The sequence below is a fragment of the Pseudoalteromonas sp. TP27 genome (genome assembly GCF_056470645.1).
On sequence record NZ_JARDAK010000001.1, the window covers coordinates 173,015 to 403,700 of the forward strand.

General features: G+C 39.2%; 196 protein-coding genes, 2 tRNA genes, 4 pseudogenes and 1 riboswitch (2 of these 203 cut by a window edge). Of the genes and pseudogenes, 78 read left to right on the plus strand and 124 right to left on the minus strand.

The window, feature by feature from the left end:
• The 5 genes from crcB to lrp all read right to left on the minus strand — a co-directional run.
• A protein-coding gene (gene crcB / locus PX700_RS00780) for a fluoride efflux transporter CrcB (protein ID WP_021032117.1) crosses the window boundary here: on the minus strand, positions 1-111 show its start. It extends 270 nt beyond the left edge of the window; 111 of the gene's 381 nt are visible here — the first part of the coding sequence; it begins with the start codon at positions 109-111; the stop codon falls past the left edge of the window.
• Positions 104-1,447: a replication-associated recombination protein A gene (locus tag PX700_RS00785; RefSeq protein ID WP_479519560.1), complete on the minus strand. Its 1,344-nt coding sequence runs from the start codon at positions 1,445-1,447 to the stop codon at positions 104-106. Before PX700_RS00785 ends, crcB begins: the two co-directional genes overlap by 8 nt.
• A complete protein-coding gene (gene lolA, locus PX700_RS00790; protein WP_479519561.1) occupies positions 1,440-2,066 on the minus strand; it encodes an outer membrane lipoprotein periplasmic chaperone LolA in 627 nt (208 codons plus the stop codon). Before lolA ends, PX700_RS00785 begins: the two co-directional genes overlap by 8 nt.
• Positions 2,063-4,561 carry a DNA translocase FtsK gene (locus PX700_RS00795; RefSeq protein ID WP_479519562.1) on the minus strand — a complete coding sequence of 833 codons (2,499 nt, stop codon included), beginning with the start codon at positions 4,559-4,561 and terminating at the stop codon, positions 2,063-2,065. Before PX700_RS00795 ends, lolA begins: the two co-directional genes overlap by 4 nt.
• A gap of 213 nt (positions 4,562-4,774) precedes the next feature.
• The gene (lrp, locus tag PX700_RS00800; RefSeq protein ID WP_033014887.1) at positions 4,775-5,254 is read right to left on the minus strand and encodes a leucine-responsive transcriptional regulator Lrp; all 480 of its coding nucleotides are present in this window, start codon (positions 5,252-5,254) and stop codon (positions 4,775-4,777) included.
• Between the two features lie 142 nt (positions 5,255-5,396).
• Between lrp and ald the strand changes: the two genes are divergently transcribed.
• Positions 5,397-6,518, plus strand: coding sequence for an alanine dehydrogenase (gene ald, locus PX700_RS00805; protein WP_165740692.1), 1,122 nt, complete (start codon positions 5,397-5,399; stop codon positions 6,516-6,518).
• 109 nt (positions 6,519-6,627) lie between these two features.
• Here ald and pssA read toward each other — a convergent pair whose 3' ends face one another.
• Positions 6,628-7,953, minus strand: a complete 1,326-nt coding sequence (pssA, locus tag PX700_RS00810; RefSeq protein ID WP_197140312.1) for a CDP-diacylglycerol--serine O-phosphatidyltransferase — start codon at positions 7,951-7,953, stop codon at positions 6,628-6,630.
• Between the two features lie 298 nt (positions 7,954-8,251).
• Between pssA and trxB the strand changes: the two genes are divergently transcribed.
• The 4 genes from trxB to infA all read left to right on the plus strand — a co-directional run bounded on the left by trxB (position 8,252) and on the right by infA (position 11,021).
• Positions 8,252-9,202: a thioredoxin-disulfide reductase gene (gene trxB / locus PX700_RS00815; RefSeq protein ID WP_008168643.1), complete on the plus strand. Its 951-nt coding sequence runs from the start codon at positions 8,252-8,254 to the stop codon at positions 9,200-9,202.
• A gap of 96 nt (positions 9,203-9,298) precedes the next feature.
• Positions 9,299-10,015 (plus strand): leucyl/phenylalanyl-tRNA--protein transferase, encoded by a 717-nt coding sequence (gene aat / locus PX700_RS00820; protein WP_197240275.1) that lies wholly within the window; start codon positions 9,299-9,301, stop codon positions 10,013-10,015.
• Positions 10,008-10,712: an arginyltransferase gene (locus tag PX700_RS00825; protein ID WP_479519734.1), complete on the plus strand. Its 705-nt coding sequence runs from the start codon at positions 10,008-10,010 to the stop codon at positions 10,710-10,712. The genes aat and PX700_RS00825 overlap by 8 nt, the downstream gene beginning before the upstream one ends.
• 90 nt (positions 10,713-10,802) lie before the next feature.
• The gene (gene infA / locus PX700_RS00830) at positions 10,803-11,021 is read left to right on the plus strand and encodes a translation initiation factor IF-1 (protein WP_002962494.1); all 219 of its coding nucleotides are present in this window, start codon (positions 10,803-10,805) and stop codon (positions 11,019-11,021) included.
• A gap of 216 nt (positions 11,022-11,237) precedes the next feature.
• On the opposite strand, the gene clpA is transcribed toward infA, so the two are convergent.
• Both clpA and clpS read right to left on the minus strand, forming a co-directional pair.
• Positions 11,238-13,499, minus strand: coding sequence for an ATP-dependent Clp protease ATP-binding subunit ClpA (gene clpA, locus PX700_RS00835; RefSeq protein WP_479519563.1), 2,262 nt, complete (start codon positions 13,497-13,499; stop codon positions 11,238-11,240).
• Positions 13,500-13,594: 95 nt separating this feature from the next.
• Complete coding sequence (gene clpS, locus PX700_RS00840; protein WP_007585109.1) at positions 13,595-13,903, minus strand: ATP-dependent Clp protease adapter ClpS; 309 nt, start codon at positions 13,901-13,903, stop codon at positions 13,595-13,597.
• 209 nt (positions 13,904-14,112) lie between these two features.
• Between clpS and cspD the strand changes: the two genes are divergently transcribed.
• Positions 14,113-14,331 (plus strand): cold shock domain-containing protein CspD, encoded by a 219-nt coding sequence (gene cspD / locus PX700_RS00845; protein WP_002962500.1) that lies wholly within the window; start codon positions 14,113-14,115, stop codon positions 14,329-14,331.
• A 525-nt stretch (positions 14,332-14,856) separates the two neighbouring features.
• Complete coding sequence (locus PX700_RS00850; RefSeq protein ID WP_479519564.1) at positions 14,857-17,079, plus strand: NADP-dependent isocitrate dehydrogenase; 2,223 nt, start codon at positions 14,857-14,859, stop codon at positions 17,077-17,079.
• Between the two features lie 141 nt (positions 17,080-17,220).
• On the opposite strand, the gene PX700_RS00855 is transcribed toward PX700_RS00850, so the two are convergent.
• From PX700_RS00855 to PX700_RS00870, 4 genes are all read right to left on the minus strand, one after another.
• Positions 17,221-18,462, minus strand: coding sequence for an amidohydrolase family protein (locus tag PX700_RS00855; RefSeq protein WP_479519565.1), 1,242 nt, complete (start codon positions 18,460-18,462; stop codon positions 17,221-17,223).
• A 12-nt stretch (positions 18,463-18,474) separates the two neighbouring features.
• Complete coding sequence (locus PX700_RS00860) at positions 18,475-19,857, minus strand: amidohydrolase (RefSeq protein WP_479519566.1); 1,383 nt, start codon at positions 19,855-19,857, stop codon at positions 18,475-18,477.
• A 100-nt stretch (positions 19,858-19,957) separates the two neighbouring features.
• Positions 19,958-20,743, minus strand: a complete 786-nt coding sequence (locus PX700_RS00865) for a hypothetical protein (RefSeq protein ID WP_024590332.1) — start codon at positions 20,741-20,743, stop codon at positions 19,958-19,960.
• Positions 20,744-20,867: 124 nt separating this feature from the next.
• Positions 20,868-21,560 carry a DUF445 domain-containing protein gene (locus PX700_RS00870; RefSeq protein ID WP_415636248.1) on the minus strand — a complete coding sequence of 231 codons (693 nt, stop codon included), beginning with the start codon at positions 21,558-21,560 and terminating at the stop codon, positions 20,868-20,870.
• Between the two features lie 125 nt (positions 21,561-21,685).
• Here PX700_RS00870 and PX700_RS00875 point away from each other — a divergent pair, with 125 nt between their 5' ends.
• On the plus strand, positions 21,686-22,558 hold the full coding sequence (locus PX700_RS00875; protein WP_479519567.1) for a fructosamine kinase family protein: 873 nt from the start codon (positions 21,686-21,688) through the stop codon (positions 22,556-22,558).
• Positions 22,559-22,661: 103 nt separating this feature from the next.
• Positions 22,662-22,865 carry a CPXCG motif-containing cysteine-rich protein gene (locus PX700_RS00880; RefSeq protein ID WP_008166246.1) on the plus strand — a complete coding sequence of 68 codons (204 nt, stop codon included), beginning with the start codon at positions 22,662-22,664 and terminating at the stop codon, positions 22,863-22,865.
• A 1-nt stretch (position 22,866) separates the two neighbouring features.
• Here PX700_RS00880 and PX700_RS00885 read toward each other — a convergent pair whose 3' ends face one another.
• Complete coding sequence (locus tag PX700_RS00885; RefSeq protein ID WP_415636250.1) at positions 22,867-23,493, minus strand: riboflavin synthase subunit alpha; 627 nt, start codon at positions 23,491-23,493, stop codon at positions 22,867-22,869.
• Between the two features lie 128 nt (positions 23,494-23,621).
• Between PX700_RS00885 and PX700_RS00890 the strand changes: the two genes are divergently transcribed.
• The 5 genes and pseudogenes from PX700_RS00890 to PX700_RS00910 form a co-directional block, all read left to right on the plus strand.
• Positions 23,622-24,992 carry an MATE family efflux transporter gene (locus PX700_RS00890; protein WP_479519568.1) on the plus strand — a complete coding sequence of 457 codons (1,371 nt, stop codon included), beginning with the start codon at positions 23,622-23,624 and terminating at the stop codon, positions 24,990-24,992.
• Positions 24,955-26,019 (plus strand): DUF3080 family protein, encoded by a 1,065-nt coding sequence (locus PX700_RS00895; protein WP_479519569.1) that lies wholly within the window; start codon positions 24,955-24,957, stop codon positions 26,017-26,019. The genes PX700_RS00890 and PX700_RS00895 overlap by 38 nt, the downstream gene beginning before the upstream one ends.
• Positions 26,020-26,132: 113 nt before the next feature.
• A tRNA-Val gene (locus PX700_RS00900) sits at positions 26,133-26,209 on the plus strand.
• A gap of 438 nt (positions 26,210-26,647) precedes the next feature.
• Positions 26,648-26,724: transfer RNA gene (locus PX700_RS00905), tRNA-Val, on the plus strand.
• A gap of 21 nt (positions 26,725-26,745) precedes the next feature.
• Positions 26,746-26,850 (plus strand): annotated as a pseudogene (locus PX700_RS00910) (NUDIX hydrolase); the annotation flags it as partial.
• Positions 26,851-26,947: 97 nt separating this feature from the next.
• On the opposite strand, the gene PX700_RS00915 reads toward PX700_RS00910, so the two are convergent.
• On the minus strand, positions 26,948-27,709 hold the full coding sequence (locus PX700_RS00915; RefSeq protein WP_479519570.1) for a 2-keto-4-pentenoate hydratase: 762 nt from the start codon (positions 27,707-27,709) through the stop codon (positions 26,948-26,950).
• A 123-nt stretch (positions 27,710-27,832) separates the two neighbouring features.
• Between PX700_RS00915 and PX700_RS00920 the strand changes: the two genes are divergently transcribed.
• From PX700_RS00920 to PX700_RS00930, 3 genes are all read left to right on the plus strand, one after another.
• A complete protein-coding gene (locus tag PX700_RS00920) occupies positions 27,833-30,745 on the plus strand; it encodes a TonB-dependent receptor (protein WP_479519571.1) in 2,913 nt (970 codons plus the stop codon).
• Between the two features lie 172 nt (positions 30,746-30,917).
• Complete coding sequence (locus PX700_RS00925; RefSeq protein WP_149605834.1) at positions 30,918-31,655, plus strand: FadR/GntR family transcriptional regulator; 738 nt, start codon at positions 30,918-30,920, stop codon at positions 31,653-31,655.
• Positions 31,656-31,723: 68 nt separating this feature from the next.
• Positions 31,724-32,458, plus strand: coding sequence for a FadR/GntR family transcriptional regulator (locus PX700_RS00930; RefSeq protein ID WP_197175043.1), 735 nt, complete (start codon positions 31,724-31,726; stop codon positions 32,456-32,458).
• A 101-nt stretch (positions 32,459-32,559) separates the two neighbouring features.
• Here the strand turns inward: PX700_RS00930 and PX700_RS00935 are convergent, their stop codons facing one another.
• From PX700_RS00935 to PX700_RS00985, 11 genes and pseudogenes are all read right to left on the minus strand, one after another.
• The gene (locus PX700_RS00935) at positions 32,560-33,180 is read right to left on the minus strand and encodes a 2-dehydro-3-deoxy-6-phosphogalactonate aldolase (protein ID WP_415636255.1); all 621 of its coding nucleotides are present in this window, start codon (positions 33,178-33,180) and stop codon (positions 32,560-32,562) included.
• The gene (locus tag PX700_RS00940; protein ID WP_415636256.1) at positions 33,171-34,178 is read right to left on the minus strand and encodes a 2-dehydro-3-deoxygalactonokinase; all 1,008 of its coding nucleotides are present in this window, start codon (positions 34,176-34,178) and stop codon (positions 33,171-33,173) included. Before PX700_RS00940 ends, PX700_RS00935 begins: the two co-directional genes overlap by 10 nt.
• 18 nt (positions 34,179-34,196) lie before the next feature.
• A complete protein-coding gene (locus PX700_RS00945; RefSeq protein ID WP_479519572.1) occupies positions 34,197-35,360 on the minus strand; it encodes a mandelate racemase/muconate lactonizing enzyme family protein in 1,164 nt (387 codons plus the stop codon).
• A gap of 10 nt (positions 35,361-35,370) precedes the next feature.
• The gene (locus tag PX700_RS00950; protein WP_479519573.1) at positions 35,371-36,798 is read right to left on the minus strand and encodes an NAD-dependent succinate-semialdehyde dehydrogenase; all 1,428 of its coding nucleotides are present in this window, start codon (positions 36,796-36,798) and stop codon (positions 35,371-35,373) included.
• Between the two features lie 115 nt (positions 36,799-36,913).
• Entirely contained in the window at positions 36,914-37,852 is a 939-nt protein-coding gene (locus tag PX700_RS00955; RefSeq protein WP_479519574.1) for an aldose epimerase family protein, read from the minus strand.
• A 46-nt stretch (positions 37,853-37,898) separates the two neighbouring features.
• On the minus strand, positions 37,899-38,678 hold the full coding sequence (locus PX700_RS00960) for an SDR family NAD(P)-dependent oxidoreductase (RefSeq protein ID WP_165739254.1): 780 nt from the start codon (positions 38,676-38,678) through the stop codon (positions 37,899-37,901).
• 11 nt (positions 38,679-38,689) lie between these two features.
• Positions 38,690-38,974 carry an MFS transporter gene (locus PX700_RS00965; RefSeq protein ID WP_479519735.1) on the minus strand — a complete coding sequence of 95 codons (285 nt, stop codon included), beginning with the start codon at positions 38,972-38,974 and terminating at the stop codon, positions 38,690-38,692.
• 318 nt (positions 38,975-39,292) lie between these two features.
• A pseudogene (locus PX700_RS00970) lies at positions 39,293-40,260 on the minus strand (MFS transporter); the annotation flags it as partial.
• Between the two features lie 201 nt (positions 40,261-40,461).
• Positions 40,462-41,337: an SMP-30/gluconolactonase/LRE family protein gene (locus PX700_RS00975; protein WP_479519575.1), complete on the minus strand. Its 876-nt coding sequence runs from the start codon at positions 41,335-41,337 to the stop codon at positions 40,462-40,464.
• A 17-nt stretch (positions 41,338-41,354) separates the two neighbouring features.
• Positions 41,355-42,518 carry a mandelate racemase/muconate lactonizing enzyme family protein gene (locus PX700_RS00980; RefSeq protein ID WP_479519576.1) on the minus strand — a complete coding sequence of 388 codons (1,164 nt, stop codon included), beginning with the start codon at positions 42,516-42,518 and terminating at the stop codon, positions 41,355-41,357.
• A 16-nt stretch (positions 42,519-42,534) separates the two neighbouring features.
• Complete coding sequence (locus PX700_RS00985; RefSeq protein ID WP_479519577.1) at positions 42,535-43,959, minus strand: sulfatase; 1,425 nt, start codon at positions 43,957-43,959, stop codon at positions 42,535-42,537.
• Positions 43,960-44,303: 344 nt separating this feature from the next.
• Here PX700_RS00985 and PX700_RS00990 point away from each other — a divergent pair, with 344 nt between their 5' ends.
• A complete protein-coding gene (locus PX700_RS00990) occupies positions 44,304-46,439 on the plus strand; it encodes a multiheme c-type cytochrome (RefSeq protein WP_479519578.1) in 2,136 nt (711 codons plus the stop codon).
• A gap of 344 nt (positions 46,440-46,783) precedes the next feature.
• Positions 46,784-49,324 carry a TonB-dependent receptor gene (locus PX700_RS00995; protein ID WP_479519579.1) on the plus strand — a complete coding sequence of 847 codons (2,541 nt, stop codon included), beginning with the start codon at positions 46,784-46,786 and terminating at the stop codon, positions 49,322-49,324.
• A gap of 70 nt (positions 49,325-49,394) precedes the next feature.
• Here PX700_RS00995 and PX700_RS01000 read toward each other — a convergent pair whose 3' ends face one another.
• The 10 genes from PX700_RS01000 to PX700_RS01045 form a co-directional block, all read right to left on the minus strand.
• Complete coding sequence (locus tag PX700_RS01000; protein WP_479519580.1) at positions 49,395-51,323, minus strand: CRTAC1 family protein; 1,929 nt, start codon at positions 51,321-51,323, stop codon at positions 49,395-49,397.
• 12 nt (positions 51,324-51,335) lie between these two features.
• The gene (locus tag PX700_RS01005) at positions 51,336-52,379 is read right to left on the minus strand and encodes a family 16 glycosylhydrolase (protein WP_479519581.1); all 1,044 of its coding nucleotides are present in this window, start codon (positions 52,377-52,379) and stop codon (positions 51,336-51,338) included.
• Positions 52,380-52,536: 157 nt separating this feature from the next.
• Complete coding sequence (locus PX700_RS01010) at positions 52,537-54,324, minus strand: Ig-like domain-containing protein (RefSeq protein WP_479519582.1); 1,788 nt, start codon at positions 54,322-54,324, stop codon at positions 52,537-52,539.
• 62 nt (positions 54,325-54,386) lie between these two features.
• Complete coding sequence (locus PX700_RS01015) at positions 54,387-58,097, minus strand: TonB-dependent receptor (RefSeq protein WP_479519583.1); 3,711 nt, start codon at positions 58,095-58,097, stop codon at positions 54,387-54,389.
• Positions 58,098-58,677: 580 nt separating this feature from the next.
• Entirely contained in the window at positions 58,678-59,796 is a 1,119-nt protein-coding gene (locus PX700_RS01020) for a Vgb family protein (protein WP_479519584.1), read from the minus strand.
• Between the two features lie 107 nt (positions 59,797-59,903).
• The gene (locus PX700_RS01025; protein ID WP_479519585.1) at positions 59,904-61,775 is read right to left on the minus strand and encodes a CRTAC1 family protein; all 1,872 of its coding nucleotides are present in this window, start codon (positions 61,773-61,775) and stop codon (positions 59,904-59,906) included.
• 25 nt (positions 61,776-61,800) lie between these two features.
• Positions 61,801-63,243 carry a sulfatase-like hydrolase/transferase gene (locus tag PX700_RS01030; RefSeq protein ID WP_479519586.1) on the minus strand — a complete coding sequence of 481 codons (1,443 nt, stop codon included), beginning with the start codon at positions 63,241-63,243 and terminating at the stop codon, positions 61,801-61,803.
• 69 nt (positions 63,244-63,312) lie between these two features.
• A complete protein-coding gene (locus PX700_RS01035; protein ID WP_024594196.1) occupies positions 63,313-64,836 on the minus strand; it encodes a sulfatase-like hydrolase/transferase in 1,524 nt (507 codons plus the stop codon).
• A gap of 247 nt (positions 64,837-65,083) precedes the next feature.
• Positions 65,084-65,974 (minus strand): family 16 glycosylhydrolase, encoded by an 891-nt coding sequence (locus PX700_RS01040; protein WP_479519587.1) that lies wholly within the window; start codon positions 65,972-65,974, stop codon positions 65,084-65,086.
• Between the two features lie 73 nt (positions 65,975-66,047).
• The gene (locus PX700_RS01045; RefSeq protein ID WP_479519588.1) at positions 66,048-68,474 is read right to left on the minus strand and encodes an alpha-amylase family protein; all 2,427 of its coding nucleotides are present in this window, start codon (positions 68,472-68,474) and stop codon (positions 66,048-66,050) included.
• A gap of 471 nt (positions 68,475-68,945) precedes the next feature.
• On the opposite strand from PX700_RS01045, the gene PX700_RS01050 reads away from it, so the two are divergent.
• Together PX700_RS01050 and PX700_RS01055 are read left to right on the plus strand one after the other, a co-directional pair.
• Complete coding sequence (locus tag PX700_RS01050) at positions 68,946-70,436, plus strand: SulP family inorganic anion transporter (protein ID WP_479519589.1); 1,491 nt, start codon at positions 68,946-68,948, stop codon at positions 70,434-70,436.
• 10 nt (positions 70,437-70,446) lie between these two features.
• Positions 70,447-71,298, plus strand: coding sequence for a universal stress protein (locus PX700_RS01055; protein ID WP_479519590.1), 852 nt, complete (start codon positions 70,447-70,449; stop codon positions 71,296-71,298).
• 202 nt (positions 71,299-71,500) lie between these two features.
• Here PX700_RS01055 and PX700_RS01060 read toward each other — a convergent pair whose 3' ends face one another.
• Positions 71,501-71,734, minus strand: a complete 234-nt coding sequence (locus PX700_RS01060; RefSeq protein WP_479519591.1) for a hypothetical protein — start codon at positions 71,732-71,734, stop codon at positions 71,501-71,503.
• Between the two features lie 394 nt (positions 71,735-72,128).
• Between PX700_RS01060 and nirB the strand changes: the two genes are divergently transcribed.
• The 6 genes from nirB (at position 72,129) to PX700_RS01090 (ending at position 80,682) form a co-directional block, all read left to right on the plus strand.
• Complete coding sequence (nirB, locus tag PX700_RS01065; protein ID WP_479519592.1) at positions 72,129-74,702, plus strand: nitrite reductase large subunit NirB; 2,574 nt, start codon at positions 72,129-72,131, stop codon at positions 74,700-74,702.
• Positions 74,689-75,042 carry a nitrite reductase small subunit NirD gene (nirD, locus tag PX700_RS01070; RefSeq protein ID WP_197118770.1) on the plus strand — a complete coding sequence of 118 codons (354 nt, stop codon included), beginning with the start codon at positions 74,689-74,691 and terminating at the stop codon, positions 75,040-75,042. The genes nirB and nirD overlap by 14 nt, the downstream gene beginning before the upstream one ends.
• A gap of 9 nt (positions 75,043-75,051) precedes the next feature.
• A complete protein-coding gene (gene cobA, locus PX700_RS01075) occupies positions 75,052-75,915 on the plus strand; it encodes a uroporphyrinogen-III C-methyltransferase (RefSeq protein WP_479519593.1) in 864 nt (287 codons plus the stop codon).
• 274 nt (positions 75,916-76,189) lie between these two features.
• Positions 76,190-77,452, plus strand: coding sequence for a nitrate- and nitrite sensing domain-containing protein (locus PX700_RS01080; protein ID WP_479519594.1), 1,263 nt, complete (start codon positions 76,190-76,192; stop codon positions 77,450-77,452).
• Between the two features lie 268 nt (positions 77,453-77,720).
• Entirely contained in the window at positions 77,721-78,911 is a 1,191-nt protein-coding gene (locus tag PX700_RS01085) for a sensor histidine kinase (RefSeq protein WP_479519595.1), read from the plus strand.
• Between the two features lie 55 nt (positions 78,912-78,966).
• Positions 78,967-80,682, plus strand: coding sequence for a two-component system response regulator (locus PX700_RS01090; RefSeq protein ID WP_479519596.1), 1,716 nt, complete (start codon positions 78,967-78,969; stop codon positions 80,680-80,682).
• 76 nt (positions 80,683-80,758) lie between these two features.
• Here PX700_RS01090 and PX700_RS01095 read toward each other — a convergent pair whose 3' ends face one another.
• From PX700_RS01095 to PX700_RS01105, 3 genes are all read right to left on the minus strand, one after another.
• Positions 80,759-81,208: a response regulator gene (locus PX700_RS01095; protein ID WP_166420742.1), complete on the minus strand. Its 450-nt coding sequence runs from the start codon at positions 81,206-81,208 to the stop codon at positions 80,759-80,761.
• Positions 81,205-82,659, minus strand: coding sequence for a sensor histidine kinase (locus PX700_RS01100; RefSeq protein ID WP_415636284.1), 1,455 nt, complete (start codon positions 82,657-82,659; stop codon positions 81,205-81,207). The genes PX700_RS01095 and PX700_RS01100 overlap by 4 nt, the downstream gene beginning before the upstream one ends.
• 291 nt (positions 82,660-82,950) lie before the next feature.
• Positions 82,951-83,388, minus strand: a complete 438-nt coding sequence (locus PX700_RS01105; protein WP_479519597.1) for a PACE efflux transporter — start codon at positions 83,386-83,388, stop codon at positions 82,951-82,953.
• A 126-nt stretch (positions 83,389-83,514) separates the two neighbouring features.
• On the opposite strand from PX700_RS01105, the gene PX700_RS01110 reads away from it, so the two are divergent.
• On the plus strand, positions 83,515-84,420 hold the full coding sequence (locus PX700_RS01110) for a LysR family transcriptional regulator (protein WP_415636286.1): 906 nt from the start codon (positions 83,515-83,517) through the stop codon (positions 84,418-84,420).
• A 16-nt stretch (positions 84,421-84,436) separates the two neighbouring features.
• On the opposite strand, the gene PX700_RS01115 is transcribed toward PX700_RS01110, so the two are convergent.
• From PX700_RS01115 to PX700_RS01170, 12 genes are all read right to left on the minus strand, one after another.
• The gene (locus PX700_RS01115) at positions 84,437-85,081 is read right to left on the minus strand and encodes an MOSC domain-containing protein (RefSeq protein WP_479519598.1); all 645 of its coding nucleotides are present in this window, start codon (positions 85,079-85,081) and stop codon (positions 84,437-84,439) included.
• Entirely contained in the window at positions 85,082-85,540 is a 459-nt protein-coding gene (moaE, locus tag PX700_RS01120; RefSeq protein WP_415636288.1) for a molybdopterin synthase catalytic subunit MoaE, read from the minus strand. It abuts the gene before it with no gap.
• Positions 85,540-85,839 carry a MoaD/ThiS family protein gene (locus PX700_RS01125; RefSeq protein ID WP_479519599.1) on the minus strand — a complete coding sequence of 100 codons (300 nt, stop codon included), beginning with the start codon at positions 85,837-85,839 and terminating at the stop codon, positions 85,540-85,542. The genes moaE and PX700_RS01125 overlap by 1 nt, the downstream gene beginning before the upstream one ends.
• Positions 85,817-86,287: a cyclic pyranopterin monophosphate synthase MoaC gene (moaC, locus tag PX700_RS01130; protein WP_007585237.1), complete on the minus strand. Its 471-nt coding sequence runs from the start codon at positions 86,285-86,287 to the stop codon at positions 85,817-85,819. Before moaC ends, PX700_RS01125 begins: the two co-directional genes overlap by 23 nt.
• Position 86,288: 1 nt before the next feature.
• On the minus strand, positions 86,289-86,828 hold the full coding sequence (gene moaB, locus PX700_RS01135; protein WP_479519600.1) for a molybdenum cofactor biosynthesis protein B: 540 nt from the start codon (positions 86,826-86,828) through the stop codon (positions 86,289-86,291).
• Positions 86,825-87,535, minus strand: a complete 711-nt coding sequence (locus PX700_RS01140; protein WP_479519601.1) for a molybdenum cofactor guanylyltransferase — start codon at positions 87,533-87,535, stop codon at positions 86,825-86,827. Before PX700_RS01140 ends, moaB begins: the two co-directional genes overlap by 4 nt.
• Before the next feature lies 1 nt (position 87,536).
• On the minus strand, positions 87,537-88,508 hold the full coding sequence (gene moaA / locus PX700_RS01145) for a GTP 3',8-cyclase MoaA (protein ID WP_479519602.1): 972 nt from the start codon (positions 88,506-88,508) through the stop codon (positions 87,537-87,539).
• Positions 88,509-88,524: 16 nt separating this feature from the next.
• Entirely contained in the window at positions 88,525-91,221 is a 2,697-nt protein-coding gene (locus tag PX700_RS01150) for a nitrate reductase (protein ID WP_479519603.1), read from the minus strand.
• A 40-nt stretch (positions 91,222-91,261) separates the two neighbouring features.
• Positions 91,262-92,785, minus strand: a complete 1,524-nt coding sequence (locus PX700_RS01155) for an FAD-dependent oxidoreductase (protein ID WP_479519604.1) — start codon at positions 92,783-92,785, stop codon at positions 91,262-91,264.
• Positions 92,786-93,012: 227 nt separating this feature from the next.
• On the minus strand, positions 93,013-94,206 hold the full coding sequence (locus PX700_RS01160; RefSeq protein WP_479519605.1) for an alginate export family protein: 1,194 nt from the start codon (positions 94,204-94,206) through the stop codon (positions 93,013-93,015).
• A gap of 9 nt (positions 94,207-94,215) precedes the next feature.
• Positions 94,216-95,958, minus strand: coding sequence for a bifunctional protein-serine/threonine kinase/phosphatase (locus PX700_RS01165; protein ID WP_479519606.1), 1,743 nt, complete (start codon positions 95,956-95,958; stop codon positions 94,216-94,218).
• Between the two features lie 13 nt (positions 95,959-95,971).
• Entirely contained in the window at positions 95,972-97,441 is a 1,470-nt protein-coding gene (locus PX700_RS01170) for a NarK family nitrate/nitrite MFS transporter (protein ID WP_479519607.1), read from the minus strand.
• Positions 97,442-97,739: 298 nt separating this feature from the next.
• On the opposite strand from PX700_RS01170, the gene moeB reads away from it, so the two are divergent.
• Complete coding sequence (gene moeB / locus PX700_RS01175) at positions 97,740-98,498, plus strand: molybdopterin-synthase adenylyltransferase MoeB (RefSeq protein WP_479519608.1); 759 nt, start codon at positions 97,740-97,742, stop codon at positions 98,496-98,498.
• Positions 98,499-98,536: 38 nt separating this feature from the next.
• On the opposite strand, the gene PX700_RS01180 is transcribed toward moeB, so the two are convergent.
• The 3 genes from PX700_RS01180 to modA are packed head-to-tail and all read right to left on the minus strand — an operon-like array spanning position 98,537 to position 100,983.
• Complete coding sequence (locus PX700_RS01180) at positions 98,537-99,565, minus strand: ATP-binding cassette domain-containing protein (protein ID WP_415636298.1); 1,029 nt, start codon at positions 99,563-99,565, stop codon at positions 98,537-98,539.
• 1 nt (position 99,566) lies between these two features.
• Positions 99,567-100,244 (minus strand): molybdate ABC transporter permease subunit, encoded by a 678-nt coding sequence (gene modB / locus PX700_RS01185; RefSeq protein WP_024609792.1) that lies wholly within the window; start codon positions 100,242-100,244, stop codon positions 99,567-99,569.
• Positions 100,231-100,983: a molybdate ABC transporter substrate-binding protein gene (gene modA / locus PX700_RS01190; protein WP_479519609.1), complete on the minus strand. Its 753-nt coding sequence runs from the start codon at positions 100,981-100,983 to the stop codon at positions 100,231-100,233. Before modA ends, modB begins: the two co-directional genes overlap by 14 nt.
• Before the next feature lie 47 nt (positions 100,984-101,030).
• Between modA and moeA the strand changes: the two genes are divergently transcribed.
• A complete protein-coding gene (gene moeA, locus PX700_RS01195; protein ID WP_479519610.1) occupies positions 101,031-102,248 on the plus strand; it encodes a molybdopterin molybdotransferase MoeA in 1,218 nt (405 codons plus the stop codon).
• 72 nt (positions 102,249-102,320) lie between these two features.
• On the opposite strand, the gene PX700_RS01200 is transcribed toward moeA, so the two are convergent.
• Both PX700_RS01200 and PX700_RS01205 read right to left on the minus strand, forming a co-directional pair.
• Positions 102,321-102,773, minus strand: coding sequence for a lysozyme inhibitor LprI family protein (locus PX700_RS01200; protein WP_479519611.1), 453 nt, complete (start codon positions 102,771-102,773; stop codon positions 102,321-102,323).
• A 109-nt stretch (positions 102,774-102,882) separates the two neighbouring features.
• Positions 102,883-104,307: a sodium-dependent transporter gene (locus tag PX700_RS01205; protein ID WP_479519612.1), complete on the minus strand. Its 1,425-nt coding sequence runs from the start codon at positions 104,305-104,307 to the stop codon at positions 102,883-102,885.
• Positions 104,308-104,496: 189 nt separating this feature from the next.
• Here PX700_RS01205 and PX700_RS01210 point away from each other — a divergent pair, with 189 nt between their 5' ends.
• The 5 genes from PX700_RS01210 (at position 104,497) to PX700_RS01230 (ending at position 107,624) form a co-directional block, all read left to right on the plus strand.
• Positions 104,497-104,799 carry a YciI family protein gene (locus PX700_RS01210; protein WP_479519613.1) on the plus strand — a complete coding sequence of 101 codons (303 nt, stop codon included), beginning with the start codon at positions 104,497-104,499 and terminating at the stop codon, positions 104,797-104,799.
• A 161-nt stretch (positions 104,800-104,960) separates the two neighbouring features.
• Entirely contained in the window at positions 104,961-105,218 is a 258-nt protein-coding gene (locus PX700_RS01215) for a PepSY domain-containing protein (protein ID WP_002959808.1), read from the plus strand.
• A gap of 3 nt (positions 105,219-105,221) precedes the next feature.
• The gene (locus tag PX700_RS01220) at positions 105,222-105,896 is read left to right on the plus strand and encodes a response regulator transcription factor (protein ID WP_007375447.1); all 675 of its coding nucleotides are present in this window, start codon (positions 105,222-105,224) and stop codon (positions 105,894-105,896) included.
• Positions 105,890-107,227 (plus strand): ATP-binding protein, encoded by a 1,338-nt coding sequence (locus PX700_RS01225; RefSeq protein WP_415636304.1) that lies wholly within the window; start codon positions 105,890-105,892, stop codon positions 107,225-107,227. Before PX700_RS01220 ends, PX700_RS01225 begins: the two co-directional genes overlap by 7 nt.
• Entirely contained in the window at positions 107,214-107,624 is a 411-nt protein-coding gene (locus PX700_RS01230; RefSeq protein ID WP_479519614.1) for a hypothetical protein, read from the plus strand. Before PX700_RS01225 ends, PX700_RS01230 begins: the two co-directional genes overlap by 14 nt.
• Before the next feature lie 464 nt (positions 107,625-108,088).
• Here PX700_RS01230 and PX700_RS01235 read toward each other — a convergent pair whose 3' ends face one another.
• Positions 108,089-108,652 (minus strand): cysteine hydrolase family protein, encoded by a 564-nt coding sequence (locus PX700_RS01235; RefSeq protein WP_479519615.1) that lies wholly within the window; start codon positions 108,650-108,652, stop codon positions 108,089-108,091.
• Positions 108,653-108,749: 97 nt separating this feature from the next.
• Here PX700_RS01235 and PX700_RS01240 point away from each other — a divergent pair, with 97 nt between their 5' ends.
• Complete coding sequence (locus tag PX700_RS01240) at positions 108,750-109,673, plus strand: GlxA family transcriptional regulator (RefSeq protein WP_479519616.1); 924 nt, start codon at positions 108,750-108,752, stop codon at positions 109,671-109,673.
• A 139-nt stretch (positions 109,674-109,812) separates the two neighbouring features.
• Positions 109,813-109,902: pseudogene (locus PX700_RS01245) on the plus strand (CLCA_X family protein); the annotation flags it as partial.
• Between the two features lie 17 nt (positions 109,903-109,919).
• Here the strand turns inward: PX700_RS01245 and dcd are convergent.
• Both dcd and apbC read right to left on the minus strand, forming a co-directional pair.
• Positions 109,920-110,504, minus strand: a complete 585-nt coding sequence (dcd, locus tag PX700_RS01250) for a dCTP deaminase (protein WP_479519617.1) — start codon at positions 110,502-110,504, stop codon at positions 109,920-109,922.
• A 6-nt stretch (positions 110,505-110,510) separates the two neighbouring features.
• Positions 110,511-111,587 carry an iron-sulfur cluster carrier protein ApbC gene (gene apbC / locus PX700_RS01255; RefSeq protein WP_479519618.1) on the minus strand — a complete coding sequence of 359 codons (1,077 nt, stop codon included), beginning with the start codon at positions 111,585-111,587 and terminating at the stop codon, positions 110,511-110,513.
• 187 nt (positions 111,588-111,774) lie between these two features.
• On the opposite strand from apbC, the gene metG reads away from it, so the two are divergent.
• Together metG and PX700_RS01265 are read left to right on the plus strand one after the other, a co-directional pair.
• The gene (gene metG, locus PX700_RS01260) at positions 111,775-113,796 is read left to right on the plus strand and encodes a methionine--tRNA ligase (protein WP_479519619.1); all 2,022 of its coding nucleotides are present in this window, start codon (positions 111,775-111,777) and stop codon (positions 113,794-113,796) included.
• A 313-nt stretch (positions 113,797-114,109) separates the two neighbouring features.
• Positions 114,110-114,820: a flagellar brake domain-containing protein gene (locus PX700_RS01265; protein ID WP_479519620.1), complete on the plus strand. Its 711-nt coding sequence runs from the start codon at positions 114,110-114,112 to the stop codon at positions 114,818-114,820.
• A gap of 135 nt (positions 114,821-114,955) precedes the next feature.
• Here the strand turns inward: PX700_RS01265 and PX700_RS01270 are convergent, their stop codons facing one another.
• The 5 genes from PX700_RS01270 to aceK form a co-directional block, all read right to left on the minus strand.
• Positions 114,956-115,744, minus strand: a complete 789-nt coding sequence (locus tag PX700_RS01270; protein WP_415636311.1) for a hypothetical protein — start codon at positions 115,742-115,744, stop codon at positions 114,956-114,958.
• Between the two features lie 36 nt (positions 115,745-115,780).
• Positions 115,781-116,431 carry a signal peptidase I gene (gene lepB, locus PX700_RS01275; RefSeq protein ID WP_479519621.1) on the minus strand — a complete coding sequence of 217 codons (651 nt, stop codon included), beginning with the start codon at positions 116,429-116,431 and terminating at the stop codon, positions 115,781-115,783.
• Between the two features lie 153 nt (positions 116,432-116,584).
• Positions 116,585-116,839 carry a DUF2999 family protein gene (locus PX700_RS01280; RefSeq protein WP_002963210.1) on the minus strand — a complete coding sequence of 85 codons (255 nt, stop codon included), beginning with the start codon at positions 116,837-116,839 and terminating at the stop codon, positions 116,585-116,587.
• 102 nt (positions 116,840-116,941) lie between these two features.
• Positions 116,942-117,904 (minus strand): zinc-binding dehydrogenase, encoded by a 963-nt coding sequence (locus PX700_RS01285; protein ID WP_479519622.1) that lies wholly within the window; start codon positions 117,902-117,904, stop codon positions 116,942-116,944.
• A 64-nt stretch (positions 117,905-117,968) separates the two neighbouring features.
• Positions 117,969-119,741: a bifunctional isocitrate dehydrogenase kinase/phosphatase gene (gene aceK, locus PX700_RS01290; protein ID WP_479519623.1), complete on the minus strand. Its 1,773-nt coding sequence runs from the start codon at positions 119,739-119,741 to the stop codon at positions 117,969-117,971.
• Between the two features lie 428 nt (positions 119,742-120,169).
• Between aceK and PX700_RS01295 the strand changes: the two genes are divergently transcribed.
• From PX700_RS01295 to PX700_RS01315, 5 genes are all read left to right on the plus strand, one after another.
• Positions 120,170-121,117 (plus strand): LysR family transcriptional regulator, encoded by a 948-nt coding sequence (locus PX700_RS01295; RefSeq protein WP_479519624.1) that lies wholly within the window; start codon positions 120,170-120,172, stop codon positions 121,115-121,117.
• A 421-nt stretch (positions 121,118-121,538) separates the two neighbouring features.
• Positions 121,539-121,673: a hypothetical protein gene (locus PX700_RS01300; protein ID WP_479519625.1), complete on the plus strand. Its 135-nt coding sequence runs from the start codon at positions 121,539-121,541 to the stop codon at positions 121,671-121,673.
• Positions 121,657-122,106 carry a GNAT family N-acetyltransferase gene (locus PX700_RS01305; RefSeq protein ID WP_479519626.1) on the plus strand — a complete coding sequence of 150 codons (450 nt, stop codon included), beginning with the start codon at positions 121,657-121,659 and terminating at the stop codon, positions 122,104-122,106. The genes PX700_RS01300 and PX700_RS01305 overlap by 17 nt, the downstream gene beginning before the upstream one ends.
• 28 nt (positions 122,107-122,134) lie before the next feature.
• Entirely contained in the window at positions 122,135-122,341 is a 207-nt protein-coding gene (locus tag PX700_RS01310; protein ID WP_479519627.1) for a hypothetical protein, read from the plus strand.
• Between the two features lie 416 nt (positions 122,342-122,757).
• Positions 122,758-123,189: a hypothetical protein gene (locus tag PX700_RS01315; protein ID WP_010554222.1), complete on the plus strand. Its 432-nt coding sequence runs from the start codon at positions 122,758-122,760 to the stop codon at positions 123,187-123,189.
• Between the two features lie 12 nt (positions 123,190-123,201).
• Here PX700_RS01315 and icd read toward each other — a convergent pair whose 3' ends face one another.
• Entirely contained in the window at positions 123,202-124,470 is a 1,269-nt protein-coding gene (gene icd / locus PX700_RS01320; protein ID WP_479519628.1) for an NADP-dependent isocitrate dehydrogenase, read from the minus strand.
• Between the two features lie 187 nt (positions 124,471-124,657).
• Between icd and PX700_RS01325 the strand changes: the two genes are divergently transcribed.
• Positions 124,658-125,461, plus strand: coding sequence for a M61 family metallopeptidase (locus PX700_RS01325; protein WP_479519629.1), 804 nt, complete (start codon positions 124,658-124,660; stop codon positions 125,459-125,461).
• Here the strand turns inward: PX700_RS01325 and PX700_RS01330 are convergent.
• Complete coding sequence (locus PX700_RS01330) at positions 125,458-126,009, minus strand: alpha/beta hydrolase family protein (protein WP_479519630.1); 552 nt, start codon at positions 126,007-126,009, stop codon at positions 125,458-125,460. The genes PX700_RS01325 and PX700_RS01330 overlap by 4 nt on opposite strands.
• A gap of 370 nt (positions 126,010-126,379) precedes the next feature.
• On the opposite strand from PX700_RS01330, the gene PX700_RS01335 reads away from it, so the two are divergent.
• Entirely contained in the window at positions 126,380-126,547 is a 168-nt protein-coding gene (locus tag PX700_RS01335; RefSeq protein WP_002961566.1) for a hypothetical protein, read from the plus strand.
• Positions 126,548-126,685: 138 nt separating this feature from the next.
• On the plus strand, positions 126,686-127,528 hold the full coding sequence (locus tag PX700_RS01340) for a TIGR02285 family protein (protein ID WP_479519631.1): 843 nt from the start codon (positions 126,686-126,688) through the stop codon (positions 127,526-127,528).
• 84 nt (positions 127,529-127,612) lie between these two features.
• Here PX700_RS01340 and PX700_RS01345 read toward each other — a convergent pair whose 3' ends face one another.
• The 5 genes from PX700_RS01345 to rnm all read right to left on the minus strand — a co-directional run bounded on the left by PX700_RS01345 (position 127,613) and on the right by rnm (position 131,367).
• Entirely contained in the window at positions 127,613-128,194 is a 582-nt protein-coding gene (locus PX700_RS01345; protein ID WP_479519632.1) for a YceI family protein, read from the minus strand.
• Position 128,195: 1 nt separating this feature from the next.
• The gene (locus PX700_RS01350; protein ID WP_415636323.1) at positions 128,196-128,747 is read right to left on the minus strand and encodes a cytochrome b; all 552 of its coding nucleotides are present in this window, start codon (positions 128,745-128,747) and stop codon (positions 128,196-128,198) included.
• 305 nt (positions 128,748-129,052) lie between these two features.
• Positions 129,053-129,889, minus strand: coding sequence for a segregation and condensation protein A (locus tag PX700_RS01355; RefSeq protein ID WP_479519633.1), 837 nt, complete (start codon positions 129,887-129,889; stop codon positions 129,053-129,055).
• A gap of 6 nt (positions 129,890-129,895) precedes the next feature.
• The gene (locus PX700_RS01360) at positions 129,896-130,516 is read right to left on the minus strand and encodes an L-threonylcarbamoyladenylate synthase (RefSeq protein WP_166421539.1); all 621 of its coding nucleotides are present in this window, start codon (positions 130,514-130,516) and stop codon (positions 129,896-129,898) included.
• A complete protein-coding gene (gene rnm / locus PX700_RS01365) occupies positions 130,513-131,367 on the minus strand; it encodes an RNase RNM (protein WP_479519634.1) in 855 nt (284 codons plus the stop codon). Before rnm ends, PX700_RS01360 begins: the two co-directional genes overlap by 4 nt.
• Before the next feature lie 464 nt (positions 131,368-131,831).
• On the opposite strand from rnm, the gene PX700_RS01370 reads away from it, so the two are divergent.
• From PX700_RS01370 to trpA, 6 genes are read left to right on the plus strand one after another with little or no spacing between them, the layout of a single operon-like run.
• On the plus strand, positions 131,832-133,400 hold the full coding sequence (locus PX700_RS01370; RefSeq protein ID WP_479519635.1) for an anthranilate synthase component 1: 1,569 nt from the start codon (positions 131,832-131,834) through the stop codon (positions 133,398-133,400).
• A gap of 1 nt (position 133,401) precedes the next feature.
• On the plus strand, positions 133,402-134,004 hold the full coding sequence (locus PX700_RS01375; RefSeq protein ID WP_479519636.1) for an aminodeoxychorismate/anthranilate synthase component II: 603 nt from the start codon (positions 133,402-133,404) through the stop codon (positions 134,002-134,004).
• 11 nt (positions 134,005-134,015) lie between these two features.
• Positions 134,016-135,053: an anthranilate phosphoribosyltransferase gene (trpD, locus tag PX700_RS01380; protein ID WP_479519637.1), complete on the plus strand. Its 1,038-nt coding sequence runs from the start codon at positions 134,016-134,018 to the stop codon at positions 135,051-135,053.
• The gene (gene trpCF / locus PX700_RS01385; RefSeq protein ID WP_479519638.1) at positions 135,046-136,410 is read left to right on the plus strand and encodes a bifunctional indole-3-glycerol-phosphate synthase TrpC/phosphoribosylanthranilate isomerase TrpF; all 1,365 of its coding nucleotides are present in this window, start codon (positions 135,046-135,048) and stop codon (positions 136,408-136,410) included. The genes trpD and trpCF overlap by 8 nt, the downstream gene beginning before the upstream one ends.
• A 7-nt stretch (positions 136,411-136,417) precedes the next feature.
• On the plus strand, positions 136,418-137,602 hold the full coding sequence (gene trpB / locus PX700_RS01390) for a tryptophan synthase subunit beta (protein ID WP_415636330.1): 1,185 nt from the start codon (positions 136,418-136,420) through the stop codon (positions 137,600-137,602).
• A complete protein-coding gene (gene trpA / locus PX700_RS01395; protein ID WP_024590411.1) occupies positions 137,599-138,420 on the plus strand; it encodes a tryptophan synthase subunit alpha in 822 nt (273 codons plus the stop codon). The genes trpB and trpA overlap by 4 nt, the downstream gene beginning before the upstream one ends.
• A 116-nt stretch (positions 138,421-138,536) precedes the next feature.
• On the opposite strand, the gene PX700_RS01400 is transcribed toward trpA, so the two are convergent.
• Both PX700_RS01400 and PX700_RS01405 read right to left on the minus strand, forming a co-directional pair.
• The gene (locus PX700_RS01400; protein WP_479519639.1) at positions 138,537-139,115 is read right to left on the minus strand and encodes a type 1 glutamine amidotransferase domain-containing protein; all 579 of its coding nucleotides are present in this window, start codon (positions 139,113-139,115) and stop codon (positions 138,537-138,539) included.
• A 696-nt stretch (positions 139,116-139,811) separates the two neighbouring features.
• Positions 139,812-140,300 carry a peptide-methionine (S)-S-oxide reductase gene (locus PX700_RS01405; protein ID WP_479519640.1) on the minus strand — a complete coding sequence of 163 codons (489 nt, stop codon included), beginning with the start codon at positions 140,298-140,300 and terminating at the stop codon, positions 139,812-139,814.
• Between the two features lie 180 nt (positions 140,301-140,480).
• Between PX700_RS01405 and PX700_RS01410 the strand changes: the two genes are divergently transcribed.
• Complete coding sequence (locus tag PX700_RS01410; protein ID WP_479519641.1) at positions 140,481-142,355, plus strand: TonB-dependent receptor plug domain-containing protein; 1,875 nt, start codon at positions 140,481-140,483, stop codon at positions 142,353-142,355.
• 486 nt (positions 142,356-142,841) lie between these two features.
• Here PX700_RS01410 and PX700_RS01415 read toward each other — a convergent pair whose 3' ends face one another.
• Positions 142,842-143,105, minus strand: a complete 264-nt coding sequence (locus PX700_RS01415) for a YkgJ family cysteine cluster protein (RefSeq protein WP_415636334.1) — start codon at positions 143,103-143,105, stop codon at positions 142,842-142,844.
• Between the two features lie 170 nt (positions 143,106-143,275).
• On the opposite strand from PX700_RS01415, the gene PX700_RS01420 reads away from it, so the two are divergent.
• The 3 genes from PX700_RS01420 (at position 143,276) to PX700_RS01430 (ending at position 148,716) form a co-directional block, all read left to right on the plus strand.
• A complete protein-coding gene (locus tag PX700_RS01420; protein ID WP_197118857.1) occupies positions 143,276-144,454 on the plus strand; it encodes an efflux RND transporter periplasmic adaptor subunit in 1,179 nt (392 codons plus the stop codon).
• Between the two features lie 2 nt (positions 144,455-144,456).
• On the plus strand, positions 144,457-147,606 hold the full coding sequence (locus PX700_RS01425; protein ID WP_415636335.1) for an efflux RND transporter permease subunit: 3,150 nt from the start codon (positions 144,457-144,459) through the stop codon (positions 147,604-147,606).
• Positions 147,607-147,825: 219 nt separating this feature from the next.
• A complete protein-coding gene (locus PX700_RS01430; protein ID WP_479519642.1) occupies positions 147,826-148,716 on the plus strand; it encodes a dienelactone hydrolase family protein in 891 nt (296 codons plus the stop codon).
• Between the two features lie 69 nt (positions 148,717-148,785).
• Here the strand turns inward: PX700_RS01430 and rhlP are convergent, their stop codons facing one another.
• Genes rhlP through PX700_RS01445 form a run of 3 tightly spaced genes read right to left on the minus strand, consistent with a single transcriptional unit; the run spans position 148,786 to position 150,922 of the window.
• On the minus strand, positions 148,786-149,580 hold the full coding sequence (rhlP, locus tag PX700_RS01435; RefSeq protein WP_479519736.1) for a rhombotarget lipoprotein: 795 nt from the start codon (positions 149,578-149,580) through the stop codon (positions 148,786-148,788).
• A 48-nt stretch (positions 149,581-149,628) separates the two neighbouring features.
• Positions 149,629-149,973: a VOC family protein gene (locus tag PX700_RS01440; protein WP_479519643.1), complete on the minus strand. Its 345-nt coding sequence runs from the start codon at positions 149,971-149,973 to the stop codon at positions 149,629-149,631.
• 13 nt (positions 149,974-149,986) lie between these two features.
• Positions 149,987-150,922, minus strand: a complete 936-nt coding sequence (locus tag PX700_RS01445; RefSeq protein WP_479519644.1) for a LysR family transcriptional regulator — start codon at positions 150,920-150,922, stop codon at positions 149,987-149,989.
• A gap of 175 nt (positions 150,923-151,097) precedes the next feature.
• On the opposite strand from PX700_RS01445, the gene PX700_RS01450 reads away from it, so the two are divergent.
• Positions 151,098-151,751: a nitroreductase family protein gene (locus tag PX700_RS01450; protein WP_479519645.1), complete on the plus strand. Its 654-nt coding sequence runs from the start codon at positions 151,098-151,100 to the stop codon at positions 151,749-151,751.
• A gap of 107 nt (positions 151,752-151,858) precedes the next feature.
• On the opposite strand, the gene PX700_RS01455 is transcribed toward PX700_RS01450, so the two are convergent.
• The 8 genes from PX700_RS01455 to dapB form a co-directional block, all read right to left on the minus strand.
• A complete protein-coding gene (locus tag PX700_RS01455) occupies positions 151,859-152,260 on the minus strand; it encodes a hypothetical protein (protein WP_479519646.1) in 402 nt (133 codons plus the stop codon).
• A gap of 274 nt (positions 152,261-152,534) precedes the next feature.
• Positions 152,535-152,921 (minus strand): hypothetical protein, encoded by a 387-nt coding sequence (locus PX700_RS01460; RefSeq protein WP_415636340.1) that lies wholly within the window; start codon positions 152,919-152,921, stop codon positions 152,535-152,537.
• A gap of 279 nt (positions 152,922-153,200) precedes the next feature.
• Positions 153,201-153,854, minus strand: coding sequence for a 3,4-dihydroxy-2-butanone-4-phosphate synthase (gene ribB / locus PX700_RS01465; RefSeq protein WP_165728274.1), 654 nt, complete (start codon positions 153,852-153,854; stop codon positions 153,201-153,203).
• A gap of 140 nt (positions 153,855-153,994) precedes the next feature.
• A riboswitch (FMN riboswitch) is annotated at positions 153,995-154,176 on the minus strand.
• Positions 154,177-154,252: 76 nt separating this feature from the next.
• Positions 154,253-155,311 carry a S66 family peptidase gene (locus PX700_RS01470; RefSeq protein WP_479519647.1) on the minus strand — a complete coding sequence of 353 codons (1,059 nt, stop codon included), beginning with the start codon at positions 155,309-155,311 and terminating at the stop codon, positions 154,253-154,255.
• Between the two features lie 336 nt (positions 155,312-155,647).
• Positions 155,648-156,124, minus strand: coding sequence for a transcription elongation factor GreA (gene greA, locus PX700_RS01475; protein ID WP_479519648.1), 477 nt, complete (start codon positions 156,122-156,124; stop codon positions 155,648-155,650).
• A 48-nt stretch (positions 156,125-156,172) separates the two neighbouring features.
• Positions 156,173-159,391, minus strand: a complete 3,219-nt coding sequence (gene carB / locus PX700_RS01480) for a carbamoyl-phosphate synthase large subunit (RefSeq protein WP_479519649.1) — start codon at positions 159,389-159,391, stop codon at positions 156,173-156,175.
• A gap of 16 nt (positions 159,392-159,407) precedes the next feature.
• Positions 159,408-160,544 carry a glutamine-hydrolyzing carbamoyl-phosphate synthase small subunit gene (gene carA / locus PX700_RS01485; RefSeq protein WP_479519650.1) on the minus strand — a complete coding sequence of 379 codons (1,137 nt, stop codon included), beginning with the start codon at positions 160,542-160,544 and terminating at the stop codon, positions 159,408-159,410.
• 362 nt (positions 160,545-160,906) lie between these two features.
• Positions 160,907-161,710, minus strand: a complete 804-nt coding sequence (gene dapB, locus PX700_RS01490; RefSeq protein WP_479519651.1) for a 4-hydroxy-tetrahydrodipicolinate reductase — start codon at positions 161,708-161,710, stop codon at positions 160,907-160,909.
• Positions 161,711-162,073: 363 nt separating this feature from the next.
• Between dapB and PX700_RS01495 the strand changes: the two genes are divergently transcribed.
• The 3 genes from PX700_RS01495 (at position 162,074) to PX700_RS01505 (ending at position 165,501) form a co-directional block, all read left to right on the plus strand.
• Positions 162,074-163,387: a Na+/H+ antiporter NhaC family protein gene (locus tag PX700_RS01495; protein WP_479519652.1), complete on the plus strand. Its 1,314-nt coding sequence runs from the start codon at positions 162,074-162,076 to the stop codon at positions 163,385-163,387.
• 134 nt (positions 163,388-163,521) lie between these two features.
• The gene (locus PX700_RS01500) at positions 163,522-164,310 is read left to right on the plus strand and encodes a nucleoside-binding protein (RefSeq protein WP_415636345.1); all 789 of its coding nucleotides are present in this window, start codon (positions 163,522-163,524) and stop codon (positions 164,308-164,310) included.
• 174 nt (positions 164,311-164,484) lie between these two features.
• Entirely contained in the window at positions 164,485-165,501 is a 1,017-nt protein-coding gene (locus PX700_RS01505; protein WP_415636346.1) for an alpha/beta fold hydrolase, read from the plus strand.
• A 68-nt stretch (positions 165,502-165,569) separates the two neighbouring features.
• On the opposite strand, the gene PX700_RS01510 is transcribed toward PX700_RS01505, so the two are convergent.
• Entirely contained in the window at positions 165,570-166,367 is a 798-nt protein-coding gene (locus PX700_RS01510) for a M48 family metallopeptidase (RefSeq protein ID WP_479519653.1), read from the minus strand.
• A 200-nt stretch (positions 166,368-166,567) separates the two neighbouring features.
• On the opposite strand from PX700_RS01510, the gene PX700_RS01515 reads away from it, so the two are divergent.
• Entirely contained in the window at positions 166,568-167,770 is a 1,203-nt protein-coding gene (locus PX700_RS01515) for a Bcr/CflA family multidrug efflux MFS transporter (protein WP_479519654.1), read from the plus strand.
• Positions 167,771-167,805: 35 nt separating this feature from the next.
• Here the strand turns inward: PX700_RS01515 and grpE are convergent, their stop codons facing one another.
• A complete protein-coding gene (grpE, locus tag PX700_RS01520) occupies positions 167,806-168,417 on the minus strand; it encodes a nucleotide exchange factor GrpE (protein ID WP_197176504.1) in 612 nt (203 codons plus the stop codon).
• A 58-nt stretch (positions 168,418-168,475) separates the two neighbouring features.
• A complete protein-coding gene (locus PX700_RS01525; RefSeq protein WP_479519655.1) occupies positions 168,476-169,441 on the minus strand; it encodes an HrcA family transcriptional regulator in 966 nt (321 codons plus the stop codon).
• A 154-nt stretch (positions 169,442-169,595) separates the two neighbouring features.
• On the opposite strand from PX700_RS01525, the gene nadK reads away from it, so the two are divergent.
• The 3 genes from nadK (at position 169,596) to recN (ending at position 173,057) form a co-directional block, all read left to right on the plus strand.
• Positions 169,596-170,480, plus strand: a complete 885-nt coding sequence (gene nadK / locus PX700_RS01530) for an NAD(+) kinase (protein ID WP_197176502.1) — start codon at positions 169,596-169,598, stop codon at positions 170,478-170,480.
• Positions 170,481-170,754: 274 nt separating this feature from the next.
• On the plus strand, positions 170,755-171,051 hold the full coding sequence (locus tag PX700_RS01535; RefSeq protein ID WP_479519656.1) for a hypothetical protein: 297 nt from the start codon (positions 170,755-170,757) through the stop codon (positions 171,049-171,051).
• 332 nt (positions 171,052-171,383) lie between these two features.
• Positions 171,384-173,057, plus strand: coding sequence for a DNA repair protein RecN (recN, locus tag PX700_RS01540; protein WP_415636351.1), 1,674 nt, complete (start codon positions 171,384-171,386; stop codon positions 173,055-173,057).
• Between the two features lie 370 nt (positions 173,058-173,427).
• On the opposite strand, the gene PX700_RS01545 is transcribed toward recN, so the two are convergent.
• From PX700_RS01545 to PX700_RS01570, 6 genes are all read right to left on the minus strand, one after another.
• Positions 173,428-173,691 (minus strand): GGDEF domain-containing protein, encoded by a 264-nt coding sequence (locus PX700_RS01545; RefSeq protein WP_415636485.1) that lies wholly within the window; start codon positions 173,689-173,691, stop codon positions 173,428-173,430.
• 981 nt (positions 173,692-174,672) lie between these two features.
• Positions 174,673-175,938 (minus strand): IS4 family transposase, encoded by a 1,266-nt coding sequence (locus PX700_RS01550; RefSeq protein WP_479519657.1) that lies wholly within the window; start codon positions 175,936-175,938, stop codon positions 174,673-174,675.
• Between the two features lie 137 nt (positions 175,939-176,075).
• Complete coding sequence (locus PX700_RS01555) at positions 176,076-177,491, minus strand: FAD-dependent oxidoreductase (RefSeq protein WP_479519658.1); 1,416 nt, start codon at positions 177,489-177,491, stop codon at positions 176,076-176,078.
• A gap of 9 nt (positions 177,492-177,500) precedes the next feature.
• Positions 177,501-181,958 (minus strand): glutamate synthase large subunit, encoded by a 4,458-nt coding sequence (gene gltB, locus PX700_RS01560; RefSeq protein ID WP_479519659.1) that lies wholly within the window; start codon positions 181,956-181,958, stop codon positions 177,501-177,503.
• Positions 181,959-182,536: 578 nt separating this feature from the next.
• Positions 182,537-183,331 carry a 2OG-Fe dioxygenase family protein gene (locus tag PX700_RS01565; protein ID WP_415638636.1) on the minus strand — a complete coding sequence of 265 codons (795 nt, stop codon included), beginning with the start codon at positions 183,329-183,331 and terminating at the stop codon, positions 182,537-182,539.
• Between the two features lie 1,162 nt (positions 183,332-184,493).
• Positions 184,494-184,832, minus strand: a complete 339-nt coding sequence (locus PX700_RS01570; protein WP_004335359.1) for a Grx4 family monothiol glutaredoxin — start codon at positions 184,830-184,832, stop codon at positions 184,494-184,496.
• 266 nt (positions 184,833-185,098) lie between these two features.
• Here PX700_RS01570 and PX700_RS01575 point away from each other — a divergent pair, with 266 nt between their 5' ends.
• The 3 genes from PX700_RS01575 (at position 185,099) to PX700_RS01585 (ending at position 186,841) form a co-directional block, all read left to right on the plus strand.
• The gene (locus PX700_RS01575; RefSeq protein ID WP_002960323.1) at positions 185,099-185,680 is read left to right on the plus strand and encodes a superoxide dismutase; all 582 of its coding nucleotides are present in this window, start codon (positions 185,099-185,101) and stop codon (positions 185,678-185,680) included.
• Between the two features lie 655 nt (positions 185,681-186,335).
• Positions 186,336-186,533, plus strand: coding sequence for a hypothetical protein (locus tag PX700_RS01580; RefSeq protein WP_415638635.1), 198 nt, complete (start codon positions 186,336-186,338; stop codon positions 186,531-186,533).
• 35 nt (positions 186,534-186,568) lie between these two features.
• On the plus strand, positions 186,569-186,841 hold the full coding sequence (locus tag PX700_RS01585) for an adenine nucleotide alpha hydrolase family protein (protein ID WP_415638634.1): 273 nt from the start codon (positions 186,569-186,571) through the stop codon (positions 186,839-186,841).
• A gap of 26 nt (positions 186,842-186,867) precedes the next feature.
• Here PX700_RS01585 and PX700_RS01590 read toward each other — a convergent pair whose 3' ends face one another.
• Positions 186,868-187,839, minus strand: coding sequence for a sensor domain-containing diguanylate cyclase (locus tag PX700_RS01590; RefSeq protein WP_415638633.1), 972 nt, complete (start codon positions 187,837-187,839; stop codon positions 186,868-186,870).
• Between the two features lie 3 nt (positions 187,840-187,842).
• Positions 187,843-188,847, minus strand: a complete 1,005-nt coding sequence (locus PX700_RS01595; protein ID WP_415638632.1) for a response regulator — start codon at positions 188,845-188,847, stop codon at positions 187,843-187,845.
• 218 nt (positions 188,848-189,065) lie between these two features.
• Between PX700_RS01595 and tpx the strand changes: the two genes are divergently transcribed.
• On the plus strand, positions 189,066-189,647 hold the full coding sequence (tpx, locus tag PX700_RS01600) for a thiol peroxidase (protein ID WP_479519660.1): 582 nt from the start codon (positions 189,066-189,068) through the stop codon (positions 189,645-189,647).
• A gap of 85 nt (positions 189,648-189,732) precedes the next feature.
• Here the strand turns inward: tpx and adk are convergent, their stop codons facing one another.
• The 12 genes from adk to PX700_RS01660 all read right to left on the minus strand — a co-directional run bounded on the left by adk (position 189,733) and on the right by PX700_RS01660 (position 202,068).
• A complete protein-coding gene (gene adk, locus PX700_RS01605) occupies positions 189,733-190,377 on the minus strand; it encodes an adenylate kinase (protein WP_010553395.1) in 645 nt (214 codons plus the stop codon).
• 202 nt (positions 190,378-190,579) lie between these two features.
• The gene (htpG, locus tag PX700_RS01610) at positions 190,580-192,493 is read right to left on the minus strand and encodes a molecular chaperone HtpG (protein ID WP_479519661.1); all 1,914 of its coding nucleotides are present in this window, start codon (positions 192,491-192,493) and stop codon (positions 190,580-190,582) included.
• A gap of 118 nt (positions 192,494-192,611) precedes the next feature.
• Positions 192,612-193,349: an RluA family pseudouridine synthase gene (locus PX700_RS01615; RefSeq protein ID WP_479519662.1), complete on the minus strand. Its 738-nt coding sequence runs from the start codon at positions 193,347-193,349 to the stop codon at positions 192,612-192,614.
• Positions 193,350-193,353: 4 nt separating this feature from the next.
• Positions 193,354-195,255 (minus strand): MFS transporter, encoded by a 1,902-nt coding sequence (locus PX700_RS01620; RefSeq protein WP_479519663.1) that lies wholly within the window; start codon positions 195,253-195,255, stop codon positions 193,354-193,356.
• Positions 195,256-195,390: 135 nt separating this feature from the next.
• Positions 195,391-195,999: a recombination mediator RecR gene (gene recR, locus PX700_RS01625; RefSeq protein ID WP_008165968.1), complete on the minus strand. Its 609-nt coding sequence runs from the start codon at positions 195,997-195,999 to the stop codon at positions 195,391-195,393.
• Between the two features lie 7 nt (positions 196,000-196,006).
• Entirely contained in the window at positions 196,007-196,333 is a 327-nt protein-coding gene (locus tag PX700_RS01630) for a YbaB/EbfC family nucleoid-associated protein (protein WP_002962306.1), read from the minus strand.
• 60 nt (positions 196,334-196,393) lie between these two features.
• Entirely contained in the window at positions 196,394-198,913 is a 2,520-nt protein-coding gene (gene dnaX / locus PX700_RS01635; protein ID WP_479519664.1) for a DNA polymerase III subunit gamma/tau, read from the minus strand.
• Between the two features lie 3 nt (positions 198,914-198,916).
• A complete protein-coding gene (gene apt / locus PX700_RS01640; RefSeq protein ID WP_007375861.1) occupies positions 198,917-199,462 on the minus strand; it encodes an adenine phosphoribosyltransferase in 546 nt (181 codons plus the stop codon).
• Positions 199,463-199,634: 172 nt separating this feature from the next.
• Entirely contained in the window at positions 199,635-199,757 is a 123-nt protein-coding gene (locus tag PX700_RS01645) for a hypothetical protein (protein WP_002962301.1), read from the minus strand.
• Positions 199,758-199,829: 72 nt separating this feature from the next.
• Positions 199,830-200,582, minus strand: a complete 753-nt coding sequence (locus PX700_RS01650; RefSeq protein WP_479519665.1) for an HvfC family RiPP maturation protein — start codon at positions 200,580-200,582, stop codon at positions 199,830-199,832.
• Between the two features lie 36 nt (positions 200,583-200,618).
• Complete coding sequence (locus tag PX700_RS01655; RefSeq protein WP_479519666.1) at positions 200,619-201,476, minus strand: HvfB family MNIO-type RiPP peptide maturase; 858 nt, start codon at positions 201,474-201,476, stop codon at positions 200,619-200,621.
• Positions 201,477-201,543: 67 nt separating this feature from the next.
• Positions 201,544-202,068 carry an HvfA family oxazolone/thioamide-modified RiPP metallophore gene (locus PX700_RS01660; protein WP_479519667.1) on the minus strand — a complete coding sequence of 175 codons (525 nt, stop codon included), beginning with the start codon at positions 202,066-202,068 and terminating at the stop codon, positions 201,544-201,546.
• Positions 202,069-202,294: 226 nt separating this feature from the next.
• Between PX700_RS01660 and PX700_RS01665 the strand changes: the two genes are divergently transcribed.
• Together PX700_RS01665 and PX700_RS01670 are read left to right on the plus strand one after the other, a co-directional pair.
• Positions 202,295-203,275, plus strand: a complete 981-nt coding sequence (locus PX700_RS01665; protein ID WP_415638626.1) for a tRNA-dihydrouridine synthase — start codon at positions 202,295-202,297, stop codon at positions 203,273-203,275.
• A 61-nt stretch (positions 203,276-203,336) separates the two neighbouring features.
• Complete coding sequence (locus PX700_RS01670) at positions 203,337-203,663, plus strand: TraR/DksA family transcriptional regulator (protein ID WP_479519668.1); 327 nt, start codon at positions 203,337-203,339, stop codon at positions 203,661-203,663.
• Between the two features lie 16 nt (positions 203,664-203,679).
• Here the strand turns inward: PX700_RS01670 and PX700_RS01675 are convergent, their stop codons facing one another.
• From PX700_RS01675 to pyrC, 9 genes are all read right to left on the minus strand, one after another.
• Positions 203,680-204,723 carry a hypothetical protein gene (locus tag PX700_RS01675; RefSeq protein WP_479519669.1) on the minus strand — a complete coding sequence of 348 codons (1,044 nt, stop codon included), beginning with the start codon at positions 204,721-204,723 and terminating at the stop codon, positions 203,680-203,682.
• A gap of 61 nt (positions 204,724-204,784) precedes the next feature.
• A complete protein-coding gene (locus PX700_RS01680) occupies positions 204,785-206,044 on the minus strand; it encodes a tetratricopeptide repeat protein (RefSeq protein WP_415638623.1) in 1,260 nt (419 codons plus the stop codon).
• An 11-nt stretch (positions 206,045-206,055) separates the two neighbouring features.
• Positions 206,056-206,673 carry an energy transducer TonB gene (locus PX700_RS01685; protein ID WP_007583869.1) on the minus strand — a complete coding sequence of 206 codons (618 nt, stop codon included), beginning with the start codon at positions 206,671-206,673 and terminating at the stop codon, positions 206,056-206,058.
• On the minus strand, positions 206,673-207,077 hold the full coding sequence (locus PX700_RS01690) for an ExbD/TolR family protein (protein ID WP_002961710.1): 405 nt from the start codon (positions 207,075-207,077) through the stop codon (positions 206,673-206,675). Before PX700_RS01690 ends, PX700_RS01685 begins: the two co-directional genes overlap by 1 nt.
• A 14-nt stretch (positions 207,078-207,091) precedes the next feature.
• Positions 207,092-207,616: a MotA/TolQ/ExbB proton channel family protein gene (locus PX700_RS01695; protein ID WP_002961709.1), complete on the minus strand. Its 525-nt coding sequence runs from the start codon at positions 207,614-207,616 to the stop codon at positions 207,092-207,094.
• Positions 207,616-208,980 carry a MotA/TolQ/ExbB proton channel family protein gene (locus tag PX700_RS01700; protein WP_415638622.1) on the minus strand — a complete coding sequence of 455 codons (1,365 nt, stop codon included), beginning with the start codon at positions 208,978-208,980 and terminating at the stop codon, positions 207,616-207,618. The genes PX700_RS01695 and PX700_RS01700 overlap by 1 nt, the downstream gene beginning before the upstream one ends.
• Before the next feature lie 6 nt (positions 208,981-208,986).
• The gene (locus tag PX700_RS01705; protein ID WP_024590812.1) at positions 208,987-209,757 is read right to left on the minus strand and encodes a DUF3450 domain-containing protein; all 771 of its coding nucleotides are present in this window, start codon (positions 209,755-209,757) and stop codon (positions 208,987-208,989) included.
• Positions 209,758-210,954: 1,197 nt separating this feature from the next.
• Positions 210,955-211,158: a cold-shock protein gene (locus PX700_RS01710; protein ID WP_002961702.1), complete on the minus strand. Its 204-nt coding sequence runs from the start codon at positions 211,156-211,158 to the stop codon at positions 210,955-210,957.
• 441 nt (positions 211,159-211,599) lie between these two features.
• The gene (gene pyrC, locus PX700_RS01715; protein ID WP_479519670.1) at positions 211,600-212,652 is read right to left on the minus strand and encodes a dihydroorotase; all 1,053 of its coding nucleotides are present in this window, start codon (positions 212,650-212,652) and stop codon (positions 211,600-211,602) included.
• A gap of 292 nt (positions 212,653-212,944) precedes the next feature.
• On the opposite strand from pyrC, the gene PX700_RS01720 reads away from it, so the two are divergent.
• The 3 genes from PX700_RS01720 (at position 212,945) to PX700_RS01730 (ending at position 217,554) form a co-directional block, all read left to right on the plus strand.
• A complete protein-coding gene (locus PX700_RS01720) occupies positions 212,945-215,314 on the plus strand; it encodes a bifunctional diguanylate cyclase/phosphodiesterase (protein WP_479519671.1) in 2,370 nt (789 codons plus the stop codon).
• Between the two features lie 533 nt (positions 215,315-215,847).
• A complete protein-coding gene (locus PX700_RS01725) occupies positions 215,848-216,735 on the plus strand; it encodes a LysR family transcriptional regulator (RefSeq protein ID WP_197179685.1) in 888 nt (295 codons plus the stop codon).
• Between the two features lie 54 nt (positions 216,736-216,789).
• A complete protein-coding gene (locus PX700_RS01730) occupies positions 216,790-217,554 on the plus strand; it encodes a YdcF family protein (RefSeq protein ID WP_479519672.1) in 765 nt (254 codons plus the stop codon).
• Between the two features lie 25 nt (positions 217,555-217,579).
• Here PX700_RS01730 and PX700_RS01735 read toward each other — a convergent pair whose 3' ends face one another.
• Positions 217,580-218,332, minus strand: a complete 753-nt coding sequence (locus PX700_RS01735) for a Nif3-like dinuclear metal center hexameric protein (RefSeq protein ID WP_479519673.1) — start codon at positions 218,330-218,332, stop codon at positions 217,580-217,582.
• Positions 218,333-218,482: 150 nt separating this feature from the next.
• Between PX700_RS01735 and PX700_RS01740 the strand changes: the two genes are divergently transcribed.
• On the plus strand, positions 218,483-218,824 hold the full coding sequence (locus tag PX700_RS01740; protein WP_479519674.1) for a hypothetical protein: 342 nt from the start codon (positions 218,483-218,485) through the stop codon (positions 218,822-218,824).
• Between the two features lie 137 nt (positions 218,825-218,961).
• Here the strand turns inward: PX700_RS01740 and PX700_RS01745 are convergent.
• The 5 genes and pseudogenes from PX700_RS01745 to PX700_RS01765 all read right to left on the minus strand — a co-directional run bounded on the left by PX700_RS01745 (position 218,962) and on the right by PX700_RS01765 (position 227,044).
• Positions 218,962-222,131, minus strand: a pseudogene (locus PX700_RS01745) (amidohydrolase family protein).
• A 104-nt stretch (positions 222,132-222,235) separates the two neighbouring features.
• The gene (locus PX700_RS01750; RefSeq protein WP_479519675.1) at positions 222,236-223,060 is read right to left on the minus strand and encodes a M90 family metallopeptidase; all 825 of its coding nucleotides are present in this window, start codon (positions 223,058-223,060) and stop codon (positions 222,236-222,238) included.
• A gap of 160 nt (positions 223,061-223,220) precedes the next feature.
• Complete coding sequence (locus tag PX700_RS01755; RefSeq protein WP_479519737.1) at positions 223,221-223,865, minus strand: chloramphenicol acetyltransferase; 645 nt, start codon at positions 223,863-223,865, stop codon at positions 223,221-223,223.
• A gap of 185 nt (positions 223,866-224,050) precedes the next feature.
• On the minus strand, positions 224,051-225,091 hold the full coding sequence (locus PX700_RS01760; protein WP_479519676.1) for a Leu/Phe/Val dehydrogenase: 1,041 nt from the start codon (positions 225,089-225,091) through the stop codon (positions 224,051-224,053).
• Positions 225,092-225,517: 426 nt separating this feature from the next.
• Positions 225,518-227,044, minus strand: coding sequence for a fumarate hydratase (locus PX700_RS01765; protein ID WP_479519677.1), 1,527 nt, complete (start codon positions 227,042-227,044; stop codon positions 225,518-225,520).
• Between the two features lie 155 nt (positions 227,045-227,199).
• Between PX700_RS01765 and pabB the strand changes: the two genes are divergently transcribed.
• The 3 genes from pabB to PX700_RS01780 all read left to right on the plus strand — a co-directional run bounded on the left by pabB (position 227,200) and on the right by PX700_RS01780 (position 230,608).
• Complete coding sequence (pabB, locus tag PX700_RS01770) at positions 227,200-228,546, plus strand: aminodeoxychorismate synthase component I (protein WP_479519678.1); 1,347 nt, start codon at positions 227,200-227,202, stop codon at positions 228,544-228,546.
• A 6-nt stretch (positions 228,547-228,552) separates the two neighbouring features.
• The gene (locus tag PX700_RS01775; RefSeq protein WP_479519679.1) at positions 228,553-229,128 is read left to right on the plus strand and encodes an NUDIX hydrolase; all 576 of its coding nucleotides are present in this window, start codon (positions 228,553-228,555) and stop codon (positions 229,126-229,128) included.
• A gap of 103 nt (positions 229,129-229,231) precedes the next feature.
• Positions 229,232-230,608 carry an L-serine ammonia-lyase gene (locus tag PX700_RS01780; RefSeq protein WP_479519738.1) on the plus strand — a complete coding sequence of 459 codons (1,377 nt, stop codon included), beginning with the start codon at positions 229,232-229,234 and terminating at the stop codon, positions 230,606-230,608.
• A 77-nt stretch (positions 230,609-230,685) separates the two neighbouring features.
• Here the strand turns inward: PX700_RS01780 and cysB are convergent, their stop codons facing one another.
• Position 230,686: a 1-nt sliver of an HTH-type transcriptional regulator CysB gene (gene cysB / locus PX700_RS01785; protein ID WP_415638611.1), read on the minus strand. 977 nt of this gene lie beyond the right edge of the window; only 1 of the gene's 978 nt is visible here; its start codon lies beyond the right edge, outside the window; only part of the stop codon is in view: it crosses the right edge, with 1 base visible at position 230,686.

Sequence of the window (230,686 nt, forward strand, 5' to 3'; positions counted from 1 at the left end):
GCCAAAAGGGAATCCCCTACCGAGGAGTTTTAGCATGCTTTCGCTAATAAAAAACCGTAAACACGCACCTGACGCTCCGCCAAGTGCAATCATCATATAAAGTTTAATCATTTTCGTACCGTTTAAGTGGGCTTTGCGCATCGCGCTCTTTTAGGTAATCGAGTTTTTGTTTAATTTTTTGCTCAAGTCCGCGATCGCTCGGTAAGTAATATTCTTTGCCGTCCATTTCTGGCGGTAAGTACTTTTCACCTGCGGCAAATGCGCCTTCTTCATTATGCGCATAGCGATACTCGGCGCCGTAACCTAAGTCTTTCATTAAGTTGGTTGGGGCATTGCGTAAATGCTCTGGCACGGGGTAACTTGGCTCATTTTGAGCATCTGCTTTGGCTTGATTAAATGCCATATACACAGCATTACTTTTAGGTGCACTGGCTAAATACAATGTGGCTTGTGCAATTGCACGCTCACCTTCGCTTGGGCCTACTCGCTGAAATATATCCCATGCGTTTAGGGCGACTTCCATCGCACGCGGATCGGCGTTGCCAATGTCTTCTGTGGCAATAGCAAGTAATCGTCTTGCTACGTATAGAGGGTCACCGCCACCGGCTAAAATTCGACAATACCAATACAATGCACCATCAGGAGAGCTGCCACGTACTGATTTGTGAAAAGCTGAGATTAAATCGTAAAACTCATCGCCGCCTTTGTCATATTTAGCTAAGTGTGTGGGCAATACTTGGCTAAGTACGTGCTCGTCTACGTTGTACTGCCCGTTTTGCTCGGTTGTTAAGTCAACAGCTTGTTCAAGTAAGTTAAGTACTTTGCGGGCATCACCACCACTTGCTTGGCACAGTGCCTTTTTAGCGTTGTCGGCAATAGTTATGTGCTTTTGGCTTAGCTGCTCGTCTTGTTTAAGTGCGCGCTCTATTACGGAGTATAAGTCGGTGTCGGCAAGCGATTTTAAAACATACACACGCGCACGCGATAAAATAGCGTTGTTAAGGGCGAACGAGGGGTTTTCGGTGGTTGCACCTACAAATATAAAGGTGCCGTCTTCTATGTGCGGTAAAAACGCATCTTGCTGAGATTTATTAAAGCGGTGAACTTCGTCAACAAACATAAGCGTTCGCTGTCCACGGCTTTCTAAATTATCGCGTGCTTGCGTTACGCTGTCGCGAATATCTTTTACGCCCGCAGTTACCGCTGACATTTGAATAAGTGAGGCATCAGCATGGTTAGCAATGATTTGCGCAAGTGTTGTTTTACCCACACCTGGCGGTCCCCACAAAATTAAACTGTGGCAGCGCCCCGCCACAATGGCTTGATGCAGTGGTTTATCAGCACTTAATAAGTGCTGCTGACCAATGTATTCATCAAGTGTTGTAGGGCGCATACGCGCGGCAAGTGGGCGTACATCGGGTCCAAAATTAAAACCTAAATTACTCACCGTTACTCTGATCGTCTATTTCAACACCTTCTGGCGGTGTAAATTCAAAGGTGGTTTTATCAAGTAATGTATTTACTTGAGGGTCGCTAAACGTAAATGACGACAGCTGCCCAGAGTTGTCGGTAACCACTAATTCAGCAAGCCCTTGCTCATTACCCGCAAATGTAATATCTAGCTGCTCTACTTGGCTTTCAACCCCTTTATTGGGTGTTACGCTAAAACCCTTACTAGTAGCAAGTACACTGTACTTCTCCCATTGCGCAGGGTCTTTAGATGTAAGCAATACAAACGGTGTTGAGTCGATCAAGCTGCTAGTTTGCATAATGGTTACTTGCTCAGCAAAGCTGTCGAAGTAATATGTTTTGTCACCATTTGATACAAACAAAGTGTCGTCTGGATTAGTTTGCTGCCATCGGATCATCATAGGCTGTTGAAGCGCTATTGTGCCCTCGCCTTGCATGACTGCTTGACCTTCTTTGTCAGTTACTTTTTGTGCGAATTGCGCTTTAAAGCTTTTTAAAGTCGCTAATTGGTCTTGTAATGCTTGGCTGTCGTCAGCAAAGCTTGGTGCAGCAAGTACGCTGCCTAATACTAATAATAAGGCGTTAAATTTTTTCATGAATTTGCTCCATTAGGTACTAATACATCGCGAGCGCCGTTATGGCCTGGTGAACTCACGATACCCGATGTTTCCATTTGTTCTACTAAACGTGCTGCGCGGTTATAGCCAACACGTAATTTACGTTGTACTGACGATACCGATACTTTGCCGGTTTCAATTACAAACGATACGGCTTCGTCATATAGCGGATCGTTTTCTTCATCTGCGTTTTCGCTAGCTTCGCCGGGTAATAAAATATCTTCGCTTGCATCGCCATTAAGTATTTCGTCAATATAATTTGGTTTAGCGCGCGCTTTCCAATCGTTTACAACAGCGTGTACTTCATGGTCGTCTACAAACGCGCCATGCACACGCTCTGGTACGCTAGTGCCTGGCGGTAAATAAAGCATGTCGCCCATACCTAGTAAGTTTTCTGCACCTTGTTGATCAAGTATGGTACGCGAATCTATTTTGCTCGATACCTGAAACGCCATACGCGTTGGTATATTTGCTTTAATTAAGCCGGTAATTACATCTACAGACGGACGCTGAGTAGCAAGCACTAAGTGAATGCCTGCTGCACGTGCTTTTTGGGCAATACGTGCAATTAGCTCTTCTACTTTTTTACCTACAATCATCATCATGTCGGCAAATTCGTCTATTACTACAACAATACTTGGTAGTTTATCGAGCTCGTCTGGGCCTTCTTTCATTCCGTCGGTGTCTTTAAATAATGGATCCAGAATTGGGTAACCCGCTTCTTTGGCTTCAAGCACTTTTTGGTTGTAACCTTTTAAGTTACGTACACCTAATGCCGACATTAACTTATAACGGCGTTCCATTTCGCCTACACACCAACGCAGTGCGTTAGCGGCTTCTTTCATGTCGGTAACTACTTCGCACAATAAGTGCGGAATACCTTCGTATACTGAAAGTTCAAGCATTTTAGGGTCAATCATGATCATACGTACATCGTCAGGACCCGATTTGTAAAGCAAGCTTACTATCATGACGTTAACGCCTACAGATTTACCCGAACCTGTTGTACCTGCTACGAGTAAATGTGGCATTTTACCTAAGTCGGCACATACTGGCTGACCGGCAATGTCTTTACCTAGCACCATGGTAAGTGGTGACGGATTTTGCTCAAATTTTGGCGCGTTTATTACTTCAGACAAACGAACAATTTCACGGTGTTTGTTAGGTAGTTCTATGCCTACATAGGTTTTACCTGGAATAACTTCTACAACACGTACACTGATTGCCGAAAGTGAACGGGCTAAATCTTTAGCCAAACCTGTAATTTTAGACACTTTAATACCGGGCGCTAAATCAAGTTCAAAACGTGTAACAACGGGACCTGGATATACAGCAACAACGGTAGCTTGTACGTTAAAGTCGAGTAGTTTTGTCTCTACTAAGCGCGATACTGTATCGAGCTCTTCTTGCGAAATTGGGTTTTTAGCTTTATCCGGTCTGTCGAGTAAATCAAGCGACGGTAATGGCCCCGGTGGTGGCTCTTGCGTTAGTAATTGCTCAAATTTTTCTTTAGCCGTTGGCGGCGGTTGATACGCAGGTTTTGCTTTAGGCATAGGCCTAGCTGGCGATACCACCGTTGTAACTGGTTTTTCAGGCTCTATAACGGGGCTTTGATCGAGTGCATTTAATGCAGCTTCTGTATCCATTGGCTCGTCGTCTATGGCGCTAAAGCCAATCTCTTGATCGAGTATGTCGTCAAGCTCATCAAACGGCATAAAGTCGTCACTAATTTGTGGCTCGCTAAATGGCGTTTGCGGTTTATTGATTGCTTTTTGTTTATCTGCTTTTTTATCTGATGTAGGTAGCTCTATTTGCTCATGAATATCGTCTTCAAAGTGAGCGTCAGCTTCATCGTTATTATTTACTTTGCCTGCAGCGTGTTCTCGGTGCATCCAGCCTTTTGCGTACGATACAATAAAGCGGTAAAGCCTAACCATTAAATCGCCAAGGTAATCTACAAAATCAACCCACGATACGCCGGTTAGTAATGTTAAGCCTGCAAAAAAGAAACACAGCAATAATATAGATGTACCGGTAAAGTTAAACGCAGGCATCATGGCTGATGCAATAACATCGCCCACTACCCCACCAGATGAGAAGTTATAAATATCGTCAAAGTTTATACTACTAATAGCCGTCGCTGAAGTAATAAATAAAGCAAAACCAATGACACGCAGCGCTAAGGTGGTGTAATCAAGCTGTAAAATACGGTGAGGTTGTTTAAATAACAAATAACCAAATAACTGAATGGCCGCAGGCACTAAGTAGGCCAGCCAACCAAATGTGAGTAATAAAATGTCGGCTATCCATGCACCGGCTGCTCCTGTGATGTTGCTTACTTCGCTAAAACTAGTTTGCGACCATGCAGCATCTGCTGGATCAAAGCTGATTAAGGCACATAAAATAAATATTGCCATAAAGGTGCTGATAATCAGCCCTGTTTCTAATAGTCTTTGCACACCGTTTAGGCGCATAGTTTCCTATCCCTCTTTATTATTCTATTCGCACTTGCTTTGCAGTCAAATACCTTAGCAGGAAATGCAATTTGTTGCACTTTATCTTAACCTTCATGGCCTGATTATGAACAAGTTTTTATAATTTGAGCGCATCATGTTTAGATCTTTGAAGATTGATTTTAGTTAGCCTAAAAATTAACAACTAATATTGTAGCTGTATTATAAATAATATTAAGCAATGTAAGGGCGGATAATGACCCCTTCTTCACCTTTTACTTCTTCCATTACTACATAAGTTCGGCTTTCACTTACGTTAGGCAGTTTTAATAATATGTCGCCTAATACACCACGATATTCTGACATATCATTTACGCGCGTTTTAAGTAAAAAATCAAAATTACCCGATACCAAATGACATTCTATAATTTCTTCGTGCTTTTTAACGGCCGCACTAAACTCATCAAATACGTCGGGAGATGTTTTAGTAATTGTTACTTCTACATACACCGATAAACCTTGTCCAAGCTTAGCTGGATCGACCACTGCTTTGTAGCCAAGGATGTAGCCTTCTCGCTCAAGCTTTTTCACTCGCTCCAGACAGGGCGTGGCGCTTAGGCCAACTCGTCTGGCCAGTTCAACATTTGAAAGGCGTCCATCATGTTGTAATTCCATTAAAATTTTACGGTCAATTCTATCTAATAATTGATGCATAGTACCAACTAGTTTTTTATGCTGTTTATTTTTATTATATAGATGATAACACTAGATTTGACTTTAAAAAAGGTGAGACACACGCCCTTATGATGAATATAATAGTGAAAAATGTTAATCCGTTCTTAATAAGGCAAAAGTTATGATTATTGGTGTTCCTAAAGAAATTAAAAACCATGAATACCGTGTAGGTATGGTTCCTGCGAGTGTTCGTGAATTAGTAAACCACGGTCACCAAGTGATTGTAGAAACTGATGCAGGTATGGGCATTGGTTTTACTAACGAAGATTACACGCTAGCGGGTGCTGAAATTTTAGCAACTGCTGCTGACGTTTTCGCTAAAGCAGACATGATAATAAAAGTAAAAGAGCCACAAGCAGTTGAACGTGCAATGTTACGTGAAGACCAAATTCTTTTCACTTACCTTCACCTTGCACCTGATCTTCCACAAACTGAAGACCTTGTAAAAAGCAAAGCTATTTGTATTGCATACGAAACTGTAACTGACTCTCGCGGTGGTTTACCGCTTCTTGCTCCTATGAGTGAAGTTGCTGGTCGTATGTCTATTCAAGCTGGTGCTCAAGCGCTAGAAAAATCTAACCACGGTCGTGGCATGCTACTAGGTGGCGTACCTGGCGTTGAAGCTGCTAAAGTTGTTGTAATTGGCGGCGGCATGGTTGGTCGTAGTGCTGCACTTATGGCTGTTGGCATGGGTGCTGAAGTTGTAGTACTTGACCGTAACATCGACGTTTTACGTGCACTAGATGCGCAATTTGGTAATAAAGTAAAAGCTATTTACTCAACTGCTGATGCACTAGAAAAACACGTACTAGAAGCTGACTTAGTAATTGGTGGCGTACTAATTCCAGGTGCTGCTGCACCTAAACTAGTAACTGCTGAACACATTAAAGCAATGAAACCTGGTTCTGCAATTGTTGACGTTGCAATCGACCAAGGTGGCTGTATTGCTACTTCTAAAGCAACGACGCATGCAGATCCTACTTTCATCGTTGATGAAGTTGTTCACTACTGTGTTGCTAACATGCCAGGCGCTGTTCCTCGTACATCTACGTTTGCACTTAATAATGCAACATTGCCTTTCATCATTAACCTTGCAAACAAAGGTTATAAAAAGGCATTACTAGATGACGCTCACTTCTTAAAAGGCTTAAACGTAATTAAAGGCCAAGTAACTTACAAAGAAGTAGCTGAAGCGTTCAACATGGAATATGTTGACCCACGCACAGCGGTAGAAAACGCGTAACTACTATTGTTACCGCTTATACCTAAGTAATTATTTAGGTATAAGCATTAAAAAAGCAGCTAATTAGCTGCTTTTTTTGTGTCTAAATTTTAGATTTATACCAATCACACTAGATAAAACGCTTGATAATAAAATCGACTTTTACACGCTTAGCTTGGCCTAGTAATTTTTTAACTGGCTGCGGGTAATCGTCCATCGTTTCTAAATCATCGGGGCCTGTTAAACGTCGGCAGTGTTGTAAAATTTCCTGCTTTTCGTTATCAATAGCATCCATAATTGTTTGCTCTGGATCTTCTATTAAAATACCGTTTTCGATATCAAGACCCCATGCACGCGGATTTAAGTTATGCCCGCTCAGTAAATGTTTTGTTCTATCTGAACAAATACCTTTTAAATGAAACGAATTGCTTTCATCTTTCCACAGATACACGTTTAAATTACCGTTATCGATATGGCGCTTTTGCGTTTTTACAAACTTATGTAAAATGGTTTCGTATAAATAAGGTAATGCACCTATTTTACTAAACGGCTCGCTTGGCGGTAAATAAAAGTCATTTGCTGTTTTATCGCCTACAACAATAGTCACTTGCTTACCCTGCTTTAATAATCGACGCAGTGATCGCATAAGCGGCGCCGGAAAATTAAAGTATGGCGTATACAACACAAGTTCTTGCTCTGTGTTATCAAATAACGCTTTTATTAAACGATTTAATTCGTTATTACGACGCCCGAGTCCTAAAAACAAGCGAATACCTAATGCTTGCGTATTTAGCTGCTCTGCTGCGTTATAACTTGCGACTTTTAAATCACGCATTAATTGCTTTTGATCAAGCTTAAAGTCGTGCAAACGCTTAAGCGGTCGTGTGTCTATGCGCGGCACAGCCACTGAACTAAGCAGCTTTGTTTCAATAAAATCAACTACTGAGTCACACAGTTCGCTCTGCGTTATTAAAAAGTAACGATCGAGTCTGTAGCGCTCGTTGTATTGCAAGTAAACGTTGTTTAAGCTTGCACCGCTGTAAAGTAAGGTGTCGTCAATTACAAAACCTTTTAAATGCAATACACCAAAAAGCTCTTTAGCTTTTACAGGTACGCCATACACTTGTACGTTCGATTTAAACTTTTCTAAATCGTCACAGTATAAGCTTGCGTTGCCGTCTGATTTATCTGCGCCAATTAAACCACGTTGCGCACGATGAAAATCCACCAGCACTTTTACCTCAAGTGCCGGGTTTGCCAATGACACACGATGCAGCGCTTCTAAAATCTCACGGCCCGCTTCGTCGTCTTGTAAATACAACGCCGTAATATAAATTCGTTTTTTTGCGTTCGCTATTAAGCGTAGCAATTGCGTTCGGTAATCTTGCGCATTGGTTAAGACGTTAACGTCTTTTGAAGTCAACCCGAATGCGGGTTTTTCCTGCCAAAATAACATAGTTGCCTATTTGCTTAGGTCACATAATCTATCAGTGACAAATAAAATTAGGTAAAACATAACAAAAAAAATCAAAGGGGTCATGAAATAACGCTGTTTTGTTGCCTGTTAGTCTATTTATTGAGCTACTTAGGCATTTTAACTGTAAAAGCACAGAACTCTAGTACACAATACTGCACAGCTTTTCGATTTAAGAAAAAAAATAATCGCGGATTTTGTTTACATCTGCCTTGTTTTTCTTAGAATCAAGCGCATTAATGAGCATATTGAACACCGTATTAAACGTTTAGGAAAAATAATGACTGAAGCAAAACATTGTAAGCTACTAATTTTAGGCTCTGGCCCAGCTGGTTATACTGCCGCAGTATATGCAGCACGTGCAAATTTAAACCCTGTTTTAATTACAGGCATTCAACAAGGTGGCCAATTAACAACCACGACTGAAGTTGAAAACTGGCCTGGTGATGCACACGGTTTAACAGGCCCTGCGTTAATGGATCGTATGAAAGAGCACGCTGAGCGCTTTGAAACTGAAATCATATTTGATCACATTAATAAAGTAGATGTATCTAAGCGCCCTTTCACACTAACTGGCGACCAAGGTACTTACACATGTGATGCATTAATCATTGCAACCGGTGCATCTGCTAAATACTTAGGCTTAGAGTCAGAAACTAATTTCCAAGGCCGTGGTGTTTCGGCCTGTGCTACGTGTGACGGTTTTTTCTATAAAGGTCAAAAAGTAGCAGTTGTTGGTGGTGGTAATACAGCGGTTGAAGAAGCGCTTTACTTATCTAACATTGCTGATGAAGTACATGTTATTCACCGTCGTGATAGTTTCCGCAGTGAAAAAATACTTGCTGACCGCCTTGCTGAAAAAGCAGCAAACGGTAACGTTGTAATGCATTACAACCGCACGCTTGACGAAGTACTAGGCGATCAAATGGGCGTAACAGGCGTGCGTATTAAAGATGCACACTCTGATGCAACTGAAGAGCTAGATTTAGCCGGCGTATTTATTGCTATTGGTCACAAGCCAAATACCGATATGTTTGTTGGTCAACTAGAAATGAAAGATGGCTACTTAGTTGTAGAGTCTGGTCTTCACGGCAACGCGACTCAAACAAGCGTAGAAGGCGTTTTTGCTGCAGGTGATGTGTCAGACCACATATACCGTCAAGCAATCACATCAGCGGGTACAGGCTGTATGGCTGCACTTGATGCTGAGCGTTTCTTAGATAATCTATAAGCGGTCAAAATAATTTAGAAGGGCTGATTATTCAGCCCTTTTTTTATACCTAAAATATAGTTACACTTTTATGATCAATTATAAAATAAGTACTGTATGAGAAATCAGCTATACCAATTAAGCGAAACCGATATAGCATTCCCCAACCCGGAATACGCATTAGAATCCCCTGATGGCTTGTTAGCAATTGGTGGCGATTTAAGTGTGCCTCGCCTTAGTAATGCCTACAAAAGCGGAATATTCCCTTGGTTTAGCGAAGATGAGCCTATTATGTGGTGGTCGCCAAGTGAGCGAGGCATTTTTGAGCTTAATGATTTTCATATAAGTAAGAGCCTGCGTAAGCATTTAAAAAAGCACCCTGTAAGAGTAACCATTAATAATGCCTTTGAGGAAGTGATAGAAGCCTGTCGCGATCAACGCCTTGATACCGATGGCACCTGGATCACCTCTGACATGCTCGACGCGTACGTTAATGCACACAATGCAGGCATTGCACATAGTTTAGAGGTATGGAGTAACGGAGAGCTTGCTGGAGGCTTATACGGCATAATGCAAAATGGGGTATTTTGTGGCGAGTCAATGTTTCATCATCAAACTAATTGCTCCAAACTTGCTATGTGGGCATTGGTAAATTGGCTTAAACGTCATGATGCACATTTTATTGATTGCCAGCTAGAAAACCCTTATTTAATGACCCTGGGTGCACAAGTAATCCCCCGTTCAACATTTTTGACTAAACTAAAAGCTGCACATAACTATACTGTTAACCCTATTATGTGGGAGCCACAAGAACTTGACGCAATCTATGAATGAGCAACTTCCGGCACGTGTTGGTTTAACCCAAGAGTTTGACTGTAGTTATTTACCCAACAGACGCGAGCAACTTTTAGTTATTCTTGACCCTAGTTGCTATAGCACCGACAAATTTGAGTCTTTATTGGGCTTGGGGTTTCGTCGCAGTGGTAACCAAATATACCGTCCGCACTGCCCAATATGCAGTGCATGTAGTTCTGTACGTGTATTAGCACAAGAGTTTATGCCCTCAAAATCGCAAAAACGTAAACTAAACAAAGCAAAAACACAGTTTGAGGTAAAATATTCAACGCAAGAGCGACCTGAGTACTATCCACTTTATAGCAAGTACATATCTATGCGTCATCAAGACGGAAGTATGTATCCTCCTGAAAAAGAACAGTTTCAAAGTTTTTTACTTTGTAGTTGGCTCAAAATCACATTTATTGAACTATGGCATGAAGATACTTTAGTTGCCGTTGCTGTAACTGATTGTATGAACAGCGCTATTTCAGCAATCTATACTTTTTTTGACCCCGACTTTGAACACTATAGCTTAGGCTCGGTAATGATATTAGAGCAACTTAAGTTTGCTAAAGAGCAAAATAAACAATATGTGTACTTAGGCTATCAAATAGACGAATGCGACAAAATGAAGTACAAAACTCAATTTTTACCTGCCCAAAAACAGCTCAATGATGAGTGGGTGGCTATTTAATTTGCAAATATAGCCCCTGCGCCTTTACTTATTGGTGTATTTTGGGCAAAATCTGCAGCGTTTAACTATTAAAGAGGTGTTACGCTAAACATGGCGAAAGAAGACGTAATCGAAATGCAAGGGACAGTCCTTGATACTTTACCAAATACAATGTTCCGAGTTGAGCTAGAAAATGGTCACGTAGTTGTGGCTCATATTTCAGGCAAAATGCGCAAAAACTATATCCGTATTTTAACCGGCGATAAAGTAACGGTAGAAATGACTCCTTACGATTTATCAAAGGGTCGTATCGTATTCCGTGCTCGCTAAGTAAGTGCGTAAACGAGATTTAGTTTTTGGCTAGTATTTCACTAGCTTTAAGCGTTTATTAAATGTAATTGATAGACATTGACTAGCAATTACATTTAATAAACAAAAAGCCCAGTTTTTACTGGGTTTTTTGTTGCCTATAAATAAAGTCAAATAAAATGGCCCGCTATTATTTAGCGGGCCATTTTATTTAACTAAACTTTTTAACTACAGGCTTTACGCAGGCGTTAGACTGCTCTCGTAATCAAAGTGAATCTTCTTGTCTTTAACCGATACTTTAACCGTACCGCCATCAACAAGTTCACCAAAGAGTATTTCGTTAGCAAGCTGCTTTTTAAGCTCTTCTTGAATAACACGCGCCATTGGACGTGCACCCATCGCTTTATCGTAGCCTTTATCTGCCAACCACTCACGTGCTTTAGACGTAAGCTCAAGGTTAACCGATTTTTTATCAAGCTGCGATTGCAGTTCCACAATAAATTTATCAACCACCATTAAAATAACGTCACGTTCAAGATGATTGAACCAAATTATATTATCCAAACGGTTTCTAAATTCAGGCGAGAACACTTTGTTAATTTCGCCCATTGCATCGTGCGTATGATCTTGCTCAGTGAAGCCAATCGACTTACGTGTTGTTTCTTGCACGCCAGCATTGGTCGTCATTACAACCACTACATTTCTGAAATCGGCTTTACGACCATTATTATCAGTTAACGTACCGTGATCCATTACCTGTAGCAAAATGTTGTAAATGTCTGGATGCGCTTTTTCAATCTCATCTAGTAGTACAACTGCATGTGGGTTTTTAATCACAGCTTCTGTTAATAAACCACCTTGCTCAAAACCAACATACCCTGGTGGTGCACCAATTAATCGGCTTATTGCGTGGCGCTCTACATATTCCGACATATCAAAACGAATAAACTCAACACCCATGCACTTAGCCAGTTGCTTAGTTACTTCTGTTTTACCCACACCGGTTGGGCCTGCAAACAAGAACGAACCCACTGGTTTTTCTTCGCTTGATAAACCAGAGCGAGACAGGCGAATAGCAGATGTAAGCGCATCAATAGATTGATCTTGCCCAAACACAAGCATTTTAAGATTACGGTCTAAGTTTTTAAGTGTTTCTTTATCTGTTGACGAGACGCTTTGCGCAGGAATACGTGCCATTTTAGATATAATTAGTTCTATATCTGCCACGCCAATGGTTTTTTTACGTTTAGAACTCGGTTGCAAGCGCTGGCTTGCACCGGCTTCATCAATTACATCAATTGCTTTATCTGGCAAGTGGCGCTCATTAATATATTTAGCACTAAGCTCAGCGGCTGCTTTTAATGCTTTTTGAGTGTAACGAATACCATGGTGCTCTTCGTAACGCTCTTTTAAGCCGTTTAATATTTTAGTGGTATCGGCAACACTTGGCTCAAGTACATCAATTTTTTGAAAGCGACGTACCAATGCACGGTCTTTCTCAAAAATATTTTTATACTCGTTGTAAGTTGTTGAACCCATACAACGTAACTTACCACTTGAAAGGAGTGGTTTAAGCAAGTTTGATGCGTCCATAACACCACCAGACGCCGCGCCGGCACCAATAATAGTATGTATTTCATCGATAAATAAAATAGAGCCTGGCTCTGCTTGTAGCTCTTTTAATAAGCTTTTAAAACGCTTTTCAAAGTCGCCACGGTATTTAGTGCCCGCAAGCAATGCACCCATATCTAGCGAGTACACAACGGCATCTGCAATTACTTCTGGTACTTGCTTATTAACAATGCGATACGCTAAGCCTTCAGCAATGGCTGTTTTACCAACGCCCGCTTCACCAACAAGGAGTGGGTTATTCTTTTTACGACGACACAATACTTGTACCGTGCGCTCTACTTCGCTGTCGCGCCCGATCAGTGGGTCAATGTTACCTTCACGTGCTTGAACGTTTAAGTTTGTTGTAAAGCTGTCTAGCTTGCTTGCTTCTTCATTTTGAACTTCTTGCACTTCATCATGAATATCATCGCTGTCGTTACCTAATTCATCATCGGCTTTAGAAATACCATGCGAAATAAAGTTAACAATATCTAAGCGCGATACATCGTGCTTTTTAAGTAAGTAAACAGCTTGGCTTTCTTGTTCAGAAAAAATAGCGACTAGTACGTTTACGCCTGTAACTTCATTTTTACCTGACGATTGCACATGGAACACAGCGCGTTGTAGCACACGTTGAAAACCAAGTGTTGGCTGGGTTTCACGTTCTTCTTCTAAATCTGGAATGACGGGTGTTGTTTCGTCAATAAATTCTAATAATTCGGTTTTTAAACCAGAAATATTAACACCACACGCGTTTAGGGCTTCTCCTGCAGAAGGATTATCTAACAGCGCAAGTAAAAGGTGCTCTACGGTCATAAACTCATGACGGCGAGTGCGCGCTTCACGAAACGCGGCATTTAATGTGAGTTCTAAGTCTTTGTTTAGCATTGGCAACCCCTTACTGAGATAATAATTTATACCACAACAATCGGATGTTTGATCACCCTAGATTGGTATTTATACCAATTGTATAAAATTGGTATTTATTCCTGCTCACAACTACAAAGCAGTGGATGCTCGTTATCACGCGCGTAGCGGTTAACTTGTTCAGCTTTAGTGTGGGCTACGTCGGCACTGTAAACACCGCATATGCCCTTACCTTTTTCATGAACCTGAAGCATCACGTCGGTTGCTCTATCGCTATCCATATTAAAAAACGTCGTTAAAACTTCTATTACAAAGTCCATCGGCGTGTAGTCGTCGTTATTTAAAACAACTTTATATTTTCGCGGCGGCTGTAGCTTTTGCTTTTCACTGTCGCGAACTGTGTCGATAACACCTGAATCTTTCATACCACTCATAATTAAATATAGTCTTGTCTTTGTAACTCAAGCAAACTTGAATAAAAAATAAATAAAATGTTAAAAAAATAACTCAAAACACTTGACTGGTTGGCTAAATAAACTACAGTCAAACGTAGATTGATTAAACCTTAGTCAGTCTAGCAAATAATACAATTTAGAATAACTAAATTAGTCAACTTATTGAAGGATGTAGAAGTATGGCTTGCGGTAAAGTTAAATGGTTCAACAACGCTAAAGGTTTTGGTTTCATCGTAGAAGACGGCTGTGAGAATGATATTTTCGCTCATTACTCAACAATTGTAATGGACGGTTATAAAACGCTTAAAGCTGGTCAAGATGTAACATTCGAATTAGAACAAGGACCTAAAGGTCTACACGCTAAAAATATTGCCCCAGATGGTGACATTATTGAGTGACTATTGTTTTGTTCGACTAAAGCGAGTGACCTTTTAAGATCCTCGCTTAATTCCTTAAGCATACTAACTTATCTCTTCTCCTCTATTTATTGCCTCTTTTCATTCAAATTCAACCCTTTTCCTTGAATTTATTTTATATACCCCAATGTTCTAAGAGTTGATTGTTTAACTGCTTATTGGGCATGCTCAAACTCTAGCCCTTTTTATTTAAGCTTGTTACACTCTTGGTGCTAAAAATTGCGTATTAACGCAGCAACTAATCCAACTTGTCGCCTCTTATATATGTACTAGGCTAAAGGCTGATTTATTTTTGTTAATTTTTTAGCTATAAATACAATTCCAGTTCGTCAGGTGTGACTATTCTGCTTTTATAAAAGAGCAACGCTGAGTACCAACACCTAACAAACTATTCATTACGAGCGTACGTGTGCATTAACTCGTTTAATAATATGTACTCACTCATCAGTAATGATTTTCTTTGCATTGTTGAATAAGACCTTATCGGTCGACTATCTAGGAATGATGATGACATCAAAAATTATCTATACAAAAACGGACGAAGCTCCGGCACTAGCAACTTATTCGTTGCTACCGATCATCCAAGCATATACAAATGCGGCCGGTGTTGAAGTTGAAACTCGCGATATCTCATTAGCAGGTCGTGTAATTGCTAGCTTCCCTGATTATTTAACACCAGAACAACGCATTGGTGATGCACTAGCTGAACTTGGCGAGCTTGCTAAAACACCAGAAGCAAACATCATCAAATTACCAAACATCAGTGCATCTGTACCACAGCTTCGCGCTGTAATTAAAGAGCTTCAAGCACAAGGTTACGCACTTCCAGATTACCCTGTTGAACCTAAAAATGATGAAGAAAAAGCAATTCAAGCTGCTTACGACAAAATTAAAGGCAGTGCAGTAAACCCAGTACTACGTGAAGGTAACTCAGATCGTCGCGCGCCAGGTTCTGTAAAAGAATATGCACGTAACAACCCACATTCAATGGGCGCGTGGAGCAAAGATTCAGAGTCTTACGTTGCAAGCATGAGCGAAGGCGACTTCTTTGGTTCAGAAAAATCAGTCACTGTTGATGCAGCCACTGATGTACGTATTGAACATGTTGCAACTAACGGCGACGTTACAGTACTTAAACAAAGCACGCCGCTTTTAGCTGGCGAAGTTATTGATGCATCAAGCATCAGCGCTTCTAAGCTTCAAACTTTCTTAGCTGCAGAAATTGATGCTGCTAAAGAAAAAGGTGTTTTATTCTCGCTTCACATGAAAGCGACAATGATGAAAGTATCAGATCCAATCATCTTTGGTCACGCTGTAAAAGTATTCTACAAAGATGTATTTGCTAAACACGGTGAGCTTTTTGAAGAGCTAGGTGTTGATGTAAATAATGGTTTAGGCGATGTATATTCTAAAATTCAAACATTAGACGATGCTAAGCGCGAAGAAATTGAAGCAGACATTCAAGCTGTTTACGCTAACCGCCCTGCTATTGCTATGGTTGACTCTGATAACGGTGTTACAAACCTGCACGTACCAAGTGACGTGATTATCGATGCGTCTATGCCTGCTGCAATCCGCTCAAGCGGTCAAATGTGGAATAACGATGGTAAATTACAAGACACAAGCTTTGTAATTCCAGATCGTTGTTACTCAGGTATTTACCAAGCAACTATCGACTTTTGTAAAGAAAATGGCGCGTTTGATCCAACTACTATGGGTAGCGTTCCAAACGTTGGCCTTATGGCTCAAAAAGCTGAAGAATATGGTTCACACGATAAAACGTTTGAAGCTAAAGCAGATGGTTCTATCCGTGTTGTTGATGCAAACGGTACTACATTACTTGAGCACAGTGTTGAGCAAGGCGATATTTGGCGCATGTGTCAGGCTAAAGATGCACCAATCCAAGATTGGGTTAAGCTTGCAGTAAGCCGTGCACGCGCAACGGGCGTTCCAGCTATTTTCTGGTTAGACGAAAACCGTGCACACGATGCAGAGCTAATCAAAAAAGTAAATAAATACCTACCAGATCACGATACAGCTGGCCTAGATATTCAAATTTTAGCACCGCTTGAAGCAACATTGTTCTCATTAGCGCGTATTAAAGAAGGTAAAGACACTATTTCTGTAACAGGTAATGTTTTACGTGATTACCTAACAGATTTATTCCCAATTTTAGAGTTGGGTACAAGTGCTAAAATGCTTTCAATTGTTCCACTTATGAACGGTGGTGGCTTATTTGAAACTGGCGCAGGTGGTTCTGCACCTAAGCATGTTCAACAATTCGAAAAAGAAAACCACTTACGTTGGGATTCTTTAGGCGAATTTTTAGCACTTGCTGCTTCTCTTGAGCACCTTAGCGTAACGACGGGTAACAACAAGGCACAAGTACTTGCTGATACACTAGATAAAGCGACAGGCACTTTCTTAGCAGAAAACAAGTCTCCTTCACGTAAAGTGAAAGAAATTGATAACCGTGGTTCTCATTTCTTCCTATCTTTATTCTGGGCACAAGAACTTGCTAAGCAAAATGACGACAGTGAACTTAAAGCACAGTTTACTCAAATCGCTAGCGACCTTGAGTCTAATAAAGATAAAATCGTAAGTGAGCTTAACGATGCGCAAGGCCCTGCTGTTGATTTAAGCGGATACTTCCTACCTAATGACGATGCAGCGTTTAAAGCAATGCGTCCAAGCACTACATTTAACGATATTCTTGCTAAATTAGTATAAATATTAGTTTGAATTAAAAAGCCGCTTACTTGTAAAAGTAAGCGGCTTTTTTGTGTTTGAATTTTGTAAAAAGGCCGCTATTTATAAAATAGCGGCCTTTAAATAATTAAAGTGTATTTAGCCTGAGCTCTAGTTATTTAATTACTTAGTATATGCGCGTGGCATTTTTGAATCAGTCGTATAACGGTCACGCAGTTTATCTTGGCGAGATTGTGTAGACACCTCAACGCCATTAATAAACATTTTGTTCACGTGGCTGCTTAGTTCAAACGGATCATTACTCCACATTACTACGTCAGCTGCTTTACCTACTTCAAGGCTACCTGCATTGATACCAAATACATCAGCAACGTTTGATGTAACCGCTTTTAACGCGCCTTCTTGGCTCATACCGTACGACACAGCATTACCAGCATCAAAACGCAGCTGGTAAATGTTGTGGCTTGCATCGCCACCTACTGTTAATAATACTTTTACGCCTGCTTTTTCAAGCACGCCTGCATTATCTAAACTCGCATGAAGCGAATCAAAACTTGCTGGTAAGCTATCCATTGCACTAATAATTACTGGGATATTTGCTTTAGCAACGCGCTCTTTAACTACAACAGCATCTTGCGCACCGTTAAGTACCAAGTTAATACCAAATTGCTCTTTTACTTTAATAAGCTCAATAATATCTGCCGCACGTGATACGCCAACCACTAATGGCATTTCGCCACTGAGTACTTTTGCCATTACTTTGTCTTCAGTACTTGGCTTGTCGTCATCTTTTTTAGCTTTTTTACCGGCTTTAGTTTTGTGCTCATCAAGCTTATTAATAAGTGTTTGCAAAGTAAAAGCACGAGAACCTTTACTACGCTCACCTAAGTAAACAATTAAAGCCGCTTGTTTTTGCATGTTGCTGTCAAAACTACCACTTAAATCAACAACACTAGCTAGGCCCGAAAAAATACTATCGCCACCATGAGGGGTAATTAAATCGCGTGTTACGCCGCCTTTACGCGCATAAGGAATTAAGCTTGAATGTGCGTTGTAAGCCAAGCTTACATCAAAATCAATACCGGCTTTTTCCTCGCCTGCATCGCGAGAGCCCGCAACTGCACTTACTTCAACTAAACCAAGCTGGTTAATACTTGCAATAAAGCCCGGAGTTACGATTTGACCTTTTGCATCAATAATTTGATCGGCTTTAATTTCAGTTGGGTTAATCGCTGTGATTTTACCATCTGTCATTACAATGCTTGCCGCTTCTAATACACCTTGATCTGATGACGTATGCAATGTTGCATTAATAATTGCTAGCGATTGTGCGCTTACAGCACCAGATGCTAATAATCCTGCAGCAACCAGAGAAAGCGAAAACGAACGTGATAAATTTTTCATTCTGGGTGCTCCTTATTGTTGACCTAACATAAAATCACTTGTTGCTTGATACGCGCTGTCGTTTCTATCGTAAACTTTTGCACCATCAACAAACACTTGTTCAGCTTTAGCATAAACACTAAATGGGCTTTGATTCCAAATAACCACATCGCCCTGCTTACCGGCTTCTAGTGAACCTGTTTTGTCATCAATACCAAGTGATTTAGCCGCGTTAGCCGTGATCCATTTAATAGCGTGCTGCTCAGAAATATCAAAACCATTTTCGTTAGCGCGGTACATAACCTTGCCCGCTTCTTGGTTTAAGCGCTGAATTGTTGTATCTGAATCTGAGTGAACAACTGCACATGAATTTTTAACTGCATCAACAATAGCTACGTTTTCTTGAACCATGTCGTAGGCTTCCATTTTAAAGCCCCACCAGTCTGGCCAAAGTGCAGCACACGAGCCATTCTCAGCAAGTAGGTCAGCAATTTTATACGCTTCTACACCGTGATGGAACGTACCCGCGTCATAATTAAATTCTTTTGACAGGTCAATCATCATTGCCATTTCTTCGGCTTTATAACAATGATTATGAATACGTACTTCACCTTCAAGCACACCACGCAGCGTATCGTGTTTAATATCACGTACTGGTGCTTCTGGGTTTAAACCTGACGCGTAATCGGCATCGTATTTATCCCATGCACGTTTGTACTCAGCGGCTTCAGCCCACGCCATACGATAACCTGCCATATTACCCATACGGGTTGAAGGCAATACACCTTGACGACCATAAACACGTTTAGGGTTTTCACCACACGCCATTTTTAAACCGTATGGCGCATCAGGGAACTTCATGCCTTGCATAGTGTGTGCAGGTACGTTTTTAAGTGTAACACCGCGTCCACCAAATAAGTTAGCTGAGCCTGGTAAAATTTGCAGTGAAGTAATACCGCCTTCGCGAGCACGGTTAAAGCCTGGATCTTGTGGCCAAACAGAATGCTCAACCCACACTTCAGCAGTGTTAGGGCTGGTCATTTCGTTACCATCTTGATGCGACTCAACCGAAGGGCTTGGGTAGGCACCTAAATGCGAATGCACGTCAATAATACCCGGTGTTACCCATTTGCCTTGTGCATCAATTGTAATATCAGCTGTAGCAGTTAAGTCTTTACCTACTTGTTGTACCTTGCCATCAACAAGTAATACGTCAGCATCATCTAAACGCTCACCAGTACCGGTAAGTACTGTTGCATTTGTAATAAGTGTGCTTGATGTAGCTACGGGCTGATAAGTGCTTGGGTAAGGATTTTTGTTGATTGTTATTTTATCGTCTTGCGGGCCGTTTTCTTGGCAACCTACAAGTGCAGCCGCTAAGCCAACTGCTAATAAAGAAGGTGCAAATTTTTGCATGTTGTTTGGATCTCCTGTTTTTTTGCTACTTTAGCGAAAGCTAAGGAATAAAGCCAAAAAAACAGGTGAAAACGCAGTTAATTAAGATGAATATCTGTAATTATTTCTTTATATAATTGTTATACAACTTTTCCAGCGCACCTTCGGTTGTAAGCGATGGATCTTTACTAATAAAGTGCTTAACCGTACGGGTTACAAAATCAGAGTTTTGCTTATGTAACTTTGAAAAATCTTTAATAATTGTATTACCATCTTTAGCCGCAGTTACTTTGTCATGGCGGTGACGATACTGGCTTAATGCTTTATTAAAATCGCCTTGGTAGTCTTCAACCAATATTTTATAAAAGTCACTTTTTTGTACGTTTAAGTCATTAATGCAGTAATTTAACGCCTCTTTAAAGTCGGTAAATATCATGCCTTCTACATCAAATTCTTTCGTTTTTTCGCGTACAGCTACTTTGGCATCTTCTGTGGCATAGCTAAAACCCGTAAACGCTAAACGCTCTGCCGCTTCTTTACCTAATTTCATACCCGCTTGAATACTATGGGCAAACTCATCGCTCATGTCGCCTAGTTCATTTTCTTCCCACATGTTATAAACACGCAGTGGTTTTGCATATTTAGTGGCAAGTTTTTTTTTCATTTTAGTAAAGCGTTCATCTATCGTCATCAACCTTTCGTTATGTAAAAGTGCGTGGCACTCATAACAAGCCGCAATAGATATAAAGTCAGCCTCTTCACCTAAATCAACAATGCTTTGTAGCATATGCAGCGGCGGACAATGGTCGCGCTCTGTCGCTTCACAGCCACAATAAAAACACTGGTTAAAATGCTGCTGATCGCAAGCGTATGCTTGCTGATAATAACTGGCTAACGTTTTGCTCACTGGTGCTCCTAAAAAAACACGACAAAATTATGGGGGCGATAATAACAGCCTGAAAAAATAAGTCAGCCGCAAAAAAGCATTTAATTTAATTATTTTACAGATATCACTTAACACAAAACAGCGCTTAAATAAGCGCCGCTATTAAACCAAATAAACCACCAAACACACCACCCCACACAACAAGCCAGCCTAAGTGCTCGCGGATCATGGTTTGAATAATCTCTTTAACCATTTTAGGAGTAAGCTCATCTAAGCGCTCATCAACTAGTTTAAGTACCGTTTTATGTAGGCTTTCTGCGCTATTACCTTGTGAAAGTGTTTGGCTTACTAATACTTTAAAGTCGTCAGTTTGAGAAATTTCACCAAGTGAGTGTTGCATTTTTTCAATAAATTTTTCGCGCATTGGCTCTATTGCCGCTGTGCCACCAAACATACCCAACATGCTACCAAACTGAGATTCTTCAATAACGACAAGTAAATTGTCGAACGCAGGGTTTAAATCAACATTACTAATTATTGGTTCAAAGTCGATATTGGGCTGCGCTTTATTGAGTAAATTATTAATTTTTTGCTCTGAAAAGAACTCCGTTAATATTAAATTACGAATTGCTACTTTAAAACTTTCAAACTTAAGCGCTATAACGCCTGAGCCATATAAAAACGGGACTTTTTCGAACAACATATGAATCGCTAATAAATTAGTTACCGCACCTGAAAGCGCAAATAAACCAACAGATAACACAATTGCTTGGTTAAACATAAAACCGACAACAACACATAAACCCGCTAGCAAATTGGTTATTAAACTTTTGTTCATTTTTACTCCATTACAGTAAGTATAATTTTTATGCAATATAGTCGTTAATTTTACAACGTTTAGATTGTTAAATTAATACCTTTTTGCCATAGTTTAAGTATCTGTTTAAAAGGCGAGCAATTGTTATGTGGAAAACAGTAAATGAGCACATCAGCCAAGCCATTAATTTTGACTTTAAACACACCTATAAACGCCAATTACAAAGTACAAATACCGATAAACTATTTCATGTTACCAATGGTACGCATAACTACTTGGTTAAAATAGCCCTAAAAAGCGAACTTGAACGTTTAGAAAGTGAATTTATTGGCTTAAAGCTGTTGGCGCAAAATAGTAATTTTAAAGTCCCTGAATGTATTGTAACCGGCGCTAATATTGAATTTTCATTTATTGTTTTACAGTGGCTTGTTTTAGATAAACAACCCCACGACACTTGGGCAACTATGGGAAGCAGCCTCGCTAAAATGCATCAAAAACACGACCAAGCTATGTTTGGTTTTGATGTAGACAATTACCTAGCGACCACAGTGCAACCCAACCGCTGGCATAAAAAGTGGGATGTATTTTATGCCGAGGAACGTATTGGTTGGCAATTACAGTTACTCGCTGAAAAAGGCATTAACTTTGTTGAGCCCGAGCGCTTAATTAATGCCACAAAAGAGCAGCTTCATAGTCACCAAGTAGAACCCTCATTACTGCATGGTGATTTTTGGCGTGGAAATATGGGCTTTTTAAAAGCAGAGCCAACGGTATTTAATCCGGCTTGTTATTATGGTGATCGGGAAGTGGATATTGCTATGAGCGAACTTTTTGCTCCCCTACCTGAAGACTTTTATAGCGCCTATAACCAGCACTATCCGTTATCGCCAAATTACGAAAAACGTAAGTTAATATACCAGCTATACCCCATTTTAAATCACGCCAACATCTTTGCCGGTCACTATCTTACTGAAGCTAAACAACATATAGAAAAGCTGGTATTTGAAGGTATAAAATAAGTGTCATAAGCTGCATTTCAGCACTATATTTAATGAGTAAGTAGGCGTTCATCTGTAAGCGATTAAGTTGAATCTAACTTAATTATTTATAACTGGAGTGATTATGAAAGATTTTTTATCACAACGAATAACGTGCCCACATTGCGGACACCACATACATTTAGACTTAGACGCAAGCATGGGCGATCAAGACTACATAGAAGATTGCACTGCCTGCTGTAACCCAATTCATTTAAATATGCATATAGATCATGCTAACAATAAATTAGAGCTACACGTAGACAGTGACGACGAACAAATATTTTAACTTAAGCCTGATGGCGTAAGTAGTTTTCTACCGTATTTACAATAGTGTAAGTTTGCTGATCAACTTCAATATTAAACTTGTCACCCACTTGCGCTGCACCAATGTTTGTAATGGCGAGTGTTTCTGGGATTAGGTGTAACCAAAAGCCTTGTTCGTCAACCTCGCCCACGGTTAAGCTTGCGCCATTTATCGCAACAAACCCTTTATACAACACATACTTTTGCCACTCTTTTGGCAAGCTGAGTTGTATTTTGCAGTTATTCTCAAGTTTAACTATTTGAGAGATATGTGACGTACAATGAATATGCCCAGACACTATATGCCCGCCAAGCTCAGTACCAAACGTAACAGAGCGCTCATAATTAACTAAACTGCCTAGCTCAAGCAAACCTAAATTAGTTAACTTTAGGGTCTCGTCAATCACATCAAAATGCACTTGCGCCACCACATCGTGATTACTTAGCTCAACTTGCACAACGGTTAAACAACAGCCATTAATAGCAATACTTGCACCTAAATCTAAATGTTTAACGTACTCATCGCTTACCGATACAACTAAGCGTAAAACGCCGTCTGTTTGAGTTTTAGAGACCACCGTAGCTTGCGTTTGCACTATTCCTGTAAACATAAAATCACTTTAAATTATTACAAAGTGCTAGTTTAACGTATCAACTCATAAAATCATTCACTCCTGTGATTTTTATTTGAAACACAATAGATTACAATTGCCGCCTGTTTTATCAAATAGCTGTTTTTATGACCTTTTGTAATTGGGAAGCTAAGCGTTTACTTTCCCTCGCTTTACCTGTTTTTTTAGCGCAAGTAACTCTTATTTTAATGTCGGTCGTCGATACAATCATGGCCGGACAAGTAAGCCCTACCGACTTGGCCGCACTTTCTATTGCTACTGGTATTTGGAATCCTCTTTTACTTGGCCTTCAAGGTATTTTATTAGCGCTTACTGGTATTATTGCGCAGTTTTCAGGTGGCGATGATCGCAAAGGGATTAGTCATTATTTTCAACAAGCTCTCTATTTAACAGCTATTTTATGCTGCGTAGGCTTTTCTATTACCTATTTAGCCGACACCATTATTTTTAAACTAGACACCAGCCCAGCAATTGCAAATCTTGCGTATGATTACATTCACTTTGTTAAATGGGGCATTTTTGGTTTTTTAACTTTTACCGTATACAGAAACGTTACCGAAGGCATGGGTATGACCAAGCCCGCGTTTTATATCAGCCTACTGGGTTTAGCCGTAAATATTCCGGTTAATTACATTTTTATAAATGGCTTATTTGGCTTACCCGCTTATGGCGGCGCAGGTTGTGGTATAGCAACAGCAATTGTTTTAACCGTTATGGCAATAGCGCAAGTTACCTATTGCCACACAAGTAAAAAGGTAGATGCCAAAGGCCTGCTTTCATCATTTAAAAAGCCTAACCTAACAACCATTGGTATAATTACAAAATTAGGGATACCAATCTCATTGGCCACTTTTTTTGAAGTTACTTTATTTGCGTGTATACCGCTGTTTATCGCGCATTTAGGCGCAGTTGCAGTCTCAGGCCATCAAATAGCAGCAAGCGTAACCACTTTGTTATTTATGATGCCGTTAAGCCTATCTATCGCTATAAGTATTCGTATAGGCAACTTATTTGGACAAAATAAAATGACCGAACTTAAAGTTGCGGTATCTACTAGCTATATTTTAGCAATTGCGATTGCATTATTTTTAGCACTCATAACATTTCTCGGTCGTGATTTAATTAGCCAGCTTTATACAGACAGCCCTGCGGTAATGGCATTGGCTTCATCAATTATGATTTTAGCGTGTATTTATCAGTTACCGGATGCACTACAAGTTGCAGCAAATGGCATACTTCGAGGGTTAAAATACACCACGCCTATATCGTATATCACGTTTATATCGTATTGGTTAATCGGCTTTTGTTTAGGTTACGTATTGGCAAGAACAGACATAATTGTGCCAGCAATGGGGCCGCATGGCTTTTGGGTAGGAATAATAGTTGGGCTTAGTGTTGCTGCTATTTTATTAATGCTAACGGTAAAAAAACGTCTAAAATATGAATTTCTTAAAATTGATACACTTAATCAAAACTAATAAACTCAGCCTTAAAACATTACCAGCTACAATGCTGGTAATGTTCGTTTTTGCACTTACCGGCTGTAGTAAAGCACCCAGCAGTGTAAACGCAACTTATGTTGAGCGCTTAAGTAGCACCGTTAATGTAAATACAACACAGCCTGCGCCACTTAAGCAACTCCCTTTACTGCAGCCTACCCCAATAGCACAAAGTGACTTAACACTGAGCATTGTTGAGCTTGCAGGTATTAGCCAATGTAAACTTAACGTGCTTATAAGTGAGCACAACAATCAATTAGGTAAAACCGCCAGTGCTGCGGGGCAATTAAAGTATCAAATAAACTTTATTAAAAGTGCGCAAGTTTGTTTAAATACACTTGATAAAAATAGCCCTAGTTACACAAAAATACTCGCTGCCAAAAACTACAAAGAAACACACTTAATGCACTTTTTTAACGCCATGTTATTTAAAGAGCCAGAGCTTAATAAAACATGGCTGTTAACATCAAACGAGCTAAGTAGCGAACCCGCAGGCTTTAGTGATACCTTGCAGGCGCTCAAACAACTTGTACTTATTAAGCAGCAAATTAACGCTAAAGAATTTAATAAAATTAATAGCGATTCTATTTTTAGTGCACTCGAGCAGCTTAATAAATTTCAATTTAACCAAGCACTCATTCAATCAGTCCGCAAGCAGGTAGTGTTAAATAACAACGCCACACAGCTTGTAAAAACACTAAACTTGAATACGTTGTGCCCAGAGGATAAAAATAATAAAAAAGCAAAAATCATAAGCAACGTATTTCAAAAGTTTTACCTAAAAGAAATTCAGCCCTATCAAGCGCAATTAACTGGTTATTTAGAGACACTACAACCGCTTTATAATGAGCTTTGGTTTAACGAAAGTATCTCAAGTCCTCAAATTAATAACTTAGTAAAAACGGGCTCGACAAGTAACTTACTGAACTTACTAAAAAGCTCTGCTAAAAATCATGTGATTTGGTGGCAAGGTTTTTATAAAACGTGTGAAATAAGCCCAATATGAATAAAAAAACGGCAAATAAACTTAAAAACAACAAACTTGCTTGATTCACCAACCGCCACGCTATATATTAGCCGCCGTTGTTAAGCAATTAACACCTACTTAAATAAAGTAATACGACTGTAGCTCAGTTGGTTAGAGCACTACCTTGACATGGTAGGGGTCGGTGGTTCGAATCCACTCAGTCGTACCAACATTTAAGAAAAGTATAATTGAAGGAAAAAGCACTACCTACTCTTGATCACCCGGTCCAAAGGTCAGTAGTTCGAATCCACTCAGTCGTACCAACATTTAAGTAAAAAGTATCACTGAAGGAAAAAGCACTACCTACTCTTGATCACCCGGTCCAAAGGTCAGTAGTTCGAATCCACTCAGTCGTACCAGCATTTAAGTAAAAAGTATCACTGAAGGAAAAAGCACTACCTACTCTTGATCACCCGGTCCAAGGGTCAGTAGTTCAAATCCACTCAGTCGTACCAAAATTTAAGTAAATAAGTATCATTGAAGGAAAAAGCACTACCTACTCTTGATCACCCGGTCCAAGGGTCAGTAGTTCAAATCCACTCAGTCGTACCAACATTTATTCTTAACTTAAAGAGTAAATCTATTTAAGTAAAACCTCAAAAATTGTACGACTGTAGCTCAGTTGGTTAGAGCACTACCTTGACATGGTAGGGGTCGGTGGTTCGAATCCACTCAGTCGTACCAATTCAAAGTAATAAAAAAACCAAAGAAAAACAAACCAACGTAGCCCATAGAGCTGCTACTTTGTACCGTTTTGACATAAACGTATATGAAAAATTAAGAGAGTTTGGTTTTACATTTGAGTTTTAAATAATTTAATTTTTTTTACCGTAAAATCAAATACCCGTGTAGGTTAGCTGTACAACGTAATTTAAAAGCGTTTGCTAACCTACAGAAGCTCAATGTATCAACATGAAAATTCGACTGTAATCTCTCCTAAACCTTCGTACTTTATTGATGTTTTTTTATTTATATCTAATTGCATTAGACCGTTATAAGAGCCGGTAATAAAAATATGGCCTGCTTTTAATTCAAACCCATTTTCCGTTAAAAAGTTAATAGCCCAATATAAAGGAAGTTGCGGCAAACCTGCAGGATGCGTCCCTGCATAGCTTTGTAAATCTTCGCCCTGTTTAACATCAATATTTATATCACTGCTCTCATATGCTTTTTTAACGTCTACTTTAGAGCCTAAATATACACCTTGATTAGATAACCCATCGGCCAATTTTTCATAGTGTGTTGCTTGATAACCCTCTGGAAATCTGTTTTGAATAAGCTCCAACGCTAAATGGGCACTACCAATGGCATTATCTATTTCCTCATCTTTATATTCTTTATAGCTTGCTAGGTCTTTGTTTAACACAAATGCAATTTCTGGCTCAATGAGCGCTTTATTATTTTTTGTGAAAAGAGCACAACGTCCCATAGATTTAACCGGTGCATGCAAAAGCGGCGCGAGAGTAATCGTGCCATCACCTGATGGAAGCATACATTTCCAACCATACACTTTTTGATTATTTAGCTTAATCATCAACTTCTGAACTGCTAAAACGTCGTCTATAGAATTAAGCGTTATATCTGATGATAAGTCAGGTATCGCAATGCCTTGCTCTCTTTTATTTAGTAAATGCTTAGCGATATGTTCAAGCAAGATTGAGTTATCCACTGTAGTTCCTTTTTTGCTATTGAAAGTTATTTGCATAGTAATAATAACAGTGTTCTTGACAATTAAACATATGACGTTTAGATTTGTCGAACGTTATTCTTTTGCGAATTAACTTCTTGTTAAGTGAGTAAACTCTCAAAGGTTGAACTTTATCTGACGACACGACACACAAATATATGGAGATCACTATGCGTTCAAAGAAAAAATTGCACTCGGTGTTTTAGCCGCTCTCTCAAGCTGTTCATTTGCTCAAGCTGTTCATTTGCTCAAGCTGCTACAAACGATAAAGTAAAAGACGATACTGAAGTCATTGTTGTAACGGGTGTTCGTTCAAGTCTCGAGGCCGCATCATCTCTAAAACGTTACAGCGATAGTGTTCAAGATAGTATTGTTGCTGAGGATATTGGTAAGTTTCCCGATCAAAATGTGGCTGAGTCTTTACAGCGTGTTCCTGGTGTTTCAATTAACCGTGTAAATGGTGAGGGCTCAAAAATAACTGTTCGTGGTTTTGGCCCAGAATTTAACGTTGTTACATTAAACGGGCGGACATTAGCCACTTCTGAAATTGGTCGTTCATTTGATTTTCAAGTATTAGCAGCAGAGCTAATATCGGGTGCTGATGTCGTTAAGTCACCTACGGCTAAAACGCCTGAGGGCAGTATTGGTGCTTATGTTAACGTTAAAACAGCACGCCCTTTAGATAATCCTGGATTACATGTACTTGGCTCTATAAATGCCAAATACAGTGAACTTTCTGGCGAGACTAGTCCTGAATACTCTGCGTTATTTAGCAATACGTTTGCTGATGAAACATTTGGTTTTAATATTGCCCTTTCACAACAAAAAAGTGATAACCGATACGATTCAATGGGTACTACCCGTTGGTTATTACTCAATAATGAGCCAGGTGTGATTGAAGGCGACATTCATAATTTAGATGGCAATGTGGTTTCGCCAACTATGCTTCGCCATGCAGGGCGAATTGAATACGCATTAGGGCAAGAGCATCGCGAACGTACAGGCATTAATACCAGTTTTCAGTGGGCACCTGATTCAAGCTTTACCAATACCTTTGATTACATGTATACGGATCTCTCAGTAGAAACTCAAACTCAAGGTTTGCAAGCCGGTTTACAGTATCCTAATTGGCGAAATGTGGTTGTATCAGACAACGGTACTATTTTATCAGGCACTAAGTTTTCGGGTAAAACACTGGGCGGAACCGGTGAAAATGTTGATTTTAGAATTGATGGCTTATTTCAAGAGCTGGAGTCAAAATCAAAAACACAGGCATTTGGATTTAATTCTGTAAAAGAATTTGATGTATTAACGCTTGAGTTTGATATAAGCCATTCAACATCAAAATCAACGCCGCGTAGCGACTTATTAGTTCCTAATTATATTTCACCGGAGCGAAACGACAGTTTAAATTTTGATTTTAGAAACACTGATACCGTTAATTTAGACACAACCATTGATTATGCTTCGCCGACAAGCGTGAGAGCACATTGGAATCAAGTTTCACATTACGAATTACAAGACACGATTACGGAGCTGCAAACAAAAGGGAAATACTTACTCGATTTAGAGTTTGCTGAAAGCCTAACCTTAGATTCAATCGATTTTGGTATTGCGTATTCAGATCGCGAAAAAGTAAGAGATCGCTTTGAAACATTCCATGAAGATAACTGTGGTTTAGTAGCACCGAATGCCGATATTTGTGGCGAACTTAGAGATATGCCTGATGACATCTTTTCAGCAAGTCCCTATTCAGATTTTTTAAGTAGTGAGCCGGGTAATTTTCCGCGTGACTTTTTGTTTGCTGATATAAATAAATACCATAGCGCTATTCGTGATATGACCAAAAATCCAAATTGGCCAAACGAGCAATATAACGAAATCGCATCATCAAGCGTCACCGAAGAGAAAATAAGTGCTTATTCGCAGTTTAATCTCAGCGGCTTAATTGGTGATTACGATTGGCGCGGTAATGTGGGAGTCCGTTATGTAAAAACGGATACAAGCTCAAGCGGTTACGGTAAAAGGCGCCTAGGTTATACGGGCGAGCTTGATAATGGCCAACCTTTATTAGTTGTTGATTACACAGACTCAGGAAGCCTTAAAGCCAAAAATAGTTACACTAACTGGTTACCTAGCGCTAATTTTAGTATTAATTTAAGTGATAACTTATTGGTAAGAGCCGCAGCGGCTAAAGTTATGTCGCGCCCTGCCATTGACGACATTGGCGTACAAACAACGTATACCGATATGCAAGCAGGTAGCTTTTCTCAAACAGGTGGCAATCCTTATTTAGCACCTTATAAAGCTAATCAATACGATTTATCTTTTGAATATTATAGTGATAGCGGCGATTCTTACGCGGTTAACTTTTTCAAAAAGGATATATCTAGCACAATTGCACAAATAACTTATTTAGATAATACGCCTGATATTTGGGATGGGTCGCAATACGTTGATTCATCAGTAAGTATTGATGGATACGGCAATGTAAACGAAACTATTAATACTAAACAAAACCAATCAGGCGGCTCAATTACTGGAGTAGAACTTGCTGTACAACATAATATGGATTATTTACCGAGCTTTTTAAATGGCTTAGGTGTGCAAGCAAACTATACATGGGCTGATACTACAAATAAAAACACACAAAAAATAGAGCTTCCAGGTGTGACCGACCCAGGTGATAAATTAGAGGGATTTGCCGAAAACTCTTATAACATTGTTGCCTACTACGACAAAAATGCATTTCAAGCGCGTTTAGCCTACAACTGGCGAGATGACTTTTTAAGTAGCCGAGCTGGTATACGTAGTGGTGGATTACCAGAGCATACTGCGGCTTATGGTCAGCTCGACTTTAGTATGTCTTATGCGGTTAACGATAACTTTACGCTAACAGGCGAAGCAATAAATATAACTGATGAACGTACCTATCAATATGCCGATGTAAAAGAACGCGTTATTAATACCCAATATACTGGTCCGCGTTACCGTATAGGTATACGCGCTAAGTTTTAACGCTTTATTGAAATAACCCAAATTGCTATAAAGATCGCTCATCAGCGATCTTTATTATATCCCCACTATGTCAGTTTTAAACATATAAACAACGATTAAAATTAGTTACCACTCCCCCTATTTTGTGCACATTACATTGACCAGTCAAACATAATATGTTTAGATTAAAGATATGAGCGAACTTATATATTACGACCTAAAACAAACATCAGGAATGGCAGCAAGCCTTTCTGTTCAAGTGGCTAAAGAAATTGGCAGACGCATTGTGTCTGGATCATTTGAAGCCGGCAGTTTAATTGATGATGAAGATGCACTCGCTAAACGCTACCAAGTAAGCCGCGTAGTAGTACGCGACGCGGTAAAAATCTTAGTAAGCAAAGGCCTACTTGATGTACGCAGAGGTATTGGTACGCGTGTACTACCTCGTGATAGATGGAATATGCTAGACGATGACGTATTAGCATGGCATTTATCAGCACCACCTAATCGTAAATTTTTAGAGCAATTAATGGACGTGCGCCTAGCCTTTGAGCCAAAAGCAGCACGTTGGGCAGCTGAGCGTGCGCGCCCTGAGGATTTAATTGAAATTGCAGCCGCATGCGAGCGCATGGCTAAAACAGATAACAGCGCAGAAGATTTTATTATTGCTGATTCTTTATTTCATAAGGCCATTATAAAAGCAGCGCAAAATAGCTTTTTAGCTTCTATGGAAGGCGTTATTTATTCTGCACTTTTAGTTAGTATTAAAGTAACAAATAAAGACCCGCGCGATAACGGTGCATCTATTCCGTTTCATCGTGAAGTATACGAAGCCATTGCTGCAAAAGATGGTGATAAAGCCGAATTCCTCACCGAAAAACTCCTAAAAGATGCCAGCTTTCGTCTTTCTGCGACAGTAAATAACAAATAGCCATTGTTTATTGTCGCAAATTCATATAAATAGTACGTATAAATAAATAATACGGACACTAAGATACTATGAGCGAATTAACATACTACGATCTAAGACGCAGCAGCGCCATGTCACCTAGCTTACCGGTACAGGTAGCTAAAGAATTAGGCCGTAGAATTGTTGCTGGCACATATACTCCTGGCACACTGATTGATGATGAAAACCGTTTAGCCGAACGTTTTCAAGTAAGTCGAGTTGTTGTTCGTGATGCAGTAAAAATTCTTGTTGGTAAAGGGCTTTTAGATGTACGCAGAGGCATTGGCACTCGCGTAAAAACCCGTGATAACTGGGCATTGCTTGACGATGATGTTCTTGCGTGGCATTTAAGCGCCCCACTTAATCCTGAGTTTTTAACTCAATTAATGGAATTTCGTTTAGCATTTGAGCCCAAAGCAGCCAGTGTTGCAGCGCTTCGCGCAGAGCCTGAAGATATTAAAGCCATTGAAGATGCATTAAATGAAATGCAAAGCTCGGTAAGCGATTTAGATAAGTTTGTTATTGCTGATGCACATTTTCATGGCGCTATTTTACGCGCTTCTCATAATGAGCTATTTATTTCGATGGAATGCGTTATTTTTTCGGCGTTGCTTGTGAGTATTAAAGTAACAAACCAAAGTGCACAAAGTAATCATGCTTCTATCCCGTTTCACCGAGAAGTATTTGATGCTATTGCCACCGGTAATAGCGAAAAAGCACAAGCCCTTACAGAAAAGCTTTTAGCAGATGCTAAAGCCAATTTAGCTAAGTTAATGGATATTTAATTTATTTTAAATAGCACCGCTAACTCATCATTTATTGTGAGAGGAATGATGAGTAGCGATGCAAGCACAACAACGTTTTATCGCAATCTTATTAAAATTAATTAAAGATAATATTCAGCATAATTTTTAGCATTAGTCGTAAATTCTTCTAAACCCATTCCGGCTTTATACAAGCCACTTCCTAAACCAAAACCCGATGCCCCTGCATTAACAAATTCATCCTGGTTTTGAGGCGATACACCGCCCACAGGGTAAATATCAATACCCGAAAGCACTGTTGTAATTGCTTTTAAGCCTTTTGGACCTGCTGTATCTGCTGGAAAAAACTTAAGCGCGTCGGCACCGGCATGCAATGCAGCAAACCCTTCAGTGGGTGTATAAAATCCAGGTACGCAGTACAGTCCTTTTAATTTACTAAAACGGATCAGCTCTACATCGCTATGCGGAGATATAATAATACGACCGCCCGCTTTAATTACCTGATCAACTTCGTCTTTAGTAACAACCGTGCCCGCACCAATAATGGCTATATCTGCGTATTTATCACTTAATAACTTAATACTTTTTAATGCATCAGGAGAGTTAAGTGGCACCTCTATAACGCGGTAACCAATATCAATAAGTACCTTTGCATAATCAAGCACTTCTCTTGGTGTAATGCCGCGTAAAATAGCAACCAGTGGTAGTTGCTTCATAGCATGAGTTAACGAAATTAATGACATAATTGAGTTTCCTTTTCTGTGACTAAACCGGCCTGTACAGCAAGTGTAAACATGCCTTTAGTAGATGCAGTAGCACTGCTTAAAATAGAAGAAGTAAAACCTAGTTCTTTTAATGCTTCACAATACAAAGCATTTAAACTTGAGTTACCAATTAAATAAACATGCTTAATGTCGTTTAGCTTGCTTTTAATACCCGCAAGCTCAGCGCCAATAAGTAAACCAGATAAGTAACTAGGTACGTTTTGCAGCGTTAATTGTTTATCTAGCTTTAAAGTACGCGCACTAAATAATGCACTTAATAAACTGCTTTGAACTTGACTAACACCAACGCCTTTTAAAAAGCTTGGCATATCTGTTGGTGTTTTACCTAGTGCCTCTAATCCTTCACCTAAAATGCTTTGTTTAGTCAATAAATCAAACATTTCACCGGTCATGAACGTACTAAGGCTCGTAATAACCGTTTTTTGGTCAGTATCTTTCGCAACTTGAACCCACTTAGAGTGAGTACCTGGTAGGCAAAACATAGTCTCACTCAATGTTTGATTACTTAGCTCACCCGCTGTTTGCTCTACATCTAATACGGCACCAAATACTTGTACTTCTTCACCGCGCATTACATCGCATACATTATTTTCCATAACGTATTTAACACCCGGCACAATACTAATTTGTAAGCCTGCTTTATTATTTGCTTTACAAAGGTTTACGCTCATACTACCGAGATTAGCTGGCGCATTTACATAGCCTGTATCTTGCCAACCAATAGCACCGCCTACCATACCCGCCATAATAATCGGCGTTTTATGTTTTGATAACCAGCCTGATATATAACTAAGTAATACGGTTTCTAAACAGTCGTTTTTAATACAAAGTACGCCCTGCTCACCATTAACAGTATCTAAAATGCTGCCTTTGCCATCGACTAAAAAAGCTCTAAAGTTAGAGCTCCCCCAATCAACCACAATTAATGCTGGTAAGTTGCTTTTGTTATCGCTCATAAGCCTTGCCCTTATTTATTAAATTGATACTTCGTAATGTTTAATAAAATCAAGGTCGGGCTCAATACCAAGGCCTGGACCTTTTGGTAGCGCAACTGTTCCGTTGTTATTTTTAACTTGCTCGTTAATATTTAGAGACTCTTGCAATAACTGCTCTCTAAATAAGTTTGGCGTTGTATCGTACTCAAGCATAGGTTGTACTGGGTGTGCAGCACCTGGTAAATCAGGTAACGCAGCTAATAAATGTAGATTAGTACCTACCGCAATAGCCGAACCCCACACATGGTTTATAACAGGCACAAAATGCGCGTGTGCCATAGCTAATACTTTTTGATATTCGGTAATACCACCGAGCGCACACACTTCTGGCTGGAGTAAATCAACGCAGCGGTTTTTAATTAAATCTCTAAAGCCCCAGCGAGTAAATTCTGCTTCGCCACCGGCAATGCTCATATCAAGTGCTTCACATAAATCGCGATAGCCTTGATGATCCTCTGGTGCAACCGGTTCTTCAAACCAGTACACGCCTAAATTTTGTAGCTCTCGACCTAGCGGAATAGCTTCGCGCGCTGTATATGCATGGTTAGCGTCAACCATTAGGCGCATATCGCGGCCAATACCTTTGCGTACAGCTTCAACAAGCTTTATATCGCGGTCTGGCGAAAGACCTATTTTCATTTTCATGGCCGTGAAGCCCATTTCTTTAATACGTTGGCTTTCTTCGGTAAAGCGCTCTTCCAGATTTGGAAATTTTTGTAGCATCATGCCGTAACCATAAGCCGGAATGCGGTCTCTAAAAGCCCCCCCTAGTAACTTATAAACGGGTTGATCTAAAAATTTACCTGCAATGTCCCACAGAGCAATATCTACACCAGATAAAGACTGAATAGGCATACCTTTTTGGCCATGATCGCGCAATAGGTTATAAACTTTATGCCAAATCACTTCTCTGTCGAGTGGGTCCATTCCCAAAATCATAGGCTGAATCACATGCTCAACAATTGTTTTATTGGCAAACGCGACACCGCCACCGCCAAAACATTCGCCCCAACCTGTAATACCTATATCGGTACGTACTTCAACTAAATGTGCGGTACGTTTAGCGTAATACTGCTGCGAATAACCAAGTTCTTCTTCTAGGTCGTACTGTAAAACGTGGCTAATAATTTGTGTGATTTTCATAGTCTGTTCCTTAAACCTTTAACGCGCGAGAAACACGTTTATATGCAAGGTAGTCATCTAAAGCTAACAACGAACAATCAACACCCACGCCCGATTGCTTAATACCAAAATGAGGTAAATTAATGCTGTATTTAATGCCGTTAACCTGTACTTCGCCAAAGCGTAAATGTTTTGCAAAGTAAGAAATAGTCTCTTCGTTACTACTAAAAATAAATGAACTTAAACCAGCGTCCGTGTCATTTGCATCGCTAAGTACCTGTTCGTTATCACTAAACGTAATAATACTAATAACAGGGCCAAATATTTCGTCTTTGTATAGATTCATGCTCGAATCTACATTTGTAAGTACGGTTGGTTCGTAAAAATACCCATTAACGCCTGTAGGTTTTTTACCACCTAATTGTAATTTAGCGCCTTTTTGCTGTGCATCTTTAACTAGCTCATCAATACGTTGCCATGAGTTAGCATCCATAACGGGGCCCATATCAATGGCCTCGTTTTTATCAAAACCAACTTTTACTGCTTTTGCACGAGTAAGTACTTTTTCAATAAATTCGTCTGCAACGCTTTCGTGTACAAATACGCGATTTGGGGTAACACAAATTTGCCCTGCGTTGGCAAACTTAACGCCACAAATCACATCGGCTGCGTTATCTAAATTCGCATCGCTACATACAATGGCAGGTGCATTACCACCAAGCTCCATTGAATAACGCTTGATTGACGTAGCACCTGTTGCAATTACATGCTTACCCACATTAGTAGAACCAATTAAAGTAAGTACAGAGGGAATAGTTGACGCTGAAATTGCATCGCCTACGGTGCTATCAGTGCCCGAAAGTATGTTAACCACACCTGCTGGTAAGCCGATTTGTTCACATAATTCGCCTACAGCATAAGCAGACAAAGGCGTTTTACTTGACGGTTTTACTACAAGCGGACAACCCGCAGCCATTGCAGGCCCTAATTTATAAGCCAAATTTAATAATGGAAAATTCCATGCTAAAAATGCAGCCGCTACACCAACAGGCTCACGCGAAAGAACGTGGCTGTGCGTACCTTCATTATCTTTTAATTCTTCATCGGCGATATTAACAATGGCATCAGCGTAAAAATTAAGGCTATCAACTAACATTTGAAAGTCGTCAGCGGTTGACTGCCATGGTTTAGCCATTTCTAAATGTACGCATTCACGTAAGTGTTGCTCGCTTGCAATTACTGCATCACGCAGTTTAAGCATCCATTGAGCACGCTCTGTTGCAGGCGTTGTTGACCAACTTGAAAATGCTTCTTGCGCAGACTCTAAGGCCATGTTTGCTTCATTAATACCTGCAGCCGAAATTTCGCCTACAACTTCGAGTGTTGCTGGATTGATAATTTCGGTCGTTGCGTCACTCGTTATTAATTTTCCACCGATATACAGTTGTTTAGAAAGCATTCTGTCGCTCCATTATTATCTACAACACCCTAAGGGCTAAAGTAAGACACACAGGTCTCAATACATAATAACTATTTAAACATATGATGTTTGATTGAGCAAACACAAAATACATTTAGTTAACAAAAAAACTCATATGCCAAGATTTATGAGCATTGCCTTTAATTAACCCTTCCTCTTCACTCGCCATGGCTTTGTGTAAAGAATCGCTATTGCCTATACAAGGTTCTATCCCAAGTACAAAAGGGGGTAGCTGCTCATTGGCAGACCAACCGTTGTAATTAAACCAAAGCCCCAAGTGACTTATGTTTGTTGATGAAAATTCAAACCCGCAGCTTTGCTGGGCTTTATCATCAACCAGTTTTACAATTATATTTTGATCTTTATGAGTGCCCGTATTTAAGTGTTTGCTAAAAACCTTACTTGCAAAACCACTGTTATAGGGCATGACTTTATTTAGCGGCGGGACTTTAGTTGAGCACTCACTCCAGTTAATAAACGGTCTATTAACGTTATAAAAACGACTAAGCCCTTCATCAACTTTAAACTCCATATGTTTGTTATTTATTAAAATACGCATCTCTGGTCTTATGGCAAAAATAGGGTGCGCTGACCAAACAAAAGGGAGATTGTGCGTTGTGTTATTTTTTACGTGGTAATCAACAAGCAGCCGCTTACTGTGTTTTTTTAAGGTAAACGTTCTTATAAATGTAAAAGTAGAGTCAAAAACCTCAGCTTGTAAGCTAAGTATTATTTCTTCATCGCTAATATGGGTATTAGTTATTTGCCATGCTTGGCACCACAATTCACCATGATCATGTGAAAAATGCGTTTTATTGGGGATATGTTCGTACAGCTGAGGAGAAATACCCGGAAAACATTCATCCCAACCACCGCTATCATGCTCAGAAAAATCATTATTTTTTGCAGGTTTTAAAGTGATTTGTTTATCGTGAGCAAGCCACTCTCTATTGTGTTTTAAGCTTACAATAGAGATGACTTTTGCACCCAACTGAGGAATGACTGTAATAGCAAGCTCACTATTTTTTAGCAAAATAGCCTCAAAACCATGAGCCTTACAGTGTATTAAGTTAAGCACTTTAATCGTGATAAATTACAGAACGGCCACCATCAATGATTAAGCTTTGCCCTGTCATAAAACTCGAATCTGAACTGGCTAAAAACACGGCTGGGTAAGCAATTTCTTCAGTTGTTCCATTTCGTTTTAGAGGATGTACATCGCCCATTGCTTTGCGTGAAGCTTGCGGATCGTCTGTTTGCTCCCACGACTTAAACGCCATAGGTGTTTCTATCATGCCTGGGCACAATGCGTTTACTCGTATGTTGTGCTTTGCGTATTCAACGGCTAAGTTTTTAGTTAACCCTATAACCGCATGCTTAGTTACCGCATACGGAAAATACCCCGGTACAATTTTATAAGAATGCACAGAACCTACATTTATAATGCTGCCACGGCCTAACTCTTTCATATGCTCAAGTACGGCTACAGCACACTGCCACATACCTTCAACATTAACCGCAAAGCTATCACGCCACATTTGTGGAGTAACGTCATCTACGTTTCGCCCAGGGCTAATTAAAGCCGCGTTATTAACTAAAATACTGGGCTTGCCGAGCTCATTAACTACTTTTTCAACCATGTTTTTTATAGCCGTTTCGTCGCTAATATCGGTATGAGCAAAAATAGCATCAAACCCTTTGCTTTTTAGCTCTGCTACAACATTTTCGCCCATTTCTTTATTTATATCAGCAACACACACTTTAGCGCCTTGCTCACAAAATACGCGTGCAACTGTTTTTCCAATTCCATCGGCTGCGCCAGTGACAATAGCGACTTCGTTTAATAATCGTGATGACATAGTTATATTCCTTATTTATTGAGCCCAGGGACCAAATCGCGTTCAATGGCCTCAATAGACTTGCCCTTAGTTTCGGGAAGTATGAATGCCATAACAATACAGCCTACAATAGCGACGCCTCCGTAATATAAAAACGTATTTGCTGCGCCCATGTTCTCTAATTGCCAAGGGAAAAACTGCTGAATACTCCAGCTAGAAATACTCTGTACTAAGGCGGCAAAGGGTAACGCGACACTGCGTACTCGGCTTGAAAATATCTCCGAGAATATCACCCACATTATTGGCCCTATCGACATATTAAAGGCGGCTAAAAATGCAAATAAGCCAAATAAAACATACGCAGGACTAATATTTATAGAAGCATTAATAATTGCACCGGTAACAACTGGTAGCTCTTTTTTACTGTAAATAGTGGCTAAATCTGCTTTTAGCGCAACATCAGTGCTGTATATTTTATTTTCGAAAACGTGCAGCTTTGTAATATCTACTTTTTGCTCTGCAACTTTGGTTATTGCTTCACTGTTGAGTGAGTACGTGGCATTTTCAAAACCATACCAAATTGATACGTGCGCAACAGCAATAAGCAGCAAACCGGTAATGGTTAATGTTCTTCTGCCGAGTTTTTCAACAAAGAATATGGCGACCAATGTAAATAATACAGATACCGCACCAAGTACTATTGTTTGTAAAAATGAGTTTTCGACGCTCATACCTATTTGTTCAAACACGGTAGGAGCATAAAACAGACGGCGTTCATGCCGGTTGCGCCCTGCACTACTGCGTAACATACAGCAAGTAACACAACAAAACGCATAGGCTTACTAAACAATACTTTAAGTTGCTCTAGTGCACTGTTTTTTGAATCTTCTTGAATGGTTGCTTTAATATCATTAAGTACTATTTCGGTATCGGCGTTATTGATCCCCATACCTTTGAATACAGCGCGTGCTTCTTCATCACGTTTTTTGCTCATTAACCAGCGCGGCGATTCAGGAATCGTCATTAATAACGAAAACCAAATAATATTAGGCACAATTTCAAAGCCAAGCATATAACGCCAAATATTGGCTTCATTTAACCATTCAATTGAGCCCATGTTTTTAACAAAAAAGTAATTAACAACAAACGCAAATAAACTACCTAACGTTATAAGCAACTGATTAACTGATACAAATTGGCCGCGTTTATTAGCGGGTGCAATTTCACCAATATACATAGCTGAGACAGTTATAGAGGCAAATGCGACCCCTCCTATAAAGCGTCCAACAACCAGCATGGGGTAACTTACCGCAAAAGCAGAAATAACCGTAGAGAGTGAATACGTTAAAGCAATGCCAATAAGTACCTTTTTACGACCAAATTTTTGGCATAAAGTACCTGTAAAAAATAGTGCGATGATTACGCCAACAATGGCGCAACCCACTACATTACCTGTTTGTAAACTGGTTAGCTCAAACTGCGAGCTAACATAGCGTAACGCCCCCGATATATTGGCCGCGTCTAGGCCAAATACAAATCCGCCAAATGCTGCAATGAGGGAGTACTTAATTGCTTTTGTTGATTGTGTGTGTGTGTCTTTCAATGTATTACCCTTAGTTTTATTTTTATACTTTTACTGTGTTGGTAATGAGTGCTCTACAACATATAAAAGAATAACATTGATAGAATTAGTAAAAACAATATAAACATATGATGTTTATATGTGCAATGTGTTTTTCCTCTCACATCTAATTAATGTAAGAGGAAAAAACACAAAATTAATATTTAAAGTGAATACGTAAAATTAAAAGCCGTCTATTTTAACGCAAGGCTCAAATACGCCTTTTACCGCATTTTTAAATGCAAGCGTAGCGCCGTGAGGTATAGCATTAAATGGGGTATCTTCTAGGCCACATTGTGCTGACGTTACGTAAAGTGTTGTACCATCGTCGCCAAACGCTGGGCAGGTAGGGCGAGGTGTTTGAGTCGCTAAGCTTTGAATTACCTTAGCTTCGGGCGATATGCAATCTACACGTGCGCCATCCCAAAGTGCAATCCACATGTTGCCTTCGCTATCAATTACAGCGCCATCAGGTGATACAGCTGAGCTCGAATAGTCAAAAAACAACACACTTCCTCCTATTGGCGTACCCGTAAGTGAGTCGACGTCAAATCGGTAAATTTTTTGCGTTTTTGAATCTGCGTAATAAGCTCTAGCACGCGACTTATCAAAACAAATACCATTGGGTATGGTTAAATCACTAACAACTTGAGTAAGTACGCCGTTGTGAAAACGATATATAGCCCCTTCGTTTTCGTGAGCATCGCCGTGCATTGTGCTTATCCAAAACCCACCCCACGGATCGGCACGCCCATCGTTACTGCGGTTGTCAGGTTTATCTGCTTCAACGCTGCACAAAAAAGTTTGCTTATGCGTGCTGGTATTATAGGTATTTAGGCCTTTATCACTTGCTAGTAATAAGGTTTCATTGTTTACCCAAGCCAGAGCGGTAACCATATTATCTAAGCGTTGCTCAACTTTATGGTCGCCTTTTTTACTGTGCAAAATGTGGTTTGGAAAATCAACCCAATAAAGCGTTTGTGTGATCGGGTGCCACAAAGGCCCCTCGCCTACAAAATTTAGTGTGCTGTCAAAAACAGTCGCTGTAAGTGTATTCATTTAATTCTCTAAACAAGTTACCAGTTAGTATGAGAACCATCACGCTTTGATAAATGCGGCGCTTCGGTTTCTACAGGGGTTGCCAATCTAAACGCGGCTTCGTTCACTTCAACACCTAAACCAGGTACTTCAGGAATAGTAAATTTATTGCCTGTTAACACATGCTGCTTAGGAAAAAGAAGTGGATCATGGGCACCAAACTCACTAAACGGGCCTTGGTGCGTTTCCATTAAGCCTAAATTTGGTAGCGCTGCTGCAAAGTGATTTGTGGCTGCTGTACACACAGGGCCAAGCGGGTTATGTGGCATAACATCTATATAATGTGCCTCAGCCCAACCAGCCACTTTCATTGCTTCTGTTAAGCCACCAATGTTACACACATCAACACGTAAATACTGAGTAAGCCCTTGTTCTATATAAGGCTTAGCTGCCCATTTAGAACTAAACTCTTCACCAATAGCAAAAGGAATATGCGTTAAAGTACGCAGCGTTTTATACGCATCAGGAGATTCATGTCGAATCGGTTCTTCAATAAAATCGAGTGTATCGGGCTTTAAACGTTGGCAAAACGAAGCTGCCTCAGCCACGCTTAATCTGTGATGGTAATCAATACCAAGTGTAATATCAGGCCCAAGTACTTTACGTAGCTCATTTAGGCAACGCGCTGTGCGCGTTATAGATTCTTGTGGTTCAAAAAACACAGGGTCGTCAAAACGACTCGGTATCACTCTTATTGTTGTCCAACCTAGCGCTATAAGTGCTTTTGCTTCTTTAACTAAATCGTCAAATTTATCCGGATCGGCCTCTGTATAACAACACGCAAAGCACGCTATGTGCTCGCGTTGTTTGCCCCCTAACAACTGATAAACAGGCACTTGTAGTGACTTACCTAAAATATCATAAAGAGCAATATCAATTGCTGAAATAGCAGCCGTAATTACACGGCCCCCTTCAAAATAATGGCTGCGGTATAGCTCTTGCCAAATACGGCCAATTTTACGCGGATCTTGCCCTTTTAAAAATCCAGCAAAGTGCTGTATTGCGCCAATAACTGCTTGCTCTCGATTTGATAAGCCCGATTCGCCCCAGCCAACTATGCCACATTCGGTTACTACTTTTACTAATAGCTGATTACGTTTTCCTACGCAGCCTAAAAGCGCTTCAACAGATTCTATTTTCATTATTATTACCTATGCGTTATTGAGGTTGAGTTGCTGGTAAACGGTATTTATCCATGCGGTCTATATCGTATTTTTCGTATTTTCTTTTTAATAACCAGCGCGGACGCTCTAACGTTAATTCCCATTCAAACAATGATTTAAACATAGTTTTAACACGTTCAGGATTTTTTGCTGCTAAATCTGTTTGTTCACTAATGTCTGTGCTTAGGTCGTATAGCTCTGCTGGGCGGTCTGGGTAACGAATAAGTTTCCAATCATTATCGCGTATTACAGCTCTGTTTTCTTTTTTCCAGTACATCACTTTATGTGGGCGTGCTGTGTTTTTACCTTGAATATAAGGGAGTAAATCAACGCCATCAATATCATTACCTAACGCCTTACCTTGTGCGGCACTGTAAAAAGTAGGCAGTAAATCTAGTGTGCTTACTGGGTAGTCGTAAGTCGAACCTGGTTTAATATGTTTTGGCCAACTAATTAAAAATGGTACACGAATACCCCCTTCTAACTGGTTTGATTTAGTCCCTGCAAGTGGTGCATTATTTGAGGCGTTTTTATCAGATGGGCCACCGTTGTCGTTTGAAAAAACCACAATAGTATTTTCATCTAAGCCTAACTCTTTAAGTTTATCAAGTACATAACCACTGGCTCTGTCTAACCCTAGGGTCATTGCAGCAAGCTCTTTACGTTTACCCGTTAAGTTTGGAAACTTAGCTAAATCTTTAGGATCTGATTCAAGCGGAGTGTGTACTGCGTTAAAAGCTAGGTAGATAAAAAAGGGTTTATCTTTGTTTTGTTCAATGTATTTAGCGGCTTCTTTACCTAACTCATCGGTTAAGTACTCTTTTGGCTCTTCGTAATTACCAAAGTCGCGTTCTAATTTTTTATCAAAAAAATGTTTGTTTCCATTTTTCATTTCTTGTTCTGAATAGTTAAAGTAGCTTCTGTCGCCACCTCTAAACCCTAAAAAAGTATCAAAACCACGTTTTAAAGGATGAAACCTGTCGGCGTCACCTAAATGCCACTTACCAAATACCGCTGTTTTATAGCCCTGCTCTTTAAGATAATCGCCCATTGTTTTTTGATCTAATGGCAAGCCCATATCTGCACCTTTAAGTGCTGAGTTATCGCTCATAAAACCTGGTACGTTAATTTCTTCGTAACCAAAACGTTGCTGGTACTTACCCGTCATTAAACCTGCACGTGAAGGACCGCAAGTAGAATCACTTACGTAACCTTGAGTAAAACGGACACCGCTTTGGGCAAGTTTATCTAAATTAGGTGTTTTAAGCTGCGTACTACCTTGAAAGCCAAAATCACCAAAACCTGCGTCATCAGCAAAAATTAAAACAATATTAGGTTTTTCTGTTTGTGCTTTTGCCATTGCATTAGCACTAACGCAAAAGCCTAAACATACAGAAAGAAGAACAAGTAGCTTATTCATCACAGTTTCCTATTTAATATAATAGTTAAGCACATAGCTAAAAAATATTAATTACACCATAGCTAACATATTGGTTATATTAGACTATTACGGCTAGTTAATTTAATGGTTGAGTTGTAAATAATGAGTTTATAAATCACAATATCGCTACACTAAACAAAACATAACAATATTGCAAACATATGATGTATGATATTTTGAAATTAATTTTTCAATTTCTCACTATTACTTAAGCCTAATAACAGTGTCAGTTTAAAGGCAAAGCCTATTTACTGTGTGCTTAGCTGCGGCCCGTTATTTAGTTTTAAGTATGCATTAGTGTGCTATTAAAGGTGGATTCTAAAATGATAAATATAAAAAACAGCCTTTTTGTTGTTCTTTTTTTATGCAGTTGTTTTTCAGCGATTGCAAACGAGGAATGCCAGTCTTGTCATCAACAACAAACCCACGATTGGAAACAGTCAGACCATGCAAATTCAATGGCTTTAGCCAATACAGATACCGTGCTTGGTGATTTTAATAATATAACCGCGACCCATTTTTCTCAAAAAGCCGTGTTTTATAAAGAAAAAGAGACCTTTTTAATTGATTTGACCGAGCAAGGTACAAAAAAAACGTACACTGTAAGTTATGTATTTGGCTTTGACCCACTGCAACAGTATTTAATTGAAGTTGAAAAAGGCAAATACCAAGTATTTCCCTTTGCATGGGATAGCCGCGCTAAATCACTAGGCGGTCAGCGTTGGTATGCCAACTACGCTAACGAGGATGTAAAACCTAACGACCGTCTCCATTGGCTGCAACCTCTGCAAAACTGGAACGGCATGTGCGCCGATTGCCATTCAGATAATTTAAAGCGTAATTTCAATAGTGAAAAGGAAAGCTTTGATACGCACTTCTCGAATATAAATGTGGGCTGTAAATCGTGCCACAGCGATATAACGGATGAACATAAAACTAAAAAAATAATAAAGACAGCTCAAACAAGCCCTACAAATATGTCGCAGTGGAAAATAATTGGCGATAACAAAATTGCTACCTGGCAAGGTGAGCCGCGCGATAACAGCTTTATGCAAGGCTGTTATGCATGTCATTCGCTTAGAAGCCCGCTGACTGATGGTTTTGATAACAGCCAAGCGTTTTTAGACCAATTTAGTCCTTCATTTTTAGAACCAAATTTGTATCACGCCGATGGCCAAATTAAAGAAGAAGTGTATGTGTTTGGCTCTTTTGCACAAAGTAAAATGTACAAAGCCGGGGTTAACTGTGTTGACTGCCACGATAAACACACCATGAAAGTTAAAACAAAAACAAATGGGCTGTGCTTACAGTGCCACAGTGCGAGCGAATACAACAAACCCGAGCATCATCGTCATAAAGAACAATCAACCGGGGCTCAATGTGTTAGCTGCCACATGCCTACAAACAGATACATGGGCGTTGATGACAGGCGCGACCACAGCTTTAAAATTCCGCGCCCTGACATATCAATAAAATACGATACACCCAATGCGTGTGTGCAATGCCACGACGGTAAAACAAACGAATGGGCAGCAAACACGCTTGAAAAATGGCATGGTAAAGCACCTGCATTAAGTGCAAGCGAGCACAGTATGCTTGAACTGCGCTCATTAAAAGCGATATCGCAAAATGCACATATGAGCTTAATTAATGACTTTTCGTTAAACGAAATAGACCGCGCCAGTGCGATTGCTTATTTAGGTAATTCGGGCGCTGAGCTAAGCGATGCCACAGTAAAAAGTTGGGTTAACTCGCCGCTTCCGCTTATTCGCTTAGCGATTGCTAAAGTGGGCTTTTTACTCCCCGAAGCAGAGCGCTTAAAAAGCTACAAGCAACTATTAACCGACAAATTAAAGTCGGTGCGTGTTGCTGCAGCGCAAAACCTAAGCCAAACAACAGCGCAGTTAAACGGGCTTAATCAATCAATTATAGAGCTTGCACACGCTAATACTGTCAATACATGGCGCGGTGAAGGTAACATAAATCAAAGTATGCTCGCGCTTAATAAACAAGACATAAACGGTGCTATAAAGTCGTTACAAAAAGGCATTAGCGTTGACCCTTACTTTGATGCAAGTTATGTAAATTTAGCCGACATTTATTATCGCCTTGGTAAAACAGCAAAAATGCAAAGCACGTTAAATAGTGGTTTAAAAGCAGTACCTAACTCTGCGTCGCTGCACTATGCAAACGGTATGGCGCTTATTAGAAGCGGTAACAAACCCGCTGCGGTTGATTCGTTTAAACACGCAATGACACTTGAGAGTAATAACGTGCAATACGCTTATTTGTATTTTTTAGCGCTAGATAGCATTGGCTCAACAGCGCAGGCCGTGGGTGAGTTAAAACTCAAAATTGGTGCTTATAATAATGCACAGCAGCTCAAAAACTTAGGAATGAGCTTTGCTCAAAAGCTTAAAAATGCTGAGGATTACCACTTTTTTACTCGTTTAAAATAATTTTTAAAAATTGAATTATTTTTCATTCTAAATTTTTAATTTAGATTAGAGATTAAAATTCAACCACTTAACTTAATAATCTTGTGTTACTTAAACGGTAATACAAGGTTATAACCTCAATATTACAAGCAACATTTAATAAACAAGTAATCAACACATTGCACTTGCAAACATCATATGTTTAAATTGTTAGAATGAATCATTCGTGATTATTTACACTTCTTGATTGCTTATAGCTTTATCGCAATTAAGAGTCGCTGTTTAATTAGCCTGATTCTAAATAACAGATACTGCCGTTGCATTATCTGCACACACAGTAATTATGAAGAAACGGAGTGGTTAAAATGCTTAAACACAGTAAATTGCATACAGCAATATTACTTGCATGTTGTTCTTTATCAGCTTTCACACACACTGCATATGCACAAGAAGAAACAACCGCAAAGCAAGCTAAAAGCAATTCAGACGATTTTGAAGTTATTTTAGTGAGCGCACAAAAACGCGATCAAGCATTAAAAGAAGTTCCCTCTTCAATCGAAGTGCTAAGCGGTGATTTAATTCAAGAAATTGGTATAGATAATGGGTTTGATTTAGTCACCTACTTACCTGGTTTTGGCATTGATGACAGCAGTGAAATACGAACTACAACATTAAAAACACGTGGTATAGGCACTTTTACAAATTCAATTGGCTTACAGTCTTCAAACCTAGTCGTTATAGATGGCGAAGTATTACCTCGCCAATCAATGCTTAACTTACCTATTTCAGATGTACAGCGTGTAGAAGCAATGCGCGGCCCACAAGGGACTTTATTTGGCCAAAACACATCAACAGGCCTATTGCATTATGTAACTAAAAAGCCGCAACTAGATGACCGAGTTTCAGGCACGGTTAGAGCACAAGTTACTGAGTTTGATGGCACTGATTTTAGCGGCACCGTAAATGTACCACTTAACGAAAACTGGGCAGCTCGATTTAACGCGCAATACAGTGATATTGATGGTTGGATAAAAAACACCATGCCTGGTGAAGAAGATTACACCATAGGCGCAAAAACAACGAAAGCTGGTCGCGGCCAACTTTTGTACGACAACGGTGAAGAGCTAAACGTACTATTTCGCTTAGAATATTCAGAGACAGACACAAATTGTTGTTCTCTTACTCGTTTAGGTGGAATAAACCCAGATTTTGGCCCTCGTCCAATCGTTAATGTAAAAGACGATGGCACTATTGAAGGCACAACCTATAACCGTGTAAATCCTGAGTCTACTTTTGAAGAAGCCGGCGGCCCAGTTACATCACGTAATGCAGAAGGTAACTTTGGTAGAACAGAAAATTTTGGCTTTTCAATATCGGCTGATTACTACCTAAATGATGAAATTACACTTAGCTATAATGGTAGCTACAGAGATTTTGATTTATATAACAGCTCAGCATTTTTTACTATTAATTTTCCTGTAGAGCGAACCGCTTTTGGTGGTAACGAATCGGTTGATGTTCTTCAACAAGAGTTTCGTATTTCGTCATTTAATAATGAAAAATTTGATTGGGTATTAGGCCTTTTTTACCATGATACCGACGGTCAGCGCTCTGAAATACGTGACGGTTGTATTGCAGGTAACCGTGGCTTTATTGAAGGCGGCGAATTAACAGGGTGTTATTCAAAGCAATCTACCGATGCTTTTTTAGCTAAATATGCAACTACTGGCGATGACGACCGCTCATTACTAACGCCTTCTCGCTTACTAAATAGTGGTGATTTTACAACTGGTTTTGAAAACGTCGCTATTTTTGGACAACTTGAATACCAAATAACTGAGCAATTAGATGCTACTTTTGGTTTTAGATTATTACACGAAAAAAGTGATGCAACCTTTGCTCGTACAGATTTGGCAACACCTTCTACAGGTGTTGGAATGGAAACATTCAATGAAGTATTAGAACTTGCTCAAACAGATCCATCGCTTATTTTACGCCAAGACGCGCCAACTAAATTTGATAACTCAGACACCGCCTTTATATACAAAGCGGTTGTAGGGTATGACTTTACTGATGATATTCGCGGTTATGTAAATTATTCTACCGGCTATAAAGGGGCATCTTACTTTGTAACAACAAATACCGACCCTGCCGATGCAGACAACTTCCCTACCGATCCTGAAAACTCTTCAAACTTTGAAGTAGGTCTGCGTTCAGCGTATTTTGATAACGATTTACTGTTTAACTTTACGTACTTTGATATGAGAGTTGACGATTATCAAGTACGTGCCAGCCGTGTAATAGATGAAGAAAATAACATTATTTTTGCAGGCTATGTAAACGCAGCACAAGCACGTTCAACCGGTATTGAAGCCGATGTGGTGGTTAAAATATCAGATAAATTAAAGTGGTCATTTAACTACGCTTATTTTGATGCACGCTACGAGGACTTTGCTGATACGCCTATCAATTGTCCTGCTGGTGATGGTGGTTTACTTGCTTCTCGTTGTACAACTGATTCAACAGGCAATCAGAGCTTTGATCAAACGGGTTTATCTTTCCCTAATAATGCTGAGCAACAATTTTTAAGTACTATTTCATATAATACACAAATTGCTGATACAGGCTGGAATGCTAATACACGTGCAGTTTGGCGTTATAATGGCAGCCACACGCAATCAATTAACGAACTTGCCTTTGGCGAATCAGCTAACCCATCGTCAAGCATTTGGGATGGTTACTTAAGCGTAAGCAAAGATAACTTACAGTTTAGTGTATTCATTAAAAACTTATTTGATAAGTCGTACACTACTCGCCAACGTATAAACTCTGAAGGTTTTGGGGAAGCATTCTATCCTCGTGACTGGAGTCGTTATGTGGGGGCAAGCGTTCAATATAGCTTTTAATACATAACGAAAACTGAATATAAAAAAATAGCGCTAATTAAGCGCTATTTTTCTATCTGCATTTAATTACTTACAATGGCTCTTTTCTACCAACTAACTCCCCGTTAGCATCATTTATTACCGCATTGCTAATATCTACATGTTCATTATTACTCCAACGAACCGATACATTATTTATCTTTGTACACGTACCTAAACCAACGTGTAGCTTGCTGTTTTCGCTTTGTGAAAAGCCAGCACCTGTTGCGCCTACAACGCGTTTATAAGTTTGCCCACACGCTTTTATAGTCGCAGTAGCTCCCAATGCCGACACACCAGCGTTAGGTGAGTAACCAATATTAGTGACTAAAAAATTATGCTGCGCGTTTAAAGCTGTGTTGTTGATAAATAAATGCCAACGGCCGCGCTCGTTTGAATAAATTAAGTCAAGATCGCCGTCATTATCGTAATCAAAGGCCTGTGCGCTGCCCCCTGTTGCTCCAAGCTCAGTTGAAATAACACCATGGTCTTGTAAAGTCTCAAAACCTTTACCTTGCTGATTTAAATACAGTAGCTGCTCGTTAGCTTTTGCCGGATTGCCATAACGTAATACAAATAAGTCACTCCAACCATCGTTGTTAAAATCTCCGGCTACAGCACTGGTTGTAGGTTCGCTAAGATTAATATTTAGCTTGGCTGTTGCATCAACAAATTTTCCTTGCTGGTTTTCTAATAATACCGCTGGTAATGGTTCAAGCCCTTTTACTTTGGGTGAATTAGTCACTCTTTTAATAACACCCGCTGTAGGCGATTTAGTATCCCCCGCTACGCGCCAAGTATCATTACCTAAGTAACCTATATATAAACCTTTTTTATGTAGTTTTTTAGGCCAGCCAGCAGCTTGCTCTTTTGTTACCTGTACCGTACGTTCACTGCCGCCGTGCCCTTGTAATGCTAAAGGCGCACTATTTTTACCAATAAACACATTAAAATGGGGGTAAGCCATTTGCAGGTTTTCTATTTCAAAGTCACCTTCGATTTTAAAATCTTCAAATTTAAATGCTTCGTTACGAGTAAAAAAAGCAAAGTTTTGAGATTGAGCATCGTAAAAGGTGTGTTGCTCAAATTGGTGTTTAGCGCGAGTTAAAAATAAATCAAAGTCACCGTCATTATCAAAATCGATTTCGGTCATGCTGCTTACATGGCTAATATTGCGATTATTTCCTAGTACAGCCTTACTTTTATTTTTATAACCTAAATCAGATTTACTCTGCGCTACAACAATGTCATCTCCGCCGTAAAAAAATAAATCATCGTGCCCGTCATTATCAAAATCACTAACTAAGGCTTTATAACCAAGCCATTTTGCAGTAGGTAAGTAATCGACAAACTTAAAATGATTATGTCCTTCGTTTTTATATATATGGTTGGCTCCCTTTTTTTGCTTTTTAAGCGGAAAAGCAGAGAGCATTAAATCTAAAGTGCCACTGTTATTGCCATCAATTAATTTAACCGCACGTCCGCGTGTACGTTCAAAATTATCAAACGTTTCTCCGCCTTCAACAGTCCGGTCATGATTTATTTGAAACGATACAGGTAAACGCGGTTTTAGGCCTCCACCACCGCCTTGGGCTATTATTAAATCCATACGACCATCTAAGTCGTAATCAGCAACAGCCACGCCGTGTGTGTCGCCTTTAATAATTATCTGTGGTGCTGAAAAGGTATTGTTTTTGTTATTCCAAAAAATTTTTACTGCGTGGGTATGCTCAGTAATTAATACATCTTGATAGCCATCTTTATCAAAGTCTGCAATCAGTGCACTGTCCCATTTACGACGCGATAGTGGCTCAAAAGGTATAATATTGTGCGATTCGCTAAACATTAATTTATTACTGCTGTTGTCGCTTAGCGTTTCATTGCTTGCCCTTTGAGTGGTGTTACATCCATAAAGCAGAATACTTGTAGCGATCAGTGATAAACAAAATAACGTGTTTGCTGGCTTACTATTTTTTTTCATTTAACCCACTCCTTACTTAACTGACTGTAATGGTTTTTGCTGCCAAACACGGATGTATTCAATTTCAAAGTCGACTATACCATCATCTTTTTTGCCCTCAGGGCTATTACGTTCAAGCTCTTCTTTACTTTTTGGTACGCCATGCCAAGGAAAAGTCTCCTGATCAAGCCATAAAAACAGTGGCTTAGTGGCTACGTAACCTTTATCAACCCCGCGATGCTCTTTTGCCCAGGCATCAGCTTGTGCTGCAGATACTTCGCTAAATAATTTACCATCAACATAATATTTAATTCCTTGGGCGCTCCAGTCAATTCCATAAACATGAAAGTCATCTGCCACTCTAAAGCCTAAATCTTTGCGCTCTGTATACGTTGGTTTGCCTTTTACTTTTTTATTCCAATCGCGGATTGACCACCATAACTCACTGTCTATGTGATCTTTTTTAGGGTCGAGCGAGTCGCCAAATAATTCAAAAAAATCAACTTCTAACTTTTCGCCCATCGACCAAAATGCACTGCTCACTTGCGCATCAGCGGCTTTGCTTTTAATTTCTATGTATCCGTACTGAAAAGACTTTCTGCCAATAAAGCATGCCGTTGTCAGGTTTTCGTATTTAAGTGCATCGCCAAACACAGGTTTATGTATTTTTTCTTCAAAAGGAAAGTCGGGCTCCCAACGTGTTTCTAGCTTTAGTTTGCCATTTTCTAGGCGGTAGTTATTACCCGAAAATTGCGAAGGTGCGCGGCCTTTCCATACTTTTTTATTTGGATTATCTGGATGCTTATAAACAGGTTTACCGTTTTCAAGTTTACCCACAATGTACCAACGTTCTTCATCGATAGTGCTGGCTTCAAATTCATCACTTACTTGGGTGTTAAGTACCCATTTACCGGTGTTTTGCGGATCTGTTAAAGGCAATAAGTTATTTTTAGTTTGGGGAAGCTTTTGCGTGTTAGTCGTCGCATCGCTGCTACAACCGCCAATGGTTATTACCGACAATAATGCTGCTGTGAGCGTCAATTTATGTGTTTTTATATTTTTTTGCGTGTTGTTCATGATGTCTCATTATTTTGTATGTAAGTTTGTGTGAAAGTTAAAAATTAATACGTAAATAAATAGATTTTTTAGTGGCTTATAAGCAAACAAAACGACTTTAAACCTATTTAGTTTAAAGCCGCTTTAATTAATATTATGTTATGCGTCTAGTACTCGCTTAAATATCGATACGCGTAACGGCGTAATCGTCAATCAAGATTGAATCACCCGTTGGCAGTCCATACACTTCCCAAAGGGTAAACACATCGGTAATTGAGCTCCATGTTGCTGGAATAGCCCAGTCGCGTTGATTAGTTGAATCCTCTACAAACTCGATGTATTGCCACTGCGTAGTGGCTGCGAGTGCTGCGCTAAATAAGCCCGCTTCTGAGTAACGACCTGTAAATCCATTTGCATCCTCAGGTATGCCGTCATAAACCCACGGTACAACAACATGGCGCAACGTAACGGGTTCAACAGGCACTTGATTTAACTTAACCCACAAGGCATAACGGTATGTTTTACCAACAGACTCGGCACCACGTCCATAGTTGGCGCTATACCAGTTACGTTGTTTATTCCAAACTTGCTGAGTTGCAAAAGAGTACGGTGTATTCGCTTCACCTTGAGTTGCAGTACCCGCTGTAATTTCAAGCGAACGACCATTACCCGACACAGAGGTTGCCGATACACTATAAGTGGCATTACCTTTATAAGGTGCGCCTTCACCATTGAGGTTAAAGTCGGTGTTAAAGCCTGCTTCGTGTTCAGACACACCCGGCTCACACATTTGGTTATTAACAGTATTAACCGTAATACTTTTTTGCGAAATAAGTGATAAAGGTGTACTTGCTGTATCGCCATCAATAAGTTCAACCGTTACCGTATTTGGGCTGTCTATTGTTGTAGGTGCTTTAATGGCAAGTACTTCTCCAAAGCCGCTTTTTGCGGTTAAGCTTTTCGTAAATGAAACTTCATCGTTAAGTGTCCAATCAAAAGTATATTCGCCGCTTAACTCTGCGTTTAGTAAAGCAGGCTGCACTTCTACACCACTGACCACACAGATTGGAACGTCCTTGTTACCTGAAGAAGCGCCTAACTCGTTTTTATCGTCGTTTGTTATTGCAAGACTAAAAGCACCTGTCACTGTAAGTGTGGCGCTTGCTGAAGCTTCGGGGTTATCAACACTTGTGGCTGTAATAGTCGTTTCACCGGTATTTTTAGCGCTAATAAGGCCATTTTCATCAATGGTTGCAATTTCTTCATCTGCAATTGAATAAATAAGTGCGGGGTTACACGCGTAATTTGGTATCGCTGATGCGAATACACTTGCTTGACCACCAGCAGGGATTTCAATCGGCGAGACGCTGACCTCAGTTACAACATCATCAATCGCATTGACAGTTAATTGTAATGTACGTGTAGGCAGTGCGCCGCCCGCAGCAATAGCTGCACCATTATTGATAGAATATGTAATGTTATAAATAACTTGGCTCGGAAAGTCTAAGTTACCATCAGCAATAGGGTTACCATCGCCATCTAAAGCGCCTCTAATATCGGTTTGGTCGCATTGTCTTAATGCCGCCGAAAACGCATCGGTATTTACAACTAATTTAGTGCTATCACTTGATTGCGTGAAAGGTGAAATTCGGTGTGATGCAATAGTATTAGCACTTGTTTGTGGGGTAGTGAAATTATTATTAACCACAAACTCTAATTCACTTACGTTTATGGTTGCACCTGACTCAGAGACTGGTTTACCGTCGATTGTTACGCCTTGCAGTAAATCAATTTCTTGAACTCCGGACTCTTCATTTAATGTGCTCGTGATCACTGCGGTATCGATTACAAGTGCTAAATCAGATTTAAACTGCGGATCATAACCTTCATCCGTTCCGCCGCACCCTGTTAATACTGAAAATATAACACTGCTAATTGCTGTTTTTATTAGTAAGTTATGTTTCATCTTACTCTCCAAATTTTGTAAGACAGCGCGCCAAACGTGGCCCGCTGCTAATAGTTTCTCAATTAAAAGGTACCGCGAAGACCAACACGGAACTGACGACCTGTTTTCCAAACTGATGCTGTACGCGAAGTAGTTACACTGCCATCTTCAATTGCATTACCTTCATCAAGCACAACCTCTTGCGAGTTAGCTTCAAACGCATTACGCGTAAATGAACTGGTGTAATAAATTCGGTTAGTTTCATCAGTTAAGTTAAGTGCCTGAAAAGTTAAGCTAAAGTTTTTATTAATTTTATAACTTGAGCTAAAGTCCAAACGGTGGGTTGCCTCTTGCCATGTAGCGCCGCCAACTAAACCTCGGTTAACTAATTGATCCCCGGTGTAGCGACTCGCTAAACGTAATTGAATCCCTTTTTGTTCCCAATACAGTGTTGTATTTAGAGAATGCTTTGGAGTGTAAGGTTGTGGTAGTGGTTTTAAAAATATATCGGTATTACCTACCTGCTGACGATCAGATTCTGAATCTTGGTAGGTATAGTTCATGTTTAAACCTAAGCCACCCCAATAACTTGGTAAAAAGTCATAGTTTTGGTTGTAACCTAGTTCAACACCTTTAATATCTGCGCCTTTACCATTGGTTACTGTGGTTACGTTTACAACGTCACATTCAATGCGCCATTGGTCAAAAAAGCCTGCAACTTGCCTAAGTGGCATACAATCTTCTTCGCCACCTGGTGCTCTATTCTCATCGTAATCAAGTAATAAATCGGCTGTTTGTAAATCGTATTCGGTCCTAACGTCTTTATAGTGATACGGAACAACAACCGTTTCTTCAAAGTCTTTCATATCTTTGTAAAAAAACGCTACCGACAGCAAGCCTGAATCGCTAAAGTACCACTCATAGGACAAGTCGAGATTGGTTGATTTAAGCGGTTTTAAATTTGCATTACCTGCTGAGCCATTAGCAGAGTCCCATTGTTGCTCAAAAATTTGTGTACGTGGGTTTAATGAATCAAAACGAGGACGCGTCATGGTTCTACTAACAGCAAAACGTGCAATCATTTCGTCATTAACTGCATAATTTAAGTTTAAACTAGGTAAATAAGCGTCATGTCCGCCTTTTTTAGTTACCCATGCAACGCGGTCTTGCACTTCACGTCCGCTACCTTGTGTTCCTGTAAATGAAGTTGTTCTGTCTAAAAATGGCCAAATTTGTCCGTTACTTGCAAAGTGTGCCCATGCATTAGCTGACGTTGGAACTAAATTTCCGTTACTGTCGTAAATTAAAGAAGGTAATGCATTGTTAGCTATAATGTTGCCATTTTCATCTACAAACACTTGCTGATTTACACCCAGTCCGGTGTTGCCATCAGCCCCGGGAATTACAAATTGACCCGTTTGCGGATCAACAGGGAAAGTAGCTGGATTTGAGCGGTTATACGCATGAGTGACTTGCCATGCCCAACAGTTTTGTAGCTCAGCATCGTTTGCTGGTGTGTAACGATGATCAGGCTGACCCGTGTCAGAGATCCCCATAACAGCTGCCGGGCAGGCATCTAAATTTGTATTTGCTAAACCACGCTCAACTAACAAATTATACGCATCAACCATTTGTGGAAAACGCGTATAGTTAATACCGCCTACGCCTGTTGCTGTTGTGTCATCTTTTACATACCTAAGGCCTAAGTTACCTGTTAGCTTGCCATCCATCAGCTCAAAGTTTGCTTTAAAATAAGCGGCTTTTGTTTCGGTTTCAATATTACGACTGCCTGTAATGGTTTCGCGTATACCTACTTCGCCTGCATCTTTACCTGAAACAATTTCAAGCGCTTTTTCGGCATCAAGTAACGGCCAGCCATTAAAAAACTGTGCAGAGCGGTCTGATTGAATATCTTCACCAAAATTATCGTAAGGATAGGCACTATCAGCCACTATATCGGCTAAGCGAATTGTACCAAGCCCACGTACTTCAAACGCTTGATCTGGGTCTTCTAAATCTATTAAGTCACTGCCATTTGTGGTTGCTCTATTTTGAATAGAGACATCTTTTTTACGATTTGACCACTTAACTCCAAATTCAAGCGATCTAATAAAGTCGCCATCAAGCGCATAGTCAAAATCAACAAAAAGCGACTTATTTGTATCCGCTAATTTATTTTTACGAAGCACTAAACTACCTAAGTGATTGTGCTGCATGTCATACGGATTAAAACGGCTGTATACCGCATTAGACGTACCATCAAAGGCATCAAATTCCCCTGGAGTAACGCCAGTTGAGTAACTACATTCTCCATTAGCGCCACAGTCGTAGCCAACCATTTCGTGGCTACCATCGGGCATAGATTCAACTATTTGACGACCTGCCGTGCCCCATGTAGCTGTACTAATAGAGATGTAACGGTCTTTTTCATCATCGTCTGGTGTTTCATCTGTCGTTTTAGAAAAACCAGCTCTTACATTCATATTTAATGAATCGGTAACCTGATAATCAATATCGAGTGACGCTACATTAGTATCAATTTCTCTAAGTCCGTAGGAGCGAACAAAGTTACCACCTGTAGAGCGGCTACTTGATTGCTGCAAGGTATTGGTCGATAAATCAACCCCGTTTAGTGCTGTATTATCGTCACCGGCATAAATTAAAGGTGTTACAGGTCCCATGTTTAAACGCAGTCGTTGACTGTCGGTTAACACATCTTGCTCTGTATGAGTTACATCTAGCTGAATATCGAGTGACTCTGTTGGTTGGTATTGAAAACCTGTAGACACTGACAAGCGATCTCGTTGGTCATTATTTAATGTAAAATCAATAACCTCACGCGCTAAAACAAATAAATCACCTTCATGTAATATTTGCGTTTCAGGGTCGTAATTATTAAGTGAACTCAGTGGATTTAATAATGCTTCTCCATTTTCACCAAAAAGCTTATTTCCATCAGCATCACGTTGATTGCCGAGTACCCTGATTGCTTTGCCTGTAACAGTGTCATGTGCTGTACGGCCAGTCGCATCATCTAAATCAACAATAGGAATTGCGCCGTTAGCCCAATCGGTATTGATACGATCTTGTCGTGTTTTTTGGGTATCTTTAGAGGCCGTTATAATAAAGCCAAAGGTGTCGTCGAAGTATTTATCAGAAAAGCTAAAATTAATGCGTGAGTCACTTTCATCAGAAAACTCGTTGTAACGTCCTTCAACCGTAAAAGAACGACGTGGTTTATTTAAATTTAACGGTTTTACAGTTCTAAGCACAACACTTGCGCCGAGTGAGCCTTCATCGTTATCAGCAGAAGATGTTTTAATTACATCAATAGATGACAATATATCTGACGAAAAAGAGCTTAAATCAACACTGTTATCATTAGTAGCACCCGCACTAGAGCCATCGGTACTTAGCCCGCCGGTAAGTGCGACACCATTCATTGATATTTGATTTAAAGAAGGTCCGGCACCACGAATTGATATACGAGTCCCTTCACCGCCCTCTTCTTGAATACTCACCCCTGTTACTCTAGATAGTGCATCAGCGATGTTTTGATCTGTTGATTTACCTACATCTTCAGCATGAATTGAGTCACTTACGTTGTCGGAAAAGCGCTTTGCGTTTACCGCTTTTCGTAAGCTACTTTTGATTCCTTGGACTTCAATTATTTCGATATCTTTTTGTAGTTTTATTTTCTCTTTTTCTTCATCTTCTTGTGCAAAAGCAGATGATGAAATAAGCGAAGCAATAATAGCTGCAGAGACTGCTGATAACCTAAAGTTATGCTGCATTGTGTGCTCTCCTGTTTATCGGCATCGTTTTTCTCAATGCCAGTGTGTGATGATGTCGTCTGTTTTTATTGTTAGTTAAGCGCCACAGATAAAATGAATGAACGTCCTGGTATCCTAATTTCGTTTCAGAGCGATGCTTAACTTGCGATCAAGTTAAACATATGATGTTTATATTTACAAGTCGTTTACTTTGATTTTTACATTTTTGTTTCTTTTTCAAACGAAGCAATTTAAACCGCTGTTTTTAAACAATTTAAATTCATTAATATTTAAGTAAAAGTAACGTAGATATTTTTATTTTTTATACAAAACAAAAAAAGAGACTCAAAATCCCCATTAATAAATAAAATATGTTGTTGAAAATGATCAAAATTGAGTTGTTCAGAAAGAAATTTACGAGGGTTTATAATATTAACTTATGCTCATTAGAATATTTACAGCTATCAAAAGCTGCCAATCAGCAGTTTTGAAAGCGGTAAACCAAATGTATTGCCCATAAATCTAAAGCTCAAACATACACGGCAATACACACGATTTTAATTTAAGAACCTAATTTAAGCGCTTAACTTAAATTAAAACCTTACTTATTATGTAACTTAATTTCACTTACCGTATAAGGTTTGTCATGCCCAGTATTGGTAATGCCTGCGCCTGTAAGCAAGTCAAAATTCGACATAAGCAAAGAGCCTTTATAATAAATAATATCGGCGGGTTGGTCTAATTCACCATTTTCTGAATTGTTATCGGGGTACGATGCAATAACGGTTACATTTTGGTTTGTATCAATTTTTATAACTTGATTAGTTAAAAAACCTGCAGCGTATAAATTACCTTGAGGGTCTATAGTTAAGCCATCAGGTCCACTTCCTTTTGGAAGTGTTGCATAGGTACTTTGGCTAAGCAGGTTGTTGTTTGTATCAAACGTTAATTTATAAATTAAGTCGTCACCTAGGTTGGTTACAAACAAGTTGCCCTGTGAGTCAAAAACTAAGCCATCAAGTCCAAATTTACGTTGCTTATTAGCTGTTTTAGCCAAAAACAATAAATGCGGATCATCTGTACTGCTAGTCACTAATATATTGGTATCTGTGGCCTTAAAACGATATATCCCACTGAGAGTCTCGGTCTTATTTTTACTTGGCACACGCAGTTGAGTTACGTAAATATAGCCATTTTGATAGCGCACACCATTTGGCGAACTCATACCTTTGGCAACGACTTGAGTGTTAATAACTGCATTATTTTTTAAGGTAAGTTTAAGTAATCGGGCTTTGCCAGCACCTTGGTTATCGGCTACAAATAACGCACCATCAGGAGCATAGGCAAGGCCCATAGGACGACCCTTCCCTTTATTATTTGGCCCCGACAACTGGGCTATTTTAGTAAACGTTTTGTCATTATTAATATTAACCAGCACACCCGCTTGTAGCCCTTTATTGGCATAGTTAACACACGATAAAGTAAGCTCTCCTGTAGGTGAGGCAGCAAAAGCGTCTGGGGTTGGGCAATAGTCAGGGAGTGATGCAAATAAACTCGCACTCTCAAGCAGTGTATTTGACGTTTTAACAGACGCTAAAGATGCACTTACTCCCCCTTTATTATTGCTTTGAGCCGTGTGGGTACTACAGCCAAACACAGTAAATAAGCACACTAAACCCGCTAATTTATTTTTAAGATGAGTGATGTTATTTTTATTCATTATTGCTCTCTTTTACTCTTAATTTTTTGCGAAAAAAAAGCAAGGCTTGTTACCAAACCTTGCTTTTTACCTCTCATAGTTAACTTTGTCGTAATCAAACGTTGTAATTAAAAATTGATTACTTGATCTGTCCCAACCTTAGATTTACTTATTACTTCGCCATTGCTATAACGCACACTTACGTTATCTATTTCGTTGCACTGGCCTAAACCAAAATGAACCACGTTATCAAATGATTGTGTATAAGGTGCGGCATCAGGCGACACACGTCTTGTAAGGGTTTTACCACAGCCTTTAAGTGTCGCTATAGCGCCTATGGGGCTAGCATTATGCTTAAGTGAATTACTTATACGCAGTAATGCATAGTGATTAATGTTATTGGCTTGGTTACTAAACAAGTGCCACTGACCTCTGTCGTTATTCATAATAATATCGACCTGGCCGTCTAAGTTGTAATCAAGTACATTTGCGCCTGAGCCAATGGTACCTAAGGTGTTTGTTATTAATCCCGAGTGAGTAGCTTGGTTAAATGTGTTATCGCCATTATTTAAATACAGTATTTGCGATGTAGGCGTTACCAAGTTGCCTTGTTTAACAACAAACAAATCTTGGTAGCCGTTGTTGTTAAAATCTCCCACACTTACGCCGGTCGTATTTAAGTTTGTTTTAATGCCAGCTTTAGCACTCACATCTACAAATTTTCCACTTTCATTTTTAAGCAGTAAATCCGATGGTGCCACTGGTTTTTTATTTACCGTATAATGTTTAACACCGGTTACAACACCCGTTGTAGGTGAAAAAGTATTACCCGCCATACGCCATTTATCATTGCCTATATAACCAACATACAAACCTTTATTAGGTTGGGTATCGGCCCAGCCTAGGCCATTACTGCTAACAATATTGACGTTTTGACCACTGTGCCTTTCACCTTCAAATTTATATTTATAAGTGCCTTCGCCTACAAATACATCCTGGTTTGGATAAGGTGACTGGTAGTTAACTAAATTAAGCGTATCGCCAATAAGTAAGTCATCATATTTAAATGGTCCACGCTTGGTGTAAAAACCAAATGTGTGGCTTTTAGCATCAAAAAACGTATCGCCTGCTTGTAATGGGTTAGCACGACTTATATATAAATCAAAGTCACCATCATTATCAAAATCGATTTCGCTAACACCCGTCGCATCCATTATTTTATTAGGTAAAACATTGGCGGTTACGTCACTAAAGGTAAAGTCACCATTGCCTTTTAAAACACGTAAAGCACCGTCGCCGTAAATCACTAAATCGTCAATTTTATCGTTATTAAAGTCGGTAATAAGGACTTTTTGACCATCTCGATTAGTTTTTGGTAAATCACTTGCGTGAGTTATATTGCCGCTACCATCGTTTTTATAAATAAAATTACTGGTTTGTTTACCGCTATTAGCCTGCGGGAATCCCATTAGTAATAAATCTAAATGACCGTTGTTATTGGCATCAAAAAACTTACTAGTGCGCCCACGCAACGTTGGCAGTTTGGGTGAAAACTCACCGCCTTCAACAATTTCTCTTTTGTTAAAGTGAAATAACTTAGCATTACGCGCGTTATCGCCAGAGCCACCACCACGTGAAAGCAAAATATCCATTTTGCCATCTTTGTCGTAATCGCCCACGCCAATACCGTGCATATCACCCACAATCAGGTCGCGCCCTTTGTCGTAAACGCCTTTATTGTTCCAATACAAACGAATGGTATAACCATGATCGGTAAGTAATAAATCTGGGTAACCGTCGTGGTCTAAATCGCTTATTAATGCGTTATCCCATTTACGGCGATTTTTGTTTTCTAATTTAATTGCTTGGTGCTGCTCAGTAAATAATGTTTTACCCGGTGTTAGCTGAGCCCCCGCTAGGGCACTCGCTTGTTGACAACCTAGTAAGCTTGCGCCCATGCATAACAAAGAAACATGCCATACAATTGTTTTTACTTTCATAAAGCCTCCTTGAATTTGATAAAACTTACTTAGTTGTTTTAAACGTTTTATCGAATCGTGGCATGGCATCTAATCGCCAGTTAGCACCTTCAGCCGTTTCGTGAAACCATTTTGGCTGTTGATTATCCCAGCTCCATTTTTCCATTTCGCGAACCATGTCCGTTAAAAGTGCTTTATTAGATTTACTTACATCGTGTTTTTCAGAAATATCGTTTTCGATATTAAATAACTGCCATGGTTGCTGGTTAACTTTTAATGCTTTCCATTGGTTCATACGAATTGCAGCATCGCTGTAACCTTTACGATGGCGAAGTGCATAAATAGGCTCATCTTTATGGGGGTTTTCATTTTTAATAAATGCAGGCCACATATTTGTACCATCTAAATGTTGGTTTTCTTCAACTTTAGCGCCCGCTAAAGCTGCAAATGTTGGGTATAAGTCAAGTGCCGATACAGGATGTGAAAAACGCTTGCCCGCAGGTACATGTTTAGGCCAATGAAACAACATAGGAACTCTAAAACCGCCTTCTTGTGTACTGCCCTTACCTGCTTTAAGTGGGAAGTTATTAGCGCCTTTACTTAATTTGCCACCGTTATCGCTCATAAATACGATAAGCGTATTATCATACTGATTATTTTTTTTCAGGGTTTCTACTAGTTTACCCACGCCGCGGTCAACTGCGTAAACCATACCTGCGTATGTTTTACGGTCTTTATTTTTTATATCAGGAAACATCGCCATATCTTCGTCTTTAGCTTGCAATGGCACATGCGGTGCGTTGTAAGCTAAATATAAAAAGAATGGATTTTTTTTGTCTGCTGCTTTGTCTACAAAATTAACGGCTTCGCGCGAAAGTGCATCAGTAATGTACTGCGTTTCTTTTACTTCTTTACCGTTGTGCTCTAGCGGAGTAATGTACTCAAAAATATTTTTTAAGCCTTGTGCCTTTTGCTTTTTATACTGAAGTTGATATTGGTCAGGAAAATAATTGTGCCCACCGCCTAAAAATCCATAGTATTCATCAAAACCACGTTTATTTGGATGATACTGCGGCGCACCACCTAAGTGCCACTTACCGAGAGCGCCAGTAAAGTAGTTATTTTCGTTTAATAGTTTACTAATAAACTTAGCGTCAGTAGGCACGCCTACGTTTGAGCCGCGTGTCGGTAAATTAAATTGTGAGCCAATCTTATGTGGATAACGACCGGTCATTAATGCCGCTCGGCTTGGGCCACAAAACGGGTGCGCTACGTAAGCGTCTGAAAAAGAAGTACCCGATTTAGCAAGATCATCAATATTTGGGGTAATAATATCCTTAGAGCCATTAAAACCAACATCTGCATAACCTAGGTCATCTGCAACAATAAGAATAATATTGGGTTTTTGTTCACTTGCGTGTATGCCCGCAGAGCCAATTAATAAGGCAAGCGATGATAAAGCGCTCAATAATTTTGTGTGTGTTTTCATAGTGCCAATCTCAATTTTGATAATAAAAAATAGCAGGCCAACTAAGGCCCACCAAAGGGCATTACTCGGCTATAAAAAAGCTTTCATGTGGTGATTAAATTTAGTTAATGATGGGTCTTCAATACGCTTAAGCTCTCCCGCCATTTTATGCACTAAATCAGTAAGCTGTTTTTTGTATTTAGGATTATCTATTTGGTTTGTGATTTCGTACGGATCGTTTTTTAAGTCGTATAATTCATCGCGGCTGTCGCCTGGATTCCATACAAATTTCATTTCAGGGGTACGTATAGCTCTAATACCAAACCATCCGCCGTTGTACCATTCGTAGGCATATAACGAAATATCATCTTTACCAGCATCGGCACTATCGCCTTGTTTCATCAATGGTAAAAGTGAACGCCCATCTTCGTCGCCATCAAGGGGTAGTGTCATCCACTGGCGAAGTGTTGGTGCTATGTCGAGCATAGACACTTGGCGGTTAATTATTTTAGGCTCAAGGCTAGGGTCACGAATAATAAGTGGCATACGCATTAATTCGTCATACGCATATGGGCCTTTGTCATAAAGGTTATGCTCGCCTAGCATACTACCTTGGTCGCCTACTAAAATAATGTGTAGGTCGTCGTATAAACCTTCTTCTTTGGCGGTATTAATAAGCTCGCCAACTGCGTGGTCAATCATGGCAATGGCACCATAGTAAAAACTATGCGCTTTGCGCCAATCGGTTTCAGTCATGTGGCTTACATCGTGCCAAGGCCACCAAATATCATCTTGCGCCATTGGTTTATGTTTACGTTCTATACCAAAGTTTTTAGGAAGTTTTATATCTTTGTAGTCGTACATGCTGGCGTAAGGCTCTGGTACGCGGTACGGCGGATGAGGTTGCTCAAAACTAACAATACCAAAAAATGGTTTGTCTGATTTGGCCGCATTTTGCAGCATTAATTTGCCTTCGTTTACTTCTTTAGCTGTTACTGTATCTGCGTATGTACCCGGAAGTGTTTTGTAGTAATCGTGCTTTTCGCCGTTTTTATCGCGTTCACCGGCATTCATACGGGCAACATTTTTTTGTGTACCATAAGGCGTAAAAGGACGGCCATTACGCTCTTCATCTTTATCGTGCCCCCACATAAAGTTTGCACCGCGCAGTGCTGGGCCTTGTGCACCTAAGTGCCATTTACCTACATAACTAACATCGTAACCTACGCTTGTTGCACGTTTAATTACGCTGCCTTCACTAAGTGATAACTCCGAAAGACGTGAATGATAAAGCCCCACGTTATCGTCAAGCCCCGTTTTATGTCCCCAGCGCCCAGTAAACATAGCAGCGCGCGAAGGAGAACATAAGCCAGTAGATGTCATCGCTTGATCAAAACGTGTACCTTCGTTTGCTAATGCGTCAATATTTGGCGTTGAAACTGGGCCATTACGATAAGAAAACGTATCAAAGCGCATATCATCAAACAGTAAAATCAGCACATTTGGCTTTTTGGCTTCAGAGTTTTTCAGCTCTGCATCTTTTGCATATAAATTGGGAGCAAATAATGTGCAGCACCCTAACAGCATCACCATTTTTATTTTAAATAAGTTCATGTGTGTGTCCTTTTAAACAACTAAAAATTGCTACGTCAGTGTTTTAGCAATCTGCCTGTACTTTATTATAAAAGTATAAAATTGATTTTAATAATATAAACATATGATGTTTAGCTTGGCAACAAATAAATTTAACTTTGGCTAATATTCATACTTTAAAATTTGTATAAATGTAGATGATGAAACACGCGTTTCATCATCTACATAAAAGGTATTAAATACTTTATTAGAATGGGCTTTAAGGTTTTTATTGCTTTAACCACGTTCTCACATAATCAATTTCCATTGATGTTGGAAAACCTTGTGCAGACTGATTATCTGAAGGATAAAATTGATTACATTTCCATTGTGTATGCGGTACGCGTAAGCCCTGCGACAATGTTAAGCTCATATCGCGGTGCCAGTACAAATTCTTTTTATAGCCAACCTGAACGTTATCTACATACCATGTAATGTCGTCTTTGGTTACATTAACCCCATAAGTATGAAAGTCTTCACTGGGATCAAATGGTAAGTGATAGCCATTATGGTTTGTTTCTGGCGAACTACCTGGTCGCATCCACTTGGGTGCGCCATCTTTTATAACAATATTATGTAGGTCGTGGTCCGACTCCTGAAACGTCTGTTTTTGAGTTAACTCAACTACGTCTATTTCACTATATTGCACATCACCTTCATTCGTTAAAGTACGATCTATTTTGCTGTACATCCAAAATGCAGGTGACACTCCCGGAAATTTATCCGCCCCCTTTATACGTGCCTCATAATATCCGTAATTCCCTGTTGCCCTAGATTTAGCAACTCCCGAAGTGTAAAACAATCTATAATTAGGCACTTTTGTTTTATTGCAGCCATCCCAGAACGTTCTTAAATGCGTTTCTCGTTTAGTGGTTAGTTTTAATATGCCTTCAGAAACACTGGCATTTTCATCTTTCCAAGACCAAACACCGTAGTTTTCTGTTTGAAAATTCCATTTTTCAGCATCTTTAATATCAAACTCATCTGAGCGTTCAGTTTGTAAAACCCAATTTTCGCCTGGTTGCGCAATATGAGGCATCGGCTGAGCATTAACCCCTGCACTACCAAGGATTAAGCTCAACGATATTGCTATTAGTTTAACCTTATTATTTGTTTTCATTTACTATCCACAACTTAATGTATCGTGTTAATTGAAAAGCGAGCACATAAGCATGTACTCGCTAAAAAACTATTTATTGAGCTGTAACTTCAACAAGCAAGACACCCTCAGAAGGAATATCAAAGCTGGTGTTCATTTTATTACTCGTCATTAAGTTTTTAACATGAATAGATTTACCATTTTTAAGCGACAGATCAACGGTTGCTGTTGTGTGGCCTAAATTTAAAATATTAACCAGGTAACTACCATTGTCTTGCTTAACAGTACGCCATGTTGTGGTTTTAAATGACTCACCATTATCTACTTTTACAACAACATCAGGCGTACTACCCGAAACCTCTGCAAGTGCAGTTTGTTTAATAGCTTCAACGTCTGCGCCTTTTGGCATAACAATAAGCTTACCTTTACTGGCAACTAACTTAGCCTTACGCGGATGCCCGTATTCATCTAAAGACAAGCTTTGCGCTGAGTCTAAAATAACGGTACCGCCTTTGTTTAAATACCCTTGAAGCGCTTTAAACTCTTCATCTGTAACAAAGTTATTGCGATAAACCAGTATTGCATCCCAGTTGCTATTGTCTTGCTTTACGATTACATCTTTAGTTGCAAAACCAAGCGGGAAACCTTCAAAAAATAAATTTTCGTAAAGTTTGTAGCCCTTTGTCATATAGTCGTTTGTATTAATTGCTGTTGTTTCAGAGTAAAACAAACGAAGTGGACGACGCTGCTCTCTAAGCTCAACAATTTCCTCAGAAAAACTATTAAGATCAAACATTACTTGGGTAACTTCGTTAGTTACGTGTGGCTGCATATTGTTAGAACCCGCAAAAGCACCGCCAAGACCTGGGTCAAAAAAGTCCAGATCGCCTTCTAAACGATCCTCTGGTGAACCATCTGGATCACGTGCCCAAAACCAGCCCATATTAGCATCCATTCCAAGTAAAGTTGCAAGCCAATAAACACTACGTACATAGCTTGTACGTGTGTCTAAATCTCGCCATTGACCCGATGATAAAAAATGAGACTCTGAATTTACATTAATTTTATTAGGCGCAACTGACTCCATAAAGTCATGAAACATAGTAACTATGCCCCAGTTATATGCGTACTTTTCAATCCACTTAGATGACTTACCTGGGCGAATATTTTCACTACCAAACGACTTAGCATCGTGCCCTACCATGGTTGTTAACTCAGCTAATGCTTCGGTATCAATACCGCCAGAGCGTGAATCGTCCATAAACATGCGCGGCATAATTTTTATATGGGTATCAGCGTCTTCATTTACAGAATGCAGTTCGTTTTGAACGTAAGTAAACCAGTCGGTGCTTCTGTCCATATTATAACGCGTCCAGTCGTACCACTTAGGCTCGCCTTTAATCGCAGGATCAATAGGTATCTCAATAGCTACATCTGTAAACTGGCTAAAATGCGTTCCCCAGTTTTCATTTAGCTCGTTAATATCACCTTGGTATTTTTTATCTAACCAACTTCTAAACTTATTTAGTGTGTATGAAGAGATGCTGGTCATTTCTTCATATTTTTGTGTCCAGTGGCCTTTTTCGGCGTACCAATGCGGCTCGTTAGCTAACACGAACCCAACTTCAGTAACTTTTTTACCTTTAGTAAGCTCGCCCGTTTTACGGATTATTTTACCCCAAATATCTCGCGCTAATGGGTTATCAATATCGAATCCTGTAAATAACGAGCGGCCTTTTCTAACTTCAGGCTCTTGCTCTTCAACCCACTTTGGAATACCCATTAACCAGTAAACTAAAAAACCAATGTTGGTATCAGGGATACGCGTCAGCTCTTTCATTAACTCTTCGTCAAAAGTGCCATCTTCACGCACTAAAAATGAATTAATGGCACGGTCGTGATCTACTGGGTATAAATCTTCACCGCCATGATAGAGCGCGCCTAAATGATCGTTATAAACATCTTTATTTGTAAGTGGCTGACCAACACTCTTTGAAAAATAGTCATATAAAAAAATAGGCTTGCCATTACTAACAAACATATTGTCTTGTGCTTTAGTCTTTTGCCAATCAACCTTATTTACAGGGCGGCGTTTAATTTCGCCTGCAAGCTCTTTAGACAAGTCATCAATACCTTTATCTAAAATTTGAATTACTTTTTCGCGTTCAAAATTTGGTAACTCTTTTGCTAACCTTTCCTTATCCGCAGCATAGTGGCGCTCGTAACCAAAAAGCTTTACAACCGCGTCGTAATTATTTTCATCCCAGTTAGCAAATTTTAAAAACTGCTCTGCAAACCAAACTACGCTTTCTTCACGAGTCACATCAATCTGTTTAGTTTGAGCTTGTTCCATCAGCTTTTTAAGTTTACTGATTTTTAAAAGAGCAGATTGCTCGTAACTATTTTGAGAAGCGCTTAGTGTTTCTGTGCTATCAACTTTAGCTACGCTTTCTTGCTGCGAGCACGCTGTTGTAAGTAGAAATAAGGGGGCTAGTGTGAAGCCTAATAGATGTTGTCTCATATTTTTCTCCCGTTGAGGTCGTTATGTGTTAACAGGTTTTTGCACTGCTGTTATTATTTAATATCGACAAGATACATCATATGTTTGCATTTGTAAGCTGTTTTAACTCTTTGCAACAAATTTATTTGCTGAATAATAAAATTGTGCTGTACCCGTTTAAGCAGGATTCAATAAATAGTTACAAATAAAAAATTTAACTACTACAACTTATCGTAAATAACACAAAGCATCCTATAAATTGGTTTATCTATAAATTTTATGCTAATTTCGCGGCGTAAAGTATCTATATAATTTATACAAATAATTAAAAAGGATTCTGTTTCTTGAAACTTACGCCGCCCTAAGTTAATGCCCCCCTTTCATTTATTTGCACATTATGTGCAACCTTAATCGCCGTCTGCGCGAGAATCACTGTTATTTAAATAAAATATTCCCCTATACTTTGGGAAACTAACTAATTAGGTTACTTACATGTTTGCTCACGTAAAAAGAGATTGGCTCTCTAATATTCGTGGCGATGTGCTTGCTGGTATTGTTGTGGCGCTTGCCCTAATACCCGAAGCAATTGCTTTTTCTATTATTGCGGGTGTTGATCCAAAGGTGGGGTTATATGCCTCATTTTGTATCGCGGTTATTATTGCCTTTGTAGGCGGACGCCCAGGTATGATTTCGGCGGCTACCGGTGCAATGGCGCTGTTAATGGTCACGCTGGTTAAAGACTACGGTCTTGAATATTTACTTGTTGCCACCTTACTTACCGGCGTAATACAAATATTTGCAGGGTTTTTAAAGCTCGGTGAATTAATGCGCTTTGTATCGCGCTCTGTTGTAACAGGGTTTGTAAACGCGCTGGCGATTTTAATATTTATGGCGCAGTTACCTGAGCTGACTAATGTTACTTGGCATGTTTATGCGATGACCGCAGCGGGCTTAGGTATTATTTACTTATTCCCATATATTCCAACTATTGGCAAAATACTCCCCTCTCCTTTAGTGTGTATTGTTGTTATTACACTGGTTTCACTGTTTTTAGGGCTTGATATAAGAACCGTTGGCGACATGGGCGAATTGCCTGACACTCTGCCTATATTTTTATGGCCTGATGTACCGCTAACACTCGAAACACTGCAAATTGTTTTACCGTATTCGATTGGCCTTGCGGTTGTGGGCTTACTTGAATCGATGATGACCGCCACTATTGTTGATGACTTAACTGATACAACGAGCGATCGTAATAAAGAGTGTAAAGGTCAAGGTATTGCCAATATTGGTGCAGGCTTATTTGGTGGTATGGCGGGTTGCGCCATGATTGGGCAGTCTATCATTAACGTTAAATCGGGCGGTCGTGGTCGGCTCTCAACGTTTATTGCCGGTTTGTTTTTAATCATCATGGTGGTGTTTTTAGATGAATGGCTACGGTTAATTCCTATGGCTGCATTAGTTGCAGTAATGATTATGGTATCGATTGGTACGTTCTCATGGGCATCAGTTAAAGATTTAAAAAAGAACCCGCTTTCGTCAAATGTAGTGATGATTTCCACCGTTATTGTGGTGGTTGCTACACATAACCTAGCCATTGGTGTTTTAGTTGGCGTATTGTTAGCAACGTTGTTTTTTGCCAATAAAATTGGCCGCTTTATGGTGGTTAAAACCAATCATGATGAAATCAATGACCAAATAACTTATGAAGTTGTTGGCCAAGTATTTTTTGCCTCTGCTGAGCAATTTATAGCGTCGTTCGATTTTAAAAATGCGGTTGCTAATGTAGTAATAGATTTAACCCATGCCCACTTTTGGGATATAACAGGTGTATCGTCACTCGACAAGGTGGTTATTAAATTTAGGCGTGAAGGCGCAACAGTTCATGTTATTGGTATGAATAGCGCAACCGAAACCGTTGTTGATAAGTTTGGTGTGCACAATAACCCTGAAGAAGTCGAAAAACTACTTGGCGGACATTAAGGAGAATGTAATGACTAAAATAATTACCTGTGTTGATGGCTCAGCCATCACTAAAAATGTAACCGAAGCCGCTATTTGGGCTTCAAAAAAACTAAATAAACCCATTAGTTTTGTGCATACGCTTGAAAAAGCCCAGCAAACTAATATCGGCAACTACTCTGGCAGCATTGGGATTGGCGCGCATTCTTCGCTGCTTAGTGAAATGGTAGCCCTTGACGAGCAGCGCTGCAAAGTAAGTTTAAAAATGGCTGACGAATTATTAAACTCAGTAAGTGAGCATGCTAAATCGGCAGGCATTACTAATTTTGAGTTAATTAAGCGCCACGGTGATTTGCTCGATACCGTTATCGACTTTAAAGACGACACTCGCCTTATTGTTATTGGGCAGAATGGTACTGGACATAGTAATAGCTTAGCGGTACTTGGCTCACATATAGAAACCCTAATACGCAATGCAACCCAACCTATTTTGCTTGTTCCTGAAACGTTTAAACAACCTACGTCATTTATGATTGCGTACGATGGCCGCGAAACAGCCGACAAAGCGCTACAACAAGTTATTGATGGCGGTTTATTACACGGCTTACATTGTCATTTAGTGAGTATTAAAAACAACGAAGAAGACCTTGAAGAAAAGTTTATTAACGCGCAATACAAACTCACCAGTATGGGTTTTAAAGTATCAGCAAGCTTTTTAGAGGGCAATATTTTTGACTCGTTAATGCAATACAAAGAGCAAAATAATGCAGAACTAATTGTAATGGGTGCGTTTGGGCACTCTAAGCTAAGGCAGTTTTTTGTAGGCAGCAACACCATTAAAATGCTCGAAAACAGCGATGTGCCAGTGGTTATTTTGAAGTAAATGTCACTTTTAAGTAAGTGGTTATTTTAAAATAAATTTAACAGCCTGCGCCAAAAAGCCTAAAATCACTTAACTGATGTTAGGCTTTTTGTTTTTGGCTAAGCTTAGGTTTTAGCTTTAAAGTAAGGTTGAGAGTCGCTTTATTTTTTAACTTCAAACTTTTCGAATAAAAACTGAATAAACGACGTGGGAGTTAGGGCGCTTAAAAAGCCTGACTGCCTGAAATAATAGATACCCACACATCGGCATTTTCATCAACACTACCTGCAACCACAAACGGTAACTGCTCAAAAAATGTTTGATGCTGCTCTGGCATAAATGAGCGCACGGCACGTTTGCCAAATGTTGCCATTATTTCTCGTTTACCGAGTTTGTCTTGTATTGCCAGCTCGCCTTCATGAAAAGGGGAAGCATCTATTGAGTATGTGTTAGCCATTTTGATCGTAATTTGTGTGCGTATTTCATGGGGTAAATTTAACGCAATATACAATGAATGATAATGGGTGTTTTATTGACTGATAATGCACAAAACAATGACAATACTTGCACCCTCTTAGTGCCCAGCGCGCACCAACATATAACAAAATAGGTTTTATCCTCACTCTAAAAATGCATTAAATACTATTTAAACAATAACTTAAAAAACTGGCTGTGTTTTTGCAAACATTCTATTAACAAGCCCGTTTTACTTACGGCAAAAATTTAGGTTGTGAGCACAATAGCTATTAGCAACCATCGGCAAAGAAGCCCGCACACAGTTATGCATAATGCGTATTTGTGGCGGGCTTTTTTGTTAATTGTATTTAAACCGTCACTTTAAGGAATGCCCTATGCAAACCTCGCAAAAAATACTCATTATTGGTAATGGTATGGTCGGACACCACTTTGTTGAGCAAATGCGCCAAAGCGATGCCAACGCAGACATTACTGTACTTTGCGGAGAAGCAAATCTTGCATACGATCGCGTGTACTTATCAAGTGTATTTGATGGTAAAACAGCCGCCGATTTAGCACTTACCACTCACGACAACTATAAACAGCTTAATATTAATGTGCATACCAGCCAGTGGGTTGAAGGCATTGATAGATCAGCAAAAATAGTGACCACGCTAACGGGTGAGCAATACCCGTACGACAAACTTATACTTGCAACAGGTTCCTTCCCGTTTGTGCCGCCTATAAAAGGTAACGACCAACCCCATTGCTTGGTGTATCGCACATTAGAAGATTTAGAACAAATAAAAGCCAGTGCAGCCGTAAGTAAAAGCGGTGTAGTTATTGGCGGTGGTTTATTAGGGCTTGAAGCCGCAAATGCAATTAAACAACTAGGGCTTGATACCCACGTAGTTGAATTTGCGCCGCAGCTTATGGCTGTTCAGCTTGATGGACAAGGCGGTACGCTACTAAAAAATAAAATAGAAAAACTTGGCGTAACAGTGCACACATCAAAAGCGACCAGCGAAATAGTAAAAGGCGAAACGAGCCGCTTTAGATTAAACTTTTCGGACGAAACATTTTTAGAAACAGACCTAATTTTGTTTTCTGCCGGTATTCGCCCGTATGACCAACTTGGTAAGATTGCCGACTTAGAGCTGGGTGAGCGCGGCGGTATTATTATTAATAACCAATGCCAAACGTCAGACCCTGATATTTTAGCCATTGGCGAATGTGCCCTGTGGGACAAAAAACTATTTGGCTTAGTAGCACCGGGTTACAACATGGCGCGCGTTGCAGCGAGCCAATTAAGTGGTGGCGAGCTTGAGTTTTTAGGTGCTGATATGAGCACAAAACTTAAGTTATTAGGCGTAGAAGTAGGCTCAATTGGCGACGCTCATGCAAAAACGCCAGACTGCAAAGAACTTATATACCAAGACGCTATTCGCGGGTGTTATAAAAAAATCATACTAAGTGAAAAAGGCGATAAATTACTGGGCGCTGTACTTGTTGGCGACACCAGCGATTACGATACTTTATTACAGTACATGCTTAACGACATGGACTTACCCGAAAACCCTGAGTGTTTAATTTTACCAGACAGCGGTGGCGCACCGTCGCTATCGGGCAGCGCCCTACCCGACACCGCCACTATTTGTTCGTGTCACAATGTGAGTAAAGGCGACATTGTAGGTGCCATTGATGGCGGCTCATGCGATTTAGCATCGGTAAAATCATGCACTAAAGCAGCAAGCGGCTGTGGTGGTTGCGCAGCGTTATTAAAGTCAGTTGTTGATAACGAATTAGCGAGTCGCGGTGTTGAAGTAAATAACCATGTATGTGAGCACTTTGCGTATTCACGCCAAGAACTACTGCACATGGTGAAAGTAGAAAGCATTAAAAGCTTTGATGATTTACTAACTAAACATGGCAGCGGTCATGGCTGTGAAATATGTAAACCTGCCATTGGTTCTATTTTAGCCTCAACATGGAACGACTTTATTTTAGAGCCCGCCCATGTTGGCTTGCAAGATACTAACGATACGTACTTAGCAAACATGCAAAAAGATGGTTCGTACTCTGTAGTACCGCGTATTGCTGGCGGCGAAATAACACCCGACAAACTAATTGTAATTGGACAAGTAGCCAAAGACTTTAACCTGTACTGCAAAGTAACGGGTGGTCAGCGTATTGATTTATTTGGTGCGCGCTTAGAAGAGCTTCCTGTTATTTGGGAGCGATTGATCGAAGCCGGATTTGAGACCGGTCATGCTTATGGTAAGTCTCTTAGAACCGTTAAATCGTGTGTGGGTAGTACTTGGTGTCGTTATGGTGTGCAAGACAGCGCTGGACACGCAATAGAAATTGAAAACCGCTATAAAGGACTGCGTGCACCGCATAAATTTAAAATGGCGGTATCGGGTTGTACCCGCGAATGCGCCGAAGCACAAAGTAAAGATATTGGCATTATAGCCACCGAAAACGGCTGGAACTTATACGTGTGTGGTAATGGCGGTATGCGCCCTCGCCATGCTGATTTATTTGCTACCGATTTAGACACACCAACACTCATTAAATACATTGACCGCGTAATTATGTTTTACATTAAAACGGCTGACAAATTACAGCGTACGTCGGTATGGATGGAAAACCTTGAAGGCGGTTTAGATTACCTTAAAAGCGTAGTTATTGACGACAGCTTAGGTATTTGTGACGAGCTAGAAGCGCAAATGGAGTTAATTACACAAACCTACGCCTGTGAGTGGAAAAAAGCGATTGAAAGCCCTGATGCAGCCAAACGATTCCGCCAGTTTGTTAATAGCCCCGAAACCGACGACAACATTTTATTTGTGCAAGAGCGTAACCAAATTCGCCCTGCAACAGAAGCCGAAAAACGTGAGCAACGTAATACACAAAACCGTATTCCAGTAATGGAAGTTGAAGAGGAGCAAGCTGATGTCTTGGCATAATATTGGAACAATCGACAACCTAGTGGCTAATAGCGGCGTATGCGCACTAGTTAATAATCAGCAAATTGCTATTTTTTACATTCCACAAAATCCAACGGCTGTGTTTGCCATTAGCAACTACGACCCTATTGGCAAAGCGAATGTATTATCGCGTGGCATTATTGGCTCAATCGACAATAAATTAGTTGTCGCCTCGCCTTTATATAAGCAACACTTTTGCCTAGAAACAGGCGAATGTTTAGAAGCAGAAGCAATACACTTACCGGTTTTTAATGCAAAAATTGAAGACGGCAGTGTATTTATAAGCTCTGAACCAAAAGTTACAACAGCTGTGGCTTAGGGGAATATTATGAGTGTACTGTCTTATTTTTCGGGTATTGAAAACGTGTGGTTAAATAAGCTTGTTACTAAGCTAACAAGCTCAAATAGTCGCAGTGCTAAAAGTGGCAACGTTTATATAATTGGTGCCGGTCCAGGAGACGCAGAGCTAATTACGGTAAAAGCGCAGCGTTTAATTAATACCGCCGATGTTGTTTTATACGATTGGTTAGTAAGCGATGATTTACTAAAAACACTGCCTAAAAAAGCGCAGCGTGTATTTGTAGGTAAACGTGCTGGTAAGCACTCGATGACCCAAGCTAAAATTTGCGAACTACTGGTTAAATACGCGCAACAAGGCTTAAACGTAGTGCGTTTAAAAGGCGGCGATCCAAGTATATTTGCACGTATTAACGAAGAAGCCGATGCGCTTACAAAACATAATATTAATTTTGCGATTGTTCCGGGTGTCACAACGGCTAGCGCTACTTCTGCTTATACAGGTATTCCGCTTACAGCAAGAGACGTAGCGCGCAGTGTTACGTTTTTAACGGCGCAGTTTGCCGATCCTAACAAGCAGCCTCATTGGAAAAATTACGCATTTGAGCAAGGCAATAACAACCCTACTTTAGTGGTTTATATGGGACTTTCGCGCCTACAAGCACTAAGCAACGGTTTACAATCAGTAGGTTGGCCAAGTGAAACGCCCATTGCACTAATCGAAAATGCCACTACCACTAAGCAAAAAGTAATTACTAGCACGCTTGAGGAAATAGTAAATGAGCACGCTAAACACAATCTTCAAGGCCCTACCCTAATTATGATTGGCGAAGTAATAAATCATAAAATGGCAATTAGCCCTGAGTTATTAAACAGTATGAATGTTAACGCATGATACAAAATGAATAATGCACTTTTCGCGCTTACTACCTCCCCAGGAGTAGGCGCTTTTTTTGTTTTTAATTTGGGTTCAAGTTGTGTGCAATAACATGCTTAAATGCACCAAATAAGTTAAAAGTAATGGTAAGTTAAATTATAGAAACACAGTGAAAAACAAAAATAACACTTTAAGCAATTGTATTAGCTTGATTTTAAATTCAATGATGAAATTTATTAATGATTGGAACAGTGGTTGCACTTTAAAAACAAAAAAGTGTGGAATAATACTAATGGCGACAAGTAATCCTCTCACAAAACAGTTTTTATTAGCAGCTAAGTATCAAGAAATACACGCGCTAAAGCAATTACAAAACAGTTGTGCCTCGCTTACTAAGTTAGGCGATTTTGTACATCAGTTACAAAAAGAACGCGCAATGAGTAATATATTTTTGGCCTCAAACCGCGAACGATTTAAAACCCAATTACGAGAACAAATCCCTTTAAGTAACAGTGCACAAACTGCATTTAATGATTCACTTAAACAAACATTCATAAACGATAACGCCGATACGGGCCATACTCGGTTATTTAATTTAATTACCTATAGCCTGCAAACACTTGAAGCATTGCCCGACTTACGCAATCAAATAGCACAACAAAACATTAGTGCAGTGCATGCTACGCAGTCGTTCACGCAGTTAATTGCTAGTTTACTCAATATTATTTTAGAGGCCGCTGATGGCGCAAGCGATCCTAAAATAACGCGTTTGTTAGTCGCATTTTTTAATTTTATGCAAGGTAAAGAATACGCAGGACAAGAGCGTGCCTGTGGTGCACAAGCATTTGCAGCGAGTAAATTTACCACTGAGCAAAAACAACAACTCGCGCATTTTGTACAAGAACAAAACCACAGTTTTGACTTTTTTAATGAATACGCCGATGCGCACCTTTTAAAATGTTTTGCCACACTAACAACGCATCAGGTTAATAATCAGGTAGAGCAATTGAGAAGTTTACTGCAAAAACTTGATGACGAGAACGCTCAACCGCTCTCACAACTGAGCGAAGTATGGTACGAAGTAACCACTACGCGCATAGATATAATGCACAAAATTGAACAAAACATAGCAGATCAGTTAATTGATACCGCAGCAATGCAAATAGCCTGTGCTCAACGTAGCTTAAATACAAATAAGCAGGTACTTAACAATATGGCAGAGCAACACATAGCCCCTACTTTTGGGCAATTAGCTATTAAACAACCAGAGCCAGAAGTAAGCCAAAATATAGCGGCCGATAAGCTCAATAGTAATAAAAGTATGTACGATTTAATTATCGAGCAAAGCCAGCATATAAAACAAATAAACCAAGCGTTACTTGACGCTAAAAAAGTGATTAGTGAGCAAAAGGTCATTCACCAAGCCAAATATATACTTATTGAGCAGTTAAAGCTCACTGAAGAGCAAGCCCATAAACAGCTACAAAAACAAGCAATGGATACACATAAAACCTTATTTAGCGTTGCGCAAACAATTGTACAAATGAGCGATTAAATATGCTGTTCTTATTGGTTTTAATAAGAACAGCACCCCGCTAAGTGCTTATTTACTCAGTTATAAGTTGCTCGCCTAGCTTAAGTCTCTCTGTATTTAAAAATAGATTCATAATCTACTGACTACAATAAGGTAAGGCTCTTATGTGGAGTCAATTTATAATGCAAATTATTCAACGCATTCAAAATAATCAACTACAATAAGTTAATCATTTGTTACATCTCATTTTATTGAGGCGTATTTATTTAATAGTGTTGTAGGATTTTGAATGCCCAATGTAGAGAGTTATATCGCAGATGTATTATTAATTGATGAACAGCAATTAATTACGCCTCTTGATAATGGTATTCAAAAAAACTTAGAAAGTATTGCTCAGCTAATTTTAACTATTTTTGATGCCACCGCATTTTCTATTGTTGCTAACCTCCCTGAACGTTCCGTTGAGCTTTACAAATCAGGTTCAAAAATAACAGTCGCTAAAGAGCAACTATCTGATGACGTTTTTAATGAATCGATTATCGAGCATGATCCTAAAATATTTAGAGTGGTATCACCTATTATTTTGCCCTCAAACCTTAAGTTTGGATGGTTTATATTCGAGCGAGTAAGTGATTCAGCACTTACAGAAAAAGAAAAATTAATCTTAAATAGTTTACAAAAAAACTTTGTTAATCAGTTGGTCCAACGTAAAAATTCATTAGATAAAATAAACAGTTCTAAGTTTCACTCAACAATTAGCGAGCTAAAAAAAGACGAAACTGAAAAAGATCGCCTAATCAAAAAATTACAAAAAATGAGCGATGAACTAGATGAATTTACCAGTATTGCTTCACATGATCTCAAGTCACCATTAAATGCAATTAAACGTTTATTAGAGTGGATTTATGATGACTGTAAAGATTTACTCCCTCAAGAGCACCAAGAAAACTTTCAGCTTGTACTCAGCCGTGCCAATAGAATGCAAACACTGCTAGAGGATTTACTAAACTACTCAAGAATAAATAGCTGCGATTCAACTCGTGCAAACATATCTTTAGAAAGTATTTACCAAGATGTAGTGCAAATTTTAGAAGTTCCACAAACTGTAACTGTACATATAAACGCTAACAACGAAGTACTCGATATACCGCTACTCCCTTTTAAAATTGTTTTTCAAAATCTTATTAGTAATGCAATAAAACATAACAATAAAGAGCACCCGGTTATCGACATTACACTTATCCCCTCTAGCCATTATTACATTATTGAAATAAAAGATAATGGCCCAGGGGTTGACCCTAAATATTTTTTACTCATATTTAAGTTATTTCAGACATTACAATCTCGAGATGACGTTGAAGGGAGCGGCATTGGACTCTGTATTGCTAATAAGCTCATTATTAATTATGGGGGCAAAATTGAAGTAGCCTCCGATGGAAAGCTTGGCAGTACATTTACTATTTTTTGGCCCAAAGTTTAACTATGAAATTATCAATTATAAACGAGCATAATTTAGCTGCTTTTAGAAGGAACGTATGAATATCTTAATTGTTGATGATGACTTAGTTGATCGCAAATTAATTAAAAAAATGCTTACTTCAGATGGCTCTCACCATCATGATATAGCCGAAGTAACGTGTGTTTGTGAAGGCTTGAACGCCATTGAAAACACGCACTTTGATATAATACTACTCGATTATAATATGCCCAAAGAAGACGGCATTGAAATGCTAATTGAAATGCGCTCAAAGCCTAAACTCGGTAATACCGCAATTATTATGATTAGCTCCTCAGAAAACTCAACCTTAGCTATTGAGTGTATAGAAGCAGGCGCTCAAGACTTTTTACCTAAAGGTGATATAACAGGAAGCAGTTTAAATAAAGCGCTTATATATGCCAAAAAACGTTTTGAAGCAGAACAACGTATGCACAACAGTTATCTTGCTGTAAAGCATATGGCTGAGAGGGATCAGCTTACGGGTTTATCTAACCGGTATCATTTTGAAGAAATACTAAAAGTAATGATAGCCAATAATAAACGTGCTAAAAACTGCGTTGCTTTACTTGCTTTAGATTTAGATAACTTCAAAAATATAAATGATACGCTTGGGCATAGTGTCGGCGACGAAATTTTAATACAAACCGTGCACAGAATTAATGGCTGCCTAAGACAAAACGAAGGGTTTGCTCGATTAGGAGGCGATGAATTTGCAGTTATAATAGGCGGAATTTGCAATATTAATCAAATAGGTATGATAGCAAATAGAATTTTAGCTGAAGTGTCTAAGCCCTTTTTACATGAAGGTAGAACTTTAAATTGTAGTGTTAGTATAGGAAGTGCTTTATACCCTAATGATGCGACTGAATCACATGAATTGCTCAAATGTGCTGATATTGCAATGTATCGATCTAAGCAAAGTGGTAAAAGCAGAATTAGCTTCTATAAAGAACAATATCAGTATGAATTTAGCCGCCGCGTTGATATTCAAAATAGAATAAAAGAACACATAGAAGAAGAAAACTTTAGATTATTTTATCAACCTGTTTACTGTGCAAAAACACAAATGATGACGGGGGTTGAAGCATTGATCCGTTGGCCAAATACAGAAGTTAGTTACACCCCTGATGAATTTATCCCTATTGCTGAAGAGTGCCGCTTAATAGAGCCCCTTGGTAAATGGATAATTGCGACTGCATTAGAGCAATTATCTGCGTGGCAGCAAAGCTACGAAACTCCGTTAACCCTATCTATCAACATTTCACCTATACAACTACAAAAAGAAGCTTTAGAAACATATTTATTAAAAACAGTCGAAAAATACAATTTAAAAACCAGTAGCATTATTCTTGAAATAACAGAGACCGCTTTTATGGAAAACAGTAAAGAGGTAATTGATATATTAACTTCTTTATCTGACAAAGGGTTTAGGATTGCCTTGGACGACTTTGGTATGGGCTACTCATCTATATCGCACCTAATATCCTACCCTATTGATATAGTGAAATTAGACAAAAGCATGCAGTCGTTAGATGGCGAAAATAATAAGCGATTAAAAGTAATCGAGAGCTTATCTTTGATGCTTAAAAAATTAGATTTTTCTGTGGTGGCAGAAGGTGTCGAAACTCAAACCCAGCATCAACTATGTAAAAAACTAAACATAGACTACCTGCAAGGTTTTCTATTTTCAAAACCAATACCCGCAGACGAAATTAATGTGTTACTAAATACCTACACAAAACAAATAAGTTAGTATATGAAACGGTAATATATCAGCTATATAGTGGAGCTTTAAAAATGAACTTTAGAATTATTAAAGCTCATACAAATCAGCTGTTTTCGTTTAAATGCTGACCGATGACAGCCAATATCTTCTCTTTCAAATCTGCCGCTTGAAAGGTGCCTTTTACAAGGTAACCTTTAACAAAATCGTGTGACATTATTATCTTTTTTTCTTCTTCTCTTTCAGATGAGCTAAACATCATAACCACGCATGAGCTAATCTCTATCATCTTTCTTAGTTTAGAAAATTCCTCTAAAAATTGGATCCCATTAACTCTTGGCATATTAATGTCTAAAAATATAAGTATTGGAGGAAATCCATCAGGGTATTCTTTTCTGTTAGCTTCATAATTCTCTAAAAATTCTAATGCTTCTTGACCATCTTTTTTTTCAAAAATTGTAAGCTCTAATTCGGCTTCTTTTATTAGTCTTTTAAGAATGTAGCGATCAACTTCATTGTCATCGACAATTAATATTGGGGGTTTAATTTTTGTCATGTTAGCTTATCCATTGGTATTATTATTTTAAACGCTGTACCTTCAGCAGAACTTTGCAGCGATATTTCACCATTTAAATATTCAATATGCTTTTTAACCAGCGCCATACCTAAACCAGAGCCACTACTCGTGTCTGCATGAAATCGTTTGAACATATCAAACACTTCACTTTGATGCTTTTGTGGTATTCCAATGCCGTTATCTGTAACAATAATAATAAAATTTTCCTGTTCGTTAAAAATATCACAGTGAACAAAAGGTGCATCTTTATTTCTGTCGTAATATTTAAGCCCGTTAGATATCAAGTTTTCGATAATTTGAGCAAAACGTGCTTTTTCAGATTTTATTGGTACAGATAAATTAATAGTTGTTTTAAGCGTACAAGGGTTATCTTGCATGAGCCAAGTAAGTCGCTCTTTCATATCAACAATTAACTGGTTAAAGTCAATTATATTTCTATCTTCATTACCAATTTCAGCTTTCGCTAACAGTAAAATATCAACAACAAGTGTTTCTAACTTTTCCATTTGTTGATAAATAACCAGCGCATTTTGACTCGCCTCTTCAATATCTCCTGCTTTTATATCTTCAATAACAAAATGTGCCAGAGACTTAGCCCCAGATAATGGTGATTTCAGGTCATGAGATGCCCGGTAAGCAAACTGAGCAAGTTCATCATTTGCTTGCTGCAGAGAAGCCGTTTGGCTGTTTATAATTTCTTTGAGCTCGATACTGTTTTCAATATTTAAAAGATCATTTTTAATACGCTGCCTCGCCGCTATCACTAATGCTTTTAATTCACCCGACGTTTTTATTTCAAGTTCATCATCTAGATTAATATTGCTTTCGGGTTTACTAGATAAAAGCAGGGTTAGATTTCGGATAGAGCTAGATATAGTGCGAGAAAGATACGTTATAGAAATAATATTGAAAAAAGATATGATCAAAACAAGGGGTATTAGCGTCATCAGTATAAACGATACTGTTTTTCTGATTGGTTCTTCAAACAGCTCTGAACTTTTATTAAAGCCATTAAGTGACACATTTAGGTTTAGTAAAAAATCATCTCTGCTCAATTCACCCTTTTTATATTGATCAACTGACAATAAAGCTTTATCTGCAATTTTAATATCGTTTTGACAGATTGTTAGCATGTGATCTGTGTTAATAGCTTTCATAATGGCAAGATTTAATGGGTTTATTTCGTCAATACACTCAATGGGTAGTTGTCTAATTAACAATATATCTGACTCGATAGTGTTTATATCTATGGGAATATCGTTTTCTATTTTGTTAACTGACTTGGTAAGTTGCTGAGCATATTTTAAGTGAAGAAAATTAAGTTGGTGAAACTTAGCCCCCTTTGCTATTTCAAAAGCTGAATAAATAGTAATACTTACTTCTGCTGCAGTTAAAATGACAATAAGCATCAACTTTCTGGAGATATTCATGTGCGACACCTATTTTTGCTACTAATTATTATTTTTATGCATAACGCTATATTAAATATAGTATTTATAACCTTAGGTATAGCAGATTTTATCTTTTTTACTAGCTCCTCTATAAATAACAATTGATATTTAGCTTTACTCAGTTTTTGATAAAAGCTTCTTTGTTATTTTTTTGCCACTACAAAGCAAACACAGTTAGTATAAATGCTTCTAAAAATGCTGGTGTATTGGCAAATACACCAGCAGCTAAATACGAAACTTTGTTAAGTCATGCCATATTTAAAAAGTGTATTAACATGCAGCATTTTTTGAATGAAAAATATAGGCTCGTGTGTGGTCGTACACTAGGTTAAAAGTAAAAGCGTAAAGGGTTATAAAAAAAGTTACGCCAATATCCATTATTAATGCTTCCCATAAGCCTACTTTTAAAATGATTGCCATCACGGGAATAGTAAAAACAAGTAACCCGCCTTGAAATAAAAGCACGTGAAAAATACGAAATAATACAGAACGTTGCTCTTTTGCACCGGTAGCTACTTTGTCAAAACACCAGTTGAAAATAAAGTTCCAACACATCGCAATCGTTGCAATTATAATCATAGTGCCCGATAAAGCCCCAATTGCATGATCTGTAAATAGTGCTAAACCTAAAATTGATAATGACACGGCTAAAATCTCAAACAAAACTGCCTGAAATACTCGCTCTGTTGCCCCCATTTTCTCTGTCATAATGTCCTCTTTTATCTATTAATATTTAAGTGTAGTGATAATGACAGATTTATTTAGTTACAAAAGTTAGCAACTATCACCAATAGTGATAAGATGAGTATATAGTTCTAGATAAAGTAGAATAAAATGTACAGCTTAGAGCAACTAAAAATATTTGTAAGCGTAGTAGAAACCGGCTCTTTTTCAGCAACAGCGCGAAAGTTAAAGCGTGCGCAGTCGGGTATTAGCCAAGCTATTTCTAATCTTGAAATCGCAATAGATCAAACATTGTTTGACCGCAATAAAAACACTCCCACTTTAACAAAAAGTGGAAAAACCTTGCTACCTGTGGCTTATTCAATACTGCAACAACAAACTTATTTCGATCAAAAAGTTGAATCTCTTGCTAAAAAAAACGAGCAAGACGTAGTAATTGCGATTGACGAGAGTATAAGTAATCACGGAATTTTAAAAATAATAGCCCCACTTGCACAGCAGTACCCTATTACAAATTTTGAGCTAATATCAGCTACTACGTTTGATGTAGAAGAACTTATAAAAACAGGTAAAGCGCAAATAGGCATCATATATAGTGATGGTGAATTAAAGGTAGATATGGACTTTTTTTTGCTAGGCCAAGCTCGATTTTTAACGATTGCGTCACCGCAACATGCGCTTGCTAAACTTAATAAAGTAAATAGCAGTGACTTAAAAGCACATAGGCAATGTGCTCACCGTAGCCTTAATCAATCAGAGTTATGGTTTAGCTATGCTATAAGCGCTAAGGTTTGGTACGCCAATACTCATCAAACACTTATAGATTTGGTAACACAAAATGTGGGCTGGGCGTTGGTGCCTGAGTTGGCAATAAAACAACAACTTAAACAAGGTGACCTTGTTGCTCTTCCTGTAGTGCATGAGCAAGGTGGTTGGTTAACGCCTTTAGGCTGTGTGGTATCAAGAAGTAAACCTACAGGCCCAGTTACTGAAAGTTTACTAACCCTTTTACAGCAACATTTTTTAAAAGAAGGTGATTGGAAAGCCAAAGTTTAACACCACTCACACGGCTTTATATTGCGAGCTTCTTTTTAATCTTAATTTGCCACTCAAGTGCAAGCTCGGGTAGTTCAAGTGCTGCTAGTAATACGCTTTCGTAACCTGGGTATTGTTTATCAAAAAACGCCTGGAACAACGTTTTTACTGAAATGTTATGCGTCGCTTTTTTCTCAATAGTCACCGCATCGCCGGTTTTAGCAATGCCTTGTTCAAGCACTCTAAAATAAACACCAGTGCAGTAATGCTGCGTAAATAGTTTAAGGCTATTTTTATTATTAAGGGCGATACCAAGTTTAAAACATGGCACACGAGGCTGACTAACTTCAAGTAATGAAGTACCCATTCGAATATGGTCGCCTATATGTATATTTACTTCATCAAGGTCAGAAATAGTGAAGTTTTCGCCAAATATACCGCTACTTAAGTTCTCGTTTTCAAGAGTCTTCTGCCAATACTCATAATGATTGTGCGAAAAAGCATATACTGCTTTATCTACCCCGCCGTGGTTAACTAAATCAGCTTGTTCGTCACCTATAATATTTAATTTTTCAATCACTACAGGTTCGTTAGTCGGGGTTTTGAATATTCCCGTCTTCACCTCTTTACCATTATGAATAAGAGTTTTAATTTTAGAGATATTAGTAGAGATAATTTTCATTTAAGATTCCCACTTGCCCAGCGCTTGTTTGTCACTTTGTTTAAATTCAACCCAATTTGATGAGTCTTTAAAGTGTTCTTTTTTCCAAAACGTGGCGTGGTTTTTTAAGTAATCCATTATAAATTGTGCGCCTTCGAACGCGGCTTGGCGGTGTCGGGAAGTTACGCCAACAAACACAATTTGCTCACCAAGCGCTAAATAACCAACGCGGTGAATAATACATATTCGCGCCAGTTGCCAGCGCGTTTGTGCTTGCTCTGCAATAGATTGAAGCAGTTGCTCGGTCATACCAGGGTAGTGCTCAAGCTCAAGTGCAATAACGTTATCGCCACTGCTGAACTCTCTTACCAAACCTGTAAAGGTGACAACAGCGCCATCGTTTTTATTATTACTGCAAAGCGTATTATGCTCGTCACCTACATTAAAATCATTGGTTTGTACTTGAATATGTATGCTCATTAACCACCTGTAACTGGCGGAAAAAAGGCAAGCTCATCCCCCGCTTTTACTATTTCATCACTTGATGACATAGTTTGGTTAAGCGCGCATAGTACGTCACGCTCTTCCAGCCATGCTTTCCAATGCGGGTTTTTCTCAACCAGCTTTAGTTTAAGTGCAGTAATGCTTAGTGGCTCGGTTATTCTTAGCGTTAACTTATCGCATTTCAAGCGCTCTTTTAGTTGCCCAAAAAACAATAACTCTACTTTACCGGCGCTAGGTATAGCATCGTTTGGATTAATCTCGCTGCCAACTGCCATTTTTGCCCCCAGCTTTTTGAGTAACGCGCATGCCGCTAATTTCCATTAGTGGGTCGGCTGCTTTACACATATCAAACAAAGTAAGGCTAGCCACAGATACCGCCGTTAGCGCTTCCATTTCGACCCCGGTTTTACCGGCAAGTTTGCAGTAGCTGGTTATTTTAATTTGGCTGTTTGCTTCATCAAGTTCAAAATCAACAGCTACTTTAGTAAGTGCAAGCGGATGACAAAGCGGAATTAAATCGGCGCACTTTTTAGCGCCTTGAATACCTGCAATACGCGCCACTCCTAACACATCGCCCTTTTTGTTTTGATTAAGCATTACTTGTTCAAAGGCAAGCTTGCTCATGCTAATAAAGGCTTCAGCTGAGGCATCGCGCAGGGTTACGTCTTTGAGCGATACATCAACCATATTAGCTTGGCCGTTTTCGTCAACGTGGCTTAACATACTATTGCTCACGCGATTCACACTTTTTACCAATGGTAATATGCGGTACAAAGTTACACGGTTTATGCATTGAGTTGAGTTGATCTTTTATAATGCCTGTCCACGCTGTTTTACATGCGCCTGTAGAGCCTGGCATACAAAAAATAACGGTGTTGTTAGCAAGTCCCGCAAGTGCACGAGATTGAATAGTTGAGTTACCAATTTCACCGTACGATATATGTCTAAATAGCTCACCAAAGCCGTCTACGCTTTTATCAAACAGCGGCGCAAATGCCTCAGGTGTTGAATCGCGTTCGGTAAATCCTGTACCACCAGTCACTAAAATAGCGTGAATGGTGTCGTCGGCTATCCACTGCGATGCAATAGCGCGCATTTGGTAAACATCATCTTTTACAATTTCTTTATCTGCTAAGTGATGACCCGCCCCAGTTAGCGCTTTAATTAAGTAATGACCAGAAGTATCGGTAATCGCATCGCGTGTATCGCTTACTGTTAGTACGGCAATGTTTAAAGGTATTTGTGACTCGCTTGTGTGGCTCATAATGTTCTTCTTAATTGATTAATGCTTTGGTCAAAATGCTCATTTACAGCTTTAAATTGCGCCGGTGTATTGGTGTTTATTAATGCATGCGCTTTATTACATAAAAGCGTTTGCACACCAATGCTTTGGGTAAACTGTTTTATTGATTTATGACTGTTTGCGTTTGTGAGTATGTGTTTTAAATGATTTTTTACACTGCTTGTATTACGAATATACAGCGGTAGCGGTTCATTTTCAAAGTGCCAAGCATGTATTTGTGACTGATTTAATTGATTGCTCACACTTTGTACGTTATTTGACTGAGAAGCCAGCACTATTGTGCTTAACAAATTGCTAGTAAGTAGTGGCATATCTACCGCAGTAATAAGTAAGTCGTGCTCGGTGGTTATTAATGTGGAGTAAATTCCGCCAAGGGGACCGCTATTTGGGTATATATCTTTAACGTACTTTTCTGAGGGATAATCACTCGGTGAATAATGGTTCGATGGTTTGATTGGATTTGTAACATTACGGCTTATTAGTATGTTTTTAGCACCTGCGTCTTTTAATAAATCACACGCATTGTGCAATAGCGTTTTATTTTTTAAAACTAAATCGGCTTTATCTGTGCCCATTCTTGATGACTTACCACCAGCCAGCACAACACCTGTAAAATCGTGTTGAGCTTTTATATTCGATCCTGTATTAGATCCGTTACAAGCACTCATATTAGCCACCTAACATGGCTAAGTGAGTTGTCGCACCTGTTAAGCGTTTATCAAGTTCATGGCTTATTTCTTTGTTGCCCATAGCAGCTTGAATTGCCTTCACGGTCGCAGCAGTATCGTCCTCGTTTAGTAGTTCGCGTAAATCTATACCTTGCTCGGCAAATAAACATAAGTGTAATTTACCCAGCGCCGACACCCTTAAACGGTTACAGCTTTTACAAAAATCTTTGCTGTAAGGCATTATTAAACCAATACGACCATCATAGTCAGGATGACAAAATTCCTCAGCGGGTCCGTTTAGTTTCCCCCTAACAACTTGTAGCCAACCTTGAGCTAAAAGCTGTGCTTTAACCGTTTGTCCACTAAGGTGATTTTCTTCAAAAAAGGTTGCGCCGTCACCTGTTTCCATTAATTCTATAAAGCGCACCGTAACTTTGTGGTGCTTTACCCACGCTAAAAAATCCTTCAATTGGTTTTTACTAAACTGCTTGGCAAGTACCGCATTTATTTTTATGTCTTTTATGCCCAGCTCTACTGCGCGTTCAATGCCTTTTAAAATAAGGTTAAGTTTGTCGTGCCCTGTTATAAGTTTAAACATACTCGGATTTAAACTATCAATACTGACATTAAGCGCATCGAGCCCTGCTTCGGCAAATTCATCAATTTTATTTAATAAATTAAACCCATTCGTAGTAATGGCTACTTTTTCTATGCCGGGTGTATTTTTACAGAGCTTTATAATATCGGTTACGTCGTTTCGCAAGCACGGTTCGCCACCTGTAATGCGCACTTTTTTAGTACCTAGCTCTGCAAACGCATTTACCAGCGTGCTGATTTCGTTTTTATTTAAAAAATTACGCGGCGTATCGCACTGATACCCGTTTGGTAAACAATAACTACAACTAAAATTACATACATCGGTTATTGAGAGGCGCAAATAGTTAAACTGCCGACCAAATTGATCATTAAGCATATGCTTCCTTTTTTCTTTACATTACAACCGCAACATCAATGCTGCTAGAACCTGCTTTGTAATGTTGTTTTATTAATTGGCTTAACTGTGTTTTACACGAACCGCAGTTCGTTCCACATTTAAGTTCAGACCCCAATTGCTCGACTGTGTTTGCACCGTTTTTAATGGCGTTTATAATTGGCTGCTCTCTTACTTTAAAGCAGCTACACACTTGCACGCCTTGGGTAAATTCTTCATCGGGAGTTGCATAGAGCAGTGACTGTAATTGGGTAAAAGTCAGTAACGGCTCTGCAAATAGATGATTTATCCATTCGAGTGATATTTCTTTCTGCTCGTTAGAAATAACACCAACAAACGCTAATTGATCGTTTTGAATACATTGCACATGCATGGCTTTCGCCGTACTCATAGCCGACCATTGCCCTTGTAAACCAGTCAAGGTTTGGCAGTAATACAGTAAATCATTTTGTGACTCATTAAGCGCTAATTGGTAATTAAAGCAATTACTTGCATTAACTTTGAGCCAAAAATCACTGTTTATTACAAGCTCGCTTTTAGTAAACAGCTGCATATATTGCACAAAGGGTGCTTTAACTATATTAACAGCGCCATGTTTACACTCAGCCTGACCAGATATCGGGTCAACTACCGATTGATACAGCCCACTTACGGTAGCGGATGATGCAAATTGCTTATTCCAATGAATAGGCATAAAGCATTCACCTTTTCGCACGGCATCGGTTACTTTTGCATGCGCGGTAACGTGCCCTGTTTGAGCAATCGCACTTATTAAATCGTTTTGTTTAATTGCTAATTTACTGGCATCAAGCGGATTAATTTCAATGTAGGGCCGTGTTATATGCGATGAAAGCGCAGTGCTTTTACCCGTGCGGCTCATGGTATGCCATTGATCGCGTATACGCCCTGAGTTCATTAAAAACGGATAGTCGCTTGATGTTTTTTGCACAGGTAATTGCGGCGTTATAGGTATAAAACGTGCTTTTTTATCAGCGGTGCTAAATTGGTTATTTGTAAAAACCTGACCATTTTTATAAGGCTGATTTTTAACAACAGGCCACATAATGGGTTTTAAATTATCGTACTGGCTTTTTGTGAGCCCAACTAAACCAGAGAGATTTAATAATCGGCTGCCGTTATTTTCAAAATCGGTTAATTGTGCCCATTCTTCAAAAATGCTACTGGGGTCTGTAAAGTCAAACCCTTCAAAGCCCATTTTTTTAGCGACTTCGCACATAATTTGCCAATCGTTTTTAGCTCCTGAATAAGGCGCTACTAACGGGCGTTGCCTTGATATTCTTCGTTCTGAGTTAGTTACTGTGCCGTTTTTTTCGCCCCACCCGGTTGATGGAAAAGCAACATCGGCAAATTTTAACGTATCACTTTTTGCAATACAGTCAGATACAACCACCAGTTCGCAAGTCTCTAATGCTTTTTTAATAGCGGCGTTATTAGGCAAGCTCACCATTGGGTTTGTTGCCATTATCCATACGGCTTTTATTTTACCTGCAGCTATTTCATCAAACATATCGATGGCATTACTGCCTGCTTTTTTAGCCATAGTTGGCGATAACCAAAAGCGTTGCACAAGTGATTGATGCGCTTCGTTTTCAATATCTAAATGCGCTGCTAACTGATTAGCCAAGCCACCTACTTCGCGCCCGCCCATCGCATTGGGCTGCCCAGTAATCGAAAACGGACCGCTACCTGGTTTAAGTAATTTACCAGAGGCTAAATGTGCATTAATAATGGCGTTGCATTTATCTACACCCGAGCTTGATTGATTTATACCCATTGAATAAAAGCTAATAGCACTTGGGCTGTTAGCAAATAGTGCGTAAAACTCAGCAACTTGCTCAATTGCTATATCGCAAAAGTCGCTAACTGCCTCACAGCTCCACTTTTGTGCCTCTTGCAATGCGCTTTCAAAGCCGTTTGTGTGATGAGCAATAAATTGCGTATCGAGGTGGTTATGCTCATTTAAATAATTAAGTAAGCCGTTATAAAGTGCGGCATCACTGCCTGGTTTTATATTTAAAAAGGTGTCGGCAAGCTCAGCGGTGTCGGTTTTTCGCGGATCAATAACCACTACTTTCATATTTGGATTAAGCTGCTTTGCACGCTCCATGCGCTGATACAAAACCGGATGAGTCCATGCTGCATTAGAGCCAATTAAAATAAGCAGCTCAGTTTGCTCTAAATCCTCGTAGGTACACGGCACTACGTCTTCACCAAAAGCGCGTTTGTAACCTGCCACAGCAGACGACATACACAGGCGAGAATTTGTATCAATATTGCCTGAGCCTATGTAGCCTTTCATTAATTTGTTAGCGATATAGTAATCTTCGGTTAGCAACTGCCCAGACACATAAAAAGCCACCGCGTCAGGTCCGTGCTTTTGTATTATGTCATTAAATTTATTGGCAACATGGTCGGTGGCATCATCCCACGTGGCTGCTTCATTATTAATAAGGGGCGACGTTAAGCGATTATCACTGCCTGTTGTGTCGAGCAAATGCGTGCCTTTTACACATAAACGACCAAAGTTTGCGGGGTGCTCTCGCATGCCTTCAAGCTTGGTTGGCACATTATTAAAAAGTGAAATATCAACACCGCACCCTACACCACAGTAAGCACATGTTGTTTGTTTTAAACTCTTTTTATTTATAGTTGGTGACGTGTTTGCGGTTGCCATACTGCTCTCTTTTAATGTGCTTTAATTAGTGTGCTTTAATTTATGCGGGCTGTTTTACAGGCTCATTAAGCGTAACTACGTTAATAGTGTTACTTGCTTTAGCAAGTGCGCTGCTTATTACGTTTTGAACGAGTTTTTCACAACCACCACAGCCTGTACTGGCTTTAGTGTTTTGCTGCACACTTGCCAGATCTATGCAGCCTTTAGCGACTGATTGTTCAATGGTGTGTTTAGTTACTTTATGACAAGCGCAAATAGTGGCGTCATCAGGTAAGTCGTCGGCGCTTAGCTCTGCTATGTCGCCTGCAAGAGGCATAATGAGTGCTTCCGGCACAGTGGTAAGTTCAATGCCGTTTAAATGATATTGCAGCAAATTGTCGTAATCGCTGGTATCACCAACAAGTACCGCGCCAATCAGCTTATTACTTTGTGAATTGGTGACTATTTTTTTATAAATACCATTGGGTTGATCTTCAAAATAATAGCTTATTGCACCTTCGCTGCGTGCATGTGCATCGCCAATAGAGCCTACTTCAACACCCATTAATTTAAGCTTGGTGCTCATATCGGCACCACTAAATTCATCGGCTTTATTGTCTAAGCCAGTACTTTGCAAAGTACCTTGCTGGGTCTGTTGCAAAATATGTCCAACCGCTATTTTAGCCATAGCGTAACCGGGTGCCACTAAGCCAAAAATAAAATTATTCCACAGTGCACATTCACCAATTGCGTATATGTTTTTATCGCTCGTTTGGCAGTGGTTATTAATTACAATACCGCCGCGCTCGCCTAACTCTAAATTAAACTCGCGGGCTAAATTATCATAAGGGCGAATACCCGCCGAAAATACAATCATGTCGGTTTCAAGGGTTTTACCGCCTTTAAAACACATTTTGTAACGGCAGTTTTCACCTTCTACTATTTCCTCGGTTGCCACCGATGTATGTACGGTAACGCCTAAATCGGTAATTTTATTTTTTAGTAGCCGACCGCCACCTGCATCAACTTGTACGCCCATAAGTTGCGGTGCAAATTCTATTACGTGAGTGTGTAAACCCAGTTGCTTTAATGCATTTGCAGCTTCAAGCCCTAATAAACCACCACCAATAACCACACCTACTTTACTACCGTGGGCTGAATTTTTTATTGCGTGTAAATCGTTAATAGTGCGATACACAAGGCAGTGTTCACGGTCTTTACCAGGAATAGGCGGCACAAATGGGAATGAACCGGTAGCAAGCACCAGTTTGTCGTATTCAAACAGCTCCCCTTTAGCGGTTGTTACTGTTTGCGCATCACGATTTATATCAACCACTTTGGAATGCGTATAAAAGCGCACCTGCCAATCGTTATAAGTTTTATCACAAGTAAGAGCGAGGTCGTCTGCGGTTTTACCTTTAAAAAAAGACGATAGTTGCACGCGGTCATACGCTAGGCGGTCTTCCCCGCTCAGTACCGTAATTTCAAACTGCTCATCAGCTTGATTTTGAGAAACCAGCTGCTGCACAAAATGATGCCCCACCATTCCATTTCCTACCACTACAACACGCTGCTTGCTTCGCATTTACTCACCTTAAAATGATATCTACTTTAGTAATTAACTAAAATTGAAATCGAATGATTTGTTATAGGATTGTTATAGCAATATGTAAGCCAAATATATAAGCATTTAAAATCAGTTAGTTGCCTACATTGGTGCAGAGGTTAAAAGCGTAAAGCCCCACAAGATGGTGCAATTGCACCATCTTGTGTCGCCATAAATTACAAGAGGATTTTAGAAGATAGTGAGGGTTAAAATTTAGCGCTCATCCATACCCACAATTTTTGAGTATCGACTTTATTAGCTGCGGTATCGCCCGCTGAATAATCAGCATATTTAGCACCCACAGAGTAGGTTTTATTAATAGGTTTAATGTATTGTACGTTTAGCTCTCGACCTAAATCGTCAACCCCATTTGATTGCTCATTGGCATCAAAACTGTGATATGCCACCAGCCATTTACCGTCAAATGCTTTACCGTTTAAGCTAATGTAAGTGTCATCCAAACCTTGTGTGGGTGTGCTCAAAAACATATCTGCCCAACCATTAAATTTATGCATTGTGGCAAGCGGTGCTGCAAACCCGTAATCGCCGTTATCTGAGCCTAGTGATTCGATGCCCACTTTTAATGTTATGGACTCACTGCCCAACCCATTAATATCAACACCCCCTTCAAGTGCATAGTAGTCAGCATCAAAATCACTCACACTTGTTGATGCAGACTGCGTTGCATATTTCGCTTTGTAATAAAATGTTATGTCGTTTAGGGTTTTATTACCGTTAAAAGAAACGCCATAAGTGTCTAAACTGTCGTCTTGTATAGCATCGTCACTTAATAAGTAACTGTATAAAACCACTTTACCGTAGCCTGTTTTAAAGCTGGCATTAATTAGATGATCGGACGATTTAATGTCTTTATCGTCAGCAAATATGCGGTTACGCTTATTTAAATAACTGTACTGTAAATCTATGTTATTAAATGCGTAATTAATGGTTGCTGCATCAAAAGTTTGCCTATCTTGGCGCCAACCTACGTGCCCAACAAAACGCTGCCCATCAAGGGCTATTACTTGGCGTCCTACTTTTAGCGATAAACCATCGCGGGTATATTTAACAAAGCCTTGGTCAATTTCAGTGGTTTCGGGGTCTGCAATAACTGAGTAATCGGTATTTTTACCCACGGTGTTGTTGTAATCATCTACGCCAAATAGGCTGCGAGTGTCTTCTACTTCAATAAGACCTGAAAAACCATTTACCTCATCTGTTTGATGCGTTAAGCGGGTTCTGAGCGTTAACCCACTTGCATCTTTTAATGCATTGTCTTGATCGACGCTTTCAAAACGCAGTCTAAAATCAAGATCGGTTTGCGAAGCTTGGCTTATTGAAGGCGCGGTGAAGCAACCCAGTATAAAAATAATAGGTAAGTTGTTCTTATAGTTAAGCATTTTGGTTCTCTAGGTTTTAATTATTAATACACATACCAAAGCAATAAATAAACACAGCGAAATACATTTCCAGACCATCACTGGATCGCGTTTCATTATTGAGCTTTTATTGGCGGTACTTTCTAAATAAGGGTTAGGTTTATTGATATCGTTTATAAACTCAGAAAAAGCTTGGTATCTGAGCTCGGGTTTAGGGGCAAGCGCCTTCATAAGGGCTTGATCTAACCAAAACGGAATATCGGCTCTGTATTTTCGAATACTTGTGTAGTGCCAATGGCTGTAATCTTTTGGCGCTACGTGGTTAAGTGGCAGTGGTTTGTAAGGCAATTTTGAGCACAACAACTCATAAGCTATAACGCCAAGTGAAAACAAATCACTTTTAAAATCGGCGTGCATAGTAATGAGTGTTTCAGGTGCAGTATAATCGGCAGTACCTTGCGGGCAATCGTCCGCAATTTGCTTAACCGACTCATCCATCGCCGCAACACTTACTGTGCCGTAATCAATGAGCGTTACTTTACCGTGCGCATCTATCATTACATTATCGAGTTTTAAATCGCGATGTACCATATCGAGTCGCTGAAACGCCCTTAGTGCATGTACTATTTGTTCAATAATACTGCGCACTTGGGTTATTTCTGGGTGCGGCACATCGTGCTTCCAATCACTCAGTGTTTGCCCGTCCATGTACTCACAAATATGATATAAAAAACGACTTTGCGATTGCGTGCTTAGTACTTTCATCACGTTTAAATGGTTTATGCGTTGCCCTACCCAACCTTCTCTTATAAAGCCTTGAAGATAGTGCACATCGTCTTCAAAATTAACCGAAGGTGCTTTTAAAACTACTGGCGGTATATCGGGCGCTTGTTGCACTAAATAAATGTGCGAGCGACTACTGGCATGTAATTTACGAATAACCGTGTAGTCATCAATTTTTTGCCCAACATTAAGCGCAGGTGGAATTTTTCGTCGTGTTAGCGAGTGATAAAGCTCATCTAACTTTTGCTCGGCAATGTTTTCTACTTTTACTAGTAAACAACTTACGTTGTCGTCACTGCCTCGTGCTAATGCAAGTTCGGTAATTGCTTTAGCTGCATTTTCTAAATTAGTGTGCTCGTTAATTAATTTAGCTATGTCGCTGCTTGGCAGTACATCGTGTACACCGTCGCAGGTTAATATATAAATATCGTCGGTTTTTAGGTCAACTTCGTATACATCTATTTCTTGATGAAGTTGTGCACCAAGTGCACGGGTTAGCGTGTCGTTTACTTTGTGATCCCGTGTTATTGCCTCTATTTTACTGCCGCGCAGGCGGGTAATACGCGTATCACCTAAGTGAAATATATAACCTGTTGCCGACTTTAAAATAAGCGCTGTAAAAGTGGTCATCCAATCAGCTTGGCGCTGACCAAGGTGATTGTAATTAACCGATTGCGAATAAAGCCACTGATTTAAACTCGCTAACACCTTCGACACTGACTTTTTAACCGCCCAGCTTTCGGGGGTATTTAAATACTCATTTATAAAATGAGTAACCGAAAGTTGAGACGCTTGTTTAGCATTTTTTGCTGATGAACACCCATCGGCTAAGCAGGCAATAACGCCTTTAGACTCTTTTTCTTGCGCTTTGGTGTTAAGAGCAGCAAACGCATCTTGGTTTTCTGCTTTTAACCCTTTAGCGCTGTGCCCGCCAAATGAAACGTTGAGTTCATTTTTTAGCGCTTTAGCGTGGAGTGTTTCATCAAACATAGTCAATAATGCCTTAAGTCACTGAAATAAGTTCAACGGTGCCGTCTTCATTTACTTCGGTAATATGTCCGTCTGGTTCTTTCATAAAAAACAGCGCAGCTAGGCCAAGTAATGCACTACCCGCAATAATGAAAAAGAAGGTTTTATAGTCAACAAGCGACAATGCCGTTAAGTAAACCACTGCACCAACATTACCGTAAGCGCCAGTCATACCTGCAATTTGCCCTGTTAAACGGCGTTTAATTAGCGGCACTGCTGCAAATACTGCGCCTTCACCTGCTTGCACAAAGAACGAACACGCCATAGCCGCTACAACAGCAAGCCATAAAGGCCACGACGCATCAACCAAGCCCATTACAAAATAACCAACTGCAAGCCCCATCGTAAGTACAATAAGTGTTATACGGCGACCTAATTTATCTGAAATCCAACCGCCACCAGGGCGAGATGCTAAATTCATAAACGCATAAGCAGAGGCTAAAATACCTGCGTACACCATATCGAGCGCAAACACATCCATAAAAAACAGCGGCAACATAGAGACAACCGCAAGTTCAGAACCAAAAGTTGTAAAATATAAAATATTCAAAACAGCCACTTGCTTAAACTCATAACGATGCGACTCAGGTACAGGCTCTTTAAAAATATGACCATTTACATCAAAGGTTTTATACACTTCGTAAATATAAAGCAGAACTAAAAAAGCATACACGGCAAGTACAAAATTAGCCGAAATTAAGTTAGCACCCGTTGGCGAAAGCTTCCAAGTAAGTAATGCTAATGCGCCGTACATAGGGATTTTCATAATAAGCAGTAATACAAAGTCGCCTTTACTGGTTACTTCCATTGCGCCTACTTTTTTAGGTTTAAAGTATGTACCGCCTTTTGGTGTATCGGTTACATTTAAGTACCAAATAACACCAAATATAACGCTTAATATACCCGTTAAACCTACTGCATAACGCCATCCATCTTCGCCACCAAACATAAGTGCAATAATTGGTAGTAACATAGCCGCTGCTGCCGAACCAAAATTACCCCAACCGCCATAAATGCCTTCAGCTATACCCAGCTCATTAGCAGGAAACCATTCGCTCACCATTCGAATTCCCACAACAAAACCAGCACCAATAAAGCCTAGCGCAAAACGCGCTATTGCGGCTTGCTCAAAAGTGGTTGCCATAGCAAACATAAAACACGGAATACTACAGCTAATAAGCAGTGCCGCATAAACAATACGCGGACCAAATTTATCGGTTAGCATACCCACCACAACACGCGCTGGAATAGTTAACGCGACATTTAAAATGAGTAATGTTTTAACTTGCGCCATGGTGATCCCAAGCGAACCCGCTATAGCACCTAACAAAGGAGCATGGTTAAACCATACAAAAAATGACACAAAAAAGACCATCCAACTCAGATGTAATACTTTCATTTTTCCTTTAAAGGATATTAGGTTAAACCCAGAACTCGGTTGCATGTTTATTTTCCTCGTAAACGTATTATTGTTTTATTAATGCCCCACCCTTTTATATGAGTAGCAGCCCAATTTTTGTTAAATTTAAGTTAACCCGATATAGCAATTACTGAGCCACTAATTAAATTTCATATATTTCATATATTTCATATGGTTACATGCAACAGTCGTTTTTATACGTTATAGTTGCACTATATGAGTGAAGGGCTCTGGGTTGTTAGAGTGCAAATAAAAAGCGTTACTACTTGCTCTTGGATTTAACAACTTGGTATTGTTCAAAAAAAGTATGAGAAGCTAAAAAATGCAAAAATCACCGTTAACTTACCAGCAGCAACTGCGCTACTCTCGGCACATTATGCTCCCGCAGCTTGATATAGACGGACAAGAGAAAATATGGCAATCGCATGCTTTAATTATTGGTGTGGGTGGGCTTGGGTGTGCGGTAGGTCAATACTTAGCGGCATCTGGCATTGGCACGCTTACCTTAGTTGATAACGATGAAATAGACGTGACCAACCTGCAAAGGCAAATACTGTATAAAGAAAGTGATATAGGTAGCTCAAAATGCAGTGCCGCTAAAAAACAGCTCAGCGCGCTTAATAGTGAAATAGACATAAACACTATTGAGGCATTTTTTGATGAAAATACGTCTATCAATCCTCTATTTAATAACATTGATATAGTAATTGATTGCTCAGATAACCTAGCAACGCGCAATGCACTTAATAGCGCCTGTTTTAAAGCTAAAGTCCCGCTAGTGTCAGGCTCTGCAATTCGTATGGAAGGACAAGTCACGTGTTTTACTATGGATGAAAACAGCCATTGTTATGGTTGTTTATCGCAATTTTTTAGTGAACAAACACAAAGCTGCTCTGAATCTGGTGTGCTTTCTCCTATTGTGGGGTTAATAGGCAGCATTCAGGCTACTGAAGCGTTAAAAATGCTTGCGGGTTTACCAAGTGGTTTGGGCGATCACTTATTGCTGGTGGATGGTTTGAGCATGGAGTTTAATCGTTTTAAAATAGCTAAAAGCAGTCAGTGTGCGGTGTGTAACATTTAGCCTGCACACCAATGTCGAATCTGCGTATCGTCAAATCGTTATTCTAAATTATTAATAGTTATAAAAAACATATCGCCTACTTTAAAGTCGTTTTTGTCCCACATTCGCCTTGATGCCAAGCAATACAATGTTTGCCCATCTACATTTAGCGTTAACTGCCACTTATTATTAATAAGCTCAGCCTGAGTTAATACCGACCTTAAAACATTGCTGTGCGTTGTTTGCTCAGGCTTTAACGCACTAAATGACATTTGCTCACTTTCTATAATTAGCTTATTACTGCTATCTACAAGTGCGGGTAGCACATAAAGTAGCTGCTCACTTTGCCGTAATTGCAGTTGATATAGTCCGTAGTCTTCATCAAATTTAACCACGTCGTAATTAATTAAGCTCAGCGGTGTTTGCCTGTCGTTTGCGTAAATCGCTTTTGCAACGTGCGCACTTGCACCTTGGTTTATCATCTTACCTTTATCAAGCTGAATAAGGGTATCGCAGCAAAATAGCAACTCTTTTAATGAATGACTTACTATTATAAATTTAATATTAAACTGAACGGCAATCTCATTAAGCTTAGTGAGTGTTTTAAAACGCAATGACCAATCAAGCGCGCTAAAAGGCTCATCAAGCATTATAAATTTTTGACCCGCAAGTAAAGTGCGCGCAAATACGACACGTTGGCGTTCGCCGCCCGATAAGCTTTGTACGTCACGATTTAGTAAGTCTTGTAATTCAAGTGTTTTAACAACGTATTGAAGCGTTAAGCTGGTTTGCTTATTAGCGCAGTGTTTTTGTGTAAACGCTAAATTACCAGCCACATCTAAATGAGGAAACAACGGGCACGATTGCAGCTGAAGCGTTATACCGCGTTTATCGCTTGGTAACTCATGCACTGGCTGATTATTTATATAAACACTTTTTGCAGGCTCTAAACCACTAATACAGCGCAGTAATGTTGACTTACCCGAGCCAGAAGGTCCGTAAACACCCAGTACATTAAACGACTCAAGCTCAAGGTTTATATCTAAATCAAAATTATTGAGCGCTTTAAAAAGGCTTAACTTAATCATGTTACTGCTTAACCCCTACAATGCTTTTATTAAACTTAAATAACAGCACTAAACAAGCAAACGAAATAGCCAGTAAAATAAGTGAAAGCTGGTGCGCCGCCGTATAATTTAACGATTCAACATGGTCGTAAAGCGCGATAGACACCACCTGTGTTTGCCCCTGAATATTACCGCCAATCATTAATACCAAACCAAACTCACCCAATGTATGCGCAAAGCCTAACGCAAATGCGCTACCAATACTGGGTTTTAAAAGCGGAATAATTAAATGTACAAAGCGTTTAAACGGGCTTAACCCAAGCGCAATTGCCGCTTCGTTATAAGTTTGATTAATATGTTTAAACCCCGCCACAAGTGGCTGCATTACAAAAGGCAGCGAATAAAAAAGCGAACCAATAACCACGCCCTGAAAACTAAACGCCAGCTGCGTACCCGTTAGCCAAAACCAAAACTGCCCAAAAGCGTGATCAGGCGAAAATAAAACAAGTAAGTAAAACCCCAGTAACGTAGGCGGCAGCACTAAAGGCATTGCAATTAATGCCTCTAAAAATGGTTTAAATTTACCGTTATAGCCAGCGAGCTTGTAAGCAACCGGAATACAAAAAACAAGAAGGAGTACTGCGGTTATAAAGGCAAGTTTTATAGTTAACCACAGCGCGGTTAAATCACTTTGAAGCATTGTTGTCCTTTATTCTGTAACCCAATTCAATTAACTGCTGCTGCGTAGTCTCTGTCATTAAAAACTGCATGAGTTGCTTAGCGCTAGCGAGTTTTTTAGTCGACTTAATAATAACACCCTGTTGAATTATATCGGGATATTGATTGGTAGGCAGCACGGTGTAATCTAAATATTTTTGATCTTGCGTGTTACTGTACGCTGCCTTTAGTGATGAAACAGCCACTAGCCCTACTCCTACATTACCACTTTCAACAAACTGAAAAGCATGCGTAATGTTATTCCCGTACACATAATTTACTGGCTTTTTAAAATGGTTATTCGCGTAGTGCTCTGAGGCACGCCCGTAAGGTGAAAAACGCGGATTAGCAATGGCTACTTTATCATTTACTTTTTCAGCTTTGGGTTGCCACAAAGCAAGTTCGCCTAACGCGTAAGTGATTAAACTGCTTTGCTCGGCATAACCTTCTTTAATAAGTGATTGCGGTCGAAAATCGTCAGCCGATAAAAACACATCAAATGGCGCGCCATGCACTATTTGTGAATATAAAACACCGCTAGAAGCGGCTGATATTTTTACATCAACATTAGGTAATGGGGATTTTTTTAGTAGGGTTTGCAATACAGTTTTAAAATTACTCGCTACGGCTACTTGCAGCGTTTCTTTTGCGTTTACGCCGCACGAAAGCATGCATGCTATAAGCAAAAAATAACCCAACCATGTATTGTAAAGCTTTGACATTATAAGTATTGTTTCAAAATAAAATGATTTAAGTAAGAGCAATATATATGAACGATGTTTGCAATGCACCCGGTTTGTTACCAATAGAAACTGCAATACAAAATATACTTAGCGTAATAACGCCTGTTAAACGCGTTGAAACCATCAAAATAATGCAAAGCGTTGATCGCGTTTTAGCAAGTGATGTTCAATCAACTATAAACGTGCCTGCTCATAATAACTCTTCGATGGATGGCTATGCTGTATGTGCTTCGGATAAAAACTTAACTTACACACAAATTGGGAGTGTATATGCAGGAGATGTTTTTGAAGGAACACTTACTCCAGGGCAATGCGTAAGAATAATGACGGGGGCTGCAATACCTAAAGGCGCTAACGGTGTTGTTATGCAAGAAAATGCCTCGGTTGATGGCAATGAAATAACATTTACAGCGCAGCCAAAGTTAAACGAAAACATACGCTTTGCTGGCGAGGACATTGCTATCAACGATGTTATTTTAAACGTAGGCGATAAATTGAAACCCGTTGATGTAGGCCTACTTGCATCTTTGGGTATAGCAAATATAGAGGTGTTCAGGACCTTAACAATAGCCGTACTTTCTACAGGCGATGAGCTAATTGAACCTGGTCAGCCTCTTAAGCAAGGCGCTATTTTTGAAAGCAACCGCGCTGTTATTGTTAGCGCCCTGCAACAAAAAAATATAGACGTGATTGATTTAGGGATTATCCCAGATGACAAAGAACTCATTACCAATGCATTTTTAAAAGCGAACGAACTTGCCGATGCTGTAATAAGCTCAGGCGGTGTATCGGTTGGCGAAGCCGACTTTACTAAAGAAGTGCTCAACGAGATTGGCGATATTCACTTTTGGAAAATAGCCATGAAACCAGGCAAACCTTTTGCCTTTGGTAAACTAAGTAATAGTTACTTTTTTGGCTTGCCAGGTAATCCTGTATCGGCTGCTGTGACGTTTAATCAGTTAGTAGAGCCTGCACTGCAAAAGCTGTCGGGTCTTGGTGAAGTAAACCCTAAAATGCGTTTTAATGCTGTTACTACATCCGTTATTAAAAAACGCCCAGGAAGAGCTGACTTTCAGCGCGGTACAGCAACAACAAACGAGCAAGGTGACTTAGTAGTTGCCCCGTTTAATAAACAAGGCTCTGGAGTGCTTTCGTCGCTTAGTAAAGCGAATTGCTTAATTGTAGTGCCAGCACAAAGTGGCAATATCGAAAAAGGCGCAACAGTCAGTATTGAATTTTTATAAAGTATTGAGGTGTTATAAAGCATAACATGCTACAACTAACTTTATAATTTAGCTGTAGCACTGCTGTAACGCTTAAAATATTTTTATATTTAGAGTCTGAATTAAACAGTTTAACTTTTCGCTACGTCCTACAAATTCTTCTTTACTCAATCTATTAACACACTTCAGCGCATTTTTAGTCGCAAAGTATCTATCATAACTTAGGCTTTTTTCGCATTTAACACTATGCGTTGAAGGCCAAGAGCCACCGGCCCCCGTTGCTATGCCAACAACGTTACATGTAGCATCTATATAGTGCTCCCACGCTGCTACTTGCGCTTTAACTGCATCTACTTGGTAATCATCAGTTAGTTGTGGGTAGATTTCATCCATCATTTTACTGATTTTAGTTTTGTATCGATTACCCTCTAAATTATAAGCATTGCCGGTGTGCATTGCACCGCCTTCAGGCCAATCATCAGCGCTTTGTGCAAGTGCGCCAAATGATGAAATAGCAAAAGCAAACCCAATAATAATTTTATTCATTTTAAATCCTTTTAATAATTAGACCAGATACCTGTAAAAAAACGCCTATAAAAAATGCCGCTAAACTTAGCGGCATTATATTATTCAATAAGCTTTTAAAGAGATCTATTTAAAAACCAAATATTTTTAAATCAAAAAACTTAGTCGCTACGGTATTTATAAATATCACAGCTAAAATAACTGGAATAAACGTTGAAAGTGAAAAGTTAACGTATTTTTCCATCAAGCTTCCAGCATAATTAGGCGAACCTAAGCTTAGCTCTTGTGTTAAGCGTGCTTTTTTCCAGCGGTACATAACAAACAGACACACCATCAAGCCATTAAGCGGTAAAATTGTGTCGTAAAATACATCAACAATAATATCAAAAAAGCTCTTACTAACACCGCCATAACTAGTGAAAGATGTAAGGCTCTCAATCATACCAAACGACATTGTACATAAAATAGTAAGTACACCGGTTGAAAGTGTAAGGATGCCCAATGCTTTTTTACGGCTAATACCTTTACGGTCACTTAGTGTTGCTGTCGGGACTTCTACTATTGAAACAAGTGAAGTAATCGCTGCAAAAAATACTAATAAAAAGAATGAGAACGCAACAATAGACGCACCTACATAACCAATATCATTTTGCAGTGCTAATAATATTTTAGGTAGGTATACAAAAATCATTGATACAGACGAGTCAGAAAGTGCTGATGGATCTGTGTTTGGATCAAAGCTAAATATCGCTGGCAGCACCATTAGGCCCGCTACAAACGCAACGAGTGAGTCTGTAATAGCGACCATTTTAGCGCTACTTACAATGTCATCCTTTTTAGAAATGTACGACGCGTAAGTCATTAATATACCCATACCCAGCGATAGCGAGAAAAACGCTTGGCTTAATGCGCCATTAAGTACACTTGCACTCATCTTAGAAAAATCAGGAATAATGTAATATTTAACACCGGCCATTGCGTTATCAAGCGTTAATACATAAGTAACTAAGGCAAGTAGCATGAAAAGTAAGGCTGGCATTAAAAATTTAGCGGCTTTTTCTATGCCTTGTTTAACACCACCTAACAAAATTAAGTTAACAATAATAACCACAACGGCCATATAGCCAAACACAGTGTAACTATTAATAAAAACACCAAAGTGGCCAGGATCTGCAAGCAAATCCAAATTACCGAGGCCTGTTTGCGTTAAGTAACCAAAAATCCAAACCGTAATTACCATATAAAATACAGCAATCATAAACGGTGTAAGCACCGCTAAAAAACCTGCAAACTTCCATTTTTTATCGTTATTAGATAATAGCTTGTACGAGCCAAGTGGATCTTTTTGAGCGTTACGACCCATTGCCATTTCAGCCATCATGACTGGCAAACAAATGAACACGACAAATAAAGCGTAAATTAATAAAAATGCGCCACCACCATTTTTGGTAGCAGAAACCGGAAAACCAACTAAATTACCAATACCAACAGCCGAACCTGCCGCTGCCATTATGAATCCGAGACGGGAACTAAATCGTTCTCTATTTTCGCTCATGCATAAAACCTTTTTATTATTTTGTATATTTCAGCGACTCTACCAGTGTTACACAGAGATTTTCAAGCAATTACAGCTTAAAAATAAAATCGAAGTGTAAACCTGTGTAAATACGCTTTTAATTCACCAATTTTCAACGCTGTGGTAGTATTGCGTTAATCAAATTTAACAATTTTTATGAGATTCCTTATGTTGTACATGATTCACTCAACAGACGTTGAAAACAGCTTAGAGCTTAGAAAAGCAGCACGCCCGGCACATTTAGCACGCCTTAGTGAGCTTGATTCACAAAACCGTTTATTAACTGCGGGTCCGTTTCCGGCAGTTGATAGTGAAGATCCTCAAGAAGCAGGGTTTACCGGTTCGTTAGTTGTTGCTGAGTTTGAATCAATTGAAGCAGCTCGAGAATGGGCAGCAGCAGATCCATATGTTGCCGCTGGTGTATATGAAAATACAGTTGTTAAACCTTTTAAAAAGGTGTTTCCTGCTTAACATGTATTACACCCTAAGAGCGTGCGTTGCACTGTAATTCAGGGTTTGTTCACAAGATTTTAATTAAAATTATCAAGATAAAAACGAATTTAACGTTTTTACTTGAATTTTAGTAACTTAGTTAATTAAACTAAGTGAGTCTGGTCTAGGAGTTTTCCATTATGCGCGTATTATTAAGCCTCGGTTTTATTGCTTGTGTTAGCTTAGCTAACTTTGCTCAAGCAGCAACCGCCACCCAAGCATCTCATGCTGAGGTGGACAAAAAGAAAGCCGTAATACTTGCAAAGAAAACAATAGGCGGTAAGACCTTAAAAATCACCGAAAAAACAGATTTTTATACCGTACGAATACTCAAATCTGACGGCCACGTCGTTGATTTACATATAAATAAAAAAACCGGCGAAGTGAAAAAGGATTAACAAATGCGAATTTTAGTTATTGAAGACGATTTACATTTAGCAGACAACCTACGTAATGCTTTAGAAAAAGAACGTTACAGCGTGGATTTATGCCACGATGGTGAAGCAGGTCTTTTCCACATTACAGAATACCCGCTCGATATGGCCGTAGTTGATTTAGGTTTACCTAAAATAGATGGTATTGAGCTAATCAATAAAGCACGAGCACAAGGCATTACCATCCCTATTTTAATCTTAACAGCGCGCGATCGCTGGCAAGATAAAGTAGAAGGTTTAGATGCAGGTGCAGATGACTACCTTACAAAACCATTTCATGTTGAAGAACTTATTGCACGTTGTAATGCATTAATTCGTCGCAGTGCGGGTAAAGCAAATCCAGAAATGACTGCGGGTCCAATTAAAATTCATACACGTTCACAGCAAGTATGGGTTGATGATAAAGAACTGAGCCTAACAGCATACGAATATAAAGTACTTGAATACTTAATGGTAAATCCTCAAAAAGTAATTTCTAAATCAGAACTTACTGAGCATATTTACGACCAAGATTTCGACCTTGATTCAAACGTAATTGAAGTATTTGTACTGCGCTTGCGTAAAAAGCTTGATCCAGAAGGCGTACTAAACCCAGTAGAAACACTACGTGGGCGTGGTTACAGGCTTAAAAGCCAGTGGTAATACCGCAAATATCGTTAAAAATAAGGCAAGGATTTATCCTTGTCTTTGTTTTATTAGTCGCACTCCCTATCTTATTTTATTCAATTGGCAAAGCGTATTACGCTTCACTTGTTGATGCGACAGAAAAAACCCTCGAAGCACAGCTCTATTCGCTAATATCTGAAGTCGACTTTACTGAGCATGGTATTATTATGCCCAGCACTATTTTAGCGCCCGAGTTAAACAGATTAAATTCAGATACCTACGCAATGATTTACCGCGATGATGACCCTGTTTGGCACTCAGAATCAGCTGTAAATTTAAACTATGTACCAGAGCAAATAGAGACCAAAGCAGGTGCTGCCGACTTTAGGCGTGTGGAGTATAATAATACTGCGTACTGGCAACTTAGCCTTACCGTAATTTTAAACAACATAGATCAATCAGAACAAGCCCGCTTCATATTAGTTAAACGTAACGACGCGCTACTTCGTTTAATGGATGGCTTTAAGCAAACTCTTGTAGATTGGATGTTTATAATGGGGATTGCAATTGCAGGCCTCATGGCAATTGGTTTCATTTGGAGCGCTCGCCCACTACAACGACTCGATAAAGAAATTAAAGCGATTGAATCGGGTGATATTCAAGAAATTAAAGGCCTCTACCCTGTTGAGCTGCAAACAATAAAAGCAGATCTAAACTTATTGTTAGAGTCGCAACAACGCCAAAAAGAGCGCTACAGAGCCTCATTAAGCGACCTTGCCCATGCACTTAAAACACCGCTTGCGGTACTAAAATCAAGTCCATTGGCAAACGATGCCGATGCACAAGAACAACTCGACCGCATTAATGTGATGATCGAGCACCAATTAAAACGTGCTGCAACCGGTGCATCAGACACGTGGAAAAAACAAACGCCTATTAAGCCTGTCCTCGATTCAATACTAAGCGCTATGGCCAAAGTATATCGTGATAAAGATATTATTTTTAACTGTGCTGTTACTGAAAAAGATTACTTTTTAGGTGACCAAACAGATTTAATGGAATTACTTGGCAACTTGATTGATAACGCATGTAAAGCGTGTCGCTCACAAGTAGAAATACAAGTAATACAAAGTAAAACTCTGTGTATTGGCATTAGCGATGATGGCCCTGGAGTGCCAGAGGATAAACGCGAGTCATTGCTTACACGCGGTACTCGCCTCGATACATACGAAAGCGGACACGGCGTAGGCATGGCTATTGTATCTGACTTAGTTAAGTCGTATCACGGAACACTTACCATTACCGATGCTGATAACTTAGCTGGCGCTCAATTTATTTTAGAGTTTAATTACAATGACAAAAAGTAACTGGTTATTAAAACTCACTGCCATTGTGCTATTAGCTACAAGCCAGTACAGCTTTGCAGATGTGGTATGTACCTTAACTGCTAAAGCAACTACTGATGAAGCTAAGCGGTATATTCAATGCCTGGATGCCCAAATTGATAAAGCAAAGCAAGTACAAGATAGTTGGATACAAAAGCGTAAATTTGAGCTAACTAAATTACAAGAAAGCACTGGCAATACGCAAGTGCTGCCGTTATTTATGCGCAGCATTAGCGATAACGAAAAATACCTAGAAAGCGCCTGCCAATGGCGCTATTTAATAAAGCTTCCTAATGCTACAACAGCAGCCATTAGCTATAAACTTTGTGAAATTGAGCTTATAAACCAATTTACAGAAGCCCTAAAACACCCATTTTAACAAAATTAATTATCGCTTATGATATTTGTGAATTAAAATTGTTCTATCTAGATGAGCTTAATCGCAGCACTAAACTTGTAGGGATAAGTAAAAACCGAGCTAAACTTCTGCACCGTGCTCACGTCCTTACAAACATCTATGTAATCAACAAAGAATAAATCACCCTTAGGATTAACCCAAGGGCAGCGCATACTGGGTCGTATACTTCGTTATCAGCTATTAAGACGCAACTACACAGGCTTTGCCTGAACTAAAAGCCAAATATATGCTTGCTAATACCAATTCCAATAAATAGCTGATCTATTTTACTTGCTAAAACAACCCATTTCTTTGTTGTAAATTTCGCAAAGGGAACAACCATTTACATCAATTTACGCCTAGAACTGAATTATTTTTTTGGCGTAAAATTTAGATCACATACTTAATGGAATTGGTATAATTCAATCTCCAATGATAAACAGAGCCTAGCGAATTAGATCTAGTAATTTATCTGTGCTCTGAACATTACAATAACCAAAGCTCAATGCAGCCATAAATGCATGATGAACATTATGTGCAGATACTGTCACACCATTAAATTCAAGATCTAATGTAGCACAAGCATCATGTGCTACATGACATTCGTAGCCAAAATCGACTGCAGCACGAGTAACAGCATCAATACACATATGGCTCATAGCACCAACAATAATCAGCGTTTCAACGTTGAGCTCTTCTAATACTCTTTGTAAATCAGTGTCCCGAAAACTATTTATTTGGTGTTTTAACACAACCGTCTCACCTTCAATTGGAGTAACCGTAGGATGGATTTTCGCACCATCAGAATTAGGCACAAAGAACGGAGCCTCGTCAGAAGGAAACTCATGACGAACATGAACGACAGGCATATTATTATCACGAAATTGAGCTAGTAATATTGCTGCATTTTCTGAGGCTTTTTCAGTTCCAGATAAAGGCCATTTAGCTCCCTCGAATGTAGAGTAATAATCTTTTTGTAAATCAATAAGTAGTAATGCTATGTTAGACATAATAATCTCTCATGTTGTTTAGGTTATCTGTTGAGACTATTATGCAAAACATCAATCCATTACACCGATGGCGAAATAGCCATAAATCAGTTTAAAAATGACAAAGCATGTTCAGATCATAATTATCGACTACCCCAACGCCTTACAAAGTGCAGTACAAGGCTTTAAAGAGTTATTTTTTTTAGCAAACAGGATAGTTATAGAAAGCCAGCTTAAAGTTCAGTTCTCTGTTAGGGTCATTCAGCCCGATATAGATTTAGATGGGATGAGCCAAAGTGATATTATTATTCTTCCACCAACCTTAGGTGGTGATTATTACTACATGCCTCAACCCAAATTGTTGCAATATCTCAAGGAAGCTCATCAAAAAGGGACTATATTATGCTCTACTTGTGCTGGTGCATTTATACTTGCCAAAACAGGTTTATTAAATAATCGAGTTGCTACAACACATTGGCAATTAGCTGATGAATTTCATGAGGCATTCCCCAAAGTATCTCTTGAGATTGAAAGCTTACTAATTAATGACGGTGATATTATTAGCGCAGGAGGGCTAATGTCATGGATTGATCTAGGGTTAGAAATCGTTGCTCAATTCACAAAACCACACGTTATGCGTACACTTGGCAGGTTTCTTATCGTTGATACGGGTAAAAGAGAACAACGCTATTATGGCAGTTTTTCGCCAAAACTTAATCACGGGAATAAACAAATACTACAAGTTCAGCACTTCATTCAAGCAAATTATAATAAAAAACTGAATGTCTCCATGTTAGCTGCTTTGGCCTGTATGAGCGAACGAACATTTCTTAGAAAATTTACCCATGCTACAACATTAAAGCCAATACAGTATATTCAAAAAATAAGAGTGCAAAAGGCATGTGAGCTATTAGAATCGACCACTCACAGTTTTGAGCGAGTGGCTCTAAATATTGGCTATGATGATGTAAACAGTTTTCGCAAAGTATTTATTAAAACAATAGGGTTAAGCCCTACAGCGTTTAAAGAAAGGTTTGTTTAAATAGATAATACCAAAGAGAAGAGCCATGAATTACCGTTGTGATCTCACTTCCTAATTCAAATAAATGGCTATTATTGTAATTATTGAATTATTGAATTATTGAATTAAAGGTATAAAGCTTTCACCTTTATACTTAGTAAACTTGTTGTATCCGCTTAATAAAGCAAATAAAGCGCTTAACCAGTACTTTGAACTACTGGGTTATGCGCTTCATAAAATAGCCGAGTAAAGTGTTTTATTTAGTGATTATTTATCGTCACTAATGCGACTTGCTACTGCGCTGTTTTGATCTTTATATTTAGCATCTTTACGAATATTGTATGGGTTTTCAGACGGGCCCGATAGCATTTCAAAGCTCATAGCCCCAATTTTCATCAGTGGGCGAAGCGCCAGTGGTAATTTACCTGAGTTGTAAAACTCTAACACAATATTACCGCTCCAGCCTGGGTCGATTCGGTGCGCAGTTACATGCACCATTAAACCTAAACGTGCAAGCGATGAGCGCCCATCTAACCACCCTACTATGTCTGCTGGCAGAGTTACTTTTTCATGTGTTATAGCAAGTGCAAGCTCGCCTGGGTGTAAAAAGAATGCTTCACCTTCATCAAGCACTATTTCTTCACTCATGATTGATTCCATGGCTTTATTTAACTGATCTTTTGGGCCACTTAAATCAACGTATGCTGCGTTGTGCGCATTAAAGGTTCTAAATTTATTACCTAAGCGTAAATCGGCAGTAACACCTGAAATCATATCGCTTGTAGGTGCAGGCTCAATAACAATGCGGCCATCGCTTAAGTATTCATTAATATGTGTGTCTGAAAGTCTCATTATTTATTAATCTTCTGTAATCACAATTTCAATCGAATTGTGATGCTGTTGATAATAGAGCGTGCTGGCAATAAGCCTCGCTGCTGCGCTGTATGTTTTGCTTATTGCGGCGTCGTTATCATTGGCAATAAGTTTGCCCTGCTCAGAGTATTCTCGAATATCTATAGCAAGAGGAATATGGCTAAGTACGGGCACGCCATGCTTGTGCGCCAATTTTTGTGCGCCGTCTTTACCAAATACGTGGTTAGCTTCACCACAGTGGCTGCAAATGTAGTGGCTCATGTTTTCTATTAAGCCCAGCACTGGCACGTTTACTTTATTAAACATAGCAATGCCTTTTTGCGCATCGGCAAGGGCTAAGTCTTGCGGCGTAGTGACAATAACAGTGCCGCTCGCTGGTACTTTTTGGCTCATTGTAAGTTGAATATCGCCAGTTCCCGGTGGCATATCCACAATTAAGTAGTCAAGCTCGCCCCAATCAGTCTCATTAAGTAACTGGCTCAGCGCGCCTGACGCCATTGGCCCACGCCATACGGTGGCATCATCGCTTGGCACTAAAAAGCCGATTGACTGCGCTTTAATACCGTTTGCATCAAAAGGCTGTAGTTGTTTATTGTCTTTAGTGACGGGCTCTGCGCCCACCAAGCCCAAAAGCATTGGAATCGACGGCCCATAAATATCAGCATCTAAAATACCGACCTTTGCGCCCTCATTTTTAAGCGCGCCCGCCAAGTTAACAGCAGTTGTCGACTTACCTACTCCACCTTTGCCTGAGGCAATAAGCACAATATGTTTAATCGCTTTAAACTTAGCTGCCTCTTTAATGATAACCTTGGCGCTAATTGTTACAGCCACATTTAAGCTTTCACTTACGTGTTGCTCAACTAAAGGCATTTCTGATTGCCCAGCAAATGGCAGGATTAATTTAATGTGTAGTGATTTATCGTCATTTTGAGTAATAGTATTAATGAAGCTTTCGTCAATACCGACGGCAAAAGCCGCACTACGATATGCCGCTAAGGCAGTAATAATCGGTTGTTTTTGCACCGATTTAGAAGAGAATAGTTTCGACAGTCCAAACATAGCAATTAAATAGCGTTTCTTTGATGAAAAGTGCCACGGAATTATGTAACATTCAGGGCATTAACACCAGTCAATTAATAAAAATCCATAAGCTGTGTGCACTCAAAGCAAATAGCTTGTAGATAAATTAATGATAATTGCCGTTTGTATAATAAAAACGGCGTTTTGTCCTCAATTCGGAATGATTATGACGCAGCGAAAGATCCTGATTACCAGCGCATTACCTTATGCAAATGGCCCTACTCACTTAGGTCATTTATTGGAATATATTCAAACTGATATTTGGTCACGTTTTCAAAAACTACAAGGCCACGAAGCTTATTATGTTTGCGCAGACGATGCCCACGGCACGCCAATTATGCTTAATGCGCAAAAGCAAGGGATCACGCCTGAAGAAGCGGTAAAACAAGTAAGCATAGAACGCCAACGCGACTTTGCTGACTTTAATATCAAATTTGATAACTACCACAGCACGCACAGCCAAGAAAACAAAGAATTAAGCGAGCTTATTTATAACCGCCTAAACGATGCCGGTCATATTAAAAAGCACACTATTTCGCAATTATTCGATCCTGAAAAAGGTATTTTCTTACCAGACCGCTTTGTAACGGGCACTTGCCCAACATGTAAGTCTGAAAACCAAAATGGCGATAGCTGCGATTCGTGCGGTGCAACATACAGCCCTACAGATTTAATCAACCCACGTTCTGTAATGTCGGGCGCTGAGCCTGTGCTTAAAGATTCTGAGCATTACTTTTTTGACCTGCCAGCATTTGAAGGCATGTTAAAAGAATGGCTACACTCGGGCACTATTCAGCAAGAAATGGCTAACAAACTAGATGAATGGTTTACCGATGGCCTGCAGCAGTGGGATATTAGTCGCGATGCACCTTATTTTGGTTTTGAAATTCCAAACGCACCGGGTAAATACTTTTACGTTTGGCTAGATGCGCCAATTGGTTACATGGCGAGCTTTAAAAACCTGTGTGACAAGACAGGCATCGACTTTGATGCATTTTGGGCTGAAGGGTCAGATGCAGAGCTTTACCACTTCATTGGTAAAGACATTATTTACTTCCACAGCCTATTTTGGCCAGCAATGCTAGAAGGCGCTAATTTTAGAAAGCCAACTAACGTATTCGCTCACGGTTTTGTGACTGTAAATGGCGAAAAAATGTCTAAATCGAAGGGTACGTTTATTAAAGCGCGTACGTATTTAGATAACTTAAATCCAGAGTACTTACGTTACTACTACGCAGCAAAATTAAGCAGCGGTATTGTTGACCTTGATTTAAACCTAGAAGACTTTGCACAGCGCGTAAATTCAGACCTAGTAGGTAAAGTAGTAAACATAGCGAGCCGTTGTGCTGGCTTTATTACTAAAAAGTTTGATGGCAAGCTAAGCAGCACAATTATGCAACCAGAGCTGTTAGCTGAATTTCAAGCGGCTGCACCGATCATTACAACACACTTTGAGAACCGCGATTACAGCCGTGCAATTCGCGAAATAATGGCGCTTGCCGACAAAGCAAACCAATTTATTGATGGCGCAGCACCTTGGGTGTTAATTAAAGACGACACTAAGCAGCAAGAAGCACACGAAGTGTGTTCTCTTGGTCTTAACTTATTCCGCGTTTTAATTACTTATTTAAAACCGGTGCTTCCAGAAATGGCCGACAACGTACAAGCGTTTTTAAATGACGACCTTGCATGGGACGGCGTTCAAAGCGCATTAGTAAGCCACCCTATCAATAAATTTAAACCGTTAATGCAACGTGTTGAAATGGATAAAGTAAACAAAATGGTTGAAGAATCTAAAGAAAGCTTAGCCCCAACAGTAACTATTGACTCTAACAGCCCACTTGCAAAAGAGCCAATTAGCGACGAAATAGAGTTTGATGACTTTGCAAAAGTAGATTTACGCGTCGCTAAAATTGCTAAAGCAGAACACGTAGAAGGCGCAGATAAACTACTTAAGCTAACACTTGATTTAGGCGGCGAAACTCGCCAAGTATTTGCGGGTATTAAATCAGCTTACGCTCCAGAGGATCTTGAAGGCAAGCTAACCGTTATGGTTGCTAACCTTAAACCTCGTAAAATGCGCTTTGGTATGTCTGAAGGCATGGTATTAGCAGCAGGTCCTGGCGGAAAAGAAATTTATATTCTTAACCCAGATGACGGCTCAGAGCCTGGTATGCGTGTAATGTAGTAGCAGAGTAATAAGCCGTTGTAGTTACAACGGCTTATTACTTACATTTCACTGCCGCATATATCAAATTCAAATCATCGTAAAATTAATAACCCTTCATCTATAAGAATCAGGCACTAAGTAAGTATATTTTAATTTATAAAAACACTATAAAAAGCATGCTTATTTCAATTACCTGGTGATTCAATCTAAATATAATAACTACAATTAATTCTAAAGTTAAAATCACAGTAGAAATACCATCCTTTCATGCTAGTGCTTTAATACTGCTTTTAAAACATAATAATTTACTAGTTATGTATAGGTATTATCTATGACAAAAGAAAAAAACAATGTGGTAGAAAGTGAAAATTTACCAGATAAAAATAATAAGTTTTTTCTAGATCTTTTACCCGGGAAGTTAATCGACATTCAGTTAAATAACCCGATCCAAATGCGGTTTAAGCTGCCTCTTATAGGCTATGATATTGGAAAGTATTTGGTATTAAAGTACCCATCGCAAGCTGGGAAACATAGCTACGCTGATGTTCTAAAAGAAGGCAACGGTGTTATTGTTAGATATGTTGTTGAGGACGAGCGAGGAGAATGTATTGCGTTTTTTACGACGATCCTTGCTATTTCCTTACGCCCAGAAAGGTTGATTTTTCTTGACTACCCAAAAAAAATTGAAAGCAGACAGCTAAGAGAAACCAGTCGATTAAAAACACACATACCAGCAAAAATCAGCTTACAGAAAGAATATGAACCACAAAGTAAAGAATTATTACACGGCTTAATTATTGATATTTCACCTACTGGATGTCGGTTTACAATTCATGTTAGTTCTGGCTTTTTAGCACTAAAAAGGCGACAAGTTTTTATGCACATCACTTCGCCAATAGATAGTAAACCCGTTGTTATTAGCTCCTACATTAGAAATAATCAAATGAAGGAAAATGACTTGCACGTTGGAATTGAGTTTGACTCCCAAGAGCAATCTAAGTTACAAGAATTGCTTGAAGCTTTTTCCATTAATATTGATTAAGTACCATACATATTCTTCATCTATATAAGTGAGTAACCAAAACTTGCTTATTATATAAATGCCATACTCTATGGTGCTTTATTATTTAGAGCTATGGTACATAGCTTTATTGCGTCTTAGAGCCAGTTAATGAAATCAATAACCTTTATTTTGTACATTCATTACCATGACTTTAGGAAGGTGGATGACAATTGATTGAGAAATTATATAAAATAACCAATTAATGTATCTAATATGCGGATAGAACCCCTCTCCGCCATTACCATAAATCCAAAAAAGACCAATCAACGCATCTGCTAATGCTGCAAAAGCTAAACCTAAGCTTAATACCCATACACTCAATGGTGCGTTTGAAACGCCATATGACTTAACTAACAAAACACTGGTTAATCCCACACCCGTTATTATAAGGCTATAAACCCACGTTAATACTAGCGTGTAACTCGCAGCTTCTGGGATATACATTGAATAAAATGAAACCACAGATATACATATGGCGATTATAAAATAAACACCTAAAGTGCGATTGCTATAATATACTTTTGATTTAAGAACAAAAAAACTAGCCAGTAGAAGTAACATATAACCAGGTGCAAAAAATAAAATCGAATCAACTAAATAATCATGTTTAATCACATTACCATGGGTATAATATTGCTGTAGTAAGTTGAAATTAACAACGTCACCGCCTATGCATAGCAATAATGATCCGGTACAAAGTAATGCAACTATTCGCTCACGCGTATTCCCATTATTTTTATACACCCAGCGAGTGATACTTACACTGTTAAAGAGTAAAAAAACGAGCGAGACAACTTCGAAAGTTAATAGAGCATGTTGTTCAGGTACCCATAATAAACCGAAAATCACTACTATAAATGCAATAAATGACGCTAAAAATGATAAAACTATATGTTTATTCATAATAAATAGTTTTTAGTTAAACCTATAAATAATGGGTTAATTTAATACTTTTAAAATACGATCTTTTCTTGGTAAATAATAGTTATCGTAATCAAGGGACACTATAACGCGCTCTGCTTTACCTAATAACTCATTTCGCGGAATTAAACCAATTACACGCGAGTCAGCGCTATTATCGCGATTATCACCCATTGCTAAGTAATAGTCATCCGGAATAGTGATTGCATCAAACCCCGATAAACGTGAAGGAATATTTGCCACTCTTATCGAATGCTCTAGCCCGTTTAAATTTTCAATTTTATCAAGCGAGTCTATGTTGCTTCGCTGATCTGCATAATTAAGTTTTTTTCCATTAATAATGAGCTCGTTGTTTTCAAGCGCGACGGTATCTCCTGGTACGCCTATTACACGTTTAATTAAACGGTTATCGGCAGCTTGTGAGTCAAAAACGATAATATCACCGGTTTGTGGGTCCGCTAGTTTGAGTAGTTTTATATGCGTAAATGGGACTCGAATATCGTAAGCCATTTTATCCGTTAAAATTCTGTCGCCTTCTTGAATGGTTGGCTTCATTGAACCTGTTGGCACTTCGTACCAATCGGCAACAGCGCTTCTAAATACACTCATCAGTGCAATAAATACGATAAGAGAGCGGTTATTTTTCCAAAACCTATAAAGCGGTTTCATATTATTTCCCTGCGTTAATTAAGTATTATTATGACTAACTAAATACTGAGCAAGTTCAATGTAGAGTGTAACAAAAAGTGTGAGGTTTACGGCGGGTATAGCAAGGTAGTTGCCTACCTAGCTATATGATCAATCTGAAAATTAGATTATCAATTACTGTTGATTAAGTTTTTCTTTCGCTTCTTTTACTTTTTCAAAATCTAAACCAAGTTCGTCAGTCGCTTCTTTGATCAGATGCGGTTGAGTCATCACGACTGCCATAAGTTGCTGTAGCTTTTCTGGCGGAATACCAAGCTCTTGAACAAGCGCCATTGCCATCATTGGGTTTTGAGTAAACGCTTCAAACAATGCTTTTACTTTTTCGTCGCTTACATTGTGCTCTTTAAGTATTGCTAGTATTGGGTTCATTTTTAACCTTGTGTGTTTTGTACGTATTTTATATTACTAAATTATATTAGCTGAGCCATGCATTAACAACGTCAACACACGTCCCAGTGTTACATCTCATGGTTATTCTACAAGTAAAACCACTTTTCCTGCGTTTTCATTACGCTCTAAAATAGCGTGAGCTTCGCTTGCTTCGCCCCATGGTAGTGTTTTATAGAGGTTAAAGTCGTACTTTTTAGTAGCAATATCATTGTAAAAATGTGCTACAAAGTCGTCGCGCACCTGGCGTTTAAACTCAATACTACGATTTCTAAGTGTTGATGCATGAAATGAAATACGTTTGCGTAAAAGCGCGGCAAAATCAACTTCTGCAAAACGTCCATCTAAAAATGCAAGCATTACAATTTGGCAATCCATCGCTGCAATAGCGGCATTTTTATTTAAGTAACTCCCCGAAACAGGATCTACAATTGCATTTGCTGTTAACTCATTTGCTTTCATATATTCTACAAAGTCGGTGGTTTTGTAGTTAATTGCATGATCGGCACCGAGTTCTTTTGCGTGTTGGCATTTGTCATCCGTACCGGCAGTAATAACTACGGTAGCACCTGCGCTTTTAGCCATTTGAATTGCTGCACCGCCTACGCCACTCGCACCTGCATGAATAAGCGCTGTTTGCCCTTTTTGCAATTTACCAAGCTCAAATAACGCGCCAAACGCTGTTAGGTACACTTCGCTTATTGCTGCGCCTTCAGCCATTGTTACATCATCGGGTAATTCCATAAGCTGCTTTGCATCAACGGCTACATATTCACTATAAGCGCCGCCTGAGCACAAGGTAAAAACACGTTTATTAAGCCAAACTCTATCAACTTTACCGCCAATATCACTAACTACACCAGCGCATTCTAAACCTAAAATTGGGCTATCTCCCGCAGGGGCCGGGTATTTTCCTTGACGCTGCATGCTATCTGCACGGTTCACACCTATAGCTTCTACTTTTACGAGTACTTCATGGCTCTTTAAAACCGGTTTTTCGGTTTCACTAAATGCAAGATTGCCATCTTCATGAGAAATATATTTCATTGTCGCTCCAAGTTTAAAAACTGTAATAACATATAGATGGGGATGAACACAGATTCAAACAACCTCAAAATCGCCAACTTTGTTTATAAGGATAAACATCGGGTAGATAGCCATTATGTATTTGTTGCTGGCAGCCTTGCCAAAATGTCGCTAAAAACAAGTTGCTGTGCTCATTATTAAAATAGTTAAACGCAAGTTCGTTAGCACTAAAAAACACCTTAAATTGGCTCGGAAATATATCATTTTCGGCTATATCAAAATACGAGTGACTACTTAGCTCTTCAAGTGCATTTTGGGTTTGTGGCACCTCTCTAAAGTTGCAATCGGTCAGTGGGCAAATTTCGTCATAGTCGTAAAATACCACTCGTCCCCATCGCGTTACGCCAAAATTTTTCATTAGCATGTCGCCCGGAAATATATTAGCGCCGGCTAACTCTTTAATTGCTTTACCGTAATCATGCATCACTCTTTCTAAGGTTTTGTTATCGCATTGGTTAATATATAAATTAAGCGGTGTCATTTTACGCTCAACGTAAACGTGCTTTAAAATAAGTGCCTTGCCCGATATAACCATACTGCTACCAATTTGGTTTTTCATCCGAGCAAGCAGTTCGTCGCTAAAACGACTTAAATCAAACGCTAAATATCTAAATTCGTGCGTATCTACCAAACGACCAACCCTATCGGCTTGTTTTACAAAGTTATATTTTTCTTTCACCTGTGCTTTAGTAGCTGTTTTTGGTGCGCTAAATTTGTCTTTTATTACTTTATATACGTAATCTAGCCCTTCAATAGTAAAGACCAGCATTACCATACCGGGAGTACCTGGCGCTGTAACATATTTAAAGTTGGCTGGACTATTTTTAGTGGTATCAACCTTGTGCCGATAAAACTCAGTTTTGGCGTGCTTTATAAAACCAATCGCGTTAAATAATTCAAAGCGTTGTTTGTGCGGCATTAGCACGCTTAAGTAATCTACATAACGAGCAGGTTGGTCGGTATCAACCATAAAATACGTGCGCGCAAAACCAAATAATAAACTTAATTGATCGGCGCCCATCATTACAGCATCAAGCTTTAGTCCCTCATCGGTATTTAAAATAGCGATAGCAAAAGGCATGTTGTCGCCATTTTTAGCAATGCAGCGCCCAATTAAATAACAGGCTTTGTTTCTAAAAAATAATGAGTTGGCGTATTCAATATACCCGTCGTTTAAATTTATAAGTTCGTACACCTGTTTGCATTGCTGCTTAGCACCTTGCATTAACGTACTTTGTAACGTGGCCACATCGCGTGCTAACTGACTAAATGGCACTCTAAATACTTGATTAGTAATAAGCGTTTTAACGGCGTTATTAAACCCATTTTGTAGCGATATCCTGCTCACTAAGCTTTCATAAGATCGTGGCTCACTACGATACTTTGCTTTTAATACAAACAAATGCACAGTACGAATTTTTTTATCGTCCCAAATTGCGCCAAACGTTGAATTAAAAAAGGTATGCGCGATGGGTTTATTTTCGTGATTTTGTACCATATCGCCGTAAATATTTTTAGCTAACTGCCACGTTTGCGGGCAAGTAAGTTCAGCGTAAGCAATAACTCGCACTGCTTCACTTACATTTTTTACTTCGCGCTCATACACCTGTAAACGCTCACGCATAGCGCTTTGTACATCATGGTATTTTTGTTGTTCAAAACGGCTTTGTGCACCCAATGTAATATTTAAAAATTGCGAAAACATCGCTTCAAATCCAGCAAAAATAGATCGTGCAAGCTTACTGGCTACAACGTGTTGTAGCGCATTATTAGATTGATTTGTTAGCCTGTTTTGCATAAATACAGCACTTATATTGATGCCAGTTATGGCGGTTATTTTTTATTAATTGTTTACACTTTAGCAAGCAGGCTTTAATTTAGATAATTAATAAAGCATATAAATAAAATTTATTGGGCGTATTGACCTTTCGAGGTTAATTTTGCAGCCGTGTATTTGGTTTTTAAGCAAGGCAAAGTACATGTAGTGTGGTGACTCCCCATAAATGTACTTTAACGCTGCATAAAGGCCAAATACACACTGCCCATAGGGTTCTTTTTAGGGACGATTAACTCTTTGTTGCCTACATGGATGTAGGTAAGGGGCGTGAGCAGGACGCGGAAGCTTTGCTCGGTTTTTACTTAGCCCACTAGGTGGCAAACCTCGCGCCGCGATTAAATCGCCCCTAGATTGAACAAATTTCAACCCTGAAAGGCCAACACGCCCATATGAATATAAGAAATGTCGATCTCAACTTGTTAGTGTACTTAAACGTACTCATTGATGAAAAAAGTGTGTCGAAAGCGGCTAACAAGCTCGCGCTTACGCAACCGGCTATGAGTAACGCATTAAAACGTTTGCGCGATTTATTTGACGACCCGCTACTTGTGCGTGCCGCAGGATCTATGACGCCAACGGCAAAGGCACTTTCATTAAAGCCTGAAGTTGAGACCCTATTAAAAATGGCCGAAGCTATTACGCAGCCTAGTGAGCAATTTAACCCTGCAACGGCTGAAGTTACGTTTAGAATAATGGCAAACGACTACATAGAGTCGACCTTAATAGCCCCTTTTATAACTGCGCAGCTTAGTAAAAATCCCGGTATTAATTTTGATGTATTAAGCCCAAGCGACGTAAACCTGCAAGACATGGAAAAAGGCACTATTGATTTAGCAATAAACCGCTTTAATGGCCTACCACGCTCGTTTCATCAAGCCAGTGTATGGCGCGATAATTACTGTTGTTTAACCCATCCTAAAAATACATTTTTACAACAATCAGGGTTAGACGACTACTTACAAAAAGAACATATTTGGGTAAACCGTGCAGGCTGGGGACCAGAGGCCGCAGTTACTAATAAATCAGGTAAGCAAAAATTAGGCTGGGTAGACGAAGCGCTTTGGCAACTAGAACAAACCCGTAAAATACGTGTTTTTACTCGCCACTACATGGTTGCAAGCCTGCTTTGCCAATCAGAGGAACTTATTGCCACCCTACCGCGCAGGCAGGCTAAGTTATTAACTTCTCATACTGATTTAGTAATCAGCCCTGTGCCATTTCAAATAGTGCCTATTGAAGTAAAAATGATATGGAGCCCACTGCTGCACCATGCCCCTGCGCACCAATGGTTAAGACGTGAGTTATTAGCATTTGCTAAAACGATTGCAGATAGGTAATTAAATATGGTTTTTATATATTTACTTAGTTGTTAACATTACAGTTAATCATTAGAATTATTAAATAATTTGAAATTCTGCTTACTGTCGTTAAATCAAACAGCGGCTCTATATAATAAAAACTTACGGACGAATTATTATAAATATTGATTACTCTGCTTATTCACTTAGTGAATTAAACGAAGCACTTGAAAGTATTGACTCACATAAATATCCAGAGAACTACAAACGCCTTAAAGATGAATTAGCTAAACCAAATCGTACTGAGCCAAAAGCTGCGCAACAAATAGTAATAGTTAAAAAGAACACTAAGAAAACAAGTAAAGCGCTCCTGTGTATTGTTTTAGGTTTGTTTATTCTTTTGCGCAGCTATTTTAATTACGAAAGTGGTGTCATTTATAAGAGATACAATGAGCCGGCAGTGGCATCTTTAGAAAGTAACCCGAAAAAGTTTTATTTATTTCTTTTTTTCACAATTGGTGCCGGAGGTTTTATTACGGCATATGGTATTCACGCTTTATTTTCTAAAAAAGAAGACAATGATAAACAAACTTAATAATAAGAATAGCGATACTGCAAATATAATTTTTGCTGTCTTTCAAAAGTCCTATGCTATTGAGGCTAAACTGATAGGTTCGCTTAACTTTCCTCCTTTAGCACGTAATGCTGAAGATATTAAAAAGTCAGAAACAAGCTTTTATGGCTACAGCGAAAATGCATGCTTAGCAGCAGTTATTGAAGTAGATATAAACAACGAGTGTCTAGATATTTGTAGTTTAACCGTTGATCCTAGCTATTTTAAAAAAGGTATCGCAAGTAAGCTAATAAATTATGTTCTAGCAATGGGTGATTTATCTCATGCAATAGTTGAGACTGCAGTTGCTAATACTCCTGCAATAAATTTATATAAAAAGCATGGCTTCGTGGAATTTAAAAGATGGACTCCTTCACATGGTATTGAAAAGCTAGCAATGTCGGTTGTAATTTAAATCAGTATTTCAAATAGGTAATGTACAAATGGATAGTTCATCAATAATTGCGTGGAGTGTTTTGTTTGGCGGCATGGGTATTGGCTACCTTACTTACGGGCGAAGAAAAAAAGCCGTAGTGCCACTTTGTATTGGTTTGTCGTTATTGGTGTTTCCATACTTTATGACCAGTGTAAGTATGCTGCTTATTGTAGGCGCTATTTTAGTGGCAATTCCCTACTTTGTTAAAATTTAACATTACTACTGTTATTGTTACGGCTAAATAAAATACACTCGAAAAATAAAAAAGCGCCATGGTATTCAACTTTGGGAAAATACCGTGGCGCTTTTGGAAATCGTCGATATAGGAATCTACCTACAATGTATTACTAGCAAGCTTAATACCAATTCCATAAATAATTAAAACTCAATAAAAACAACCACCTAAGAATGCTTGTTTATTCCTCAACTCCTCCCTTTGTTCCAGTTTTGTGCACACTTTCACGACTTTGCACCAAATTAATTGGCATTATTTAAGGTTGTTTTCTGCGTTTTATTAGCTATTAAATTTACTATTGATAAAATCAATATCAGTTATTGAAAACAACAATTTCATTAATAATACACTTAGCGCTAGAGTGAAGTTAAGCCAACAAACTAAGAGTAATTATTATGACAACAGCTTCTTTCACACGCCAAGATGGATTATTCATCGATGCTAACTTGCATCAGTTCATTGAAGAGCAGTTATGCACTAAAGCTAACACCACTGAAACTTACCAAGCATTAGCTACTTTAGTGGATGAGTTTGGTTGTAAATGCCGTAAAACAAAACATCAACCAGATGATGTATTAGAAGTTGATACACTATTAAACGCATACCAACTTAAAAACCACCCGCTTTGCCATGTTGATGCGCAAACTACGGAAGCCGTTTTAGACGAATATTGCTGCCAGGTTCCTGCAATTATTGTTGTAGCTTTAATGGATACGCTTAGTGGTACGCAGTGCGATGAACCCCAAGCACATGAGATTTACCATCGTGCAGCGCAGTTAACTAACCGCCCTTGCATGCACAGAGTAAAAACTGCCTCAGCAGCTTAATAATGGATGTATTTAAAAGTGCTCGATAACCTTCTTTGCAAAGCCAGTACAAGTTAAGGTTGTCGAGTTATGAATACTTGAGTTATTTGTGTGCTCTTGTGCTAAATCAAAGGTTACTTCACCGCTTTTAAATGTTTGCTCTAAGGCATTTTCTATGAGTAATGCAGCCTCTTCCCAGCCCATAAATTTAAGCATTAATACTGCACTTAAAATACTGCTACTTGGGTTTGCTTTGTTTTGCCCTGCTATACGCTCAAACGTGCCATGTGTGGGCTCAAAAAATGCGACATCGTTATTTAAATTTGCAGCAGGCATTATACCAACACCACCAACCTGTGCGCTGAGCATATCCGCTAAAAAGTCGCCGTTTTGGTTAGTAGTTACCACTACATCAAATTGCTCTGGGTGCATTAAACATTGCTGCAGCATGTTGTCGGCTATAACTTCTTTAATAATTAAGGGCGCTTGATGTGCTCGCTCTATTTGCAACCAACGGCCATTTTCGTGTGCAGTGGCATTAAACTCATTTTGTGCAAGTGTAAAACCCCAACGTTTAAATGCCCCATCGGTAAATTTAAGTACATTGCCTTTATGTACTAGTGTTAATGATTCACTATTGTTTTTAAGTGCATAGCTAATTGCAAAGCGCATTAGTCGCTCAGAGCCTTCCTTGGATATATTTTTAATACCAATTCCGCACTCTTGTGTAAAACGAAGCCGAGTTACCCCCATTTCCTCACATAAAAAGTCGAGCATTTTTTCACTTTCTACACTACCCGCTTGCCACTCAATACCTGAGTACACGTCTTCGCTGCTATCACGAAGTACTGTTATGTTTGTTAAAAATGGATTTTTTAAAGGAGAAGGGAGCGCACTAAAACCTTTTATGGTGCGCATATTTACGAACAAATCCATTTCTTGCCTGAGGGCTACATTAAGTGATCTAAAACCACCACCCAGTGGTGTGGTTAACGGCCCTTTTATGGCAATTTTACAGGCACGTACCGCGTTAATTGTTTCTTGTGGAAACCAGTCACCGTCATACAGCTTTGCAGCCTGCTCGCCATTATAAACCTGCATCCAATGAATTTTCCGTGCACTTTTATAACAATGATCAATTGCACTATCAACAACATGGCGCATTACCGGCATAACATCTAGACCCACGCCATCGCCATCAATAAAGGCAATGATAGGTTCTAACGGTATTTGCCAGTGTCCTTGTGCATCAATAGTGATATTTTGGCCGTGCTCAGGAACTTGAATATGCTGATACGTCATGGCTAAAACCTAACTTAAAATAACGATTAATTGATTAAACCATGCTTAGCTAGGAGTGTCTGTATTTGTACTTTTATAGTTACTATCATTTTAAAAAATAAAGAATTAGGCGTGATTATTTATCCATTTAGTTGGTCTTGTATATTAGAATTTTCGTACCAGTTATCAATTACAGCGGAGCACTTTAATGAAATTCTTTTTTGTACTGCTACTATCAATAAGCTTTTTTAACGCATTAGCCGTTGAAGTGGTAATACATAACCTTAACTCGCTCTCAAGTAATGCTCAAAAAACAGTGTCTACATGGGTTAATCAAAGTGTTGAAAAAACACAAAATACACTGGGGCCTTTAAAACAAACCACATTGCCTATTTATTTAAAGCCACAATACGTTGCTTTTGAGCCTGTACCTTGGGCTACAGTTAAACGCAATAACCCCGATGGGCTTGAACTACATATAGATCGCTACGCCAGTTTAAAAGCATTCACTAAAGATTGGACGCTATACCATGAACTTTCGCATTTATATTTACCGCTGCTTCCTTACTCTGGCTTTTGGCTAAGTGAAGGTTTTGCCAGTTATATGCAAAACGTAATAATGCGTGACAGCGGTATAATTACCCAGCCGCAGTTTGTACAACGTTTAAATGCAGGATTTGACCGTGCCCGCCTGCAAACCAAAACAAAAACACAACCTCTTAATAAGCTCTCTGCCGATATGTGGAAACAACGCGCCCAACAACGTGTTTATTGGACTGGTGCAGCTTTTTTTGCTCAGGCCGATTTGGAGCTACAAAAACAAGGGTTATCGGTCGCGGGTATAATAAAACAGTATCAAGTATGCTGTAGACCCGCTCGCTCAAATGCTAAAACATTTATAAAAGAGTTAGATAAACTCTCTCGTAGTAGCGTTTTTACAACACTCTATACAAAATATAATACCCGTACTGATTTTCCTGATATTAGTAAAGAGCAGTTAAACACGCTTTAACGGCTGCCCTGTTTTATATAGTTACTATATTCAACAAGCCCTTGCGCATTAAAGTTGGTTGAGTACTCGTTCATAAAACCATGCAAAAAATTGGTTTTATAACACTTAACATCCGCTTTGGTGCTTAAAGCTTTAATAACTTCATCAACATTAAAGTGACTCTCACTTGCTGGGAATATGAACTCACAGGGTACTTTTGCGCTTAAATTTAAATTATGCCTAATTTGCGACGGATAAAAGCCAATTAACTTTTTAAGGTGTGTATTGCCTGTTAATAACTGTGCTCGCCATGCCGCACTTGCTCCCGCGCTAAACGCAATACAGATAGTTGGTACGGTTAGGTCCTCAAAGCATTTTTGAACTTTAGCAGTGTATTCATCATGACCACACTGCTGCATAAAGTTATCGTAACTATTTTGTTCATTTTCAATAGGTTGGTAATTTCCACTGTAGGGGTCTATAATAGTTATATTCGCGCTAATCACTTCTAACAACCCCATTAAAGCAGGGGTTAAACCATAAATATCACTTACTATTAGGTAATTCATACTTATCCTTTGGTAACTAAAAACCGGCTTTGTAAGCGGTTGATAAGATTTATTATAAATATTTTCATAAAAATAGCTTGCACACAATATATATATAAGTTACTTTCCCTCTCTGGTTTAAAGAAACCGCCGCGGTTAACCATTTACCCTGATCCAGTAAGCCCCGCAAAACGTATATTTGAAAGCTAAGTTATTGTACGGCGAGAACCCCTTGAATAATACCGAGATGATTTTTTACTATCATCGCAAAAGTGTCATAAAGATCGTCAACACTGTAATGAAGCTAAACACAACATCGTTTATTTATTGACTGCAATTTGCTATAAAAATATAGCGCAGAATAAATAACAAGAATAAAGTGAGTTTTATTATGTCTTATAAATATAATGGGTCTATGATCCAAATTGCACATCCAGTGCAATCAATTTCAGTAAACAAACATCGTGTAATCTTCAGTGATACACAAGGTTTAAAAAATGCATTGTTTCAAAAAGCGAGTGATGCACGCCAGTTTGTTAAGTGGCTAAAAGCTAACTAAGCAACACATAACTTTAATTGCCTTTTATTATTGCAATTATTGATAAGATATTATGCCAGCCTCGTTGCTGGCATTTTACTTTTTAGCTCTTTATTGGTTACAATAGTTTTACAATAATAATTACTGGCAGCTGTTTTAATGCTCCGTATATTTTTTACTTTCTTACTATTTTTCTGTCTGAGCTCAATAGGCAATGCTAGAACCATAAACTGGCTAGCGCACGACTTTGCACCCTATTATATTTTAAATGGTCAATACCAATATCAAGGCCGTGACGAAAGCATAATTGCACTTCTTGAAAAACAACTCCCCACTATTACATTTAAACGAATGATCATTCCCTCAGGTAAAGTAATTCAAGAGCTTTCGAATAATTCGCATAATGCGTGTGCATTATCGCTTTACAAAAACGATGAGAGAAAAGAGCACATATATTTTACAGAGGAAAGCTCAACAACAGGCCTTTCGCCTTCTATTGCAATGCACAAAAAGCTCGCCAAAGCGCTAAATATAGCGGAATCAAAAGAAGTATCACTATTAGATTTATTACAAGATAAAAAACTAACGCTTGGAGTTTCTATGAGCCGCTCTTATGGGCAAGAGATAGACTCCTTAATAAACAGTACACCCAATATTAATTTAGTAATAAGACCCACCCGCGATAGCTTAGCGAGCCTTACGTATATGCTTAACTTAAAACGGATTGATATTTTACTGGGTTACCCGAGTGAGCATTACTATTTAGCTAAATCAATGCACTTTGATGAAAATTTAACACAGCGTCCATTAACCGAATCTCCCGCGCTCAGTTATGGCTTTATTGGTTGTACTAAAAACGAGCAAGGTGAAAAAGACATCGCGATTTTAAATGAGCAGCTTAAAGTTATTAAAAAAACGCAGGCTTATAATGATTTACTCATGCGCTGGTTGCCCGAGCATTTAAGGCCGTTATTACAGTCACGCATTAATAGCGCAAAATAAGCAAATTCGAAGTCGCTTAATTTGAGTTTCTGTTAAGCAAAAAAAACGCCACAGTAAGTGGCGTTTTTATATTTAATAATGATATTACTGACGAACGCCTTCTATTGATAAAATAATATCAACATGAGTAGATGCAGGTCCTAAGTTGTAATCAATACCGTAATCGGTAAGTTTAAGGCTGGTTTCGCCCTCAAAACCTACGCGGTAACCACCCCATGGATCTTTACCTTCGCCCACTTTATCTATTTCAAAGGTAATAGTGTTAGTTACGCCGTGCAGCGTAAACTCACCGGTTACGTCAGCCTCTTCACCGTCTTCATCAAACTTAATACTTGTACTTTTAAATGTCGCTTTTGGGTATTTATCTACATTTAAAAAATCTTTACCATGTAAGTGCTTATCACGCTCTGCATGGTTAGAGTCAAGGCTAGTGGTATCAATATTTACCATAATTTTTGACGCATCAGGATTTTTAGCATCATAACTAAATGTGCCGTCAAAAGTATTAAAACGACCATATAACCAGCTGTAACCTAAGTGTTTAATTTTAAAGTTAACAGATGCGTGCCCGCCTTTTGTATCAATTACATAATCAGCTGCATGAGCGGCTGTTGCCGATAACATCATTGCTGCAGAGACTGCTGTGCTTACTAATAATTTTTTCATTTTAATCATCCTTTAATGGTTTGATCATTCTAATTAAGGTTTTATCTTTATCGATAAAGTGATGTTTTAACGCCCCTAGTGCATGCAATACTGCAAACCCGATTAATGTGCACGCGCCATAATAATGTACTTTTCCTGCAATATCGGCTTGGTCATCAAAAGCAAAATCAAGCGCTGATACGTTAAATAAAGTAAACACTTCTATTGGACGTCCGTCTGCGGTTGATATTAAATACCCTGCAACAACAATAATGGCCAAAATAATATACATAGCAATATGCGCAGTATGTGCTAATTGGTTCATGCCTTTACTTTCACCTAATGGTTTAGGTTGTGTTGATAAGGCACGCCATAAAATTCTAAATAAAAATACGGCCACAAGCGTAATACCAATGCTTTTATGTAAATCGAGCGAGCCTTTATACCAGCTATCGTAATAAGTAAGCTCAACCATATATAAACCTAAACCAAACAGGCCAAAAATAGTCAGCGCCATGAGCCAATGTAAAATAATGGCGACAAGTCCGTAAGATGAAGGTGTATTTTTAAACATGTGTAACGTCCTATAATGCAATGACGTTACAATATAGTGCAAAGAGGTAAATGAAAATAACATTTACAAACACTTTACGTGCGTATACGCACAGAACTTTGATATTTAAAGTCAGTTTTGCAAATAATACCAATCTGCTTGTATATGGGGTCTATTTAACGTTAAGAAAATTACGCTAGAACTAGGCAGAAATTTTTGTATCTAGTTGTCCTAAATAAAAAATTTTTAACGACGTAATAGTGTAATTTAATTCGTTAAATTGCTCAAATATTCATGCAGGTTGGTATGAGATTAAACAGATAAGTTTATAAGGTGGATTGTTCGCTCAAGCTGACATAAATTAAGCTCTCAGAGCTTACTTGCAAACAGGTTACAAGCCCTTCTTTAATAAGTTCAAGCATAGCGATAAAACTCACGACTACACCACTTCGCCCTTCATTTTGCGTAAAAAGCGCATTAAATACCACAGCAGAGTTTGCTTGCGATAATTGCTGTAATATTTGACTCATACGCTCTCGGGTCGAGAGTACTTCTGCAGTAATTTGATGATGCTCAAACGTTTTTGCGCGCGCCATTACATCACTCAGCGCCAGCATTAAGTCTTTAAGTTCAAGTTCGGGGAGGTTTTGACTTATGTCTTCACTTATTGGCATAGCGGCATGCGCTATAAAAATATCACGACCAACACGAGGGATATCGTCGAGGTTTTCGGCGGCCTTTTTAAATAGCTCATATTCTTGCAGGCGTTTAATAAGCTCAGCACGAGGATCTTCTTCCTCTTCAAGCTCTTCATGTACTGGCAATAATAAGCGCGACTTAATTTGCGCAAGTAACGCAGCCATTACTAAATATTCACCCGCAAGTTCGAGTTGAAACTCGGTCATCATTTCAACGTAACTTACGTACTGCTCTGTAATACTAAAAATAGAAAGCTCGAGCACATCAAGCTTATGCTTTTTAATTAAATACAGCAGTAAATCGAGTGGACCTTCAAACGTTTCTAATATTATTTCGAGCGCATCAGGCGGAATATATAAATCTTCAGGTTTGTCTACAACTGCTTTACCATGCAAAAAAGCCAGTGGCAGCTTTTGCTGCACTGGCTTTTCACTATTTTTTGTATCTGCAGTGCTTTCGCTCACTACTTATTACTCAAACGGGCTTGTATCACCACAGCCAACACGTAAAATTTTAATTTCATCTTCTGATAGATCAATTACTGTGGTTGCTTGCTCGGCTAAATAGCCACCGTGAATAATTAAATCAACGTGTTTGTCTAATCGCTCTAATATTTCATCAGGATCTGATTCTGTAAATTGCTGACCCGGTAAAATTAACGAACATGACATGAGCGGCTCGCCAAGTTCAGCAAGTAACGCGCACGCTATTGGATGCTCAATTACACGCATACCAATCGTTTTTTTCTTGTCGTTTAATAAACGTTTAGGAACTTCTTTTGTGCCTTTAAAAATAAAGGTATAAGGCCCTGGCGTATTATTTTTAATAAGTCTAAATAGCTGGTTATCTACACGTGCATAAGTAGCAAGCTCCGATAAGTCACGACAAACTAGCGTAAAATTATCATTTTTTTCAATACCGCGAATGCGCTCTATGCGCTCTTTGGCTTGCTTATTACCAATGTTACAGCCAATCGCATAGCCCGAGTCGGTTGGGTAAACAACAACGCCGCCCTGCTTAATAATATCAACAGCTTGACTGATCAGTCTTGGTTGCGGGTTATCTGGATGAATGTGAAATAATTGACTCATAATAATGCCCCTTCTTGTCCTTCCCAAGCTTGCCAAACACCTTGGCAGTCTTTAGGTAGGTATAAGTTTTTGCCAAGCTCTAAATAGCTTGTCGGAAAATGAAAATCAGACCCTTGCGAGCATAGTAGTTCGTACTCACGGCTGAGTTCACCTAAAAATTGACGTTCGCTTGGCGCCTGTTGAGGTTGTGCAACTTCCATTGCGTCCCCCCCTACACTTTTAAATTCTACTAATAACTTACGTAGCCACTTGTTTGACATTTGATAGCTACTTGGGTGCGCAAGTACCGCAACACCACCAGCGGCATGAATAGCCTCAATGGCAGTTTGCATAGTGCACCAGCAGCTTGGTACGTAGCCTGTTTTGCCACGCCCTAAGTACTTTTTAAATACACCTGGAAAATTTTTGGCAACGCCCCGCTCTATTAATGCGCGTGCAAAATGTGCACGTGTAATTTGCGCGTCTTTTGCCAGCTCTTTAGCTTGCTCGTATATGCCATCAAAACCATTTTTTGCAAGGCGAACACCAATTTCTAGTGCACGCTCTTCTCGCTTTTGCTGCTGAGCCGATAATAAAGAGGTGAGGTCAATATTATTAATATCAATATTTAAACCTACAATATGAATTTCGAAGCTTTCCCATTTGGTGGACACTTCTGTACCCGTTATTAATGATAGCGGTAAGTTTTCAGCTTCAATAAATTGCTGCGCAGGCTTAATTGCCGCCACAGTGTCATGATCGGTAATAGCAAACACATCAATATTTTTATCAACAGCACGATGCAATAATTCTTCAACCGTTAAACGCCCGTCTGAATGTGTGGTATGGCTATGTAAATCATATTTTATCAAAAGAAAACTGCTTAAAATTAAGGGTTAGTGGTGTTTATGTAAGTATAACAACTTTTTTGACTAAATTGTTTTAAATAAACACTTGACACAAAAGCATAAGATACGTTTTACTGTAGCCACTTTTAGACACATTAAGAATTAACAATAATGATCAATTCAAACTTAAACACTATTTGGTGGTGGCACTCGTAATTATCGGGTGATGAATTGTCGTGTCTAACAAAAATTCAAAACCCGCAACTATGCGGGTTTTTTTATAACTAAATTTTACGAAACGTATACGTTAAAAATATTTAATAAATTTTGAGGCAGAAAAACATGAATAACGGTCTTACTCTTACACATCGTTGGTGGTGGCGCCTGATATAGCGGGACGGTAATGATCTGTTTGTAATTTAGATATCGTTATTCAAACCCCGCATTGCAAAAGCATTGCGGGGTTTAATTTTTTGAGGGAATGAGGTTTGATTTTTAGTCATATAACTACCACACCAGGCGAAGTAACAAGTATTACGCAAGTACGCGACTATATTAGTAGCCCTCTTGCATTATACGCGGCACTTGATAAGCCTAACTCACTACTGCTTGAATCGGCTGAGATTGATTCTAAAGACAGTGTAAAAAGTTTAATTTTAGTCGACTGTGCCCTGCGCATTGTATGCCAAGGTAAAACAGTTACTATTACTGCTCAATCTAATAATGGGCAACAGCTTCTAAGCTACTTGCAGGCAAATGTTAAAAGCTGTGATGCCACTTTAGACGGCGCAACACTTACCCTTTGTTATTTAGACACTAGCGGCGATACTGACGAAGCAAGTAAACTAGTTGCAGATAATGCATTTAGCGCCCTTCGTACTTGTATTAACAGTATTAAAAGCACAACTAACAATCCATTTTCGTTATTTTTAGGCGGTGTATTTGCCTACGATATGGTAGCGAATTTTGAGCAGTTAAGTGACGTGCCAGACGGCGAAAACACCTGCCCTGATTACGTATTTTATTTAGCCGAAACCTTAGTGGTTATTGATCATCAAAAACAAACAACTGAACTTATTGGCAATGTATTTAACGGGCCAGACGTACACGCAAATTGCTTTGAAGTAGGTAAAGAATTAGAGCGATTAAATACACTATGTGATAACGCTGCTGAATTTAGTGCCGACATGCAAAGCGGCGAGTGTGACGTAAGCGTTGATATAAGCGACGAAACGTACTGCGAGCAAGTAGTAAAGCTTAAAAAGAACATTGTAGATGGCGATATTTTTCAGGTAGTGCCGTCGCGTACCTTCTCTTTGCCTTGCCCTGACGCTTTACATGCGTATAGCCAGCTTAAAAAACAAAATCCAAGCCCGTATATGTTTTATATGCGCGATGAAGACTTTGCATTATTTGGCGCATCGCCTGAATCAGCACTTAAATACACAGTGCAATCTCAGCAAGTAGAGGTATACCCAATAGCCGGTACACGTCCGCGTGGCAAATTTGCTAATGGGCAAATAAATCCAGATCTAGACAGCCGTATTGAGCTTGAACTTAGAAACGATCAAAAAGAACGCGCTGAACATTTAATGCTGGTTGATTTAGCCCGTAACGACGTAGCCCGTATTAGTGTTGCAGGTACTCGTTTTGCAAAAGAGCTATTAAAAGTAGACCGCTATTCGCAAGTAATGCATTTAGTGTCACGCGTTGTTGGCACACTAAAACCCGAGCTTGATGCACTGCATGCTTACCAAGCCTGTATGAACATGGGCACGCTTGTTGGCGCACCAAAGGTTCGTGCTGCTGAGCTTGTTCGTCAAACAGAAGGCAAGCGCCGTGGCAGCTATGGCGGCGCAGTAGGTTACTTAACCGGTGATGGCGCAATGGATAGCTGTATTGTTATTCGCTCAGCTTTTGTTAAAAATAACATCGCTTATGTACAAGCCGGCGCAGGTGTAGTGTTTGATTCAGATCCTATTTCTGAAGCAAACGAAACTCGCGCTAAAGCACAAGCGGTTATTACCGCCATAAAATCTACGTATAAGGCGGTATAAAATGAGCAAAGCGAACCCTATTAAAATCTATTTTTTAGATAACTTCGACTCATTTACCTACAACTTAGTTGATGAGCTCACGATGCTTGGCTGCGAACTCGTTGTTTACAGAAATAATATTAGCGCTGAGGTTATTTTTAACAAAATGCGCCAAGAGCAAGGCCAAGTACTATTAGTACTTTCGCCAGGCCCTGGCACACCAAGCGATGCAGGCTGTTTAATGGAGCTTATTGAGCTCTCTAAAGGTCACTTCCCAATGTTAGGCATTTGTTTAGGCCAACAAGCGTTAACACAAAGCTATGGTGGAGTAATCGGTCACGCCGGTGAAACCGTACATGGTAAGTCTTCAATTATTAATTTAGGCGAACATCCTGTATTTGATGGTATGGGCAATACAATGCCTGTAGCACGTTATCATTCATTAATGGCAACAAAAGTGCCTGATAATATTGAGGTTATTGCCCAGTACGTAGATATCCCTATGGCTATTTATCATCATGATGACAACGCGTTAGGTTACCAGTTTCATCCAGAATCAATACTAACACCAAACGGCGCAATGCTACTTCAGCAAAGTGTCGCTTACCTAACACGCGCTAAATAAAAGAGGACATTATGAGTACACAACCAGAACAACCCATAAATGTTCAACACGCGATTGAGCAACTAATTACTGGGCAATCATTAAGCTACGCAGACGCCAAAGCGCTGTTTGATGAAATAATGCAAGGCAACATGAGTGAAATTGAACTAACCGCCCTACTTATAAGCCTTAAAATTAAAGGCGAAGTAAGCGACGAGATTGCAGGCGCTGCAGCCTCAATGCGCGAAAACGCCATTGCTTTTACTACCAGCAGTACGCAACTTGCCGATAGCTGTGGCACTGGTGGCGATGGTTCAAACACAATTAATATAAGTACAACGGCTGCAATTGTTGCCGCTGCTGCCGGTATTAACATGGTAAAACATGGTAATCGCAGTGTATCCAGTAATTCAGGCTCAGCCGATTTACTCAAAGCCCTGGGCATTAATATAGATATGAGCCCAGAGCAAGCAGCAAAATGTCTTGAGCAAACCAATTTTACCTTTTTGTTTGCACCGCACTATCACAGTGGCGTACGCCATGCGATGGGCGTACGAACATCGCTTAAAACACGCACTATTTTCAATATTTTAGGTCCGCTTGCTAACCCGGCTGCACCTGAAGTGCAATTACTCGGCGTCTATAACGAAGCGTTGTGTATGCCAATGGCACAAACACTTAAAACCCTTGGCACAAAGCGCGCTATGATTGTTCACGGCTCGGGCACTGACGAAATAGCCCTACACGGCCCAACAACGGTAGTTGAGCTAAATAATGGCGAGATTACGCAGTACACACTAAACCCTAGCGACTTTGACCTTGCAAACTATTCACTTGAACAACTCGCTGGTGAAGGCCCACAATACAACGCAAATGCTAGCCTCGCTATTTTACAGGGTAAAGGCACTGAAGCTCACAATGCCGCCATTGTGGTTAACGTAGCTGCATTGTTATACCTAACAGGTAAAGCAGAAACGTTAAAAGAAGGTGCGCAACGAGTAAACACATTATTAAGTTCAGGCAAGGCCATGAACACATTAAATGCAATTATTGAGGTAAGTAATGGCTAACGTATTAGACAAAATTGTTGCTGATAAAAAGTTAGAACTCATTGAGCGTAAAACTGCTCGCCCTCTTGAAAGCTTTAAGCATCTTGCTGTGCCGACTAGCCGCAGCTTTTATAAAGCACTTGCAGCGCCAGGTACGCAGTTTATTTTAGAATGTAAAAAAGCATCTCCATCAAAAGGGCTTATTCGTGATCCATTTGATTTAACCGAAATCACCTCGGTTTATAAAAAATACGCCACCTGCATGAGCGTGTTAACTGATGCTAAATATTTTCAAGGCAGCTTTGACTACCTCGAATTTGTGCGCAGCCAAGTAGAACAACCGCTTATCTGTAAAGACTTTTTTATAGACGAGTACCAAGTGTATATGGCACGTATTTATGGTGGTGACGCTATATTACTGATGCTTTCGGTACTCGATGACGAAAGCTATAAAGCACTGCATGCTGTTGCCGATTCACTTAATATGTCGGTGTTAACCGAAGTAAGTAATGAAGAAGAAGTACACCGCGCACTTGCGCTTGATGCACAAATTATTGGTATTAATAACCGCGATTTACGCGATTTAAGCACCGACTTAGCCACTACTGAAAAACTACGAAAGCTTATTCCGGCTGATAAAGTGGTTATTTCGGAATCGGGTATTTACACCTATCAAGACGTAAAACGTTTAGCTCCTCTATGCGATGGCTTTTTAATTGGCAGCTCACTTATGGGCGAGCGTGATTTAGAGCAAGCATGTCGCCGTGTTATTTTAGGCGACAATAAAGTATGTGGTTTAACACGTAGCCAAGATGCACAAGCGGCATATCAAAACGGTGCTGTTTATGGTGGTTTAATTTTTCATCCTAAATCGCCTCGCTATGTCGATTTAGATTGTGCAAGAGAGCTGAGCCAAAGCGCACCACTTAACTTTGTTGGTGTATTTGTAGATGCCCCCATTGAGCAAGTTGCTCAATACGCAAGTGTGCTAAAATTAGCGGCAGTTCAATTACATGGCCAAGAAAGTGACGATTACATTGCTAACTTGCGTACACAGTTACCAACTAATTGCGAAATTTGGAAAGCCCAAGCAATAAAAGATGCATTGCCAACGCCTATAAATGGGGTTGATCGACACCTTTACGATACGCACAGTGATACACAAGCTGGCGGTACTGGTAAAGCATTTGATTGGTCGGTGCTTAGCGGCGCAACTACACCATTTATGCTCGCTGGAGGCTTAAATCCAGACAATATTAAAGATGCGCTTTTTCAAGGTGCCTTAGGCCTTGACTTAAACTCAGGCGTTGAAGAATCTGCGGGTAAAAAGTGCCCTAACAAATTACATAATGCTTTTACAAGCATCAGAAATTATTGAGGTTAAAATGCAAAATCCAGCTTATTTTGGCGAGTTTGGCGGTATGTTTGTACCCGAGTTACTTGTCCCTGCGCTTAAGCAGTTAGAAAACGAATTTAACAAAGCACAAAAAGATCCTGAGTTTCAGGCTGAGCTAAGTAAATTATTAAACGAGTATGCGGGTCGCCCTACACCGCTTACGTTAACGCGTAATTTAGTTAAAAATCCAAAAGTAAAACTGTATCTAAAGCGCGAAGATTTACTACATGGTGGCGCACATAAAACCAACCAAGTACTTGGTCAGGCGCTACTTACTAAGCGTATGGGTAAAAAACAAGTGATTGCTGAAACAGGTGCAGGCCAACACGGCGTTGCAACCGCGCTCGCATGTGCATTACTGGGTTTGAAGTGTCGTATTTATATGGGCGCAAAAGACGTTGAACGCCAGCAACCTAACGTATTTAGAATGAAGCTAATGGGCGCAGAAGTTATTCCGGTAACAGCGGGCTCTGGCACATTAAAAGATGCCGTAAACGAAGCACTGCGTGACTGGTCAGCAAACTACCAAGACGCACATTACCTACTAGGTACAGCTGCGGGTCCTCACCCATTTCCAACAATTGTACGCGAGTATCAAAAAATTATTGGTGAAGAAGCTAAGCAACAAGTACTTAAAGCAGAAGGTCGTTTACCTGACGCTGTTATTGCCTGTGTGGGTGGTGGTTCAAACGCAATTGGTATGTTTACAGACTTTATTGACGAGCCAAGCGTTAAATTAATTGGTGTTGAACCTGCAGGTAAAGGCCTTGATACAAATGAGCACGGTGCAACAATTTGTAAAGGCACAAAAGGCATATTGCACGGTACTTATACGTACATTATGCAAAATGACGACGGCCAAATAGAAGAGTCTTACTCTGTATCAGCGGGTCTTGATTACCCTGCTGTTGGTCCTCAGCATGCATTTTTACACGAAACTGGTCGCGCGCAATACGTGGGTATTACAGATACCGAAGCGCTTGATGCATTCCAATCGCTTGCTAAAAATGAAGGGATTATTCCGGCACTCGAATCAAGCCATGCGTTGGCGTATGCCCTTAAGTATGCGGAAGAGCAAACTGAGGATAGCGTTATAGTGATTAATTTAAGTGGTCGTGGCGATAAAGATTTAGCACACGTTCACAATGTACTAACTGAAAGAGGTCAGCTATGAGCCAAGTAAAAACGGATCGTTACGGTAAAATGTTTGCAGCACTTAACGAGCAAAAACAAGGTGCGTTTGTACCATTTGTAACGATTGGCGACCCAGGTAAAGAGCAAAGCATTGCTATTATTAAAAGCCTAATTGACGGCGGCGCTGATGCACTTGAACTTGGCATTCCTTTCTCAGATCCGATTGCTGATGGTCCTGTAATTCAAAAAGCGAATATTCGCGCACTTGATGTGCACATTAATACGCAAGATTGCTTTGATATTATTAAAGAAATCCGTGAGTATAATGCCGACATTCCAATTGGTTTATTACTGTATTCAAACCTTGTGTTTAAACGCGGTATTGAAGCATTTTACAAAGATGCAAAAGCAGTAGGCGTAGATTCTATTTTAGTAGCTGATGTGCCACTGCATGAATCTAAAATGTTTAGAAAGTCAGCTATGGATAACGGTGTAGACCCAATATTTATAGCAACACCAAATGCGGATGACGACACTCTTCGTCAATGTGCCTCTTATGGTCGTGGTTACACGTATTTACTATCGCGCGCAGGTGTTACCGGTACCGATACTAAAGCACAAATGCCAGCGGGTAATATTGTTACTAAATTAAAAGAATACCATGCAGCCCCTGCTCTTTTAGGGTTTGGTATTTCAACACCAGATGATGTAAAAGCAGCATTGAATGCGGGTGCAGCCGGTGCTATTTCAGGCTCTGCTGTGGTTAAAATTATTGAAGCTAACCTTAATGATTTACCTACAATGACCGCTCAGTTAAAAGCATTTGTAGCTGACATGAAAGCAGCAACATCGCTTTAAGCTAATTATAAACGTCGTGTTTTACACGTATTAAAAAGGGCATTTAAAATGCCCTTTTTGTTTTTTAAACTGTTTTAAATAATTAAGCGTGTTAAAAATCAAACATTTTTAAAAAATTAGTGAGCTTGGTGTTTACCCTCTAAAATCTCTTCAATAAATTTAGCATTAAACGCTTCTAAATCGGCTGGGCTTCGGCTTGTTACTAAGCCTTTATCTACACATACTTCTTGATCAACCCAATTAGCGCCTGCATTAATTAAATCGCTTTTAATACTTGGAAAAGAGGTAATAGTGCGGTCGCGCAATTTATTAATTTCAGCTAACAACCACGGCGCATGGCAAATAGCAGCAACAGGCTTGTTTTTTTCTGCGCCAAAAAAGCTATCTATAAAGGCTTTAGCATCTTTATCTTGGCGTAAGCTGTCTGGGTTAAATAAACCACCAGGAAGCATAAGCGCGTCGTAATCAGCAGGATCCGCGTTTGTGACCAGTTTATCTACTGTTACTTTATCGCCCCACTTGTCTTCATCCCAGCCCGTAATTTGACCTTCTTTAATTGATACTATTTCGATGTTTGCACCAGCATCAAGTAATGCGCTGCGTGGAGATAAAAGCTCACTTTGCTCAAATCCATCAGTGGCTAAAATTGCAATTTTTTTGCCTTGTAAACGTGTGCTTGTTTGTAATGTACTCATTGAGATCTCCTTATTTGATACCAATCTGCACAAATCTTTGAGCAATTTAACGAATTAAATCGCACTATAACGTCGTTAAAAATCTTTTATTTAGAACAACTAGATACAAAAATTTTTGCCTAGTTCTAGCGTGATTTTCTTAACGTTAAATAGGTCCCATATATAAGCAGATTGGTATTATTAAAAATATATTCGAAATGCACAGATTAAAGAGCACAATGCATGCCGAAAACAAGCCATTGAAAATAAAGGAGTTAATTCAAGTTGGGCCACAGTGCTATGTAAATCATTTAGACAATATGAATAATCTACATAGACCAGATACAACACAGCTTTGGTACTCGATGATTAAAATACTGAAGCTGACTTCTCGCCCGAGCAAGTTCTGCGCCTACAACTCATGCTCAGCATTATGTTTATTTTTGTAGACGCACAACTTGTTGGCGTTTAAAAACGCAGTTTTTATGAACGGTGATTAAGTAATTAGAAGCTCCGCTTCTCGCGTGAGCAAGCTGGGCGCCTACAAATAATGCTCAGCATTATGTTTTTCCTTGTAGACGCACAACTTGTTGGCGTTTAAAAACGCAGTTTTTATGATCGGTGATTAAGTAATTAGAAGCTACGCTTCTCGCGTGAGCAAGCTGGGCGCCTACAACTAATGCTCACCTAATATTTATTTTTGTAGACGCGTCGAACTTACGATTTATACTTATGCAGTAACTCAAGCGGTATGTGGCAATAGTCATCTGGGTGATTAGTTAAGCGGTCTTGATGCTCAGGATCGCTTGGCACGTAGTTAGTTAGCAGCCCTACCCCTACCACAATCTTATCGGCATCACTTCGCTGCCTTATGTAATTGCTAGCGACCTTTAAATGATCTTGGCTTTTGCTATAAATGGCAGTTCGGTATTTGGGGCCTACATCGTCGCCTTGCTTATTAATGCTATATGGGTCGATAATTTCAAAAAAATAGTCAAAAAGCATATTAAGGCTAACAACTTCAGAATCATATATGACTTTTACGCACTCTGCATAACCATCGTACTCACCTTGCGTATCGGTGCTTGTGCCATTGGCACGCCCAGCTTCGGTGTTAATTACACCCGGTAAATGCTTTAAAAACTCTTGTACGCCCCACAGGCAGCCACCAGCAAAGTAAATAGTATCTTGTTGTTCTATATTCATAATAAATTTTACCAAATTAGTTAACGTTGCGAATGAGTATCAAATGCAGTTTTTAAGATATTAATGTACAATCGCGCTCAAAATCGCAGTTGTTCAATTTAGCTATTTTATCACGCCTTAAAAATGTGTTTAGCGTTTAATTGTTACCGTAACTGCATATAAAAAGATGAGACACACAACATGAAACATATCCCCCACTTTATATTCCCTGCCCTGCTATGCAGCGTGAGCAGTTTTGCTTACGGCGAAGCTGTAACTAACAAAACTGAAGAATCATCAACAATCGAACAAATAACCGTTGAGGCATCGCCCACTGCAAATAAACTCCCTGTAGGTACATTTGACTCTCCTATATCTAATTTAGAGTACGACCCGCGTGTTGATTTACAATCGCGCAATATGGCTGAGGCTCAAGCTGATGTAACTATTCGTGGCGGTATTTTTGAAAATACCGGCTTTAGAGTCGCAAGCGCTACCCTACTCGACCCACAGTCTGGTCATTACTTTGCTGAAATTCCTATTGCACCGCAAATGCTTACCGGCCCCGCTATTTTAACAGGTGCTGATAACGCACTTTACGGTATGAATAGCTCTGTGGGCACAGTATCGTTTGGTTGGAAGCCAATTATTACCGGTGGCAGTGTATCGCTTGGTACTGGCACTAATGACTTTAATTTACAAAGCATTCATGGCGCAAAAAGCACTAAGTTAGATAGCTTAAATAGCTTAAATAACTACACGCTTGGTTTTGAGGGGGAGTATTCTCATTCGCAAAGTGATGGAACAATAGATTTTGGCGATCACGATTTTACGCGTACAGCTGGTCGTGTTCAATTATTAGGCTTACGATCTCAAACAGATTTATTTTTTGGTGCTCAAGATAAGTTTTTTGGTTGGCCAAATTTATACACCCCATTTGGCGTTAACGAAACAGAAGACCTAGAAACCCGCTTATTAATGCTAAACCATAAGCAAAATTATGCGCAGGATAGTAATTTTGAAGTGTCGGCTTATTATCGTAAGCACAACGATCACTATATTTACTCTCGCGAAAATCCCAGTGCATTTGAAGCATTTCATAAAAGTGAAGTTAAGTCGTTAGGGCTATCAGGTCGCCATGCTCAAAGTGATGTATTTGCTGTAAATTACTCAGCGCAGTTTATTGACGACTCAATTGAATCTACCACGCTTGAAAACAATTTTACCTCGCGTAACTATTATAAAGTGAGTGTATTGCCAGAGTATAAAATGGCACTTGAGGGTAATAAACAACTTACATTTCGCTTAGGTGCTGCGTTTGACGATACAAATAGAGACGACTCTGAACTGTCACTTATTGGTGATGTAACGCTCAATACACAAAACAGTAAAGGTTTTGATCGCACAGTTTATTTGTCGTACGCGCAGGCGAGCCAAGTAGCGGGTTATACCGCCATTGGCGGCAGTGATTCAGGTGGTTTATTTAGAAGTAATTATAACCTTGAGCGCGAAACCACTAAAAACTTAGAGCTAGGTTTATTAATGGAAGAGCAAAGCTGGCAGCTAAACTCGGCTATTTTTTATCGCAAAGACGATAACTTAACCGATTGGACGTTTAATTTTGATTCAAGCTCTGCGCGATTTGCAAACCCAGTAGATATTAATACTGCAGGGGTTGAATTTTTAGCGACTAAGCACTTTGATACCACAAAACTAATAGCCAGTTACACTTATTTGCACAAATCAGAAAACTACGGTGCTGCCGATATAGATGCCAGTTTTTATGCATTAAACTTTCCTGATCACCGCCTTACACTTGGCGCGGTTTGGAATCCAACTGATATTTTAGAGTTTAGAGTCGATAATGAGTGGCGTACACAGCACGACAACGCACTTAGAAACGGTGACAATAACGCTTTATTTACTCAGCTAACGCTTAAAATCACCCCGCCGATACTAAAAAACTTATTTATTACCTTTGCTGCGGATAACCTATGGGATGAATCGTTTGAAGAAATTCCAGGCACACCAGGGCGCGGTGAGCAATACACATTAAGTGCAACGTATAGCTGGTAACCATTAACACAAGCAAGCTTCACGTCTACAAAAATAGACACAACTCTACACTTTGTCGGTAGACGTAGAGCTTGCTCACGTAAAAAGCGCAGCTTTTAATTACTGGAAGCCCAGAGACTCTTATTACCTTTTACCGTCTTTATGAACCCTATTTACAGGCTTTGCCTGTCACGTAAGCAAGCTTCACGTCTACAAAAATAGACGCAACTCTATACTTTGGCGGTAGACGTAGAGCTTGCTCACGTGAAAAGCGCAGCTTTTAATTACTGGAAGCCCAGAGACTCTTATTACCTTTTACCGTCTTTATGAACCCTATTTACAGGCTTTGCCTGTTACGTAAGCAAGCTTCACGTCTACAAAACAACCGCATTTCTGCACTTTGCCGGTAGGCTTTCAGCTTACTGACGCGAAAAGCGAAGCTTTTAATTATTTAAAATAACTACTCAGTTATAAATAAATGTAAAAGTCTGTGTATTAAAATGAAGATTAAGTGAGCTCTTCAAGCTCTGTAATAAGTGCTAAAGCTTGTGCATTTGTTGACCCGCACACATCAAGCGTGGCGCTAAAATCACTACATACTTTAGGTCGGCTTTCATCACCAAATAACTTGCATAAATTACGCTCATCCAGCTGAATACAGCGCTCTCCGGCTTTTTTACCGTTTGGCATCCCTGGTATTGGCGAACTAATACTTGGCGCAATACAGCATGCACCGCAGCCTAATCTGCAAGTCATTGATTCGGTTTTCATAATATCCTCTGTATAAAAAACACTTACTTTTATTCCTTTTTAGGAACGTAATTAGCCCACACGCTAAGTTGCAATACACATATGTAATGCTTTGTTACATCTTAAAACGCCTTGTAAACACTTTATTGCGTATTATTGCTCTGTCACCACCAATTATGAAGGAATGCCTTGTGGCTACTACAAAACAAATAATACTCCCAATTGCAGTTTTAGCAGGCGGTATTGCTTTAGCTTTCGCCTTTATGGCCATGAAAAAGCCACCAGAAGAAAAGCCTGAGCAAGACATTCGACCTTTAGTTGCGACCCAAAGCATACTCTTAGATTCTATAACGCTCGATGTTAAATCGTACGGCATAGTAAAACCAAAAGATCGTACCGAATTAATAGCACAAGTAAGTGGGCAAGTTATTTTGGTGTCAGATCAATTTGTTGAAGGAGCGTTTGTAAAGCAAGGCGATATTTTAGCACGAATTGATGCAAATGATTACGAGGCTGACTTTATCGAAGCGCAAGCGGGTTTAGCACAAGCAAGCTCAGCACTTGAAATAGAACGCGCACAAGCGCATGTAGCGAAAGCAGAATGGGAACGTATTAAATCTGACTCAAGCGATGCTATTGCATCAGAGCTTTATTTACGCAAACCACAATTGGCCGAAAAGCTCGCGCGTTACCGCTCTGCTCAAGCAAGTGTTAAACGTGCTAGCCGCAATCTTGAACGTACTTATATTAAAGCCCCTTATGATGCCATTATTAATGAGCGTACAATTAGCTTAGGTTCAGTAGTAAACCCAGGTAATAGCTTTGGTGCACTGAGCGCAACCTCGGTTGCAGAGGTTCGTTTACCGGTTGCCGATCAAGAACTGCAATATTTAAAAAATGGCGGCGTAGGTTCAAACGTTACATTTAACGCAGAATACGCGGGTAAGCAAACAATGTGGCAAGCCAAAGTAATTCGCACCGAAGGTGTGGTTGATCAAACAAGCCGCATGAGCTATTTGGTAGCACAACTTGCAACACCTTACGGCGATAAAACACGCCCACTACGTTTTGGTTCGTACATTAACGCTACCATTGAAGGTCGCCCGCTTGATAACGCGATTATTGTTGCACACCATTTAGTTAAAGATAATAAAATTGTAATTTTAAATGACGATTTAACATTGTCGTTTAAAACTCTCAATATTATACGCGAACAAAACGGCATGATTATAGCTAGTCAAGGGTTAAAAAATGGCGAGCAAATTGTTACTTCAGCGCTGGAATATCCAACTGAAGGTATGGCAGTAAAAGTTGAAGATATTGCGCCTGATAAAACTGATGTAACTCAACTTGCGCTGAAAGAGGAATAATCATGAACACTCGTGAAACAGGGTTAATAGCATGGTTTGCCCGAAATCCCGTTGCAGCCAACCTACTGATGATATTTATATTAGTGGGCGGTATTTTGATGGCGATGACCATTCGCAAACAAATGTTCCCACAGTTTGAAAGCAACTGGATAAGCGTACAAGCGGTTTACCCAGGGGCTGCCCCGCAAGAGGTTGAAGAAGGCATAACCATAAAAGTTGAAGAAAACCTCGAAGGTATTGAAGGCATTAAACGCCTAATTACTTACTCTAACCGTGGTTTTTCACAAGCATGGATTGAAATAGAAGAGCAATACAATCCACAAGAAGTACTTGATGAAATTAAAGTACAAGTTGATTCAATAAACACCTTTCCTGCGGGGATGGAGCGCCCTGTTGTTCGCCGCGATAAATTTGAGCAAGAAGTAATGATACTTGCGCTTTATGGCGACATGAGTAACTACCAGTTAAAAGAGCTTGGCAACGATATAAAAGACGAGTTACAAGCACTGCCTCACGTTAACCTTGTTAATTTTAACGGCGGCTTAGAGTACGAAATTGGTATAGAAGTCAGCCCAGATAAACTGCGCGAGTACGGCTTAACATTTAGAGATATTGCAGGCGCTGTGCAAAACTTTTCGGCCAATATGTCAGCGGGGCAAATACGCTCTGAAAACGGTTATATTTCGATGCGTGTTGAAAAACAAGCCTATCGTGGCTTTGAGTTTGAAAAACTGCCACTTATTACCCTTGCTGATGGCGCACAAATTTATTTAGGCGATGTAGCAACCATTAACGATGGCTTTGAAGAAGGTCTACAATATTCAAAATATAATGGTAAAAATTCACTCTCGTTTGAAGTTAATGCATCAAAAGATCAAGATATTACCGATGTAGCAAAAGTACTTAAAAGTTACATGGCAACTAAAGAGCCACTTTTACCTGCAGGCGTTAAGCTCTCTCCTATTGTTGATTTAACTTACTACCTTGAAGGTCGACTCGATATGATGGTCGATAACATGATTTGGGGTGGCTTGTTAGTAATGATAGTGCTGGCACTATTTTTACCGCTGCGCTTGGCATTTTGGGTAATGATGGGTTTACCGGTGTCTTTTCTGGGCGCCTTTTTGTTTATGCCCATTGGCTTTTTAGATGTAACAATTAACCTAGCCTCACTCTTTGCCTTTATACTTGTGCTCGGGATTGTTGTTGATGACGCCATAGTTGTGGGCGAATCAGCAAGCGCCGAAATAGAAAAATACGGCCACACTCTTGATAATGTTGTACGCGGTGTAAAACGTGTTGCGATGCCAGCAACCTTTGGTGTACTAACTACCATTGCTGCATTTTTACCACAAACAATGGCAACAGGCCCTGGCGCTGCTTTTTCTAAGGCAATTGGTGGCGTTATTATTTTATGTTTGATTTTTTCACTCATTGAATCAAAACTTATTTTACCTGCCCATATTGCAGCAATGAACCCGCGTAAACCAAACCCTAAAAACCTATTACATCGCTTACGTATGGTGATTGATAGTGGCTTAAAAGGCTTTGTGAACAACTACTACCTTCCTTTTGTTGGCCGCTGTATTCACTATCGCTATACCGTAATTGTTGGCTTTATGTGTTTGCTTATTGTAAGCGCAGGTATGTTTGCAGGTGGTTTAGTTAAGTTTGTACCAAACCCTAAAATACCGCACGACTTTCCGCGTATTGATATAGAAATGAACCTTGCTTCATCTGAGCAAGCAACGCTTGAAACCGCACGTAAAATTGAAAGCGTGTTGTTAAAGGTCGATCAGCAACTACAAGAGCAATACGGTAAACCGATGATCCGCGATTTATCGGTAAGTCTTCGCGGACGAACTGAAGCAAATATTATGGCTATTTTGGTAGAGCCTGATTTACGCCCTATCGATACCTTTGCCCTAAGTGCGTTATGGCGCGAGCAAATGCCCGCCCTACCAGGTATTAAAACCATGACCATTCAAGACAGTATAATGAATGGCGGTCGAGATGATGGCGACGTTAGCTTTAAACTTGAAGGCAAAAATGCTGACGAGCTAAAAGAAGTGGCTGGTAAATTAAAAGCTAAATTACAAACAATGGAAGGCGTTGGCGACGTAAACGATTCAATGCAAAGCGCTACCGACGAAGTACAACTTGATTTAAAACCACTGGCTTATAGTATGGGTTTAACGCTTGCTGATGTCGCATCGCAAGTGAGCTTTAGTTACTACGGCTTAGAAGCGCAGCGAATATTGCGTGAAGGCGAAGAAATTAAAGTGATGATCCGCTACCCAGAAGACGAACGTAACTCAATTAGCGACATAGCAAGTGTGCGTATTATCACACCTACTGGCGCTGAAGTTCCGCTAAGTGAAATCGCTGAAGTTAAATTGGTTGACGGTGTAAACCGTATTCGCCGCGAAAACTCTAAACGTACTGTAAATGTATGGGCTGCGGTAAATACCGACCAAGCCGAACCATTTGCAATTGCAGAAGAAATACGCGATGAGTACTTACCAACACTACTTAAAAGCTACCCTGGCGTTACAAGTGATGTAGCTGGGCGCATTCAAGAAGAGATGGATAGTGCTTCAGAGCAGCTTCGTGATTTTGGTATATCAATGATGATTATATTTGCCTTGTTAGCGATTCCACTTCGTTCTTACTCGCAGCCACTCATTATTATGTCAGTTATTCCGTTTGGTGTAGTTGGCGCGATGTTTGGGCATATGATTTTAGGTATGACCATGAGTAGCTTATCGATGTTTGGGATTATTGCTGTAGCGGGTGTGGTTGTAAATGACTCCCTCGTTATGGTTGATTTTGTAAACAAAGCACGTGCTGAAGGTGTCGCAACTAAAGACGCTGTAATGCAAGCCGGTGCACGTCGCTTTAGAGCGATATTACTCACCTCAATTACTACCTTTATTGGTGTAATGCCAATTATTTTTGAAACGAGTTTACAAGCTAAAATTGTTATCCCAATGGCTGTATCACTTGCTTTTGGTGTGTTATTTGCCACAGTAATTACACTGATACTTATACCGTGCCAATATGTTGCACTAGAAGATGCTAAGCGATTAGTACGTAAAATGCGTGGCAAGCCACCACTAGTAGATGCCCAACCTGCGCCTACTAATAGCTAAATTAAGTAATATCCCAACCAAAAAAGCTCGGCCTAATACGCCGATCTTTTTATTTTTATCTTAAAAATGATATTCACCTATTTCCTTCTATTACTTATTTTTTAGCACATAGACTCCATCAAAAGTCCTAATAATTGAGAGAAATATTGCTCGTTTTTTATCCCTAATACGTTATGGTATTTAAATAATAAATAAACATAATAAAATTAAGGAACAGCCATGAATACCTCGCAATCAGATCACATCCCTCAAGAAGCCTTTGATTGGTATGACGAATACGCACACGGTTTAATGGACCGCCGTACGTTTATGAAAAAACTCGGTGGTTTAGCTGCGCTTGGCTTTTCGATGGCTGTACTTACATCAGCGCTATTACCTAATTACGCGCTTGCTGAGCAAGTCTCGTTTAATGATGACGATATAACAGCAACGTACGAAGAATTCGATTCACCAGACGGATATGGTAAGGGCAAAGGTTACTTAGCAACCCCTAAAAACGTAGAAGGTAAGCTCCCTGTTGTACTTGTGGTACACGAAAACCGTGGATTAAACCCTTACGTAAAAGATGTAGCAAGGCGCTTAGCTAAGGTAGGCTTTATTGCGTTTGCACCCGATGCGTTGTTTCCAGTAGGTGGCTATCCTGGTAACGACGATGAGGGTCGTGCCATGCAAAAAACAATGGATCGCGCTAAAATTCAAAACGATTTTGTAGCCGCTGCACACTTTTTAAAATCGCATGCTAACAGCAACGGTAAGCTAGGCGCTGTTGGGTTTTGCTTTGGTGGCTACATTGTTAATTACTTAGCCGCAGTAGATAGCAACTTACTCAGCGCCGGCGTGCCTTTTTACGGCACTCCTGCAAGTGAGAGTTTACGTAAAAATATTAAAGCGCCGTTAATGATTCAATTAGGTGAGCTTGATAAACGTGTAAACGCGTCGTGGCCACAGTACGAGCAAGATTTAAAAGCCAATAACGTTGAATACACTATGCACATGTACGAAGGGGCTAATCATGGTTTTCATAACGACTCTACTGGGCGTTATGATGAGCAAAAAGCAGAACTTGCTTGGCAGCGTACTTTAGCGTTTTTTAATAAAAAGCTAAGTTAGCTAATAAAAAATAATGCCACCAGCTCAAAGTAGGTGGCACTATTAAAAATACTTGATTTTTTATCAACTTTAAACTTTTTTGCTACGCATAACTAATAACGACAACAAAACGAGCAAATAAATACCCAAAGAGCCACCGCTGCTAGAGCCATCTTTATTTTCGACTTTTGCAATTTTTTCTTCTTTAACACGTGTTTTAAAGCTTGCTAGTTCTGCATCCAAATTAGTGGTCATATCTGTAACAGCGAGATCGAACCCTTCTGCCGACTTTTCAGATAACGTTTCATCAATACCTATTGCTGTTGTTCTTTTTTCAAGCTTACTTATACCAGGTGCTCTAAACAGCATTTTTCTACTTTTAATATCAAAAACAGCCGTATCCACAAAGGTTTGAATTGTATTTTCATTACCTGGAATAACGTACATACCCACTATCGTCCAATAAAGTAAGGCGGCATTATTTTCATACGATTGTGTAACTTGATCATAAGAAACCAGTGCCATTACATCTACATCGTAAAGTCGTCCAACTTGCTCGAGTGTTGCAAAACCTTCACCCCCCTTTAAATAGGTGCTTGGTATAACTTCAATGCGGTCAATATAATCATATTGTAAAAATGACTTTTTTACTTTTTCGAGCAATTCGACTTGGTTTTGACTCTCTAACCCGTCTGGTTGCCTGTTTTTAGACGGTACAAATGCAATTCCAACGGTCACAGGAAGTTTTAAAACGGGTATTTCAGGTTTATAGGTAGCACGGCTTTGTTGATCAGGATATAAGAAGTCCATTAAGCTACTAGATTGTGTATTTTTGCCTGTATTGTTACTCATAAACGAGCTACAAGAAGCAAGTAAAGCCGCCATCAAAATGATTATATATTTATTAAATCTCACATTTATTCCTTTTTATTTTTAATTTAATTCAGTTACATGCCAAAGCTCACCCGATGGTCCCCATAAGTAAATAGCGCTACCCCAAGGTTCTTGTTTTATACCCTCAAAACGGATGTCGAAACCGCTTAAATTGCTAATAAGGTCATATGCTTCATCTATATTTAACACACAAAGTTGCAGCATTAAGTTTTCAGCAAACGTTTTATTATAATAACGCTGTAAAAAGAACGTACATTCGCCAAAGGTGCACACACATAAATCATTTGAGGCATCTTCAATCTTAAATCCAAGCGCTTTATAAAAACGCTGAGATTGCTCATAATTTTTACAGGGAATGAAAATTCTAATATCATCAACTTGCATAACTCCTCCTTAATTAGCTCAGTACACTTTTATCAATAATTCCTTTATTGACCAACTGCTGCAGAATAGTTTGGGATTTTGCTCTGCATGCATCACGTAGTAAACGTACCGCAGGCGTTATTGACTGCCTACTTGGGCAAATAAGCCAAAGTTCACCATTAACATGTTGATAATTTGGCATTACAGTAACTACCCTGTCATTGAGTAAATCGTCGGCTATATCGAGTGCTGACTTTACTGCTAAGCCTTTACCCGCAACACACCATCGCCTTACTAGGTCACCATCGTTAGACGCGCGCTGGCCATCCATTTTAACTTTATATTTTGTCTCGCCATCGGTGAACTCCCATATGTTATTTATAATATCTTGTAGTTGATAAAATAAGCCTTGGTGATTCGCTAAGTCGTGTGGATGTTCAGGAGAGCCATTTTGTAATAAATATTCGTCAGTTGCACATAATAAGCGCGGTACGTTGCAAATTTTAAAACCGTAAACGCTAGCGTCACTTGGCGAGCCATAACGAAGTGCTATATCAACTGAATCACGATAAAAATCAATATTACTGTCACTTATATGCGCTCGTAGGCTTAACTTAGGATAATTATCCATCAGCTCATCAATCCATGGGATCACCAAGTTACGCCCCAAATCGGATGAAAGAGCAACACGTAATTCGCCTTCAATTTCGTCATGCTCACCTTTGAGGTTATGCTTTGCTTGCTCAAGTATTGCTAAAGCTTGTTCGCACTGAGGTATATAGCGTTCCCCAGCGGCTGATAACCTTAAATGACGTGTAGTACGTACAAACAGTTCACTGCCCAGTGCTAACTCAACACGCTTAATTACAGCGCTCGCAGTTGCTGTGCGCATATCTAATTTAGCAGCTGCAAGCGTAATACTTCTAAACTCAGCTACTTTTAGAATAAGTTTTAAATCTTCTATGTTCATATTATCTATATATATTTGATAATGTTTCAATGATTATGATGTTTATTAAATGCAAAGCAAGCGCTATTATCAAATCCGTAAAATATTCTTATTCAAAACTGATTGGTCACTATTGAATTATTTAAATTCAAACCAATTAATAACAACTCGCTCAATTTATTTATTTGGAAAAATAATGACTCACCCAATTATTAGTGATTTAGAAAAACGCTACACAACTAAACGTTACACAACCAAGCGTATTCCTCAAGATGACCTAGACGTAGTATATGAAGCTATGCGTCTTTCTCCTTCATCAATTAACTCGCAGCCTTGGAAGTTTGTTGTAATTGAATCTGATGAAGCAAAAGAGCGTATGCATACTACCTTTGCTAATAAATTTGCGTTTAATCAACCACACATTAAAACAGCTTCACATATTATTTTATTTGCTTATAACCCTAAATATACTCGTGACGATTACGCACAAGTAATTGATGCAGATATTAAAAACGGTCGTACTAAAGCAGAAAACCGCGAACAATCATTTGGTGCTTTCGCGTTTGTTGATATGAATACTGATGAACAAGGCAACAATGCAACATGGACTAAAGCGCAAACGTATATTGCACTGGGTAACACTATGCATACAGCAGCGCGCTTAGGGATTGATTCAACACCTATGGAAGGCGTAGACGCTGAACTTATTGGTGAAGTTTTTGAAAAAGAGCTAGATGGTTACATTTGTGATGTAGCATTAGTACTTGGCTACCATGATGACGCTGAGGATTATAATGCTAAATTACCTAAATCTCGCTTAGCAAAAGAGCAAGTTATTCAGGTTTTATAAGTTATATTTAATTATTCGTTTATAAAAAACCACTTGTTTAGATAAGTGGTTTTTTAATGAGTAAAGTATAGAAAGTAAGCGAGAAAACTATATTACTCCCTCATAAGTTAATCTTGGACAAATTGTTGATATGACTTTTCATCTAAGCCAATATTAGGACACACTAAGCCATTATTTTTTACTTTAGATAAAGAAGTTTTATTTTTAACGACTATAACAGCCTGATATTCCAATGAACATCTATCTGTCTCTTTAACTGCCCATCTTTTTAATTTATCTAACTTAGCAGGAGCTCCAGAAATAATATAAACTTTACTTTCATTAAATTGAAAAAAATTTTGCTTACCATTTTCAGTTTTAACTAAGGAGCATGGAGGTAACAACTGTAATTTCTCACTATTATTACCTATAGAAACTTCGCAAATTTCAGCATCTAAAAGTACGCCGGCGTTTATATTTGAACAAGAAAAGAAAAGTAGCAAAGAGCTAAATATTAATTTATTGCTCATACCAAAATTTCCCAAAACCAGATCTCATCACCTAAATTCAGCCACTCTGTGGCACCACCTTTTTGTATTTCAACTTAGATAGTCAAATGTTGAGGACGCATACTACCGAAACCTTGCTTGGCGAAAGAACAAGTTAATTCAAGTTTTATAATTTTTCATACCAAGCAGCTGGTTTATGTCAGCTGTTATTTTTCGCTTATACATTTATAAATACAAATCATATTCAGTAAAGGATCCAAGCATATTACTCTGTACTAATGTGCTGCAGTAACTGTTAAGGCCACCTTAGTATGGTAAGCAAAAGTATTGAACAAAAAATACAGCTATAAAACAATTGCATTACAGTGAAGGAAAACACATCGTCGGTTACAGTCACTATACCGTATTTAGATAGTGTCCAGCCATAACGAAAAGAATGCAATAAAGGTAACCCCACCATAAGTAAAAGTACCACGCTGTAAAATTGATTAATCGTGCTTAAAAGCGACAGTTCAGCGAACAACATTAAGGGTAAACTGATACACAAACCAAATAAAAACACACCCGCTATTCTTTTATTAGAGCAGCTGGTCATTCGTAATATTTTTTTAGCCTCAGCCTCTTTTTCTATCGCATCATTATAGTGTTTTAATTCGTTTTCTCTTTTTAAAAATTCAGCCATTAATGCATTGAAATTCTCTGTGTATTTATCTTTATCTATATTAGCTTTTACATCGAACAATTCTTCAAGTGTATAGTTAGAATAATCTATTTTAATGGGGTAATTCCTTATAGAGTACTGTTTATAGCGGCTACAGAAAGTGCAATTCCTTCGCTAACCTTCTTAAATAACGTCAATAAAAACAAGTGACTATTACATTTCAAGTGCAAGTTAGACCCATAAAAAAACACGCAACAGATGCGTGCTTTATAATATATCTAAGGCTGACAAAATAGTAATTTAACCTACTTTAAGCTGCGCAGCTTGAATGTATTGCACGAGATCTTCAATAGAAACCACGGTCATATTATGCTTATTAGCATAATCACTCACTTCAGGTAAACGTGCCATTGAACCATCGGGATTAGTAAGTTCGCAAATTACACCAAATGGTTTTAAGCCGGCAAGTTGCATTAAATCAACCGATGCTTCAGTGTGACCTCGGCGAACTAGCACACCGCCCGTTTGTGCTTTTAAACCAAATACATGGCCAGGGCGTGATAAATCACTTGGTTTTGCATTATCGGCTGTAGCAGCTTTAATAGTAGTCACTCTATCAACGGCAGATACACCAGTTGTAACACCGTGCTTAGCTTCAATAGTGACAGTATAAGCGGTGTTATTTTGACTGGTGTTGTTGGTTACCATTTGCGGCAAATCGAGCTGTTTAATACGCTCCTCTCCCATACATAGGCATACAATACCGCTACCTTCGCGGATCATTTCGGCCATTTGCGGGGCCGTTAAATGCTCAGCTGAAAAAACAAAGTCACCTTCGTTTTCGCGGTTTTCGTCATCAACAACAAGTACGCCTTGCCCTTGCTGTAATGCAGCAATTGCGCTTTGTACACGGATATGGCTTTCGCCGAATTGAGTAAGTAGAGACTGAATCATCATTATATTCCAAATAAAAAATAATAGATTCAGGACACAGAAAGGCATGGCAAAGCCATACAAATAAAATCGTATGGATTAAACCAAAACAGCATTAAAAATGCTCACCAAAAAGCTACGTTTTGGTGTACATAAATAAGCTATATTCTCTTTCATCCGGACTCTAACCGTCGGCTCTGGCATCTCACCAGATCTGCTTGACCTTTACTTAACCTAATTACTGTAAAAATAAGTTAAATAAAGCGCTCGCGGGCTCATTTAAGTTACGAATAACATTAAACATACCGCCGGTGGGGAATTTCACCCCGCCCTGAGAATTAACAGTAAGTGTTAGCACTTACTGCAAGCATATTATACGCCTGTATTTACTTGTTTTTCAAAACTAAATGCCATAAATACTACGAAAGTTGAATGTTTACCGATGCACTGTTTACTATACCTTCATTTATATCAGCAATAAGCGAACACATAGCACCGTTAACTAAATTTAAGTTAGGTTGAACGTGCCCTATGTCAGCATCAAAAATAACGGGAAATAAACACCCGCCCAATGCAACATCAAGCGCATGACGATAATCAAAGGCATCATAATGACTTTGTGTAATTTCACTTCGCCCTAAAACCAAGCCATTAATGTCGTCAAATATGCCCGCTAGTTTTAATGACAGTAAAAATCGTGCAACCGTGGTAGGTGTAAGCTCTGAGTTTTCTAAGTATAAAATAAGCCCTTCGGGTGCACTATCCTTTTTAAATTCATGCAGTGCTAAAAATGGTGAGTCGAGCAATAAGCCGACTGTATCTAAACATCCGCCAAATAAGCGGCCTGACATTTCTATGGTGCGTTTATCTGTATAGTTTAAACATTGCCATTTTGTGGGCTCATTAGGGCTTAGTAATTCATTCGGGTTTTGTGCGTAATTAGGTTTGTTCTTTTGGTATAAAGAAGAAGGCCCTTGCTCAAATTTACTACCGGCTTCGTAAGTAAGGGTTTCGAATATTTGTAGGCTATACGCGTTTTTTTCATCTGGATGGAGCTGCATAAGATTAGCGCTGTGAAGTGTTGCCCATTGGCACTTAGCGGTGAGTGCACATGCAATAGTACTTACATCAGAAAACCCAACTAGCCATTTAGGTTTGGCTTGTTTAATCGCGTTAAAATCAAGTAGTGGCAATACCTCCATTGCCAGCTCACCACCCATTGGCGGCATAATGGCATCTATTTCATCGTCTAGTAATAAACCCATTAGTTGCTCGGCATGGGCTTTAGCATTAAGCTCATTACGAGGTCTGTTTTGACGTAAAAACTCCCCCTCTATAACCTCATAGCCACGGTGCTTTAATCCATCTATCACAATATCTAATCGCCCGTGGTATTTTTCTTTTAGGCCTGATGACAGCGAGCAAATTGCAATTTTAGAGCCTACTTTTAAAGGCGCTGGGTAAAGAATATTAGCCATGAGTGTTCCTTTTTAATAATACCAACCTGCATAAATCTTTGATCAATTTAACGAATTAAATTGCACTATAACGTCGTTAAAAGTTTTTTATTTAGAACAACTAGATATAAAAACTTTTGCCTAGTTCTAGCGTAATTTTCTTAACGTTAAATAGACCCCATATATAAGCAGATTGGTATAAAGTGATTATGTACCTATATCATCATGCTTACTCTTTATACAATATGAATACCCTGAACAGTATAGTGATTAATTGCTATAGTGATTTATTTAAGGCATAAAAAAACCGATGTAATTACATCGGTTTTTATTTAAAACGTTAAAGTGAGTTATACGTTAAAGATACTCAACTTCAATGATTTCGAACTCAACAATACCTTTTGGCGTTTGAATAGACACTGCATCGTCCATTTGTTTACCAATTAAGCCACGTGCAATCGGTGAATTTACAGAAATTAAGTTATTTTTAATATCTGCTTCATCATCGCCCACAATACGGTATTTTACTTCAGCATCGGTTTCTACATTTACAATAGTGACCGTTGTACCAAAAATAACTCTACCGGTATTTGGCATTTTAGTTACGTCGATAATTTGAACATTTGAAAGCTTAGCTTCAATTTCTTGAATACGCCCTTCACAAAAACCCTGTTGCTCACGTGCAGCATGATACTCAGCGTTTTCTTTTAAGTCACCATGTTCACGTGCAACCGCAATATCACTTACGATTTTAGGACGGGTAACTGTTTTTAATTCGTTAAGCTCTTTACGCAGTAAATCTGCGCCACGAACTGTCATCGGAATTGATTGCATACTTTTCTCACTTAACACCAAGGCCCTAGTTGGCCTTGGCACATTTCCTTAGTTCAATCGCAGGTGTAGCTCTTGAACTGACGTCACTTTACTGCGGTCATCTGCTTTGTTAGCAGTACAGTTAGCGAATGCCGCGTTCAAGGTTGTCGTATAGTTGGTTTTATTTTGCAATGCACCACGACGTAACACCTTCGAATCTTCGATCGCTTGGCGACCTTCGGTGGTATTAACAATATAGCTGTACTCTTTATTCTTAATATAATCAAGAATGTGCGGGCGGCCTTCATATACTTTGTTTACACGTCGTACTTCAATGCCAGCTTCTTCAAGAGCTTGTGCCGTGCCACCAGTTGCATCAAGTTCAAAACCTAAGTCGGTCATGATTTTGGCTAATTCAACAATACGTGGCTTATCGCTATTACGAACAGATAATAACGCGCGACCACCGCGTGGTAAAGTATTGCTTGCACCTAATTGTGCTTTTGCGAATGCTTCGGCGAAAGTATCGCCAACACCCATCACTTCACCTGTTGAACGCATCTCAGGGCCACGGATTGGATCCACACCTTGAAACTTAGCAAACGGCAATACAACTTCTTTAACGCTGTAGTAAGGAGGAATCACTTCTTTAGTAATACCTTGGCTTGCTAAAGACTGCCCTGCCATACAACGTGCAGCTACTTTTGCAAGTGCTACACCGGTTGCTTTTGATACAAACGGTACAGTACGTGCAGCACGTGGATTAACTTCGATTAAATACACTTTGCCTTCTTTTACTGCAAACTGTGTATTCATCAAGCCAACAACACCAAGCTCAAGCGCCATGTCGGTTACTTGCTTGCGCATTACGTCTTGCACTTCTTGTGATAAAGAATGTGCTGGTAATGAACACGCTGAGTCACCCGAGTGAACACCCGCTTGCTCAATGTGCTCCATAATACCGCCGATAATTACTTGCTCGCCGTCACAAATTGCGTCAACGTCAACTTCAATCGCGTTATCTAAGAAACGGTCCAGTAATACAGGCGCTTCGTTTGATGCTTGTACAGCTTCGGTCATGTAGCGACGTAAATCATCTTCGTCGTATACAATTTCCATTGCACGACCACCCAGTACATACGACGGGCGTACAACTAATGGAAAGCCAATTTCAACTGATTTAAGTAAGGCTTCTTCGGTTGAAGTTACTGTTGCATTTTCTGGCTGAAGTAAGTTTAAACGTTCAACAAGTTGTTGGAAACGTTCGCGGTCTTCTGCACGGTCAATCGCATCAGGTGAAGTACCAATCACTGGTACGCCATTGGCTTCAAGCTCACGCGCTAGCTTAAGTGGTGTTTGACCACCGTATTGTACGATAACGCCTTTTGGCTTTTCAACACGTACGATTTCGAGTACGTCTTCAAGCGTAATTGGTTCGAAGTATAAACGATCCGAAGTATCATAATCGGTAGATACCGTTTCAGGGTTACAGTTAACCATGATAGTTTCATAACCGTCTTCGCGAAGCGCAAGCGAGGCATGTACACAACAGTAATCAAACTCAATACCTTGACCGATACGGTTTGGACCACCACCAATAACCATGATTTTATCACGATCAGTTGGGTTAGCTTCACACTCTTCATCGTAAGTTGAATACATGTAAGCCGTGTCTGAGCTAAATTCTGCAGCGCACGTATCAACACGTTTGTATACTGGCACGATGTTTAATAAGTGACGTTTTTTACGAATTTCAGCTTCTGATACACCTGCAATTTCTGCGATACGCGGATCTGCAAAGCCTTTGCGTTTAAGTTTACGTAGGAAGTCAGCATTTAAACCCGCCATGCCTACTTTCGCTATTTTTGCTTCGTCTTTTAAAATGTCTTCTATTTGTACTAAGAACCAGCGGTTAACTTTAGTCAGTTCGTAAACATCTTCAACGCTCATACCGTGGCGCATTGCATCGGCAATGTACCAAATACGCTCAGCGCCTGGCTCGCGTAGTTCACGAATTATTTTTTCTTTTGCTTTAGGATCATCAAGCGCAACTATCGGGTTAAATCCCGTTGCACCTACTTCAAGACCACGTAATGCTTTGTGTAATGATTCTTGTTGGTTACGACCAATTGCCATTACTTCGCCAACTGATTTCATTTGCGTAGTTAAACGGTCATTAGCACCGGCAAATTTTTCGAAGTTAAAGCGAGGAATTTTTGTTACAACGTAATCGATTGAAGGCTCAAAAGATGCTGGAGTTTTGCCACCAGTAATATCGTTTTGAAGTTCATCAAGCGTATAACCTACTGCTAGTTTTGCTGCAATTTTAGCAATTGGGAAACCCGTTGCTTTTGATGCAAGTGCAGATGAGCGTGATACACGTGGGTTCATCTCAATGATAACCATACGGCCATCTTCTGGATTAATACCAAACTGTACGTTCGAACCACCGGTTTCTACACCAATTTCACGTAATACTGCCATAGAGGCGTTACGCATAATTTGGTATTCTTTGTCGGTTAGTGTTTGCGCTGGTGCAACGGTGATTGAATCGCCAGTGTGAACACCCATCGGGTCAAAGTTTTCAATGGTACAAACAATAATACAGTTGTCGTTTTTATCACGTACAACTTCTGTTTCGTACTCTTTCCAACCAATTAGTGATTCATCAATGAGTAATTCGTTCGTTGGCGATAAATCTAAGCCTCGTTCACAAATTTCTTCAAACTCTTCTAAGTTATACGCCACACCGCCGCCGGTGCCGCCCATAGTAAAAGAAGGCCTGATAATACATGGCAAACCAATGCGCGTTATGATGTCTTTGGCTTCATCCATAGAGTGAGCAATCTCAGCACGTGGACATTCAAGACCAATATTTTTCATTGCTACGTCAAAGCGTTCGCGGTTTTCTGCTTTGTCGATTGCATCAGCCGTTGCACCAATAAGTTCAACGCCGTGCTTAGCCAATACGCCGTGCTTGTCTAAATCAAGTGCACAGTTTAATGCTGTTTGACCACCCATTGTAGGCAGTATTGCATCAGGCTTTTCTTTTTCAATGATTTTTTCTACCACTTCCCAATGAATGGGTTCGATGTATGTTGCATCGGCCATATCAGGGTCTGTCATGATAGTTGCAGGGTTTGAGTTAACTAATATAACTCTGTAGCCTTCTTCTCTAAGTGCTTTACACGCTTGAGCACCAGAGTAGTCAAATTCACACGCTTGACCAATTACAATTGGGCCTGCGCCTAAGATAAGAATGCTTTTTATGTCGGTACGTTTTGGCATTATTACTCCAGTTAAATTAGTGTTTACGCGCTTGCATCAAATCGATGAAGTGGTCAAATAATGGTGCTGCATCGTGTGGACCAGGGCTTGCTTCAGGGTGACCCTGGAAACTAAACGCTGGTTTATCTGTACGATGAATACCTTGAAGCGTTCCGTCAAATAACGATTTGTGCGTGGCACGAAGCGTACTTGGCAGGCTTGACTCTTGAGCTGCAAAACCATGGTTTTGAGCCGTGATCATAACTACATCGCGGTCTAGGTCTTTAACTGGGTGGTTAGCGCCGTGGTGGCCAAATTTCATTTTTTCTGTTTTAGCACCTGAGGCAAGGGCTAATAACTGATGACCTAAACAGATACCAAAAATTGGTGTGTCGGTTTCTAAAAAGGTTTTAATTGCATCAATAGCGTAAGTACATGGCTCAGGATCGCCAGGGCCATTAGATAGGAAGATACCATCAGGGTTTAAAGCCAGTACGTCAGCGGCAGAGGTTTGCGCTGGTACTACTGTAAGTTTACAGCCACGGTCTACAAGCATACGCAAAATATTACGCTTTACACCGAAGTCGTAGGCAACAACATGAAACTTTTCATCAGCAGCATCAAGGGTTTTAAATCCTTCGCCTAATGTCCAGCTTGATTCGCGCCACTCAAAATTTTCCTTGGTTGAGACAACTTTTGCTAAATCCATACCTTTTAAGCCTGGGAAGGCTTGCGCGGCTTGTAACGCTTTGTTTTCGTCTAGATCGTCACCGGCAACAATACACCCGTTTTGTGCGCCTTTATCACGCAAAATTCGAGTTAACTTTCTGGTGTCGATGTCCGCAATACCTAAAATATTACGTTCTTTTAAGTAATCATCTAACGATTGCTCGTTACGAAAATTACTTGCTAGCAGTGGCAAATCACGGATCACTAGGCCTTTAGCCCATATTTGATTCGCTTCTTCGTCTTCGCTGTTGGTACCCGTATTACCTATATGTGGGTACGTCAAAGTTACGATTTGTTCCGCGTATGATGGATCAGTCAAAATTTCTTGATAACCAGTCATAGACGTATTGAATACTACTTCACCGACTGACATGCCGTCAGCGCCGATTGCAGTACCGCGAAACACTGTGCCGTCTTCTAGGACTAACAGAGCGGATTTAGTCAAGTTAAACCTCCTAACAGTAAAAAACGGGAGTAAGCAATTGCTTAACACCCCGCCAATACCCAGAGGGATCGTCAAAACTAGATTTTTGTGAGCTTAAATAGTTTTACGCAGTCTTAAATGATGCCGATATAAAACACTAAACCTTCAATCATTTTTTCTTGCCTAAAACTATTTTTATTCCCACTGAAACCCAGGATTTACTAGCCATTTGGGTATAATTGGAAACACGCATTTAGTAATTTTTGGCAAATTGGCTGCATATTACATGAAGTTGCTATTTAGGTCTAACACTTTTTAGTAAATTGTTACAAACAAGTCACTGTAGGTGAAATTAGACCCAAACAGCTAAAAAAGTAACTAAACTACTTCAGATCCAGCACATCTTGCATATCATAAAGTCCTGCAGGTTTGTTTTCCAACCAGCTTGCAGCCCTTACAGCACCTAGAGCGAACGTCATTCTTGAACTTGCTTTGTGGGTTAATTCAAGCCTTTCGCCCATTGTAGCGAAGTATGCGGTGTGTTCACCTACTATATCGCCCCCTCTTAGTACCGAATAACCAATTTCATTTTGCGATTTAGCTGTTTCCACTTGGCTGCGGTCGTATACAGCAACTTCATCGTGATCCCAGCCTTTAGCTTGTGCAATAGATTCACCAATGGCGAGTGCAGTACCTGATGGTGCATCTATTTTATGACGATGATGCGCTTCAAATATTTCAATATCTAAGTCGTCACCAAACTTAGTTGCCGCTGTTTGTACTAGGTTTAATAGTACATTTACGCCAACACTGTAATTGCGGGCAAATACAATTGGAATATGTTTGGCTGCATCGTGTAGTAGCGCCATATCCTCGCTTGTTAAACCCGTTGTACCAATAACCATAGGAATTTTTTGTGCTACAGCGGTTTTTAAATGATTTTTCATACCTGCTGGAAGCGTAAAGTCGATTAAAACATCTACATTATCTATTGTGGTTTCTTCGCTAAAGCTAACACTGCTGTCGGCTGCGCTATTTACTTGATTTACATTAATACCTAATAACGATGAACTACCACGAACGTATGCACCTGTAAGTTGTGTTTGCTCTTTAATTGTCACTGCTTCTAATAGAGCTAAGCCCATTCTGCCATTAGCACCAAAAACGCCTATTCGATTTGTAGTCATTGTTTTTACCTAATTTAATTTAAATCCATTTTTTACTAATCTGAGTATATATCCGAAGCATTGCAAATACGCGCTTGGGCATTTTTATGCAGTTGGACAAATATTAATCGCTGAAAATAGCGTTACTTTGTAGATATTATCTAAAAGTCATGCAATAGTCAGGTGACCTTTTAATTTAATAATAATAACAATACCAGTTTACTTTAGCCATCTATACATTTAAACTTCTCTTTCGCGTCGATTTGGTCTTTGGCTTGCGGGCGCTGCGGTCTTCTTAATTAATAAAATAAGAGTGACTAGCTAAATTCAGCTAAAAGAGGAGTTTTTGGCTGTTGTATTACTAAACTGTTTACGAGGAATATGATGCAGCCATCATTTAATAAAAACAAAGCTATACTTTCTTTACTTCCCCTACTGACCTTTGTAGCACTATTTTTAGGCTCTGGTTTGTACTTGCAATCGCAAGGGGTCGATTACGCTTTTTATCAACTTCCTGCTCCCGTAGCTATACTACCTGCCATTATGCTTGCGTTTATTTTAAACAAGGGCACGGTAAACGAATGTGTTGAGACTTTTATTAAAGGTGCTGGCCACAATAATATTATAACCATGTGTTTAATTTACCTACTTGCAGGTGCGTTTTCAGCCGTGGCTAGTGCAACCGGTGGTGTTGACGCGGTAGTAAATGCAGGTTTATCACTTATTCCTCCCGCTTTGTTGCTCCCAGGATTATTTTTAATTGCTGCTGTTGTATCTACAGCTATGGGAACGTCAATGGGTACTATTGGTGCTATTGGCCCTATTGCTTATGCGGTGTCTATTAAAACAGGTATAGACCCTGCATTGATGGCAGGTACGATTGTATCAGGCGCTATGTTTGGCGATAACTTATCAATTATTTCAGACACGACTATTGCAGCCACACGTACACAGGGCTGTGAAATGAAAGATAAGTTTAAAGAAAATCTTAAAATTGCAGTCCCTGCTGCAATACTAACTATTGGCTTGTTGTTTTATTTAACACCCGCAGCGCAAGTTGTTGAAACCAAGGATTACGATATTTGGTTAGTACTTCCGTATGCCTTTATTTTAGTGTTAGCAGTTGCTGGCCTAAACGTATTTGTGGTGTTGTTTAGCGGTATTATTTTTGCTGCATTAATGGGCTTTACAGGAAGCTATGAAGGCGCAAGCTTTGTAAAAGATATTTACAAAGGCTTTACCGATATGCAGGAAATATTTTTACTATCAATGTTTATTGGTGGCTTATCTGAATTCATTCGTATTAATGGTGGCCTTGATTACATTGCTCAAAAAATTCAAGCGATTACTAAAATCATTGCAAAGTGGCATCGTAAAGTGGCCGACCAATTAGGTATTGCCGCGCTCGTTATGACAAGTAATATGTGTATTGCTAATAACACGGTATCTATTATTGTTGCTGGCCCTATTGCTAAAAAGCTTGCCGACGACGGTGAAATAAGCGGTAAACGCTCTGCAAGTTTACTTGATATTTTTGCTTGTGTAACGCAAGGCTCACTGCCTTATGGCGCTCAAGCACTATTGTTAGGTGCAACCTTTAAAATTAGTCCGTGGGAAGTATCAACGTCTTCTTATTACTGCTTTATTTTAGCCTTTACTGCAATTGCTATTATTTGTTTACGTCGTAATAAAGCATAATAAATTGATTTATTGCATGTTGCAGCTTATTAAGTGGGCTGCAACATGTGTTAAATTAGCGATCAACAAATCAATCTCTTCTGCTATAATCTTCGCTTCCGCGTGTCACTAAAATTATAGTTAATTAAACAGTTATGAAATTTAAAAAATCACTTTCTCTCGTTAGCCTTGCGTCCATTGCTTTATCGTCATCTGCTTTTGCAGCAAACTGGAGCAGTACAGCGCTACACCTTAATAATGGTTTTCAAAAAAACCCGTTTACCGAAAAGAAATCAAATACAACCGTTTATTCTATTCAGCATGCTTCTGGTTATGAGTTTGGAGATAACTTTTTCTTTATTGATTACAGTAATGATCTTAAAGACGATGGTTACCTAGACGATGACTTTTATGGCGAATTTTACACTACAGTTAGCATGTCTGCTCTTTATGATGAAAAAGTCGGTACTGGCAATTTATTAGATGTTGGTTTAACAGCCGGTATTAATGTTGCCCACGATGCAAAAATGATTAAGTATTTACCAGGTGTTAAATTAAGTTGGGATGTACCTGGGTTTAACTTTTTTCAAACTTTAGTAACTGCCTACATTGATGACAGTGAAGGTGTGGCTAAAGGCGGCGCGCCTATTGAAACAAATAGCTGGATGCTTGATGTAGCGTTTGAATACCCTTTTACAATTGGCTCGCAAAAGTTTAGCTTTAAAGGCCACGCTGAATACATTGCTGAGCGTGAAGATGAGTTTGGCAACGATGTAGAAGCTTGGATACTCGCACAGCCTATTTTAGTGTGGGATATGGGTCATGCCATGCAAATGAAAGAAAACACCTTACTACTGGGTATGGAGCTTCAGTACTGGCACAACAAACTAGGTACTGAAGTTACTGAATCGGTTCCGCAAATACATGTTGAGTGGACTTTTTAAACACCTCGTATCCATTTTAAATTATGTAAATTTTAAGCGGAGCTATACTTTTAGCTCCGCTTTTTTGGTTAACCTAAAACATTCAATTGAACAGGTTTAAATACTTAGTTATTGTTGTACTTCTTTTTAAGCCAACTTTTAAGCCAAGCGCTCGCCTTTAATAGGAGTTACTGAATGTCGTCGATTAAAGTGATTTGTTTTTCTACTTTATTGTTGCTAACCAATAATGCCTTAGCAGGTACCTCACAAGATACATCCGCCCTTTCTTATGATGCACTATTAAGTAATTACCAGTATGATTTTAAAGTAAATTACTTTGCATTTGAGTCGCAAAAGCAATCACTAAAAATGGCATATATTTACCTAAAACCAGTTAAAGCTGGCATGCCTGTTGTTACACTTATGCATGGTAAAAACTTTAACGCCGATTACTGGACTACAACAGCGCAATACCTACAATCTTTAGGCTACGGCGTGTTAATCCCTGATCAAATTGGTTTTGGTAAGTCGTCTAAACCTACTAACTACCAGTATTCGTTTGCGGCGCTTGCTCATCATACGCGCGCATTAATGGACTCGCTTAATATAAAAGAGTCAGTTGTTATTGGGCACTCGATGGGCGGAATGTTAGCAAGTCGCTTTGCGTTAATGTATCCAAATACAACTACGAAGCTAATTTTATTAAACCCTATTGGGCTTGAAAACTACCTACAATATGTTGATTATAAAGATACTAATTTTTTCTATAAAAACGAGCTTTCAAAAACACCGGAAGGCGTAAGAAAATACCAACAAAAAAATTACTACGATGGTAAGTGGAATACAACATATTCAGCCTTAACCGACTTTATAACAGGGCAAATACAAGGCCCAGATAAAGAAAAAATGGCGTGGGTAAATGCTAAAACATACGACATGATTTTCACCCAACCTGTAATAACCGAATTTAAAGATTTGACTGTGCCGGTTAAATTAATTATTGGCACACGAGATAGAACCGGTCCTGGTCGTAACTGGAAAAAAGACGGTGTAGATTACGAGCTCGGCCGTTACGATAAGTTAGGCAAAAATGCCGCATCACTTATCCCTAATGCTAAATTATATGAGCTTGATAATTTAGGTCATTTGCCGCAAATTGAAGATTTTGATCGTTTTAAAGATGTATTAAAAAAGGCGCTTACAACTAAATAGAGGTGAGTACTGAATATAAAAACCCCTGTAAGTAATTACTCACAAGGGTTTTTATTATAGAAGCTAAATTACAACTTACACTGTGGGTTTTTACCCTGCGCTTTAGCAGTGCTTTGCTCACTAAGAGCTTTACTCATTTGTGCTTGTAAGTCTTTAATACGACTGCTTGGCGCTGGGTGAGTTGATAAAAACTCAGGTGTTGTACCACTACCTGCTGCACTCATATTTTGCCAAAGCGTTACCGACTCTTCTGGATTAAAGCCAGCTTCAGCCATTAAATCTAAACCAATTTCATCAGCTTCTGACTCGTGAGAACGGCTAAATGGTAAAACAACACCGTATTGCGCGCCTAAGCCTAAGCCTTGCATAATTTCGTTACGATATTGAATGTTACCCATTTCAAGTGCTGCACTACCAAGCTGCATACCTGTATCTAAAATAGAGCTTTGTGAAACACGCTCATTAGAATGCTCAGCAATTACGTGCCCTACTTCGTGTCCTAGCACTGTTGCTAATTGGTCTTGGTTCGTCGCTATTTTTAATAAACCCGTATGAACCCCAATGTAACCACCAGGTAGTGCAAAAGCGTTAGCAGATTCATCTTCAAATACAACCACCTCCCAATTTTGCGACGCGTATTCTTTTGGTAATACAGCCACTACTTTTTCAGCAATGCAATTTACATATGCATTTGTTTTTGCATCTTTATTAATTGGTTGGTTTTTTTTCATATCTGCAAAACTAGCAGTGCCCATCTCACTCATTTGTTGATCTGAGTAAAGCGCTATTTGTGTGCGCCCTGTTGGTGACGTTTTACAACCGGCCAAAACGGCTGTCGCTAATACTGCAAGTACTAGTTTTTTCATGGTGATTCTCTTAAGTTATTAATTAATTATTTATTGCTTGTAGAATAGCAAACACAGTGCCAGTTTAAAATCTTTGCTTTATATACACTATATTAAAAAGATGAGATAAGACGATAGACTTAGCAGGCAAACTAAGTTTATCCAAATACAATGCCCTGTTACACTATAGGCCTTGTTTTTAGTGATTGTTGAGTTTACACATGGACGCCTCAGCCTCGTCTTTTAATACCCGTATTTTATTACCCTTATTAGCCAGTATTGTGGCAATTACTCCATTGGCTATTGATATGTACTTGCCTGCTATGCTGGTAATTGCAAACGATTTACAAACTAATATGCCAAATGTTCAAATATCGTTAAGTATTTACTTAGCGGGCTATTCTTTAGGTATGTTATTTTTTGGCCCAATTGCCGATCAAATTGGCCGTCGCAAGCTTGCACGTATTGGCTTAACCCTATTTGGCGCAAGCTCACTTGCTTTGGCATTTACAACCGAAATCCATGCGTTTTGGACACTTAGAGCGGTGCAAGCATTTACAGGAGCTGCGGCAACCGTAGTCGTACCGGGTATTATTCGTCATATTTATCAGCAAAATACGGCTAAAGGAATGTCCTATGTATCGATGATCATGATGGTAGCACCGTTAGTAGCTCCCTCTGTTGGCTCATTTATTTTAGGCTTTTCTGTTTGGTCGAGTATATTTTTAGTACTCGCTGGATATAGCTTTTTAATATTGGTGTTTGTACAAGTGTATCTAATAGATATACCTATTCATAAAAATGAGAAAAAAGGCCTCGCGTTATTTTTTGATAGCTATAAAACAGTGCTAAGTAATAAAGATGCCCGTGCCGACATACTCAGTTCTATGTTTGTATCGTTTGGATTTTTTTGCTTTTTAACCTCAGTGCCTTTTATTTACTTAGATTTATATAAAGTATCGGAACAGTTGTTTGGCGTATTGTTTGCGTTTAACGTAATGGCTCTGATGTTTGGTAACTTTTTAAATACGCGAATAGTGCCTAGGCTTGGCTCTCGTAAAATGCTCTATATTGGGCTTGTATGTGGGTTTGTATCGGGGCTTGCGCTGTTAACATTTAGCTTATTGCACTTATCACTTTATTATATTGTGGCTGCTATTGCGCCATTAATGATGAGTTTAGGCGTCACAGCAAGTAATGCAGACTCGCTAATATTAATGAAGTTTGAAAAAAACACAGGTACAGCAACGGCCGTAATTGGCACACTTCGTTTTGGTAGTGGCGCATTAGTTGGCCCGCTACTCGCTATTATGCATGCAAAAAGCGCAGTGCCATTTTCGAGTTTAATGTTTAGTGCTGTGTTACTCACTATGCTCGTACAGCTAATTCACTATAAAAAAGACAAAAAAAATGCCTCTTTATGAGGCATTTTTTATCAAAGCTAATAATCTTAAATTAATTAAGCGTCAGCAGCTTTAGAAACCATAACCATTGCAGGGCGTAATAAACGACCGTTTAATGTGTAACCTTTTTGCATAACAGCAAGTACTGTATTAGGTGTTACATCGTTACTTGGTTGAATTGACATTGCTTGATGAAAATCTGGATTAAACTGCTCACCTTGTGGGTTTACAATTTCAACACCAAATTTAGAGACAGCATCATTAAAGCTCTTAACCGTCATATCGATACCTTCAAGTAACGGCTTTAATGTTTCATTTTCTTTGTCAGAAAACTCAATCGCGCGTTCAAGGTTATCGATTACAGGTAGTAATTCGTTAGCAAATTTTTCTAGTGCAAATTTATGCGCTTTTTCTACATCTTGTGCTGCACGACGACGAATATTATCTACGTCTGCGGCTGCACGAACAACGCCATCTTTTTGATCGGCAATTGTTTGCTTAGCGGCTTCAAGCTCTGCATATAGCATCGCTATTTCGGCTTCAGGGCTTTGCTCTTGCTCTGAATGTTGATCAGCGGCTTCAACTGCTGCTTCTACATCAGCCTGCATTTTAGAAATTTCTTCGTTTAATTCTACTTCTTGCTCAGGGTTTTGTGTCTGCTCAGACATAAAATACGTGCTCCAATTCTTTTCAACTGCGGTAATTATGGGGATTGAATAAAAAGATTCAAGAGTTAGATGTCTCAATTAATTTAAATTCTTGAATTATTTCTTCAATCTGCGCTGATTTAGGGCAAATTATACAAAAGCGGCTTTGATATTCTTGATTTTGAAAGTAAGGCACGCTTATTACAATCAATTCATCGCACTCAGTAAAAGGTAATTTTTCGCTATTAAGTACCGATACACCATTTTTAAAAGCAAGCTTATCTTCTACATAATTTAAAAACGAAACACCAATATTTAAACTTTGTTCGCAGTCTATTTGTTTGTAGAGGTAATTTTCACCAACAACAATACTATTATCTGAGCCTAACTTTTGGCTTAGTTGACGCGTCCATTGATTAAGCGAATCGTGACAATTTCGAGGCGCTGTATTTGCCATAGCTTGCATACGGTATAAACCTTCCATTAAGGTTTGCTGGCTAAATACGGTATTTAACCACGTGGCAAATTGATAACGAACGGAGTCTGACGAATCATGAGGTTTATCAATACAAATATTATGACTCTGCCCTGCTCTATCGATTAATAAAATAAGCCAGTCGGTAGAATCAAAATCAAGCACTTCTACTCTAAATACTTGCTGCGAACTGGCTTGTGGTAAACCAACACAACAACATACTTGATACTTTTGGCTCAAGCCATGCGCGAGCTCAACAAGTTGTGACTGCTGTGGTTGCCAATAATTAGCAATATCAGCAAGCACAAAAAATTCGTCAAACCAATAATCAAACCCTTCATTTGTCGGCACTCGCCCTGCGGATGTATGAGGTGAGTACAATAAGCCCACTTTTTCTAAGCGAGCCATAGCATTACGTACCGTAGCCGAACACACTGCCATGCCTTTAAGCTTAGCAACTTTTGTTGATGGGACGGGCAAACCCTCACCATTACAGTACATGTTCATAACAGCTGAAAAAATTTGCTGATCTCGTGGGTTTAGTTTCATGGTATCTACATCTTGTTGCATGAAAGAGATATCGGGGCGTTTAGTTGTTTTTCAAGTCGTGCAGCTAACTCACAGTGAATAAAACTGATGGTTTATAATATTGCTATAATCTGTATTTTCAAACACTTCTGTTTTGAGTTACTCTACAATTATTAAATCTCTTTGTGCGTACATTATGGACTCTCCTTTTAACACCATAGGCCTAATTGGCAAACCTAATCATCCGGGAGCAGCGGCTACTCTGCAGCGTCTACATACATTTTTACTTGCGCTTGGTTTTGAGGTAATAGTAGAAAAACGCACAGGGAGTCAATTAGATAATATCCCTTCAGACAAACTCGTTAAATTAGTCGACTTAGGTGAACAAGCCGATTTAGCCATTGTTGTAGGCGGTGACGGTAACATGCTTGGCGCAGCACGCGTGCTTGCACGCTTTAATATTGCTGTTATTGGTGTGAATAGAGGTAACCTTGGCTTTTTAACTGATTTAAACCCTGAGGGGTTTGAAGCGAGCTTAGAGCAAGTCCTCAGTGGTGAATATCTTGAAGAAAAACGCTTTTTATTAGAAGTAGAAGTATATCGCCATAACGAATTAAAAAGTGCAAACTCAGCCGTTAACGAAGCGGTACTTCATGCCGATAAAGTAGCGCACATGATTGAGTTTGAAGCCTTTATAAATAATGACTTTGTATTCTCTCAGCGCTCTGATGGTTTAATCGTATCAACCCCTACAGGCTCTACAGCCTATTCGCTATCCGGTGGCGGGCCAATATTAACGCCAGAGCTAAATGCAATATCGTTAGTACCTATGTTTCCTCATACCTTATCCAGCAGACCTTTAGTGGTCGATGCCGATAACGAAGTACGTTTAAAGCTAAGTTTAGAAAACACAGACAGCCTTCAAGTAAGTTGCGACAGCCATGTCGTGCTTGCCGTATTGCCCGGCGATGAAGTAGTTATTAAAAAAGCTGATAAACAGTTGCGCTTAATTCATCCAAAAAATTACTCGTACTACAACGTTTTGCGTACAAAACTCAATTGGGGTAGTCGTTTATATTAGACTTCTTCAACAAGCTCGGTGGCCGACTTATATTTAGACAGTCAACATAAAAATAATCGTCTCAGGAAAGTAGTTAGCAACACATGGTTACTTTTGCTTACCGTTAAACTTATCACTGATGGGCACCGCGTTATTTACGTTATGCCTAATATGAAGAGAAAATACACAACGAAAAATTCAACCTGAAATACAAATTCCTCTAACTTTATTGCCAAAAGTTAAGCAATAGAGCAAAATGCTGGCTAAAAATAATAATTAATTGTATCAGGAACAAATGGCAATGGGTTATGCCGTATTCTTTGCTTTACTACTATTAATTACGCTTTTAGCTAGTTATATAAAAATCGAAAGTAATCGTAAAAAGATAATAGAAGCAAAAAGAAAACTCTTTCATGAACGTACTACTCACGTGAACCTCTGCCTTAAAGCAAAGCTTAATGAATTACTTGATGCTAAATTGATTCGTCCAAAATACATTTCTCGCATCCAAGCTATTGTAAATAATTTTTTGTTGTTCAAACATATACAGAAGAAAACTTACAGCGACTTGAAGATACAACAAGGTTACTAATAAATACTTTATCTAATGAGTTAATTAAAACTAATCAAACAAGCTTTATTCAGCCATTAATTGATAACATGGAGCGTTTTGTAGCAGAATTACCTCAGCAAGGAATCCACTATAATAGAGAGTTTTATATAAATACATTACCTATGCTTATAGCTCTGCTTGAATCCAAAAATAACACGCAACCTATTGATAATAATAAAAATGACTTTCATATAACCTCCGATACAACATTAAGCCATGATGTAAGCGTTGTGTAGATAATAAAAATTTAATTTGCAAAAACCAAAAACACTGTATAAATTAACAGTTAATTGACTGGATGGATAAACAGTATGTTAATTGGTTTAGAAGTTAAAAATTTTGCAATCGTAAGTAATTTAAGCACTGAATGGTGCAGTGGAATGACCGCGATCACAGGTGAGACTGGCGCTGGTAAGTCTATTGCTATTGACGCCCTATCGCTATGCTTAGGTGAGCGCGCTGAAGCATCAGCAGTTCGCCCAAGCTCTGATAAAGCAGAAGTATGTGCACAATTTGACTTAACAAATTTACCACTTGCTCAAGCATTTTTAGAGCAACATATGCTAAACAATGGCGATAATGAATGTTTATTACGCCGTGTTGTCTGCAAAAATGGCCGTAGTAAAAGCTATATTAATGGCAGTGCGGTTACTGCATCGCAATTAAAAGAACTTGGTCAATATTTAATATCTATTCATGGACAACATGCCCACCAACATTTATTAAAAGCTGAGCATCAGTTACAGCTTTTAGATGCCTATGCAGGACATCATCATTTAGTAAACTCAGTAAATAAAAGCTATAAACAGTTTGCTAACTTACAAAAAGAATTTAAGCACTTAGAACAACAACAGCAGCAACAAGCAGCGCAAAAGCAATTGTTAGAGTATCAAGTTGCTGAGCTTGATGAATTTGCCTTACAAGAAAATGAGTTTGATTTAATTGAGGCTGAGCATTACAAACTAAGTAATAGCCAAACGATATTAGAATCGTGCCAACGTGAATTACAACACTTGTATGAAAGTGATGAGCAAAATGCTTGTTCATTACTACAGCATAGCGCTCAACAATTTACTGAACTGGCTCAATATGACGAAAGTTTAGCAAGCGTGGCTGCACTGCTTAGCGAAGCGGCTGTACAAGTTGAAGAAGCAAGCCGCGAAGTGCGTAATTACACTGAGCAAACAGATTTAGACCCTGCCCGCTTAGGTGAAGTAGAGAATAGGTTAAGTGGTGCGATGGATTTAGCACGCAAGCACCATATAAAGCCACAGCAATTGGTTGAGTTTCATCAATCGATTGCTCAAGAGCTCGAGTCAATAAGTAATAATAGTAATCGCTTAGAGCAACTAGAGTCAGAAATAGAAAACGCGTTACTTACTTATAAGCAAGCGGCTGATCAGCTAAGTAAAAGCCGCTGCGAGTATGCTAATACACTTAACACACTAATAAGTGAAAGCATGGCTAATTTATCAATGGAAAACGGTGTTTTTGAAATAGCCCTAACTCAAGAGAGTAATCGTACACCAAACAGCTTAGGCTTTGATAATGTATCTTTTTTAGTATCAACTAATCCGGGGCAGCCACTTCAACCATTAGCTAAAGTAGCATCAGGTGGTGAGCTTTCTCGTATAAGCCTTGCTATACAGGTAATTATTGCCCAAAAAGTAACAACCCCAACGCTTATTTTTGATGAAGTTGATGTCGGTATATCAGGCCCTACCGCATCGGCTGTAGGTAAATTATTGCGCCAGCTAGGTAAGTCTACTCAAGTAATTTGTGTTACTCATTTACCACAAGTAGCTAGTAGTGCGCATCAGCAGTTTTTTGTAGCTAAAGAAATATCACAAGGGGAGACGTTTACTCATATGCTGCCTTTGAATAAAGATGGCCGTATTAATGAAATAGCCCGTTTACTTGGTGGCGACAATGTAAGCAAAACCGCTAAAGCAAATGCTAAAGAACTAATAATGGCTCACGCTTAATGTGTTAGTAAATAACGTCTTCAAGGATTAAATAATGCACAATACCTTAGTTGATTTTTGTATAATTTTAAGTTGGTTGTTATTAGTACTAAGCACCTGTTTAATTATATTTAGTAAATATAAACATACTTGTTTTAAACAACGTTTATTTAGGTTTTTAAATAGCTTTTTAGTTTTTCAACTAGCCGTTGTGGCCTATTACTTTTCTAACGAAAAGGTAAATGGGCTAAGTGATTTAAGCATTAGTTATTGGGCTTTAATTACAATGCAAGTTACGTGTAATGTAGTTTGTTATTTGAGCGTAAAACGCAGAAAAGCTAAAATAAAGCCATCCCTTGATTCGTTTTCAATGGACTAATGCGCATAACAATTAAGAGGAGCAAGTTCTGTTTTTTCCTTGCTCTTTTGCTTTATAAAGTAGTTCATCCTCGCGTTTGATGTCGAGGTCTATAGGGCGCTCTGCACTAGCTGGCGTTGCGCCAATACTTAGTGTTAAATTTACATTCTTTGAAAACAAACCCACAGCGGAAGCGTTAAGAGAGTTGTGAATTTTTTCTGCAACTTGCTCTCCCTCCCGAGCTGTTGCATTTGGAGTGACAATTAGAAACTCTTCACTGTCCCAACGTAAAGCAATCGCATTTAAAGAATGCTTCCCTCAAATATTTTAGCCAAGTTGATAAGTGATCCACCACTGAAATCGTGGCCAAGTTGATCATTAGTTTTTAACGTTATCGACATCAGCTAATAAAATTACAAATAGAATATTATTATTTTTATTTTTAAACTTACTCTTAATAATCAAAAGGTTATTAAGAGTAAAACGATGACTTGGCAGACCAGCGAAAGGGTTTATAGTTGCTGAAAAATTATTTTTTGACGCAAACCATTTATTTTACTGCTGTATTCTTTTTTGAGTATTCATAATAGTTGATTATTGACGCGACAAATATAAGAGTGAGAGCAAATACCAATTAGGCAAAATTCAGGGCCATAGCTACATATATTAAATATATTAGCATAGCAAAATCTAAAAAATCGCCGATAAAAATAAAACTATATCAAATGGCCTCCCTTAAGTTCGCGCATTAAATAAGCCATATGAAATACTCATATAAGCCCCGTACTCTGTGCTAGTAAGAGTTAAGTAGAACATAAGTGCATACGGCGTATACGGTGCGTATGGTGCGTATGGTGCGTATGGTGCGTATGGTGCGTATGGTGCGTATGGTGCGTATAAATTATAGTGACAGACTTCTCTACCCCCTACTTATATTAGACACCAATAAATAAACAAACGACTAAAGTACATACTAAACAATAGCTGCTGTTAAACGCTAAGCTAACTATCTAATACCAATCTGCTTATATATGGGGCCTATTTAACGTTAAGAAAATTACGCTAGAACTAGGCAAAAATTTTTGTATCTAGTTGTTCTCGGCAATTGCTCCCTGCATTGCTCTACCTCCTGCATCCATGCAGTCGTAAATAAAAAATTTTTAACGACGTTATAGTGCAATTTAATTCGTTAAATTGATCAAAGATTTATGCAGGTTGGTATAAAGCATTGCTATAGACCCTATCGAAGAAAAAAGTCGAACTATGAGCTAATGCTGTTCACTTAAGGTGAATGGCTTTTTTATTTCTAGCGTATCGCTGCGGTCTTGGCCTGACTGAACGAGGAAAACTTCGCCCCCTTCGAGGCTCTAGAATGAGGCTTTCTGCCATCGCATAAAAATATTTTAATTGACGTGGTATGGCTCCAGGTGTTGAATAAGGTAATCCAACAAGCAACCTCATTATTTGAGCTAAACTACCATTGAAACTCAGTTGGTACGGTAAATAATCACTTTTTAATGTGTGACACATTTTTACCATCTGATATCGCACCATATTATAAGTAAACAACACTCCCCACAGCTCTTGCTTTACAAGCGCTGGTAAGCGACTTCTTAATGTTAATCGATTACCCAGCATATATTGCTTTTGTTCGCGATAACCAAGCTCTATCTCCCAGCGGTGACTGTACAAATCGCCTATATCGGCTGACGGATATCGCATCGGATCTGTCATTGATGTCATCACACTGTATGATTTCCCCTTTATTTTTCGAGTCACTAACCTCGCTATTAAGGTGTCAGGCAGCGTTGGCCACATTTTTCTTGCTCTTGGGTTGCTGCTAAGTTGGACTAATTTATCATTACGCCCTAATGTTTGAATAACGTCATATTGCACATTTTTTTTCAGGGGGATTAGCCAATGGCGTTCACTGCCAGTTGTTTGCAATTTATGTAAAAGCCCTAAAGAATAAAAACCTTTGTCGAATAAAGTGAGGCTGTTATCGGGTGTAGTTTCTATAAGCTTTTCAGCCAGTACCATTTCATTGACCTTGTAATCATCAAAAGCGCTCCCCGTTATTAAATGGCTGCTCAGCTCCATTTGACACACCATTCTGACCTGTGGGTATTGTGTATTGGCCGGTTTTGTAAAGGCCTCATTATTTTGGGGGGAGTCATCCGTACGCCAAACAACACCATCGATACCCAGCAAGGTAAGTCCATTCCAATGAGGGTGGTTAGCGTCTTCATTCCAATGTCTTTGGGTGCATTCAAATAAGGCTTTCATGGCGGCTTCACCTAGATTTTTACGACGCTGAGTTAAAGCACTTGGCGCAACAAATGGCTTCCCTTCTCGGTCAATAATGTCGAGCATATTAACGACATCGGCTATCGATTCTAGGGTTAGTTTTCTTTTCCGTAGTGTAACGGTTTCGGTCAGCGCATAGGCTTCTTCGATAAGGGATAAAGGAAGTAAATCTGCAAGTGTTTCAACGTCATTAGGTTTGATGTTGTTAATAATATCGAGAGCATTAGAGAGTTGCATAAAAAAATCCGAATTCTACAAAAGAATTCGGATTCTTACATACCTAGAAGATCGTTCAAGTGCTATTAACTATTTCTTAAATGATCGGCATTAAAGCCACATGGCTTGCTTTTAATATTGTTTATACAAATAAACAATTAAACTTTCAAGTAGTCCATAATACCTTCTGCAGCATTACGTCCTTCAAAAATAGCAGTTACTACTAAATCTGAACCTCGTACTATATCGCCACCAGCAAATATTTTAGGGTTAGTTGTTTGATGTGTAAACTCACCTTGTTCTGGTGCATTTATGCCACCCCAGTGGTTTATTTCTACATCGTATTTTTCTAGCCAATCCATTTTGTGAGGTTGGAAACCAAACGCCATGATAACTTGGTCTGCTTCAATAACATGCTCTGAACCAGGTACGTCTTCAGCACGGCTTCTGCCTTTTGCGTCAGGTTCACCTAATTTAGTTTTAACCATTTTAACGCCGGTCACTTTACCTTTATTGTTCAATACAATGCCTTTAGGCTGAACGTTATACGTAAATATAACACCTTCTTCTTTCGCGTTTTTAACCTCACGTTTAGAACCCGGCATATTTTCTTTATCACGACGATAAGCACACGTTACTTTTGCAGCGTTTTGACGAATAGACGTACGTACACAGTCCATAGCCGTATCACCACCACCAAGTACAACTACTTTTTGGTTAGCCATATCAATACACGGTTGTTTTGTCTCGTCGTAGCCCATTACACGGTTTGTGTTACCAATTAAAAATGGCAGTGCATCGTGAACGCCCGCGGCGTCTTCGTTTTCAAGGCCTGCACGCATACTCTGATACGTACCAACCCCTAAAAATACAGCGTCATAATCAGCTAAAATTTGATCAAGTGTAATATCAACACCTACTTCAACATTTAACTTAAACTCAACGCCCATTTCAGTGAAAATTTCACGGCGCTTTTGCATTACTGATTTTTCAAGTTTAAAAGAAGGAATACCAAAAGTGAGTAATCCGCCAATTTCTGGATGACGGTCAAACACCACTGGTTTAACGCCATTACGTACTAAAATATCAGCACACCCCAAACCTGCAGGACCTGCACCAATAATGGCTACTTTTTTGTCAGTCCATGTTACATAAGACATATCAGGCTTCCAGCCCATTTTAAATGCCTCATCAGTAATGTATTTTTCAATATTACCGATGGTAACTGCACCAAACTCTTCATCGAGCGTACACGAACCTTCACACAAGCGGTCTTGTGGGCAAACACGCCCACATACCTCTGGCAAGCTATTTGTACGATGAGAAAGCTCAGCCGCCTCTATAATACGGCCCGTGCGTATTAACTTTAACCATTGTGGAATGTAGTTATGTACTGGACATTTCCACTCACAGTATGGGTTACCACAATCTAAACAACGGTCAGCTTGTGAATTAACCTGATTCTCTGAAAAGGGTTCGTAAATTTCTACGAAAGATTTTTTACGTGACGAGATTGGTTTTTTGCGTGGGTCTACACGCTGCACGTCTATAAATTGATATACATTTTCGCTCATACTGCCCCCTTATTGCGCCTGAACACGTAGTTCGGCACTACTGCGAGCGCGATGCCCGAGTAAACTTTTTACGTCGCTTGATATTGGTTTTACTAATTTGAACATCGGTAAGTACAGTTCAAAGTTAGCTAAAATGCTTTCTGCTCTGCACGAACCCGTAAGCTCTAAATGCTCAGCAATTAAACCGCGCAAATGCTCTTGATGCGATGTTAATTCATCCAGCGTTACTATTTCTACTAGCTCTGGATTAATGCGTTTTTCAAAATCATTTCGCTCATCTAAAATATAAGCAAAACCACCGGTCATACCCGCACCAAAGTTAACACCTACATTACCAAGTACACATACAACGCCGCCCGTCATGTATTCACAACCGTTATCACCTACGCCTTCTACAACCGCTTGCACGCCAGAGTTACGCACTGCAAATCGCTCGCCGGCACAACCTGCAGCAAACAGTTTGCCACCCGTTGCGCCGTATAAACATGTGTTGCCTGCAATTGTTGCTTTATGACTTTCAAAAGATGAACCAAGTGGCGGACGAATAACTAACTTACCACCTGCCATGCCTTTGCCTACATAATCGTTAGCATCGCCAACGAGTGTCATTTCAAGGCCACCAGCATTCCACACGCCAAATGATTGGCCCGCTGTACCGTGTAGCTCAATTGCTACAGGGTCAGCCGCCATACCTTGGTTGCCATGTTTATCGGCAATATAGCCAGAAAGCATTGCACCAACCGAGCGATCTGTATTACAAATTCGGCTCACTAGCGAAATACCGCTTGAAGTATCGATAGCGTCTTGTGCTTTAGCTAATAAACTTTCGTTTAACTCACCTAAGTAATGCGAGCTGTTAGGCGCACTACAATAAAGAGTCTCACCTGTTGGGTTATTTGGTTGAGCAATAACAGACGATAAATCAATTTTTTTCTGTTTTGCTGTTTTACCTTCAATTGCTTCAAGCAAATCTAAACGACCGATTAAATCAGTTAAGTTTACAACACCCAAGCTTGCCATGATTTCACGTGCTTCTTGCGCTATAAACTTAAAGTAGTTCATCGCCATTTCTGGTAAGCCGTGGTAATGCTTTTGACGAAGTGTTTCGTCTTGTGTTGCAACACCGGTCGCACAGTTATTTAAGTGGCAAATACGTAAGTATTTACAACCAAGCGCAACCATTGGACCTGTACCAAAGCCAAAGCTTTCTGCACCTAAAATTGCCGCTTTAATTATATCTAAACCCGTTTTTAAGCCACCATCTGTTTGCAAGCGAATACGATGACGAAGGCCATTTTCAACAAGGGCTTGCTGCGTTTCTGCAAGTCCTAGTTCCCATGGGCTACCTGCATATTTAACTGAAGTAAGTGGGCTTGCGCCTGTACCGCCGTCGTAGCCAGAAATAGTAATTAAATCGGCATACGCTTTAGCAACACCCGTTGCAATGGTTCCTACGCCTGGTTCTGAAACCAGTTTTACAGAAATAAGTGCTTTAGGGTTTACTTGTTTCAAATCGAAAATTAGCTGTGCTAAATCTTCAATTGAGTAAATATCGTGATGTGGTGGTGGCGAAATTAATGTAACACCTGGAACAGAATAACGAAGCTTAGCAATATACGGGGTTACTTTTTCACCCGGTAATTGACCGCCTTCGCCTGGTTTTGCACCTTGCGCTACTTTAATTTGAATAACGTCAGCACTGCGTAAGTAATGCGGGGTTACGCCAAATCGACCTGAAGCGACTTGCTTAATACGCGAGTTTTTCTCGGTACCATAACGCAGCTTATCTTCGCCGCCTTCACCAGAGTTTGAACAACCCCCTAAGCGGTTCATTGCAATTGCTAGCGCCTCATGCGCTTCTGGCGATAATGCACCAATACTCATTGCCGCTGAATCAAAACGCTTATATAGGTTTTCTGCAGGCTCTACATCATCGATACTAATGCCTTGCTCTGGAATTTTAAGCGCAAGCATGTCACGTAAAGTGGCAATAGGACGCGTATTAACAAGTTTTGCATATTCACTGTAATCTCTATATTCACCAGAACGAACTGCTTTTTGCAGGGTTTGGATTACATCTGGATTATAAGCATGATACTCGCCACCATGTACGTACTTAAACAAGCCGCCGTGGCTTAATAATTTACGTTTGCTTAAAGCAAGTTTATGCAAACTTTGTTGATCGTCATCAAAGTCGGTAAAACATGCACCTTGTATACGACTTGCAACACCTTTAAAGCACATTTCAACAATAGCGTCAGATAAACCAACCGCTTCAAACAACATTGAACAACGATATGATGCAACCGTACTTATGCCCATTTTAGACATGATTTTGTATAAGCCTTTATTAATGGCTTTACGGTAAGCAAGAGTCACCTCGCAGTACGATTTATTAATAATTTTGCTGTCGCTCATCGCAACAAGCGACTCATACGCTAGGTATGGGTAAATTGCTGTAGCACCAAAACCTAATAACACAGCAAACTGATGTGCATCACGTACGCTACCGGTTTCAATGATAACGTTTGATTCACAACGAAGGTTGTTATCAACTAAACGTTTTTGTACAGCACCTACAGCCATAGCTGCTGGAATTGGTAAATTTACTTCATCAAAGTTACGGTCAGTTAAAATAAGCATAATACAGCCAGCGGCTGCTTTTTCTTGTGCTTGGTCACAAATACGCGTGACCGCGTTTTCTAAACCTTCTTCAACTGTGTAGGTAATATCAATTTTACAGTAGCTGTAATGCGCTTCATCAGCATTTAATAGCTGCTGCATGTCTGCGTACATTAAAATTGGTGTATCGAACTGTAGACGCTTAGCGTGGCCTGTTGTTTCGTTAAATACGTTTTGTTCACTACCAATACATGTAGCAAGCGACATTACATGGTTTTCACGCAGTGGATCGATAGGTGGATTTGTTACTTGTGCAAATTTTTGGCGGAAGTAATCATAAAGCGAACGATGCCCTTCACTAAGCACTGCAAATGGCGTGTCATCACCCATTGAGCCGGTTGCTTCTTGGCCATTTTCACCCATTACACGAATAACGCTATCAAGTTCTTCGTTGGTATAACCAAACATTTTTTGATATTTAACTAACGTTTCGTCATCAAATGAGCGATTACCGGCGTCTTGTTCAGTCAGCTCTTCAAATGGAACTAAACGCTTAACGTTCTCCTCAAGCCATGACTTGTAAGGATGGCGAGACTTTAAATCTTGATCGATTTCATCTGAGTGCCAAATTTTGCCAAGCTTAGTATCAATAACTAATAATTCACCTGGACCAACACGGCCTTTTTCAACGACTTCATCGGCAGTGTAATCCCAAATACCCACTTCTGATGCAAGCGTAATAAAGCCATCTTGTGTAATTACATAACGCGCTGGGCGCAATCCATTACGGTCAAGGTTACACGCCGCAAAACGACCATCCGACATAACAATACCTGCCGGGCCATCCCATGGTTCCATATGCATAGAGTTAAAGTCGTAAAATGCACGTAAATCGTCGTCCATTGCACGGTTTTTCTGCCATGCCGGTGGTACGAGCATACGCATAGCGCGGAATAAATCCATGCCACCAGCTAAAAATAGCTCAAGCATATTATCTAGGCTTGATGAATCAGAGCCGGTTTCGTTTACAAACGGCGCTGCGCTTTGTAAATCAGGAATAAGCGGTGACGCAAACTTATATGAACGTGCACGTGCCCACTGTCGGTTACCTTCAATAGTATTAATTTCACCATTGTGTGCTAAATAGCGGAAAGGTTGAGCTAAAGGCCAACGCGGCTGAGTATTAGTAGAAAAGCGCTGATGGAAAACACAAATCGCACTCGTCATACGAATATCAGCTAAATCTAGGTAAAAATTTGGTAAATCTGCAGGCATCATTAAGCCTTTATAGATAGTTACCAAACCAGATAGACTTGCGATATAGAAAGCTTCGTCATCAACAATACGCTTCTCAGCGCGGCGGCGTGCTACATATAAGCGACGCTCTAAGTCTTTAGAACGCCAACCTTCTGGCGCGCTAACAAAAATTTGTTCAAAACCTGGTAATTGCTGTACAGCAATAGGACCGAGCATTGATGGGTCGGTTGGCACAACGCGCCAACCTAAAATATTTAACGTTTCTTTTTCTAATTCTTCGCTAAGTATTTGTTTTGCAGCTTGCGCTAAAACAGGGTCTGAATTTAAAAAAATCATACCTACTGCGTAGTTTTTGCCTAAGTGCCAATTATGTTCACTAGCTATAGCACGGAAAAAGCTATCTGGTTTTTGTAATAATAAACCACAGCCATCACCTGTTTTACCATCGGCAGATATACCACCACGGTGCTGCATGCGATCAAGCCCCGTAATAGCAGTACGAATAAGCCTATGACTAGCTTGACCATTAACTTGGGCTATTAAGCCAAAGCCACAATTTTCTTTTTCTAACTTTGAGTCGTATAACATAGACCCCTCCCCTTGCTGCACTGTTAGCGTGGATGAACTGCTCGACGATTTGCTAACAGACGGACAAAACTAGCCTCTATCTTAAATAGAGTCAATAGCACTTTGAATACATATTCACATTCTTGAATATTTCTCACTTCATAGCAAGATTTCTTTTTATCATTATTTTTAACATTTAGCGTTATTTCAACCGCTATTTTTTCATGACACTGGTGTCAAGTTTAACAGACTGTAAAAAACACGAGACCTTACAGCGACAGCTTACGTAAACGTAAATCCGGGCTTCAGTGAATAAGTATTCAATTACAGGTAAGCTATTCAGTTACATTTAGATAGTTTTATTCTCTTTTTGTAAATTTTAGGTTTAACCTCCCTCTATTTTGATGATGATGAGTATAGTTACTATAATTTGCGGCATTTTTAATCTATTAATAATGAATTTTTATTTACTACATTAATCTAAGTTGAGATATTATTCACATGACCAATATACTATTTAAACAGTGTATCCCTATTAATAGAAATACACTGTTTAGCAAATCGTTGGCTTAGCGTTACCAGCCAACTTAACTAACTTTTTAACTAACTTGATTAAGCACGACATCTGGGAAATATTGACGTAATATCTTATTTTGGAAAGCGTCGTTAAAACGGCAATTTATGATAATAACAAACCGTTCAAAAGGGATATCATCTTTTAGAGGCTCTATAGATGATACATTATGAAATACTTCATTATCTCTAATGTGCATAATTTCACCCGGTACTAAGGTTGTGTGGGTTATTTTTCGCTGACCGGCTTTATCCTCATAAAGCGTATTCTCCCCTCCAGTTACATTCTCCCTGCTTACCACCAGTATGCTTAAAAACTGACTACCATCTTGATGAATTCCTTGACCTTGAAGAGGGTCAATCGACTGCGCTCCTTTTATGCCATTTATCTGCATTAAAATTGGCTCTTCGGGATTAATACCCCAAAGCGCAGCCCATGCTTTTATAAATGATTGCACATCATTTCGCGCTAAAAACCCTCTATCTAAAGCCGGATAATACCGTAATTTGTCTGCCATTGTTTGTGCATCATTATAGCTTCCACCTTGCGCCATAGGACAATCATCAAGGGTATTAATTTCGCCTGATTGATCCAAGTAAATCCACGACATCCTTTTCCACCGCGCGTCAACATAAGTATCTCTCGGTAAGTCTTCTAGGTAATGTTGCCATTCAGCTAAGTTAATATGCTCATTGATATCTACTTTACTCCAGCTTCCCTGCAAAATATCTTGGGTTACATGTTGTGGCCAGTATGAGTAATAGTTCGGTAGAGGTTGTACACTTGTTATTCTTACGTGTTCATAATTAATATTTTTCATTTTTTTCCCATTTACACAAATGACAAGCAACATTGCTTATCTAAATTTCACAGTGTTAACTTAAAATTAACGCCGTGAATTTTATTACATAAAAGGTACAAAAAATAAAAAACTACAGTAAAGCGGTAAGATCTGATGTGCTGCGTGGGTTAAAACTCATTCAATTAAAGCACTATTTCGTTTGTCAAAATATTTATTCAAGCAGGTCTGAGAAGGTGATAACACATAAGTTGTATATAGGTAGTTATGCAAAGCATCATATACCGAAATCACCTAGAGATGCAGAGCGCAGCGTCTCACTGGGGCTTATACCAATCTGCTTATATATGGGGTCTATTTAACGTTAAGAAAATTACGCTAGAACTAGGCAAAAATTTTTGTATCTAGTTGTTCTCGGCAATTGCTCCCTGCATTGCTCTACCTCCTACCTCCTACCTCCTGCATCCATGCAGTCGTAAATAAAAAATTTTTAACGACGTTATAGTGCAATTTAATTCGTTAAATTGATCAAAGATTTATGCAGGTTGGTATTAATATCAAGGTGATCCTTTAAATGAGCAAAATGCCGAAAGTAAGTGCCTGTGAAACGCCAAAGGGTTGGTGTTAAAACTTACACTTTGAGTGTGGTTTGGGTATAGATGAAATTGATACTAAGCGTGTTATTCTTGTAATAGTGAATTTTATTTACTAACCTAACCGCAACGGACACTATTTATGTCCGCATACATATTAATAATCTCGAAAAATAAAACCGTCTGAATTTCAAGGCTTTAATAATTGGCACGCTACCAGAGCGTGTTGTTCTTTGTGGATTGGAGTTTGTTCAATCAAGGGGCGATTTAATTGCGGCGTAAGGCTTGTAACCAAGTGGGCTAAGTAATACCAATTCCAATAAATAGCTGATCTATTTTACTTGCTAAAACAACCCATTTCTTTGTTGTAAATTTCGCAAAGGGAACAACCATTTACATCAATTTACGCCTAGAACTGAATTATTTTTTCGGCGTAAAATTTAGATCACATACTTAATGGAATTGGTATAAAGGTTTATAGTAAAAATTATAGTGCTGGTAATACCTCATTTATAAAAACAACAAAGCCACTTTAAAAGTGGCTTTGTGTTTAAAGAGCTTAATAACCTGAGTTCAGGTTGAGTAATAAATTACTCTGCGTCAGCTTCTTTATATTTAGCAGCAGTTTCGGTAATTAACGGCTGTAACTCACCGCGTTGGAACATTTCAATAATAATGTCACAACCACCAACTAATTCGCCATCTACCCATAATTGCGGGAATGTTGGCCAATTTGCGTATGCTGGAAGTTCAGCACGAATGTCTGGATTAAGTAAAATATCAACGTATGCAAATGGTTCACCACATGACATTAGCGCTTGTGATGCTTGTGAAGAAAAACCACAATTTGGTAATTTTGGTGACCCTTTCATGAAAAGGATTATTGGGTTTTCTGAAATTTGCTGTTTAATTTTATCAATGGTTTCCATCTACAACCTCAAAGTAACGATAGCTAAATATATTTAGGTCTTGAAAATAACGCATCGTGACCATAAATATATAACTTAAAATGGGCAAATAAAGCCGCAATTGAAATAGTCTTTCGCAATAGCATTGCTGTTTGCTTAAACTTGAGTAAAATACTCAACAATTATAGTAACACTATATTACCGCTTGGTATAGGTAAGCGCTCTGTTCCAACAGGCATTACGTATTACCAAATGGACTATCAACCAAAGAAGATGGAGATAAAAAAATGGCATTTGAACTACCGTCACTACCATATGCAATCGACGCACTTGAGCCACATATTTCAAAAGAAACACTAGAGTTTCACCATGGCAAGCACCACAACACTTACGTGGTTAAGCTTAATGGTTTAATCCCTGGTACTGAGTTTGAAAACAAATCTCTAGAAGAGATCGTATGTTCATCAGAAGGCGGCGTATTTAACAACGCAGCACAAATCTGGAACCATACTTTTTACTGGAACAGCTTATCTCCAAACGGCGGCGGCGAGCCTACTGGCGCAGTTGCTGATGCAATCAACGCTAAATGGGGTTCTTTTGATGCGTTTAAAGATGCATTAAATGACAAAGCAGTAAATAACTTTGGTTCAAGCTGGACGTGGTTAGTTAAGCTTGCTGATGGTTCACTAGACATCGTTAATACATCTAACGCTGCTACACCATTGACTGATGATGGCGTTACTCCAATCCTTACAGTGGATTTATGGGAACACGCTTACTACATTGATTACCGTAACGTTCGTCCAGACTACCTTAAAGGTTTTTGGTCGCTTGTTAACTGGGAATTCGCGAACGCTAACTTCGCTTAATTAGCCTTTAAACGCTAATGTAAAAAAGACGCTTAGGCGTCTTTTTTTTGAATTGAAATTTATTCAATGTAGGATCGATTTATATCATAGTTCCCACCTTGCCTAAATACCAAACAGTCTGCTACATACTCAACTACCAAAGATCAATACGCCATGATAACGTTATACCGTGTTAATTTTTTTGTTTTAGAATTGGTACACAACAAGGACATTAAAGCATTAAATAAAGCTCACTCAGCGCAGTAATAATTGAGTAATCATGAACGCCTAACATTTCAGCGTGAGATGCTAATATTAGGGGTAGATTGTCCGCCTAGCACCTCCCTCATAAAATGAATAACAAAAAACTTCTCATACTGATCGACTTAGTAGAATATGCAAAAACGCCATTACAACACGCTAAACAATAGACATTAAAAAATAACAAACACATTGACGTTGTTGCCTTTAGTTTTGAAGAAACTGGCAATATATTACCTTCATTATCGCCTGAAAAAATACTGGCGATTCAAGAAGAGCAACTCGCGCAACTAAGAGTTGAGCTTGAGCCTCAATTAGAAAAAGAGTTAGCGGGCTGTATTATGTATTTCAAGCTGTTAGGCACTAATCACCCAAGCAATGGCTAAACGAAGACATAAACGTATCAATCTACGATATGGCCATTAAAACCAGGCATATTGATGAGGAAACTCAATTTAGCGATCTTGATTGGCGGCTTATTCGTTTTTCGCCTATCCCGCTTTATTTAGCCGCTGATAATAAATGGCGAAAGAATAACAACGAATTAGCTGCTGTCGATCTTGGTAGTGAAAAAGCATCTAAATATGAGTTAAACCAGGCGATTACTAACTGAGGCTTAGATTATGCCTGTTCAAAGGTGCGAGTTTTATGCATGTTATACCGTGCATGTTTCCCCCTATTTTAAGAGACTTAGACATTGTTTTTTCAGACGAACAAGTACTCAACGCATTTGAAAAACCACCTATAGTTCAACGAAATCTAATTAATGAACATAATTTACGAGATAAGTTACATATTAAAGCAGGCTTGGCAGAGCAAGTCATACAAAGCTTAACCGCAAAATTCATTGGCAACACAGCAGAAAAAATAATGCGGTTACTTAAAACTGACTTGCTTATTTTACCGCCGCACTCGATTTAAAGAGTGTTTGATATAAAAAATGACGCTTAAGCGTCATTTTTTATATCAGCATAGGTAGTTACTTTATTTCGCCCTGTATTTTTTGAGTGATACAGTGCTTTATCAGCAGCTTCAATCCAACGTTCATGATTTTTAAATTCATGATTCAAGCAAGCTAAGCCAATACTTACAGTCATCTTAATCTCATTATTTTTGTAAAGTACAGGGCTTGATTCAATCAACTGCCTTAAGCGCTCAGCAAATACAATTGAACCTTTTTTATCAGTATCTAGCAATGTGATTACAAATTCTTCACCACCGTAGCGCCCCGCTATATCCGTTTCACGTAATGCTGAGCGTAGTAATTTAGCAAGATGCCGTAAAGCCTCATCACCACAGCTATGTCCATATTTGTCATTAACTTTTTTAAAGTGATCAATGTCGAACATTAATAAAGCGCTACAGCCTTCGCTGCGTTTTGTACGTAAGTATTCTTGCTTTAGCAGAGCTTCCCAATGACCTCGATTTGCTAACTGTGTTAAATTATCGATTTGGCTCATTCTCTCAAGCTTTTTATTTAAATCTTCTAATTCTTTCTTATTTACTGCAATATCAGTTACATCATACAGAATAATACAAATATGACTCACCTCAGCCCTTATATTGGTCAATGGGATAAATGTCGCATTTTGGTACATATATTCAGCTTTGCCCGTAATTGGACGATAGTTTTTAAAGCGAAATATATAAGGCTGCTGCTCCCAAATAGTAAATGAGCGATTTTTTAACACAAACACAGACTCAGATTTACTTCTAAACCATTTTTCATTAATCGTTGGAAATAAATCAAATAAATCTTTGTGCTTTACCGCACTTGGTAACAATCCTGAATGGTTTTCCATAAAACCATTCCATACACATACCTTATAATCTCTATCGAGCACTACAAGGCCTACGTCAACGGTATTAAACATATCCATTAACCAATGGATCTCATTCATTTCTAGATCAGCAGCCATAACTTAATCTTCTAATAGGTAAGCAACTTTGTACTTCAAAGTTTTAAGTGAATCTTCAGTAAATAACAGCATGAGATCGCAATTTATATCATGGTTTTCAATACCGTAACTAATCTCTATAGCAAGCGTACGCTGCCAATGCGACTTATTTGACTTTACCAGCTCAGATACGTCTCTGTGCTGACCAAGTACAATCGGGTGCCCTTGGCTAAATGACATATCGAGCTGTTTTGAAAGGCCGGTTAAAATAGCTCCAATTAGAATATTACTTATATCCATAAGCAGCTCAAGTTCAACTTTATCGTTTAACTCGCCATCATAATTCATCAACGACGCTATTTCTTTGAAGCTTGAATCATTTAGGAGTAATAGCGCTTCGCCTGATACGCCTCCACCTATAAACCCTTGGCAAACACCCGAGGTAGAAGCATTATTGTCGATAGAACGTAGTGCCATATCTAGCTCACTAACTTCTAATATATTAACGTTAGGAATAGGGAGCTTTACAAACACATTGAGAAGACGAGCAAGTAAATCCCCTGCTTGTCCCATGGCAATATTAGTTAGCTCTTGGTATATATCACGTACATCAGGATCAATTTGCTCACCTAATGAATTAGAAAGCCGCTCACGAATAGCTTTGTCTTTTATTCCATGGTGTTCAATTATGCTGGCTAGTTTTTCGGGGGAACATGGTTTTTGAATGAAATCGATAGCACCCAGTTCAAGCACTCTTTGATGTGCACTTGGTTGTATATCACCAGAAACCACAACCGTGAGTATATTAAGCCCAAGTTCTTTTATGGCGATTAATACTTCATAGCCATCCATTTCAGGCATATTCAAATCGAGAAAAAGTATCTCAGGTTCAATTTGTTTTATTTGCTTAATGCAATCAACGCCGTCAATTGCAAATTCAATTTCGATATCCCAATCTTCAGGTAATGAGCGAGCTAGCTGCCGCCTCGCTAATTTTGAATCATCACATATTAATACCGATGTTGGCATATTATCTCTCTATTTCTAAACCCGTCATAAGTATTTAATGATTTTAAAGGTTTTTATTATTCAAGATTTTTGTAACTTCATGTTAATCAAAATTTATCTCAGTTACAATATTCATATCCCAGAACTGATCCCTACTCCATTAGGTCCATAATCGCTTGGTTACTATTGTGCAGTATAATACACTGAGGCCCATTGCGTTAATTTAAAAGGAAATACTTATGTTACGTTCACTTGCCTTTGCTTTGAGTGCATTTTGCTCTGTGGCTATTGCAGCAGACTATCCAGAAAATACACTTGATGTAGGAAAAGTATCCGCACAAGGCAAACCAGTCACTTTATTAGGTCAAGGTGTCTCAGTAGGAGATAGTGCGCCAAACTTTAAAGTTGTTGATGACAACTTCATCCCGGTAACACTTGAGGATTACAAAGGCCAAGCTGTATTGATAAGTGTAGTGCCAAGTCTTGATACAGGTATTTGTAGCCTGCAAACAAAACACTTTAACGAAAAAGTAGCCTCGCAATTTCCAAGTGTTGTAATGCTAACAATTAGTGCAGATTTACCTTTTGCTCAAAAGCGTTTTTGCAAAGCCGAAAATATCGATAAAATCACTACGTTATCAGATTCTGTTTGGCGAGATTTTGGCCAAAAATACGGATTGATTATTAAAGATATGGGCTTATTAACGCGAGCTGTACTTATTTTAGATGAAAGCCATAACATCATTTATAAACAATTAGTTGGTAGCCTTTCTACTGAACCAGAATATAGCAGTGTGATTGAAAAACTTAAAACGTTGTAATACGCATATAAGCAGTACTAATTAATATTAGACGGCCTTAAAACAAAAAACCGCCAATTGGCGGTTTTTTAATGTGCTTTTATAATTAACCTAAAAGCTCACCAAGTTGTGAACTAACGGCTTCAACAGCTTGCGTACCATCTAGTTTGTGGTATTGAGTATTACCAGCAGCAGCCTCTGCTTGGTAGTAATCAACTAATGGCATAGTTTGCTCGTGATAAATACCTAAACGTTTACGTACTGTCTCTTCGGTATCATCAGCGCGAACAATTAAGTCCTCGCCAGTTTCGTTGTCTTTACCTTCCACTTTTGGTGGATTATATACAATATGGTAAACACGACCAGAACCAGGATGAACACGACGTCCGCCCATGCGCTCAACAATCACTTCGTCAGCAACATCAAATTCAATAACGTGATCAACCACTACGCCATTTTCTTTCATTGCATCAGCTTGAGGAATTGTGCGTGGGAAGCCATCAAGTAAAAAGCCTTTTTCACAATCCGCTTTAGTAATACGCTCTTTTACTAAACCAATAATAATATCATCAGAAATTAGTTGACCAGCATCCATTACTTTTTTTGCTTCCAGGCCTAGTGGTGTGCCTTCTTTAATTGCTGCACGTAACATATCGCCAGTAGAAATTTGTGGAATACCGTATTTGTCCATTAAAAACTGAGCTTGAGTACCTTTACCTGCACCCGGCGCGCCCAAAAGAATAATGCGCATATTATTGTCCTCTAGTATGGATAATTATTTTAAAGCCTGAATTCTTCCACAAGCGCCGCAGATACTCAAGCAACTTATACTAATTGATGAGTCGCAGGTGTATTTTCAGCGCATTAAAAAAGGGAACACACGTTCCCTTTTATTTAAAGTATATTATTTATACTTTATGTCCAAGTTCAGGACTAATTTAGTAGTTAACTGACTACTTGCTTAGTTCAAGCATAAGCTTGTTTAAGCGAGTAACAAATCCTGTTGGATCTTTAAGTGTACCGCGCTCTGCAAGTAATGCTTGGTCTAGTAAAACATGTGACCACTGTGAAAACTTATCTTCATCTTGTTCGTCATTCAAATGCTTAACAAGTTGATGCTCTGGGTTTAGCTCAAACACAGGTTTAGCTTCAGGGGCTGCTTGACCAACAGATTCCATTAGCTTTTGCATTTGTGAGCTCATGTCATTGTCGTCGCTTACAACACATGCTGGAGAGTCTGTTAAGCGGTGCGTAAAGCGTACTTCTTTAACGTCTTCACCAAGTGATGTTTTAATACGCTCTACAAGGCCAGCCATTTCTTTCTCAGACTCTTCTTGTGCTTTTTTAGTTTCTTCGTCGTCAAGCTTGCCTAAGTCTAAATCACCACGCGTGATTGACTGTAGTTGCTTATCAGCAAACTCAGTTAAGTGGCTCATCATCCACTCATCAACACGGTCACTTAGTAGTAGTACTTCAATGCCTTTTTTGCGGAAGATTTCTAAATGCGGTGAGTTTTTCGCAGAAGTAAATGTATCAGCTACTACGTAGTAAATCTTATCTTGACCTTCGTTCATGCGCTCAACATATTGCTCAAGCGACACATCTTGCGTCTCTGAATCAGTATGAGTAGACGAAAAACGTAATAGCTTACACACAGCTTCTTTATTTGCTGCATCTTCAGCTGGGCCTTCTTTCATTACTTGGCCAAACTCATTCCAAAACACTTGGTAATCGTCAGCTTTGTTTTTAGCCATACGCTCAAGCATTTTAATAATGCGCGATGTACACCCTTTACGAATAGCTTGCGTTACTTTGTTGTCTTGTAGAATTTCACGAGATACGTTTAACGGTAAATCGTTTGAATCTAGTAAACCTTTTACAAAGCGAAGGTAGCTTGGCATAAACTGCTCAGCATCATCCATTACAAATACACGTTGTACGTAAAGTTTTAAGCCACTTTGGCGTTCACGGTTCCATAAATCGAAAGGTGCTTTTTTAGGGATGTATAAAAGGCTGGTGTATTCAGTTTTGCCTTCAACTTTATTGTGCGCCCAGCTAAGTGGATCTTCCCAGTCGTGGCTTACGTGCTTGTAAAACTCTTTGTATTCTTCATCAGAAAGCTCTGACTTATCACGCGTCCACAGTGCAGTTGCACGGTTAATGCTTTCCCACTCACCTGGTACTGCTGGGATTTTTTCGCCGTCTTCGCCTTCAGACTCTGGAACTTCTGCTTTGAACATTTGTACTGGTGTAGAAATATGGTCTGAGTATTTAGTAACAATGCCACGCAGGCGGTAATCGTCAGCAAATTCTTTTTCTTCATCACGAAGATGTAGAATAATGTCGGTACCACGGCCTTCTTTTTCAATTTCTTGAAGCGTGTATTCGCCTTCACCTTGAGATTCCCACTCGTAAGCTGTTGTTTCACCCGCTTTACGTGTACGAACAGTTACTAAATCGGCAACAATAAATGCTGAGTAAAAACCAACACCAAATTGGCCAATTAGCTGTGAATCTTTACTTTGATCACCCGTTAAGTTTTTGAAAAACTCAGCAGTACCCGATTTTGCAATAGTACCCAATGAGCTTATTACTTCATCGCGTGTCATACCAATACCATTATCAGAAATAGTAATGGTGTTAGCTTCTTTATCTGCGCTAATACGAACACGTAAATCGGCATCACCTTGGTAAAGGTCGCCTTGAGATAGCGCTAAAAAGCGTAACTTGTCTGCCGCATCTGATGCGTTTGACACAAGTTCGCGTAAAAATATTTCTTTATTAGAATAAAGAGAATGAATCATTAAGTTTAATAATTGTTTTACTTCTGTTTGAAAGCCTAATGTTTCTTTTTGTGCTGCAGTCATTTATATATCTCCAATTTGCAAAGTGTCTGCGTTATGCACTTAATATGGGGTGACGTGTTAGAACTTCAAGGGAAAAATTAAAAAAAGGTGAAACGAAAAAACAGAGTATCTCGCTTATCTAAAATGGATGTGGGCAATTAATATGGATTTTCTCGCCACTTACTGGGTGCTCAAAATATAAATCGCTGGCATGTAATTGTAAGCGCTCTGCCATGTATTCACTTTGCTCACTTTTATATAAATCGCAACCTAAAATAGGATGGCCTATAAACTGGCTGTGTATTCGTAACTGATGAGTACGCCCAGTAACAGGCGTAAATTGCACTAAGGTTCTATTTGGGCTCTGCAGTCTTTCAAGCACTTTGTATTCAGTCACTGCAGCTTTGCCAGTAATTTGGCAAATTTTAACACGCGGAAAAAGCAGTTTGTCTTTCGCTATTGGTGCAGTGATTTGCCCTTCATTACTAGCCAAGCTCCCTTCTAGCATCGCTACATAACGCTTTTGAATAGTACGTGCCTGAAACTGTTTATTAAGGTGCTTTGACGCAATCGCGTTTAATCCAACAATCATAATACCCGATGTACCCAAATCTAACCGATGCGGTAACTTAGCCTCAGCAAAAGCGGCTGCTAACCCTTCCTGCCCATGTACCAAACGATAATGTACTGAGTCCCAGTTAAGTGGGTTTTTACCCGATAAACTCAATAGTCCACTGGGTTTATTGATCAATAAAATATCATCATCTTGGTATAATATTTCAATAAACCTATCGCATTTAGGCGCTACAAAGTCATCAATAATAATGTGTGGTTCTGAAGATGTATGCGATGTTGGGCCAGCCATTAAGTTAATCATCAAATTATTCACTATCTTTTGAATGAAGCGCTTTCAAAGCTAAAACCTGCTCGCGTAAGCCATCAGCAGCCACTTTGTCAGCGGCAATAGCTTCACCAACGGCAACCGACACTAAAGACCATTTTAATCTCGGTAGTTGCCACTTAGCTTTACGGCTAAACATACTTCCCCACAAGCCTCCTAAGTGCACGGGTATAACCGGCACGGGTGAGCGATCAATAATACGCTCTATTCCACGGCGAAAAATATCGATAGAGCCGTCGCTCGTAAGCTTTCCTTCTGGGAAAATACCAACAAGCTCGCCTTTATTAAGCGCAGCAGCTACTTCATCAAAGGCTTTTTTAAATGCTTCTGGATTGGTTTTTTCACTGTTAATAGGAATAGCCTTAGCCATTTTAAATAACCAATGTAGGGCCGGCGAATAATAAATAGGGGCAAATACCATAAATCGGATAGGCCTTGGTGATGCGGCTAAAATAAACATCCAATCAACAAAGCTTACGTGATTACACACGACAACCGCAGCGCCTTCATCTGGAATATTACTTTCACCTTTTGTACGCACTCTGTACATACAAATAGCCAAAATATAAATAACAAACCGTAAAAAGAACTCTGGTACCTTGGTATAAATATAAACAGAAATAAGCAGGTTTAGTCCAGCAAGTAACAGTAGCAGCTCTGAAATACTCCACTGAAAAACAGACAGTGTTACTATGCTCAAAATAGCACTGCCCACCATAAACAACGCATTTAAAACATTGTTAGCGGCTATTACTCGTGATCGACTCGATTCTTCAGTTCGTTGTTGAATAAGCGCATACAGTGGTACAGTATAAAAACCAGAGCCAATACCAATGCCTGCCATCCATATAAAATGCCACAACATGTCGCCTGTTTTTAATACCTGCTCAAGCGTTAATAATTTAGGACTTTGAGGCATATACGCGCTAATAGCGCTCTCTTGGCTTAGTAAGTATAAAAACAAGGTAATTAAAATAGCGCCAAATGGCACAATTCCTAATTCTATTCGAGAGCGGGAAAGCTTTTCACACAATAAAGAGCCAATGGCAATGCTCAGTGAAAATACAACAAGCGCACTTGTTACTACTAGTTCATTACCCCCCATTGTATGTTTTACATAGTTCGGTAGTGATGTTAAAACGATCGCACCAATTAACCAAAACCAACTGATCCCAAGTACCGATTTACCAACCGATTCTGTTTGCGAATTAAGTGCTGAAAATACGTTTTTTGTGGATGAAAATATATTATAGGTAAATTTTAAATTAGGCTCGTTTGCCTCACTAATGGGTATAAAGCGACTACTGACATAGCCCATAACGGCCAGTACTAATACTGCGATACTTATAACTGTGGGCCCTACTGATTGAGTAATATAGTAAGTACCAAAGATTGTACCTATTAGAATTGCTACAAACGTGCCTGATTCTACCAAGCCGTTCGCTTTTGTTAATTCGTTAGGCGCTACGTGCTGCGGTAAAATAGAGTATTTTAATGGACCAAAAAACGTACTTTGTACCCCCATTAAAAATACGGTGGCTAACATCAACCAAACGTACTGCGTTAAAATCGAGACTGCCCCTACAACCATAATAGGGATTTCACATAGTTTTACGATTCTAATGAGTTTGGATTTTTCTGTTTTTTCTGCGAGCTGCCCCGCCATCCCTGAAAATAAAAAGAAAGGCAGAATAAATAACCCAGCAGCTATGTTTGAATAAAGCGCACCATCGGCAAGCGTCGCGGCCTGAAATATCAATAAAATAAGCACTGATTGCTTATACACGTTATCGTTTATTGCTGAGAAAAACTGCGTAATAAACAGCGGTAAAAAACGCTTACTGGCCAGTAATATACCTTGATAGGATTGATTATCTTTCATTGTGTTCCTTACTAATTAGATAGATAGCCTACAAGAGTAAAACATAACAGGCCACCTCTAAGCTTACCTTAAAAACAAAAAAGCCTACATAATTTAATCATGTAGGCTTTTACAGTTTGTTTTCAAATAGCTGCTTTAGTCTTGTGTAACTAAACGCCTGCCGCTAAAAGCATGCATAAGCGTTCTACCATCCACTAAATCAAGCTCGCCTCCCACAGGAATACCATGAGCAATACGCGAAGCACCTACTTTATATTTATGGCAAAGCTGAGCAATATAATGAGCAGTAGTATCGCCTTCCACGGTAGGGTTAGTCGCTAAAATAACCTCATTAATACCGCCTTGAGCAAGTTTTTGCTCTAAAACATCTAAGCCAATTTCTTTAGGGCCAATACCGTCAATTGGCGATAAATGACCCATTAAAACAAAGTATAGCCCTAAGTACTGACCTGTTTGCTCAATGGCAAGCACATCAGTAGGTGATTCAACAACACACAATATGCCGCTGTCTTGGCGTTTTGTACTTAAACAAATGTCGCACTGAGCTTGTTCGCAAAAAGTACGACAAGACTGACAATGCCCTATGGCTGTCATTGCTTTAGTCAATGCATTGCCAAGCTGAGTGCCCCCTTTACGGTCACGCTCTAGCAAGTGAAAAGCAATACGTTGCGCTGACTTTGGACCAATGCCCGGTTGGCAGCGCAGTGCTTCAATGAGTTGATTTAAACTATCTGAAAGTTGCATTATTTACTTAAAACGGCATTTTCATACCTGGTGGTAATTGCATACCGCCAGTTACTTTACCCATACGCTCTTGTGTTTCTTCTGCAACACGGCGTACAGCATCGTTACATGCTGCTGCAAGTAAGTCTTCAATCATGTCTTTGTCGTCTTCCATTAAGCTCTCATCAAGCTGAACACGACGTACATTGTGGTTACCAAGCATAGTTACTTTAACTAAACCAGCACCGGCTTCGCCAACAACTTCTAAAGTTGCGATTTCGTCTTGGGCTTTTTGCATGCGATCTTGCATTTGCTGCGCTTGCTTCATCATGTTGCCCATTCCACCTTTAAACATAACTTTCTCTCTTTCTTTTAATACATTAATTAACATGAACATAAGGGCGATTGTAAGTAATTACAATGCCTGAATACTGTTTTCGTCAATTTCGGCGCTAAATACTTGCTGAAATTGTACTATGTTTTCATCAGATGTGATCACATCGATTGCTTGCTGGTGACGACCTGCATCAATTTTTTGCTGAATAAGATAAGGAGAGTCAATGACTCCTTTTGCAAAATTAATGCTTAACGACACGTTATGCTCATAAATACTCGACAACGCGGCATCTAATCTTTGACGAAGCATAGGGGTATCTAAATGCTTTTGTGATTCATCAACGTCTATATGTAATCTGTTACCTTGCTTGGTAAATATTGAATGCAATGCAAATTGGCGCATACGACCGCCTAATCCCATACGTTTAATTAAATACGCCCATTCATCTTGTTGATGCGCAAATCTAATTTCACTAATTGGACTTTGAAAATCATCAGGTGCAGGAATACTTACTTCCTCTGGCACAACTTCAGGCGCTTTTTGAGGATTAATTTGCTCAAGTAATTCTGGCGCTAAATTTTCGGTAATTGTTTGGTGCTTTTCTTTAAAATCAATCTTACGCGCTGGTTTTGTATTAGCGTGACTATTTGCCTGAGTTTGGCTCCCTGTTACTGGGAGCTCATGCTTTTTTTCACTCTCACCTGCACTACCAGTAACCCAAGGTGGGGCATCGCTAAATGCAGTGTTTGACGTACTACTAGGCTCGCTTGTGTTTGCAGCACTATTGCTCTGCTCAACAATTTCAGCTTTAGGCATTCTTGGATGCTGTTCTGGCTTTTTAGCAGGCGCTTGGCTTGGCTGTGCTGCAACATTACTTGCAGATGTATTTGTATTCTTACCTGATAATCTACCCGCACCCGATATGTTTCTGTCACGTAAAATACGAGCAATGGCTGATTGAGCTTGCGCTTCTTGCTCGGCAATTGGTGTACTTACATTTTGATTAGCTGCAAGCTCTGGTGAAGGCTCTGAATTTGTATTAGTTGCAGGGTTAAAGCCCTGATCTACAGCGCTACTCATTATATCGTCAAACTGCGAGGCTAGCGTTTGCTCAGCATCGCTGTGTTGCATATAAGCTTCATCTTCACTTTGACGCTGGGCTTGCTCATCCGAAACAACATTAGCTAGTGGTTGCTCATTATCTGAAGCCTGTTGTTCAGGAGTGTTTTCTGTTTGTTGAACCGGTTGCTCTACTGCAACTTGGCTTGGCTCATTATTACTTTGTAGGACGCCATTATTCGATGTCTGAGCGGCAATTGTTGGCGCTGTTTCAACTGGTTTTGTTTGCTCGGTATTATTAACCGGCAAGGCATTAGTTACCTGCTCACGGCTAGCACTTGATAAGCTATTTTGCGATGTTTTATTTTTATTTAGTATATCTCGCAGTGCACTTGCTCGGCCTTGCTTATTTTGAGCCGGCTCTTCGTTAACTATAGGTACATCTTGTTGAGCGTCTGTAGGCTTAAATGCTAATAGTCTTAGCATGATCATTTCAAAGCCTAAACGAGGCTCTGGTGCCCATTGTAAATCTTTTTTACCATTTAACAGCAACTGATAATAAACTTGAATTTGCTGTGGACTCGTATGCTGTGCAACATGAGCAATATAATCTACATTTTTTTCATCAAGCCCTGCCGCCTCTGGCACTAGCTGGGTTAGTTGAGTCAAATGTGTAAGTGCAATTAAATCATCAAGTAACGCTACATAATTAGGGTTACGGCTTGCCACTTGTGCAATTTCATCCATTAGCGCAGCGCCATCTTGAGCAAGTAATGCTGCAAGCAAGCTTTGGCTGTAATGGGTATCCATTAAACCAAGCATAGTTTGAACTGCTTGATTATTAATATCACCATTTGTTTGCGCAATAGCTTGGTCGGTTAAGCTAAGTGCATCACGCATACTGCCATCAGCTGCTTTTGAAATAATACTAAGCGCATCGGTATCAAAGCTAAGCTGCTCTTGGGTCAGTACGTGTTCAAGCTGTGTTTTAATTTCACTTTGCGACAAGGCATTTAAGTTAAATTGCAAACAGCGAGATAAAATAGTAACAGGTAATTTTTGAGGATCGGTGGTCGCTAATAAAAATTTCACATGCTCTGGTGGCTCTTCAAGCGTTTTTAAAAGCGCATTAAAGCTGTGCTTAGAAAGCATGTGAACTTCATCGATTAGATATACTTTGTAACGTCCACGTGTTGGTGCATATTGAACGTTGTCGAGTATTTCGCGAGTGTCTTCTACTTTGGTACGAGAAGCCGCATCTATTTCGAGTAAATCAATGTAGCGCCCTGCTTCTATATCTAAACAGCTGCTACATTGACCACACGGATTTGCAGATATACCTTCGTCGCAATTTAAGCTTTTAGCAAAAATACGTGCAATGGTGGTTTTACCTACACCGCGGGTTCCAGTGAATAAATAAGCGTGATGCAGTCTATTTTGTGTAAGCGCATTTACAAGCGCTTGCTTAACATGAGACTGCCCAACCAATTCATGAAAGGTTTGAGGACGCCATTTTCTCGCTAGAACCTGATAACTCATCGATTACTCGCCTTCGAATTCAACCAATTTTAGGATTTTAATACCCATTTTTTTGATGCGCTGCTCGCCACCAAGTTCTGGTAGTGATACAACAAATGCAGCATCTGTGGCTTCGCCACCTAGTTTATGAACTAATTTAGCAGTGGCTTCAATTGTGCCGCCAGTTGCTAATAAGTCATCAACTAATAGTACTTTATCGCCAGGTACAATTGCATCAACATGCAGTTCTAGCGTGTCTTCACCGTATTCAAGTAAGTAATCTTGACGAATAACTTCGCGTGGTAACTTACCTGGTTTACGTACAGGAATAAACGGAATGCCTAACGCGTAAGACAATGGCGCACCAAAAATAAAGCCACGTGATTCTGTGCCAATTATTTTAGTAAAACCCTGATCTTTATATTCAGCGATAAAAGCGTCAATAGTAGCTTTAAAGGCTTCTGGATTTGCCATTAAAGTGGTTACATCGCGAAACATGATGCCCGCTTTTGGATAATCAGCAATTGTAGTTATGCTGTTTTTGATAATTGCTGGTGTTACTTGAGTCATAATTTTAACTGCTCAATTGTTTATATTACAAAGCAGGTGATTATAACCTTAACTAACCTTTAATTGCGAGTTTGGCGTTATTATAAAAGAAGTATTAAGTGAAAGGAGTGTAATTAAAAATAAAGAGACTCAAGGCTGAAGTAAGTAACAGCCTCAATAAACGCTATGCATTTTAAGTTAAGCTAGTGATCCAGCCTAATATTGCATTTAAACAACCAATCCCTGCAAATACAGCTAAGAAAGCAAGAAAGTAAGTAGCGTTGAACGGATCTTTAAAGTCTTTATCATCTGACATTGGTACAACCTTTTATTAAGCACGGCAAATAAGGCTGCCATAATAAACGATGTAAAATCATCAATAAAGACCTTAATCTTGATTTTTTGTCACAATGACACCGCGCTCAACCATTGCATTAAGGGTAACCAATGCACCTTGAGCAATTTGCTCTGCATTAAATTGCGGCGCGTGAGCTAATACCTGTTGGCAAACGTCGTCAAATGTTGCTCCATCACTTGCCTCTATAATTGACAGTAATAAAGCAGTCATGGCATTTGTTGCTAAAAATTGAACGTCATCATCTTCATCTCTATATACAACAAAACAATTAGGCTGAGGTGATGGCTCTTTAGGCATAAAGTGATTGCTAATATTTTGAACTGGAAATTGATAACTTAAATTTCTAGCTGCTTTGGATAAATACAAAGCAGAACTAGTAAGCGCTGTTGGTAGTAATTTTTGTTCTTGCTCATCTTCGTGTGCAATCGATACATCTAGTTCTATCCATTCATAATGCGCAAGTTCTAGCATAAACACAGGATCGTATTTTTTCATTTTATAATCACTTGATAAGTAATTAATAAACTCCCCTGCTATGTCTAAAAAGTACGGCGAATGGCAATCATATTCACTAAAAAACTGGCGTACAAGTACCTGCCATTGTTTATCGGTATATAAGGTTTTTAATACTGGAAAACCAGATGATACAAAGCCTTCAATATTATTAAAAAATAGGTCGCGATAAATAGCCATACGTCTATCTTCAATCCCGCTGGGCTTTTTATTTTTTTTAGGCTCTCGAATATGCGCCATAAATTCGTTTTGTATTTCAATAAAGCTCATAACTAGGCACTCTTTTAATGTTTATAAAGGCTTATATTAAGCTCGTTGTTTTGAAATAGTCGAATTAAGGTATTTAGCTTGTAGCTCATGAATTATGTCTAACTCTTTGGTTAGCACATCCATAGTAGGAATATTAAAATCACGCTCAAGCAGAGTCGGAAATACGCCATGTACTTCATATGCCTTATCAAGTAACTCCCACACAGGACTGATTACATCAGCGCCATGTGTATCCACTATTAAGTCATCAGCCTCATTGTAATGCCCAGCGACGTGTCCATAGGCAATACGGTTCGAAGGTAATCCAGTTAAAAATGCTTGTGCGTTATAATCATGATTAATCGAATTAACATAAATATTATTCACATCAAGTAAAAGCTTGCAGTCGGCTTGTTCTAAAATAGCATTTGTAAATTCTAGCTCTGATAATTGCTGCCCAGGAGTGCCATAATAAGAAACATTTTCTATCGCTATTTGCTGTTCTAGTATGTCCTGTACTTGCTTAATACGTGAAACAACGTGCGTAATAGCATCTTGCGTGAACGGAATAGGCATTAAGTCATACATATGGCCTGTGCCAGAGCAGTAACTTAAGTGCTCACTGAAAATTTTTATATTGTGCTCTTCAAAAAAAACTTTTAAAGACTTAACAAATTCAACATCCAGAGGTTCTGGTGAGCCAATAGACAATGACAAACCATGGCACACAAAGTTATTTGCATCTGTTAATGTTTTAAATTGTTTTTTAAAACGGCCCCCTAGCTTTAACCAGTTCTCTGGCGCAACTTCCAAAAAATCGACTTGATTAGGTACATGCTCAAGCAGTTCACCAAGCATTTCTCGTCGTAGGCCAAGTCCCACCATCCCGAAATCTGTATTTTGAGTTTGTGTCATAGCTACCTCTGACTTAACAAAAAAGGGCCTTAAGGCCCTTTTAGCATAACTTATTTAGAATAAGAAATTAACGGCCACCACATTTACCTTCGCCGCACTTACCTTCAGCTTTTGCTTTCATGCCTTTAGCATCTTTTGCGTCGCCGCCACATTTACCTTCGCCGCATTTGCCTTCAGCTTTAGTTTTCATGCCTTTGGCATCTTTTGCGTCGCCGCCACATTTACCTTCGCCGCATTTACCTTCAGCTTTAGTTTTCATGCCTTTAGCGTCTTTTGCGTCGCCGCCACATTTACCTTCGCCGCATTTACCTTCAGCTTTAGTTTTCATGCCTTTAGCATCTTTTGCGTCGCCGCCACACTTACCTTCGCCGCATTTGCCTTCAGCTTTGGTTTTCATGTCTTTAGTATCTTTTGCGTCGCCACCACATTTACCTTCGCCGCATTTACCTTCAGTTGCGTCTAATTGGTAACCTGTTACTAATTGTTGGAACTCAAATGGGTTAGCTTGCACATCCGCAGATACAAAACTTGCAGAGCCAACAACTACTGCACCTAAAGTTAACGCGATTGTATTTTTTTTAATTGTATTCATTTTATGACTCTCTTTAATCAAGGATTGTAAATCTCAGCAATAAAAATGTATTTTTAAATTGCTTGTATGCTTAAGTAGACCCGTACAAGAATAAAAACTTTCATTTATTTTCATATTATTTACTTTTGCAGTTTCTACATTAAATATGGTTGGTAATTACAGATTTATCAATGTGTGATTTACAGGTAAACTATGCGTCCAGTTTTTTATCAGAATTAATCACCTTATGAAACTTGTTTTAGCGCCTATGGAAGGTGTCGTTGATTTTAAAATGCGCCAATTACTCACAGACATTGGTGGGTTCGATTTGTGCGTTACCGAATTTGTAAGAGTGGTTGAGACATGCTTACCTGACAAAGTTTTTCATCGATTTTGTCCTGAGCTACATAATAATGGTTTTACGCGAGCAGGCACTCCTGTGCGTGTTCAATTACTTGGCCAAGAAGCAAACCCGTTAGCTGAAAATGCAGTAAAAGCAATTGCATTGGGGTCTCATGGGGTCGACCTTAACTTTGGTTGCCCAGCAAAAACAGTTAATCGAAGCAGAGGGGGTGCTGTACTCCTTAAAGATCCTGACCACATGTACACTATTATTAAGGCAGTCCGAGACGCCGTAGATGATGAACATGAAGTAAGTGCAAAAATTCGCTTAGGCTTTGATGACGACAGTAACAGCCAAGAAATTGTAGATGCTGTCGTAAGCGCAGGCGCAAATAGTGTGGCAATACACGCCAGAACCAAACGTGATGGTTACAACCCGCCAGCTTATTGGGAAAAAATTCCACCAATAATAAAAGACAAAAATATTGCTGTTGTTGCCAATGGTGAAATTTGGCAAGTTGAGGACGCAATGCTTTGTCAAAAACGAAGTGGATGCACTGATTTAATGCTTGGTCGCGGCGCCCTTTCACATCCTGATCTAGCAAAAAAAATTAAAGCTCATGTAAATAACGAACACTATGATGGCCTACAATGGGAGCATATTATTTATCATTTAATTCACTCTGCGATCCATCAAGACCCTGCAAAAGATGAAAAGTACTTTGCTTCGCGTACCAAGCAATGGCTTGGCTATCTAAAGCGTCAGTATCCGCAAGCTATCGATTTATTTGATGAAATTAGGCGTTTAAAAAGTAAAGAAGACGTGGCCAGTGTATTAAATAAATACGCCAAAGCACCACAACTTGATTCAAATCATAACAGCTAACTTAAAGCCCCTTGATAATATCAGTATAACGTAAAGCCAATTTAATAAGGTTGTACTGATAATGCATCATCAAAAAAGACTAAGCGATGAAATAGCACAAGTTAAATTAAATATATTAACTATGCTTTCTAAATCAGCCTATCCTGCACATCAGCATTTAATACAAATTTTAGATAATACAGCAAATAATGAATGGTTAGACTGTGCCGCCGAGAAGCTTGGGCCTGAATATACACTTTTAATTAGCCGCATGACTGAACTAGAAGCTGCACTAAGCCAAATAGAAATTGGCCAATATGGTTACTGCTGTGACTGTGAAGAAAAAATATCAGCCAAATCACTTGAACTAGACCCCGCAACTCAACGGTGTACGAAGTGCGCATCATAAGCGCACTGTAAAACCATTATATAATTTGTTGTATAAAGCTAAATGATTGCCCTGGGTAGAGTATTATATCTTCCACTAAATACTGAGCCTCTTCTTGACTCATTTCTAGGCGTTTTATAAGGTTCACTTTTGCTTGTGGTAAAGTCCAGGCATGATAATGAATGCCTATATCCGATTCCATCATTGCAAGCATCAATGTTTTACCTTTATCAGACATATTCATATTGCTCGCCATTGCAGGTAAGTCTTGATAATCAGTCTGCCAATCAAGCCCTTCAATTAGCTTTTCACTCGATAAATATTGCGCTAAAAACGATTTTTGATGAGAAGTAGACATTTTACTATCGAATGTAACACGATCTAATACTTTTATTTTTTCATTTAAAAGAGTAACCCATTCCAACGGAGAATGTACTTCGCCACTAAAGTAATTAAGTTTGCTCTGATACCACTCTGTGCCATTTGGCAAGCCTCTTAAACCAATGCTACCTCTGGGCTTATAACTAGCTAAATAATCGTTAAAAGCCCTTATATGACTTTTAAACACTGGCTGAACATCATTATTGTCTATCGCACTCGATACATAGCTTTGTAATAATGTAAGTTCAATCTTATTTAGCTTTAAATTACTTTGTTTAGCACTGTCTAATGTGTCTTGGGTTGATTTAAGCCACGTAATAATACTATCCGGTGAGTTTTTTGAGCCTTCAAAAGCAAGCATGTTTTTCAATACATCTACTTGAGCTGGCCAATTAAAATAGCGCCCAGGAAATCGCTCCGCAATAACCAAATAGTTTACTTGCGCAATTTGATTAAGATTAAGCTCAATATCCATTAAGTTCTGATAAATAGTATGACGCTCTGCCAAATATGCATTTGAGAAAACCAATTGTTCTTTAGTGATTTTACCGGTTTTTTTAGAATCATCTTGTACAAGTGCCATGTTTAAAGTTTTTAAAGCAACTTGTGCCTCTTCAAATGACTCATAAGGTTGAGGCTGCTTTGAGCATGCCCCTAAAAAAAGACATAGTAATAATGAAAAAGAGAGCTTTTTATACATAGTAGTTCCAATAAAAAAAGCCCCAGAGGGGCTTTTTATAAGTTGCATTAGCTAATTAAAATTAAATTTTAACACCGTTGCGAGCGGCTTTATCTTTAATATATGTAGACCAACCTTTTGCAAACTTGCGTGTGCGAGGGTCATCCATAGCTTTAGTAATTGCAGCATATGCTTGCTTATACTTACCTTGGTAGTAATACGCTTCAGCTAAATCTGAGTAAATAGTACCCTTTTTATCAGAGCCAAGCTCTAATGCTTTGTTCAAACGAACAACAGCGGCACTAAATTTCTCAGATTGTAAAAGTAACGAACCAGCTTTACGGTAAAGTTCAGCGTCGTCATCAAATTTAGCAGCTTCTTCGTAGTACTTAGCAGCTTTTTCTAAATCTTTAGAGCGATGGTAGTTACTAGCAATCGCGCTAACATTCTGCTTTGTACGTTTTACTTTTTCTGCTTTAACGGCCTTTTCTAGCGTTACAGCTGCTCTAAAAGGGATCTCGTTTAAAGAGTAAAAGTTAGATAAGACTTTATATTCAACTTCATTTTCAAAGTAACCATTCTTGTAAGCAACTTCCATCGTTGCCAGGCCTTTAGAATAATCCTCGGTTTGTAGGTAATACTTACCTAAGCTAACCCAAGCTTTTTTATCATCAGGCCATACACGAACAATTTCTTCGCCAATTTTAACCATGTTTGCATAATCTTTAAGTTCAAAGTATGCACCCAGTTTTAATTGGTAAGGACCTTTATTAGGTTCTTTTTGAAGCTTTATTGCCTTATCTGCTGGTTCAAAAACATCACGAAATTGCTCTAACTGATAGTTAGCTTGAGCAATACGTGTATAAACCGTAGGATCTTCTTGACCGGTAAAGTCCATCCAAGCTACATACGCTTTTTTGGCCTCTTGATACTTTTCAGTACCGGCGTATAAATCACCTAACAGTTTTAGAGTTTGTTCTTGGTCAGCAAAGTTTAAAACATCAGGGGCAACTGCTTGTTTAGAATATTTAATTGCTTCGTCATACTTTTCTTTTTGAGCGTACATGCTACCTAAGTAACGATTTACGGTCGCTTTATCAAAGTCGTTCGAAGGTTCAATCTCTCTAAGCAAAACAATTGCTTCATCAACTTTTTCTTCGTTGTACAAATCAAATGCTTTAATTACTTTTTTACCAGTACGCTCGCCCATGATTTTAGTTTTTGCTTTCTTACGCTCTTCAATCTTTGCGTAATCTGGCGCCGCTAAAACAGATGCACTTAAAGTAGCACCAGTCACAGACATAAGAATTGCAAGAGCAGTTACTTTAGAAAAATTTCTCATTACTCGCCTCCTTAGTTGCCTTGGTTAAGTTTAAAGTCTAATTGAACTTGTAAACCTGGTTGTTTTTGTGGTTTTCCGTCAATGATCTTAGGACGGTACTTCCACTTACGCAGTGCACGTTTAGCTTCACGGTCAAAGATACGCTTCGGATCTGCGTCAATTACTTCAACGTCAGTTACTCCACCTAACTCATCAATTGTGAATGAAAGTTGTACCCAACCTTCTTTGCCATCACGTGCTGCTTGCGTTGGATATTTTGGTTCTATACGAACGATAGGTGTCGCATCACCATCTCGTCCAAATGCACCAGGACCACTTAGTCCACCAGCTGAACTACCAACATCAATGCTACCCATGTTAAATGACATAGCACCAGGGTTTGGATTATTATTTTCCGGCTGTGGCGGCTGCGGTTTAGGCGGCTGCTTTGGCGGTGGTGGAGGAGGAGGCGGTACACGCTTCCTCTCCTGCACCTTAGATTCAGGCGGATTCGTCATTATTTCGACTATGATCTGCTCTTTTTGTTCCGTATTACGGTCAGCCCCACCAGAGATGAGGAAGGCCATGAAGTAGAACAAGCCGAAAGTAACTGCCCCACCTGCAATCAGTGAAAACAGAAAACGAATCATTACTGATCTCCAGCTATTGAAATTCTCAGGTTATCACCCGTCGCTTTAATCTGGTCCATAACTTTAACCACTACGCCGTGTTTTGCTTCTTTGTCAGCCTGCAAAATTACAACTTCAGTAGGTTGTTCTGCTAATAAACTTTCGATTTTTGCTGAAATACGTTCAACATCAACCTGCTGTTTATCAATCCAGATCTCGCCGTTACTACGAATAGCAATAAAAATGTTAGCATTTTTTTGCTTAGTAGCTTGAGCCGCTTTAGGTTTATTGACCTCGATACCAGCCTCTTTAACGAACGATGTAGTTACGATAAAGAAAATAAGCATGATAAATACGATGTCAAGCATTGGCGTCATATCAACCGCTGCTTCTTCTTCTTCACGAAAACGTTGTTTACGTGCCATATTTAATTCTCTCTCTAGTGATGAGGCATACTATCAATAAGTTTGGCTTTCACCATTTTAGCTTTTGTCTCAAGACGTGAGCTAAAAAATACTCCAGATAGTGCCGCAACCATTCCAGCCATTGTTGGGATTGTTGCCATTGAAATACCTGATGCCATTAAACGTGCGTTACCCGTACCCTGGTTGGCCATGGTTTCAAAAACCGAGATCATACCAGTAACAGTACCAAGTAAGCCTATTAAAGGACAAACAGCTACTAATGTCTTAATCAACAACATACGCTGATCTAATTTTTCAGACGCTTCAGAAATCCATGCTTCACGGATTCTGTGTGCGTACCAAGACGTAGTGTCTTGGCGGGCATCCCACTTTGCTACAATTTCTTTCGCTGTGCGAGGAAACTCTGCAAGTAGAAACCAATAGCGCTCAATCATTAAAACCCACATCAGAAAGAGTGCTATCGCGACCACGTATAAAACCTGGCCGCCTGTGCCAACAAAATCCCTGATAGATTCCCATATCTCCATCAGGACTAGCATTAGGCTTTCTCCTTCTCCGCGTGAGTAGCAACGATACCCGCGCTTTGCTCATCAAGGATGTGTAATACCGACTTACTACGACCCGCTACTAGAGCATGAAGTAGAATTAGTGGTAATGCAGCAATTAGACCTAGCGCTGTAGTTACAAGTGCTAGAGAGATGTTACCTGCCATGATCTTCGGATCACCCGTACCGAACAATGTGATTGTTTGGAACGTTAAAATCATACCGATTACTGTACCTAGTAGGCCTAGTAACGGTGCGATTGCAGCAAGAATCTTAATTATATTGATACCAGCTTCGATGCGTGGCGTTTCACGTAGAATCGCTTCATCAAGTTTAAGCTCAAGGTTTTCAACATCTTGGTTCTTGTTGTCATGGTACACTTTAAGAATACGACCCAGTGGGTTGTTTGTATTCGGTGTAGCAACATTTTTAAGTTGGCTCTTAATCTTACCTGTAGTAAGTGTAAGGTCAACAAAACGGATTAGAGTAATTAGCATACCTAAAGCTAGTAAAGCTGTAATGATATAACCAACTACGCCACCTTGATGGAAGTATTCCATAAGGGTCGCTTTTTGAGTGTTGATACGTAAGATAGCGCCACGAGTCGGATCGATATAAACACCAGCGTAGTTATCTGGTGATGTATTTTCAAGAGCCGTGATACCGTCTAAGATATAACCGTCAGGTTGCTTACCTAGAGGCTGGATAGACTTAGTCTCTGGAGAGTAAATTAAGTAACCATCGTCTGTAACTAAGTTAAAGTTACCGATACGCGTTACTTTCTTCATTGACGGGTTACCATCAAGACCAGCAACTTCAGTTTCAAAAGTTGAAACTTTAGCTGATTCAGTCATTTCTGTTTGAAGTGAAATCCAAAGTTCTTCAAGTTCACGAACAGTTGGAAGTTCTTTAGCCGCAGCTAATGAACGTAAGATTTCAGCACGGCCTGGTTTCTCAGCACTAACTAGTGATGCTTCGATAGAACCGATAGCGTCTTGAGCTGCACGACGTACAACACCAAACATCTCACCTAAAGTACCTTGGGCACTTTGAAGAGCAGCTTCTTTTTCTGCTAACGTATTTTCATTTTGTGCATATTGCTTAGTTAAGCGTTCACCACGAGACTTCTCAGAAGCAAGTTGGCTTTTAGCTTTATTAAGTAAAGATTGCTTGTCAGCACGATCTGATAAGAACTCTTGCTCACGCTTCTTATCGATTTTACCTTCAGAGATACGCTCTTGCTTTACTTGCTCAAGAATTTTATCTAGAGCTCCAGTATTTGCATGTGCATTTAACGCGGTACCTGCAGAAACAGTTAGTACTGCGGCAACAGCAAAACCTTTAAATAGTTTCTTCATTATTGATTACTCCGCGCCAAAGATAGGTAGTTTAACAAGTTCTAATGTCGCTTGCTTACGCGCCATACGAATAACTTCTTTAACAGGTTTTAGGTATTCTTCACCTAACTCTTTCCACTGTTTAGTGTTGTTATCCCACACCCAAGCATGTTTCAAGTCAAAAGACTGAGCAACGTAAGTGATACGACCTAACTGGCCGATATCAACGTTAATGCTCTTGCCATCAACTTCTAATGTACCTTGTGAAGCAGATACAAGAGAGCTGTATGCTGTTTCAATAGTGTAAGCTTCAAGTACTTGACGGAATTTTTCAGACGTCGTTACAGACGCAGAAACCATGATTTCACGTAGTCTTTCAACACGTCCTAAACGCGTTTCTAGATTAAATGGAACGTCCGCTTTGATGAATTGCTCAAGCGTATCGATCATGCGATACATCAAAGGCACAACGTTTTGTTTCGTGTTATCAATCGTAGCGATTTGACGATCAAACGACTCAATAGACGCGTTTTGGCTATCAACCAAGCGCGACACGTGATCGTTATACACTTTCATAAGTTCAGTCTCATCAACAACGCTACGGTACTCAGCGATTAGCTCCTGAGTTTGACCATATACATTGTCAATTTTAGTTTGAGACTTAACCGCAGCCTTTTGAATTTGTTGACCTGCTTTTTGCACGTCATTCAAAGGATCTGCAATCACATTGCTGCTTGCAAATGCAAATGCGCCAACCAACGCAGTTGCTACAAGACTCTTTCTGATTTTAACAGACATAGTTCCCAACCAATTAAGTAATGTTACTTTTATAATTTAATTATCCTCCGAAGAGAACAACCCTGATATCTTTTAATAGATATCAACCTTCCAATAATGCTAAATGCAATTAGCGCTGTCAACTTGATGTTTACTAATCTCAGTAAATAAATAGCTAAGTTAATGCTTAAACAAAAGTACCAGCCCACAACAGTTAACATTATTGCAACGAAGCTTTTTCTTAATATTTCTATTAAAGCCTTTTAAGGGGTGTATTTATTCGCATTGCACTGACATAAAACAACATTATTGCAACATTTAGCCAAAGCTGAATTCGCACTGAAAAAAAACAAAAAAAAATATAAGTGGATATAATAAAAGTTATTTTTTAAACGATTTTATCGTATTTTACCTCTTCTGTTACACTTCATCTGAAAAAACAAACCATCTGTCGCACAAAAAAACAACACTGGATAATCTCTATTAACGAAACTCCCCCACTTTAAACACGTAATTTCAAAAGCTGTTTAAAACGTGTTTCCCACTAATAGTAATAATAGCCTTACATATATGAGTTTTTAGCAAGCCAAAGCTGGGCCTGCTACCAATCAGGATTAAAATTTATTCTATCTAGGGCAATTCAATCGCGGCGTTAGGTTTGCAACCTAGCGGGCTTAATAAAAGCCTTAGAACGAATATACAGGCAGCGCATATTCGCTATTGTTAAAGTGATCTTTAATACTATTTAACAATTAAATTTATGCAGTAATACCAATCCCATTAAGTATCTGATCTAAATTTTACGCCGAAAAAATAATTCAGTTCTAGGGGTAAATTGATGTAAATGGTTGTTCCCTTTGCGAAATTTACAACAAAGAAATGGGTTGTTTTAGCAAGTAAAATAGATCAGCTATTTATTGGAGTTGGTATTATATCAAAATTTACGCGTATCGATATTCTGCTGCGGTTTTATATAAGTAGTATCAGATCAGTTGGATAAATTATGAGGAGTGTTTTAAAAACGCTAGAGAATGATTTGATTCGTTGGATTATGCAGATAGTTAATTTTTTACATTTCTAAACATAAAAGGTTTAAGCAGATATTAAATAGGATTTAAATTAAGGTGTTAAGTAATTTGTGGATAGATATGTTAAAAGAGGGAATTATGGTGAAACAGAAACTGCTTCACCACGATGAACTAGAGTTCACATAATAAATTATGCTGCTTCTACGTTCTCAGCTTCAGGGCCTTTTTGACCTTGTTTGATGCTGAATGTCACTGCTTGACCTTCGCTAAGAGTGCGAAAACCAGAACCAGTGATTGCGCTGAAATGTACAAACACGTCAGGACCATTTTCTTGTTCAATGAAACCAAAGCCTTTAGCTTCGTTGAAAAACTTTACTTTACCAGTAACCGACATACTAAATTTTCCTGTAAGTCAATAATTAAAATTCAGCCATATTATTATGGCAATATCCTCCCTGAGTCAATGCTCAAAAATATGGAGGTACAGTACAGGAACAAGTAATAACCTAACCGGTAACCTTAAACGCAGCACAATATCCGTAAATTCAATACATAAAACTCAAAGCAAGGTAAGATTAACACATTATTTTTTTTTTCGCTCTATTAATTGGGAATTTTTTATTAAAAATATATATTTGTTTTAAACCGCCTTTAACTGACTAATTTACAAGCAAAAACTATAAAGTATTATTGTAATATATATTGCTATAAGTGTATGAAAAAGCCCCCTACAACCGCCATATTACCAAAGTGACACTCTTATAATACCAATAACAGAAACATAAAAGCCGCATTAAAAATTTATGCGGCTTTTAGTTTGAATATATATTATTAACTATTTAACAAACCAATCAATAGTATCTTCCGCTTTTATAGGCACAACCTCAGAGTCGCCTAGAGTATAGCTTGCTGGTACTTTCCACGGTTTCCTTTCTAATGTAACTGTATCGGTATTACGTGGCAGCTCATAAAAGTCAGGTCCAAAGTGGCTTGCAAACCCTTCAAGCATATCTAATGCCCCAGCATCTTCAAATGCTTCCGCGTACAACTCAATAGCGGCATGAGCCGTATAGGCTCCAGCACAACCGCAAGCAGCTTCTTTTTTGTCTTTATAATGTGGTGCAGAATCAGTTCCTAAAAAGAACTTTTTATTTCCACTAATAGCTGCAGCCATCAATGCTTGCTGATGAATATTGCGTTTCAATATAGGTAGGCAGTAATAATGTGGGCGAATTCCACCCGCTAGCATATGATTACGATTATAAAGTAAATGATGAGCTGTAATTGTTGCAGCTACATTGCTTGGCGCATTAACCACAAACTCAACTGCATCTTTGGTTGTGATATGTTCGAGTACAATTTTAAGTTCAGGAAAATCATTTACTACATCCCCTAAAATAGTCTCTAAAAAAACTTTTTCGCGGTCAAAAATATCAATAGATGAATCGGTTACTTCTCCATGCACTAGCAACAACATACCAACTTCTTGCATTGCTTTTAAAACAGGGTAAATATTTTTTACTGACGTGACACCTGAATCGGAGTTTGTTGTAGCGCCAGCAGGGTATAGTTTTGCTGCAACTATTTTGCCTGTTGCTTTTGCTTTTTTTATTTCGTCCGCCGTTGTTTGTTCTGTAAGGTATAGCACCATTAAAGGCTCAAAACTACCTTGTGGTTTAGCAGCCATAATTCTTTCTCTGTATGCTAATGCCGTATTTGTACAAGTTGCAGGCGGCACCAAATTAGGCATAATTATTGCTCTACCCATATAACGACTAATATCACGTACAGTATCTTTTAATTGATCGCCATCACGTAAATGTACGTGCCAATCATCGGGGCGAGTTATTGTTAATGTTGTTGCTGAGTTTGAAGTTGTATTAGTCATTACTTTGTTCCACGGCTGAATTTATTCGATCATAGGCATATGATGTTTTCGAGTAAAGATTTTATTAAAAATAATATTTTATATTGATGACACTGCCGAGGTATGTAATTAAAGCGCAATGAGCTAATTCAACTGTATTACCTTATTGCAATAATTTACAATCGCCTAAAGCTAATTATCATGGTTTTTAACTAAAAATTAAAACCACTCATCGCTTTATTTTGTACAAAAATACGAGATTACGTTAACTTAATCCTGTATTTAAAAATAAAAAGAATAATATAAATTGCCTATGTCTTACAAAATTGATGCTACTAGAGCACTTGAAATAAAAACTGATCAATTGAGTATTATAAATCAGTTCTCATCTAGCTTATTACAACTCGATACACTAGAAGAGTTATTTGAGTATGTTACAACGCATGTTGTAAACCGTTTAGGATTTGTTGATTGTGTTATATATCTTGCTGACAATAAAGCAAATACATTAAACCAAGTTGCATCAATGGGTATTGCTCACGCGCGTGACAAATATCAAGCAGAACGCAAAATAATACGTTTTAGTGAAGGTATTACTGGTGCTGTAGCAACAACTGGTAAAGCGGTGATTATTGATGATGTAACAAAAGACAGTCGCTATATCGCTGATGAACGCCCTGCTCAATCCGAACTATGTGTCCCACTGATATATAAAAAACAGGTTTTGGGTGTTATTGATTGTGAGCATCCTATCAAGGGTTATTTTACCAATGCGCATCTTGAAATACTGACAACCGTTGCTCACTTACTCAGTGCAAAAATCAACCAAGTAAATACGGTAAACAGCTTACAGAAAACTGTTGAACAACTTAATAATGCACAAAAATTAGAAAATAGCTTATTGCAAATAGCCAATTTAACCTATAAAGCTAACGACTTAGATACGTTTTTTGAAGCCCTTCATTCAATTATCAATAATTTACTTCTCGCTGATAATTTTTTTATTGCTCTATACGACAAAAAAATAGATATACTCGATCTCGTTTATATAGTCGAAGAAGGCATAAATTCCAAAACCCATCAAAAAATATCTAAAGAACAGCTAAAAGACACAGCCTCGTATTATTTACTGCAAACAGAGCAAACCTTATTACTCGATAAAGACGCGTTTCAAAGTCACATTAATAACGGTGATTTTAAAATGGTGGGTAGGCAGTCTGAGTCTTGGTTAGGCGTTCCATTTAAAACAAGTGATCATATTAGTGGTGTTATTGTCGTACAAAGTTACGATAAAACGCAGCATTACAACGAACACGATAGCACCCTTCTCACCTATGTGAGTCGCCAAATAAGTATGGCTATAGATAGGCAGTTAGCCCGACAGGAGCTTGAGCATAAAGCATTACATGACGAGCTTACAGGCCTTGCTAACCGCTCATTACTTATTGAGAGAATAAAACATGCTATTTTGTGTTTAACACATGCAAAAAAAAGCACTAGCCATGCATTGTTGTATCTAGACTTTGACCGTTTTAAAAGTATTAATGATTCGCTTGGGCATGAAGTAGGCGATCATTTCCTTATAAAAATATGCGACCTGATTAAAAGCACAGTAAGAAGCACAGATACATTTGCACGTTTAGGCGGTGATGAATTTGCTATTTTCATGGAAAATATCACGCATAAAAACCAAGTTAATGAAGCTTTAAACAGAATTAAAGACGTATTAGCAAAACCTCTTAATGTAGATAGCCACCTACTTCAAGCCTCTACTAGTATTGGTGTTGCCTATACCGATAACATAAATGATAAAGCTTATATATTACTGCAACAAGCTGATGCTGCTATGTACGAAGCTAAATCGACTGGACGTGGTCAGGTTAAGTTTTTTAACAACGCGATGCGTAAAAAACTTAAAACTCATGCCGATATTGAAAACGACCTACAACACGGTATCGAACACAACGAGTTTGAGCTCTATTTTCAACCCATTTTTACAATAACCACAAGTGAAATTATCGGATTTGAAGCGCTTGTGCGATGGCATCACCCCAAAAAGGGTTTCGTATCACCAAATGATTTTATATCGATAGCTGAAACTACAGGGCAAATTATAAATCTTGATTTACATTTGCTTGATTTAGCCGCTCAGCAGATTTCAAATTGGCACCAACAAGGTCATCGCTTCTTAAAAGTAACGGTCAATGTGTCGTCACGACATTTTGCAAGCCTCGATTTTGTAGCGCAAATACACTCTATTTATAATAAGTATCAATTACCTCTAGGTTCTTTGTGCTTAGAAATTACCGAGTCAGGCTTAATAGAAAATCTAGAACTCGCCACCCAAATAATCGAGGGGCTATCACCTCTAAAAGTAAAGTTATGCCTTGACGATTTTGGAACAGGTTACTCAGCACTCGGCTACTTACACCAATTGCCTATTCATATTTTAAAAATAGATAAAAGCTTTATTGATCACTTACAAGATTCCACGAACCCTCTAGTTGAAGCTATTTTATCACTTGCCCAATCGTTAAAGCTTGAAGTGGTTGCTGAGGGAATAGAAACACCTGAACAATTAGCTATTTTACAATCAACCGCATGCGATTACGGACAAGGCTTTTTAAAGTCAAAACCGGTTATAGCCAAAGAAGCCATATTACTTATTAATAAGCCCTTGTAAAAAAGCCCTTATATAAAAGCCCTTATATAAAAGCCAGCGAGTAGGTCGCTGGCTCAGGTATTACGTATATAATTTTTATTGATCTAAACTAAAATCATGTAAAAGCTATTTTAGTTTTCCACGTGATTTTTACTACCTTAAGCATATAACTAAGTACTTATACTACCTTAAGCATATAACTAAGTACTTACCCTGCTATTTCTCAAACCTAGTTTTAAAATCACAATCTAAAGTAATTTATCCGTAACACCCTCACCTCTTAATTATCTATACAGTCGACATTTACGCCGAGATTAAACATATCGCAATTAATAAACTTAAAAATACAACATGAAGCAAACTCATCTAAAACTTATCAAACCAGTTTTTAAATGACTTTTATCATTAATAATTCTAATATTTTCACGATTCGTAGCAATAAACTGTAATAAACCGCAAAACTTTAGCCATCTAGACGTTGAAACGTTTTTTGTATAGGCGTAGTATGTAATTAATCTGAGCTGAACTCACTTTCCACATGAGAATTTTTAAAGATGATTGGTATTAAACATTTAAAAACCATAGCAACCCTAAAAGAAACAGGATCTTTGGTTAATACGGCACGAGAGTTATTTTTAACACAGTCTGCTTTATCTCATCAAATCAAAGACTTAGAGAATAAATTAGATTGCCAATTATTCGAGCGTAAAACTCAACCTGTACGCTTTACCCCTCAAGGAATGTTATTACTTGAATTAGCTCACGAAATACTGCCAAAAATGGAAGCGACTAAATGCCGTTTGAAAGAAAGCTTAAATCAGCCTATATCTCAACTGCGTTTAAGTGTGGAGTGCCATGCATGTTTTCATTGGTTATTGCCTACTATTAAAGAATTTAATAACTTTTGGCCTGATATAAAAATTGATTACGAGCGCGGCTTTAGTTACGACGCAATTCCTGATTTATTAAATGACGAGCTCGATTTAGTTTTAACATCAGACATACGTGAACCCGATACATTAGAATACGCACACTTATTTGATTTTAAATTAAAGCTGATTGTGGCACCGGATCATGAACTTGCTAAAAAAGCGTATGTAACAGCGCTTGATTTAAAAAACGAAACCATTATTTCATACCCTATCCCGCGTGAACGCCAAGATATATTTAAGCATTTCATTCAAAATGCACGTTTTGACGGTACGTTAAAAACGGTTGACCAAGGATTACTTATTTTTCAACTAGTAAGTGCCGGCATGGGCGTTGCCGCTTTACCTGATTGGCTAGTTACACCTTACGAGAGCCAAGGCCTAATAAAGTCAATTCCTTTGGGCGCTCTTGGCCTTACTCGTCCTATGTATTTAGCGATGAAAAAAGACATGAAAGATAACCCTGTTTATCGTCACTTTTTAAATACGTGTAAGTTAAATAACGGTCGATAATCATCAATATAATGAGTAATATCGCTGTAATTAACTCTACAGCGTTTAACTCTTATGTTTGTTATTAAAAAATTGATTGGTGGCTTGCTAATGCCACTGCCCCTATTTGGTTTATTTACGTGCCTGATGCTACTACTTGCATTTAAAGGTCGTAAATCCGCTCTCTTCTTATCTACTTTAAGCTTAATTGTATTACTTGCATTGAGCACACCCTTTATCGCCAATTTAATTATCCACAATAACGAACCTACGTCGCTTGCATTTAATGCCTCAAAGCATTCTAAAATAGACAAAATAGTCGTACTCGGTTGCGATATAAACCCAAATCCTGCACTCAGTGCTAATAATCAATTAGGTAATTGTGCACTAACGCGCTTAGTAGAAGGTGTAAAACTAGCAAAGCACTATCCTAATGCAGAACTTATCGTTTCAGGAGGAGGTTACCAAAATACCACTAATAGCGGGCTTATGTATCAAACGGCAATTAGTATAGGAATTAATAAAAATCGTATACTCCAAAATCCAAAAGCGATGGATACCGCAGCAGAAGCTAAATTATTAGCACCTAAATTAGTTGATTTTAAAGTCGCGCTAGTAACATCTGTGCTGCACATGCCCCGCGCCAAAGACTTATTTAATGCTCAAGGTATTGAAGTAATAACCGCCGCCACTGATTACCATAACTTTGCTGTATTACCGTGGCATAAACAATTTATACCTAATGCTCAGGCTTTGTTGGTAGTAACGCAGTACGCTCATGAAGTAATTGGAAATGCATGGATCACAGTGCGCCGCTGGGCAAACCCAGAAGCGCTTTAGCTTATTCACTAAGAAACAGAGACTACTAAACAGGGTTGTCTATATCTATAAACGTGACGTCAAAGCCATATTCTTGGGCAAGTAACTCGCCCAAGGCTTTAATACCATAGCGCTCAGTTGCATGATGCCCTGCTGCAAAAAAATCAATATTTTGCTCACGAGAACTATGAATCGTTTGCTCCGATGCCTCACCCGTTAAATACGCATCAATGCCTTGCTCTGCAGCTAAGTCAATATAGCCTTGCCCACCACCAGTACACAGTGCAATGGTTTCAATTTTAGCTAAGCGCACGAGGCTTGTAAGTGGTGTTCGGTTAAGCACTTTTGCAATTTTATCTGCAAACGCTTCACCACTTAATGGTGTTTTTAAACGCCCTTTCATTGCTACGCTATTTGAAGTTGGCTCTAGTCCTGTTTCAATTTCAATATCTAATAGCTTTGCAAGTTGCGCGTTATTGCCAACTGTTAGGTGAATATCAAGTGGTAGGTGATATCCAAATAAATTAATATCATTTGCTAGTAACGCAGCTATACGACGCTTTTTCATTCCCGTTATAGGTTGGGATTCTCCCTTCCAAAAAAAGCCATGATGAACCAAAATAGCATCAGCTTGTTGCTCAATAGCGGCATCTATTAATGCTTGGCTAGCAGTTACACCCGTCACAATTTTTTTAATTTCGTTTTTACCTTCGACTTGTAAGCCATTTGGGCAAAAATCTTTAATTAAATGCGGTTTTAAAATGTCATTTAGGAGTTGGTTAAATTCTCTACGCTGCATATAACTTACCTTACTTAACACTGAATTTTGTGCAAATTTTGGCGTTTATACGCTTAAAATGGAAGGAAAATCGCAAAAAATTGAAAAACTGTTTTAAAATAGGTATAAATACGGCTTCTTTATCTGTGTTCACAACGTATAGGGTCTCTGATGAGCAAACTAGACAAAACAGAAGTGTTATCTGCCTTTGAAGCAGCGTACGAAACTGCCAATGGTAAAAAACCTGAAATCACAACCAAACCTGGTTGGTACAGCATTGATGGCGGTAAAAATTTACGCCTAGCTGACGTAGCAGAGCTTACTAAAAAGTTAAACTCTGGCAAAACAACTAAAACGAAAAAAACAAAAGCGGCTGCGTCTGTTAAAACACAGAAAAAAGCACCATTCACTGTTGTTACCGAAAACGAAGAAGGTTACACAGCAGAAGAGCTTTGGATTGTAATTTTAGCGCGTAAAGATCATGACTGTCGCTTACCGCGCGGTGTTGTTTAATCAACATTTATGATTTTTAAAAGAAACCGCGTTAAGCGGTTTTTTTATATCTGTTATTTGCCAAAAACATAAAGCTTTATAAGTCGTGTAAGGCTAAAAAAGCGGCTATGTAGCCGCTTTCAAAAGATCAAAATAAATTACAGTTTTTCGAAGTAAAGTGGTTCGCGCTCTTTTTTACCTACTTCATTCATTGTTTCGGCATTGAATAAGCGACCATTGATCATGGTGTAATCTACTTTATCCGAATCTCGAATGTTTTTAAGCGGATCGCCATCTATAACCATTAAATCAGCAAGCTTGCCAACTTCAAGTGAGCCTACGTTTTTATCAAGACCTAAATACTTAGCCGGATCGAGTGTTGATGCACGTATAGCCTCAAGCGGTGTCATTCCGCCTTGTGCAAACATCCACATCTCCCAGTGTGCACCTAAGCCTTCACGCTGACCGTGAGCACCTAAGTTAACTAATACACCTAGGTCTTGCAGCTCAGCAGCAACGCGTGCGTTATTAAAGTGATTATAGTGATGATCGGGCGCTTTAATGCGTCGCATAGAGCGTGGTAATAGCTGGTTTTTAGGCACAAATTTACTTAAACGCGGATGATTCCACACATCAGTTTTATCGTACCAGTAGTTCTCACCCCAAATGCCACTACAAGTGTTGGTGTATAGCCAACATCACTTTGCGACCATAACTGCTTTATATCGTCGTATATGTGCTCTACAGGGATTGAATGCTCGATACCTGTGTGCCCATCCACAATCATACTTAAGTTATGTTGTAATAATGAGCCGCCTTCAGGGACAACCATCATTTCAAGCATCCGGCCTGCTTCGATAACTTGTTGGCGCTGCTCACGGCGAGGCTGGTTATACGACTTAACACTAAACGCACCTACTTTTTTAAGGCGCTCTAAATGAAATTTTGCATCGTCTAACGAGTCAATATGCGAAGTATAACCTGGCATATTTGCTCCGTATAAAATAGTGCCGGTTGAGAAAATACGCGGGCCAACAATCATGCCTGCTTTTTGCATTTCGCTTGCGGTAAATATTTCAGAAGTATCGTTTGATGGGTCGTGAATTGTAGTTACACCCAGCGCTAAACCTGCAAAGTTTTTCCAGTTTTGCTCAGGTATAATTTCGTCACTTGCTTGCGAGCCATGTGCATGAGCATCAACAATACCAGGCATAATAGTTTTGCCTGTTACATCAATAACCTCAGCGCCTTTAGGAATGCTTATATCGCTGGCTGTACCAATTGCTTTAATATGCTTGCCATCAGTAATGATTACACCATTTTCAATAACCTTTTCGCCATCCATAGTTATAATTTTTGCACCAGTAAGCGCAATCATACCTTTAGGCTCAGCCATTTTTTTACTAAAACCGATGTTATCGCCACTTTTTACTTTAAAGTCGGCATCTTCGGCTTTATTAATAGCAAACATGCCATCAAGGCTTGCATGATAAAGCTCTGCACCTAATGTCCAGTAAAGCGTGTTGCTTTTAGCACTCCAGCTAATATTTTCACCCGCACGTACCGATAGTTGCTCTATTGGAAATTGACTATCTTTAGGCCCAATATTAATTGTTTTACCACTTTGAACAAACGGCGTTACAAATACTTTAAATCGCTCAGCAAACGCTAGGTATTTACCATCTGGCGATACTCTAAATTCAGTCGCATGCTCTGACTCGTATAATTTGCGAACTTTTTTACTTTCAAGCTCAACCACACTTAGCGTTGGCTTTGGCCAAGGACTCATTATAAAAACGCGATCGTTTGCATCACCAAATTGAGGCTGGTAACCACTTTTTGAAATCAGCTCACTTTTCCCGCCTTTACTACTTACGCTATAAACCCCCGGATTAAGTGACCACTTAGGGTTTAATATACTACCACCGGTCGCTTTTCGATAAACAACCGTTTTACCATTTGGACTAAACGTAGGCTCTACGTACTTACCTGGCTCTTTTGTAATTGTATCGCCACGACCACTGCGCGCAGACACCACACGCACTGAGCCTTGCTTGTTATCATCCCATGTGGTGTAAACTATTTTTTTACCGTCGCGAGAGTACTGCGGGAATAATTCGTAATGATCAGTTTGCTTTGTTAAACGCTTAATTTTACCCGATTCTAAATCGCGTTTATAAATGTGCCCAAGTGCTTCAAAAATAGCCGTTTCGCCATCGGGGCTTACTTGCACGTTACGCAGCATTTTTACATCAAACTCATCAGTATCTAAGTTTTGTGTAAAGCGCACCGCTTTTTGAATTTTTTTAGTCGTTTGCACTTTAAAAGGAATGGTTTTTACAGATTTGTCTGCAACATCTAGCTTGTGAATTGTACCACCAGCCCAAAATACCAATTCTTCGTTATCGGGTGTCCATGCAATGGTTGGGTAAACCCCGTGAATAGCCCATGTTTCTTGCATGTCTCGCTCAAGTTTATCGAAAAGCTTAGTGTGCTCACCACTAGTTAAGTCGTATAAATACAAGCTTGTTTGAAAGTCATCACGCTTTATATACGCCAATTTTTTTCCATCTGGCGACGGCGTAGGCCTAATAGCACCGCCCATCGTATCTATTACCGTTTCAATTTCACCCGTTTCACGGTCGTAGCGCTTAATTTTATAAATACCCGCTACAGAATCTTTTGAGTAATGAAATGTTTTACCGGGTGTTGCATCATGCGAAAAATAAACATAACGACCATCAGGAGAAAACATAGGCTCACCTAAATCTTTTTGATCGTTCTCTCGTTTTGTAAGCTGTACACCCTTGCCGCCCGCTTTGTGATATAGCCACACTTCACCCGCACCGAGTGAACGACTCGCCGTAAAGTGCTTACGTGCAACTAAGTAGTCGCCATCAGGGCTCCATGCAGGACTATTTAGCAATCGGAAGGTTTCGTCAGTAACAGCGTGTTGATTTTCGCCATCTAAGTCCATTGTCCAAATATTATCGCCGCCACCTTGATCTGACGTAAACGCAATACTTTTACCATTGGGACTAAAGCGAGGCTGCATTTGCCATGCAATATCAGAGGTGAGTTTTGTTGCTGTACCGCCACTCATTGGCATAGTGTAAATATCGCCAAGTAAGTCAAATACCACTGTTTTACCATCTGGGCTTACATCGATATTCATCCATGTACCTTGCTCAACACTTATTGCAGCGTCAACAAATTGCCCTTTAGGTGAATCTACTTGCCATTTTTGTTCTTCTTTTTCAGCGGCATTCACTTGCCCTATCGCTAGTGACACTGAAAGCGCCAATACTGTATGAAGCATTTTTTTCATGCGTTTCTCGCTTGTTTTGTTGCAGTAAAAACTATTTTACATGATTGCAACAAAAACAAACGCAACTTGCCAGCGTTATATGATAAAGCGCGGTTTATATAGGTTTAATGCCAGACAATAGGGTCAAATTGATAGTAATTAACCAACATACTATAAATTTCAGGATCGTACCGGCGCAGCTGTGCAGGCTTTTCCAAAAAAGTTTCGGTTATAACAGCAAAAAACTCAGCTTCATTAGTCGCACCGTAACTGTGAATAACGTGCGGCATGCTATAGGCAACATGACTTTTTAACTGAGTAAACGCGCGGCTAAATATTCGGCCCCACTCAGCGTAATCTGCTGAGCTTTTTAAAATGGGTGTGCCTGTCGTTTTACCTGTTTCTTGATCAAGTTGGTGCGCAAACTCATGAAAAACTAAATTATGTCCATCGCTTGGTAAACGATTACCCTCAAGCACATCATGCCAACTGAGTACAAGTGTGCCACCAGGCCATGATTCGCCTAACCTTACTGTATTATGGTAACTAACAAGTCCTGCACTATCGCGGGTTGATTGCGGTGCATAATAAGCACTTGGGTACAATAAAATTTCTTTTACATTTTTATATAACGGCCACGGTTTGTTGAGCACTAATACACACGCATCAGCCGCTACAATTAGCTTCATTGCGGGTGTTAGTTTTAAGCCATCACAACCCACAAAGCGTTTTTCGTTTAAAAACCACGTTATGTGTCGCTCTAACTTTTCTCTGTCGGCATCGGTCATTTTTTTATAGATTGGCATACAACGCAGTAAAATATCTTTTTCCTGTGAATTTAAAGCAAAGTCTTTATATTTACTGCGCCATAATCGATTTTGAATTGATGGCCAACGCCAGAAAATCACCACAAAAAGAATTAAAATAAAGATTAACAGTCCATTTATCATGGGGATTTCCTGAGCTAATGTATGATATATAAATATGTCCAGCACGCGTGCTTTTCAACTATATAAAGTTATGTATTTGAATATAAAGTAATTCACATCGTATTGCTTATAGATTACTTGTAAATTTTTTACTGCTTTGCACTGCCACTAAATGATGTATTTAAAGTGAACCTCTGCAAAAGGTGTCAAACGTACCCTGCAAAATGTTTATAAATTTTGCTACGTGCAAACCATCCATTAATGAGTGATGTACATCAATAGCTAAAGGCATTGTGCCTGTGTGTTTATCAAACTGTCCAAATACGAATTTAGGAATGCCTAAACTCTCCCCTTCACTAAATGCATGCGAAAACGCACTAAAATTTAGCCACGGCAAAACAGATATATGAATTAAATCGGCCTGCCCTTCTGTTTGAGCAAAGGCATCTGAGAATAACGGCTGTAATTTCGCTTTTTTACTTACGGCATTTGCATGGCTTGCAAACTCTTTAAACTCACGTGTGCTATTAAAATAACTAAAAACAAACGTATCGTTTTCAGATAGTTCAACCACACTTGCGCGAACACTGCTAAGTAGCCATGGCTTACTATCTATAATACGTAGCATTATTGAATCTACCTTATGGCACGCTTTTAAGGTGCAATATACATACGCTTGAAAAAAAGAAAGTTGATTGGTTTTGCAATAGTCGTACAGTGCTTGAGCATCTAAACGCACACACACATTAAAATAAGGCTGAGAAAAGTGTTTAAATAATTCAAAGTGTTGCTTTCTAGGCCAGTTATCTAAATCGATAGGCTGCAGGAGAGAAGTTGAGGGAGTCATAATTTGCCGCACAAAATTAAAAATAAAGTGTACCGCTGTTCAATAATAATTGCATTAGGGTCTGTTGATCTTTCAAGGTTAAATTTGCAAAGATCAACACACATTAACTTACAGATAAACAAAAGGTGTGCAATTGCACACCTTTATTGTATTTTAGCTTAAATTTATAGACCGTTTTTAATGATCTCTTGCGCTAACTCATCAGCAATTAAATGCGTTGATTTTTGCTCTTTTTCGCTGCGGGCAAAGATTTCAGTTAACGTATTAAAAATACCTTCAACATGTTTATTAGACGCTGCTGCACTGTAACCTTCTGGCGCTGTTTCGTAATAAACATTAATAATACCACCGGCGTTAATTACGTAATCTGGTGCATATAAAATACCTTTTTCACGAATAACTTCACCGTGACGAGATTCACTCAGCTGATTATTAGCACAGCCTGCAATAATAGTCGCTTTTAAACGCGGTATCGTTAAGTCGTTAACCGTTGCACCTAATGCACATGGTGCATAAACATCAACGTTTAAGTCGTAAATGTCATCAATACCAACTGCAGTGGCGCCAAACTCATTAACTACACGGTCAATTGCTGCTTGGTTAATATCAGTTACAAACAGTTCAGCACCCGCATCATGTAAATGTTTACATAAACCATAAGCAACAGCACCTAAACCTTGAACAGCTACTTTAACACCTGCAAAGTCTTGGTGGCCACGTTGATGTTGTAACGCGGCTTTAATTCCTAAAAACGTACCGTAGGCTGTAAATGGTGATGGATTTCCACTTTTACCCTCAAGACCCAGTACGTAATTAGTTTCTTTATTCATAATAGCGACATCAGCACATGTGATGTTTACATCTTCTGCTGAGTAATAGCTGCCATTTAATCGCTCTAATTGACGACCAAATGCACGGAATAATTGCTCAGATTTAATCTCTTTTGCATTACCAATAATAACAGATTTACCGCCACCAAATGGTAGGCGCGCTACTGCATTTTTATACGTCATGCCTTTTGATAAACGTAGCACGTCGTAAACGGCATCTTCGTCGTTCGCATAATCCCACATTCTACATCCGCCAACAGCAGGACCTAGGTTGGTATTATGTACAGCAATAATTGCTTTTAAACCCGACTCTTCATCAGAACAAAAAACCACCTGTTCATGGTTATCAAATTCAACTCGATTAAACACAGCCACTTAAAATACTCCGAAATAGTTAACCCGTGAGAGGGTATACGCGCTGGAAATTGCCGAGACTTTATCACTTCATATTCGAGTTCGCTACACTCACAGATGATAAAACCGATGAAAACATGACTCTTAGATTAAATAATCAAATTGAAAGCTTTATACAGATAAAAACCCCATAAAATTATCATTAGGCAGTTTTAAAAACTAAAAATATAAAAACCACACTAACTTACGTTTACGTGAACGTAACGTCGTTACTATATGTAAAGTTTAATATACAAGTACTAACTGCCCGCTAAGCGCTATACTCTATAGGTTTAAAGTAAAAAATGGCGATTATTACCAACTGGTCAGATGTGCAAACCTGATCATAGCTATATCTAAAAAACAAAAAAGCGAGCACTAGGCTCGCTTTTAACAACACAATTTAGGTTATTTTAGTTTGCTATCAAGCTCTTCAATTTTAGCTTTCCAGGTTGCAGGACCTTGTGTATGCGCATTAGCGCCTTCACTGTCTACTGCAACGGTCACTGGCATATCTTCAACTTCAAATTCATAAATAGCTTCCATACCTAAATCTTCAAAAGCAACTACGCGTGCTTTTTTAATCGCTTTAGATACTAAGTAAGCTGCACCACCTACCGCCATTAAATAAACAGATTTATGCTCTTTAATAGATTCAACTGTTGCAGGGCCACGTTCAGCTTTACCAATCATGCCTACAATGCCTGTTTTTTCTAGCATCATATCGGTAAATTTATCCATACGAGTGGCTGTTGTAGGGCCTGCAGGACCTACTGCTTCATCGCGTACCGCATCAACAGGGCCTACGTAGTAAATAAACTTATTATCAAAGTCTACGCCTTTTGGTAAACCTTCACCTGAGTTGATCATATCTTGCAGGCGTTTATGCGCTGCATCACGACCCGTTAAAATAGTGCCTGAAAGTAAAACGGTTTCACCCATTTTCCATTCTTGAACATCTTGTTTAGTCAGTGTATTTAAGTCAACACGGCGAGTGCCTTCGCCTACTTCAAATGTTACTTGTGGCCAATCTTCTAGTTTAGGCGCTTTTAAATTCGCAGGGCCAGAACCGTCAAGCGTAAAATGTACATGGCGAGTTGCCGCGCAATTTGGGATCATTACTACAGGTTTTGAAGCAGCATGCGTTGGAGCCGTTTTAATTTTAACATCAACAACCGTTGTTAAACCGCCTAAGCCTTGTGCGCCAATGCCTAACTTATTAGCACGGTCAAAAATTTCTAAACGTAGTTTTTCTTCAGTCGTTTCTGCGCCGCGCTCCATTAATTCATGGATATCAACCGGGTCCATTAACGACTCTTTAGCCATCACTGCCGCTTTTTCAGCAGTACCACCAATACCTATACCTAGCATGCCTGGCGGACACCAACCAGCACCCATTGTTGGTAATGTTTTTTCTACCCACTCTGCAACGTCATCAGACGGGTTTAGCATAACCATTTTACTTTTGTTTTCAGAGCCACCGCCTTTAGCTGCAACCATTACTTCTACTTTTCCACCCGCTACTAAATCAATATGCACAACCGAAGGCGTGTTATCTTTCGTGTTTTTACGCGTGCCAGCAGGGTCTGCAACAATAGATGCACGCAAAGGGTTATCAGGATTCAAATATGCACGACGAGTACCTTCATCAACCATTTGTTGAACGGTTAAATCTGTTTTATCCCACTTAACATCCATACCTACTTTAACAAAACAGGTAATAATACCGGTATCTTGGCAAAGCGGACGCTTACCTTCAGCCGACATACGTGAGTTAATTAAAATTTGTGCAATGGCGTCTTTAGCCGCTTTACTTTGTTCTTTGTTGTAGGCTTTTTCGAGTGCTTGAACAAAATCAAGTGGGTGATAGAACGAAATATATTGCAATGCATCTTCAATGCTATCAATAAAGTCTTGCTGACAAATTGTACTCATAGTGGTTCCTTAAGTTACCGTTACGCGTTGTCGCGTAATCTAAATCAAACCGGTGACGGTGGTTTGCACTGTTTTTTGCAGCTTAGTGCTGCCAAAAAATTTGACTTATGATACCCTCCCAGCCCGCTTCGAGCCAGTTTTTAAAGGGGTAGTAAATGCTAAACAATAAAAATAATTGTATTAAATTGGCGATAAAACAAAGCTGTATTGATGTATTTGCACATTTTGCACACCTTCCTTACGCTATTCTATTAGATTCTGCTAATAGTGAGCATGTAAATAGTCGTTTTGACATTATAGCAATTGAACCGACAAAGACGCTTGAAGTACAAAACAACAAGAGCTATTTAAATGATCAACAAAGCAGTAAAAGCTGTTTTGAAATAATGAATAGTGAGCTTTCGCGCCTTGATAAAACTAAAGCCGATTACGGTTTACCCTTTAACGGCGGTTGGCTTGGTTACTTTGGCTACGATCTAGGGCGTACAATTGAAAGCATTCCCACAATTGCTATCGAAGACATTAACTTACCCCAAATGGCTATTGGTCTTTATTTAGATGCCCTTATTTACGATAGGCAGCAACAAAGCTGGTTTTATGTATCGCAACCAAATACCGATCGATTAGCGCTTTATCAACAATATTTAAATACCCAAGTTAGTGCGCAGTGCTTTGCCTTAAACAGCGACTGGCAATCAAATATGAGCGAAACGGAATACGCCGCAAAATTTGCCCAAATTGAGGAGTATTTAAAAAGTGGCGATTGTTACCAAATTAATTTAGCGCAGCGCTTTAACGCTCAGTTTGAAGGCTCTGCGTGGGCGGCTTACGTAAAATTACGAGAAGCAAATAAAGCCCCTTTTTCAAGCTTTATAAATCACCCTCAAGGGGCTATTTTATCAATTTCTCCTGAGCGCTTTATATCTGTAAATAACAACGTTGTCGAAACTAAACCGATTAAAGGCACAATGCCGCGAAAAGCAGATGCATTAGAGGATCAACAACAAGCAAAAATACTCGCAGCATCAGCTAAAGATCGCGCCGAAAATGTCATGATTGTTGATTTACTGCGTAACGACTTAGGCAAAGTAGCAAAACCAGGCAGCGTTCACGTCCCTTCCCTTTTTGCTATTGAAAGCTTTCCGGCAGTGCATCATTTAGTGAGCACGGTCACCTCAGAACTTGATGAAGGTAAAACAGCGGTCGATCAGCTAAAAGCCGCTTTCCCGGGGGGCTCAATCACCGGTGCACCTAAAATCAGGGCCATGGAAATAATTGAAGAACTAGAACCACATCGGCGCAGTATTTACTGTGGCTCAATTGGTTATTTAAGTGCCTGTGGAAATATGGACACCAGCATCACTATTCGCACCTTGGTGTGCCACAAAGCGCAAATTTACTGCTGGGCAGGTGGTGGAATCGTAGCTGATTCTAAAGTCGAATTGGAATATCAAGAAACTTACGATAAAGTAAATAAAATCCTCCCTTTATTAAAACAGTAGGTCGCTTTGAATAGTGAGCACATTATGGCGCGGTTTCTGTTAAGCCCTACAGCTGAGCCAAACCAGTTAAAAGACACGCGTAAAAAACGCGCTAGCGCTGTTATGCTGCCAATTATTGATATAGATAACCATGCACATATTTTACTGTGTAAACGCCCTACTTATTTACACCATCACCCTGGGGAGATTTGTTTGCCCGGAGGTAAGTTTGAAGTAAGCGATATTACCCTTCGCACCACAGCACTTCGCGAACTAAGAGAAGAGCTAAATATTGCCCAAAGCAACGTTAATGTATTAGGTCACTTACCTGAGTATTCAACCTTAACGGGTTTTAGTATTAGCCCCTATGTGGGTTTACTCAAAAAAGGCACCACCTGGGAAAATGACTATAATGAAGTACAAGCGAGCTTTTTGCTCTCTGTCACTGAATTAAATAACGAAGCTAACTGGCAACCCTTACCTTTTCAACGATTTGGGAAAACGGTTATTTTGCAAGGTTTTAAAACGCCGCATGGTTTACTTTGGGGTGCGACTGCAAGCATTATAAAAAACTTTACAAAGCAACTCGCCTTACCAGTTTAAATCTTCGTTATTAGTAGTTACACAATCACAATTCCACGTTATCATGCTCGACCGTTCAAAGAGCAGCTTCGTGCTGATAAAACAAAGTAGAGACACACACATTATGATCAGTGCATTTGATATGTTTAGCATTGGCATTGGCCCTTCGTCATCACACACCGTTGGCCCAATGCGCGCATCACGCTTATTTGTTAATGACCTACAAGAACAACAATTATTAGCAAATGTTACCGATATTAAAGTAGAGCTTTATGGCTCTTTGGGTCAAACAGGTGTTGGTCATGGCTCGGGTAAAGCCGTAATTCTTGGTTTAGCCGGTTACGATCCTGAAACAATTGATGCCGATTTAGTCGATGATATTTTAGCAACCATTGAAAAAGACCAAGTTATTTATTTAAACAAAATACACAAAGCCAAGTTTCCAAAGCAAGGTGCAATTGTTTTTCATCGTCGTAAAACGCTGCCTAAGCATTCTAATGCAATGGAAATTATCGCCTCAAACAACGGTGAAAAAGTTTACAGCAAAGTATATTACTCTATTGGCGGTGGCTTTATTGTCACCGACGAAGAGTTTGAAAACGAAAAACAGGCAGCCCTCGATATTAGAGAAGAAAACCCGGCCCCCTTCCCATTTGGTAGCGCAAAAGAGCTACTAGAGATGTGTAAAGAGTCAGGGTTTAGTGTTTCTAGTTTGATGATGAAAAACGAAAAAACACTGCGCACCGAAGATGAAATAAAAGACACGCTGTTCCATATTTGGAAAGTAATGATGGCGTGTATTGACCGTGGTATGCGCACCGAAGGTATTTTACCTGGCGGCTTAAAAGTAAAACGCCGTGCGCCCAGCTTATACTTAAAACTAAATATAGAAGTCAGTAACGATCCTCTTCGTGCAATGGACTGGGTTGATTTATTTGCCCTTGCCGTAAACGAAGAAAATGCAGCAGGTGGTCGTGTAGTAACTGCACCAACTAATGGCGCTGCGGGTATTTTACCAGCTGTGCTTATGTACTATCACACATTTGTGAAAGAAGTAGACCGCGATATAGCCACGCGTTATTTATTAACCGCTGCTGCTATTGGTATTTTATATAAAAAGAATGCCTCTATTTCAGGTGCCGAAGTAGGTTGCCAAGGTGAAGTGGGCGTTGCGTGTTCTATGGCTGCCGGTGCATTAACAGAAATTGTTGGCGGTAACGTTGTACAAGTAGAAAACGCTGCAGAAATTGGTATGGAACATAATTTAGGCCTAACGTGTGACCCTGTTGGTGGCTTAGTACAAGTACCCTGTATTGAGCGTAATGCAATGGGCGCTATTAAAGCAATTAACGCTTCACGTTTAGCTATACGTGGCAGTGGCGAGCAAAAAGTATCGCTTGATAAAGTGATTAAAACCATGCTTGAAACCGGCAACGACATGAAAACTAAATATAAAGAAACCGCTCGCGGTGGATTAGCAGTTAATATTATCGAATGTTAATCAGCTCGTTATAAAAAGAAAAAGCCGCCTATTTTTAAAATAGGCGGCTTTTTTATTATTCGTTTAATGTAGTGACAT

What these genes read in the sequence shown, in the direction of transcription:
- lolA (WP_479519561.1), bottom strand. Translation starts at nt 2,066, where the DNA reads ATGAAAAAATTTAACGCCTTATTATTAGTATTAGGCAGCGTACTTGCT.
- PX700_RS00795 (WP_479519562.1), bottom strand. Translation starts at nt 4,561, where the DNA reads ATGCGCCTAAACGGTGTGCAAAGACTATTAGAAACAGGGCTGATTATC.
- lrp (WP_033014887.1), bottom strand. Translation starts at nt 5,254, where the DNA reads ATGCATCAATTATTAGATAGAATTGACCGTAAAATTTTAATGGAATTA.
- ald (WP_165740692.1), top strand. Translation starts at nt 5,397, where the DNA reads ATGATTATTGGTGTTCCTAAAGAAATTAAAAACCATGAATACCGTGTA.
- pssA (WP_197140312.1), bottom strand. Translation starts at nt 7,953, where the DNA reads ATGTTATTTTGGCAGGAAAAACCCGCATTCGGGTTGACTTCAAAAGAC.
- trxB (WP_008168643.1), top strand. Translation starts at nt 8,252, where the DNA reads ATGACTGAAGCAAAACATTGTAAGCTACTAATTTTAGGCTCTGGCCCA.
- aat (WP_197240275.1), top strand. Translation starts at nt 9,299, where the DNA reads ATGAGAAATCAGCTATACCAATTAAGCGAAACCGATATAGCATTCCCC.
- PX700_RS00825 (WP_479519734.1), top strand. Translation starts at nt 10,008, where the DNA reads ATGAATGAGCAACTTCCGGCACGTGTTGGTTTAACCCAAGAGTTTGAC.
- infA (WP_002962494.1), top strand. Translation starts at nt 10,803, where the DNA reads ATGGCGAAAGAAGACGTAATCGAAATGCAAGGGACAGTCCTTGATACT.
- clpA (WP_479519563.1), bottom strand. Translation starts at nt 13,499, where the DNA reads ATGCTAAACAAAGACTTAGAACTCACATTAAATGCCGCGTTTCGTGAA.
- clpS (WP_007585109.1), bottom strand. Translation starts at nt 13,903, where the DNA reads ATGAAAGATTCAGGTGTTATCGACACAGTTCGCGACAGTGAAAAGCAA.
- cspD (WP_002962500.1), top strand. Translation starts at nt 14,113, where the DNA reads ATGGCTTGCGGTAAAGTTAAATGGTTCAACAACGCTAAAGGTTTTGGT.
- PX700_RS00850 (WP_479519564.1), top strand. Translation starts at nt 14,857, where the DNA reads ATGACATCAAAAATTATCTATACAAAAACGGACGAAGCTCCGGCACTA.
- PX700_RS00855 (WP_479519565.1), bottom strand. Translation starts at nt 18,462, where the DNA reads ATGAAAAATTTATCACGTTCGTTTTCGCTTTCTCTGGTTGCTGCAGGA.
- PX700_RS00860 (WP_479519566.1), bottom strand. Translation starts at nt 19,857, where the DNA reads ATGCAAAAATTTGCACCTTCTTTATTAGCAGTTGGCTTAGCGGCTGCA.
- PX700_RS00870 (WP_415636248.1), bottom strand. Translation starts at nt 21,560, where the DNA reads ATGAACAAAAGTTTAATAACCAATTTGCTAGCGGGTTTATGTGTTGTT.
- PX700_RS00875 (WP_479519567.1), top strand. Translation starts at nt 21,686, where the DNA reads ATGTGGAAAACAGTAAATGAGCACATCAGCCAAGCCATTAATTTTGAC.
- PX700_RS00880 (WP_008166246.1), top strand. Translation starts at nt 22,662, where the DNA reads ATGAAAGATTTTTTATCACAACGAATAACGTGCCCACATTGCGGACAC.
- PX700_RS00885 (WP_415636250.1), bottom strand. Translation starts at nt 23,493, where the DNA reads ATGTTTACAGGAATAGTGCAAACGCAAGCTACGGTGGTCTCTAAAACT.
- PX700_RS00890 (WP_479519568.1), top strand. Translation starts at nt 23,622, where the DNA reads ATGACCTTTTGTAATTGGGAAGCTAAGCGTTTACTTTCCCTCGCTTTA.
- PX700_RS00895 (WP_479519569.1), top strand. Translation starts at nt 24,955, where the DNA reads ATGAATTTCTTAAAATTGATACACTTAATCAAAACTAATAAACTCAGC.
- PX700_RS00925 (WP_149605834.1), top strand. Translation starts at nt 30,918, where the DNA reads ATGAGCGAACTTATATATTACGACCTAAAACAAACATCAGGAATGGCA.
- PX700_RS00930 (WP_197175043.1), top strand. Translation starts at nt 31,724, where the DNA reads ATGAGCGAATTAACATACTACGATCTAAGACGCAGCAGCGCCATGTCA.
- PX700_RS00935 (WP_415636255.1), bottom strand. Translation starts at nt 33,180, where the DNA reads ATGTCATTAATTTCGTTAACTCATGCTATGAAGCAACTACCACTGGTT.
- PX700_RS00940 (WP_415636256.1), bottom strand. Translation starts at nt 34,178, where the DNA reads ATGAGCGATAACAAAAGCAACTTACCAGCATTAATTGTGGTTGATTGG.
- PX700_RS00945 (WP_479519572.1), bottom strand. Translation starts at nt 35,360, where the DNA reads ATGAAAATCACACAAATTATTAGCCACGTTTTACAGTACGACCTAGAA.
- PX700_RS00950 (WP_479519573.1), bottom strand. Translation starts at nt 36,798, where the DNA reads ATGCTTTCTAAACAACTGTATATCGGTGGAAAATTAATAACGAGTGAC.
- PX700_RS00960 (WP_165739254.1), bottom strand. Translation starts at nt 38,678, where the DNA reads ATGTCATCACGATTATTAAACGAAGTCGCTATTGTCACTGGCGCAGCC.
- PX700_RS00965 (WP_479519735.1), bottom strand. Translation starts at nt 38,974, where the DNA reads ATGTCGATAGGGCCAATAATGTGGGTGATATTCTCGGAGATATTTTCA.
- PX700_RS00975 (WP_479519575.1), bottom strand. Translation starts at nt 41,337, where the DNA reads ATGAATACACTTACAGCGACTGTTTTTGACAGCACACTAAATTTTGTA.
- PX700_RS00980 (WP_479519576.1), bottom strand. Translation starts at nt 42,518, where the DNA reads ATGAAAATAGAATCTGTTGAAGCGCTTTTAGGCTGCGTAGGAAAACGT.
- PX700_RS00985 (WP_479519577.1), bottom strand. Translation starts at nt 43,959, where the DNA reads ATGAATAAGCTACTTGTTCTTCTTTCTGTATGTTTAGGCTTTTGCGTT.
- PX700_RS00990 (WP_479519578.1), top strand. Translation starts at nt 44,304, where the DNA reads ATGATAAATATAAAAAACAGCCTTTTTGTTGTTCTTTTTTTATGCAGT.
- PX700_RS00995 (WP_479519579.1), top strand. Translation starts at nt 46,784, where the DNA reads ATGCTTAAACACAGTAAATTGCATACAGCAATATTACTTGCATGTTGT.
- PX700_RS01000 (WP_479519580.1), bottom strand. Translation starts at nt 51,323, where the DNA reads ATGAAAAAAAATAGTAAGCCAGCAAACACGTTATTTTGTTTATCACTG.
- PX700_RS01005 (WP_479519581.1), bottom strand. Translation starts at nt 52,379, where the DNA reads ATGAACAACACGCAAAAAAATATAAAAACACATAAATTGACGCTCACA.
- PX700_RS01010 (WP_479519582.1), bottom strand. Translation starts at nt 54,324, where the DNA reads ATGAAACATAACTTACTAATAAAAACAGCAATTAGCAGTGTTATATTT.
- PX700_RS01015 (WP_479519583.1), bottom strand. Translation starts at nt 58,097, where the DNA reads ATGCAGCATAACTTTAGGTTATCAGCAGTCTCTGCAGCTATTATTGCT.
- PX700_RS01020 (WP_479519584.1), bottom strand. Translation starts at nt 59,796, where the DNA reads ATGAATAAAAATAACATCACTCATCTTAAAAATAAATTAGCGGGTTTA.
- PX700_RS01025 (WP_479519585.1), bottom strand. Translation starts at nt 61,775, where the DNA reads ATGAAAGTAAAAACAATTGTATGGCATGTTTCTTTGTTATGCATGGGC.
- PX700_RS01030 (WP_479519586.1), bottom strand. Translation starts at nt 63,243, where the DNA reads ATGAAAACACACACAAAATTATTGAGCGCTTTATCATCGCTTGCCTTA.
- PX700_RS01035 (WP_024594196.1), bottom strand. Translation starts at nt 64,836, where the DNA reads ATGAACTTATTTAAAATAAAAATGGTGATGCTGTTAGGGTGCTGCACA.
- PX700_RS01040 (WP_479519587.1), bottom strand. Translation starts at nt 65,974, where the DNA reads ATGAAAACAAATAATAAGGTTAAACTAATAGCAATATCGTTGAGCTTA.
- PX700_RS01045 (WP_479519588.1), bottom strand. Translation starts at nt 68,474, where the DNA reads ATGAGACAACATCTATTAGGCTTCACACTAGCCCCCTTATTTCTACTT.
- PX700_RS01050 (WP_479519589.1), top strand. Translation starts at nt 68,946, where the DNA reads ATGTTTGCTCACGTAAAAAGAGATTGGCTCTCTAATATTCGTGGCGAT.
- PX700_RS01055 (WP_479519590.1), top strand. Translation starts at nt 70,447, where the DNA reads ATGACTAAAATAATTACCTGTGTTGATGGCTCAGCCATCACTAAAAAT.
- PX700_RS01060 (WP_479519591.1), bottom strand. Translation starts at nt 71,734, where the DNA reads ATGGCTAACACATACTCAATAGATGCTTCCCCTTTTCATGAAGGCGAG.
- nirB (WP_479519592.1), top strand. Translation starts at nt 72,129, where the DNA reads ATGCAAACCTCGCAAAAAATACTCATTATTGGTAATGGTATGGTCGGA.
- nirD (WP_197118770.1), top strand. Translation starts at nt 74,689, where the DNA reads ATGTCTTGGCATAATATTGGAACAATCGACAACCTAGTGGCTAATAGC.
- cobA (WP_479519593.1), top strand. Translation starts at nt 75,052, where the DNA reads ATGAGTGTACTGTCTTATTTTTCGGGTATTGAAAACGTGTGGTTAAAT.
- PX700_RS01080 (WP_479519594.1), top strand. Translation starts at nt 76,190, where the DNA reads ATGGCGACAAGTAATCCTCTCACAAAACAGTTTTTATTAGCAGCTAAG.
- PX700_RS01085 (WP_479519595.1), top strand. Translation starts at nt 77,721, where the DNA reads ATGCCCAATGTAGAGAGTTATATCGCAGATGTATTATTAATTGATGAA.
- PX700_RS01090 (WP_479519596.1), top strand. Translation starts at nt 78,967, where the DNA reads ATGAATATCTTAATTGTTGATGATGACTTAGTTGATCGCAAATTAATT.
- PX700_RS01095 (WP_166420742.1), bottom strand. Translation starts at nt 81,208, where the DNA reads ATGACAAAAATTAAACCCCCAATATTAATTGTCGATGACAATGAAGTT.
- PX700_RS01100 (WP_415636284.1), bottom strand. Translation starts at nt 82,659, where the DNA reads ATGAATATCTCCAGAAAGTTGATGCTTATTGTCATTTTAACTGCAGCA.
- PX700_RS01105 (WP_479519597.1), bottom strand. Translation starts at nt 83,388, where the DNA reads ATGACAGAGAAAATGGGGGCAACAGAGCGAGTATTTCAGGCAGTTTTG.
- PX700_RS01110 (WP_415636286.1), top strand. Translation starts at nt 83,515, where the DNA reads ATGTACAGCTTAGAGCAACTAAAAATATTTGTAAGCGTAGTAGAAACC.
- PX700_RS01115 (WP_479519598.1), bottom strand. Translation starts at nt 85,081, where the DNA reads ATGAAAATTATCTCTACTAATATCTCTAAAATTAAAACTCTTATTCAT.
- moaE (WP_415636288.1), bottom strand. Translation starts at nt 85,540, where the DNA reads ATGAGCATACATATTCAAGTACAAACCAATGATTTTAATGTAGGTGAC.
- PX700_RS01125 (WP_479519599.1), bottom strand. Translation starts at nt 85,839, where the DNA reads ATGGCAGTTGGCAGCGAGATTAATCCAAACGATGCTATACCTAGCGCC.
- moaC (WP_007585237.1), bottom strand. Translation starts at nt 86,287, where the DNA reads ATGTTAAGCCACGTTGACGAAAACGGCCAAGCTAATATGGTTGATGTA.
- moaB (WP_479519600.1), bottom strand. Translation starts at nt 86,828, where the DNA reads ATGAGCCACACAAGCGAGTCACAAATACCTTTAAACATTGCCGTACTA.
- PX700_RS01140 (WP_479519601.1), bottom strand. Translation starts at nt 87,535, where the DNA reads ATGAGTGCTTGTAACGGATCTAATACAGGATCGAATATAAAAGCTCAA.
- moaA (WP_479519602.1), bottom strand. Translation starts at nt 88,508, where the DNA reads ATGCTTAATGATCAATTTGGTCGGCAGTTTAACTATTTGCGCCTCTCA.
- PX700_RS01150 (WP_479519603.1), bottom strand. Translation starts at nt 91,221, where the DNA reads ATGGCAACCGCAAACACGTCACCAACTATAAATAAAAAGAGTTTAAAA.
- PX700_RS01155 (WP_479519604.1), bottom strand. Translation starts at nt 92,785, where the DNA reads ATGCGAAGCAAGCAGCGTGTTGTAGTGGTAGGAAATGGAATGGTGGGG.
- PX700_RS01160 (WP_479519605.1), bottom strand. Translation starts at nt 94,206, where the DNA reads ATGCTTAACTATAAGAACAACTTACCTATTATTTTTATACTGGGTTGC.
- PX700_RS01165 (WP_479519606.1), bottom strand. Translation starts at nt 95,958, where the DNA reads ATGTTTGATGAAACACTCCACGCTAAAGCGCTAAAAAATGAACTCAAC.
- PX700_RS01170 (WP_479519607.1), bottom strand. Translation starts at nt 97,441, where the DNA reads ATGCAACCGAGTTCTGGGTTTAACCTAATATCCTTTAAAGGAAAAATG.
- moeB (WP_479519608.1), top strand. Translation starts at nt 97,740, where the DNA reads ATGCAAAAATCACCGTTAACTTACCAGCAGCAACTGCGCTACTCTCGG.
- PX700_RS01180 (WP_415636298.1), bottom strand. Translation starts at nt 99,565, where the DNA reads ATGATTAAGTTAAGCCTTTTTAAAGCGCTCAATAATTTTGATTTAGAT.
- modB (WP_024609792.1), bottom strand. Translation starts at nt 100,244, where the DNA reads ATGCTTCAAAGTGATTTAACCGCGCTGTGGTTAACTATAAAACTTGCC.
- modA (WP_479519609.1), bottom strand. Translation starts at nt 100,983, where the DNA reads ATGTCAAAGCTTTACAATACATGGTTGGGTTATTTTTTGCTTATAGCA.
- moeA (WP_479519610.1), top strand. Translation starts at nt 101,031, where the DNA reads ATGAACGATGTTTGCAATGCACCCGGTTTGTTACCAATAGAAACTGCA.
- PX700_RS01200 (WP_479519611.1), bottom strand. Translation starts at nt 102,773, where the DNA reads ATGAATAAAATTATTATTGGGTTTGCTTTTGCTATTTCATCATTTGGC.
- PX700_RS01205 (WP_479519612.1), bottom strand. Translation starts at nt 104,307, where the DNA reads ATGAGCGAAAATAGAGAACGATTTAGTTCCCGTCTCGGATTCATAATG.
- PX700_RS01210 (WP_479519613.1), top strand. Translation starts at nt 104,497, where the DNA reads ATGTTGTACATGATTCACTCAACAGACGTTGAAAACAGCTTAGAGCTT.
- PX700_RS01215 (WP_002959808.1), top strand. Translation starts at nt 104,961, where the DNA reads ATGCGCGTATTATTAAGCCTCGGTTTTATTGCTTGTGTTAGCTTAGCT.
- PX700_RS01220 (WP_007375447.1), top strand. Translation starts at nt 105,222, where the DNA reads ATGCGAATTTTAGTTATTGAAGACGATTTACATTTAGCAGACAACCTA.
- PX700_RS01230 (WP_479519614.1), top strand. Translation starts at nt 107,214, where the DNA reads ATGACAAAAAGTAACTGGTTATTAAAACTCACTGCCATTGTGCTATTA.
- PX700_RS01235 (WP_479519615.1), bottom strand. Translation starts at nt 108,652, where the DNA reads ATGTCTAACATAGCATTACTACTTATTGATTTACAAAAAGATTATTAC.
- PX700_RS01240 (WP_479519616.1), top strand. Translation starts at nt 108,750, where the DNA reads ATGACAAAGCATGTTCAGATCATAATTATCGACTACCCCAACGCCTTA.
- dcd (WP_479519617.1), bottom strand. Translation starts at nt 110,504, where the DNA reads ATGAGACTTTCAGACACACATATTAATGAATACTTAAGCGATGGCCGC.
- apbC (WP_479519618.1), bottom strand. Translation starts at nt 111,587, where the DNA reads ATGTTTGGACTGTCGAAACTATTCTCTTCTAAATCGGTGCAAAAACAA.
- metG (WP_479519619.1), top strand. Translation starts at nt 111,775, where the DNA reads ATGACGCAGCGAAAGATCCTGATTACCAGCGCATTACCTTATGCAAAT.
- PX700_RS01265 (WP_479519620.1), top strand. Translation starts at nt 114,110, where the DNA reads ATGACAAAAGAAAAAAACAATGTGGTAGAAAGTGAAAATTTACCAGAT.
- PX700_RS01270 (WP_415636311.1), bottom strand. Translation starts at nt 115,744, where the DNA reads ATGAATAAACATATAGTTTTATCATTTTTAGCGTCATTTATTGCATTT.
- lepB (WP_479519621.1), bottom strand. Translation starts at nt 116,431, where the DNA reads ATGAAACCGCTTTATAGGTTTTGGAAAAATAACCGCTCTCTTATCGTA.
- PX700_RS01280 (WP_002963210.1), bottom strand. Translation starts at nt 116,839, where the DNA reads ATGAACCCAATACTAGCAATACTTAAAGAGCACAATGTAAGCGACGAA.
- PX700_RS01285 (WP_479519622.1), bottom strand. Translation starts at nt 117,904, where the DNA reads ATGAAATATATTTCTCATGAAGATGGCAATCTTGCATTTAGTGAAACC.
- aceK (WP_479519623.1), bottom strand. Translation starts at nt 119,741, where the DNA reads ATGCAAAACAGGCTAACAAATCAATCTAATAATGCGCTACAACACGTT.
- PX700_RS01295 (WP_479519624.1), top strand. Translation starts at nt 120,170, where the DNA reads ATGAATATAAGAAATGTCGATCTCAACTTGTTAGTGTACTTAAACGTA.
- PX700_RS01305 (WP_479519626.1), top strand. Translation starts at nt 121,657, where the DNA reads ATGATAAACAAACTTAATAATAAGAATAGCGATACTGCAAATATAATT.
- PX700_RS01310 (WP_479519627.1), top strand. Translation starts at nt 122,135, where the DNA reads ATGGATAGTTCATCAATAATTGCGTGGAGTGTTTTGTTTGGCGGCATG.
- PX700_RS01315 (WP_010554222.1), top strand. Translation starts at nt 122,758, where the DNA reads ATGACAACAGCTTCTTTCACACGCCAAGATGGATTATTCATCGATGCT.
- icd (WP_479519628.1), bottom strand. Translation starts at nt 124,470, where the DNA reads ATGACGTATCAGCATATTCAAGTTCCTGAGCACGGCCAAAATATCACT.
- PX700_RS01325 (WP_479519629.1), top strand. Translation starts at nt 124,658, where the DNA reads ATGAAATTCTTTTTTGTACTGCTACTATCAATAAGCTTTTTTAACGCA.
- PX700_RS01330 (WP_479519630.1), bottom strand. Translation starts at nt 126,009, where the DNA reads ATGAATTACCTAATAGTAAGTGATATTTATGGTTTAACCCCTGCTTTA.
- PX700_RS01335 (WP_002961566.1), top strand. Translation starts at nt 126,380, where the DNA reads ATGTCTTATAAATATAATGGGTCTATGATCCAAATTGCACATCCAGTG.
- PX700_RS01340 (WP_479519631.1), top strand. Translation starts at nt 126,686, where the DNA reads ATGCTCCGTATATTTTTTACTTTCTTACTATTTTTCTGTCTGAGCTCA.
- PX700_RS01345 (WP_479519632.1), bottom strand. Translation starts at nt 128,194, where the DNA reads ATGAAAAAATTATTAGTAAGCACAGCAGTCTCTGCAGCAATGATGTTA.
- PX700_RS01350 (WP_415636323.1), bottom strand. Translation starts at nt 128,747, where the DNA reads ATGTTTAAAAATACACCTTCATCTTACGGACTTGTCGCCATTATTTTA.
- PX700_RS01360 (WP_166421539.1), bottom strand. Translation starts at nt 130,516, where the DNA reads ATGAGTCAATTATTTCACATTCATCCAGATAACCCGCAACCAAGACTG.
- PX700_RS01375 (WP_479519636.1), top strand. Translation starts at nt 133,402, where the DNA reads ATGAGCAAAGCGAACCCTATTAAAATCTATTTTTTAGATAACTTCGAC.
- trpD (WP_479519637.1), top strand. Translation starts at nt 134,016, where the DNA reads ATGAGTACACAACCAGAACAACCCATAAATGTTCAACACGCGATTGAG.
- trpCF (WP_479519638.1), top strand. Translation starts at nt 135,046, where the DNA reads ATGGCTAACGTATTAGACAAAATTGTTGCTGATAAAAAGTTAGAACTC.
- trpB (WP_415636330.1), top strand. Translation starts at nt 136,418, where the DNA reads ATGCAAAATCCAGCTTATTTTGGCGAGTTTGGCGGTATGTTTGTACCC.
- trpA (WP_024590411.1), top strand. Translation starts at nt 137,599, where the DNA reads ATGAGCCAAGTAAAAACGGATCGTTACGGTAAAATGTTTGCAGCACTT.
- PX700_RS01400 (WP_479519639.1), bottom strand. Translation starts at nt 139,115, where the DNA reads ATGAGTACATTACAAACAAGCACACGTTTACAAGGCAAAAAAATTGCA.
- PX700_RS01405 (WP_479519640.1), bottom strand. Translation starts at nt 140,300, where the DNA reads ATGAATATAGAACAACAAGATACTATTTACTTTGCTGGTGGCTGCCTG.
- PX700_RS01410 (WP_479519641.1), top strand. Translation starts at nt 140,481, where the DNA reads ATGAAACATATCCCCCACTTTATATTCCCTGCCCTGCTATGCAGCGTG.
- PX700_RS01415 (WP_415636334.1), bottom strand. Translation starts at nt 143,105, where the DNA reads ATGAAAACCGAATCAATGACTTGCAGATTAGGCTGCGGTGCATGCTGT.
- PX700_RS01425 (WP_415636335.1), top strand. Translation starts at nt 144,457, where the DNA reads ATGAACACTCGTGAAACAGGGTTAATAGCATGGTTTGCCCGAAATCCC.
- PX700_RS01430 (WP_479519642.1), top strand. Translation starts at nt 147,826, where the DNA reads ATGAATACCTCGCAATCAGATCACATCCCTCAAGAAGCCTTTGATTGG.
- rhlP (WP_479519736.1), bottom strand. Translation starts at nt 149,580, where the DNA reads ATGGCGGCTTTACTTGCTTCTTGTAGCTCGTTTATGAGTAACAATACA.
- PX700_RS01440 (WP_479519643.1), bottom strand. Translation starts at nt 149,973, where the DNA reads ATGCAAGTTGATGATATTAGAATTTTCATTCCCTGTAAAAATTATGAG.
- PX700_RS01445 (WP_479519644.1), bottom strand. Translation starts at nt 150,922, where the DNA reads ATGAACATAGAAGATTTAAAACTTATTCTAAAAGTAGCTGAGTTTAGA.
- PX700_RS01450 (WP_479519645.1), top strand. Translation starts at nt 151,098, where the DNA reads ATGACTCACCCAATTATTAGTGATTTAGAAAAACGCTACACAACTAAA.
- PX700_RS01455 (WP_479519646.1), bottom strand. Translation starts at nt 152,260, where the DNA reads ATGAGCAATAAATTAATATTTAGCTCTTTGCTACTTTTCTTTTCTTGT.
- PX700_RS01460 (WP_415636340.1), bottom strand. Translation starts at nt 152,921, where the DNA reads ATGGCTGAATTTTTAAAAAGAGAAAACGAATTAAAACACTATAATGAT.
- ribB (WP_165728274.1), bottom strand. Translation starts at nt 153,854, where the DNA reads ATGATTCAGTCTCTACTTACTCAATTCGGCGAAAGCCATATCCGTGTA.
- PX700_RS01470 (WP_479519647.1), bottom strand. Translation starts at nt 155,311, where the DNA reads ATGGCTAATATTCTTTACCCAGCGCCTTTAAAAGTAGGCTCTAAAATT.
- greA (WP_479519648.1), bottom strand. Translation starts at nt 156,124, where the DNA reads ATGCAATCAATTCCGATGACAGTTCGTGGCGCAGATTTACTGCGTAAA.
- carB (WP_479519649.1), bottom strand. Translation starts at nt 159,391, where the DNA reads ATGCCAAAACGTACCGACATAAAAAGCATTCTTATCTTAGGCGCAGGC.
- dapB (WP_479519651.1), bottom strand. Translation starts at nt 161,710, where the DNA reads ATGACTACAAATCGAATAGGCGTTTTTGGTGCTAATGGCAGAATGGGC.
- PX700_RS01495 (WP_479519652.1), top strand. Translation starts at nt 162,074, where the DNA reads ATGCAGCCATCATTTAATAAAAACAAAGCTATACTTTCTTTACTTCCC.
- PX700_RS01500 (WP_415636345.1), top strand. Translation starts at nt 163,522, where the DNA reads ATGAAATTTAAAAAATCACTTTCTCTCGTTAGCCTTGCGTCCATTGCT.
- PX700_RS01505 (WP_415636346.1), top strand. Translation starts at nt 164,485, where the DNA reads ATGTCGTCGATTAAAGTGATTTGTTTTTCTACTTTATTGTTGCTAACC.
- PX700_RS01510 (WP_479519653.1), bottom strand. Translation starts at nt 166,367, where the DNA reads ATGAAAAAACTAGTACTTGCAGTATTAGCGACAGCCGTTTTGGCCGGT.
- PX700_RS01515 (WP_479519654.1), top strand. Translation starts at nt 166,568, where the DNA reads ATGGACGCCTCAGCCTCGTCTTTTAATACCCGTATTTTATTACCCTTA.
- grpE (WP_197176504.1), bottom strand. Translation starts at nt 168,417, where the DNA reads ATGTCTGAGCAGACACAAAACCCTGAGCAAGAAGTAGAATTAAACGAA.
- PX700_RS01525 (WP_479519655.1), bottom strand. Translation starts at nt 169,441, where the DNA reads ATGCAACAAGATGTAGATACCATGAAACTAAACCCACGAGATCAGCAA.
- nadK (WP_197176502.1), top strand. Translation starts at nt 169,596, where the DNA reads ATGGACTCTCCTTTTAACACCATAGGCCTAATTGGCAAACCTAATCAT.
- PX700_RS01535 (WP_479519656.1), top strand. Translation starts at nt 170,755, where the DNA reads ATGGCAATGGGTTATGCCGTATTCTTTGCTTTACTACTATTAATTACG.
- recN (WP_415636351.1), top strand. Translation starts at nt 171,384, where the DNA reads ATGTTAATTGGTTTAGAAGTTAAAAATTTTGCAATCGTAAGTAATTTA.
- PX700_RS01550 (WP_479519657.1), bottom strand. Translation starts at nt 175,938, where the DNA reads ATGCAACTCTCTAATGCTCTCGATATTATTAACAACATCAAACCTAAT.
- PX700_RS01555 (WP_479519658.1), bottom strand. Translation starts at nt 177,491, where the DNA reads ATGAGCGAAAATGTATATCAATTTATAGACGTGCAGCGTGTAGACCCA.
- gltB (WP_479519659.1), bottom strand. Translation starts at nt 181,958, where the DNA reads ATGTTATACGACTCAAAGTTAGAAAAAGAAAATTGTGGCTTTGGCTTA.
- PX700_RS01565 (WP_415638636.1), bottom strand. Translation starts at nt 183,331, where the DNA reads ATGAAAAATATTAATTATGAACACGTAAGAATAACAAGTGTACAACCT.
- PX700_RS01570 (WP_004335359.1), bottom strand. Translation starts at nt 184,832, where the DNA reads ATGGAAACCATTGATAAAATTAAACAGCAAATTTCAGAAAACCCAATA.
- PX700_RS01575 (WP_002960323.1), top strand. Translation starts at nt 185,099, where the DNA reads ATGGCATTTGAACTACCGTCACTACCATATGCAATCGACGCACTTGAG.
- PX700_RS01580 (WP_415638635.1), top strand. Translation starts at nt 186,336, where the DNA reads ATGGCCATTAAAACCAGGCATATTGATGAGGAAACTCAATTTAGCGAT.
- PX700_RS01585 (WP_415638634.1), top strand. Translation starts at nt 186,569, where the DNA reads ATGCATGTTATACCGTGCATGTTTCCCCCTATTTTAAGAGACTTAGAC.
- PX700_RS01590 (WP_415638633.1), bottom strand. Translation starts at nt 187,839, where the DNA reads ATGGCTGCTGATCTAGAAATGAATGAGATCCATTGGTTAATGGATATG.
- PX700_RS01595 (WP_415638632.1), bottom strand. Translation starts at nt 188,847, where the DNA reads ATGCCAACATCGGTATTAATATGTGATGATTCAAAATTAGCGAGGCGG.
- tpx (WP_479519660.1), top strand. Translation starts at nt 189,066, where the DNA reads ATGTTACGTTCACTTGCCTTTGCTTTGAGTGCATTTTGCTCTGTGGCT.
- adk (WP_010553395.1), bottom strand. Translation starts at nt 190,377, where the DNA reads ATGCGCATTATTCTTTTGGGCGCGCCGGGTGCAGGTAAAGGTACTCAA.
- htpG (WP_479519661.1), bottom strand. Translation starts at nt 192,493, where the DNA reads ATGACTGCAGCACAAAAAGAAACATTAGGCTTTCAAACAGAAGTAAAA.
- PX700_RS01615 (WP_479519662.1), bottom strand. Translation starts at nt 193,349, where the DNA reads ATGATTAACTTAATGGCTGGCCCAACATCGCATACATCTTCAGAACCA.
- PX700_RS01620 (WP_479519663.1), bottom strand. Translation starts at nt 195,255, where the DNA reads ATGAAAGATAATCAATCCTATCAAGGTATATTACTGGCCAGTAAGCGT.
- recR (WP_008165968.1), bottom strand. Translation starts at nt 195,999, where the DNA reads ATGCAACTTTCAGATAGTTTAAATCAACTCATTGAAGCACTGCGCTGC.
- PX700_RS01630 (WP_002962306.1), bottom strand. Translation starts at nt 196,333, where the DNA reads ATGTTTAAAGGTGGAATGGGCAACATGATGAAGCAAGCGCAGCAAATG.
- dnaX (WP_479519664.1), bottom strand. Translation starts at nt 198,913, where the DNA reads ATGAGTTATCAGGTTCTAGCGAGAAAATGGCGTCCTCAAACCTTTCAT.
- apt (WP_007375861.1), bottom strand. Translation starts at nt 199,462, where the DNA reads ATGACTCAAGTAACACCAGCAATTATCAAAAACAGCATAACTACAATT.
- PX700_RS01645 (WP_002962301.1), bottom strand. Translation starts at nt 199,757, where the DNA reads ATGTCAGATGATAAAGACTTTAAAGATCCGTTCAACGCTACTTACTTT.
- PX700_RS01650 (WP_479519665.1), bottom strand. Translation starts at nt 200,582, where the DNA reads ATGAGCTTTATTGAAATACAAAACGAATTTATGGCGCATATTCGAGAG.
- PX700_RS01655 (WP_479519666.1), bottom strand. Translation starts at nt 201,476, where the DNA reads ATGACACAAACTCAAAATACAGATTTCGGGATGGTGGGACTTGGCCTA.
- PX700_RS01660 (WP_479519667.1), bottom strand. Translation starts at nt 202,068, where the DNA reads ATGAATACAATTAAAAAAAATACAATCGCGTTAACTTTAGGTGCAGTA.
- PX700_RS01665 (WP_415638626.1), top strand. Translation starts at nt 202,295, where the DNA reads ATGAAACTTGTTTTAGCGCCTATGGAAGGTGTCGTTGATTTTAAAATG.
- PX700_RS01670 (WP_479519668.1), top strand. Translation starts at nt 203,337, where the DNA reads ATGCATCATCAAAAAAGACTAAGCGATGAAATAGCACAAGTTAAATTA.
- PX700_RS01675 (WP_479519669.1), bottom strand. Translation starts at nt 204,723, where the DNA reads ATGTATAAAAAGCTCTCTTTTTCATTATTACTATGTCTTTTTTTAGGG.
- PX700_RS01680 (WP_415638623.1), bottom strand. Translation starts at nt 206,044, where the DNA reads ATGAGAAATTTTTCTAAAGTAACTGCTCTTGCAATTCTTATGTCTGTG.
- PX700_RS01685 (WP_007583869.1), bottom strand. Translation starts at nt 206,673, where the DNA reads ATGATTCGTTTTCTGTTTTCACTGATTGCAGGTGGGGCAGTTACTTTC.
- PX700_RS01690 (WP_002961710.1), bottom strand. Translation starts at nt 207,077, where the DNA reads ATGGCACGTAAACAACGTTTTCGTGAAGAAGAAGAAGCAGCGGTTGAT.
- PX700_RS01695 (WP_002961709.1), bottom strand. Translation starts at nt 207,616, where the DNA reads ATGCTAGTCCTGATGGAGATATGGGAATCTATCAGGGATTTTGTTGGC.
- PX700_RS01700 (WP_415638622.1), bottom strand. Translation starts at nt 208,980, where the DNA reads ATGAAGAAACTATTTAAAGGTTTTGCTGTTGCCGCAGTACTAACTGTT.
- PX700_RS01705 (WP_024590812.1), bottom strand. Translation starts at nt 209,757, where the DNA reads ATGTCTGTTAAAATCAGAAAGAGTCTTGTAGCAACTGCGTTGGTTGGC.
- PX700_RS01710 (WP_002961702.1), bottom strand. Translation starts at nt 211,158, where the DNA reads ATGTCGGTTACTGGTAAAGTAAAGTTTTTCAACGAAGCTAAAGGCTTT.
- pyrC (WP_479519670.1), bottom strand. Translation starts at nt 212,652, where the DNA reads ATGACTAATACAACTTCAAACTCAGCAACAACATTAACAATAACTCGC.
- PX700_RS01720 (WP_479519671.1), top strand. Translation starts at nt 212,945, where the DNA reads ATGTCTTACAAAATTGATGCTACTAGAGCACTTGAAATAAAAACTGAT.
- PX700_RS01725 (WP_197179685.1), top strand. Translation starts at nt 215,848, where the DNA reads ATGATTGGTATTAAACATTTAAAAACCATAGCAACCCTAAAAGAAACA.
- PX700_RS01730 (WP_479519672.1), top strand. Translation starts at nt 216,790, where the DNA reads ATGTTTGTTATTAAAAAATTGATTGGTGGCTTGCTAATGCCACTGCCC.
- PX700_RS01735 (WP_479519673.1), bottom strand. Translation starts at nt 218,332, where the DNA reads ATGCAGCGTAGAGAATTTAACCAACTCCTAAATGACATTTTAAAACCG.
- PX700_RS01740 (WP_479519674.1), top strand. Translation starts at nt 218,483, where the DNA reads ATGAGCAAACTAGACAAAACAGAAGTGTTATCTGCCTTTGAAGCAGCG.
- PX700_RS01750 (WP_479519675.1), bottom strand. Translation starts at nt 223,060, where the DNA reads ATGATAAATGGACTGTTAATCTTTATTTTAATTCTTTTTGTGGTGATT.
- PX700_RS01765 (WP_479519677.1), bottom strand. Translation starts at nt 227,044, where the DNA reads ATGAGTACAATTTGTCAGCAAGACTTTATTGATAGCATTGAAGATGCA.
- pabB (WP_479519678.1), top strand. Translation starts at nt 227,200, where the DNA reads ATGCTAAACAATAAAAATAATTGTATTAAATTGGCGATAAAACAAAGC.
- PX700_RS01780 (WP_479519738.1), top strand. Translation starts at nt 229,232, where the DNA reads ATGATCAGTGCATTTGATATGTTTAGCATTGGCATTGGCCCTTCGTCA.